Origin of the sequence: Streptomyces sp. NPDC093018 (assembly GCF_040684035.1) — a bacterium.
GTDB lineage: Bacteria > Actinomycetota > Actinomycetes > Streptomycetales > Streptomycetaceae > Streptomyces > Streptomyces murinus.
Genome location: NZ_JBFBFF010000003.1, coordinates 226,919 through 449,838 on the forward strand (window position 1 = coordinate 226,919; position 222,920 = coordinate 449,838).

General features: G+C 71.9%; 214 protein-coding genes and 2 riboswitches (1 of these 216 cut by a window edge). Of the genes, 127 read left to right on the forward strand and 87 right to left on the reverse strand.

Annotated elements, in window-relative coordinates:
• The 7 genes from AB0N90_RS08290 to AB0N90_RS08320 form a co-directional block, all read right to left on the reverse strand.
• Nucleotides 1-47, reverse strand: partial view of a sensor domain-containing protein gene (locus tag AB0N90_RS08290; protein ID WP_365193998.1) — the 5' portion only. 1,213 nt of this gene lie to the left of the window's left edge; the window shows 47 of its 1,260 coding nt (coding positions 1-47); the start codon lies at nt 45-47; its stop codon lies beyond the left edge, outside the window.
• 31 nt (nt 48-78) lie between these two features.
• Nucleotides 79-1,218 (reverse strand): NAD-dependent epimerase/dehydratase family protein, encoded by a 1,140-nt coding sequence (locus tag AB0N90_RS08295; RefSeq protein WP_365194001.1) that lies wholly within the window; start codon nt 1,216-1,218, stop codon nt 79-81.
• Between the two features lie 66 nt (nt 1,219-1,284).
• The gene (locus tag AB0N90_RS08300; RefSeq protein ID WP_365194004.1) at nt 1,285-1,914 is read right to left on the reverse strand and encodes a winged helix-turn-helix domain-containing protein; all 630 of its coding nucleotides are present in this window, start codon (nt 1,912-1,914) and stop codon (nt 1,285-1,287) included.
• Between the two features lie 117 nt (nt 1,915-2,031).
• A complete protein-coding gene (locus tag AB0N90_RS08305) occupies nt 2,032-2,154 on the reverse strand; it encodes a hypothetical protein (protein ID WP_260864742.1) in 123 nt (40 codons plus the stop codon).
• 287 nt (nt 2,155-2,441) lie between these two features.
• The gene (gene glnII / locus AB0N90_RS08310) at nt 2,442-3,473 is read right to left on the reverse strand and encodes a glutamine synthetase (protein WP_361671257.1); all 1,032 of its coding nucleotides are present in this window, start codon (nt 3,471-3,473) and stop codon (nt 2,442-2,444) included.
• Between the two features lie 215 nt (nt 3,474-3,688).
• On the reverse strand, nt 3,689-4,618 hold the full coding sequence (locus tag AB0N90_RS08315; RefSeq protein ID WP_365194008.1) for a CDP-diacylglycerol diphosphatase: 930 nt from the start codon (nt 4,616-4,618) through the stop codon (nt 3,689-3,691).
• 163 nt (nt 4,619-4,781) lie between these two features.
• Nucleotides 4,782-5,156: an arsenate reductase family protein gene (locus tag AB0N90_RS08320; RefSeq protein ID WP_361671253.1), complete on the reverse strand. Its 375-nt coding sequence runs from the start codon at nt 5,154-5,156 to the stop codon at nt 4,782-4,784.
• 164 nt (nt 5,157-5,320) lie between these two features.
• Between AB0N90_RS08320 and AB0N90_RS08325 the strand changes: the two genes are divergently transcribed.
• Nucleotides 5,321-5,635, forward strand: a complete 315-nt coding sequence (locus tag AB0N90_RS08325; protein WP_361671250.1) for a hypothetical protein — start codon at nt 5,321-5,323, stop codon at nt 5,633-5,635.
• Here the strand turns inward: AB0N90_RS08325 and AB0N90_RS08330 are convergent.
• The 4 genes from AB0N90_RS08330 to AB0N90_RS08345 all read right to left on the reverse strand — a co-directional run bounded on the left by AB0N90_RS08330 (nt 5,623) and on the right by AB0N90_RS08345 (nt 7,851).
• Complete coding sequence (locus AB0N90_RS08330) at nt 5,623-5,856, reverse strand: hypothetical protein (protein WP_365194010.1); 234 nt, start codon at nt 5,854-5,856, stop codon at nt 5,623-5,625. The two genes, AB0N90_RS08325 and AB0N90_RS08330, sit on opposite strands and share 13 nt — an antisense overlap.
• A gap of 26 nt (nt 5,857-5,882) precedes the next feature.
• Complete coding sequence (locus AB0N90_RS08335) at nt 5,883-6,467, reverse strand: hypothetical protein (RefSeq protein ID WP_365194013.1); 585 nt, start codon at nt 6,465-6,467, stop codon at nt 5,883-5,885.
• Between the two features lie 62 nt (nt 6,468-6,529).
• Complete coding sequence (gene htpX / locus AB0N90_RS08340) at nt 6,530-7,456, reverse strand: zinc metalloprotease HtpX (RefSeq protein ID WP_361671243.1); 927 nt, start codon at nt 7,454-7,456, stop codon at nt 6,530-6,532.
• A gap of 137 nt (nt 7,457-7,593) precedes the next feature.
• Nucleotides 7,594-7,851 (reverse strand): hypothetical protein, encoded by a 258-nt coding sequence (locus tag AB0N90_RS08345; protein WP_365194016.1) that lies wholly within the window; start codon nt 7,849-7,851, stop codon nt 7,594-7,596.
• Nucleotides 7,852-8,197: 346 nt separating this feature from the next.
• On the opposite strand from AB0N90_RS08345, the gene AB0N90_RS08350 reads away from it, so the two are divergent.
• Nucleotides 8,198-8,458, forward strand: coding sequence for a hypothetical protein (locus tag AB0N90_RS08350; RefSeq protein WP_365194018.1), 261 nt, complete (start codon nt 8,198-8,200; stop codon nt 8,456-8,458).
• 258 nt (nt 8,459-8,716) lie between these two features.
• Here the strand turns inward: AB0N90_RS08350 and AB0N90_RS08355 are convergent, their stop codons facing one another.
• Both AB0N90_RS08355 and AB0N90_RS08360 read right to left on the reverse strand, forming a co-directional pair.
• Nucleotides 8,717-9,469 (reverse strand): hypothetical protein, encoded by a 753-nt coding sequence (locus AB0N90_RS08355; protein ID WP_365194021.1) that lies wholly within the window; start codon nt 9,467-9,469, stop codon nt 8,717-8,719.
• 56 nt (nt 9,470-9,525) lie between these two features.
• Entirely contained in the window at nt 9,526-10,371 is an 846-nt protein-coding gene (locus tag AB0N90_RS08360) for a sigma factor-like helix-turn-helix DNA-binding protein (RefSeq protein WP_365194024.1), read from the reverse strand.
• 820 nt (nt 10,372-11,191) lie between these two features.
• Here AB0N90_RS08360 and AB0N90_RS08365 point away from each other — a divergent pair.
• The 17 genes from AB0N90_RS08365 to AB0N90_RS08445 all read left to right on the forward strand — a co-directional run bounded on the left by AB0N90_RS08365 (nt 11,192) and on the right by AB0N90_RS08445 (nt 22,542).
• On the forward strand, nt 11,192-11,374 hold the full coding sequence (locus AB0N90_RS08365) for a hypothetical protein (protein WP_365194026.1): 183 nt from the start codon (nt 11,192-11,194) through the stop codon (nt 11,372-11,374).
• Between the two features lie 95 nt (nt 11,375-11,469).
• On the forward strand, nt 11,470-11,637 hold the full coding sequence (locus tag AB0N90_RS08370) for a hypothetical protein (RefSeq protein ID WP_159704062.1): 168 nt from the start codon (nt 11,470-11,472) through the stop codon (nt 11,635-11,637).
• 99 nt (nt 11,638-11,736) lie between these two features.
• On the forward strand, nt 11,737-12,003 hold the full coding sequence (locus tag AB0N90_RS08375; RefSeq protein ID WP_365194029.1) for a DUF6284 family protein: 267 nt from the start codon (nt 11,737-11,739) through the stop codon (nt 12,001-12,003).
• The gene (locus tag AB0N90_RS08380) at nt 12,000-12,449 is read left to right on the forward strand and encodes a Pycsar system effector family protein (RefSeq protein ID WP_365194032.1); all 450 of its coding nucleotides are present in this window, start codon (nt 12,000-12,002) and stop codon (nt 12,447-12,449) included. Before AB0N90_RS08375 ends, AB0N90_RS08380 begins: the two co-directional genes overlap by 4 nt.
• Entirely contained in the window at nt 12,446-12,979 is a 534-nt protein-coding gene (locus tag AB0N90_RS08385) for a hypothetical protein (protein ID WP_365194035.1), read from the forward strand. Before AB0N90_RS08380 ends, AB0N90_RS08385 begins: the two co-directional genes overlap by 4 nt.
• Nucleotides 12,976-13,986, forward strand: a complete 1,011-nt coding sequence (locus AB0N90_RS08390) for a DUF2637 domain-containing protein (RefSeq protein ID WP_365194037.1) — start codon at nt 12,976-12,978, stop codon at nt 13,984-13,986. Before AB0N90_RS08385 ends, AB0N90_RS08390 begins: the two co-directional genes overlap by 4 nt.
• Nucleotides 13,986-14,330, forward strand: coding sequence for an RRQRL motif-containing zinc-binding protein (locus AB0N90_RS08395; protein WP_365194039.1), 345 nt, complete (start codon nt 13,986-13,988; stop codon nt 14,328-14,330). The genes AB0N90_RS08390 and AB0N90_RS08395 overlap by 1 nt, the downstream gene beginning before the upstream one ends.
• A 1-nt stretch (nt 14,331) precedes the next feature.
• Nucleotides 14,332-14,649 (forward strand): hypothetical protein, encoded by a 318-nt coding sequence (locus tag AB0N90_RS08400; protein ID WP_365194042.1) that lies wholly within the window; start codon nt 14,332-14,334, stop codon nt 14,647-14,649.
• Complete coding sequence (locus AB0N90_RS08405; protein ID WP_243878354.1) at nt 14,643-14,825, forward strand: pRL2-8; 183 nt, start codon at nt 14,643-14,645, stop codon at nt 14,823-14,825. The genes AB0N90_RS08400 and AB0N90_RS08405 overlap by 7 nt, the downstream gene beginning before the upstream one ends.
• 129 nt (nt 14,826-14,954) lie before the next feature.
• Entirely contained in the window at nt 14,955-17,084 is a 2,130-nt protein-coding gene (locus AB0N90_RS08410) for an FtsK/SpoIIIE domain-containing protein (protein WP_365194044.1), read from the forward strand.
• 206 nt (nt 17,085-17,290) lie between these two features.
• The gene (locus AB0N90_RS08415) at nt 17,291-17,758 is read left to right on the forward strand and encodes a hypothetical protein (RefSeq protein ID WP_365194047.1); all 468 of its coding nucleotides are present in this window, start codon (nt 17,291-17,293) and stop codon (nt 17,756-17,758) included.
• A gap of 22 nt (nt 17,759-17,780) precedes the next feature.
• Nucleotides 17,781-18,050 (forward strand): hypothetical protein, encoded by a 270-nt coding sequence (locus AB0N90_RS08420; RefSeq protein WP_365194050.1) that lies wholly within the window; start codon nt 17,781-17,783, stop codon nt 18,048-18,050.
• Between the two features lie 78 nt (nt 18,051-18,128).
• Nucleotides 18,129-19,034: a bifunctional DNA primase/polymerase gene (locus tag AB0N90_RS08425; protein WP_365194053.1), complete on the forward strand. Its 906-nt coding sequence runs from the start codon at nt 18,129-18,131 to the stop codon at nt 19,032-19,034.
• Nucleotides 19,031-19,462, forward strand: a complete 432-nt coding sequence (locus AB0N90_RS08430; RefSeq protein WP_365194056.1) for a hypothetical protein — start codon at nt 19,031-19,033, stop codon at nt 19,460-19,462. Before AB0N90_RS08425 ends, AB0N90_RS08430 begins: the two co-directional genes overlap by 4 nt.
• On the forward strand, nt 19,459-20,865 hold the full coding sequence (locus tag AB0N90_RS08435) for a phage/plasmid primase, P4 family (protein ID WP_365194058.1): 1,407 nt from the start codon (nt 19,459-19,461) through the stop codon (nt 20,863-20,865). Before AB0N90_RS08430 ends, AB0N90_RS08435 begins: the two co-directional genes overlap by 4 nt.
• 62 nt (nt 20,866-20,927) lie before the next feature.
• Nucleotides 20,928-21,200: a helix-turn-helix domain-containing protein gene (locus AB0N90_RS08440; RefSeq protein WP_365194061.1), complete on the forward strand. Its 273-nt coding sequence runs from the start codon at nt 20,928-20,930 to the stop codon at nt 21,198-21,200.
• Nucleotides 21,201-21,276: 76 nt separating this feature from the next.
• Nucleotides 21,277-22,542 carry a site-specific integrase gene (locus AB0N90_RS08445; protein WP_365194064.1) on the forward strand — a complete coding sequence of 422 codons (1,266 nt, stop codon included), beginning with the start codon at nt 21,277-21,279 and terminating at the stop codon, nt 22,540-22,542.
• Nucleotides 22,543-22,676: 134 nt separating this feature from the next.
• Here the strand turns inward: AB0N90_RS08445 and glnA are convergent, their stop codons facing one another.
• The gene (glnA, locus tag AB0N90_RS08450; protein WP_037652883.1) at nt 22,677-24,086 is read right to left on the reverse strand and encodes a type I glutamate--ammonia ligase; all 1,410 of its coding nucleotides are present in this window, start codon (nt 24,084-24,086) and stop codon (nt 22,677-22,679) included.
• Nucleotides 24,087-24,296: 210 nt separating this feature from the next.
• On the opposite strand from glnA, the gene AB0N90_RS08455 reads away from it, so the two are divergent.
• On the forward strand, nt 24,297-24,764 hold the full coding sequence (locus AB0N90_RS08455) for an RDD family protein (protein WP_085564386.1): 468 nt from the start codon (nt 24,297-24,299) through the stop codon (nt 24,762-24,764).
• Nucleotides 24,765-24,892: 128 nt separating this feature from the next.
• Here the strand turns inward: AB0N90_RS08455 and AB0N90_RS08460 are convergent, their stop codons facing one another.
• From AB0N90_RS08460 to lipB, 4 genes are all read right to left on the reverse strand, one after another.
• A complete protein-coding gene (locus AB0N90_RS08460; RefSeq protein WP_365194068.1) occupies nt 24,893-25,594 on the reverse strand; it encodes a DUF4191 domain-containing protein in 702 nt (233 codons plus the stop codon).
• A gap of 63 nt (nt 25,595-25,657) precedes the next feature.
• A complete protein-coding gene (locus AB0N90_RS08465; protein ID WP_037652890.1) occupies nt 25,658-25,855 on the reverse strand; it encodes a hypothetical protein in 198 nt (65 codons plus the stop codon).
• A gap of 242 nt (nt 25,856-26,097) precedes the next feature.
• Nucleotides 26,098-27,063 (reverse strand): lipoyl synthase, encoded by a 966-nt coding sequence (gene lipA, locus AB0N90_RS08470; protein ID WP_037652891.1) that lies wholly within the window; start codon nt 27,061-27,063, stop codon nt 26,098-26,100.
• 116 nt (nt 27,064-27,179) lie between these two features.
• Entirely contained in the window at nt 27,180-27,977 is a 798-nt protein-coding gene (gene lipB, locus AB0N90_RS08475; protein WP_037652892.1) for a lipoyl(octanoyl) transferase LipB, read from the reverse strand.
• Nucleotides 27,978-28,209: 232 nt separating this feature from the next.
• On the opposite strand from lipB, the gene AB0N90_RS08480 reads away from it, so the two are divergent.
• Nucleotides 28,210-29,664, forward strand: coding sequence for a regulator (locus AB0N90_RS08480; RefSeq protein ID WP_361671234.1), 1,455 nt, complete (start codon nt 28,210-28,212; stop codon nt 29,662-29,664).
• Between the two features lie 71 nt (nt 29,665-29,735).
• On the opposite strand, the gene AB0N90_RS08485 is transcribed toward AB0N90_RS08480, so the two are convergent.
• Nucleotides 29,736-31,103, reverse strand: coding sequence for an NAD(P)/FAD-dependent oxidoreductase (locus tag AB0N90_RS08485; protein ID WP_365194073.1), 1,368 nt, complete (start codon nt 31,101-31,103; stop codon nt 29,736-29,738).
• Between the two features lie 345 nt (nt 31,104-31,448).
• On the opposite strand from AB0N90_RS08485, the gene AB0N90_RS08490 reads away from it, so the two are divergent.
• Nucleotides 31,449-31,937, forward strand: coding sequence for a GNAT family N-acetyltransferase (locus tag AB0N90_RS08490; protein WP_361671228.1), 489 nt, complete (start codon nt 31,449-31,451; stop codon nt 31,935-31,937).
• Nucleotides 31,938-31,971: 34 nt separating this feature from the next.
• Here the strand turns inward: AB0N90_RS08490 and AB0N90_RS08495 are convergent, their stop codons facing one another.
• A complete protein-coding gene (locus tag AB0N90_RS08495; RefSeq protein ID WP_361671226.1) occupies nt 31,972-33,153 on the reverse strand; it encodes a MarP family serine protease in 1,182 nt (393 codons plus the stop codon).
• Between the two features lie 196 nt (nt 33,154-33,349).
• Between AB0N90_RS08495 and AB0N90_RS08500 the strand changes: the two genes are divergently transcribed.
• Nucleotides 33,350-34,384, forward strand: a complete 1,035-nt coding sequence (locus AB0N90_RS08500) for a peptidoglycan recognition protein (protein WP_365194077.1) — start codon at nt 33,350-33,352, stop codon at nt 34,382-34,384.
• On the opposite strand, the gene AB0N90_RS08505 is transcribed toward AB0N90_RS08500, so the two are convergent.
• The 8 genes from AB0N90_RS08505 to AB0N90_RS08540 all read right to left on the reverse strand — a co-directional run bounded on the left by AB0N90_RS08505 (nt 34,374) and on the right by AB0N90_RS08540 (nt 46,029).
• Nucleotides 34,374-34,892, reverse strand: coding sequence for a DUF4240 domain-containing protein (locus tag AB0N90_RS08505; RefSeq protein ID WP_361671222.1), 519 nt, complete (start codon nt 34,890-34,892; stop codon nt 34,374-34,376). The two genes, AB0N90_RS08500 and AB0N90_RS08505, sit on opposite strands and share 11 nt — an antisense overlap.
• 58 nt (nt 34,893-34,950) lie before the next feature.
• Nucleotides 34,951-35,928 (reverse strand): YafY family protein, encoded by a 978-nt coding sequence (locus tag AB0N90_RS08510; protein ID WP_365194080.1) that lies wholly within the window; start codon nt 35,926-35,928, stop codon nt 34,951-34,953.
• A 76-nt stretch (nt 35,929-36,004) separates the two neighbouring features.
• Nucleotides 36,005-38,716, reverse strand: a complete 2,712-nt coding sequence (gene aceE / locus AB0N90_RS08515) for a pyruvate dehydrogenase (acetyl-transferring), homodimeric type (protein ID WP_365194083.1) — start codon at nt 38,714-38,716, stop codon at nt 36,005-36,007.
• Nucleotides 38,717-39,065: 349 nt separating this feature from the next.
• The gene (locus tag AB0N90_RS08520) at nt 39,066-39,689 is read right to left on the reverse strand and encodes a GntR family transcriptional regulator (protein WP_037652910.1); all 624 of its coding nucleotides are present in this window, start codon (nt 39,687-39,689) and stop codon (nt 39,066-39,068) included.
• A 192-nt stretch (nt 39,690-39,881) separates the two neighbouring features.
• Nucleotides 39,882-41,690: a 2-oxoglutarate dehydrogenase, E2 component, dihydrolipoamide succinyltransferase gene (gene sucB / locus AB0N90_RS08525; RefSeq protein WP_365194087.1), complete on the reverse strand. Its 1,809-nt coding sequence runs from the start codon at nt 41,688-41,690 to the stop codon at nt 39,882-39,884.
• A 60-nt stretch (nt 41,691-41,750) separates the two neighbouring features.
• Nucleotides 41,751-43,139, reverse strand: a complete 1,389-nt coding sequence (lpdA, locus tag AB0N90_RS08530; protein WP_365194090.1) for a dihydrolipoyl dehydrogenase — start codon at nt 43,137-43,139, stop codon at nt 41,751-41,753.
• A 270-nt stretch (nt 43,140-43,409) separates the two neighbouring features.
• The gene (locus AB0N90_RS08535; protein WP_365194092.1) at nt 43,410-44,954 is read right to left on the reverse strand and encodes a leucyl aminopeptidase; all 1,545 of its coding nucleotides are present in this window, start codon (nt 44,952-44,954) and stop codon (nt 43,410-43,412) included.
• Nucleotides 44,955-45,234: 280 nt separating this feature from the next.
• Entirely contained in the window at nt 45,235-46,029 is a 795-nt protein-coding gene (locus AB0N90_RS08540) for an adenosylcobinamide-GDP ribazoletransferase (RefSeq protein WP_365194095.1), read from the reverse strand.
• Nucleotides 46,030-46,093: 64 nt separating this feature from the next.
• On the opposite strand from AB0N90_RS08540, the gene AB0N90_RS08545 reads away from it, so the two are divergent.
• Nucleotides 46,094-46,861: a hypothetical protein gene (locus AB0N90_RS08545; protein WP_365194097.1), complete on the forward strand. Its 768-nt coding sequence runs from the start codon at nt 46,094-46,096 to the stop codon at nt 46,859-46,861.
• On the opposite strand, the gene AB0N90_RS08550 is transcribed toward AB0N90_RS08545, so the two are convergent.
• The 3 genes from AB0N90_RS08550 to cobT all read right to left on the reverse strand — a co-directional run bounded on the left by AB0N90_RS08550 (nt 46,798) and on the right by cobT (nt 50,581).
• A complete protein-coding gene (locus tag AB0N90_RS08550; RefSeq protein ID WP_365194100.1) occupies nt 46,798-47,520 on the reverse strand; it encodes a hypothetical protein in 723 nt (240 codons plus the stop codon). The two genes, AB0N90_RS08545 and AB0N90_RS08550, sit on opposite strands and share 64 nt — an antisense overlap.
• Nucleotides 47,521-47,544: 24 nt before the next feature.
• Nucleotides 47,545-49,362, reverse strand: a complete 1,818-nt coding sequence (locus AB0N90_RS08555; RefSeq protein ID WP_365194103.1) for a phosphatidylglycerol lysyltransferase domain-containing protein — start codon at nt 49,360-49,362, stop codon at nt 47,545-47,547.
• Between the two features lie 73 nt (nt 49,363-49,435).
• The gene (cobT, locus tag AB0N90_RS08560) at nt 49,436-50,581 is read right to left on the reverse strand and encodes a nicotinate-nucleotide--dimethylbenzimidazole phosphoribosyltransferase (RefSeq protein WP_365194105.1); all 1,146 of its coding nucleotides are present in this window, start codon (nt 50,579-50,581) and stop codon (nt 49,436-49,438) included.
• Nucleotides 50,582-50,717: 136 nt separating this feature from the next.
• On the opposite strand from cobT, the gene AB0N90_RS08565 reads away from it, so the two are divergent.
• Complete coding sequence (locus AB0N90_RS08565) at nt 50,718-51,266, forward strand: methyltransferase domain-containing protein (RefSeq protein ID WP_365194108.1); 549 nt, start codon at nt 50,718-50,720, stop codon at nt 51,264-51,266.
• Nucleotides 51,267-51,292: 26 nt separating this feature from the next.
• On the opposite strand, the gene AB0N90_RS08570 is transcribed toward AB0N90_RS08565, so the two are convergent.
• The gene (locus AB0N90_RS08570; protein ID WP_365194111.1) at nt 51,293-52,495 is read right to left on the reverse strand and encodes a bifunctional adenosylcobinamide kinase/adenosylcobinamide-phosphate guanylyltransferase; all 1,203 of its coding nucleotides are present in this window, start codon (nt 52,493-52,495) and stop codon (nt 51,293-51,295) included.
• Nucleotides 52,496-52,575: 80 nt separating this feature from the next.
• Here AB0N90_RS08570 and AB0N90_RS08575 point away from each other — a divergent pair, with 80 nt between their 5' ends.
• The gene (locus AB0N90_RS08575) at nt 52,576-52,788 is read left to right on the forward strand and encodes a hypothetical protein (RefSeq protein WP_361671181.1); all 213 of its coding nucleotides are present in this window, start codon (nt 52,576-52,578) and stop codon (nt 52,786-52,788) included.
• Nucleotides 52,789-52,905: 117 nt separating this feature from the next.
• Here the strand turns inward: AB0N90_RS08575 and AB0N90_RS08580 are convergent, their stop codons facing one another.
• From AB0N90_RS08580 to AB0N90_RS08590, 3 genes are all read right to left on the reverse strand, one after another.
• The gene (locus AB0N90_RS08580) at nt 52,906-53,988 is read right to left on the reverse strand and encodes a trypsin-like peptidase domain-containing protein (protein ID WP_365194115.1); all 1,083 of its coding nucleotides are present in this window, start codon (nt 53,986-53,988) and stop codon (nt 52,906-52,908) included.
• Nucleotides 53,989-54,103: 115 nt separating this feature from the next.
• Entirely contained in the window at nt 54,104-54,805 is a 702-nt protein-coding gene (locus tag AB0N90_RS08585; RefSeq protein WP_365194734.1) for a methyltransferase domain-containing protein, read from the reverse strand.
• 83 nt (nt 54,806-54,888) lie between these two features.
• Nucleotides 54,889-55,512, reverse strand: coding sequence for a DUF3043 domain-containing protein (locus AB0N90_RS08590; RefSeq protein WP_232984107.1), 624 nt, complete (start codon nt 55,510-55,512; stop codon nt 54,889-54,891).
• A gap of 267 nt (nt 55,513-55,779) precedes the next feature.
• Here AB0N90_RS08590 and AB0N90_RS08595 point away from each other — a divergent pair, with 267 nt between their 5' ends.
• From AB0N90_RS08595 to AB0N90_RS08615, 5 genes are all read left to right on the forward strand, one after another.
• Nucleotides 55,780-56,577 (forward strand): PspA/IM30 family protein, encoded by a 798-nt coding sequence (locus tag AB0N90_RS08595; RefSeq protein ID WP_162135025.1) that lies wholly within the window; start codon nt 55,780-55,782, stop codon nt 56,575-56,577.
• A gap of 37 nt (nt 56,578-56,614) precedes the next feature.
• A complete protein-coding gene (locus AB0N90_RS08600) occupies nt 56,615-56,893 on the forward strand; it encodes a hypothetical protein (protein ID WP_365194119.1) in 279 nt (92 codons plus the stop codon).
• 74 nt (nt 56,894-56,967) lie between these two features.
• On the forward strand, nt 56,968-58,242 hold the full coding sequence (locus AB0N90_RS08605) for a sensor histidine kinase (protein ID WP_365194121.1): 1,275 nt from the start codon (nt 56,968-56,970) through the stop codon (nt 58,240-58,242).
• Nucleotides 58,239-58,919: a response regulator transcription factor gene (locus AB0N90_RS08610; protein ID WP_365194124.1), complete on the forward strand. Its 681-nt coding sequence runs from the start codon at nt 58,239-58,241 to the stop codon at nt 58,917-58,919. The genes AB0N90_RS08605 and AB0N90_RS08610 overlap by 4 nt, the downstream gene beginning before the upstream one ends.
• 252 nt (nt 58,920-59,171) lie before the next feature.
• Nucleotides 59,172-62,273, forward strand: a complete 3,102-nt coding sequence (locus tag AB0N90_RS08615; RefSeq protein ID WP_365194127.1) for an efflux RND transporter permease subunit — start codon at nt 59,172-59,174, stop codon at nt 62,271-62,273.
• Between the two features lie 69 nt (nt 62,274-62,342).
• On the opposite strand, the gene nadA is transcribed toward AB0N90_RS08615, so the two are convergent.
• Nucleotides 62,343-63,527 carry a quinolinate synthase NadA gene (nadA, locus tag AB0N90_RS08620; protein ID WP_365194130.1) on the reverse strand — a complete coding sequence of 395 codons (1,185 nt, stop codon included), beginning with the start codon at nt 63,525-63,527 and terminating at the stop codon, nt 62,343-62,345.
• 275 nt (nt 63,528-63,802) lie between these two features.
• Here nadA and AB0N90_RS08625 point away from each other — a divergent pair, with 275 nt between their 5' ends.
• Nucleotides 63,803-64,159, forward strand: coding sequence for an iron-sulfur cluster assembly accessory protein (locus AB0N90_RS08625; protein WP_037652949.1), 357 nt, complete (start codon nt 63,803-63,805; stop codon nt 64,157-64,159).
• 129 nt (nt 64,160-64,288) lie between these two features.
• Here the strand turns inward: AB0N90_RS08625 and AB0N90_RS08630 are convergent, their stop codons facing one another.
• The 3 genes from AB0N90_RS08630 to AB0N90_RS08640 all read right to left on the reverse strand — a co-directional run bounded on the left by AB0N90_RS08630 (nt 64,289) and on the right by AB0N90_RS08640 (nt 67,201).
• The gene (locus AB0N90_RS08630; RefSeq protein WP_365194132.1) at nt 64,289-65,308 is read right to left on the reverse strand and encodes a DUF4331 family protein; all 1,020 of its coding nucleotides are present in this window, start codon (nt 65,306-65,308) and stop codon (nt 64,289-64,291) included.
• 149 nt (nt 65,309-65,457) lie between these two features.
• Nucleotides 65,458-66,855, reverse strand: coding sequence for a hypothetical protein (locus tag AB0N90_RS08635; RefSeq protein ID WP_365194133.1), 1,398 nt, complete (start codon nt 66,853-66,855; stop codon nt 65,458-65,460).
• A gap of 109 nt (nt 66,856-66,964) precedes the next feature.
• A complete protein-coding gene (locus AB0N90_RS08640) occupies nt 66,965-67,201 on the reverse strand; it encodes a hypothetical protein (RefSeq protein ID WP_365194136.1) in 237 nt (78 codons plus the stop codon).
• 130 nt (nt 67,202-67,331) lie between these two features.
• Here AB0N90_RS08640 and AB0N90_RS08645 point away from each other — a divergent pair, with 130 nt between their 5' ends.
• The gene (locus AB0N90_RS08645; protein ID WP_365194139.1) at nt 67,332-68,306 is read left to right on the forward strand and encodes a carbohydrate kinase family protein; all 975 of its coding nucleotides are present in this window, start codon (nt 67,332-67,334) and stop codon (nt 68,304-68,306) included.
• A 28-nt stretch (nt 68,307-68,334) separates the two neighbouring features.
• Here the strand turns inward: AB0N90_RS08645 and AB0N90_RS08650 are convergent, their stop codons facing one another.
• A complete protein-coding gene (locus AB0N90_RS08650) occupies nt 68,335-69,717 on the reverse strand; it encodes an aminotransferase class V-fold PLP-dependent enzyme (protein WP_365194142.1) in 1,383 nt (460 codons plus the stop codon).
• A gap of 290 nt (nt 69,718-70,007) precedes the next feature.
• Between AB0N90_RS08650 and coxB the strand changes: the two genes are divergently transcribed.
• From coxB to AB0N90_RS08670, 4 genes are all read left to right on the forward strand, one after another.
• Nucleotides 70,008-70,967: a cytochrome c oxidase subunit II gene (gene coxB / locus AB0N90_RS08655; RefSeq protein WP_085564356.1), complete on the forward strand. Its 960-nt coding sequence runs from the start codon at nt 70,008-70,010 to the stop codon at nt 70,965-70,967.
• Nucleotides 70,964-72,697 (forward strand): cytochrome c oxidase subunit I, encoded by a 1,734-nt coding sequence (gene ctaD / locus AB0N90_RS08660; RefSeq protein WP_365194144.1) that lies wholly within the window; start codon nt 70,964-70,966, stop codon nt 72,695-72,697. Before coxB ends, ctaD begins: the two co-directional genes overlap by 4 nt.
• On the forward strand, nt 72,694-73,092 hold the full coding sequence (locus tag AB0N90_RS08665; RefSeq protein ID WP_085564354.1) for a cytochrome c oxidase subunit 4: 399 nt from the start codon (nt 72,694-72,696) through the stop codon (nt 73,090-73,092). The genes ctaD and AB0N90_RS08665 overlap by 4 nt, the downstream gene beginning before the upstream one ends.
• Before the next feature lie 160 nt (nt 73,093-73,252).
• Nucleotides 73,253-74,512 (forward strand): Ig-like domain-containing protein, encoded by a 1,260-nt coding sequence (locus AB0N90_RS08670; protein ID WP_361671147.1) that lies wholly within the window; start codon nt 73,253-73,255, stop codon nt 74,510-74,512.
• A 56-nt stretch (nt 74,513-74,568) separates the two neighbouring features.
• Here the strand turns inward: AB0N90_RS08670 and AB0N90_RS08675 are convergent, their stop codons facing one another.
• A complete protein-coding gene (locus tag AB0N90_RS08675) occupies nt 74,569-74,970 on the reverse strand; it encodes a response regulator transcription factor (RefSeq protein ID WP_086808181.1) in 402 nt (133 codons plus the stop codon).
• 157 nt (nt 74,971-75,127) lie between these two features.
• Between AB0N90_RS08675 and AB0N90_RS08680 the strand changes: the two genes are divergently transcribed.
• The 6 genes from AB0N90_RS08680 (at nt 75,128) to AB0N90_RS08705 (ending at nt 82,205) form a co-directional block, all read left to right on the forward strand.
• The gene (locus AB0N90_RS08680) at nt 75,128-75,748 is read left to right on the forward strand and encodes a heme-copper oxidase subunit III (protein ID WP_111582346.1); all 621 of its coding nucleotides are present in this window, start codon (nt 75,128-75,130) and stop codon (nt 75,746-75,748) included.
• 64 nt (nt 75,749-75,812) lie between these two features.
• On the forward strand, nt 75,813-76,625 hold the full coding sequence (locus AB0N90_RS08685) for a c-type cytochrome (RefSeq protein ID WP_037652970.1): 813 nt from the start codon (nt 75,813-75,815) through the stop codon (nt 76,623-76,625).
• Complete coding sequence (locus AB0N90_RS08690; protein WP_361671144.1) at nt 76,622-77,680, forward strand: Rieske 2Fe-2S domain-containing protein; 1,059 nt, start codon at nt 76,622-76,624, stop codon at nt 77,678-77,680. The genes AB0N90_RS08685 and AB0N90_RS08690 overlap by 4 nt, the downstream gene beginning before the upstream one ends.
• Nucleotides 77,677-79,314, forward strand: a complete 1,638-nt coding sequence (locus AB0N90_RS08695; protein WP_085564350.1) for a cytochrome bc complex cytochrome b subunit — start codon at nt 77,677-77,679, stop codon at nt 79,312-79,314. The genes AB0N90_RS08690 and AB0N90_RS08695 overlap by 4 nt, the downstream gene beginning before the upstream one ends.
• Nucleotides 79,315-79,436: 122 nt before the next feature.
• A complete protein-coding gene (gene trpD, locus AB0N90_RS08700) occupies nt 79,437-80,501 on the forward strand; it encodes an anthranilate phosphoribosyltransferase (protein WP_365194148.1) in 1,065 nt (354 codons plus the stop codon).
• Between the two features lie 84 nt (nt 80,502-80,585).
• Nucleotides 80,586-80,702, forward strand: a riboswitch (SAM riboswitch).
• 162 nt (nt 80,703-80,864) lie between these two features.
• The gene (locus AB0N90_RS08705) at nt 80,865-82,205 is read left to right on the forward strand and encodes an aminotransferase class V-fold PLP-dependent enzyme (RefSeq protein ID WP_365194150.1); all 1,341 of its coding nucleotides are present in this window, start codon (nt 80,865-80,867) and stop codon (nt 82,203-82,205) included.
• 39 nt (nt 82,206-82,244) lie between these two features.
• Here AB0N90_RS08705 and AB0N90_RS08710 read toward each other — a convergent pair whose 3' ends face one another.
• Together AB0N90_RS08710 and AB0N90_RS08715 are read right to left on the reverse strand one after the other, a co-directional pair.
• Nucleotides 82,245-82,526, reverse strand: a complete 282-nt coding sequence (locus AB0N90_RS08710) for an Lrp/AsnC ligand binding domain-containing protein (RefSeq protein WP_046421294.1) — start codon at nt 82,524-82,526, stop codon at nt 82,245-82,247.
• On the reverse strand, nt 82,523-83,260 hold the full coding sequence (locus tag AB0N90_RS08715; RefSeq protein WP_365194153.1) for a rhomboid family intramembrane serine protease: 738 nt from the start codon (nt 83,258-83,260) through the stop codon (nt 82,523-82,525). The genes AB0N90_RS08710 and AB0N90_RS08715 overlap by 4 nt, the downstream gene beginning before the upstream one ends.
• Before the next feature lie 148 nt (nt 83,261-83,408).
• Between AB0N90_RS08715 and AB0N90_RS08720 the strand changes: the two genes are divergently transcribed.
• From AB0N90_RS08720 to AB0N90_RS08740, 5 genes are all read left to right on the forward strand, one after another.
• Nucleotides 83,409-83,648: a hypothetical protein gene (locus AB0N90_RS08720; protein WP_037652985.1), complete on the forward strand. Its 240-nt coding sequence runs from the start codon at nt 83,409-83,411 to the stop codon at nt 83,646-83,648.
• Between the two features lie 52 nt (nt 83,649-83,700).
• Nucleotides 83,701-85,044, forward strand: a complete 1,344-nt coding sequence (locus AB0N90_RS08725) for an NYN domain-containing protein (protein WP_365194156.1) — start codon at nt 83,701-83,703, stop codon at nt 85,042-85,044.
• 211 nt (nt 85,045-85,255) lie between these two features.
• Entirely contained in the window at nt 85,256-86,290 is a 1,035-nt protein-coding gene (locus AB0N90_RS08730) for an NlpC/P60 family protein (protein ID WP_361671132.1), read from the forward strand.
• A gap of 242 nt (nt 86,291-86,532) precedes the next feature.
• Nucleotides 86,533-87,576 (forward strand): NlpC/P60 family protein, encoded by a 1,044-nt coding sequence (locus tag AB0N90_RS08735; protein ID WP_365194159.1) that lies wholly within the window; start codon nt 86,533-86,535, stop codon nt 87,574-87,576.
• Nucleotides 87,577-87,606: 30 nt separating this feature from the next.
• Complete coding sequence (locus tag AB0N90_RS08740) at nt 87,607-88,794, forward strand: hypothetical protein (RefSeq protein ID WP_365194161.1); 1,188 nt, start codon at nt 87,607-87,609, stop codon at nt 88,792-88,794.
• A 12-nt stretch (nt 88,795-88,806) separates the two neighbouring features.
• Here the strand turns inward: AB0N90_RS08740 and AB0N90_RS08745 are convergent, their stop codons facing one another.
• Nucleotides 88,807-90,036, reverse strand: coding sequence for a glycosyltransferase 87 family protein (locus AB0N90_RS08745; RefSeq protein ID WP_365194164.1), 1,230 nt, complete (start codon nt 90,034-90,036; stop codon nt 88,807-88,809).
• Nucleotides 90,037-90,167: 131 nt separating this feature from the next.
• On the opposite strand from AB0N90_RS08745, the gene AB0N90_RS08750 reads away from it, so the two are divergent.
• Entirely contained in the window at nt 90,168-91,310 is a 1,143-nt protein-coding gene (locus tag AB0N90_RS08750; RefSeq protein WP_365194167.1) for a glycosyltransferase family 4 protein, read from the forward strand.
• Nucleotides 91,311-91,395: 85 nt separating this feature from the next.
• On the opposite strand, the gene AB0N90_RS08755 is transcribed toward AB0N90_RS08750, so the two are convergent.
• Nucleotides 91,396-93,192, reverse strand: a complete 1,797-nt coding sequence (locus AB0N90_RS08755) for an AMP-dependent synthetase/ligase (protein ID WP_365194169.1) — start codon at nt 93,190-93,192, stop codon at nt 91,396-91,398.
• A 298-nt stretch (nt 93,193-93,490) separates the two neighbouring features.
• Between AB0N90_RS08755 and AB0N90_RS08760 the strand changes: the two genes are divergently transcribed.
• The 6 genes from AB0N90_RS08760 to AB0N90_RS08785 all read left to right on the forward strand — a co-directional run bounded on the left by AB0N90_RS08760 (nt 93,491) and on the right by AB0N90_RS08785 (nt 98,551).
• Nucleotides 93,491-94,288, forward strand: coding sequence for a metallophosphoesterase (locus AB0N90_RS08760; RefSeq protein ID WP_365194172.1), 798 nt, complete (start codon nt 93,491-93,493; stop codon nt 94,286-94,288).
• Nucleotides 94,289-94,417: 129 nt separating this feature from the next.
• Entirely contained in the window at nt 94,418-94,855 is a 438-nt protein-coding gene (locus tag AB0N90_RS08765; protein WP_361671113.1) for an SRPBCC family protein, read from the forward strand.
• Nucleotides 94,856-94,910: 55 nt separating this feature from the next.
• Nucleotides 94,911-96,089, forward strand: coding sequence for an ArsA-related P-loop ATPase (locus AB0N90_RS08770; protein ID WP_365194175.1), 1,179 nt, complete (start codon nt 94,911-94,913; stop codon nt 96,087-96,089).
• Between the two features lie 63 nt (nt 96,090-96,152).
• Nucleotides 96,153-96,653, forward strand: a complete 501-nt coding sequence (locus AB0N90_RS08775; RefSeq protein ID WP_365194177.1) for a DUF5304 domain-containing protein — start codon at nt 96,153-96,155, stop codon at nt 96,651-96,653.
• A 66-nt stretch (nt 96,654-96,719) separates the two neighbouring features.
• Complete coding sequence (locus tag AB0N90_RS08780) at nt 96,720-97,673, forward strand: ROK family glucokinase (RefSeq protein WP_037653011.1); 954 nt, start codon at nt 96,720-96,722, stop codon at nt 97,671-97,673.
• 101 nt (nt 97,674-97,774) lie between these two features.
• A complete protein-coding gene (locus AB0N90_RS08785; RefSeq protein ID WP_365194179.1) occupies nt 97,775-98,551 on the forward strand; it encodes an endonuclease/exonuclease/phosphatase family protein in 777 nt (258 codons plus the stop codon).
• A gap of 71 nt (nt 98,552-98,622) precedes the next feature.
• Here AB0N90_RS08785 and AB0N90_RS08790 read toward each other — a convergent pair whose 3' ends face one another.
• Nucleotides 98,623-99,261: a hypothetical protein gene (locus AB0N90_RS08790; RefSeq protein ID WP_365194182.1), complete on the reverse strand. Its 639-nt coding sequence runs from the start codon at nt 99,259-99,261 to the stop codon at nt 98,623-98,625.
• Entirely contained in the window at nt 99,254-100,033 is a 780-nt protein-coding gene (locus AB0N90_RS08795) for an alpha/beta fold hydrolase (protein ID WP_365194185.1), read from the reverse strand. The genes AB0N90_RS08790 and AB0N90_RS08795 overlap by 8 nt, the downstream gene beginning before the upstream one ends.
• 186 nt (nt 100,034-100,219) lie before the next feature.
• Here AB0N90_RS08795 and AB0N90_RS08800 point away from each other — a divergent pair, with 186 nt between their 5' ends.
• The 4 genes from AB0N90_RS08800 to AB0N90_RS08815 all read left to right on the forward strand — a co-directional run bounded on the left by AB0N90_RS08800 (nt 100,220) and on the right by AB0N90_RS08815 (nt 104,194).
• Nucleotides 100,220-101,053, forward strand: a complete 834-nt coding sequence (locus AB0N90_RS08800) for a lysophospholipid acyltransferase family protein (RefSeq protein WP_365194736.1) — start codon at nt 100,220-100,222, stop codon at nt 101,051-101,053.
• 46 nt (nt 101,054-101,099) lie between these two features.
• Nucleotides 101,100-102,335 (forward strand): DUF5931 domain-containing protein, encoded by a 1,236-nt coding sequence (locus AB0N90_RS08805; RefSeq protein WP_365194188.1) that lies wholly within the window; start codon nt 101,100-101,102, stop codon nt 102,333-102,335.
• On the forward strand, nt 102,332-103,009 hold the full coding sequence (locus AB0N90_RS08810) for a response regulator transcription factor (RefSeq protein WP_365194190.1): 678 nt from the start codon (nt 102,332-102,334) through the stop codon (nt 103,007-103,009). Before AB0N90_RS08805 ends, AB0N90_RS08810 begins: the two co-directional genes overlap by 4 nt.
• A gap of 156 nt (nt 103,010-103,165) precedes the next feature.
• On the forward strand, nt 103,166-104,194 hold the full coding sequence (locus AB0N90_RS08815) for a 6-phosphofructokinase (protein ID WP_085564333.1): 1,029 nt from the start codon (nt 103,166-103,168) through the stop codon (nt 104,192-104,194).
• Nucleotides 104,195-104,257: 63 nt separating this feature from the next.
• Here the strand turns inward: AB0N90_RS08815 and AB0N90_RS08820 are convergent, their stop codons facing one another.
• Together AB0N90_RS08820 and AB0N90_RS08825 are read right to left on the reverse strand one after the other, a co-directional pair.
• Nucleotides 104,258-106,117 (reverse strand): anthranilate synthase family protein, encoded by a 1,860-nt coding sequence (locus AB0N90_RS08820; RefSeq protein WP_365194193.1) that lies wholly within the window; start codon nt 106,115-106,117, stop codon nt 104,258-104,260.
• 123 nt (nt 106,118-106,240) lie between these two features.
• Complete coding sequence (locus tag AB0N90_RS08825; protein WP_073943045.1) at nt 106,241-106,297, reverse strand: trp operon leader peptide; 57 nt, start codon at nt 106,295-106,297, stop codon at nt 106,241-106,243.
• Between the two features lie 104 nt (nt 106,298-106,401).
• On the opposite strand from AB0N90_RS08825, the gene AB0N90_RS08830 reads away from it, so the two are divergent.
• Nucleotides 106,402-107,754 (forward strand): class II 3-deoxy-7-phosphoheptulonate synthase, encoded by a 1,353-nt coding sequence (locus AB0N90_RS08830; protein WP_085568470.1) that lies wholly within the window; start codon nt 106,402-106,404, stop codon nt 107,752-107,754.
• 154 nt (nt 107,755-107,908) lie between these two features.
• Nucleotides 107,909-108,136, forward strand: a complete 228-nt coding sequence (locus AB0N90_RS08835; protein WP_085564331.1) for a bacterioferritin-associated ferredoxin — start codon at nt 107,909-107,911, stop codon at nt 108,134-108,136.
• 19 nt (nt 108,137-108,155) lie between these two features.
• On the opposite strand, the gene bfr is transcribed toward AB0N90_RS08835, so the two are convergent.
• Nucleotides 108,156-108,665, reverse strand: a complete 510-nt coding sequence (bfr, locus tag AB0N90_RS08840) for a bacterioferritin (protein ID WP_085564330.1) — start codon at nt 108,663-108,665, stop codon at nt 108,156-108,158.
• Between the two features lie 189 nt (nt 108,666-108,854).
• On the opposite strand from bfr, the gene AB0N90_RS08845 reads away from it, so the two are divergent.
• Entirely contained in the window at nt 108,855-109,487 is a 633-nt protein-coding gene (locus tag AB0N90_RS08845; RefSeq protein ID WP_365194195.1) for a sulfite oxidase-like oxidoreductase, read from the forward strand.
• 18 nt (nt 109,488-109,505) lie between these two features.
• On the opposite strand, the gene AB0N90_RS08850 is transcribed toward AB0N90_RS08845, so the two are convergent.
• The 5 genes from AB0N90_RS08850 to thiO all read right to left on the reverse strand — a co-directional run bounded on the left by AB0N90_RS08850 (nt 109,506) and on the right by thiO (nt 114,842).
• On the reverse strand, nt 109,506-110,396 hold the full coding sequence (locus AB0N90_RS08850; protein WP_365194198.1) for a deoxyribonuclease IV: 891 nt from the start codon (nt 110,394-110,396) through the stop codon (nt 109,506-109,508).
• 87 nt (nt 110,397-110,483) lie between these two features.
• Nucleotides 110,484-112,394 carry a Stk1 family PASTA domain-containing Ser/Thr kinase gene (gene pknB / locus AB0N90_RS08855; protein ID WP_365194200.1) on the reverse strand — a complete coding sequence of 637 codons (1,911 nt, stop codon included), beginning with the start codon at nt 112,392-112,394 and terminating at the stop codon, nt 110,484-110,486.
• 238 nt (nt 112,395-112,632) lie between these two features.
• Nucleotides 112,633-113,427 carry a thiazole synthase gene (locus tag AB0N90_RS08860; RefSeq protein ID WP_125207990.1) on the reverse strand — a complete coding sequence of 265 codons (795 nt, stop codon included), beginning with the start codon at nt 113,425-113,427 and terminating at the stop codon, nt 112,633-112,635.
• Between the two features lie 3 nt (nt 113,428-113,430).
• Nucleotides 113,431-113,652, reverse strand: coding sequence for a sulfur carrier protein ThiS (thiS, locus tag AB0N90_RS08865; RefSeq protein ID WP_365194202.1), 222 nt, complete (start codon nt 113,650-113,652; stop codon nt 113,431-113,433).
• Nucleotides 113,649-114,842 carry a glycine oxidase ThiO gene (thiO, locus tag AB0N90_RS08870; RefSeq protein ID WP_365194204.1) on the reverse strand — a complete coding sequence of 398 codons (1,194 nt, stop codon included), beginning with the start codon at nt 114,840-114,842 and terminating at the stop codon, nt 113,649-113,651. Before thiO ends, thiS begins: the two co-directional genes overlap by 4 nt.
• A 36-nt stretch (nt 114,843-114,878) precedes the next feature.
• Nucleotides 114,879-114,990: riboswitch (TPP riboswitch) on the reverse strand.
• A gap of 53 nt (nt 114,991-115,043) precedes the next feature.
• Between thiO and AB0N90_RS08875 the strand changes: the two genes are divergently transcribed.
• The 6 genes from AB0N90_RS08875 to AB0N90_RS08900 all read left to right on the forward strand — a co-directional run bounded on the left by AB0N90_RS08875 (nt 115,044) and on the right by AB0N90_RS08900 (nt 119,866).
• The gene (locus AB0N90_RS08875; RefSeq protein WP_365194207.1) at nt 115,044-115,394 is read left to right on the forward strand and encodes a hypothetical protein; all 351 of its coding nucleotides are present in this window, start codon (nt 115,044-115,046) and stop codon (nt 115,392-115,394) included.
• Between the two features lie 32 nt (nt 115,395-115,426).
• Nucleotides 115,427-116,659, forward strand: coding sequence for an FAD-dependent oxidoreductase (locus AB0N90_RS08880; RefSeq protein ID WP_365194210.1), 1,233 nt, complete (start codon nt 115,427-115,429; stop codon nt 116,657-116,659).
• 61 nt (nt 116,660-116,720) lie between these two features.
• On the forward strand, nt 116,721-117,086 hold the full coding sequence (locus AB0N90_RS08885) for an Rv2175c family DNA-binding protein (RefSeq protein ID WP_365194212.1): 366 nt from the start codon (nt 116,721-116,723) through the stop codon (nt 117,084-117,086).
• Nucleotides 117,087-117,206: 120 nt separating this feature from the next.
• Nucleotides 117,207-117,854: a thiamine phosphate synthase gene (gene thiE / locus AB0N90_RS08890; RefSeq protein WP_365194214.1), complete on the forward strand. Its 648-nt coding sequence runs from the start codon at nt 117,207-117,209 to the stop codon at nt 117,852-117,854.
• 108 nt (nt 117,855-117,962) lie between these two features.
• Nucleotides 117,963-118,886 (forward strand): methylenetetrahydrofolate reductase [NAD(P)H], encoded by a 924-nt coding sequence (gene metF / locus AB0N90_RS08895; protein ID WP_365194216.1) that lies wholly within the window; start codon nt 117,963-117,965, stop codon nt 118,884-118,886.
• Between the two features lie 56 nt (nt 118,887-118,942).
• Nucleotides 118,943-119,866 (forward strand): hypothetical protein, encoded by a 924-nt coding sequence (locus tag AB0N90_RS08900; protein WP_365194219.1) that lies wholly within the window; start codon nt 118,943-118,945, stop codon nt 119,864-119,866.
• Between the two features lie 66 nt (nt 119,867-119,932).
• Here the strand turns inward: AB0N90_RS08900 and AB0N90_RS08905 are convergent, their stop codons facing one another.
• From AB0N90_RS08905 to AB0N90_RS08925, 5 genes are all read right to left on the reverse strand, one after another.
• Nucleotides 119,933-121,438 (reverse strand): NAD(P)/FAD-dependent oxidoreductase, encoded by a 1,506-nt coding sequence (locus tag AB0N90_RS08905; protein ID WP_365194221.1) that lies wholly within the window; start codon nt 121,436-121,438, stop codon nt 119,933-119,935.
• Nucleotides 121,439-121,539: 101 nt separating this feature from the next.
• A complete protein-coding gene (locus tag AB0N90_RS08910) occupies nt 121,540-122,142 on the reverse strand; it encodes a DUF4126 domain-containing protein (RefSeq protein ID WP_361671051.1) in 603 nt (200 codons plus the stop codon).
• A 307-nt stretch (nt 122,143-122,449) separates the two neighbouring features.
• On the reverse strand, nt 122,450-123,079 hold the full coding sequence (locus AB0N90_RS08915; protein ID WP_365194223.1) for a TetR/AcrR family transcriptional regulator: 630 nt from the start codon (nt 123,077-123,079) through the stop codon (nt 122,450-122,452).
• Nucleotides 123,080-123,126: 47 nt separating this feature from the next.
• A complete protein-coding gene (locus AB0N90_RS08920) occupies nt 123,127-125,211 on the reverse strand; it encodes a YhgE/Pip domain-containing protein (RefSeq protein ID WP_365194225.1) in 2,085 nt (694 codons plus the stop codon).
• A complete protein-coding gene (locus tag AB0N90_RS08925; RefSeq protein ID WP_365194227.1) occupies nt 125,198-125,950 on the reverse strand; it encodes an ATP-binding cassette domain-containing protein in 753 nt (250 codons plus the stop codon). Before AB0N90_RS08925 ends, AB0N90_RS08920 begins: the two co-directional genes overlap by 14 nt.
• Before the next feature lie 164 nt (nt 125,951-126,114).
• On the opposite strand from AB0N90_RS08925, the gene AB0N90_RS08930 reads away from it, so the two are divergent.
• The 3 genes from AB0N90_RS08930 to AB0N90_RS08940 all read left to right on the forward strand — a co-directional run bounded on the left by AB0N90_RS08930 (nt 126,115) and on the right by AB0N90_RS08940 (nt 128,322).
• Entirely contained in the window at nt 126,115-126,699 is a 585-nt protein-coding gene (locus AB0N90_RS08930; protein WP_365194230.1) for an SAV_6107 family HEPN domain-containing protein, read from the forward strand.
• Nucleotides 126,700-126,834: 135 nt separating this feature from the next.
• Entirely contained in the window at nt 126,835-127,662 is an 828-nt protein-coding gene (locus AB0N90_RS08935; protein ID WP_365194232.1) for a methyltransferase, read from the forward strand.
• Nucleotides 127,663-127,938: 276 nt separating this feature from the next.
• Nucleotides 127,939-128,322 (forward strand): DUF3040 domain-containing protein, encoded by a 384-nt coding sequence (locus AB0N90_RS08940; RefSeq protein WP_037653071.1) that lies wholly within the window; start codon nt 127,939-127,941, stop codon nt 128,320-128,322.
• A gap of 190 nt (nt 128,323-128,512) precedes the next feature.
• On the opposite strand, the gene AB0N90_RS08945 is transcribed toward AB0N90_RS08940, so the two are convergent.
• From AB0N90_RS08945 to AB0N90_RS08960, 4 genes are all read right to left on the reverse strand, one after another.
• On the reverse strand, nt 128,513-130,891 hold the full coding sequence (locus AB0N90_RS08945) for a DUF3488 and transglutaminase-like domain-containing protein (RefSeq protein ID WP_365194235.1): 2,379 nt from the start codon (nt 130,889-130,891) through the stop codon (nt 128,513-128,515).
• Nucleotides 130,888-132,246: a DUF58 domain-containing protein gene (locus tag AB0N90_RS08950; RefSeq protein ID WP_365194238.1), complete on the reverse strand. Its 1,359-nt coding sequence runs from the start codon at nt 132,244-132,246 to the stop codon at nt 130,888-130,890. The genes AB0N90_RS08945 and AB0N90_RS08950 overlap by 4 nt, the downstream gene beginning before the upstream one ends.
• Complete coding sequence (locus AB0N90_RS08955; RefSeq protein ID WP_365194241.1) at nt 132,246-133,286, reverse strand: MoxR family ATPase; 1,041 nt, start codon at nt 133,284-133,286, stop codon at nt 132,246-132,248. The genes AB0N90_RS08950 and AB0N90_RS08955 overlap by 1 nt, the downstream gene beginning before the upstream one ends.
• A 271-nt stretch (nt 133,287-133,557) precedes the next feature.
• Nucleotides 133,558-134,106, reverse strand: a complete 549-nt coding sequence (locus tag AB0N90_RS08960; protein WP_085564308.1) for a carbonic anhydrase — start codon at nt 134,104-134,106, stop codon at nt 133,558-133,560.
• Nucleotides 134,107-134,524: 418 nt separating this feature from the next.
• Here AB0N90_RS08960 and rsmH point away from each other — a divergent pair, with 418 nt between their 5' ends.
• From rsmH to AB0N90_RS09040, 16 genes are all read left to right on the forward strand, one after another.
• On the forward strand, nt 134,525-135,481 hold the full coding sequence (gene rsmH, locus AB0N90_RS08965) for a 16S rRNA (cytosine(1402)-N(4))-methyltransferase RsmH (protein WP_361671026.1): 957 nt from the start codon (nt 134,525-134,527) through the stop codon (nt 135,479-135,481).
• Nucleotides 135,482-135,538: 57 nt separating this feature from the next.
• A complete protein-coding gene (locus tag AB0N90_RS08970; protein ID WP_365194244.1) occupies nt 135,539-136,096 on the forward strand; it encodes a septum formation initiator family protein in 558 nt (185 codons plus the stop codon).
• A gap of 5 nt (nt 136,097-136,101) precedes the next feature.
• Entirely contained in the window at nt 136,102-138,054 is a 1,953-nt protein-coding gene (locus AB0N90_RS08975) for a penicillin-binding protein 2 (RefSeq protein ID WP_361671020.1), read from the forward strand.
• 163 nt (nt 138,055-138,217) lie between these two features.
• Nucleotides 138,218-139,738 (forward strand): UDP-N-acetylmuramoyl-L-alanyl-D-glutamate--2,6-diaminopimelate ligase, encoded by a 1,521-nt coding sequence (locus AB0N90_RS08980; protein WP_365194246.1) that lies wholly within the window; start codon nt 138,218-138,220, stop codon nt 139,736-139,738.
• A 4-nt stretch (nt 139,739-139,742) separates the two neighbouring features.
• On the forward strand, nt 139,743-141,149 hold the full coding sequence (gene murF, locus AB0N90_RS08985; protein WP_037653088.1) for a UDP-N-acetylmuramoyl-tripeptide--D-alanyl-D-alanine ligase: 1,407 nt from the start codon (nt 139,743-139,745) through the stop codon (nt 141,147-141,149).
• Nucleotides 141,146-142,219 (forward strand): phospho-N-acetylmuramoyl-pentapeptide-transferase, encoded by a 1,074-nt coding sequence (gene mraY, locus AB0N90_RS08990; protein ID WP_085564303.1) that lies wholly within the window; start codon nt 141,146-141,148, stop codon nt 142,217-142,219. Before murF ends, mraY begins: the two co-directional genes overlap by 4 nt.
• Complete coding sequence (gene murD / locus AB0N90_RS08995; RefSeq protein ID WP_365194248.1) at nt 142,201-143,637, forward strand: UDP-N-acetylmuramoyl-L-alanine--D-glutamate ligase; 1,437 nt, start codon at nt 142,201-142,203, stop codon at nt 143,635-143,637. The genes mraY and murD overlap by 19 nt, the downstream gene beginning before the upstream one ends.
• A gap of 68 nt (nt 143,638-143,705) precedes the next feature.
• Nucleotides 143,706-145,067, forward strand: a complete 1,362-nt coding sequence (gene ftsW, locus AB0N90_RS09000; RefSeq protein WP_361671012.1) for a putative lipid II flippase FtsW — start codon at nt 143,706-143,708, stop codon at nt 145,065-145,067.
• 6 nt (nt 145,068-145,073) lie between these two features.
• Nucleotides 145,074-146,162, forward strand: coding sequence for an undecaprenyldiphospho-muramoylpentapeptide beta-N-acetylglucosaminyltransferase (murG, locus tag AB0N90_RS09005; RefSeq protein ID WP_346079769.1), 1,089 nt, complete (start codon nt 145,074-145,076; stop codon nt 146,160-146,162).
• Between the two features lie 26 nt (nt 146,163-146,188).
• Nucleotides 146,189-146,983 carry an FtsQ-type POTRA domain-containing protein gene (locus AB0N90_RS09010; protein ID WP_365194252.1) on the forward strand — a complete coding sequence of 265 codons (795 nt, stop codon included), beginning with the start codon at nt 146,189-146,191 and terminating at the stop codon, nt 146,981-146,983.
• 279 nt (nt 146,984-147,262) lie between these two features.
• The gene (ftsZ, locus tag AB0N90_RS09015; RefSeq protein ID WP_361671006.1) at nt 147,263-148,471 is read left to right on the forward strand and encodes a cell division protein FtsZ; all 1,209 of its coding nucleotides are present in this window, start codon (nt 147,263-147,265) and stop codon (nt 148,469-148,471) included.
• Nucleotides 148,468-149,196, forward strand: a complete 729-nt coding sequence (gene pgeF, locus AB0N90_RS09020) for a peptidoglycan editing factor PgeF (protein ID WP_365194255.1) — start codon at nt 148,468-148,470, stop codon at nt 149,194-149,196. Before ftsZ ends, pgeF begins: the two co-directional genes overlap by 4 nt.
• A gap of 6 nt (nt 149,197-149,202) precedes the next feature.
• The gene (locus AB0N90_RS09025; protein WP_365194258.1) at nt 149,203-149,922 is read left to right on the forward strand and encodes a YggS family pyridoxal phosphate-dependent enzyme; all 720 of its coding nucleotides are present in this window, start codon (nt 149,203-149,205) and stop codon (nt 149,920-149,922) included.
• Between the two features lie 127 nt (nt 149,923-150,049).
• Nucleotides 150,050-150,691 carry a cell division protein SepF gene (sepF, locus tag AB0N90_RS09030; RefSeq protein WP_111582403.1) on the forward strand — a complete coding sequence of 214 codons (642 nt, stop codon included), beginning with the start codon at nt 150,050-150,052 and terminating at the stop codon, nt 150,689-150,691.
• Between the two features lie 59 nt (nt 150,692-150,750).
• Entirely contained in the window at nt 150,751-151,041 is a 291-nt protein-coding gene (locus AB0N90_RS09035; protein WP_037653106.1) for a YggT family protein, read from the forward strand.
• Nucleotides 151,042-151,095: 54 nt separating this feature from the next.
• Complete coding sequence (locus AB0N90_RS09040) at nt 151,096-152,295, forward strand: DivIVA domain-containing protein (RefSeq protein ID WP_085564297.1); 1,200 nt, start codon at nt 151,096-151,098, stop codon at nt 152,293-152,295.
• 182 nt (nt 152,296-152,477) lie between these two features.
• Here AB0N90_RS09040 and ileS read toward each other — a convergent pair whose 3' ends face one another.
• A complete protein-coding gene (ileS, locus tag AB0N90_RS09045; protein ID WP_365194261.1) occupies nt 152,478-155,654 on the reverse strand; it encodes an isoleucine--tRNA ligase in 3,177 nt (1,058 codons plus the stop codon).
• Nucleotides 155,655-156,247: 593 nt separating this feature from the next.
• On the opposite strand from ileS, the gene AB0N90_RS09050 reads away from it, so the two are divergent.
• The 6 genes from AB0N90_RS09050 to AB0N90_RS09075 all read left to right on the forward strand — a co-directional run bounded on the left by AB0N90_RS09050 (nt 156,248) and on the right by AB0N90_RS09075 (nt 162,013).
• Nucleotides 156,248-157,294, forward strand: a complete 1,047-nt coding sequence (locus AB0N90_RS09050) for a TraR/DksA family transcriptional regulator (RefSeq protein ID WP_365194264.1) — start codon at nt 156,248-156,250, stop codon at nt 157,292-157,294.
• A 67-nt stretch (nt 157,295-157,361) separates the two neighbouring features.
• Entirely contained in the window at nt 157,362-157,949 is a 588-nt protein-coding gene (locus tag AB0N90_RS09055) for a signal peptidase II (RefSeq protein WP_361670989.1), read from the forward strand.
• Between the two features lie 85 nt (nt 157,950-158,034).
• On the forward strand, nt 158,035-158,979 hold the full coding sequence (locus tag AB0N90_RS09060; protein WP_361670986.1) for an RluA family pseudouridine synthase: 945 nt from the start codon (nt 158,035-158,037) through the stop codon (nt 158,977-158,979).
• The gene (locus AB0N90_RS09065; protein WP_361670983.1) at nt 158,976-159,443 is read left to right on the forward strand and encodes a GNAT family N-acetyltransferase; all 468 of its coding nucleotides are present in this window, start codon (nt 158,976-158,978) and stop codon (nt 159,441-159,443) included. The genes AB0N90_RS09060 and AB0N90_RS09065 overlap by 4 nt, the downstream gene beginning before the upstream one ends.
• A 129-nt stretch (nt 159,444-159,572) precedes the next feature.
• Complete coding sequence (locus AB0N90_RS09070; RefSeq protein ID WP_361670980.1) at nt 159,573-161,159, forward strand: Na+/H+ antiporter; 1,587 nt, start codon at nt 159,573-159,575, stop codon at nt 161,157-161,159.
• Nucleotides 161,160-161,272: 113 nt separating this feature from the next.
• The gene (locus AB0N90_RS09075) at nt 161,273-162,013 is read left to right on the forward strand and encodes an SDR family oxidoreductase (RefSeq protein WP_365194268.1); all 741 of its coding nucleotides are present in this window, start codon (nt 161,273-161,275) and stop codon (nt 162,011-162,013) included.
• Nucleotides 162,014-162,072: 59 nt separating this feature from the next.
• On the opposite strand, the gene AB0N90_RS09080 is transcribed toward AB0N90_RS09075, so the two are convergent.
• A complete protein-coding gene (locus AB0N90_RS09080) occupies nt 162,073-163,179 on the reverse strand; it encodes a mechanosensitive ion channel domain-containing protein (RefSeq protein ID WP_365194271.1) in 1,107 nt (368 codons plus the stop codon).
• Between the two features lie 88 nt (nt 163,180-163,267).
• On the opposite strand from AB0N90_RS09080, the gene AB0N90_RS09085 reads away from it, so the two are divergent.
• Complete coding sequence (locus AB0N90_RS09085) at nt 163,268-163,846, forward strand: dienelactone hydrolase family protein (RefSeq protein ID WP_365194273.1); 579 nt, start codon at nt 163,268-163,270, stop codon at nt 163,844-163,846.
• A gap of 22 nt (nt 163,847-163,868) precedes the next feature.
• Here the strand turns inward: AB0N90_RS09085 and AB0N90_RS09090 are convergent, their stop codons facing one another.
• The 4 genes from AB0N90_RS09090 to AB0N90_RS09105 all read right to left on the reverse strand — a co-directional run bounded on the left by AB0N90_RS09090 (nt 163,869) and on the right by AB0N90_RS09105 (nt 168,663).
• Nucleotides 163,869-165,539 carry an alkaline phosphatase D family protein gene (locus tag AB0N90_RS09090; protein WP_365194275.1) on the reverse strand — a complete coding sequence of 557 codons (1,671 nt, stop codon included), beginning with the start codon at nt 165,537-165,539 and terminating at the stop codon, nt 163,869-163,871.
• 145 nt (nt 165,540-165,684) lie between these two features.
• Nucleotides 165,685-166,494 carry a thioredoxin domain-containing protein gene (locus tag AB0N90_RS09095; RefSeq protein WP_365194276.1) on the reverse strand — a complete coding sequence of 270 codons (810 nt, stop codon included), beginning with the start codon at nt 166,492-166,494 and terminating at the stop codon, nt 165,685-165,687.
• A 70-nt stretch (nt 166,495-166,564) separates the two neighbouring features.
• Nucleotides 166,565-167,248 carry a hypothetical protein gene (locus AB0N90_RS09100; protein ID WP_365194278.1) on the reverse strand — a complete coding sequence of 228 codons (684 nt, stop codon included), beginning with the start codon at nt 167,246-167,248 and terminating at the stop codon, nt 166,565-166,567.
• Nucleotides 167,249-167,337: 89 nt separating this feature from the next.
• Nucleotides 167,338-168,663 carry a DUF2252 domain-containing protein gene (locus AB0N90_RS09105; RefSeq protein WP_365194280.1) on the reverse strand — a complete coding sequence of 442 codons (1,326 nt, stop codon included), beginning with the start codon at nt 168,661-168,663 and terminating at the stop codon, nt 167,338-167,340.
• Nucleotides 168,664-168,886: 223 nt separating this feature from the next.
• Between AB0N90_RS09105 and dnaE the strand changes: the two genes are divergently transcribed.
• Nucleotides 168,887-172,426, forward strand: a complete 3,540-nt coding sequence (gene dnaE, locus AB0N90_RS09110; RefSeq protein ID WP_361670956.1) for a DNA polymerase III subunit alpha — start codon at nt 168,887-168,889, stop codon at nt 172,424-172,426.
• Nucleotides 172,427-172,516: 90 nt separating this feature from the next.
• On the opposite strand, the gene AB0N90_RS09115 is transcribed toward dnaE, so the two are convergent.
• Entirely contained in the window at nt 172,517-172,699 is a 183-nt protein-coding gene (locus AB0N90_RS09115; RefSeq protein ID WP_136102645.1) for a hypothetical protein, read from the reverse strand.
• Nucleotides 172,700-172,924: 225 nt separating this feature from the next.
• Between AB0N90_RS09115 and AB0N90_RS09120 the strand changes: the two genes are divergently transcribed.
• From AB0N90_RS09120 to AB0N90_RS09135, 4 genes are all read left to right on the forward strand, one after another.
• Complete coding sequence (locus AB0N90_RS09120; RefSeq protein ID WP_361670953.1) at nt 172,925-174,145, forward strand: NYN domain-containing protein; 1,221 nt, start codon at nt 172,925-172,927, stop codon at nt 174,143-174,145.
• A gap of 115 nt (nt 174,146-174,260) precedes the next feature.
• On the forward strand, nt 174,261-175,274 hold the full coding sequence (locus AB0N90_RS09125; protein WP_361670950.1) for an ABC transporter ATP-binding protein: 1,014 nt from the start codon (nt 174,261-174,263) through the stop codon (nt 175,272-175,274).
• Between the two features lie 106 nt (nt 175,275-175,380).
• Entirely contained in the window at nt 175,381-176,202 is an 822-nt protein-coding gene (locus AB0N90_RS09130; RefSeq protein ID WP_365194284.1) for an ABC transporter permease, read from the forward strand.
• A 34-nt stretch (nt 176,203-176,236) separates the two neighbouring features.
• Nucleotides 176,237-176,902, forward strand: a complete 666-nt coding sequence (locus AB0N90_RS09135; protein WP_365194286.1) for an AAA family ATPase — start codon at nt 176,237-176,239, stop codon at nt 176,900-176,902.
• Nucleotides 176,903-176,953: 51 nt separating this feature from the next.
• Here the strand turns inward: AB0N90_RS09135 and ybaK are convergent, their stop codons facing one another.
• The 4 genes from ybaK to AB0N90_RS09155 form a co-directional block, all read right to left on the reverse strand.
• A complete protein-coding gene (ybaK, locus tag AB0N90_RS09140; RefSeq protein ID WP_365194288.1) occupies nt 176,954-177,454 on the reverse strand; it encodes a Cys-tRNA(Pro) deacylase in 501 nt (166 codons plus the stop codon).
• A 12-nt stretch (nt 177,455-177,466) separates the two neighbouring features.
• Entirely contained in the window at nt 177,467-178,207 is a 741-nt protein-coding gene (locus AB0N90_RS09145; RefSeq protein WP_361670938.1) for an LON peptidase substrate-binding domain-containing protein, read from the reverse strand.
• 11 nt (nt 178,208-178,218) lie between these two features.
• Complete coding sequence (locus AB0N90_RS09150; RefSeq protein WP_361670935.1) at nt 178,219-179,304, reverse strand: hypothetical protein; 1,086 nt, start codon at nt 179,302-179,304, stop codon at nt 178,219-178,221.
• A 159-nt stretch (nt 179,305-179,463) separates the two neighbouring features.
• A complete protein-coding gene (locus AB0N90_RS09155; protein ID WP_365194291.1) occupies nt 179,464-181,041 on the reverse strand; it encodes an oxidoreductase in 1,578 nt (525 codons plus the stop codon).
• 195 nt (nt 181,042-181,236) lie between these two features.
• Between AB0N90_RS09155 and hisD the strand changes: the two genes are divergently transcribed.
• From hisD to AB0N90_RS09205, 10 genes are all read left to right on the forward strand, one after another.
• On the forward strand, nt 181,237-182,562 hold the full coding sequence (gene hisD, locus AB0N90_RS09160) for a histidinol dehydrogenase (protein WP_365194293.1): 1,326 nt from the start codon (nt 181,237-181,239) through the stop codon (nt 182,560-182,562).
• The gene (locus tag AB0N90_RS09165; protein WP_361670927.1) at nt 182,559-183,671 is read left to right on the forward strand and encodes a histidinol-phosphate transaminase; all 1,113 of its coding nucleotides are present in this window, start codon (nt 182,559-182,561) and stop codon (nt 183,669-183,671) included. The genes hisD and AB0N90_RS09165 overlap by 4 nt, the downstream gene beginning before the upstream one ends.
• The gene (gene hisB / locus AB0N90_RS09170) at nt 183,668-184,261 is read left to right on the forward strand and encodes an imidazoleglycerol-phosphate dehydratase HisB (RefSeq protein WP_085564273.1); all 594 of its coding nucleotides are present in this window, start codon (nt 183,668-183,670) and stop codon (nt 184,259-184,261) included. The genes AB0N90_RS09165 and hisB overlap by 4 nt, the downstream gene beginning before the upstream one ends.
• Before the next feature lie 2 nt (nt 184,262-184,263).
• Nucleotides 184,264-184,428: a hypothetical protein gene (locus AB0N90_RS09175; RefSeq protein WP_037653147.1), complete on the forward strand. Its 165-nt coding sequence runs from the start codon at nt 184,264-184,266 to the stop codon at nt 184,426-184,428.
• A complete protein-coding gene (gene hisH, locus AB0N90_RS09180) occupies nt 184,425-185,066 on the forward strand; it encodes an imidazole glycerol phosphate synthase subunit HisH (protein ID WP_365194739.1) in 642 nt (213 codons plus the stop codon). The genes AB0N90_RS09175 and hisH overlap by 4 nt, the downstream gene beginning before the upstream one ends.
• A gap of 3 nt (nt 185,067-185,069) precedes the next feature.
• Nucleotides 185,070-185,795, forward strand: coding sequence for a bifunctional 1-(5-phosphoribosyl)-5-((5-phosphoribosylamino)methylideneamino)imidazole-4-carboxamide isomerase/phosphoribosylanthranilate isomerase PriA (gene priA / locus AB0N90_RS09185; protein WP_361670924.1), 726 nt, complete (start codon nt 185,070-185,072; stop codon nt 185,793-185,795).
• Complete coding sequence (locus AB0N90_RS09190) at nt 185,792-186,187, forward strand: RidA family protein (protein WP_365194296.1); 396 nt, start codon at nt 185,792-185,794, stop codon at nt 186,185-186,187. The genes priA and AB0N90_RS09190 overlap by 4 nt, the downstream gene beginning before the upstream one ends.
• Before the next feature lie 6 nt (nt 186,188-186,193).
• On the forward strand, nt 186,194-186,949 hold the full coding sequence (hisF, locus tag AB0N90_RS09195) for an imidazole glycerol phosphate synthase subunit HisF (RefSeq protein WP_037653152.1): 756 nt from the start codon (nt 186,194-186,196) through the stop codon (nt 186,947-186,949).
• Nucleotides 186,950-187,092: 143 nt separating this feature from the next.
• Nucleotides 187,093-187,701: a helix-turn-helix domain-containing protein gene (locus AB0N90_RS09200; protein ID WP_365194742.1), complete on the forward strand. Its 609-nt coding sequence runs from the start codon at nt 187,093-187,095 to the stop codon at nt 187,699-187,701.
• Nucleotides 187,702-187,811: 110 nt separating this feature from the next.
• The gene (locus tag AB0N90_RS09205; protein ID WP_365194300.1) at nt 187,812-189,050 is read left to right on the forward strand and encodes an MFS transporter; all 1,239 of its coding nucleotides are present in this window, start codon (nt 187,812-187,814) and stop codon (nt 189,048-189,050) included.
• A 40-nt stretch (nt 189,051-189,090) separates the two neighbouring features.
• Here the strand turns inward: AB0N90_RS09205 and AB0N90_RS09210 are convergent, their stop codons facing one another.
• Both AB0N90_RS09210 and AB0N90_RS09215 read right to left on the reverse strand, forming a co-directional pair.
• Nucleotides 189,091-189,489: a VOC family protein gene (locus AB0N90_RS09210; RefSeq protein ID WP_365194303.1), complete on the reverse strand. Its 399-nt coding sequence runs from the start codon at nt 189,487-189,489 to the stop codon at nt 189,091-189,093.
• A 14-nt stretch (nt 189,490-189,503) separates the two neighbouring features.
• Nucleotides 189,504-190,139, reverse strand: a complete 636-nt coding sequence (locus tag AB0N90_RS09215) for a TIGR03085 family metal-binding protein (protein ID WP_037653158.1) — start codon at nt 190,137-190,139, stop codon at nt 189,504-189,506.
• Between the two features lie 82 nt (nt 190,140-190,221).
• On the opposite strand from AB0N90_RS09215, the gene hisI reads away from it, so the two are divergent.
• The 11 genes from hisI (at nt 190,222) to lgt (ending at nt 199,460) form a co-directional block, all read left to right on the forward strand.
• Complete coding sequence (gene hisI, locus AB0N90_RS09220; RefSeq protein WP_085564265.1) at nt 190,222-190,620, forward strand: phosphoribosyl-AMP cyclohydrolase; 399 nt, start codon at nt 190,222-190,224, stop codon at nt 190,618-190,620.
• Between the two features lie 11 nt (nt 190,621-190,631).
• Nucleotides 190,632-192,110, forward strand: a complete 1,479-nt coding sequence (locus AB0N90_RS09225) for an anthranilate synthase component I (RefSeq protein ID WP_365194306.1) — start codon at nt 190,632-190,634, stop codon at nt 192,108-192,110.
• 51 nt (nt 192,111-192,161) lie between these two features.
• Nucleotides 192,162-192,800 carry a TIGR02234 family membrane protein gene (locus AB0N90_RS09230; protein WP_365194309.1) on the forward strand — a complete coding sequence of 213 codons (639 nt, stop codon included), beginning with the start codon at nt 192,162-192,164 and terminating at the stop codon, nt 192,798-192,800.
• A gap of 162 nt (nt 192,801-192,962) precedes the next feature.
• Entirely contained in the window at nt 192,963-193,226 is a 264-nt protein-coding gene (locus AB0N90_RS09235; protein WP_361670900.1) for an HGxxPAAW family protein, read from the forward strand.
• A 523-nt stretch (nt 193,227-193,749) separates the two neighbouring features.
• A complete protein-coding gene (locus AB0N90_RS09240; protein WP_365194745.1) occupies nt 193,750-194,112 on the forward strand; it encodes a DUF2752 domain-containing protein in 363 nt (120 codons plus the stop codon).
• A 145-nt stretch (nt 194,113-194,257) separates the two neighbouring features.
• Nucleotides 194,258-195,067, forward strand: a complete 810-nt coding sequence (trpC, locus tag AB0N90_RS09245; RefSeq protein ID WP_361670897.1) for an indole-3-glycerol phosphate synthase TrpC — start codon at nt 194,258-194,260, stop codon at nt 195,065-195,067.
• Nucleotides 195,068-195,088: 21 nt separating this feature from the next.
• Nucleotides 195,089-195,277, forward strand: coding sequence for a hypothetical protein (locus tag AB0N90_RS09250; RefSeq protein ID WP_361670894.1), 189 nt, complete (start codon nt 195,089-195,091; stop codon nt 195,275-195,277).
• Between the two features lie 115 nt (nt 195,278-195,392).
• Nucleotides 195,393-196,676, forward strand: a complete 1,284-nt coding sequence (gene trpB, locus AB0N90_RS09255) for a tryptophan synthase subunit beta (RefSeq protein ID WP_161217823.1) — start codon at nt 195,393-195,395, stop codon at nt 196,674-196,676.
• A complete protein-coding gene (gene trpA / locus AB0N90_RS09260; RefSeq protein WP_361670891.1) occupies nt 196,673-197,491 on the forward strand; it encodes a tryptophan synthase subunit alpha in 819 nt (272 codons plus the stop codon). The genes trpB and trpA overlap by 4 nt, the downstream gene beginning before the upstream one ends.
• Before the next feature lie 124 nt (nt 197,492-197,615).
• The gene (locus AB0N90_RS09265; RefSeq protein WP_365194313.1) at nt 197,616-198,392 is read left to right on the forward strand and encodes a thioredoxin domain-containing protein; all 777 of its coding nucleotides are present in this window, start codon (nt 197,616-197,618) and stop codon (nt 198,390-198,392) included.
• 96 nt (nt 198,393-198,488) lie between these two features.
• Complete coding sequence (gene lgt / locus AB0N90_RS09270) at nt 198,489-199,460, forward strand: prolipoprotein diacylglyceryl transferase (protein WP_365194315.1); 972 nt, start codon at nt 198,489-198,491, stop codon at nt 199,458-199,460.
• Nucleotides 199,461-200,095: 635 nt separating this feature from the next.
• Here the strand turns inward: lgt and AB0N90_RS09275 are convergent.
• The 7 genes from AB0N90_RS09275 to AB0N90_RS09305 are packed head-to-tail and all read right to left on the reverse strand — an operon-like array spanning nt 200,096 to nt 208,065.
• A complete protein-coding gene (locus AB0N90_RS09275; protein WP_365194318.1) occupies nt 200,096-200,902 on the reverse strand; it encodes a CoA ester lyase in 807 nt (268 codons plus the stop codon).
• Nucleotides 200,899-202,074, reverse strand: coding sequence for a CoA transferase (locus AB0N90_RS09280; protein WP_365194747.1), 1,176 nt, complete (start codon nt 202,072-202,074; stop codon nt 200,899-200,901). The genes AB0N90_RS09275 and AB0N90_RS09280 overlap by 4 nt, the downstream gene beginning before the upstream one ends.
• A 53-nt stretch (nt 202,075-202,127) precedes the next feature.
• Nucleotides 202,128-203,021 carry a ribokinase gene (locus tag AB0N90_RS09285; protein WP_365194320.1) on the reverse strand — a complete coding sequence of 298 codons (894 nt, stop codon included), beginning with the start codon at nt 203,019-203,021 and terminating at the stop codon, nt 202,128-202,130.
• Nucleotides 203,018-204,379, reverse strand: a complete 1,362-nt coding sequence (locus AB0N90_RS09290; RefSeq protein ID WP_365194321.1) for an ADP-ribosylglycohydrolase family protein — start codon at nt 204,377-204,379, stop codon at nt 203,018-203,020. The genes AB0N90_RS09285 and AB0N90_RS09290 overlap by 4 nt, the downstream gene beginning before the upstream one ends.
• Nucleotides 204,367-205,713, reverse strand: a complete 1,347-nt coding sequence (locus tag AB0N90_RS09295; protein ID WP_365194323.1) for an ADP-ribosylglycohydrolase family protein — start codon at nt 205,711-205,713, stop codon at nt 204,367-204,369. Before AB0N90_RS09295 ends, AB0N90_RS09290 begins: the two co-directional genes overlap by 13 nt.
• Nucleotides 205,714-205,720: 7 nt before the next feature.
• Nucleotides 205,721-206,836, reverse strand: a complete 1,116-nt coding sequence (locus AB0N90_RS09300) for an ADP-ribosylglycohydrolase family protein (RefSeq protein WP_365194326.1) — start codon at nt 206,834-206,836, stop codon at nt 205,721-205,723.
• Nucleotides 206,836-208,065 carry an ADP-ribosylglycohydrolase family protein gene (locus AB0N90_RS09305; protein ID WP_365194328.1) on the reverse strand — a complete coding sequence of 410 codons (1,230 nt, stop codon included), beginning with the start codon at nt 208,063-208,065 and terminating at the stop codon, nt 206,836-206,838. Before AB0N90_RS09305 ends, AB0N90_RS09300 begins: the two co-directional genes overlap by 1 nt.
• 275 nt (nt 208,066-208,340) lie before the next feature.
• Here AB0N90_RS09305 and AB0N90_RS09310 point away from each other — a divergent pair, with 275 nt between their 5' ends.
• The 3 genes from AB0N90_RS09310 to AB0N90_RS09320 all read left to right on the forward strand — a co-directional run bounded on the left by AB0N90_RS09310 (nt 208,341) and on the right by AB0N90_RS09320 (nt 215,604).
• A complete protein-coding gene (locus tag AB0N90_RS09310; protein WP_085564249.1) occupies nt 208,341-209,072 on the forward strand; it encodes a VIT1/CCC1 transporter family protein in 732 nt (243 codons plus the stop codon).
• 564 nt (nt 209,073-209,636) lie between these two features.
• Nucleotides 209,637-214,148: a glutamate synthase large subunit gene (gene gltB, locus AB0N90_RS09315; RefSeq protein WP_365194750.1), complete on the forward strand. Its 4,512-nt coding sequence runs from the start codon at nt 209,637-209,639 to the stop codon at nt 214,146-214,148.
• Nucleotides 214,141-215,604 carry a glutamate synthase subunit beta gene (locus AB0N90_RS09320; RefSeq protein WP_365194330.1) on the forward strand — a complete coding sequence of 488 codons (1,464 nt, stop codon included), beginning with the start codon at nt 214,141-214,143 and terminating at the stop codon, nt 215,602-215,604. Before gltB ends, AB0N90_RS09320 begins: the two co-directional genes overlap by 8 nt.
• A gap of 124 nt (nt 215,605-215,728) precedes the next feature.
• Here AB0N90_RS09320 and AB0N90_RS09325 read toward each other — a convergent pair whose 3' ends face one another.
• Entirely contained in the window at nt 215,729-216,595 is an 867-nt protein-coding gene (locus tag AB0N90_RS09325; RefSeq protein ID WP_365194332.1) for a rhomboid family intramembrane serine protease, read from the reverse strand.
• A 173-nt stretch (nt 216,596-216,768) separates the two neighbouring features.
• On the opposite strand from AB0N90_RS09325, the gene AB0N90_RS09330 reads away from it, so the two are divergent.
• The gene (locus AB0N90_RS09330; RefSeq protein ID WP_365194335.1) at nt 216,769-217,494 is read left to right on the forward strand and encodes a VWA domain-containing protein; all 726 of its coding nucleotides are present in this window, start codon (nt 216,769-216,771) and stop codon (nt 217,492-217,494) included.
• Between the two features lie 10 nt (nt 217,495-217,504).
• Here AB0N90_RS09330 and AB0N90_RS09335 read toward each other — a convergent pair whose 3' ends face one another.
• Nucleotides 217,505-218,467, reverse strand: a complete 963-nt coding sequence (locus AB0N90_RS09335) for an acyl-CoA dehydrogenase family protein (protein WP_365194337.1) — start codon at nt 218,465-218,467, stop codon at nt 217,505-217,507.
• The gene (locus tag AB0N90_RS09340) at nt 218,467-219,606 is read right to left on the reverse strand and encodes an acyl-CoA dehydrogenase family protein (RefSeq protein WP_365194339.1); all 1,140 of its coding nucleotides are present in this window, start codon (nt 219,604-219,606) and stop codon (nt 218,467-218,469) included. The genes AB0N90_RS09335 and AB0N90_RS09340 overlap by 1 nt, the downstream gene beginning before the upstream one ends.
• A gap of 53 nt (nt 219,607-219,659) precedes the next feature.
• Between AB0N90_RS09340 and AB0N90_RS09345 the strand changes: the two genes are divergently transcribed.
• The 3 genes from AB0N90_RS09345 to AB0N90_RS09355 are packed head-to-tail and all read left to right on the forward strand — an operon-like array spanning nt 219,660 to nt 222,318.
• Nucleotides 219,660-220,445, forward strand: coding sequence for an SDR family oxidoreductase (locus AB0N90_RS09345; protein WP_365194342.1), 786 nt, complete (start codon nt 219,660-219,662; stop codon nt 220,443-220,445).
• A 30-nt stretch (nt 220,446-220,475) separates the two neighbouring features.
• Entirely contained in the window at nt 220,476-221,129 is a 654-nt protein-coding gene (locus tag AB0N90_RS09350; RefSeq protein ID WP_365194345.1) for a TetR/AcrR family transcriptional regulator, read from the forward strand.
• 31 nt (nt 221,130-221,160) lie between these two features.
• Nucleotides 221,161-222,318, forward strand: coding sequence for an acetyl-CoA C-acetyltransferase (locus AB0N90_RS09355; protein ID WP_365194347.1), 1,158 nt, complete (start codon nt 221,161-221,163; stop codon nt 222,316-222,318).
• Nucleotides 222,319-222,920 lie beyond the last annotated feature (602 nt).

Consider the following 222,920-nt stretch of genomic DNA (forward strand, 5'->3'; position numbering starts at 1 on the left):
GCCAGCAGGGACCGGCGGGCCCGGTCGCGCATGTTTTCGCTGTTCATACGGCGAGTCTCGCCGACCTGCCGACGGGGGTCACTGGCCCGAGGCCCCCTCTTGGGGGGTGGTGCCAGGTACACCATCGGCTTCGGGGGCGGTACCGGACACGCCGTCGTCGCCGTCGTCGCCGTCGCCGTCGCCGTGGCCGTCGCCCTCGGACGCGGCGTCGGGGGCGCCTTCGCGCAGCGCGGCCAGCACCTTCGCCTCCACCTCCGGGGCGAGGCCCGGGGCGCCGCGGTCGGACCGCCGGGGCGGGGTGCCGCCGATCGAGGCCAGCCACCGCCAGGTGTCCGCGACGGTCTCCGCCACCGGGCGGCACACCAGCCCGGTGTCCGACGCCCTGCCGGCATCGGCCCGATGGCAGGCGTCGTACATCTCACCGCCCGGCGGCACCCACACCGGCAGCTCGGTCCACGGCTCGATCCCGGCGTCCAGGACCGTCCGCGGATCGGCCCAGCACAGCTCGGCGTCCGCACCGGTGGCCGCGCGGCACGCGTCGAGGAACGCGCCCATGGTGGTGTGCCCCGGCGGGCTCACCAGGTCGTACGGCCCGCTCAACTTCCGCTCCAGCGCGCCGAGAAGCCAGTTCGCGAGGTCGCGGGCGTCGATGTACTGGAGCGGCAGCCCGCGCGGACCGGGCGCGAGGACGGGACCTCCGCGGGCGATCCGGGCCAGCCACCAGGGCAGCCGGCCCACGTTCTCGTACGGCCCGAGGATCAGCCCCGCCCGCACCAGCAGCGAGCCGTCCGCGCCGAAGGACTCCAGCGCGGCCAGCTCGCCGCCCCGCTTGTCCACGGCGTACTCGCGCTGCCCGGCGTCCGCCACCGCGCCCTCGACCAGCGGGGCGTCCGTCCTGGCCCCGGCCGGCCAGGGCCAGGCGTACACCGAGCAGCTGGAGACGTACGCGTACCGCCCGACGCGGCCGCGCAGCAGCCGTGCCGTCTCCCGCACCGCGCGGGGCGCCGCCGACCAGGTGTCCACCACCGCGTCCCAGTCGCCCTCGGCGAGCGCGTCCAGGCCGCCCGGCGCGGTGCGGTCACCGCGCAACACCCTTGCCCCGGACGGAGGCTGGTGGCGTCCCCGGTTGAAGACGGTCACCTCCCAGCCGCGCCCGAGGGCCGCCTCGACCACGGCCCGCCCCACGAACTCCGTTCCGCCCAGCACCAGAAGTCTCATGCCGGGCAGCCTGCCCGGCCGGGGTCCGGCCGGCACGGGACTCCGCCGAGGGCGGAACCGGTGAGGTCAACGCCCGGTCGGGGGAATGTACTTGTAGCCGACCCGGCGCACGGTCTGGATGGTCCGGCGGTGCTCGGCGCCCAGCTTGCGGCGCAGCCGGGCGATATGGACGTCGACGGTGCGGCCGTCGCCGACATGGCCGTACCCCCACACCGTGGTGACCAGCTGGTCACGGGTGTGCACCCGGTGCGGATGGGCCACCAGATGCGCGAGCAGCTCGAACTCCAGGTAGGTCAGGTCGAGTTCGCGGCCCTCGATGAAGGCGGTACGGCGCCCGGAGTCGATCCGGACCAGCGGCTCACCGGCCGCCTGTCCCGCGGCGGCGGTCGGTGCCGTCGGACCCGTCCGTACTGCAGGACCCGCCTGTTCCGGCACCGCGACCGGCAGGAACGGCGGCTGCTGGTCGGCGGGGACCAGCACCAGATAGCCGACCATCGGCGGGCGGCCGGGCAGGACGGGCAGGGTGTGCTGCGGGGCGGGCAGCCAGGTGGCGCCGGGCGGCAGGAAGTCCGCGACATCGACCACCTCGTCACGGTCGACGGCGCGCAGCCGATGCCGGGCGGGGGCGTTCAGGGGGGCCGTGGCGGGGGCCGGGGAGACAGCGGAGACGGGGGAGACGGAACGAGTGGTCGCCATGAGAGGTCAGCTCTTTCGCGCGAGAGGTTCGTCGGGAGGGTCGGCGGCCGCGATTCGTGGTCGGGGCGCGCCGGGACGTACGTCGTTCCGCGCTGGCCGAAGGCCGGGGTTACGGCTTCACAGGGCCCGCGCGGACATCGCGCGACAACACACCCGGTCGAAGTCGTGATGCTGGCGGGAGGGCCAGAAGGGCTCAAGGTCGTGGCGACCCGTCGCGGTGATCTTCTGGAAGCTGGCCATGCGCTTATTGAAGCAGAGGCGCGCGCCGGGCACGAGAGTCCTCTCACAGGTTGGACGTGTCCTTGGCGTGAAGTCTGCGTTGCGGAAGCCCCGAGGGCCGGAGTCAAGCCCCTGATCAGCGGGTTGTGCGCGCGGAGAAGGCCGAATCGATGTCTCAGTATGCGGACAGTCCGGGGGGTGTCCGCGGGTCCGGTCGGGGTCCTCGGGGGCCTCAGGGGCGCACCCGGGCATGCGAAAGGGGCACCCGCCGCGAACGGCGGGCGCCCCTGTCAGGGCTTGCGGGCGGATCAGACCTGGCCGGCCTTCTCCAGCGCCGTGCAGCAGGTGTCCACCATCAGGCGGGTCACCAGGTAGGGGTCGACGTTGGCGTTCGGGCGGCGGTCCTCGATGTAGCCCTTGCCGTCCACCTCGACCTGCCACGGGATGCGCACCGAGGCACCGCGGTCGGAGACGCCGTAGGTGAACTCGTCCCACGGGGCGGTCTCGTGCAGACCGGTCAGCCGCTCGTCGATGCCGGCGCCGTAGTTCTTGACGTGGTCCAGCGGCTTGGAACCCTCACCCAGCGACTCGCACGCGGTGATGATCGCGTCGTAGCCCTCGCGCATCGCCTTGGTGGAGAAGTTGGTGTGCGCGCCCGCGCCGTTCCAGTCGCCCTTGACCGGCTTGGGGTCGAGGGTCGCGGAGATCTTGAAGTCCTCGGCGGTGCGGTACAGCAGCCAGCGGGCCACCCACAGCTGGTCGGAGACCTCCAGCGGGGCGAGCGGGCCGACCTGGAACTCCCACTGGCCCGGCATGACCTCGGCGTTGATGCCGGAGATGCCGAGACCGGCCTTCAGGCAGTTGTCGAGGTGCGCCTCGACGACCTCGCGGCCGAAGATCTCGTCGGCGCCGACACCGCAGTAGTAGCCGCCCTGGGGGGCCGGGAAGCCGCCCTCGGGGAAGCCCAGCGGACGGGTGCCGTCGAAGAAGGTGTACTCCTGCTCGATGCCGAAGATCGGCTCCTGCGCGGCGAACCGGGCCGAGACCTGGGCCAGTTCGGCGCGGGTGTTGGAGGCGTGCGGCGTCATGTCCGTGTCCAGGACCTCGCACAGCACCAGCACGTCGTCGCCGCCGCGGATCGGGTCCGGGCAGGTGAAGACCGGCTTGAGCACGCGGTCCGAGGCGTGGCCCTCGGCCTGGTTGGTGGAGGAGCCGTCGAAGCCCCACAGCGGCAGCGCGTCGAGACCGGCCGGAGCACCCGTGATGATCTTCGTCTTGGAACGGAGCTTGGCCGTCGGCGCGGTGCCGTCGATCCAGATGTACTCGGCCTTGAAGGTCACGGGGGGACACATCCTTCGGGGTGGTTCGGGCGCACTTGCGGGTGCCGGTGCGGCGCCGCGCGCCGTCTATCGATCTGCCCGAAAGCCTGCCAACAGGCCGTTTCCCGACCATTGCCCTTATGTGAACCCCGTGTTACCTGGGGGTTTTGTGCCGCGGATCACGCAGGGGATTCGGCCGGCCAGGTGAAGCCGGCCGGCCCGGCCCCGGCACCTTGTCAGCCGTACACCAACAGGTAGTCGCAGGTGCTGGTGCCGTCGTGGAGGGAGGTGTCGCTGTTGAGGACGTAGAAGGAACCGGCGAAGAATCCGGCGGCCGTCATCTTCGGGACCACGATGAGGGTCTGGTCCGCCATGTTCAGCGAATTCGGGACCACCACGTTCCGGTACAGCAGCGTGAAGAGGTTCTGCTGGAGGTCCTGCAGCTTGAGGATGCGATAGACGCGGTCACCCGAACCCGCGGGCCCCGACACGGGCGCCTGGTTTCCCGGGGCGGCCCATTGGGAGGGCTGGGTGGCCATACGGCCCTGGGCCTCGAGTTCCTGGAGCCGCCGCTGTGTGCTCGGTCTGATTCCGGCCATGTGGATATGCAGCTGCTGATAGCGGCGCGCATGCTGAGAATTGATTCCCAGGCCGATGTTCGCGTACTGCACGGGAACGCTCCCTCCGTGCCGCGCGTTCTCCCAGGCTTCGTGCCAGTAGTTCGCCGCCGAGTCCATATGGATGAACGGGCATTCGATGCCCGTGATCCGGCACGAGGGGAGGAGGAGATAGTTGTGCGTGTTCTCCGGGCTTCCGTGCAGCACGACGTAGTTCGGGGTCATCTTCAGGCAGTCGGGCTTGCCCTGCGAGGGCGGCGGGGTGATGCCCTGCGTGCAGTACTTGACGTCGTTCCACAGCAGGTCGTTGTCGCTGGGCATGCCGCACAGGGGCTGGAGCTGAGCGGGCGGGCAGGGGCTCGCCCCGCCGGGCGGCGGGGTGGCGGAGCACGACGGGGTGGGCGTGGGCCCGCCGTGCGCCGTGTCCGCCGTGGCGTTCGTACCCGCGACGACTCCCGCACCGGTCAGCAGTGCCGCGCCGCCGACGGTGCCCGAGAGCGCGACGAAGCGGCGCCGCGGGAATTCATCCGTGTTCTTCTGGTCGCTCATGCGCGTGATCTCCGATGGTGATGACTGCCGCTTCGGTCTCCGCCCCTCGCCGATCCGTTCACGGAACAGGGGCCGGGGAATCGGATTTCCCCTCGGATGAACCGGTCGGTGTGGCGCGTTCCGCCATTGAGAGGCGTTCCGTCTCATCACCCTCGGCACCCCGTCACCCGGACGTCGCCCCGTGCCCGATCGCCTCCCGTACCGCCTCCTCCGTCCGGGCCACCAGGGCCGTGCCGTCGTCCGCCGTGATGATGGGCCGCTGGATCAGCTTCGGGTGTGCGGACAGCGCGTGGATCCAGCGGTCCCGGGAGTCCTCGTCCCGGGCCCAGTCCTTGAGCCCCAGTTCCTTGGCGGCCGCCTCCTGGGTCCGGGTGATGTCCCACGGCTCCAGGCCGAGGCGCCCGAGTACGGCCCTGATCTCGTCCTCGCTCGGCACGTCCTCCAGATAGCGCCGCACGGTGTACCCGACCCCCTCGGCGTCGAGCAGGCTGATCGCGCTGCGGCACTTCGAACAGGCCGGATTGATCCAGATCTCCATGGCCCCACGGTACGCGAAAACCCGTTCACCACCCCTGCCTCGGTGGCCCCGAAAGCCCTTGTGGCCAGGGCCTTTTGTCAGTGGTCCGCCGTAGAATAGAAGCAGTGTTCGAGGGTGTCGCCGGGCTCGCCGGCCGGTGCCCTGATCGCGTCTGGAGGATGCCCGTGCCCGCTGCCGCTCTCAAGCCGAAGCCGTCGCCGACCCAGTCCACCGCCCAGCACCCCGTGCTCTTCGACTCGCCGTACGAGCCCACCACGAAGCGGGCCCTGCCGGCCGGGCGCCCCCGGGAGTGGTACGTCTCGCACAACCGGCGCCTGAAGGCCATGCGCCTGGCCATCGCCCTGCTCGACTCCGGTGTCTACCTGCCGGACCAGGCGCGCGACGACACCATCCGGGACACCGCCGAGTCGATCGGCATGCGCCCGCCGTCCGACACCACATGCCGCATGGTGCGGGCGTTCATGCGCTACAGCCGCTGATCCACCCAGGCGCCGGGCAGCACTCCGACCGGGCTGCCCGGCGCCGCCGTCAGCACGGCCACCAACCGCCGTCCGTCCTCGGGGCGTTCGCAAAGCCACAGGCCCAACTTGTGCTCGACGTCCGGGAGTTCGAGCCGGGAGCAGTCGGCGCGGCCGCACAGCGCCTCGTGCGGGTGGACAACGCCTCGTGCCGGGCCCGAGCGCCACCACCTGCCATCCACCCACGGCACGGACCCCGCTGGAAGAATCACAGACCGGGGGCGCCCCATACCGGGAACCAGCGGGAGAGGTCCTGCTCGATCCGCAGATCGTCGGCGAGTACGGACCGCACCTGGAGCTCCAGCGCGTTGTCCCGGCGCTCGCCGCCCCCGGCCGGCGGGGCGAAGGGGTAGAAGGTGCCCCGCTTGTAGAGGTAGACGAGCGCGAGGGCGCGCCCGGTGTCGTCGGCGAAGCCGGCCAGCGAGCACAGCAGCTGCGGGCCGAAGCCGTTGAGCTCCAGGGAGCTGTTCACCGCGTGCAGATCGTTGACCAGCTGTGGCAGCTGGTCGGGGGAGCGGCGGGAGACCAGCCACGAGTAGCCGTAGTCGTCCCGGTGCAGCTCCACCGGCGATCCGGCGCGCTCCGCGTCCGCGTCCAGCAGCGCCTGCACCTCCCGGTGGGTCTGCTCGAAGGCCGCGCCCTCCACGGTCGCGAAGCACACCGCGCCCCGGCCGGTCGGCGTGAAGCCCATCGCGGCCTGGAGCGTGATGGCGGCCGAGGGCAGCGCGAAGAGCTGGTCGAGATCGGGGGCGACGGGCTTGGTGCGCCCCAGCAGGATGTCCAGCAACCCCAACGCTCAGCCCGCCTTCTGTGGTGATGTCCGTGCCACCCGTGATGTCCCGGTTCCCGCTCCGCTCATGCCCGGTCGGCCTCCGGCGGTACGGCCGTCTCGCCCAGCTCCGCCGAGATCCGGCCCAGCTGGTCCAGCCGCTGCTGGAGCGTCGGGTGGGTGGAGAAGAACCGCTCGATGCCCGGCTCCTTGCCGGTCGCCGGGGTGAAGTAGAAGGCGTTGAACGCCTGGGCCGTGCGCAGGTCCTTGGTCGGGATGCGGGCGATGTCCCCGGTGACCTTGGTGAGCGCCGAGGCCAGCGCCGAGGGGCGCCCGGTCAGCTGCGCGGCGGCGCGGTCGGCGGCCAGCTCCCGGTACCGCGACAGCGCCCGGATCAGCAGGAAGCTGATCGCGTACACGGCCGCCGAGACGCCCATCACGCCCGCGAAGACGACGGCGGTGTTCTGGTCCCTGCGGCCCCCGCCGAAGATCTGCGAGTAGAAGGCGAACCGCACCAGCAGGCCCGCGACCACGCCGAGGAAGGAGGCGATGGTGATCACGGCGACGTCCTTGTGCGCCACATGCGACAGCTCGTGCGCCAGCACGCCCTCCAGCTCTCCGGGCTCCAGCCGGCGCAGCAGCCCGGTGGTCACACAGACCACGGCGTGATCGGGATTGCGTCCCGTCGCGAACGCGTTCGGCATGTCCATCTCGGACACGGCGACCGTCGGCTTCGGCATGTCCGCCATCGCGCACAGCCGGTCCACCACCGCGTGCAGCTCGGGATACTCCTCGCGCTCCACGACCCGCCCGTGCATGGCGAACATCGCGATCCGGTCGGAGAACCAGAACTGGGCCACGAACATCGCGCCCATCAGGACGACGACCAGCAGCCAGGACTTCAGCAGTACGAGCAGCGCGGCGATGAAGGCCACGTACAGCAGTCCGAGCAGAAACATGGTGACCGTCATCCGCACGGTCAGTCGCCGGTCGCTCCTAAAGCGGCTCTGCATCTTGCATCACCCCGCAGTCGGGCACCTTCGTCCCGCTGTCCAGTGTGCACCTGCGGCACGGTATGGCGAGGGGGCCGACAGGCCCCGCTCGCCGACCGGCGGCTCTCGTCGCCCTCGACGCCACCCTCGGTGACCGATCAGTAACCGTTCCGTGTCCGAGCGTACCCCAGCAGCACGATCACCGCGGCCACGCAGCCGAGGACCACGGCGGTCGACACCCAGGACGAGCGGCGGGACCCCGTGAGCTCCGGGTCGGCGCGGAAGGGGGCCGGGTCCGGCGGGTTCTCCTTCCAGCGGGCGGCGAGCATCCGGGCGCGGGCGGAAGGCTCCTTGTGCCGGGCGGAATTCGCCCAACCATGATCGAACTCCCGCTCCCAGTCGTCCTGTTCAGACATTCCCCGTTCAACCTCTCTCGTCCGGACAGCTGCGGGGGCATGATCCCGTGGGGCCCCCGGAAGTAGGAAGCCCGAGCGGTACGAAAGGTTGCACAGCGGCTCTGAGCAGCCCGTTTACGCCCGATTCGCGTCCGGATGCCGGGTGCTGATCCGGCCGCTAGCATTTTCAGCAGAGCCGCGCCGCAGGGTGCGCCGGACGTGCGCCATCCCCGTCGACCAGGGGAACGTCAGCCCTGCTTCCTGAATCCAGGCGGCATCACCCACGACCGCGTCCCGCCGACAGCGCGGGTGCGGCCATCTTCCGGTGCCCGAAACGGTGCCGGGGGAATGGAAGGAGGGCAGTTCGATGAATGCACAGCGCGCGAGGCGTCTCGCCACGGTGTCCGCCGTCGGCGTTCTGCTGGCGGGCGGTGCCACCGTCGCCACCGCCGGCTCCGCGTCGGCGACCACCCAGACCCACGTCTCCACCAACCGCGGCTGCTACGGCCGTAACTGCTTCGGCTTCAACAACTTCAACCGCGGCTTCAACCGCGGCGGCTTCTTCGGCTTCAACAACGGCTTCGGCTACGGCTACAACTCCCCCGTGGTGGTGGTCGTGGTGCCCTGACGCACCCGGGGTGTGACATACGTCCGGGGCCGCCTCCTATGAGGGAGGCGGCCCCGGTGTGTGTGGGGGTCACGTGGGCCCGTCGTACGGCGGGCCCGGTGACGGCTCGATCACACGTCGAAGAAGTGATGTTGCGACGCCGCTACCTCGGAGCCCTCTTGGTGGGGGCACTCTGAGCAGCGCGAACGCTGTTGTTGCCTGTCGTTGGTGGTAGTCGTTGGCCATCCCCGGACGGCCCGAAGACGGCCCGGTGGCCGCTCACCACTGGCAGAACGCCACCGTGGCGTCGTCGCCGGATTTGTACCGGGGCCAGCGGCGGCCGGTGGGGTCCGTCGCCTCGACCTTGCGGACGGTATCGATCAATTCACAGGGTCCACCCGCCTTGAGCATGTCGAACACTTCGGGCCATGTGGCCATCCCGTACTCGGTCACGAGTCGCGATACGCCGTCGGACATCACAGCCGCGGCGCGTACGTCGGTACCGGGGACCGTGCCGCTCAGAGCGTGCTTCGCTGCTTCGGGAACAGCCGCTGCTACCCAGTACCCCTCGGGGGTGTTACGCACCTGCCGCTGCGCGGACACGAGTTTCTGTAGCGCTTCCCTGTGCTCGGCGGTGTGGGTTTCGTGCTGCTCGACTTCGGCCTTCAAGTCGGGCAGCACTTCGTCCACCCGGAGATCCGTGATCACCGAGATGCCGTCGGATCCGTCGAAGACGACGGGTGAGTCCGCGAGAACCAGATGGTCAATGGACCCCGAGTTCTCTCGCAGGATCGCGACTGTGGCCGACGGTGTCCCTGGGTTGTCGAGATCACACCCGGGGTGCAACTCCGCTACGCGTGCGATGGCATCGGCCAACCCGTCCGCAAGTGGCCGATCCGACGCAGAAAGGGCGGAGACGATCTGGCTACCAAGGTGAGCGACGTACCACGGGACGCCGTGACGGCATCCTGTAGTCAGGCCCGCGGTGCTGAGGCCATCCAGCACAACGGCGAGCGTCGGGGTGCCGCCCACCCAGTCCTCGTTCGGATTGGCTCCCCCCGGACGTGTGTCAAAACAAACGCGCATGATCAGCCCTCTTGTCGGTAAAGCGGGGTGACGCGGCGGCTCTCCAGCACATCGAGCGTCTTGGGGTTGTAACGGCATGAGATGAGCGTGGAGAACCGGCGCGTGCGAACCTCCTTGTACAGCTCTGCGAGATTGTTTTCGAGGTAGTGCACAACTCCGTTCGCGCCGATGGCATGGATTCCGGCGATGTAGAGGAACGTCCCCCGTCCGTCGAGGCGAGGAAGCCGTCCCAGGTAACCAACATCCCCTGCGGAGCCGTCCTCATCCATCGGGGAGCGGTACGTGGTCCCCGCCGCCTGGTCCACCAGGTGCCACGCCTGATCCTTGGCGAACCGTAGGTTGTCGTCCCCTTCGAGTACCTGCGCGATGATCGGGGAGAGACGCGGGCCGCAGATAACCACGTGGTTGTCGCGGTTCAGGTTGATCATTCCGGTCGGTGGGATCACCTCGTACGCGGTATCGAGCTTCATCCCGCTCAGCAACTTGCGCAGGTGCTCGAAGTTGTCGAGGTCCTCCCTCGTCACGACCTCGCTCGGATTCTCGTCCGGTCCCTTGCCGGCTTCGTACTTGCCGCCGAGCGAGACGGTCACCGAGTCCGTGCCGAAGAATGCTCGCTCCGGGGGTGGACCGGCGGAAGCGAGTTGCCCGACACGCCCGCGGCTCACGCCGAGACTCTTGGCGATCTCAGCCTGAGTCATGCCGGACCCCTGCGCCTCCTCGATGGCCTCTCGGCGGATGCGGGACAACTCCAGCACCCACCCCTGATACGTCGCCATCAGGTCAATCGCGGCTTTGGCGCGGTCGACCGGGGTCGCGATCTCAGAGACCCGCTTCATGTCGTCGTGCACTGTTCTCCCATCGTCGCCTAGGGGGGCTATCAAACTCTACCGCCAGAGGGGGTTGCGCGCACCGACAGCTTTGCCTACGGTACCTATCAAGCGAGACGGAAACCCCCCCTAAGCAAGAAAGGGGGTTTCCGACTCGTGTGCTTGACCTGCATGAACGCCCGGAGGAAAGCCCGCAGGGGTGAGTACGAAGGCAGCATCCGTTGGTTGAGAACTGAACAGTGATCGTGCGGGGCTGACGCGAGAGCGGCGGTCTCGGTAGGTGCCTAGGGCGAGGGTCCGGAGGCAAATCACCGTGATGAACGTCGTTCTCCCCCTTATGCGCTTGGCAGGCGCCACCCGATCTCGGGTGTGGGGAAGTACAGCGGGGCTCCAACGCACGTGGCGGCAAGAGTGAGACCGCCCCCGCGTCGGCCGGGTGATGTCGACGGCGGCAATGCCAAGCCCATCAGCTCCGGAGAACACCCCGCCTTGATGTGGGGTGCCGCCTGGTGTGGGCCGCCCTGCTGGCGTCAGAGCAGTGACGATGACGCGCCCGATTCTTCCGGCTCGGGGCCGGTGTGCCGTGGCAACGGCGTGCCGGTGAAGCCGTGTCCCTGCGATCTGCGGGAGGTCGGTCATGGACCGACGACATACCAAGGCGCCGCCGGATGGACCGGCCGTCGGCGCTCTGATTCCTCTCCCGGTCCGCCAGTGTCGCGGTGCTGAGCATCGCGTCGGCTGCCTCTCCCGCCCGTACGCCCGCCCTTTGTGGAGTGGTCGGACGGGTGGGAGTGCGGGGAGCCGGGATACCGCCTCCGTACACACAGAGAGAGGACTTCTCATGGTCAGGACGAACAAGGCCGGTCAGCGGATCATCGTGGAAGAGATCGACGAATGGGCGTTCGGCTGCCACGGCGCTTATGAGGGCCACTGCTTCGGGTGCCGGCGTTCCAGTAAGTCGGTGCGTGAGGCGGATGCACACGAGTGGGCGGAACAGCACGCCCGTTCCTGCTCGGTGGGCTGAGTCCACCCGCCCCGGCATCCCGCCGTGAGGGCGCCGGATCGAATCTGGCCCGGGGCACGCACCACCACCTGGACACCGGCAGAGAGGACGCGGCGATGCCGCCGAGGACACGCGTCACGACCAGCAGTAACGGCAAGCACTGGTGGTTCATCTGGAAGTGCGACTGCGGACGCAGGTCGCAGGGCGGGTGGGCCGACCAGAAGAAGGCCATCGCCGGCAAGAGGGCCCACGAGGCGAAGCACGCGGCGAACCCCCGGTACTGATCGACAGGAAGTCCCTTTGAGCGGCGCGCGGCCCCGGTGTTCGAGCACCGGGGCCGCTGTTCGGGCCGCACAACCACCTGTGAGAGGACACACGACCCGATGGACCACATTACTGTTCTGGACGCGGTGACCGCGTTCGCCGACTTCATGGACCCGACCAGCGCGGAGCTGGACGCGATCGAGCAGGAGATCCCGCTGATCCTGGCGGACGTCGACCTGCTCGACGCCCAGATCATCACCCCCGACCGCACCCCGACCGAGCTGGACGCCCGCCGCATCCGCCGGGCCCGCCGCCGGGTCCTCGCGGAACGGGCCGCACTGGCCACCCGCACCGCCGCGGCGAGCCTGCCCGGGGGTGCCGCATGAGCGCCACCACCGGACAGAGCCTCACGGCCGCGCACGCCGAGGTGAAGTCGGAGATCTCCCGGACCGACGGCAAGACCAGTCTCCTGCTGGCCTTCGTCGGCGCCGTCCTCGCCGGGGCGTGGAGCGTCGGCCACAGCCTCCACCTCACCGTGCCCGCCCGCCTGGTCGGCGGCGCCGGTATGGGACTGCTGCTCGTGGCGGCCGGACTGCTGCTGTGGTCGGTCCGCCCCCACCTGAGCGGCCGCCACGGCTTCCCGCTGTGGGCCACCCTCACCCCCGAGCAGATCACCGACGCCCTGTCCCAGGACCTGGCGGCCGACGTCGCGGGGCTGTCCCGGCTCGCGGTCGGCAAGTTCCGCAGCCTGCGCCGCGCGGTCGACCTCACCCTCGCCGGCGGCGCCCTCCTCGTGATCACCGCCCTGCTCGCGTTCGGGGGTGCCGCGTGATCCGCATCGTCACCCGGGCCCGCCTCGCCCAGCTCGAACACGACACCCGCGCCGCCGGCGAGCGTGCCCGGCAGGCCGGGGCGGAGGCGAACAAGGCGTTCGTCCGGCACGCCCGTGAGCTGTACGCGGCCACGGACCGTGCGGAGCGGGCGGAGGCGACCACCGACGAGGTGGGCGTCCTCCTCTCCCACGCCATGGACGCGTTGTCCGCCGCGCAGCAGGAGCTGCTGCTGAAGGACAACGAGATCCGCCGACTCCGAGAGGAGTTGGAGGGAGAGTCGATGGAGGGGCGGACGCTGACGGTGCTGCTGCACCGCGGCGAGCCGCACACCATCTACGCCTCCCTTGAGGATGCCCGCGCGGACACCGCGACCCACGGCGTGCCCGCCGGGGCCCGGTGGTACCCCTGTGGTGAACGCCCGGCCGCCGCGTTCATGTGGCGGTGTGAGGAGTTCATCTACAACGCCGCGTCCAACGGCTTCCGCCGCCTCCACGTGCCTGCCGCGAAGCCGGTTGAGGGGGCGGCGTGAACAGTGTTCAGACCCGTTCAGCGGAGCGCGCTCTGTCGGGCGGCACGTGGCTGATCGTGTGCGGGGCGATGCTCTTCTCCGTCCTGACCGTGACACCGTTGATGGCCGAGCACACGTCCGACCGGTGGGCGTGGACGGCGCCGATCCTGCCTCTCGTGGTGGATGCCGCCGTGGTCATCGTGGTCAAGCTCGATGACGTGCTCGCCCGGTTGGGCGGGCACGGCGGCCGGTGGCCCATCGTGCTGCGGTGGATGACCGGCTTCATGACGCTGGCCCTGAACACGGCGGACTCCGCGTTGAAGAAAGACCTGGTGGGCGTGGCGGTCCACTCGGTGGCGCCGCTGCTGCTGATCGTCACGGCCGAGACCAGCCTTGCCTACCGTCGCGCCATCGCCCGCGCGGTCGCGGCCCTGGAGGCCGAGCAGAAGGCCGAACGGGAGCGGCGGGAGCAAGCGGCCCGCGAGCGCGCCGCACAGGCTCGTGCGGAGGCGCGGGAGGAGCGCGAGCACGCCGCCGTGCTGGCGCGTGAACAGCGTGAACACGAGGCATCCCTCGCCCGTGAGGCGGCCGAGCGTGAAGAGCGGCAGCGGCGCGAGGAGCGCGAGGCCCGCGACCGCGCGGAGGCTGCCGAGCGGGAGGCCCGTGAACGCCGTGAACGCGAGCGTGAACAGCGTGAGCAGGAGCGGCTGCTGCGTGAACAGCAGGCCCGGCAGCGGGCCGAGGCAGAGCAGCGCGAGCGTGTTGCGGCGGCGGAGCGTGAACGCCGTGGACGCGAGGAGCGTGCGGCCCGTGAACGCGCCGCGCTGCTGGAGCGCGGCCCGGCCACAATCAAGCTCCCGGAGGACGAGGCCCGCCAGATCGTGGCCGCCGCGTTCGGTGCCGGGCTGTCGGTCCGGTCGGCGGCGGAGTTGTGCGGCTGGTCGGTCGGCTGGGTCTCCCACCGCTACGCCGAACACCGCGACCCCGCCGCGGGCGAGCACGCTGAACTCGCCATCGCGAGTCAGTGATGGGCGCCCTTCCCGTCTACCGGTGGCGGCTCGCCCCGGACGGATACGCCACCCGCCGACAGCTCCGCGCCCAAGGGCTGCGGCCCGGTGGCCAGTCGGTGGCCGCCCAGTTGGAGCGCCCGCGCCGTCGGCGCGGGCCGCTGGTCGCCTACCTCTACCGCGTCGACCTCGCCAAGCCCGTCCGGCCCATGACCGAGGCCCGGTGGGCGGCCCTGGCCAAGGCCAACCGCGCCCGCCGCATGTGCCCGGCCTGCGGCCGTGACGCCGGCTACGTCATCCCCGCCTCGCTCGGCGCGTGCGTGCCCTGTGCCTTCCCCGACCCCCAAGCTCTGAGGAGTGCCTGACATGGGCAAGCCCGACACCCGCCGTCTGGACAAGGCGATCCGCGAGACCGAACGCAAGCTTGAGGCCGTCCGCGAGCGGGAGGTGTGGCCGCTGGACGGCCGTGAGCGCCGCGCCGTGCTCGGCGCGGTCGCTTCCGGCGCCTACAGCCTGCACCGCGGCAACGGCACCGCCCGCGCCGACCGCCAGCTGGACACGACGTGGCAGAGCGCCGAGACCCGCCTCGTCGCCGAGATCACCGCTCTTCAGGTCGAGCGTCAGCGCGTCGTGAACGAGGCCGCCGCCGACCGCGCGGCGAAGAAGTCCTCCGGGTGGTGGTGAGCGTGGACCCCAACGACACGCCTCCCGGCGAGTGCCCGCAGTGCTGGCGGCACGCCTACGACTCCCGCAACGCCCACCGCCACCTGGGCCCGCGTGAGGACTGCCCGGAGTGCGTGGACCACATGGTCAACGGCTGCCCCTACATCGTGCCCAAGAAGCAGTCCCGGTGGTGGTAGCCGCCCGCCCCGGCGCGTGACCCGCCCACACCACCGCCCCGGGGTGGCCGCCCCTGCCACGGACCCGGCCGCCCCGGCACCCCTCAACTTCCCGCCCCCCCCTTTTGGGGCAGTCAGGAGTCTGCCGTCATGAGCGGCACCGTCGTCCACCTGCACAAGGAACCCACCCTCGAACCTGAGCCCGAGGCCGGTCCGGTGACCGAGCTGACCGTGGTCCCCGACCCGCCCGCCGCGCCCCCGGTGCCGCTGTGGGTGCGCTCCGGTCGCACCGTCCGGACGGCCCTCACGCACGAGAACACGCGCACGGCCGCCCGCGCCATGGCCCGCCACTCCCTCTACCTGGCCGGCGGGGCCCGGATCGTGGCCCGCCGCACCTGGGACGGCCGCACCGCCGCCCGCTACGAACGCATGCTCCGCGCGGCGGAAGCCGCGGGCAACCACGAGGCCGCCGCCGAGTGGGAAGAGCGCGGCCAGCGCTACCGCGAAGCCCGCCACCGCCGCCGCATGGACCTCCTCCACTCCCCCCTCGACGCGGCCAAGGGCGTCGGGATCAGCGCCGGTATGGGCGTCGGCGGCCTGGTCCTGCTCGGCGTCGCCATGGCCGTTGCCACCAAGGACCCCGGCGAGGTGGTCACGCCGCTGATGGCGGTCGTCAGGTTCATCGACCTCATGGTCACGATCGTGCGGGTGGTGTGGGGTCCCGCGATCACGATCGGACCGTTCCTCGCCCTGCTCGCCCTGTGGTCGGTCGGCGCCCACCAGCACGCCGCCCCCCAGTGGGCCCTGCCGCCCAACGCCCGCTCCGGCGAGGGCGAGCCGATCACACCGTCGATCGTGGTCAAGGCCCTGCGCGACCTCGGCGTGCCCGCGCTGCGCAAGGCCATCACGGAGATGGGCGACGCCGGCGCCTCCATGCTGTCCCCGATCACGATCGCCGGATGCGGCGTCGAGGTCGACGTGACCCTGCCGTCCGGGGTGTCCACGAACGAGGTGCAGGGCAGGCGCCGCAAGCTCGCCGAAAACCTCAGCAGGCACGAGCACGAGGTGTTCGTCACCATCCCCCAGGCCGCGCGGACGGTCCGGCTGTGGATCGCGGACTCCGGGGCCCTGGACGAGCCGATCGGCCCGTCCCCGCTCACGACCGACGACGCCCTGACCGCCAACTACAAGACCGGCAAGGCCCCGTGGGGTCAGGACCTGCGCGGCGACGCCGCCGCGATCAGCCTGTACCAGCGCCACCTGCTGGTCACCGGCCTCTCGAACCAGGGCAAGACCGCCGCCCTGCGCGCCCTCGCCCTGTGGGCGGCGCTCGACAAGACGGTCGAGTTCCGGATCGCGGACCTCAAGGGCGCCGGCGACTGGGCCATGTTCGACGGGATCGCCACCGTGCTCATCCAGGGCCCGGCCGACGAGCAGGTCATCGAGGCCACCGAGATGGTGGAGGGCCTGGTCGAGGAGATGAACCGCCGCATCGAGACCCGCCGCACCAACCCCGACGCGGTGTTCACCCCGCTCATCGGGCTGGTGGACGAAGCGCAGGTGGCGTTCATGTGCCCGGCCGTGGACGACGACAAGCGCCCCTACGGCGGCTCCAAGGCCACCTCCCGCTACTTCATGGCCGTGCGCAAGGTCCACAACCAGGGCCGCGTGGTCGACGTGCTGATGTGGGAGGGCACCCAGGACCCGACCGACCAGAACCTCCCCAAGCTGGTCCGCGAGGGCGCCCACACCCGTGCATCCCTCGCCCTGGGCACCGAATCGCAGGCCGTCATGGCACTCGGGGAGAAGGCCGTCAACGGCGGCGCCGCCCCGCACCTGCTGCGCCAGGGACTCGACAAGGGCACCCTCGTCGTCGCCTCCGACGGCATCGAGATCCCCAAGGGCCAGACCTCCATCACCGTGCGCACCCACTTCATCAACGACACGGACGCCAAGGCCATCACCGACCGGGCCAAGGCCCTGCGCGACGGGGTCACCACCCTGCACGGCATCGACCGCGGGGAGGACCGCGACCCGCTCGCCGACATCGCCGGCGTGGTCGGGACCGACGCCCGGGTGCGGACGCAGGAGATCATCACCCGGCTCGCCGGACTCAACCCGCAGGCGTACGGCGGCTGGTCGTTCATCGACCTCAAGCGCGTCCTCGACGGCACCGGCGCCGAACCCTACAAGTCCGACGGCGTGATGGTCATCAGCCGCGACCGCCTCACCCGCGCCCTCGCCGACCGCGACGACACCGGTTCCGCTTCTGCCGTCTGACGGCAGGGAGCCGGACCGTGCAGGGTCAGGGAGGCAGGGAGAACTCCCTGAACCCCTCCCTGACCCGCCTCCCTGGCCTTGACCTGCGTGAATGATCGTTCAGGGAGTCAGGGAGGCCCGCAGGTCAGCACCCCGAAACCCCCTCCAGAGCGACCTCGGAAGGGGGTGCCTCCGCCTCCCTGAGCCATGCCCGGAAGGGATTCCGCATGCACTCGCACAACGACCACACCGCGCCCGTACTGAGGGCCGTCGAGGTCCATCAGTCCAGCCCCGTCGCCCCGGCCGTGGTGGTCCCGGCGCCGCTCGTACCGCTCCAGCCGGACACGGTACCGGCCACGGCGAGCATCCTCCTGCCGGACGGGCGAGTCGTCACCGGCTACGCCGTCCCTCACCCCCAGCCCGAACCCGTCGCCGTCAAGCCGGCCCTCTCCCGTGCGGCGGTCAACGTCGCCCTCGGCGGCGTCGGGTTCCTCGCCGTCTGCGGCGGGCTGCTGATGCTCACCACCTTCATCACCGCCCTGACCGCGCTCATCACCCAGCTCATCACCCTCGCCGCCGTCCTCCTCGGCGGATTCATCGCCGTCCAGGCACTCACTGCCAAGGGCCACCACAAGGCGGGAACCACGGTGAACATCCGCCGCGCGGTCATCAAGCGCAACCACTTCCACGGCTGAGCGAAGGAGACCGACCGCTGTGATGCGACTCCGCTTGCGGGTCATCGGCTGTCCCCGCCGGGCGTTGACCCTGCTCGACGCCGCCCGGCCCAACTGCCCCGACTGCCACGGCGAGGGCGGCATCGCCCTCGACTACGGCGACGACACCGGCGAGTACGCCGGCACCCACTGGTACCACTGCGACTGCTCCACCCCGTGGTGCGCGGTCCTGCTCCCGCTCCCGCGACTGCCCCGCCCGCTGCGCCGCCGCGCCGCCTACCGCGACCCGTGGAGCACCGAACCCCCCTTCTAGATGCACCAAGGGCGGCCCCCTCTCGCCAAAGACCGGGGCCGCCCTCGTTCCACCCAACTGAACAGTGGAGGTCACAGCATGACCCATGACGCCCGTCCCGCGCTGCTGAACGCCGCGCTGGACGCCGCCGCACGCCGCTGGCATGTCTTCCCCCTGCGCCCCGGCACCAAGCGGCCCGCCCTGCACGGGGAAACGTCCTGCCCCGGCACCGGCCCGTGCGCGAACGGCCACCTGAAGTGGGAGCAGCGCGCCACCACCGACCCCGCCCGCATCCACGCCGCCTGGAACCGGGCGCCGTACAACGTCGGCATCGCGTGCGGCCCGTCCGGGCTGGTCGTGGTCGACCTGGACATGCCCAAGGACAAGAGCAGTCCGGACGCGCCTGGCGGCGCGGAGACCTTTCGAGCGCTCTGCGAGCGCGCCGGCCACGCCGTCCCCGCCACCTACCGCACCCGGACCGCGAGCGGCGGGACGCACCTGTACTTCACCGCCCCCGCCGGGGCGAGGCTGACCAACACGGCAGGAACTGTTGGTGAGTTGGTGGACACCCGGGCGTGGGGTGGCTACGTCGTCGCCGCGGGCAGCACCACCCCGGCGGGGACGTACGAGGCGCTGTGCGGCCCTGAGGCTGCCGCTGTGCCCGGATGGCTGCTGAGCATCCTCCGCCCGGCCCCCAAAGCGCCTCAGGGGGCGTCCGTGGCCGCTACGGGGCAATCCCGCCGATACGCGGACGTGGCACTCAACAACGAGGCGCGGAACGTGGCTTCGGCCCCGTCCGGGGCGCGGAATGCGGTGCTGCTGCGGGCGGCGCGCGCCCTGGGACGGTTCGTCGCGTGGGGCGACCTCCCCCGGCACGTGGTCGAACAGGCTCTTCAGGAGGCGGGGGAGGCGGCCGGACTGTCCGCGGCCGAGTGCCGCTCGACCCTCCGCAGCGCTCTGAACTGGTCCATCCGCCACAACCATGCCCGCAGGCAGGCGGCATGAACGCCCCCTCCCGCCCCTCCCTGAAGAGCGTCACCCCCACCCCCGGCCAGCCCCGCGCCGCCGAACAGGCTGTGCCCCGTGCGGCCGTGGGCGAGCCGAAAGGCGCCGCCCGTCAGGGCGTCCGAAATACTCTTCTCCCTGACCCGCACCCGACCGACCACACCGGCCACGACGCCGAGGACCCGACACCGGAGCGGCCCGGTATCCGGATCTCCGCCCCGCCGGTCTACCGCCACCACTACGACGGCGCCCGCTGGGCCAAGCGCTACGACGGCACCCCCACCGCCGCCTACGCCTGCCCCTGCGGCCAGACCCGCACTGCCCGCGGACAGGACGCCGTGGCCGCCCTGGTCACGGAGTACGCCGCCCACAAGCACTTCTGCACCGGCACGCCCGCGCCGGACGCGGACGAGAGGGCCGCCGCATGACCGACACCGAGGAGCTGCCCGCGCCCTCCAACCCGCTTGCTGTCGCCCGGCGTCTCCTGCCCGACTGGCAGACCGAGGACGGACAGCTCACCCACCGGCGCTGGCGGGCATCCTGGATGCGGTGGCAGGGCACGTGCTGGCGTGAGATCGATGAAGCCCAGGTCCGCAAGGCCATGTACGAGCGGCTGGAGTACGCCGTCTACCGGGCCCCGACCAAGGACGGCGAGACCGAGGAACGCGACTGGGCGCCCACCAAGCAGAAGATCAGCAACCTGCTCGATGCCCTCGGTTCCGTCACCCTGCTGCCGACCGACACCGACACCCCGTCATGGGTCGACCGCGCCGGCGCGAGTACCCCGCTGGACGGGCCGATCGTCGCGTGCGGGAACGGCCTTCTCCGTATCCGCGACCGCGCCCTGCTGCCGCACACCGCCGGGTTCTTCAACATTGTGTCCGTCCCGTTCGACTACGATCCCGACGCCACGGCCCCGGACTGGGAGCGCTTCCTGTCCGACGTCTGGCCCGACGACCCCGACTCCATCACTGCGCTTCAGGAGTGGTTCGGCTACGTCCTGTCGGGTCGCACCGACCTACAGAAGATCCTGCTCATGGTCGGGCCGTCCCGCTCCGGGAAGGGCACGATCGCCCGGGTGCTGAAAGCGCTGGTCGGCAAGGAGAACCTGGCCGGGCCGACCCTCGCCGGTCTCGGCTCGAACTTCGGCCTGTCCACGCTCATCGGGAAGTCACTGGCGGTCATCTCCGACGCCCGGCTGTCCGGCAACGACAACACCCAGGTGGTGGAGCGGCTGCTGACCATCTCGGGCGAGGACACCATCGACATCGACCGCAAGTACCGCGAGCCGTGGACCGGCAAGTTGCCCTCCCGGCTGGTGATCCTGTCCAACGAACTGCCTCAGTTCGGCGACTCCTCCGGCGTCATCGCGAACCGGTTCGTCCTGCTCAACACCCGCTTGTCGTGGCTGGGCAAGGAAGACCCCACCCTCACCGACCGGCTGATCGCCGAGATGCCCGGCATCCTCAACTGGGCCCTGGAAGGGCTCGTCCGTCTCCAGCGCACCCGCCGGATCACGGAACCCGCCTCCAGCTGCGAAGCGGTCACCACCATGCGCGACACCGCCTCGCCCACCAGCGCGTTCGTCCGCGAACGGTGCACCACCGGGGTCACGTGCAGCGTGCCCGTGGACGCCCTGTGGTCGGTCTGGCGGGACTGGGCCGAGGACAACGGCGTCAAGCCCGGCACTAAACAGGTCTTCGGCCGCAACCTCCTGTCCGTGGTCCCCCAGCTCAGCCGCACACGGCCCCGGGACGCCTACGGCCAACAGGTCGCCACCTACACCGGCCTCACCCTCAAGCAGTCCGCACCACATCTGCCTGAGTCGTGACTCATCGCGACTCAAGCCCCCGCCAACCCGCTCTGAGTCGCGATGAGTCACGACTCAGCGCAATGTATTTCCAACTCGCGGAGGACTCGTTGAGCACACCCGCACCCGCCAAGCTCGATGCTCGCGCCACCCTCCGGGGCGGTCTCCCGGACCGATACCTCACCCCTGACGACATCGCCGACATGTTCGGTGTGTCGCTCGAAACCGTCTACCAGTGGCGCAGGAAGCGCACGGGGCCGCCCGGGTTCCGGGTCGGTAAGCACCTCCGCTACGACCCGGCCGACGTGCGCGCCTATGTCAGCCAGCGCAAGATCACCGACCAGGACGCAGCGTAGCCAACCAACCCCGAGACAGCAGGGAGAGCCGCCATGGGCGGCTCTCCCTGCTGCATGTCGAGAGGACCGCCACCGAATGGCCGGCCACATCCAAGACCGTTGGTACAAGACCGAGACGGCACCCAATGGGAAAACGATCAGGGTAAAGACCGAGCGGTACGGCACGGGCCTCCGCTACCGGGCCCGCTATGTCGCCCCGGACGGAAGCGAACGCAGCAAGTCCTTCCCAGACAAACAGAAGCGGCTCGCAGAGGCGTGGCTGTCACAGATCGCGGCTGACATGACCCGGGGCCAGTACGTTGACCCGTCAGCCGGCAAGGAGACGTTCAGGGAGTTCGCTACTCAGTGGCTGGCGTCCCAGACCACGGACCCTTCCACCATCGTGAACATGGAGCTGAGGTTCCGGCTGCACGCCTTCCCTTACATCGGTTCTCGCTCTCTGAGCGCCTTCCAACCCGCCCATATCCGCACGTGGGCGCGGGCCCTCGCAGACTCCGGCATGGCAGCGTCGTATCAGCGGACGGTCTTCGCGAACGTCTCCGCTGTGTTCGGCGCCGCCGTGGACGACGGCATTTTGACCCGGAACCCCTGCCGCGCAGGCTCCGTGCGGGCGCCCAAGCTGGACCGGCGGAAGATCAAGCCCTGGACGCGTGAGCGTGTGATCGCGGTCCGGGACGGGCTCCCAAGCCAGTACGCGCCGACCGTCGATGTCGGTGCCGGGTGCGGTCTACGGCAGGGTGAGATTTTCGGGCTCGCCGTCGACGAAGTCGACTTCGTTGGGGGAGCGGTGCACGTCGTGCGACAGGTCAAGCTGGTCGGTCCGCAGATGGTGTTCGCCCCGCCCAAGGGCGGCAAGCTGCGGGACGTTCCGCTGCCCGACGTGGTGTCGGAGGCGCTTGCCGCGCACATCACCCGTCGGCCCCCTATCGACGTCACCTTGCCGTGGAAGACCCCGGACGGGCCGCCGGTCACAGCGAAGCTGCTGTTCTACTCGCGGGAGCGTAAAGCGCTGAACAGGAACTACTTCAACATGTACCTGTGGAAGCCCGCCCTGATTACGGCTGGCGTTATCCCGGGCCGGCTGCCTGGAGAGCGGTTCAAGCCGTCGCGTGAGCACGGCATGCATGCCTTGCGGCACTACTACGCGTCGGTGCTGCTGGACTCGGGGGAGAACATCAAGGCCCTGGCCGAGTACCTCGGTCACTCCGACCCGGGATTCACGCTGCGGACGTACACGCACCTCATGCCGAACAGTCGGGACCGTGCTCGTAGGGCCATCGACGCCGCGTTCGGCGTCCCGGATGCGGTCACCGGCCTGGGCGGGGCCGATGCACTGACCTGAACGGCAGACCACAGCCGTTCGCGGCCCGGGGCCCGAAACAGGCCGTCGGCCGTGTCCTTCCAGGGAGGAAGGACACGGCCGACGGCCCACACACGGCCCAGGGGAGCGGGAACCCGCTCTGACCTGGGGCGATATCACACGTCGAAGTACAGCTCGAACTCGTGCGGGTGCGGGCGCAGCTGCAACGGGGCGATTTCCTGGGTGCGCTTGAGGTCGATCCAGGTCTCGATCAGGTCGGACGTGAAGACGTCGCCCTGGAGGAGGAACTCGTGGTCGGACTCCAGGCGGTCGAGGACGGCGCCGAGGGAGGTCGGGACCTGGGCGACGCCCGCGTGCTCCTCGGGGGCCAGCTCGTAGAGGTCCTTGTCGATCGGCTCGGCCGGCTCGATCTTGTTCTTGATGCCGTCCAGGCCCGCGAGGAGCAGCGCCGAGAAGGCGAGGTAGGGGTTGCCGGAGGAGTCGGGCGCGCGGAACTCGACGCGCTTGGCCTTCGGGTTGGAGCCGGTGATCGGGATACGCATCGCGGCGGAGCGGTTGCGCTGCGAGTACACCAGGTTGATCGGCGCCTCGAAGCCCGGCACCAGGCGGTGGTACGAGTTCACCGTCGGGTTGGTGAAGGCCAGCAGCGACGGGGCGTGCTTGAGGATGCCGCCGATGTAGTAGCGGGCGGTGTCGGACAGGCCCGCGTACCCGGCCTCGTCGTAGAACAGCGGGTCACCGTTGCTCCACAGCGACTGGTGGACGTGCATGCCCGAGCCGTTGTCACCGAAGATCGGCTTCGGCATGAAGGTCGCGGTCTTGCCGTTGCGCCAGGCCACGTTCTTCACGATGTACTTGAAGAGCTGGAGGTCGTCCGCGGCGGCGAGCAGCGTGTTGAACTTGTAGTTGATCTCCGCCTGGCCGGCCGTGCCCACCTCGTGGTGCTGGCGCTCCACCTTCAGGCCGGAGTTCTCCAGCTCCAGGGAGATCTCGGCGCGCAGGTCGGCGAAGTGGTCCACCGGCGCGACCGGGAAGTAGCCGCCCTTGTAGCGGACCTTGTAGCCGCGGTTGTTCTCCACGGCGCCGGTGTTCCAGGCGCCCGCCTCGGAGTCGATGTGGTAGAAGGACTCGTTCGCGCTGGTCTGGAAGCGCACCGAGTCGAACACGTAGAACTCGGCCTCGGGACCGAAGAACGCGGTGTCCGCGATGCCGGTCGAGGCGAGGTACGCCTCCGCCTTGCGGGCCACGTTGCGCGGGTCACGGGAGTACTGCTCGCCCGTGATCGGGTCGTGGATGAAGAAGTTGATGTTGACCGTCTTGTCCCGGCGGAACGGGTCGACACGGGCCGTGGACAGGTCGGCCCGCAGCGCCATGTCGGACTCGTGGATGGCCTGGAAACCGCGGATCGACGATCCGTCGAAGGCCAGCTCCTCGTCCGGGTCGAACGCCTCCGCGGGCACGGTGAAGTGCTGCATGATGCCCGGCAGGTCGCAGAACCGGACGTCGATGAACTTGACGTCCTCGTCCGCGATGAACTTCTTGGCCTCGTCGGCGTTCTGGAACATCCAGCTCCTCCTACTCCCGACCGTCCTCGCCGGGGTGGTAGATCGTTCGTGCGGCCAGTGCGGTGGCACACGCTCGTCCTGACCCTAGGGACGGGTGATTTCTCCGGCGTGACCCGATTGTTTCGCAGAAGTTAACCGGCCACTCCTCAACCGTAGCCCCGGGACACCCCGGCGTCCCCCGGTCATATGGGGACGCAGTACCGTGGTCGGGTGGACAACAGGCAGGCAATCGGATCGTGGCTCTCCGGCCCTCGCGCGGCCATGGAAGACGCCGGCGCGGACTTCGGTTACCGGGGTGAGCAGCTGGGTCTTCCCGAGGAGGGCCCCAATTCCCTGGCCCGGCCGGGCAGGCGGCTCGGGGCCATCGCGGTCGACTGGGCGCTGTGCCTGCTGATCGCATACAGCCTGATCACGCATGGCTACGACCAGGGCACCGGCAACTGGGCGCTCGGCGTCTTCTTCGTGATGAGCGCCCTGCTGGTCGGCACCATCGGCTTCACCCCGGGCAAGCGCCTGTTCGGCATCCGGGTCGTGGCCCTGGAGACCGGCACCGTCAACCCGCTGCGCTCCCTGGTCCGCACCGTCCTGCTGTGCCTCGCCATCCCCGCCCTGGTCTGGGACCGCGACGGCCGCGGTCTGCACGACCGGCTGGCCAAGACGGTCGAGGTCCGCGTCTGACCCCCGGGGAGCCCCACGGAAACCCCTAGGGGCGAGCGAGTACGACGATGGGGGCGCCCGGTGTGAACCGGGCGCCCCCATCGTCGTACAGCGAGTCGAGTCAGGTCGAGTCGTATCGCTTCGCGTGCCTAGCGGCCGCTCTTGCCGCCCTTCGGCATCCGCATGCCCTTGGGCATCGGACCCTTCGGCACCGGCATGTTGCTCATCAGGTCGCCGAGCGCGCGCAGCCGGTCGTTGGTGGTGGTCACCTGGGGGCCGGTCAGCACCCGCGGCAGCTTCAGCATGGTGGTGCGCAGCTTCTTCAGCTCGACCTGGCCCTCGCCGGTGCCCACGATGATGTCGTGCACCGGCACATCGGCGACGATGCGGTTCATCTTCTTCTTCTCGGCGGCCAGCAGGCTCTTCACCCGGTTCGGGTTGCCCTCGGCGACCAGCACGATGCCGGCCTTGCCGACCGCGCGGTGCACCACGTCCTGGCTGCGGTTCATCGCCACCGCGGGAGTGGTGGTCCAGCCCCGGCCGACGTTGTCCAGCACCGCCGCCGCCGCGCCCGGCTGGCCCTCCATCTGACCGAAGGCGGCCCGCTCGGCCCGGCGGCCGAACACGACCGCCGCCCCCAGCAGGCCCACCAACAGACCGAAGACGCCCAGGTACACCGGGTGGCCCAGCAAGAAGCCGATCACGAGGAACACCGCGAGCGTGCCGAGGCCGACCGCCGCGAGCACAAGGCCGATCTTGGTGTCGACCTTGCGGGTCATCTTGTATGTGAGGGCGATCTGCTTCAGTCGCCCGGCATTCGCGGCGTCCGCCGCGGTTTCCTTCCTCGCCATGGCACGAAGTCTACGTGGCCCCGGGAGCGCGGACGACGGCAGTGCCCGCGAGGGGCGGCGGTGCTACGAGCCGTCCGCGGACCGCTCGTAGAAGCGCTGCGCCTCCACCCGGTCCTTGGCCCGGCGGCGGTCCTCCAGGACCGAGGTCCAGGCATTGCGGCGGGCGGTGCGCTGGCCGCCGCTCATCAGCAGCGACTCGACGGCGCGAAGGGCGTCGGTGAAGGAGGGGAGGGCGGTGGCGCGTACCGGCGAGGCCTGCATGGTCGAGATACCCCCTGCGAGCGGGTGGTGTACGAGGCGTGATTCGAGGGTCACTGATCGGTGTTACCAGGGCGTGTCCGAGCGGTCAAACACCAATGAAGCCTTGATATGGGACCCACAAACCCTGACGCGGCCCTGACGGGCGCCCCCATCAGGGAGGACGGTCAGGACCGCGTCGAACCGGCCTCTACTGGCCAGTAATCACTTGTGCGCGAATTCACACACCGGCGGGGGGTGCGGGCTCACACCGCCTGGCCGGCGACATAGCTCCCGCGCTTCTCGATCGCCATCTGGTACAGGCGGCCGGCGCGGTACGAGGAGCGCACCAGCGGGCCGGACATCACACCGGAGAAGCCGAGCTGCTCGGCCTCCTCCTTCAGCTCCACGAACTCCTGCGGCTTCACCCAGCGCTCGACGGGGTGGTGGCGCACGGAGGGGCGCAGGTACTGCGTGATGGTGATCAGCTCGCAGCCGGCCTCGTGCAGCTGCCGGAGCGCCTCGCTGACCTCCTCGCGGGTCTCGCCCATGCCGAGGATCAGGTTGGACTTGGTGACCAGACCGAAGTCACGGGCGTCCGTGATGACCTTCAGGGACCGCTCGTAGCGGAAGCCGGGGCGGATCCGCTTGAAGATCCGGGGCACCGTCTCGACGTTGTGCGCGAAGACCTCGGGGCGGGACTCGAAGACCTCGGCCAGCTGCTCGGGGACCGCGTTGAAGTCCGGGGCGAGCAGTTCGACCTTCGTACGGCCGCTCGCGCGCTCCGCGGTCTGCTGGTGGATCTGGCGCACGGTCTCGGCGTACAGCCAGGCACCGCCGTCCGCCAGGTCGTCGCGGGCGACACCGGTGATGGTGGCGTAGTTGAGGTCCATCGTGACCACGGACTCGCCCACCCGGCGGGGCTCGTCGCGGTCCAGCGCCTCGGGCTTGCCCGTGTCGATCTGGCAGAAGTCGCAGCGACGGGTGCACTGGTCGCCGCCGATGAGGAAGGTCGCCTCGCGGTCCTCCCAGCACTCGTAGATGTTCGGGCAGCCGGCTTCCTGGCACACCGTGTGCAGGCCCTCGCTCTTCACGAGGTTCTGCATCTTGGTGTACTCGGGGCCCATTTTCGCCCGGGTCTTGATCCACTCGGGCTTGCGCTCGATGGGGGTCTGGCTGTTGCGGACCTCCAGGCGCAGCAATTTGCGTCCGTCGGGTGCGACTGCGGACACGACCGGCTCCCTCAGCTTTGATTCTTCGGCGTCCCCCAGGGTACGCCCGTGTTCTGCACGCCCTGGCGACGAGATCAACCTCATGACCGCAGGGCGCATTCCCGTCCGGGGGATCGTCAGGCGGACGCCTTCTCGATCGGCCGGGGCCTCAGGTCGGCGTGCTCCAGGACCTCCCGCAGATGCTTCTCGGCCACCGGTACGACCTCCTCCACCGTGACGTCCCGGCCCAGCTCGCTCGCCAGGGAGGCCACGCCCGCGTCGCGGATGCCGCAGGGGATGATGCGGTCGAACCACTTCATGTCGGGGCAGACGTTGAACGAGAAGCCGTGCATGGTGACGCCCTTGGCGACGCGGATGCCGATCTGGGCGATCTTGCGGTCCTCGCGGCGCTGGCCGGCGTTGGAGGGAGCGTACTCGGGGCCGTTCAGCCGGGGGTCGAACTCCTCGTCGGTCAGCCGGGGGTCGAAGTCCAGGGAGAGGCCGCCGATCGCGGGCCGCTGCTCGACGGGGTCGCCGAGCACCCACACGCCGCTGCGCCCCTCGACGCGGGTGGTCTCCAGGCCGAACTCCGCGCAGGTGCGGATCAGGGCCTCTTCGAGGCGTCGTACATGCGCCACCACGTCCACCGGGCGCGGGAGCTTCTGGATCGGGTAGCCCACCAGCTGGCCCGGACCGTGCCAGGTGATCTTGCCGCCGCGGTCCACGTCGATCACCGGGGTGCCGTCCAGCGGCCGCTCGCTGTCCTCCGTGCGCCGGCCCGCCGTGTAGACCGGAGGGTGCTCCAGGAGCAGCAGCGTGTCCGGGATCTCGTCGGCGAACCGGGCGGCGTGCACCCGGCGCTGCTCGTCCCATGCCTCCTGGTAGTCGACGGCCTCCGCGCCGAACCCCATACGGACGAACCGCAATTCACTCACGGCAAGCGCCTCCCTAGCGATGTCAGGCACATAACGCGCCCACGCCACTGTACGTGCGTCCGCGAGCTGTCAGCCCTGCGGGCGATCCTCACACGATCGGATGAATGAAAGCTGAAGTATCCGGCCGGGTGCTCACTCTCCGCTACATTCGCGCCGTCCATGAGGCCAAAAGGGCTGCTCACAGGCAATCCCGGCACGTCACGACGCCCGGAGGCAGGAGACCGCACCACAGATGACGGACCGACCCGCGCAGCGCACCCCCAACCGCCAGCTCGCCGCGCTCATCGCAGAGGCGGGGTTCTCCAACGCGGGTCTGGCCCGGCGCGTCGACCAGCTCGGCCTGGAACACGGGCTGGATCTCAGATACGACAAGACCTCCGTCACTCGCTGGCTGCGCGGCCAGCAGCCGAGAGGTACGACACCCGCGCTGATCGCCGAGGTGTTCACCCGCCGGCTCGGGCGCCGGCTCTCCGCCCAGGATCTCGGCCTGGACGCGTGTGCGCCGGTGTACGCCGGGCTGGAGTTCGCGGCCACCCCGGAGGAGGCCGTGGACATCGTCAGCGGGCTGTGGCGCAAGGACTCCGGCAGCCATGCCGAGCTGCGCAAGATCGCGTTCACCCCGGCGGGGCTCGTCGTGCCCAGCCGGGACTGGCTGATCGGCAAGCCCGACGACCGGGTGGCCCGGGAGCCCGCGCCCCGGGTGCCCGCACAGGGGCGTCCGGGCGTGCTGCGGACACCGGTCGGACGGCCCCGGCCGCGCGGCCCCCTGGAGCGGATCCCCGGGCACCGGGTCGGCGCGGGCGACATCGCCGCGCTGCGCTCGGTGGGCGAGCTGTTCCGCACCCTGGACGACCGGTTCGGCGGCGGCCACGCGCGGCAGGCGCTGGTGCGGTATCTGGAGCACGAGTGCGAGCCGATGCTGCGCGGCAGTTACGACGAGGGCACCGGGCGCCGGCTGTTCTCGGCGGCCGCGGACCTGACCCGGCTCGCGGGCTGGACGTCGTACGACATCGCCGCGCACGGGCTGGCCCAGCGGTACTTCGTGCAGGCGCTGCGGCTCGCACAGGCGGCGGGGGACCGGCCGTACGGCTCCTTCGTGCTGGTCACGATGAGCAGGCAGGCGGTGTACCTCGGGCACGGCAGGGAGGCGGTGCAGCTGGCGCGGGTCGCCCAGCAGGGGATCGGCACCGGGGGACCGCCGGCCGTGCAGTCACTGCTGCACGCGGCGGAGGCACGGGCGCACGGGGTGCTGGGGGAGGTGCGGGCGTGCACGGCGGCGCTGGTGCGGGCCGAGCGGGCGCTGGAGGCGGCCCGGCCCGGGGACGAAGTGCCGTACTGGGCGCGGTTCTTCGACGAGGCACAGCTCGCGGACGAGCTGGGGCACTGCCACCGGGACCTCCAGCAGTTCCGGGCGGCCGCGCAACACGCGGAGCGCTCGCTCCAGTTGCGCGCCCCCGCGTACGCCCGCAGCCGGCTCTTCTGCCGGGTCGTCCTCGCCACGGCCCGCCTCGGTCTCGGCGAACTCGACCAGGCGTGCGCACTGGCCACGGAGGCCGCGGCCCAGGCCGCCGAGATGCGCAGCGCCCGCGCCATCGAGTACATCCGCGACTTCGAACGCCGCCTGGAGCCCTACAAGGACGCGGCCCCGGCGCGGACGTACCACGAGAAGGTGGCGGCCCTGAACTGAGGCCGCCCCCGGCCGACTTGGCCGGGAGCGGACGCGGTACCGCCGGGCCACGCCGTCGTGGTGGCCCGGCGTCAGGCCGCCTTGGGCATGGTCGGGGCCGGGTCGGCGCTGTGCAGGGAGCCGGTGGTGCCCAGGTCGGACAGGATGGACCTGGCGGCGCGGTGCGCGGAGTGGAGGGCGCCCTGGAGGGTGCTGGTGCCGCGGTGGTCGCCGCAGACGTAGAGACCGGCGAGCAGGCGCACCGGGCGGCGGAGGTCGTGCGGGGGGCGCATGACCGGGACCGCCTCCGGGGTGTGATGCACGGCCAGCGTCTCCCAGCGGCGCGTGGACATGCCGTACAGCCGGGAGAGATGGATACGGACCGCGGTGTCCACGCCCTGCGGCGGGGTGCCGAGCACGGTCGAGGAGATCAGCACCCGTCCGCCCGGTGCCCGGCTCGGGTCCACATTGCTGAGCACCGACGTGTGCGCCACCGGCCCGCCCCGGTCCGCGTCCAGCAGCAGCGACGCCCCGGTGGCGAACGCCGCCGCCGGCTCGTCCGTCGTGTGGTGGACCACCGTCACCGGATGGAACTCCGGCACCCTGAGCCCCGGCAGCAGCTCCGCCGCCGAGCGCGCGTCGGTCGCCAGCAGCACCGCGCGGCAGCGGATCAGCCCGTGCTCCGCCGTGGTCACCGAGGTCGTGGACACTGAGGTGACCCGCACCCTGGTGTGCACCGTGCCCCGCGGCAGCGCCCGCGCCATCAGCTCGGGCATCATGTCCGCGCCGCCCTCCGGCACACACAGCCGCCCGCCCGCGAACGCCCGCAGCGCGAGGTCCGCACACCTGCTGGACGTCGTCAGCTCCGGGTCGCACAGCAGCGCGGCGAGCAGCGGCCGCAGGAACCCCTCGACCGTGCGGGCCGGGACCCCCCGGGCGGCGAGGGCCTGCGCGGCCGGCAGCTCCGGGCGGGCGAGCAGCCGTTCGACCGGCATCGCGGCGATCCGGCTCAGCGCCGCGCCGAGCCGCGCCTGGTCCATCGCGCCGCCCACCGGCGCGCCACCGCCCCTTCCGGGCGGCGCCGCCGCTCCCCTGGGGGCGCTCGCCAGGGCGCGCACCGCATGGAGTGCGCCCCTCGCGCCTCCTCCGTTCGCCGGCGCACCCGCCCGATGGGTGCGCCCGTCGCGATGCAGCAGCACACCCGGCGCGAAGGACCGCAGGACCAGGGAGTCCAGCCCCGGCGTCAGCCGGAGCTCGGGATACGCCGTGGACAGCAGCTGTCCGATCCGGTCGAGCCGGAAACCGTCGACCTTCTCCGTCGCCATGCGGCCGCCGACACAAGAGGCGGCCTCCAGGACTGCGGTCGTTACTCCTGCGCTGGTGAGCCGGTGGGCCGCCGAGAGTCCGGCGATTCCGGCCCCCACGATGACGACGTCCACCTGGTTCGCGGGCTCAAGCACGAGGCCCCTCCTGTGGTTGCGCTGAGCGGTCGGTGGAGACGTTGTGCCCCCAACCGGCTTCAGGGATACCCGAGTTCGGGTCGAGTATCAGCGCCGTGATCGGTCGTAAGGAGTCGCGCATGGACAGGGCACGGTCGCATGGAGGTCGCATACGGTCACATCCGTTCCGTGCGCCGCACGACGCCCTTGCGCGCCACCTCGAAGCGCCCGCGCGCGCCCGGAGCGCGGACGGGAAGGCCCTCTGGACCGCCCGGAGCGCGAGCGGGAAGGCTCCCTGGACCGCCCGGAGCGCGGACAGGGAAATCCCGTAGGCCGCCCGGGAACCCCCGACTTAGGGTGACCACCATGCCCGAGTCGCACATACGCCCAGCCACGCTCGCCGACGAGGAACCCCTCGCCCGCCTCGACCAGGCCACCTGGTCCACCCTGCACGCGGTGATGCCCCGCCCCGAGCCGCCGTACCCGCCGCTCTTCGACGAGCGCCACCGGCCCGAGGACTTCCTCGTGGCCGAACTGGACGGGCACGTCGTCGGCTACATCCGGCTCGTCCAGATGATCCCGCTGCCCGCCCATGCGCACATCCTCACGATCCAGGGCTTCGTGGTCGCCGAGGAGGCCCGCGGCCGGGGCCTGGGGCGGGCGCTGATCCGGGCCGCCGTGGCCGAGGCCCGCGCGCGCGGCGCCCGCCGGCTGAACCTGCGCGTGCTCGGCCACAACACCCCGGCCAGGAAGCTCTACGAGGCCGAGGGCTTCACCGTGGAGGGCGTCAGCCCGGAGGAGTTCCTCCTCGACGGCGCCTACGTCGATGACATCTCCATGGGCCGCGCCCTGTAGGCGGGCCGGGCGCCGGGCGGAGTGCGAGGCTCGCTCAGCCCACCAGCGCGCCCGTGTCCACCGCCGCCGTCGCCGTGGCCGCCCGCCGGGCGTCCGCCGCCACCTCGGACGCCGTCAGCACGTACCCCGTCTCGGCGTCCGAGGTGGAGCGGGCGAACACCACCCCGAACACCCGGCCGTCCGTCGTCAGCAGCGGGCCGCCGGAGTTGCCCGGCCGGACCGTGGAGCGGATCGAGTAGATCTCCCGGGTGACCGCGCCGTCGCTGTAGATGTTCTGCCCGGTCGCCCGCACCAGGTTCCCCACGGTCGCCGCCTGGAGGTTCAGGCTGCCGTCCTGCGGATAGCCCGCCACCACCGCCGAGTCCCCGCGCGAGGCACCGGTGTCGAAGCGCAGCACCGGCGCGGTGAGCCCCGGCACATACAGCACCGCCACATCACGGTCGGGGTCGAAGAGCACCACCCGCGCCGGATACACCGGGCCGACCCCGCCCACCCGCACGCTCGGCCGGGTGATGCCCGCCACCACATGCGCGTTGGTCATCACCCGCCCCGGCGCGAACACGAACCCGCTGCCCTCCCGGCCCTCGCTGCCCGAGACCCCCTCGATCTTGACCGTGCTCGCCTTGGCGGCGTTCGTCGCGGCCGCCGTGACGCTGTCCCCGGTGGGCCGCGGCACCTGCGCCGTCGACTCGTTCTCGAACGGGTTGAAGACCTGCGGGAAGCCCGCGTCGGTGAGCGCCGAGGTGGCCCGGGAGAACCAGGCGGGCGTCGTCTCCGGCATCGTCCGCTGGACGGCGCCGAGCAGCGAGGAGTCCCGGATCGCCGTGGTCAGCGCGGGGGAGGGGGCCGCGCTGAGCACGCTCGCCGCCACCCAGGCCACGATCAGCACCGCGACCGTGTTGGCAGCCGCGCCCCCGACGCCGTCCACCACCCGCAGCGGGCCCTTGTCCAGGCCCCCGCGCAGCCGCAGCGCGAGCCGGCCCGCCAGCTCATGGCCCACCGCGGCGGGCACCAGCACGGTCAGCACCGCGAGCACCGTCGCCGTGGCCGTGCCCCGTGCCACCTGGCCGGTCACCCACGGCAGCGCCCATACGCCGACGACCGCGCCGCCGACGAACCCGGCCAGCGAGACACACCCGGCCACCAGGCCGCGCCGGTAACCGGACGCGGCGTACAGGAGGATCACCAGCACCAGGAGCAGATCGAGCAGGTCCACGGAGCCGCCTTTCTCTTCGGACCCCTCATACGGGCGGGTCGGGCCCGCTGAAGGGTCACAGGTACATGATCGGGTGCCGAGGGCGAACCGGCCACGTGTGCCTGTAACCGCAGAAACGCCCCGGACCGGGAGGTTGGTTCCGCCAGGTGGCACAGCGCACATCGCGGGCAGGGGCGACCGGTCCGAGAGTGGGACCATGTCCGTCGTCCGAAGAGCCAGGGGGATCCGCGGCGCGCTCACCGCACGACTGCCGCGCCTTCCACGGCCCGCACGGCTGCTCCGGCGGTCCCGGTCACCCCGGCCGGCCCCGGCGCCCCGGCCACCCCGGCCCTCGCGGCGGAGCCGGCTCCCCGGCCCGCTGCTGGTGCTGCTGGGCTCCCTGCCCGGTCTGATGGCCGTCCTCGCGCTCGCCCTGTACGCGCGCGGTGTGGAGCGGCCCGCCCGGATCCCGCTCGACCGGCCCGCCGCCCTCGACCTGCGCACCGCCGCGCCCGGCACCGGGAGCGCCCACCTCGCCGGGCGGCCCCTGATCGTGCCGCGCTCCGCCTGGCTGGCCGGCGCCCCCGCCGGGCACAGCCAGCCGCCGCCGCGCTACGACGACAAGGTGATCGCCGTCTTCGTGCACCACACCGACTCGTCCAACGCGTACCGGTGCGCCGACACCCCCGAGATCATCCGCCGTCTCTACGCCGGGCAGACCGGTGTCCGGCAGTGGGACGACATCGGCTACAACTTCCTCGTCGACCGCTGCGGCACGATCTACGAGGGCCGGGCGGGCGGCGCCGACCGGGCCGTCACCGGCGCCCACGCACAGGGCTTCAACCACCGCACCGCCGGGATCGCCGCGATCGGCACCTTCACCGCGGGCGTGCCGGTGCCGCGCGCCATGACGGACGCCATCGCGGCCCTCGCCGCCTGGAAACTGGGCCTGGCCGACATCGATCCGCGCGAGCGGGTACGGCTGGTCTCCAGCAACGGGCACAGCCGCTTCCGCGCGGGCACCGCCGTCACGCTGCCCGCCGTCTCCGGTCACAACGACGGCTTCATGACCACCTGTCCGGGCGCCGCCCTCACCGCCCGGCTGCCGGAGATCAGGGAGACCGCGGCCCGCCTCCAGGGCCGGACACCCACCGCGCCGACGACACCGCGCGCCACGCACACCTCCGCCACGCACACGCCCGCCACACGGGCGCCGGCCACGCCCACCCCGTCCGCCCCCCTCAGCCCTTGAAGCGCGCCCAGAGCCTCGGATAGAGCTCGGCGAGCAGCGTCTCGTTCTCCAGGTCGACCGGGGTGCCCGCCGGTTCCGCGGGCGCGGGCGGGATGCCGAGGTCGGCCGCCACGGTGCCGGTGAGCTGCTCGTACGCCTCGTCGGCCGCGTACCCCAGCTCCTCCGCGTCGCCGTCGACCTCCTCGTCGAAGTCGCCCAGCAGCCCGGCCAGCGCGTCCGGATCGTGCAGGGCGCCCTCGAACACCTCCCGGCCCTGGCCGATCAGCCAGCACCGGAAGAAGTCGAACGCGTCGTCGCTGGCCCCGTCCAGGAGCACCCAGGCCGCGCCCCACAGATCCCAGCGGTAGGCGCGGTTGTAACGGGCCTCGAAGTGACGGGCGAAGTCCAGGACCCGCTCCGGGTCCAGTTGGGTGAGCCGGTCCACCAGCAGCTCGGCCTGGTCCTCGGGATCGCCCCCGGCGGCCTCGCGCGTGCGGTCGACCAGCTCCCAGAACTCCGTCTCGTCCATCACCGCTCCAGCATCGGGCCTGCACCGGTGGGGCGCACGCGGGAGTACGGCGGCCGCGTCACTCCTTTCCGTACAGCGCCGCGAGCCGCGCCGCGTCCCGCACGAAGCGCGCCCGCAGGCTTTCCGGCGCCAGCACCTCCACCTCGGGGCCGAGCCCGGTCAGCTGCGCGTACGCGACCTCCTCCGACTCCACCGGCAGCGTCACCGTCACCCACCCCGCCCCGTCCGGCTCCCCGGCACCGGCCAGCCCCTCCCGGGCGGCCGGAACATCGACGGCGCCCGGCAGCCTGCGCACCCCCTCGGGGGACAGCCGTACGACGGCCTCGGCGCGCAGCAGCGAGCGCGCGAACCGCTCGGCCTGCGCGGACCAGTGGGCGGGCAGATCGAAGTCCTCGTCCCGGTGGAACCGGGTGTCCGCCGCGCCCACGGAGGTGAACCGGTCGACGCGGTAGGTGCGGAAGGCCCCCGGATCCGGCACCCGGGCGCACAGATACCAGGCGCCCGCCTTCAGCACGAGCCCGTACGGCTCCAGCAGCCGCTCCACCTCGCCGTCCCCGCGCCGGTAGCGGGCCGTGACACAGCGGTCGTCCCACACCGCCTCGGCGAGCGCGGGCAGCAGCACGGGTGTCTCGGGCGCGCGGAACCAGCCCGGCGCGTCCAGATGGAAGCGCTGGGCCGCGGCCCGGGGTGCGTCCTGGAGGGAGGGCAGCAGCGCCGCCGCCACCTTCAGCCGGGCCGCCGACGCCGCGTCCGCGAGCCCCATCTCCCGCAGCGCCCCCGGCACCCCGCTGAGGAACAGCGCCTCCGCCTCGTCGCGCCCCAGCCCCGTCAGCCGGGTGCGGTACCCCCCGACCAGCCGGTATCCACCGGCCCGCCCCCGGTCCGCGTACACCGGCACCCCCGCCTCCGACAGGGCCTGCGCGTCCCGGATCACCGTCCGCTCCGACACCTCCAGCTCCCGCGCCAGCTCACCGGCGGTCATGGCCGCCCGCGCCTGGAGGAGCAGGACCATCCTGATGAGCCGGGCCGCACGCATGGCCCCATGATGCCGGGAGGCACTGACAAAGAAGGGGTACGGCGAGCAGCCGTACCCCTTCTCGGAACCGCGGAGACTACAGCCCGTACTTCTCCCGGGCCTCCTTCACCGCCGTCGCCCTGACCTCGCCGCGCTTGGCGAGCTGGGCGAGTGCGGCGACCACGATGGACTCGGCGTCCACACCGAAGTGGCGGCGGGCGGCCGGACGGGTGTCCGAGATGCCGAAGCCGTCGGTGCCGAGCGAGGACCAGTCCTGGTCGACCCACTGCGCGATCTGGTCCGGGACCTGGCGCATGTAGTCGGAGACCGCGAGGACCGGGCCCTCGGCGCCCTGGAGCGCCCGGCGGACGAACGGCACCCGCTCCTCGCCGCGCAGCAGGGCCGCGTCGGCCTCCAGCGCGTCGCGGCGCAGCTCGGTCCAGGACGTCGCCGACCAGACATCGGCCGCGACACCCCACTCCTCGGCCAGCAGGCGCTGCGCCTGAAGCGTCCAGTGGATCGCCGTACCGGAACCCAGCAGCTGGATGCGCGGGGCGTTGGCCGGGACGGTCACGCCCGCGGACTCCGCGGTGTTGAAGCGGTACAGGCCCTTGACGATGCCCTCGTCGACACCGGCGGCGCCGGGCTTGGCGGGCTGCGGCAGCGGCTCGTTGTAGACGGTGAGGTAGTAGAAGACGTTCTGGTCCTCGCCCGGCTTCGCCTCGCCGTACATCCGGCGCAGACCCTCGCGGACGATCACCGCGATCTCGTAGGCGAACGCCGGGTCGTACGACAGCGCGGCCGGGTTGGTCGCGGCGATCACCGGCGAGTGGCCGTCGGCGTGCTGGAGGCCTTCGCCCGTCAGCGTCGTACGGCCGGCCGTGGCGCCGACGAGGAAGCCGCGGCCGAGCTGGTCGCCGAGCTGCCACATCTGGTCGGCGGTGCGCTGCCAGCCGAACATCGAGTAGAAGATGTAGAACGGGATCATCGCCTCGCCGTGCGTCGCGTACGCGGTGGACGCGGCGATGAAGTCGGCCATCGAACCGGCCTCGGTGATCCCCTCGTTGAGGATCTGGCCGTTCTTGGCCTCCTTGTAGTACATCAGCTGGTCGCGGTCGACCGGCTCGTACGTCTGGCCCTTGGGGGAGTAGATCCCGAGCGACGGGAACAGCGACTCCATACCGAAGGTGCGCGCCTCGTCCGGGACGATCGGCACCCAGCGCTTACCGGTCTCCTTGTCGCGGACCAGGTCCTTGACGAGGCGGACGAAGGCCATCGTGGTCGCCACGTTCTGCGAGCCGGAACCCTTGTCGAAGGAGGCGAACGCCTTCTCGGCCGGGGCGGGCAGCGGGGCGAGCGGGTGCGTACGGCGGGCCGGGGCCGGGCCGCCGAGGGCCGCACGGCGCTCCTGGAGGTAGCGGACCTCGGGGGAGTCGGCGCCCGGGTGGCCGTAGGGCACCACGCCGTCGGCGAAGTCGCTGTCCTTGATCGGCAGGCCGAGCAGGTCCCGCATCGTCTTGAACTCGTCCACCGTCAGCTTCTTCATCTGGTGGTTGGCGTTCTTCGACGCGAAGCCCTCGCCCAGGGTGTGGCCCTTGACCGTCTGGGCCAGGATCACGGTCGGCGCGCCCTTGTGCTCGACGGCCGCCTTGTACGCGGCGTAGACCTTGCGCGCCTCGTGACCGCCGCGGGAGAGGTGGAAGCACTCCAGGATCTTGTCGTCCGAGAGCAGCTTCGCCATCTCCGCCAGCGCCGGGTCGGCGCCGAAGAAGTCCTGGCGGATGTAGGCGGCGTCGCGGGTCTGGTACGTCTGCACCTGCGCGTCCGGCACCTGGCGCAGCCGGCGGACCAGCGCGCCCGTGGTGTCGAGCGCGAACAGCTCGTCCCAGGCGGTGCCCCAGAGCGTCTTGACGACGTTCCAGCCGGCGCCGCGGAACTGGGCCTCCAGCTCCTGCACGATCTTGAAGTTGGCGCGGACCGGGCCGTCCAGGCGCTGCAGGTTGCAGTTGATGACGAAGGTCAGGTTGTCCAGACCCTCGCGGGAGGCGAGCGCGAGGGCCGCCGTGGACTCCGGCTCGTCCATCTCGCCGTCGCCGAGGAACGCCCATACGTGCGAGGACGAGACGTCCTTGATGCCGCGGTTGGTCAGGTAGCGGTTGAAGCGCGCCTGGTAGATCGCCGACAGCGGGCCGAGGCCCATGGAGACGGTCGGGAACTCCCACAGCCAGGGCAGCCGGCGCGGGTGCGGGTACGACGGCAGACCGTCGCCGCCCGCCTCCTGGCGGAAGTTGTCCAGCTGCGCCTCGCTGAGGCGGCCGTCCAGGAAGGCGCGGGCGTAGATGCCGGGGGAGGCGTGGCCCTGGATGTACAGCTGGTCGCCGGACCCGGCGGCTTCCCCGGACTCCTTGCCCTTGAAGAAGTGGTTGAAGCCGGTCTCGTAGAGCCAGGCCGCGGAGGCGAAGGTGGCGATGTGGCCGCCGACGCCGTGCTTGCTGCCCCGGGTGACCATCGCGGCCGCGTTCCAGCGGTTCCAGGCGGTGATCCGGGCCTCCATCTCCGGGTCACCGGGCAGGCCCGGCTCCGCGGAGGTGGGGATGGTGTTGACGTAGTCCGTCTCCAGCAGCTTCGGCAGCGCGATGCCGCCCGCCTCGGCGCGCTCCAGCGTGCGCCGCATCAGATACGCGGCGCGATGCGGGCCTGCCTCCCTGGCCACGGCGTCCAGGGAGGCCCGCCATTCGGCGGTCTCCTCAGGGTCGCGGTCCGGGAGCTGGTCGAGCTCGCTCGGCTGGATGGCGTTGGGGTCGGTCATGTCGCCGCCTTCCTCAGTCGAAGGGGGTTCCCTCATCGGTAAGGGTTCGGGGGTGCCCTTGGTCTTTGGCAGGACAGGGCAGAGGACCTCGGGTGGAAGTCCGTCGGTGACTGTAACTCCCTGATCGATGATCGATCAAAGGGTTGAGCGGGAAAACCTCTTGATTCCAAGAAAGTCGGCACCCGGTGCCTTGGAACTGGGCACCCGGTGCCGTATTTGATCAGGGATTTCCCAGGTGAGCGGGGGTGTGCTCGGGTGGTGGCGCGTCAGCCGGACGTCAGAGCGCGTCAGCCGGACATCAGAATCAGGCAGACATCAGAACCAGACAGACATCAGAATCAGCCGGACTTCAGGCGCGCGGGGCGCAGCCGAGGACATGCGCCTTCACGAGCTCCGCGATCCGCGGATCCCGGCGCTTGAACGCCTGCACCAGTTCCTCGTGCTCCTCGGCGTACGACTGCTGCACCGTGCCCAGCCAGCGGATCGACAGGGCGGTGAAGACCTCGATGCCGAGGCCCTCCCAGGTGTGCAGCAGCACCGAGTTGTCGGCGGCGCGCACGAGCTCGCGGTGGAAGCCGACGGTGTGCCGCACCTGCGCGGTGCCGTCGGCGGCGCGGTCGGCCTCGTACAGGGCCAGCACATGGGGTTCAAGGGCCGAGCAGTCGAGGGAGAGGCGGTCGGCGGCCAGCTCGGCCGCGATGGCCTCGAGACCGGCCCTGACCGGGTAGCTCTCCTCCAGGTCGGCCGCGGTGAGATTGCGGACCCGCACGCCCTTGTTCGGCGCGGACTCGATCAGCCGCAGCGTCTCCAGCTCCCGCAGCGCCTCGCGCACCGGGGTCTGGCTGACCTCCAGCTCGGTGGCGATACGACGCTCCACGATGCGCTCACCCGGCTGCCAGCGCCCGCTGACGATCCCCTCCACGATGTGCTCGCGGATCTGTTCGCGCAGCGAGTGGACTACGGGCGCGGTCATGAGGGCTCCTCCCGGGGGCTGACATCTAGACAATACGGCGGCTTCGCCCGGCGGGAGTGTGCGCGGGGGGCGCTTCGGTGCAGGTGAGACGAGGCTTACACGGGAGGCGTGGCGACAAACACGAACACCCCGCCCGGAACGTTCCGGACGGGGTGTCGTACCGCTTGATCAGGCCAAAAGCCTCGATCGTGGTCAGAGGCCGAGCTCGACCTCGAACTCGCCGGCCTCCAGGATCGCCTTGACCGCCGTCAGGTAACGGGCCGCGTCGGCGCCGTCGACCAGACGGTGGTCGTAGGAGAGGGTCAGGTAGGTCATGTCGCGGACGCCGATGACCGTGCCCTCCTCGGTCTCGATGACGGCCGGACGCTTGACCGTGGCACCGATACCGAGGATCGCGACCTGGCCCGGCGGCACGATGATCGTGTCGAACAGGGCACCGCGCGAACCGGTGTTGGAGATGGTGAAGGTCCCGCCGGACAGCTCGTCCGGGGTGATCTTGTTGGCGCGGACCTTGCCCGCCAGCTCCGCCGTGGCCTTGGCGATGCCCGCGATGTTGAGGTCGCCGGCGTGCTTGATGACCGGGGTCATCAGGCCCTTCTCGGAGTCCACCGCGATACCGACGTTCTCGGTGTCGAAGTAGGTGATCGTGCCCTCGGCCTCGTTGATCTTGGCGTTGATGACCGGGTGGGCCTTCAGCGCCTGCGCGGCGGCCTTGACGAAGAACGGCATCGGGGAGAGCTTGACGCCCTCACGGGCCGCGAAGGAGTCCTTCGCCTGGCCGCGCAGCCGCATCAGCCGCGTCACGTCGACCTCGACGACCGACGACAGCTGGGCCTGCTCGTGCAGCGCCTTGACCATGTTGTCGCCGATGACCTTGCGGATGCGAGGCATCTTGACGGTCTGGCCGCGCAGCGGGGAGACCTCCAGCGCCGGGGCCTTCTTGGCGGCCGGGGCGGCCGCGGCGGCCGGAGCCGGAGCGGCGGCGGGGGCCTTCGCGGCCTCGGCGGCGGCGATGACGTCCTGCTTGCGGATACGGCCGCCGACGCCGGTGCCCTTGACGGCGGCCAGGTCGACGCCGTTCTCGGCGGCGAGCTTGCGCACCAGCGGGGTCACGTACGCGCCCTCGTCCGTCGCCTGGGTGGCGGTCGGGGAGGTCGGCGCGGTGGCCGGAGTGACCGGAGCCGGGGCCGGAGCGGCCGGGGCCGGGGCGGCGGGCTGCACCGGGGCGGCCGGGGCGGCCGGGGCCGGAGCCGGAGCGGCGGGAGCCGGGGCCGCGGGGGCGGCCGGGGTGGGCTCGGCGACCGGAGCCGGAGCGGTGGGGGCCGGGGCGGCGGCGGGGGCCGGGGCCTCCGGAGCCGGAGCGGCGGCCGGGGCGGCACCGGGGGCGCCGATGACGGCGAGCTTGGCGCCGACCTCGGCGGTCTCGTCCTCGGCGACCACGATCTCCAGCAGCACGCCGGAGGTGGGCGCCGGGATCTCGGTGTCGACCTTGTCCGTGGAGACCTCGAGCAGCGGCTCGTCGGCCTCGACGGAGTCGCCGACCGACTTCAGCCAGCGGGTGACGGTGCCCTCGGTGACGGACTCACCGAGCGCGGGCAGCACCACGTCGGTGCCCTGGGCGCCACCGGCGGGGGCGGCGGCCGGGGCGGCCGGAGCCGGCGCGGCGGGGGCCTCGGCGACCGGCGCCGGGGCGGGCTCGGCCACGGGGGCCGGGGCCGGAGCCTCGGCGGCGGCCGGGGCCGGGGCGGCGGCGGGGGCGCCGCTGCCGTCGTCGATCAGGGCCAGCTCGGCACCGACCTCGACGGTCTCGTCCTCGGCGACCTTGATGGACGCCAGCACGCCGGAGACGGGCGAGGGGATCTCGGTGTCGACCTTGTCGGTCGAGACCTCGAGCAGTGGCTCGTCGGCCTCGACGCGCTCACCCTCGGCCTTCAGCCAGCGGGTGACGGTGCCCTCGGTGACGCTCTCACCGAGCGCCGGAAGGGTTACGGAAACCGCCATGGTTTCGGTTGCTCCTTACGAATTGCGGAAGTCTGTGTCGTCGCGCCCGTGACCGAGGGCTCAGTCGTGGGAGTGCAGCGGCTTGCCGGCCAGGGCCAGGTGGGCCTCGCCCATCGCCTCGTTCTGCGTCGGGTGGGCGTGGATGAGCTGGGCCACCTCGGCCGGCAGCGCCTCCCAGTTGTAGATCAGCTGGGCCTCGCCGACCTGCTCGCCCATGCGGTCGCCCACCATGTGGACGCCGACCACGGCACCGTCCTTCACCTGGACGAGCTTGATCTCGCCCGAGGTGTTCAGGATCTTGCTCTTGCCGTTGCCCGCCAGGTTGTACTTCAGAGCGACGACCTTGTCCGCGCCGTAGATCTCCTTGGCCTTGGCCTCGGTGATGCCGACGGAGGCGACCTCGGGGTGGCAGTACGTCACCCGCGGGACACCGTCGTAGTCGATCGGGACGGCCTTCAGACCGGCCAGGCGCTCCGCCACCAGGATGCCCTCGGCGAAGCCGACGTGCGCGAGCTGGAGGGTCGGGACCAGGTCGCCGACGGCGGAGATGGTCGGGACGTTGGTCCGCATGTACTCGTCGACCAGGACGTAGCCACGGTCCATGGCGACACCCTGCTCCTCGTAGCCGAGGCCCTGGGAGACCGGGCCGCGGCCGACGGCGACGAGGAGGACCTCGGCCTCGAACTCCTTGCCGTCGGCGAGGGTGACCTTGACGCCGTCCTGGGTGTACTCGGCCTTCTGGAAGAAGGTGCCGAGGTTGAACTTGATGCCGCGCTTGCGGAACGCGCGCTCAAGAAGCTTCGAGGAGTTCTCGTCCTCGACCGGCACGAGGTGCTTGAGGCCCTCGATCACGGTCACGTCGGAGCCGAAGGACTTCCACGCGGAGGCGAACTCGACGCCGATGACACCGCCGCCCAGGATGATCGCGGACTTGGGCACGCGGTCCAGGACGAGGGCGTGGTCGGAGGAGATGATCCGGTTGCCGTCGATCTCCAGGCCCGGCAGCGACTTCGGCACGGAGCCGGTCGCCAGCAGGACGTGACGGCCCTGGACGCGCTGACCGTTCACATCGACGGAGGTGGGGGAGGACAGCCGGCCCTCGCCCTCGATGTACGTCACCTTGCGGGACGCGATCAGACCCTGGAGGCCCTTGTACAGACCGGCGATCACGCCGTCCTTGTACTTGTGGACGGCCGGGACGTCGATGCCCTCGAAGGTGGCCTTGACGCCGAACTGCTCGCTCTCGCGGGCCTGGTCGGCGATCTCGCCCGCGTGCAGCAGGGCCTTGGTGGGGATGCAACCCCGGTGCAGGCAGGTGCCGCCGACCTTGTCCTTCTCGATCAGGGCGACGTCCAGACCCAGCTGCGCCCCGCGCAGGGCCGCGGCGTAACCACCGCTGCCACCGCCGAGGATCACTAGGTCGAAAACGGTGCTGGCGTCGTTCGCCACGTCACGTCCTCCATGCATGTGCGCCTTGCGCCGATCTCCGATGACCGGCGGGCGGCTGGTGTCCGGCCGCTTGATGCTTCGGCCCTTCGGTGGGGGCCCTGTCCTGCCGGGCTCCATCTTTGCACTTGTTGGAGGCGGACGAGACGCCGGGCTGGTGTGTGAGACGTCCCACTCCGGGCACGCCTCAGGGGCGCGGGGAGCCGTGTGAGCAGCCACCCGCGCCCCTGAGGACGCGATACGGACCGTGCGGTCCGAGCTGTCGGACGGGCGTCAGCCCAGCTCACCCGCGGCGGTCAGCTCGACGAGGCGGACCAGCGTCCGCACCGCCGTGCCGGTGCCGCCCTTCGGCGTGTACCCGAAGGGCGCGCCCTCGTTGAAGGCCGGGCCCGCGATGTCGAGGTGCGCCCAGGCGATGCCCTCGCCCACGAACTCGCGCAGGAAGAGGCCGGCCAGCAGCCCGCCGCCCCAGCGCTCGCCGACGTTGGTCATGTCGGCGACCTGGGACTCCAGGCCCTTGGTCAGGTGCTCCGGCATCGGCATCGGCCACGCCGGCTCGCCGGTCTCCTCCGCCGCCTCGTACACCGCGGTGCGGAACGCGTCGTCGTTGGCGATGACACCCAGCGTCCGGCTGCCCAGCGCCACCATCATCGCGCCGGTCAGCGTCGCGACGTCCACGATCGCGTCCGGCTCCTCCTGCGACGCGGCCCACAGCGCGTCGGCGAGCACCAGCCGGCCCTCGGCGTCGGTGTTGAGCACCTCCACCGTCTTGCCGCTGTACATGCGCAGCACGTCACCCGGGCGCACCGCCGAACCGGACGGCATGTTCTCGGCCAGCGCCAGCCAGCCGGTGACGTTCGCCTCCAGGCCGAGCCGGGCCGCGGCGACGACGGCCGCGAAGACCGCAGCGGCGCCCGCCATGTCGCACTTCATCGTCTCGTTGTGACCGGCCGGCTTCAGCGAGATGCCGCCCGAGTCGTAGGTGATGCCCTTGCCGACGAAGGCGAGGCTCCGCTCGGCCTTGGGGTGCGTGTACGCGATCTTCACCAGGCGCGGGGTCGCCGCCGAGCCGCCGCCGACGCCGAGGATGCCGCCGTAGCCGCCCTTGGTCAGCGCCTTCTCGTCGAGCACCTGCACCTTGAGGCCGTGCTCCTTGGCCGCGGCCTGCACGATGCCCGCGAAGCTCGCGGGGGTGAGGTCGTTCGGCGGGGTGTTGACCAGGTCGCGGGCGCGGTTCAGCTCCTCGCCGACCGCGAGGGCGCGGGTGAGGGCGCCCTTGTGGGCGGCGTCGCGCGGCTTGCCGCCGAGCAGCACGGCCTCGCCCAGCGGGGCCTTGCTGTTCTTGGCGCGGGCGCCCTTCGCCTTGCCGTTGTTCTCCTTGTAGGAGTCGAAGGAGTACGCGCCGAGGAGCACGCCCTCGCCGATCGCCTCCAGGGCACCGGGGCCGTCCACGGGCAGCGCGAGCGCGGCCTTCTTGGCGCCGGCCAGCGCCCGGGCCGCCGTACCCGCGGCCTTGCGCAGCACCTCGGCGTCGAAACCGGCCGCCGCGTCCTTGGTGTCCGGCTCCGCGCCCAGGCCCACCGCCACCACGAGCGGGGCCTTGAAGCCCGCCGGGGCGGGCAGCTTCGTCAGCTCGCCCTCCGCGCCCGAGGCGCCGAGGGTCTCCAGGACGCCGGCCAGGCTGCCGTCGTACGCCTTGTCCACGGCCTCGGCGCCCGGCGCGACGACGGGTCCCTTGGCGCCCTTGGCGACACCGATCACGATCGCGTCGGCCCGCAGGCCGGGCGCCGCGGCGGTGCTGAGAGTCAGAGCAGTCACGGTGGTGAATTCTCGCTTCCGATGTGAAGTTGCTTGGGGTGGGTCGACCGGGCCCGACAGCCGACCCTAGGTCCAGGTCTGGGGGCAGGTGGCAACCGGGGTCCCCGCCTTGTGAGGCGGGCACCCGGGACGAGAGTACGCGCGTGCCTCCCCGCGCTCATGCCCCCGGTGTTCACCCCCACATGGCGCGGCGACCCCCACCACCCGCCGCGCCAGGCCCTGTGACCTTCCCTTTCGTGGTCAAGTGCCCCCTCCCGCGAGGAAGTTGCGGCCCGCTCCGTCAGTGGCCGAAGGCCAGCACCACGAGGGACGCCGTAGCGGCCGTCTCCGCGAGCGCGCCGAACACGTCCCCGGTCACCCCGCCGAAGCGGCGCACGCAGTGGCGCAGCAGGAGTTCGGCGGTGGCGAGCGCGAACAGCACGGCGGCCGCGGCACGCAGGGCGCCGTACGGGCCGGACTCGGCGCCCCAGGCGGCGGCGCCCGCGGCGCACAGCACGGTGAGCGCGAGCGCGCCCGGCACCGGCACCACTCCGGCGACGGCCGCCCCGAGCCCCTCGGGCCGCGCGGCCGGCACCCCGGTGCGGGCGGCCAGGGTGAGCGCGAGCCGGGCGGTCACCGCGGAGGTCACCGCCGCCGCGGCGCCGCGCGCCCACGAGTCGTCGTACGACTGCGCCAGCACGGCCACCTGGGCCAGCAGCGCCAGGACGAGGGTGAGCACCCCGAACGGGCCGATGTCCGACCGCTTCATGATGCGCAGCGCCTCCTCGGCCGGCTTGCCGCTGCCCAGCCCGTCCGCGGTGTCGGCGAGCCCGTCCAGATGCAGTCCGCGGGTGAGGACGGCGGGTACGGCGACCGAGCCGACGGCGGCGAGCAGCGGGCCGGCGCCGAGGAGCAGCAGGAGCAGTGCGAGGGCGACCGAGAGGGCGCCGGCGACCAGGCCCACCAGGGCGGCGGCGAGCATGCCCCCGCGCGCGGCCCCGCGGTCCCAGCGGTGCACCCGTACGGGCAGCACGGTGAGCGTGCCGAAGGCGAACCGGAGGCCGTCGAGAGGAGAGGGCGGCGAGGACGTGCGCATCGGCGCAGGTTATCCGGCGGCCCGGGGCCCGCCGTCGGCCGGGCGCCGGGGATAAAGTGCGCACATGGGGCACTGGTGGGTGCGGAACATCATCGAGCCGGGCAAGCTTCCGCTGCTGCTCGCCCTCACCGCCTTCGTGCTGACGTTCGCCGTCACCCGGGTGATCACCCGTCTGATCCGGGCAGGCAAGGGTCCGTTCCGCAATGTCAGCGCGGGCGGGCTGCACATCCACCATGTCGTCCCCGGGGTCGTGCTCACCGTCGTCGGCGGCTTCGGCGCGGTCGCCAGCGACCGGCACGGCGCCGGCGGGGCGCTGGCCGCCGTGGTGTTCGGGATCGGCGCGGGCCTGGTCCTGGACGAGTTCGCGCTGATCCTGCATCTGCAGGACGTCTACTGGACCGAGGAGGGCCGCCAGAGCGTCGAGGCCGTGGTGCTCACCGCGGCCCTGGTGGGGCTGCTGCTCGCCGGGTTCGCGCCGTTCGGCGTCAACGACCTGACCCAGGAGGAACTCACCGACCGCGGCACCGTCATCGCCAACATCGCCGCCAACTTCGTGCTCTCCCTGGTCGCCCTGAGCAAGGGCAAGACCCGTACCGCGGTGTTCGGCGCGATCGTGCCGCTGGTCGCGCTGGTCGGCGCGCTCCGCCTGGCCCGCCCCGACTCCTTCTGGGCCCGCCGCTTCTACGGCCGCCGCCCCCGCGCCCGCGCCCGGGCCACCCTGCGCGCCTACCGCCACGACCGCCGCTGGACCCCGCGCAGCCGCGCCGTTCAGGACTGGATCGGCGGCAGGCCCGACCCGGGCCCGGCCCGGCTGCCCGGCGGCCGCCGCTGAAGCAGCCGGCAGGGGCGGTGCCGTACCGCCACCGCCAGGCACAGCGAGCCCACCGCCATCAGCGCGGCCAGATGCTCCTTGCCCGCCAGGTTCTCCTTGAGCAGCACCTCGGCGACCATCGCCACGGTCACCGCGCCCGTCGTGGCGTACGCGCCGTGCCGCCAGGCCACGAACACCGCGAGACCCACCACGGCGGCCGACGGGCCGGTGTCCACCACCTGCGCGTCCGTCCACGGCAGCCCGAACGGGGCGTGCGCGCCGAGGGTGATGCCGAGGCGCGCGTACAGGGTCCCGGCGAGCGTGGCGAGATACGCGATGACGAGCGTGCGCCACCAGCCCAGGCACAGCTCGGCGATCCCGAACACCAGCAGGATCTGCGCCAGCGCACCCCACACCGGCAGGTCGAGGGCGGGCACGAACAGCGACAGGGGGGTGCGCAGCAGGCTCAGCCACAGGGGGTCCTCGGCCCGGACCGCGCCGAGGCTCTGCACCAGCCGGAAGCCCCACGGCCGGTTCTGCGCGAACTGGAGCAGCGCGGTCAGCAGCACCGCCGCGGTGGTCATCGGCATCGCCCACGGGCGCGGTCTCCGCAGGGGCCCGCGCAGGGTGCCGTACAGCGGTCCCCACTCGGCGCGGGCCCAGCGAGTGAGCGATCCCATGCGAAAATCCCTACCCCGGTACGGTCATCGGCGCGCCCCGAGCCGTCCCCGGTGCAGCCACTTGGGCAGTCCCGGGGCCTCCAGGAAGCCCTCCGCGCGGGCCGAGGCGAGGCCGATGCGCGGCAGGTCCGCGCTCTTCTCGAAGAGCAGGAACCGCGGCTCCCAGATGGGCCGGTACTTGGCGTTGGCGCGGTACAGCGACTCGATCTGCCACCAGCGGGAGAAGAAGCTGAGCAGCGAGCGCCACAGCCGCAGCACCGGTCCGGCGCCGAGCCGCGCACCACGTTCGAAGACCGAGCGGAACATCGCGAAGTTCAGCGACACCTGTGTGATCCCGATCTCCCCGGCGCGCCGCAGCAGCTCGATGACCATGAACTCCATCAGCCCGTTCTCACAGGCGCGGTCGCGGCGCATCAGATCCAGCGACAGCCCGCTCGGGCCCCAGGGCACGAAGGACAGCAGCGCCCGCGGCCGGCCCTCGGCGTCCGTGCACTCCAGCATCACGCACCGGCCGTCCGCCGGGTCCCCGAGCCGCCCCAGCGCCATGCTGAACCCGCGCTCGGTCGCCCCGTCCCGCCAGTCGTCCGCGCGCTCGACCAGCAGCGCCATCTCGGCCGCCGGGATGTCCTGGTGACGCCGGACGCGCACCTCGTACCCGGCCCGCCGCACCCGGTTGTACGCCTGCCGCACGGTGCGCATCGCCCGCCCCTCCAGGGTGAAGTCGGCGACCTCCACGAGCGCCTCGTCCCCGAGCTCCAGCGCGTCCAGGCCGTGCCGGTGGTAGACGGTGCCCGCCTCCTCGCCCGCCCCCATCACCGCCGGGATCCAGCCGTGCGCCCGCGCCTCCTCCAGCCACGGCACGATCGCGCCCGGCCAGGCCTCGGGGTCCCCGAGCGGGTCCCCGGAGGCGAGGCTCACCCCGCCGACCACGCGATAGGCGACGGCGGCCTTGCCGGTCGGCGACCACACCACGCTCTTCTCCCGGCGCAGCGCGAAGTAGCCGAGGGAGTCCCGCTCGCCGTGCCGCTCCAGCAGCGCCCGCAGCCGTCGCTCGTCGTCGGCGGTGAGCGGGTCGACGGCGCGCCGGGAGCGGAAGGCGGCGTAGAACACGGCGAGGACCAGGGCCGTACTGAGCACATTGACGACGACGTTGGCCCAGGTGGGCGGGGCGATGCCGGGGAAGTGGCGCTCGTCGGCGGAGACCGAGACCAGGCGCAGGGTGCCGTAGTGCCAGCGCTCCCAGAACGTCGAACGGGCCGCGTCCGGCGCCTGGTTGGTGACCGTCACCAGCAGCCCGGCCAGCAGGCTGGCGGCCAGCCCGCCGCCGACGGCGACGGTGGCCGCGAGCCGGGGATTGGCGCGGTCGCCCTTCGCGTAGAACTCCCGCCGCCCCACCAGCAGTGCCCCGACGAACGCGGCCGTCAGCACCAGCGACACCCAGTTCTGCGCGTACCGGTGGATCTCCGGGAACGCCATGGCGAACGCGAACAGCGCGAGGAAGACGCCGCTGAGCACGAGGTTGAGGATCCACGCCGCGCGCTTGCGGCGCCGCATCGTGATCGCCAGGAACGCGGTGAACACACCGGAGGCGAAACCGGCGGTCAGCAGGTACGGCGTGAAGAAGTCGTCCTGGTTGTGCCGGCGCACGTCCTGGTACAGCGAGACCCACACCGCGGTGAGGAAGTTGATGAACGCGACGACCCGCAGGTACCAGACGGCGAAAGCGGCGGCCTTGGGGGACACCCCGCCCGACCGCCGCCCGGCCGCACCCGACCGCTCCGCTTCTTCGACCGACCGCTCCGCCACCACGCGCGGCGGGGTGGCAATCCGGGCATCTCCCATGGTGATGGATCATATGGGGGTTGCCTGAACGAACGGCACTTATCGCCTCTCGGGGCCGGCTGTTTCCCGCCGACTACGCTTCCCCGGCCGCCGGCTCCCCGTCGGCCTTCGGCTCCCCCTCGGCCGCCGGCTCCGTGTCCGCCGCGGCGGTCTCCGGCTCCTTCTCGCTCTCCGGCTCCCGCTCCGGCATCTCCGCGGCCAGCGCCGCCGCGGCCTGCACCAGGGGGAGCGCCAGCAGCGCGCCCGTGCCCTCGCCGACCTTCACGCCCTGCTGGAGCAGCGGCTCCAGGGCCATCCGGTCCAGCGCCTTCGCCTGCCCCGGCTCCCCGCTGTCGTGCGCCGCAAGCCACCAGTCCGGTGCCCGGAACGCGACCCGCTGCGCGACCAGCGCGCACGCCGCGCTCACCACGCCGTCCAGGATCACCGGCAGCTTGCGCACCGCGCACTGGAGCAGGAACCCGGTCATCGCCGCGAGGTCCGCCCCGCCGACCGCGGCCAGCAGCTGCGCCTGGTCGCCGAGCACCGGCCGGGCCCGGCGCAGCGCGTCCCGGATCGCCGCGCACTTGCGCATCCAGGTGAGGTCGTCGATCGCGACGCCGCCCCGCCCGGTCACCACCGACGCGTCGGTCCCGCACAGCGCCGCGATCAGCACCGCGGCCGCGGTGGTGCCGCCCACGCTGATGTCGCCGAGCACCACCAGGTCCGTACCGGAGTCGGCCTCCTCGTCGGCCACGGCGATGCCGGCCCGCAGCGCGGCGTCCACCTCGTCCTCGGTGAGCGCGTCCTCGATGTCGATACGACCGCTGCCGCGCCGCACCCGGTGGCGCCCGACGTCCTCGGGGAGGTCGCCCGGGTCGCAGTCCAGGGCCATGTCCACGACCCGGACCGGCACCTGGAGCCGGCGCGCCAGCACGGCGGCGGGGCTCGCGCCCTCCAGCACGTCCCGCACCAGCTCCCGCGCGCCGCCCGCGGGCCGCGTCGAGACGTCCAGTCCGGCGATGCCGTGGTCGCCGGCGAAGAGGATCAGCCGCGGCCGTTCGACCGTCCGTACCGGTACGGCGCTCTGCGCGGCGGTCAGCCACTCGCCCAGCTCGTCCAGGCGCCCCAGCGCCCCCGGCGGCACGATCTGGCGCTCCCGCCGGGTCTCGGCGTCACGGCGCACGCCCCCGTCCGGGCGCTCGATCAGATCGGTGAAGTCGTCCAGATCAATCCTGCTCATTCGCCGAACAGTACCGCCAGCGGGCGAACGGTTCCGCGCCACATCGCCACCACGACCCGGCGATGTCATTGCGTCCAAGATCGGTATCCCATACGTTCCGTTTTGCAGCGAAATGTCGTACAGGGAGCCGCCGTCCATGCCGACCTCGCCCCGCGCACTGGAGCCCCTTCTCCAACGCAGCTTCTACGCACACCACTTGGCCCGGATCCGGCACCGGCTCACCGCCCGTGCGCTGTCCTCGCTCCCCGGGCTCCCCGAACCGGAGAGCTGGCTGGACGTGGGCACGGGGTACGGCCATTTCCCGGAGGCGGCCAAGCGGTACTTCCCCTACACGAGCTTCGACGGCACCGACCCGACGGACCGCGTGCGGCGGGCGCTGGCGGAGGACCGGGTGGAGGAGGCGTACCGGGGTCAGCTGGCCGAGGTGGCGCCGCGGCTGCGCGGCCGCTACGACGTGGTGAGCGTCCTCGGGCCGCCGCGGCATGCTCCGGAGGCCGAACTCGACGCGGCGTTCACCGTCCTGCGGCCCGGCGGCCACCTCGTCCTGGGCGCCTGCTGGTCACCGGCCGATGTGGAGGCTCTGGCCTGCGCGGTCCTCCCCGGCGCCTTCCAGATCCCGTTCCTCCACCACCACCGGTTCGTGGCCCGGAAGGACATCGCGCGGCCGCGTCCGCACCAAGGCTGACCGCGCACCTCACGGAGCTGTTCGGCTCACCCCCGCAGGACCACGGCCTGCCCCGCCACGATCAGCAGCACCTGCTCGCACTCCGCCGCGAACGCCGCGTTCAGGCGCCCCAGTTCGTCCCGGTAGCGTCGCCCGGACGCCGTCGCGGGGACGATCCCCGAGCCCACCTCGTTCGACACGGCCACCACCGGCCGCCGCGCGCACCGCACCGCCTCCGTCAGCTCCCGCACCCGCTCCCGCAGCGCCTTCTCACCCCCGCCCGCCCACTCCGCGTCGTCCCACGCCCCCACCTCGTCCATGACATCCGTCAGCCACAGCGACAGACAGTCGATCAGCACCGGCGGCCCGTCCGCCGCGAGCACCGGCACCAGATCCGTCGTCTCGGACGTACGCCACGACCCCGGCCGCCGCTCCCGGTGCGCCGCCACCCGCACCGCCCACTCCGTGTCCCCGCCCCGCGTCCCGCCGGTCGCGACGTACAGCACATCGGGGAAGGCCTCCAGCCGCCGCTCCGCCTCGACCGACTTCCCCGAACGCGCCCCGCCGAGCACCAGCGTGCGCCGGGGCACATCGGGCACGTCCTCGTACGCGCCGACCACCAGCGTCGTACCGTCGGGCACCGCCCGCGCCCCCGCCGCCGCGAGCCGTCGCCGCAGCTCACCGCCGGGCGGCACATCGTGGTCGAGATGGACCGCGAGCACATCCGTCGTCGGCCCCACCGAACCGACCGCCCGCAGCCGGGCCAGCGCGTCGGGCCGGCCGACGACATCCGCGAGGACCATGTCGTACGACTCCGCCGTCGCCGCCTCCAGACCCGCGGGCGCCCCGCCCGGCGGCAGATACAGCAGCCGCCGCCCGTCCGGACCGGTCACCGCGTACCCGGTGCCGCCCGCGTCCATCGCCACCGCCCGCACCCGATGCCCCGTCAGCAGCGTCAGCTCCCGCCCGTCCGGCACCCGTACCGGCTGCGGCAGCCCGGCCGGCACCTCCACCGGCGGCCCGTCGTGCGGATGGGACAGCAGCACCTGGCGCACCCCGCCCAGCGAGTGCCCGGCCCGCGCCGCCGCGAAGGCCGCGCCCGGGGTGAGGTCGAGCAGCAGCGCGCCGTCCACCAGCAGCGCGGTGGCCGCCCGCGCGTCCGGACCCAGCGCCGTCGCGCAGGCGGCACAGGGGCAGTCGGGGCGGGGCAGACCGGCGGGGGCACCGGTACCGAGCAGAGTCACTTCCACGGAACGATTTTCGCCTGTCCGATCGGGTATTGCGCTTCCGTCTACTCTTCCAGCAGGTGTCGGATCACTAGGAGGCCCACATGACGGCATGGACGTGGCGGTTCGAGAAGGCCGACGGGAGCGAGGTCCAGCCCGCGGTCCAGCCCGAGGAGTTCACCACTCAGGGGGACGCCGAGTCCTGGGTGGGGGAGCACTGGCGGGACCTGATGGAGGGCGGCGCGGACCAGGTACGGCTGTTCGAGGAGACCACCGAGATCTACGGTCCGATGAGCCTGCACGCCGACGCCTCCTGACGCCGCGGTGAGGAGGGGCGCGCCCCGGGGCCCGGGAATCCGGAGACCGGGCACCCGGAAGGCCGTATCCCCGGAGGCCCGGCACCCGGAAGGCCGTACCCCTCCTCATCCCCGTCCTCACTGCTCGCCCAACGTCACCTGCGCCGTCCGCTCCGCCCCGTCACGCTGATACGTCACCGTCGTCCGCCCGCCCGGCTTGTCCGCCGCCAGGGCCTCCTGGAGCGAGGTGATGGTGGTGATGGACCGGTTGCCGACCTTGGTGATGATGTCGCCGGTGCGCAGCCCCGCCTGTGCCGCGGGGCCCCCGCTGCGGACGGTCGCGATGGCGACCCCGGCCGGCTGCAGGCGGTCGTCCACCACGGTCCGCCCGGTGATGCCGAGCGCGGCCCTGCCCGAGTCCACGACCCGGCCCTCGCGCACGATCTGACCGGCGATGGTCCGCGCCATCGACGCGGGGATGGCGAAGCCGATCCCGGCCGCCGCGCTGCCCAGATTGGGGTCGGCCGCGGCCAGCGTCGGAATGCCGACGACCTGCCCGTCGAGGTTGACCAGGGCGCCGCCGCTGTTGCCCGGGTTGATGGCGGCCGAGGTCTGCACCATGTTCGCGATGGTGGCGCCGGTGCCCCCGTCGCTGCTGCCCTCGCTGACGGTCCGCCCGGTCGCCGAGACGATCCCCTGGGTCACACTGGACGACAGCCCGAGCGGTGAGCCCATGGCCAGCACGATCTGGCCGACCTCCACCTTCTCGGAGTCCCCGAACACCGCGGGCTTCAGCCCGTCCGGCACCCGGTCCAGCTTGATCACGGCCAGGTCCTGCTGGGGGTAGGAGTAGACGAGGCTCGCGGTGAGCGGCTCCTCGTTGCCCGCCGTGGTCACCCGGAAGGTCTTCTCGTCGCCGACCACGTGCGCGTTGGTGACGATGTGCCCCCGATCGTCGTACACGATCCCGGAGCCCAGATCACGGCTCGCCTCGATCTGCACGACCGAGGGCAGCGCCTGCTTGATCACCCGCTGGTAGGCGCTCTGGAGATCGTCCGCCGCCATCGGCACGGTCACCGGGCTGGCCGTCGCCGCGCCGGGCCGCCGCGCGCTCGGCGCGCCGGGGCCCTCGCAGCCCGCCGTGAGCGCCGCGCAGCACAGCAGTACGACGGCGAGGAAGGCGCGGCACCGGACAGGGGTACGGGAAGCGGAAGCGTCCATGCACCGAGTCTGGCCGCGCGTTGATCAGCGGGCCCGCCGTATTGCCCCGATCGGGCTCAGCCGCACACTCTGCGGGGGTCGCGCACTCTGTGGGGGCCGCGCACCCCGCGGGGATTCAGCCCCGTACCCCGCACAGATGCAGCAGCGCCGCGACGCCCCGGTACGGATCCGTGCGGCCCGCCCGCTCCTCGGCGGCGAGCAGCGTCGGAAGATCGTCCGGCAGCGGCGCGTCGTCCCCGGCCAGGTCCGTGAAGACCCGCACGCCGTACCAGGCGTGCAGCGGGGCGGCGATGCCCGCGAGGGTCGCGGTCAGCGCGGACAGCCGGTCGGCCCGCACATTCAGGCCGAGACGGTTGGTGTACGAGGTGGTGTCGAAGGCGGCCAGCGCGCCCGCCGCGTCACCGGCGAGACCGGGCCGCATGGCGAGCGCGTCGCCGTTGCGCACCAGCAGCGAGAGCAGCCCGCCCGGCGCCAGCACCCGCGCCAGGCCCGCCACCAGCGGATCGGGCTCGGTGACGTACATCAGCACACCGTGGCAGAGCACCAGGTCGAAGCTGCCCGGCAGGAAGTGCACCCCGGTGTCCCGGCCGTCGCCCTGCACCAGCCGCACCCGCTCCCGGATGCCCTCCGGCTCCCGGGCCAGCGCCTCGCGCGCCGCCGCGACCATCACCGGATCCTGCTCGACCCCGGTCACCTGATGACCGAGGCGGGCCAGGCGCAGGGCCTGGGTGCCCTGCCCGATCCCCACGTCGAGCACGCGCAGCCGCCGCCCGACGGGGAACCGCCCGGCTATCTGCTCGTCCAGCTGCCGCGCCACCAGTTCCTGGCGTACGACATCCCGGAGCCCGCCCACCTTGTCCAGCCAGGAGTGCGCCGCACCCCCGGTGAAAGCGTCTGCGCTCAGGGCCGCTCTCCGCGCTTGACCTGCGGCTTCGGCAGCCGGAGCCGGCGCATCTGGAGCGAACGCATCAGGGCGTAGGGCACCGCGCCACGCGTGTTGCCGTCCGGGAAGCGCTCCTTGAGGCGCTTCTTCAGGCGGAAACCGCTGACGGCGGCGTCGACCACGATCAGGACGATCACCACGGCCCACAGCAGCAGCGCGATGTTCTGGATCGAGGGCACCCGCACCACGCTGAGCACGAGGATCACGATGGCGAGCGGCAGGAAGAACTCCGCCACATTGAACCGCGAGTCCACCCAGTCACGGGCGAACCTGCGGACCGGACCCTTGTCGCGGGCCGGCAGATAGCGCTCGTCACCACCGGCCAGCGCCTCGCGCTGCTTCTGGAGCGCCTGGCGGCGATCCTCGCGCTGGCGCTTGGAGGCGTCCTTGCGCGTCGTCGGCGTTTGGGCGACGCTGCGGCGCTGGGACTGGGCCTCACTGCGCTTGGGCGTGGGCCTGCCCTTCGGGGCCTGCGGGTCGCGGGGCTGCTTGGAGAAGTTCACCGGCTTGTCGGCCTGGGACTTCTCTTCCTTGGCACGGCTACGGAACACAAAGACCAAGGGTAAGGGCATCCGAGGCATGGACCCCAGCCCGGCTGGGAACGATCCGGCAACACCGAGCGTCTGTACGACGCAGAGGGGGCGTTCCGGAGGCTTCGAACTGGGTCCGAGCGGGGCCCGGGTGGGGGACCGTCTCCTCCCTGCGCCGGAGCGGTACGGTCCGCAGTCGTTCTTGGGGATGAGCGCATCACGCCCCGGACAGTGCGGTAATGGAGGCAAGGCCCGTACTGTGGGTCTTGTCGCAGGATCGGTGAGCTGGAGTCCGTCAGAAGGGGGCGCGCGAAGCCCATGAGCGGTGTCATGAAGCGTATGGGGATGATCTTCCGCGCGAAAGCGAACAAGGCCCTTGACCGGGCCGAGGACCCGCGCGAGACCCTCGATTACTCGTACCAGAAGCAGCTGGAGCTGCTCCAGAAGGTGCGCCGCGGGGTCGCCGACGTGGCGACCAGCCGCAAGCGCCTGGAGTTGCAGCTCAACCAGCTCCAGCAGCAGTCCGGGAAGCTGGAGGACCAGGGCCGCAAGGCGCTCGCGCTCGGCCGCGAGGACCTGGCCCGCGAGGCGCTGTCCCGGCGCGCCGCGCTCCAGCAGCAGGTGACCGACCTGGAGACCCAGCACGCCACCCTCCAGGGCGAGGAGGAGAAGCTCACCCTGGCGGCCCAGCGCCTGCAGGCCAAGGTGGACGCATTCCGCACCAAGAAGGAGACCATCAAGGCCACCTACACCGCCGCCCAGGCCCAGACCCGGATCGGCGAGGCCTTCTCCGGCATCTCCGAGGAGATGGGCGACGTCGGCCTCGCGATCCAGCGCGCCGAGGACAAGACGCAGCAGCTCCAGGCCCGCGCCGGCGCCATCGACGAGCTGCTCGCCTCCGGCGCCCTGGACGACCCGACCGGCATGGCCAAGGACGACATCGCGGCCGAGCTGGACCGGCTCTCCGGTGGTAGTGATGTAGAGCTGGAGCTGCAGCGCATGAAGGCCGAGCTGGCCGGCGGCACCCAGCAGCAGGCCATCGAGGGCGGCACCGGTCAGGGGCAGCCCCAGGCCCAGCAGCAGCCGCAGGACACCCCGCGCTTCGACAAGCAGTAGCGGGGCCGCAGCCGGGAGACGAGTCGAGGAGGCCGACGTGATCGTACGGATCATGGGGGAGGGCCAGGTCAGGCTGGACGACTCCCACTTCGCCGAGCTGAACAAGCTCGACGACGAGCTGCTGGCCGAGACGGAGAACGACGACGAGGAGGGCTTCCGGCGCACCCTGGGCGCCCTCCTCGACGCGGTCCGCCGACTCGGCGCCCCCCTCGCCGACGACGAACTGGAACCCTCCGACCTGATCCTCCCGGCCCCGGACGCCTCCCTGGCGGAGGTCCGCCTGATGCTCAGTGAGGACGGCCTGATCCCGGACTGAGCGTCCGCCCCCCCGCCCGGCCCTCGTACCGCGAACGCCGCCGTCCGCCGGTGCCCGGACCGTACTGTTCCTGTGTGACCACTCTCGAACGCGCCCGCTGCGAGCTCAAGGCCCACCCGCTCGCGCTCGACGCGGCCCTCGCCGCGGCCGTTCTCGTCTGCATGGTCGCCGGTTCCTTCGCCACCCCCAAGGACGGGCAGGGCGTCACCTGGGGCCTGCGCCCCGCGCCCCTGAGCCTGCTGCTGATGCTGCTGGCCGCCGTCGCCCTCGTCTTCCGCCGCCGCGCCCCCCGTACCGTCCTCGCCGTCACCGGCACCCTCTCCGTCGTGGAGTGCGTCACCGGCGACCCCCGCGCGCCCGTCACGATGTCCGCCGTCATCGCCCTGTACACCGTCGCCGCCACCACCGACCGCACCACCACCTTCCGCGTCGGCCTGCTCACCATGACCGTGCTGACCGCCGCCGCGATGCTTGCCGGGCCCCTGCCCTGGTACGCGCAGGAGAACCTGGGCGTCCTCGCCTGGACCGGCATCGGCGCCACCGCGGGCGACGCGGTGCGCAGCCGCAGGGCCGTCGTCCAGGCCATCCGCGACCGCGCCGACCGCGCCGAGCGCACCCGGGAGGAGGAGGCACGCCGCCGGGTCGCCGAGGAGCGCCTGCGCATCGCCCGCGACCTGCACGACGTGGTCGCCCACCACATCGCTCTGGTCAATGTGCAGGCCGGGGTCGCCGCCCATGTCATGGACAAGCGCCCCGACCAGGCCAAGGAGGCCCTCGCCCACGTCCGCGAGGCCAGCCGCAGCGCGCTCAACGAACTGCGCGCCACCGTCGGCCTGCTCCGCCAGTCCGGCGACCCGGAGGCCCCCACCGAACCCGCCCCCGGCCTCAGCCTCCTGGAAGAGCTGGCCGGCACCTTCCGCAGCGCGGGCCTGCCGGTGGAGGTCGCCCGCACCGACCAGGACACCCATCTGCCCGCGGCCGTGGACCTCGCCGCCTACCGGATCGTCCAGGAGGCACTGACCAACGTCCGCAAGCACGCGGGCGCGGGCGCACGGGCCGAGGTGAGTGTCGTACGCGTCGGACGGAACATCGAGATCACGGTCGTGGACGACGGCTCCGGCGAGACCGGTGCCCCCGGCACCCACCCCGAGGGCGCCCCTGACTCCGCCCCCGAGAAGGGGGGCGGCCACGGCCTGCTCGGCATGCGCGAACGCGTCGGCGCCCTCGGCGGCACCCTCACCACCGGCCCCCGCTACGGCGGCGGTTTCCGCGTCCATGCGATCCTGCCGGTCAGCACCACCGACACCCGCATCGACGGCCGTACGACGGCACCGGGGGAGCCCGTATGACGATCCGTGTCCTGCTCGCCGACGACCAGGCCCTGCTGCGCAGCGCGTTCCGGGTGCTGGTCGACTCCGAGCCGGACATGGAGGTGGTGGGGGAAGCGTCCGACGGCGCGCAGGCGGTCCTGCTGGCCAAGGAGCGGCGCCCCGACGTCGTCCTGATGGACATCCGTATGCCCGGCACCGACGGCCTCGCCGCCACCCGTCTGATCAGCGAGGACGCCGATCTCGCGCAGGTCCGCGTGGTCATCCTGACGACCTTCGAGGTGGACGACTACGTGGTGCAGTCGCTGCGCGCCGGCGCCTCCGGCTTCCTCGGCAAGGGCAGCGAACCGGAGGAACTGCTCAGCGCCATCCGGATCGCCGCGGGCGGCGACGCCCTGCTCTCCCCGGCCGCCACCAAGGGCCTGATCGCCCGCTTCCTCGCGCAGGGCGACGGCGACGACGGCCGCACCCCCGTCCGCGCCGAGCGGCTCGACGCGCTCACCGGACGCGAGCGCGAGGTCCTCGTCCAGGTCGCCGGCGGCCACTCCAACGACGAGATCGCCGAACGCCTCGTGGTCAGCCCGCTGACGGTGAAGACGCACGTCAACCGGGCCATGGCCAAGCTCGGCGCGCGCGACCGGGCACAGCTCGTGGTGATCGCGTACGAGTCTGGTCTCGTCCGGCCGCGGGTGGACTGACGGTGGACCGATCTCCACCCGCCCCTACCCCACCTTCTCCACCCGCGTGTACTGCGCGCGGAGTAGGAGACGGGTAAGGAAACGGGACCTGCGGCCTACGGTCCGGGCCTCCTGGATGGCCGAGGGTGGTGGGGTGTGGACGCTCCTGGGCGTCCGTCGCCGCTTCCCGCGCACCCTGGAGGTCCCTTGGGTCCTCTGTGCCCTCGGTGATCGGAAGCGCTTCTGCCGCTCACGGAAGAGAGACCCTCACCCATGTCCTGGCTGTCCAGATTCAGCCTCGCCCAACGGGCCCTCATCGGGCTGATCTCGATCGTCGCCCTGGTCTTCGGCGCGATCGCGATACCCCAGATCAAGCAGCAGCTGCTGCCCACCATCGACCTGCCCATGGTGTCGGTGATCGCGCCGTACCAGGGCGCCGCCCCCGACGCCGTCGAGAAGCAGGTGGTCGAGCCGATCGAGGACGGCCTCCAGGGCGTCGACGGCGTCACCTCGGTCACCTCCACCGCGGGCGAGGGCAACGCCGTGATCATGGCGTCCTTCGACTACGGCAACGACACCAAGCAGATCGTCGCCGATGTGCAGCAGGCCGTGAACCGGGCCCGCAACCAGCTGCCGTCCGAGGTCGACCCGCAGGTGATCTCCGGCTCCACCGACGACATGCCGACCGTCGTGCTCGCCGCCACCTCGGGCAAGGACCAGCAGGCGCTCGCCGACCAGCTCGACAAGACGGTCGTACCGGCCCTGAAGGACATCGACGGCGTGGGCCGCGTCCAGGTCACCGGCGTCCGCGACCTCCAGGTGAACGTCACCCCCGACAACGCCGAGCTGGCGCAGGACGGCCTCACCCCCGCCGCCCTCGCCCAGGCCCTCCAGGCGGGCGGCGCCAGCGTCCCGGCCGGCTCCTTCGACGAGAACGGCGCCAACCGCACCGTCCAGGTCGGCGGCGGCTTCACCACGCTGGACCAGATCAAGGACCTCACCGTCACCGGCGCGGGCGGCCACAAGGCCGTACGACTCGGTGATGTGGCCACCGTCAAGGAGCAGCCGGCCCCGGCCGACTCCCTCACCCGCACCGATGGCAGGCCCAGCCTCGCCGTCAACGTGACCATGGACCACGACGGCAGCGCGGTCACGATCTCCAATGCGGTCAAGGACAAGCTGCCCGGCCTGCGCGAACAGCTCGGCACCGGCGCCGAGTTGACGGTCGTCAGCGATCAGGGTCCGGCCGTCTCCAAGTCCATCAAGGGCCTGACCACCGAGGGCGCGCTCGGCCTGCTCTTCGCGGTCCTGGTCATCCTGCTCTTCCTCGCCTCGCTGCGCTCCACGCTGGTCACCGCGGTGTCCATCCCGCTGTCCGTCGTCCTCGCGCTGATCGTGCTGTGGACCGACGGCCTGTCCCTGAACATGCTCACGCTCGGCGCCCTGACCATCGCCATCGGCCGGGTCGTGGACGACTCGATCGTGGTCCTGGAGAACATCAAGCGGCATCTCGGCTACGGCGAGGAGCGCCGCTCGGCGATCATCGAGGCGGTCCGCGAGGTGGCCGGCGCGGTCACCTCCTCCACCCTCACCACGGTCGCGGTGTTCCTGCCGATCGGCCTGGTCGGCGGCATGGTGGGCGCGCTGTTCGGCTCCTTCAGCATCACCGTCACGGCGGCCCTGCTGGCCTCCCTGCTGGTCTCGCTGACCGTCGTCCCCGTGCTCTCCTACTGGTTCCTGCGCGCCCCCAAGGGCACCCCCGAGGACGCGGCGGAGGCCCGCCGCAAGGCCGAGGAGAAGGAGGCGAACAGCCGCCTCCAGCGGGCGTACGTCCCCGTGCTGCGCTTCGCGACGCGCCGCCGCCTCACCAGTGTGCTGATCGCGATCGTCGTCCTGGTCGTCACGTTCGGCATGTCCGGACTGCTCAAGACCAACTTCTTCGACCAGGGCGAGCAGGAGGTCATCACGATCAAGCAGGAGCTGAAGCCCGGCACCAGCCTCGCGGCGACCGACGCGCAGGCGAAGAAGGTCGAGAAGCTCCTCGCCGCCACCGACGGCGTCAAGGACTACCAGGTCACCGTCGGTTCCTCCGGCTTCATGGCGGCCTTCGGCGGCGGCACGGACACCAACCAGGCGTCCTACCAGGTGATGCTGAAGGACTCGAAGTCGTACGACAGCGTGCAGAAGCACCTGGAGAGCGGCCTGAAGGACCTCAAGGGCATCGGTACGACCACGGTGTCGGCCGGTGACGGCTTCGGCAGCCAGGACCTCAGCGTCGTGGTGAAGGCCGCCGACCCCCAGGCCCTGCGTACGGCGGCCGAGCAGGTCCGCTCCACGGTGGCCGGTCTTGACGGCGTCACCGACGTCACCAGCGACCTGTCCACCAGCGTGCCGCGGATCTCGGTGACGGCCAACGCCAAGGCGGCCGCGGCCGGTTTCGACAACCAGAAGCTCGGCGCGGCGGTGGCGCAGGCGGTGCGCGGTACGACGGCCGCGAAGGCGACCCTCGACGACACCGAGCGCGATGTCGTCATCAAGTCGGCCAAGCCCGCCACGACCGTCGCCCAGCTGAAGAAGCTGCGTCTCGGCCCGGTCGAGCTCGGTGACATCGCCACGGTGAAGCTGGTGGACGGCCCGGTCTCGCTGACCCGGATCGACGGCCGGCGCGCCGCGACGATCACGGCCAAGCCGACCGGTGACAACACGGGCGCGGTCAGCACCCAGCTCCAGTCGAAGATCAAGGCCCTGAAGCTGCCCGCGGGCGCCGAGGCCCAGATCGGCGGCGTCACCTCCGACCAGAACGACGCCTTCAAGAACCTCGGCCTCGCCATGCTGGCCGCGATCGCGATCGTCTTCATGCTGCTGGTCGCGACCTTCCGCTCGCTGGCCCAGCCGCTGATCCTGCTGGTCTCCATCCCGTTCGCGGCGACCGGCGCCCTCGGCCTGCTGATCATCACGGGCACCCCGATGGGGGTCCCGGCCATGATCGGCATGCTGATGCTGATCGGCATCGTGGTGACCAACGCGATCGTGCTGATCGACCTGATCAACCAGTACCGGGCGCAGGGCTACGGCGTGGTCGAGGCCGTGATCGAGGGCGGCCGCCACCGCCTCCGCCCCATCCTCATGACCGCTCTGGCCACGATCTTCGCCCTGCTGCCGATGGCCCTGGGCGTCACGGGCGAGGGCGGCTTCATCGCCCAGCCGCTCGCGGTCGTGGTGATCGGCGGCCTGATCACCTCCACCCTGCTGACCCTGCTGCTGGTCCCGACCCTCTACGCCATGCTGGAACTCCGCAAGGAACGCCGAGCGAAGAAGAAGTCGGCCAAGCGGCAACTGCCGGCCCCGGCGGAGCCGGACCTGGCCCAGGTCTGACCCCCGCCGCACACAGAGAGGGGCACCCCCGAATCCCCGGGGGTGCCCCTCCGCGCGTACCGCCGCGGGCTACGGCAGCGCCAGCATCCGCTCCAGAGCCAGCTTCGCGAAGGACTCGGTCTCGTCGTCGACCTGGATGTGGTTGACCAGGTTGCCCTCGGCGAGGGATTCCAGGGTCCAGACCAGGTGGGGGAGGTCGATGCGGTTCATGGTGGAGCAGAAGCAGACCGTGCGGTCGAGGAAGACGATCTCCTTGCCCTCGGGGGCGAAGCGGTTGGCGAGGCGGCGGACCAGGTTCAGTTCCGTGCCGATCGCCCACTTCGAGCCGGCCGGGGCCGCCTCCAGGGCCTTGATGATGTACTCGGTCGAGCCGACCTGGTCCGCCGCGGCCACCACTTCGTGCTTGCACTCCGGGTGCACCAGGACGTTCACCCCGGGGATGCGGGCGCGCACATCGTTCACCGAGTCCAGGCTGAAGCGGCCGTGGACCGAGCAGTGGCCGCGCCACAGGATCATCTTCGCGGCGCGCAGCTCGTCCGCCGTCAGCCCGCCGTTCGGCTTGTGCGGGTTGTAGACGACGCAGTCCTCCAGGGACATCCCCATGTCCCGCACGGCGGTGTTGCGGCCGAGGTGCTGGTCGGGCAGGAAGAGCACCTTCTCGCCCTGCTCGAACGCCCAGTCCAGCGCGCGCTTGGCGTTGGAGGACGTGCAGATGGTGCCGCCGTGCTTGCCGGTGAACGCCTTGATGTCGGCCGAGGAGTTCATGTACGACACCGGGACGACCTGCTCGGCTATCCCGGCCTCGGTCAGCACGTCCCAGCACTCCGCGACCTGCTCCGCCGTCGCCATGTCGGCCATGGAGCAGCCGGCCGCGAGGTCCGGCAGCACGACCTTCTGGTCGGCGGAGGTGAGGATGTCCGCCGACTCGGCCATGAAGTGCACACCGCAGAAGACGATGTACTCGGCCTCCGGACGCGCCGCCGCGTCCCGGGCCAGCTTGAAGGAGTCGCCCGTGACATCGGCGAACTGGATCACCTCGTCACGCTGGTAGTGGTGACCGAGCACGAACACCTTGTCGCCGAGCTTCTCCTTGGCGGCACGGGCGCGCTCGACCAGGGCGGGGTCGGAGGGCGACGGCAGATCGCCGGGACACTCGACACCCCGCTCGCTCTTCGGGTCGGCCTCGCGGCCGAGCAGCAACAGGGCGAGCGGAGTCGGCTGGACGTCGAGCTCCGGGGTCTGGGCGGTGGTCACGACACGCACCCTTTCTATTTTTCGTCTATCTGACGCTATCTATCATAAACGCTTCACGTCAGTTTGACGATGGCCCTCGTGTCCATGTGACGTGAATCCCGGTCCGGCCACCGGGATCCCCCCGCGGGCCGCTGTGCGCCTTCGCGCGCGTATGCGAGCATGAAGGGGCAGAAGGCAAAATCGCGACCACGTGACGCCCGGCCCGGAATGAATCCGCGGAAGCGCCGGTTGCACTCGTCGGCAAGCAGTCTCCGTACAACCCGGGAGAGATGTAGATGTCCGTATCGGACGAGACCACAACCGTCAGCGACGGCATCATCCTGACCGACGCCGCCGCGGCCAAGGTCAAGGCCCTGCTCGACCAGGAAGGCCGTGACGACCTCGCGCTGCGCGTCGCCGTTCAGCCCGGCGGCTGCTCGGGTCTGCGGTACCAGCTGTTCTTCGACGAGCGCGCCCTCGACGGCGACGTGGAGAAGGACTTCGGCGGGGTCAAGGTTGTCACCGACCGCATGAGCGCCCCGTACCTGGGCGGCGCCACCGTCGACTTCGTGGACACGATCGAGAAGCAGGGCTTCACGATCGACAACCCGAACGCGACCGGCTCCTGCGCCTGCGGCGACTCCTTCAGCTAAATCAGCCGGCTGATGAATCATCCGGCTGAGCCGGCGCCCTCGCGTTTGAGGATCGGCTGAAGACAGAGGCGGCGGCCCCCGCGTGGGGGGCTCGCCGCCTCTGTCGTACGAGCTCGGGGGCCGGGCCCGTCAGGAAGCCGTCGCCGGGTGCGGGTCGCCGAGGTACGGGAACCGGTCCAGGGTGTCGGTGTGCGGCGACAGACCGGTGGGCGGCGCCTCGTTCTTGGTGAGGAACGCGACGCGGATGTCGATGACGTCCTCCGTGAACGTCCGGCCGTTCGGATAGACGGCGGGCCTGGACGGGTCGAAGTGCAGCACGTCCGGCAGGATGCCGTGCTCGTCGAGCGCGGCGATCGCCTCCTCGCGCGAGTAACCGCCGGTGTGGCCCAGCAGATGGACGAACTGGTCCGTCCATCTGGCCCGGTCGCCCGCCGGCTCGCTCGCGTTGTACTCCTCCTTCGTGTCGTCGGTGTTGAAGAAGCTGCTGATCGACGGGTGGCCGGCCCGGTCCGCGTGGACGAGTTCGCCGTCTCGCAGCACGCTGCACCGGCCCCAGATCCGCAGTTCGGACTGGGGCGCCAGCTCCGCCGTCGGCAGTTCGACGGCCATGGAGAAGACATTGGCCGTGGTGTTGGAGTCGACGCCGGTCCACGGGGACTTCCCGCCCAGATGCGGCGCGGTGAAATTCCGTTTGCCGCTGGTGTCGAACAGATTCTTGATGCCGTCGAAGTCGAAGAAGAAGGCGTCGCTGCGGCTGCCGGCGGCCACCTGGTACTCGCCGAAGGTGACCACATTGGCCTGGGGGCCGAAGGAGACGGCGGCATCCGAGACGATCTTCGTGCCGACCGCCTCGGGGCTCCGGGCCTCCGCGCCGGTCGCCATGTGGACGCTGTAGGTCTGCGAGCCGTCGGCCGCCGGCGGGTTGAAGACCCAGCTGAAGGCGACATCGGTCAGCAGGTCGCCGTCATTGTCGATGTTCAGGCGGTACACGGCGTCGGGATGCAGGGCGTCCGCGTTCGGATTGGCGTTGAGGATGAGCACGGTCCTGCTCGGATCGCCGGGTGCCGTGAAGGCGTAGAGGTCGCACAGATCGAGGCGTTGGTCGCCGAGTGGTGGTCCAAGACTGAGGCCGGTGAAGTGGTTGGACATGCCGGGCCCTTCCGTTGCTCGCCCATCGGAAAACCGCTGAAATGCCACGTTAACCGGCATATCGGTCCGGCCGTCGAGGGCGAAGGTACGGCTATCGGACAACCGCTCGAACGGATCATCGGCGGGAGCGGGCCTTCCCTGGGCGGGGGTTACGGCCGCAGCGTGCCCTGCTTCGCCTGCGGGATCCGCGCGCCGTCCGCGCCGACCACCGCCCGGCCGTCCACCGGCGCCTTCAGCCGCACGGTCCGCGTGAACTCCTTGGCGATCAGCGGGCAGATCTTGCCCTCCTGCCGGTGCTCGGTGACCGTGACCGTCACCCGGGTGGCGCTCTCCCGGGCCGTCACCGCGTAGTCGGCGCACAGGCCGCCGTAGAAGCTCACGGTGAGATCCCGGTCGTCGGCCATGTAGCCGGTGACCTTGACCGAGCCGCCGGGGCTGGTCGGTGCCGCCGAGGGCGCCGAGGACGCCGAAGAGGCCAGATAGCGCGGATCGATCGCGGGGTACGACACCGTCCCCGAGCCCCGCGTTTCGAACAGCCAGGACGGCACCAGGGTCTGCCGGCCGCCGACCGAGTGCGCGGCCAGCCCGAACACCGCCCTGTCCACGGTGACCGTCGCGGCAGGCGCCGGGGACTCCTGCCCGCACGGCCCCTCCAGGCGCGTCGCGAACCGCCCCGGGCTCGCACAGCCTCCGGCCCCCATCCGGTGGTCGCCCTTCGGCGCCGCGTTCATCAGCGCGAGGGTCTTCTTCGCGTCCAGGACGGGGTACGTCGCCCCCTTCACCGGCGTCGACAGCAGCCCGTGCCCGCCGACCACCTCGCCCTGCCCGCTGATCGTCAGCCCGGTCGCCCAGCCGGTGGTGGGCAGCCCGCCCACCACCGGGTCGGCGGTCACCACCCGCTGCTTGCCCATGACCTGGCCGGCATCGGTCCTCGCGCCGTCCAGACCGGCCGCCCGCAGCACGGGCGCCGCCGCCTTCTCGGCCGCCCCCGCGCTCACCGGCGCTCCGGTGGGGCCCACCGGCCCGGTCGCGCACAGGGGGCCCTTCTTGCAGTCGTCGGTGCCCGGCGCGTACCGGCTGAAGGTCCAGCTGCCCGGCGCGTCCCGGTTCACCTGGAGGGTCGGCCCGGAACCGTCCTTGCCGCCGATCCGCCAGCCGTGCCCCTCGGCCACCGGCGTCCCGCTCACCCCGAGCGCCTTCGCCAGCCGGAGCACCTGGTCTGTGCGAACCTCCGCTCCCGCCCCGTACACCGCCGCCGAGCCGGGCCCCTCGGGCAGCGCGCCCTGCGCCACATAGCGGGCGCCGTAGGGGTCGGACCCGTCGTCCAGGGCGAGCGGCGGGGGAGTGGTGGAATCCGCCGCGGTGGGGGCCGTACGACCGCCCGGGGCGTCGCTCGCCGCGACGTACGCGCCACCGCCGCCGACCAGCAGCACGGCGGCCAGGGTGGAGAGGACGACGGCACGCGAGCGCCGCCGGGAGCGCCCCGCCTCGCGCGCATCTGGCACCTCGGGGACGTCCCCCGTGTTCTCAGGCCGCTCCGTGTTCACCGCATCGCTCCTCGCCGGTCCGTGTCCGCGTGCCCCGCGTGGGGGACGACCATGGGACGAGGGAGGGGAGCGGGAGGTTCCCGGGCCTACGCCGTACGGGTGAGCGGGATCAGTCGCCGTAGTCGGACATGGCGTCCAGCAGCCGGACCGAGCGCTTCGACACGGAGACCTTGTGGATGTGGGACAGCGGTATCGGGCGGGACGCGGCGCGCGCGGGCGCGGGCCAGCGCCGGGCCATCCGGGCGCAGTCGCCGCGCAGGGTGTCGAGGCCGCCCTCCAGATCGCCGGGGGCGGGGGAGACGGGAGTGCCGGACGCGGCGGACGAGGAGCCCTTGAGGTTCGTCATGAGGGAACCGTACGCATGGTCGAGCCTGCGAAGAAAGATCTACTATCGGGTAGTTTCGTCAACTACAGCGCCGACCCCTGACCGGGTAGCGTGAACTGTCAATCCCGCCTCCCGCAGGAGAATCCCCGTCGTGCGCATCGCAGTCACCGGCTCCATCGCCACCGACCACCTCATGACTTTCCCCGGCCGGTTCGCCGACCAGCTCGTCGCGGACCAGCTGCACACGGTTTCGCTCTCCTTCCTCGTCGACAACCTCGACGTGCGCCGCGGCGGTGTCGCCGCCAACATCGCCTTCGGCATGGGCCAGCTCGGCACCCGGCCGATCCTGGCCGGCGCCGCCGGCTTCGACTTCGACGAGTACCGGGCCTGGCTCGACCGGCACGGCGTCGACACCGAGTCGGTCCGCATCTCCGACACCCTGCACACCGCGCGCTTCGTGTGCACCACCGACACCGACCACAACCAGATCGGCTCCTTCTACACGGGCGCGATGAGCGAGGCCCGGCTGATCGAGCTCAAGACGGTCGCCGACCGGGTGGGCGGCCTCGACCTGGTGCTGATCGGCGCCGACGACCCCGAGGCGATGCTCCGCCACACGGAGGAGTGCCGGTCCCGTTCGATCCCGTTCGCCGCCGACTTCTCGCAGCAGATCGCCCGCATGGAGGGCGAGGAGATCCGGATCCTGCTGGAGGGCGCCACGTACCTCTTCTCGAACGAGTACGAGAAGGGCCTCATCCAGACCAAGACCGGCCTCACCGACGAGGAGATCCTCGCGAAGGTCGGCCACCGGGTGACCACGCTCGGCTCCCGGGGCGTGCGCATCGAGCAGGCCGGCGCGGACCCGATCGAGGTCGGCTGCGCGGAGGAGGAGCGCAAGGCCGACCCCACGGGTGTCGGCGACGCCTTCCGCGCGGGCTTCCTGTCCGGCCTCGCCTGGGGCGTCTCGCTGGAACGGGCGGCGCAGGTGGGCTGCATGCTCGCGACGCTGGTCATCGAGACCGTGGGCACGCAGGAGTACCAGCTGCGCCGCGGCCACTTCATGGAGCGCTTCGTGAAGGCGTACGGCGACGAGGCGGGCGAAGAGGTCCGCACGTACCTGCGCTGACGACCCGCACCCGCGCCGGCGGCGCGGGTCAGCCGAGCCGGCGGACCAGGTACGCCGTTCCCCCGTCCGCCGGTTCCTCGCCCACGTACTCCTGTCCCCGCATCTCGCACCACGCCGGGATGTCCAGGCGGGCCGCCTCGTCGTCCGAGAGGACGCGGACGGTGCCGCCCACGGGGACGCCGGGGAACACCTTGGCCAGTTCGATGACCGGGATGGGGCACCGCTTGCCGAGGGCGTCCACGACCAGGGCGGCCGGCTCGGGAGCCGCGGGGGTGGCGGCCGAAGGGGCGCCCAGCCTGTCCCGTACCCCGGCGACGACCCCCGGGAGCACGGCCAGGAAGCGCTCCACGTCCTCCTCCGCCGCGCCCGGCGGCAGCGACACCCGGACATTGCCCTCGCTGAGCACGCCCATGGCCTTCAGCACATGGCTCGGGGTCAGGGTGCTGCTGGTGCAGGAGGAGCCGGAGGAGACGGCGAAGCCCTCGCGGTCCAGCTCGTGCAGCAGGGTTTCCCCGTCGACATAGAGACACGAGAAGGTGACGATCCCCGGCAGCCGCTGCTCCGGGTCGCCCACCACCTCCACCTCGGGCACCAGCCGCGGCACCCGCGCCCGGATCCGCTCCGTCAGCTCCCGCAGCCGTACCGACTCCTGGGCCGCCTCGGCCCGTACCGCGCGCAGCGACGCGACCGCCGCCACGACGGCCGGGATGTTCTCGAACCCCGGCGCGCGCCCCGACTCCCGTTCGTCCGCCGGGCCTTGGGCGGCGAACCGCACCCCCTTGCGCACGACGAGCAGCCCGACCCCCGAAGGGCCGCCCCACTTGTGCGCGCTGGCCGCGAGCAGCGACCAGCCGCCCCCGACCGGCCCCCAGCCCAGCGACTGCGCCGCGTCCACCAGCAGCGGCACCCCGGCCGCCCGGCAGACCTCGGCCACCTCGGCCACCGGCTGGACGGTCCCCACCTCGTGGTTGGCCGACTGGAGCACGGCGAGGGCGGTGTCGCCGCGGAGCGCGGCCGCGTAGCCCGAGGGGGACACGGCGCCCGTCCGGTGCACCGGCACCTGCGTCACCGAGCCGCCCTCCGCCTCGAACGCTTCCGCCGAATGGAGGACAGAGGAATGTTCGACCGCTGACACGATCAGGTGGCGTCCCACCCGCCGCCTTCCGGCCAACGCCCCCGCGACGCCCGTATGTACGGCCCGCGTCCCCGACGGGGTGAAGACCAGTTCGTCGGCCCGGCACCCGACCGCCTCGGCCGCCGCCTCCCGCGCCGCGTCCAGCAGCATCCGGGCCTTGCGCCCCTCCCGGTACAGCCGCGCGGGGTCGGCCCACCCGTCGTCGAGGGCGGCCAACAGAGCCTGGCGGGCGACGGGATGAAGGGGAGCGGCGGAAGCCGCGTCGAAGTAGGCCACGGTCCCACGGTAAAACGCCGGTGACCTGTGCCGACCCCAGGGGCGCGAGTTGCCCGCCGCCCACTCGCGCCCGCCCCCCAAACCCCCACAACCCGAGCTATTGGGCGCCCATCCGCACCCCAACTGAGTGAGGCGCGACGCGTATGCCCCCCTCCCCGCGAACCCCTGGAAGGCGTCGGCTAGGGTTTGGTCCGCATAAACATCCAAACCCCTGCCCGACGCAGGGCGGCGACCGACCAGCGAGAAGGCCGCAGCCGACCGCGCGGGCGAGACTCTCGGGAAGGCGCTACGTGAGTCCCAACGGCTCCGACCGCTCGCCGCGGCGCCCGATGCGGCGGAAGCTGCTGCAGGCACTGACCGCGGGCCTGGTCCTGGCGACCGCAACCGGTTGCACATACAAGGACTTCCCCCGCCTTGGCATGCCCACCCCGACCACGGAAGAGGCTCCGCGGATCCTCTCCCTGTGGCAGGGCTCCTGGGCTGCCGCGCTCGCCGTCGGCGTGCTGGTGTGGGGCCTGATCCTGTGGAGCGCCATGTTCCACCGGCGCAGCCGCACCAAGGTCGAGGTACCTCCGCAGACCCGGTACAACATGCCGATCGAGGCCCTGTACACGGTGGTCCCGATCATCATCATCTCGGTGCTGTTCTACTTCACGGCCCGGGACGAGACGAAGCTCATGAGCCTCGACAAGAAGCCCGACCTCACGGTCAACGTGGTCGGCTTCCAGTGGAGCTGGGGCTTCAACTACATCGAGAACGTCCCCGGTGTCTCGGGTGACGCGAAGACGGACACCAACCTGTCCGCGATCCCCGACCGGTTCAAGGCCGCCTTCCCGGCGAACGCCGGCGGCGTCTACGACGTCGGCACCCCGGGCACGCGCAACCCGCAGACCGGCAACCCTGGTCCGACGCTCTGGCTCCCCAAGGGCAAGACGGTCCGTTTCGTTCTGACCTCGCGTGACGTCATCCACTCCTTCTGGGTGGTGCCGTTCCTCATGAAGCAGGACGTCATCCCGGGCCACACCAATGCCTTCCAGGTGACCCCCAACAAGGAGGGCACCTTCCTCGGCAAGTGCGCCGAGCTCTGCGGCGTCGACCACTCCCGGATGCTGTTCAACGTGAAGGTCGTCTCCCCGGCGGCGTACGAGCAGCATCTCAAGGACCTCGCCAAGAAGGGGCAGACCGGTTACATTCCCGCCGGCATCGCGCAGACGAGCCACGAGAAGAACCGGGAGACGAACAACCTGTGAGCATCCTCAACGAACCCCAGGGTGCCGCGGCCGCTGAAGGCTCGTACGTGGACGAGCTGCCGGTTCGGCGCAAGCAGCCCGGCAATTCCGTGGTGAAGTGGCTGACGACCACCGACCACAAGACGATCGGGACGATGTACCTCGTCACGTCGTTCGCGTTCTTCCTGATCGGCGGCGTCATGGCGCTGCTCATGCGCGCCGAGCTGGCCCGTCCGGGCCTGCAGATCATGACGAACGAGCAGTTCAACCAGGCGTTCACGATGCACGGCACGATCATGCTGCTGATGTTCGCGACGCCGCTGTTCGCGGGCTTCGCGAACTGGATCATGCCGCTGCAGATCGGCGCGCCCGACGTGGCGTTCCCGCGGCTGAACATGTTCGCCTACTGGCTGTACCTGTTCGGCTCGATGATCGCGGTGGGTGGCTTCCTCACCCCCGAGGGCGCGGCCGACTTCGGCTGGTTCGCCTACTCCCCGCTGTCGGACGCGGTCCGCTCGCCGGGCGCCGGCGCCGACATGTGGATCATGGGTCTGGCCATGTCCGGCTTCGGCACCATCCTCGGCTCGGTCAACTTCATCACCACGATCATCTGCATGCGCGCTCCGGGCATGACGATGTTCCGTATGCCGATCTTCGTGTGGAACGTGCTGCTGACCGGTGTGCTGGTCCTGCTGGCCTTCCCGGTGCTCGCCGCCGCGCTGTTCGCCCTGGAGGCGGACCGTAAATTCGGTGCGCATGTGTTCGACGCGGCAAATGGCGGCGCGTTGCTGTGGCAACACCTCTTCTGGTTCTTCGGCCATCCAGAGGTGTACATCATCGCCCTGCCGTTCTTCGGCATCATCTCCGAGGTCATCCCGGTCTTCTCCCGCAAGCCGATGTTCGGCTACATGGGCCTGATCGCCGCGACGATCTCCATCGCGGGTCTGTCCGTGACGGTGTGGGCGCACCACATGTACGTCACCGGCGGTGTGCTGCTGCCGTTCTTCTCCTTCATGACCTTCCTGATCGCGGTCCCGACCGGTGTGAAGTTCTTCAACTGGATCGGCACCATGTGGAAGGGCTCGCTGTCCTTCGAGACACCGATGCTCTGGGCGACCGGCTTCCTGATCACCTTCACGTTCGGTGGTCTGACCGGTGTCATCCTGGCCTCGCCCCCGATGGACTTCCACGTCTCGGACTCGTACTTCGTGGTGGCCCACTTCCACTACGTGGTCTTCGGTACGGTCGTCTTCGCGATGTTCTCCGGCTTCCACTTCTGGTGGCCGAAGTTCACCGGCAAGATGCTGGACGAGCGCCTCGGCAAGATCACCTTCTGGACGCTGTTCATCGGCTTCCACACCACCTTCCTCGTCCAGCACTGGCTGGGCGCCGAGGGTATGCCGCGGCGTTACGCCGACTATCTGGCGGCCGACGGCTTCACCGCGCTGAACACGGTGTCCACCATCGGTTCGTTCCTCCTCGGTCTGTCGATCCTGCCGTTCCTCTACAACATCTGGAAGACGGCCAAGTACGGCAAGCCGGTCGGCGTGGACGACCCGTGGGGCTACGGCCGCTCGCTGGAGTGGGCGACCTCCTGCCCGCCCCCGCGGCACAACTTCACCACCCTGCCGCGGATCCGCAGTGAATCCCCGGCGTTCGACCTGCACCACCCCGAGATCGCCGCGCTCGAACAGCTCGAGTACGCCGGTCACGCGCCTGCCGTCGCGGACAGCAAGGAGGCCGGCAAGTGAAGATCCAGGGCCGGATGTTCATCTGGCTGAGCTTCTTCATCCTGATCATGGCCATCGTGTATGGCGTGTGGTCGAAGGAGCCGGCCGGCACCACGGCGCTCTTCCTGGCCTTCGGCCTGTCGATCATGATCGGCTTCTACCTGGGCTTCACCGCCCGCCGGGTGGACGCCGGTGCGCAGGACGACACGGAGGCCGATGTCGCGGACGACGCGGGCGAGCTGGGCTTCTTCAGCCCGCACAGCTGGCAGCCGCTCATGCTGGGCTTCGGCGGTGCGATCGCCTTCCTCAGCATCGCGGTCGGCTGGTGGCTGATCTACTTCTCCGCGCCGTTCATCGTGATCGGTCTGTTCGGCTGGGTGTTCGAGTACTACCACGGTGAGAACCGCACCCAGTAAGACCCCGAGCACCACCCGGAAGCCCGGACCCTCCGTCAAGAGGGTCCGGGCTTCCGGCTTTTCCGCGTTCCAACCGGGTGTCCTTCGGATGCGGGAGTGTCGTTCCCTCGTATGGGTTACGTGCCGCGCCAGTAGGGTCTCCATCTCATAGCGTGATCGTATGAACCACATTCCGCGGACCCGTACCGTCGTCAGCTGTGTCGTGCTGGTGACCGCCCTGGGCGCGGGCATCACCGCCTGCGGTTCGGACGGCGACCCCCTGTCCGCTACGCCGTATGACGCAGCGGGCCTGATCTCCTTCAACGCCCCCACCGAGGTGGGCAAGCGGGCCGACCCGGACAAGCCCCTGGAGGTCAGCGTCAAGGACGAGGGGCGCATCACGGACGTGACCGCCCAGGACTCCACAGGACGCTTTGTGGCGGGCGAACTCACCGCCGACGGCAGTCGCTGGCACAGCACCTCCCCGCTGGCCGCGAGCGCCCACTACACGGTCACGGTGAGCACCGAGGACGACGACGGGGCGCCCGGCCGCAAGGTCCTCAGCTTCGACACCACCCAGCCGACCGCCAAGAAGCAGCTGGGCGTCACCTTCGGGCCGGACGCGGGCGAGTACGGCGTCGGGCAGATCATCACCGCCCAACTCAGCGAGGAGGTCAAGGACCCGGCGCAGCGGGCCGTGGTGGAGCGCGCCCTGCGGGTGGACTCCGTACCCGCCGTGCCCGGCTCCTGGTACTGGGTGAGCGGCAAGGAACTCCACTACCGGCCCAAGGACTACTGGCCCGCCCACGCCACGATCCTGGTGCACAGCAACCTGGACGGCGTGAAGATCGGCGACCGGCTGTGGGGCGGCAGGTCGAAGCCGGTGAAGCTCACCACGGGCGACCGGATCGAGGCCGTCACGGACGCCGCCGCGCACGAGCTGACGGTGTTCAAGAACGGCGCCGTGATCAATGCCATCCCGGTCACCACGGGCAAGCCCGGCTTCGAGACCCGCAACGGCGTCAAGGTGGTCCTGGAGAAGCAGTACTTCGTACGCATGCGCGGCACCACCGTCGGCATCGCCGAGGGCAGCCGGGACAACTACGACCTGCCGGTGTACTACGCCACCCGCGTCACCTGGTCCGGTGAATACGTGCACGCGGCGCCCTGGTCGGTCGGCTCACAGGGCTACGCCAACGTCAGCCACGGCTGCACCGGCATGAGCACGGCCAACGCGCGGTGGTTCTTCGACACCGTCCACGAGGGCGACATCGTCCGGGTCGTCAACTCCAACGGCCAGCCGATGGAACCGTTCGGCAACGGCTTCGGCGACTGGAACGTCACCTGGAAGAAGTGGCGTACGGGCTCCGCCCTGACGGGTGCCCAGACCAACGGCCAGTCCTCCTCGGACACGGTCCGCCTCCAGCCAGCGGCCGTGTGAGCAGCGCCTCGAAGGGGCGCGGGACCGTGTCGGCACACGGTCCGCGCCCCTTCGCCCTAGGCGCTCACCAGCCTCTGCTGCCGCAGCAGGGCGGCCAGCGAGGCGGCGAACTCCACCGGATCCACCGGCAGGGTCACCGCGGCGTCCGCACGGCTCCACGTGGCCAGCCAGGCGTCCTGGGGCCGGCCGATGAGCAGCAGCACGGGCGGGCACCGGAAGACCTCGTCCTTGATCTGCCGGCACACCCCCATGCCGCCCATCGGGACGGCCTCGCCGTCGAGCACGCACACATCGATGCCCCCGCGGTCCAGTTCGCGCAGCACCGCCGCGGGCGTGGCGCACTCCACGAACTCCACTTGGGGCACATCCGGGGCGGGACGCCGCCCGGTGGCCAGCCGTACTTGCTCGCGGGTGTTGGAGTCGTCGCTGTAGACCAGCACGGTGGCGGTCGGCTGCATTGTTCCTCCGGGTCGACGTCGGCGTCGTACGGACAGGACGGACGGGGCCGTTTGGGCGGATGTTACTCCCATGAACACCACGTCAACACCGGTTCGGAGGGCAGCAACACTCCGAACGGCACCCCCCGGAGTGAGGGCGAGATAAGCGACCGACATAATGTCGGTCGTGGCGACAGCAACGACAGTAGAAACCGGGCACGCGCACCCGTCGGTCAACCGGCCGAACCTCACCAGCGTCGGAACCATCATCTGGCTGAGTTCCGAGCTGATGTTCTTCGCGGCCCTCTTCGCGATGTACTTCACCCTCCGGTCGGTGACCGGACCGGCTCACTGGAAGCACATGGCTTCAAGCCTCAATGTGCCTTTCTCCGCGACGAACACCACGATCCTGGTGCTCTCGTCGCTCACCTGTCAGCTCGGCGTGTTCGCGGCCGAGCGGGGCGATGTGAAGAAGCTCCGTGGCTGGTTCATCCTCACCTTCATCATGGGTGCGATCTTCATCGGCGGTCAGATCTACGAGTACACGAGCCTGGTGAAGGAGGACGGCCTCTCGCTCTCCTCCGATCCGTACGGCTCGGTGTTCTACCTGACCACCGGCTTCCACGGCCTGCATGTGACGGGCGGTCTCATCGCCTTCCTGCTGGTCCTCGGCCGCACCTACATGGCCAAGAGGTTCACCCACGAGCAGGCGACGGCCGCCATCGTCGTGTCCTACTACTGGCACTTCGTGGATGTCGTCTGGATCGGCCTCTTCGCCACGATCTATTTGATCAAGTAGCCGGGACCGCTCCCGCTCAAGTCCAGAAGCACCGACGCAGAAGATCCTGACACCGGGGTAATCCGTGAAAAAGCTCTCCGTACGACGACGCCATCCGCTGGCGGCGGTCGTCGTCCTACTCCTCGCGCTGGCGGCCACTGGGGGGCTGTACGCCGCGTTCGCGCCCGCGGGCAAGGCGCAGGCCGACGCAGGCTCCCAGTCCTTGACCATCAAGGAGGGTAAGAAGCTCTTCGAGGTCGGCTGCGCCAGCTGCCACGGCACCGGTGGGCAGGGATCCTCCGACGGGCCGAGCCTGGTCGGCGTGGGCGCCGCGGCCGTCGACTTCCAGGTCGGCACCGGCCGTATGCCGGCCGCGACCTCGCAGGGCGCCCAGGTCCCGCGCAAGAAGACCGTGTACACCCAGACCCAGATCGACCAGCTCGCCGCGTACATCGCGTCGCTGGGCGCCGGTCCGGTGGTGCCGACCAAGCAGCAGTACGGTCCGGACGGCGCGGACATCGCCAAGGGTGGCGAGCTGTTCCGCACCAACTGCGCGCAGTGCCACAACTTCACCGGTAAGGGCGGTGCCCTCACCAAGGGCAAGTTCGCCCCCACGCTGGAGGGCGTCGACCCGAAGCACATCTACGAGGCCATGCAGACGGGCCCGCAGAACATGCCGTCCTTCCCGGACACCACGCTGTCCTCGCAGAACAAGAAGGACATCATCGCGTACCTGCACGCGGTCGACAGCAGCGAGACGACGAACCCGGGCGGTCTTGAGCTGGGCGGCCTCGGGCCGGTCAGTGAGGGCCTGTTCGCCTGGATCTTCGGTCTCGGCGCGCTGATCGCCGTCGCCGTCTGGGTCGCCGCTCGGACCGCAAAGGCCAAGAAGTCATGAGTAGCCAAGACATTCCAGAAGAGAACCTGCCCGCTGAGCAGGACCACGCGCATGGCGCGGTAGCCGTCGCGGACGAGGAGAACCCGTTCGCCGACCCGGGGCTGCCGCCCCACGAGCACCGCATCCAGGACATCGACGAGCGGGCCGCCCGGCGGTCCGAGCGTATGGTCGCCCTGCTGTTCACGATCTCGATGCTGGCCACCGTCGGCTTCATCGTGTCGTACGTGACGATCCCGCATGACAAGAACATCTTCGTGTTCCCGATCGGGCACGTCAGCGCGCTGAACTTCGCGCTGGGCCTGACCCTGGGCGTGGCGCTGTTCTGCATCGGCGCGGGCGCGGTCCACTGGGCCCGCACCCTGATGTCCGACGTCGAGGTCGCGGACGACCGGCACGCGATCGCGGCCGCTCCCGAGGTCCGGGCGAAGGTCCACGCGGACTTCCGCCAGGGCGCCAAGGAGTCGGCGCTCGGCCGCCGCAAGCTGATCCGCAACACGATGTTCGGCGCGCTGGCCCTGGTGCCGCTCTCCGGCGTCATGCTGCTGCGCGACCTCGGTCCGCTGCCCGGCACCTCGCTGCGGCACACCCTGTGGGCCAAGGGCAAGCGCCTGGTGAACATGAACACCAACCAGCCGCTGCGTCCCGAGGACATCGCCGTCGGCTCCCTCACCTTCGCCAAGCCGGACGGCCTGGAGGAGACGGACGAGGAGTTCCAGAACGAGCTGGGCAAGGCCGCGCTGATGATCGTCCGGCTCCAGCCGGACAACATCAAGGACAAGCGCGAGCTCGACTGGTCGCACGAGGGCGTCGTCGCGTTCTCCAAGATCTGCACCCACGTCGGGTGCCCGATCTCGCTGTACGAGCAGCAGACGCACCACGTGCTGTGCCCGTGCCACCAGTCCACCTTCGACCTCTCCGACGGCGCCCGAGTGATCTTCGGCCCCGCCGGCCACGCCCTGCCGCAGCTGCGCATCGGTGTGGACAGCGAGGGTTACCTCCAGGCGCTCGGCGACTTCGAGGAGCCCGTCGGTCCTGCATTCTGGGAGCGCGGATGAGTACTGCAGCGAACGACACCTCCCGCGCACGCGGGAAGGCCCCGGCCGGCGAGCGCATCGCCGACTGGGCCGACGGCCGGCTCGGGATCTACTCCCTGGCCAAGGCCAACATGCGCAAGATCTTCCCCGACCACTGGTCGTTCATGTTGGGCGAAGTGTGCATGTACAGCTTCATCATCATCATCCTGACGGGTGTCTATCTGACACTGTTCTTCCACCCGTCGATGAACGAGGTCGTGTACCACGGCAGCTATGTCCCGCTCCAGGGGCAGATGATGTCGGAGGCGTTCAACTCGACCCTGCACATCTCCTTCGATGTGCGCGGTGGTCTGCTCGTCCGGCAGATCCACCACTGGGCCGCGCTGATCTTCCTCGCCGGCATGTTCGTGCACATGATGCGTGTGTTCTTCACCGGCGCGTTCCGCAAGCCGCGTGAGATCAACTGGCTGTTCGGCTTCCTGCTGTTCGTCCTCGGCATGTTCACCGGTTTCACCGGTTACTCGCTCCCGGACGACCTGCTCTCCGGCACCGGTGTGCGCTTCACCGAGGGTGCGATCCTGTCCATGCCGATCGTCGGCACGTACATCTCGTACTTCCTCTTCGGCGGTCAGTTCCCCGGCCACGACTTCGTCGCCCGGTTCTACTCGATCCACATCCTGCTGCTGCCGGGCATCATGCTCGGCCTGATGGTGGCGCACCTGATCCTGGTCTTCTACCACAAGCACACGCAGTTCGCGGGTCCGGGCAAGACCAACAACAACGTCGTCGGCATGCCGCTGCTGCCGGTCTACATGGCCAAGGCCGGAGGCTTCTTCTTCCTGGTCTTCGGTGTCATCGCGGCCATCGCCGCGGTCGCGCAGATCAACCCGATCTGGGCCATCGGCCCCTACCGGGTCGACCAGGTCTCCACCGGCGCCCAGCCCGACTGGTACATGGGCTTCGCCGAGGGTCTGATCCGCTTCATGCCGGGCTGGGAGATCAACTTCTGGGGCCACACCCTGGTCCTGGGCGTGTTCATCCCGCTGGTCCTCTTCGGTGTGGTGCTGGGCGCGATGGCGGCCTACCCGTTCATCGAGTCCTGGATCACCGGCGACAAGAGCGAGCACCACATCCTGGACCGCCCGCGCAACGCCCCGACCCGTACGGGTCTCGGTGTCGCCTGGGTGACGATGTACATGATCACGCTGGTCGGTGGTGGCAACGACCTGTGGGCCACCCACTTCCACCTGTCGATCAACGCCGTGACCTGGTTCGTGCGGATCTTCTTCTTCGTCGGTCCGGTCATCGCGTTCATCGCCACCAAGCGGATCTGCCTCGGCCTCCAGCGCCGCGACCGCGACAAGGTGCTGCACGGTCGCGAGACCGGCATCATCAAGCGGCTGCCGCACGGTGAGTTCATCGAGGTGCACGAGCCGCTCAGCCAGGAGCAGCTGCACACCCTCACCACGCACACGCAGTACGCGCCGGCCGAGATCGGCCCCGCGGTCGACGAGAACGGTGTCGAGCGCAAGGTGACGGCGTCCGAGAAGCTCCGGGCGAAGCTGTCCAACGCCTACTACGGCGAGGACAACCAGATCCCGAAGCCGACCTCCGAGGAGTACAAGGAGATCACGAGCGGCCACGGCCACCACTGATCCCCGCGTCGCCACGCCACAGAGGGGCCCCGTCCGCGAGCCGGACGGGGCCCTTCCCCGTGCCCGGGGCTCGATAAGGTGGTGTACGAGTTTCCACCCCTGTGTACGACAAGGAGCGGCTGATGAGCGCTGTGACCCCCGCCGGAGGCGACACCGCGGCGGCCCGCTCCTGGCCCGCCCTGCTGAACGGCCTGCTGACCGGCCAGAACCTGTCCGCGGACGACACCGCCTGGGCGATGGACCTGATCATGCGGGGCGAGGCGACCGACGCCCAGATCGCCGGGTTCATGGTGGCGCTGCGCGCCAAGGGCGAGACCGTCGAGGAGATCTCCGGTCTGGTGCGCACCATGTACGCGCACGCGAACGTGATCGAGGTGCCCGGCCCGGCCGTGGACATCGTCGGCACCGGCGGCGACGGCGCCAAGACGGTGAACATCTCCACCATGTCCTCGATCGTGGTCGCGGGCACCGGCGCCAAGGTCGTCAAGCACGGCAACCGCGCCGCCTCCTCCGCCTCCGGCTCCTCCGACGTCCTGGAGAAGCTGGGCATCAACCTCCAGCTGACCCCGAAGCGGGTCGCCGAGGTCGCCGAGGAGGCCGGCATCACCATCTGCTTCGCGGTGAAGTTCCACCCCTCGCTGCGCCATGTCGCCGCCGCCCGCGGCCAGTTGGGCATCCGTACGACCTTCAATGTGCTCGGCCCGCTGACCAACCCGGCGAAGGTGCGCGCCCAGGCGGTGGGCGTCGCCGACCCGCGCATGGCGCCCGTGGTGGCCGGGGTCTTCGCCGAGCGCGGCAACTCCGCGCTGGTCTTCCGCGGCGACGACGGCCTGGACGAGCTGACCGTCACCGGCACCTCCCGGGTGTGGGTGGTGCGCGACGGCAAGGTCTCCGAGGAGGTCTTCGACCCGCGCGACGTCGGCATCGAGCCGGTCCCCCTGGAGGCCCTGCGCGGCGCGGACGCGGCCTATAACGCGGAGGTCGCCCGCCGGGTCCTGGACGGCGAGCGGGGGGCCGTACGCGACGCGGTGCTGCTGAACTCGGCGGCGGCCCTCGTGGCCCTGGAGCCGACCGACGCCCCGCTCACCGAGCAGCTGCGCGACCGGATGGCGAAGGCCGCCGAGTCCATCGACTCGGGCGCGGCCAAGCGCACCCTGGAGCGCTGGGTGGCCGCCAGCAACGCCTGACGGCCACAGGCTGATACGACTGATCGTCCCGCGATCCGGACACGGGTTGCGGGACATCGATCTTTTCGCGTACGTTCCCTGTCAGGTCATGAGTGACAGTCATGAGGCCCCGGCCGACTGTCCGGCAACCCTCCGTCCGTGGCGGGGTGCCCCGGGTGAGGACCAGGTCGTAGGCAGCGAGGTCTACGGCAAGCGCGGACCCCTCGGGCGCTGTTGACAGCGCCGGGCCAGGGGTCCTGGTCGGTCGAGGGAGCCTCCCGTGAGCAAGCGAATGCGCTAGGGCCGCCGAGCCCCGCCTCCGCGCACCCCTTTCACCTTTCTTCCGTACGCCTCCTTTGGCGTGCGTTCTCACGGGAGTTCCCCATGTCTGTCTCCGCCGTTGCCGTCGACCCGTCGATTTCCACCCCGCTGCCCGTTCTGGGGCGAGATGTCACCGTGCCGCTCGTCACCGGCGGCACCATCACCTACGCGGCCCTCGACTACGCGGCCAGCGCCCCCGCCCTCCAGCGCGTCTGGGACGACGTCGCCGCCTACGCGCCGTACTACGGCAGCGTCCACCGGGGTGCCGGGTACCTCTCCCAGTTCTCCACCGACCTGTTCGAGAAGGCCCGTCGCACGGTCGCGGAGTTCCTCGGCTGCCGCGCCGACGACCAGGTGGTCTTCACCCGCTCGACCACCGACTCGCTGAATCTGCTGGCCCGGGTGGTCCCGGCCGACTGCCGGGTCTTCGTCTTCGAGACCGAGCACCACGCCTCGCTGCTGCCCTGGCGGGACGACCGGGTCACCTACCTGGACGCGCCGCGCAGCCCCCGGGAGGCCGTCGAGACGCTGGAGCGGGCCCTCGCCGACCGGGACCCGTACGGCCCGGCCCTGGTCTGCGTCACCGGCGCCTCCAATGTCACCGGCGAACTGTGGCCGGTGCGCGAGCTGGCCGCCGCCGCGCACGCCCACGGCGCCCGGATCGTCCTGGACGCCGCCCAGCTGGCCCCGCACCACCCGGTCTCCCTCGCCGACCTGGACGTCGACTGGGTCGCCCTCTCCGGGCACAAGCTGTACGCCCCGTTCGGCGCGGGCGTGCTGGCCGGGCGCGCGGACTGGCTGCGGGACGCCGAGCCGTACCTCGCGGGCGGCGGCGCCAGCCGCAGGGTCGCCCGGCGCGCGGACGGGGGCGTGGAGGTGGAGTGGCACGAGAGCGCCGCCCGGCACGAGGCGGGCTCCCCGAACGTCATCGGCGCCTACGCCGTCGCCTCCGCCTGCCAGGCCCTCACCGAGGCCGGCTGGGACGCGCTGGTCGCCCGCGAGCAGTATCTGATCGACCGGGTGCGCACCGGACTCGCCGAGATCCCGCAGGTCAGGGTGCTCTCCCTGTTCGGGGACGACGCGCCGCGGGTCGGGGTGCTCTCCTTCGTGGTGGACGGCTGGAACAGCTCCCACTTCGCGGCCGCGCTCTCCGCCGAGTACGGCATCGGCGTCCGCGACGGCCTCTTCTGCGCCCACCCGCTGCTGCGCACCCTGCTGGGCACGGCCCCCGAGACCCCCGCCGAGTGCGGCGCCCCGTCCCTGAACGCCATCCGCGCGAGCTTCGGCGCGGGCACCCCGGACGAGCATGTGGACCGCTTCGTCACGGCCGTACGGCAGCTGGTGACGGAGGGTGCGAAGTGGACGTACCGCACGGAGGAGGGGCGCTGCGTGCCGGTGGCGTAAAGCGATCGGCCGGCCGGTGAGGCGGCTTTCGGCGAGCGGTCAAGAGTCCAGGCCGATCGCGAAGGCCGCCTCCAGGTCGTGCTGCGAGTACGTCCGGAACGCCACATGCGTGTCCGTCGCCTCGACGCCGGGGATCCTGCTGATCCGCCCGGGGATCACATCGGCCAGGTCCTCGTGCTCCCGCACCCGCACCATGGCGATCAGGTCGTACGTACCGGTGACGGAGAAGACCTCGCTCACCGACTCCAGCGAGGCGATCTGCTCGGCGATCTCGGGAATCCGGTCCACGCTGGTCTTGATGAGGACGATCGCGGTGATCACGGCTGGTTCTCTCCCTCGGGGGCCGGTTCAGGTGCGCATTTCACTCTATCCCCACGTCCGAAGCGCACCCACGCGTAGACGAACCCCGCCCCGAACCCCACCAGGTGCGCCAGATACGCCACCCCGGGACCCTGTACCGAGCGCCCCGCCGCGAGCCACTGGAGCGTCACCCAGAACGGCAGCACGACCCAGGCGGGAAAGCGCAGCGGCAGGAAGAAGAGGAACGGCAGGAGACTGGTGACACGGGCCCGCGGGAACAGGAAGAGAAAGGCCCCGAGCACCGCCGAGATCGCCCCCGACGCGCCCACCAGGGACTGCTCGGAGGTCTCGTTGGCGACCGCGTACCCCAGCAGGGCCAGATAGCCGCAGCCGATGTAGAAGACGGTGAACTCCACCCGGCCCATCCGCTCCTCGGTCAGTACGCCGAAGACGAGGAGGAAGAGCATGTTGCCGAGCAGATGCACCCAGTTCCCGTGCACGAACAGCGCCGTGACCGGGGTCAGCGCATGCGCCAGGGGCCTGGCGAACAGCTCGGCCGGGACCACCCCCCAGGTCCGGAAGTACACCCGCTGCGCGTCCTGGAGCACATACCCGGTGCCGTACCCGGGGACGATCCCGGAGGCCGGGCCCAGGACGAAGATCAGACAGCACAGGGCGATCAGGCCGTATGTCATCGGCGCGTCCCGAAGTGCCCTGAAAGTCCTGCCGCCCGCCGCGCTCCACTCGCTGATCATGAACACAGAGCATGACGTAACCGGACGCAAGCTGACAGACCGCCTCGCCGCCTTGGATGGACGGGCGGCGAGAGGCCGCCAGGCCGTAGGGTTACGAGCCACACGCGTCGGCCCGCCGGCGCGGTCCGACCGACCTGAGAAGGGCACGATGACGGTTCCCCAGCCGACCGCCACGACGCGATGGCGCTGCACCCTGTGCGGCAACCTCACCCGCTTCGACGTCACGCGCTCCTCGAAGGTCGTGGAGTATGTCCACCTCGACCTCGCGGGTGAGCCGACGGTGGAGGAGCGCCAGGTGGTCAGTGAGACCATCGAATCGGTGCGCTGCCGCTGGTGCAACGCGGTGGACCAGGTGGAACTCGTGGACAGGCCGGGCACCGACTCCTGACGGGGCCGGGCCCGAAGAGGCATATCTTCGGCAAGGTAGTGGGGTGTGACGGATGGTGGAGAGCGCAGGCGGGGGGCCGGGCGACGGCACCGCTGAGGTGCTTGACCGTCCGCTGTCCGACGGGGTGCGCCGCAGGGTCGTCGCGATCGTCTCGGAGTGCTTCGGCAAGCTGACCGTGGCCGAACTGCCCGCACAGCTGCGGCAGTACGCCCGGTTCGCCCCGAATCGTCGCGCGAAGTTCGCCGGGAACGCGATGGCCGCGGCGCTGGAGACCGACACGCTGTTCCGGCAGCGGATCGGCGAGAAGTTCCGCGCCGCGCAGCCGGAGTTGGCCGGCGCCCTGGAGGCCGGCTCGGTGCCCGCGGCCGTCGACCCGCTCGATGTGGCGGCGGCCGCCTGTGTGCTGCGCCCCGCGGGCTGGGTGAAGCTGGTCACCGCGGCCGGCGAGGAGGCGCAGCGCGCCGACGCCGAGCGGGCCGACGAGGAGGGCCGCGCCGAACTGGAGCGGCTGCGCGCCGAACTGGACCGCGCCCGCGAGCACACCAGGACCGAGACCGAACGGCTGCGCACGGAGCTGGAGACGGCGAAGCGGGACCTGGAGTCCCTGAACCGCAAGCTGCGCTCGGCGCAGAGCGATGTGCGCCGGGGCGAGGCCGCGCTGCGCAAGGCGCAGGGCGAGATGGACGCCGTACGCGCCGAGGCGGGCGGCCGGGTGTCGGCCGCGGAGAGCGAGTCGCGGCGGCTCAAGGCGCGGCTCGGCGAGGCGGAGGCGGCCCTGGAGGCCACCCGCAAGGCCGCCCGCGAGGGCCGCAGCGTGGAGGACATGCGGGTACGGCTGCTGCTCGACACCCTGCTGGAGGCCACCCAGGGTCTGCGTCGCGAGCTGGCGCTGCCACCGGTGTCCGTGCGCCCGGCCGAGACCGTCGACGCGGTGGAGCCCGGCCGGATGACGCCGAAGGACATCGCGACGCGCGCCCTGTCCGAGCACGACCCGGCGATCCTCGACCAGTTGCTCGCGCTGCCCCAGGCGCATCTGGTCGTCGACGGCTACAACGTGACCAAGACCGGCTATCCGCAGATGCCGCTGGAGAAGCAGCGGCTGCGGCTGCTGGGCCAGTTGTCCGCGCTCGCCGCGCAGACCGGCGCCGAGGTGACCTGCGTCTTCGACGGCGCCGAGCTGGCCGCGCCGGTGCTGCTCGCGCCGCCGCGCGGGGTGCGGGTGCTGTTCTCCAAACCGGGCGTCACGGCCGACGAGCTGATCCGCCAGCTGGTGCGCGCGGAGCCGCCGGGCCGGCCGGTCATCGTCGCCTCCACCGACCGCGAGGTCGCCGACGGCGTGGCGCGGGCGGGTGCCCGGCCCGTGGCCTCTGCGGTACTTCTGAAGCGACTGTCCTGAAGGCCCAACGGGCGTAGGTAATGCCCGAATTGGCCGCCCCGTCACGCAACGTAGGGTCAATCGGCCATCACTGCTCGTGGATTGTGTGCAAAGAATGCATTGCGTGACGGGAATTTTTGCCGTGAGGATTTGAATGATCACAACATGGTCACTAGGGTCGGGGCTCGAACCTCCGAACGGGTGAACACTCACAAGAAGGAGTTCGTCCTCCGTGGCGTCCCACCGTCGACCCAAGCAGCAGAGCCGTGCACGCGTGACCGTGCTGACCACCGCAGCAGCCGCCGCCGTCGTGCTCAGCGCGAACGCCGCGAACGCCGCGCCGAGCGAGAAGCTCAGCAAGGACCAGGTCAAGTCCAAGGTCGACAAGCTGTACGAGCAGGCCGAGCAGGCCACCGAGAAGTACAACGGCGCCAAGGAGAAGCAGCAGAAGCTCCAGAAGGAGATCTCCACGATCCAGGACAACGTCGCGCGGGGTCAGGAAGACCTCAACAAGCTGCGCGACGGCCTGGGTTCGCTGGCCACGGCCCAGTACCGCTCCGGCGGTATCGACCCCTCGGTCCAGCTCTTCCTCTCCTCCAACCCGGACGACTTCCTCGACAAGGCGTCCACCCTCGACCAGCTGAGCAGCCAGCAGGTCGACGCGCTGCGCAAGATCCAGAGCAAGCAGCGCGAACTCGCCCAGGAGCGCTCCGAGGCCACCGAGAAGCTCAAGGACCTCGCGGACACCCGCACCGAACTGGGCAACAAGAAGAAGGACGTCCAGGGCAAGCTGGCCGAGGCCCAGAAGATCCTCAACAGCCTCACCGCCAAGGAGAAGGCCGACCTCGCCGCCCAGCAGCAGCGTGCCGACCGCTCCTCCAGCGAGCGGGTGAACCTCGGCGACGCCCCGCCCGCCTCCGGCAGGGCCGCGGCCGCCTTCGCCGCCGCCCAGAGCCAGATCGGCAAGCCGTACGTCTACGGCGCCACCGGCCCCTCCTCCTTCGACTGCTCGGGTCTGACCTCCTACGCCTACGCGCAGGCCGGCGTCTCCATCCCGCGCACCTCCGAGGAGCAGGCCAACATAGGCACCCGGATCTACAGCCAGAGCCAGCTCAAGGTCGGCGACCTGGTGTTCTTCTACGGCGACATCCACCACGTCGGCCTGTACGCGGGCGACGGCCAGGTGCTGCACGCCCCGCACACCGGTGCCGTGGTGCGCTATGAGGCGATGTCCGACATGCCGTTCCAGTTCGGCGTCCGGGTTTAAACCCCCGACGCTCCCGGGGAGGGCGCCCGATCGGGCGAATCCACGGGACGCAAACTGACTCCACGCCCCGCCGGTGACCTGCGTCAGCGGCGGGGCGTCACTCATTGTTGCCGTCGCGGTCTTTGGCCGCGACCCTTCCGCACGGCTACTGTCTGCCGCGTTTCCCCGGCGCCGGGGCCTCCCCGTCCCCAGGCGCCGGGGAACGTCGTCCGCGTCAGCCAGTGGAAGGGGTTCGGCACACCGTGGGGTCCCATCGCCGCCTTGCACCGTCCGGGAAGCGCCGCGCACCGGCCGGATTCGACCGGGGTGCCGCAGCCCTGTGCGCCCTGTCGGCCGCCGCCGCGGCCCTCGGCGCAGTACCGGCGCACGCCGCGCCGCATCCCGACGCCCGCGCCGAGGTGGACCGGCTCTACACGGAGGCCGAGCAGGCGACCCAGGACTACGACCGGGCCCAGGAGCGCACCGACGCGCTGCGCCGCGAGGTCCGCCGCACCCAGGACCGGGTCGCCCGCCGCCAGCAGGACGTCAACACGCTGCGCGAGGAGCTGGGTTCGCTGGCCGGGGCGCAGTACCGCTCGGGCGGCATCGACCCGGCCGTCGCGCTGCTCTTCTCCGACGACCCCGACGACTACCTCGACAAGGCCGCCACCCTCGACCGGATCAGCGCCCAGGAGGCGGGCCGGCTGCGGGAGTTGCGCTCCGCGCTGCGCGAGCTGGACCAGGAGCGGGCGGAGGCGGCCGACGAACTCGACGCGCTGGACCGCGGCCGCCGGGAGGTCGCCGCGCACAAGCGGACGGTGGAGGGCAAGCTCGCCCGGGCCCGGCAGCTGCTGAACACGCTGTCCGCGGCCGACCGCGCCGCCTACGACCGGTCCTCCCGCTCGGCAGGACCCGACCGGCTCGGCCTGCCCGACCTGACCGGCCTGGCGGGCGCCCCCGACGCGCGCGCCGCCGCGGCCCTGGCCGCCGCCCGCTCCGCGCTCGGCCGCCCCTATGTGTGGGGCGCCAACGGGCCCTCCGGCTTCGACTGTTCGGGCCTGATGCAGTGGTCGTACGCGCACGCCGGAATCCAGCTGCCCCGCACCTCCCAGGAGCAGCGGTTCGCCGGGCGGCGCGTCCCGCTCTCCCAGGCCCGCCCCGGCGACCTGGTCGTCTACCGCTCCGACGCCAGCCATGTGGCGATGTACGTCGGCCACGGCCAGGTCATCCACGCGCCCCATCCGGGAGCCGCGGTGCGCTACGACCCGGTGGGGATGATGCCGATCTCCTCGGTGACCCGGCCCTGACGCCCCGGCGGCGCGCCGTACGATCGTGTGATGGCCGGTGGCAGGCGGGTGAGAAGCGGCGGGGCGGCGGCCCTGTGTCTGCTGCTGTCCCTGACCGGGTGCGCCGGGCGGACGGCGGCCGACTCCGCGAAGAGCGAGGTGCAGCACCTCCTGGACCTGCGCTCGGCGGCGCTGCTGCGGCACGACGCGGGGGCGTACGGCGCGACGGGCGCGAGCGCCGAGTACACCAGGCTGCGGGCCCTGCCGCTGGCCTCCTGGGCGTACCGGATCACCACGCTGCGCCGGACCGCCGCGGGGGCCACCGCGGACGCCGACCTCACCTACAAGGTCGCCGGGTACGACCGGGCCCCCGTCGACACCCGGCGCACCCTCACCCTGGCCCGCACCGCCTCCGGCACCTGGTACGTCAGCGCCGACCGGCCCGCCGACAAGTCCGGGCAGCAGCTGTGGGACCAGGGCACGGTGACCGCCGTACCCGGCGCGCACAGCCTGGTGCTCGGCACCGGGCAGCCGGCGGCCGAGCTGCGCGGGTACGCGCGGATGGCCGACGAGGCGGTACCGGCGGTGACCAAGGAGTGGGGCACCGACTGGACGCGCCGGGTCGTCGTCCTGGTCCCCAAGTCCCTGACGGGCATGGCGGGTCTGCTCGGCTCGCCCGCCGCGAACTACCGGGGGATCGCCGCCGTGACCACCGGGGAGGCGGGCGGCGCGGGGCAGACACCGGCCGACCGGGTGGTGATCAACCCGGACGCGTACGCCGTCCTCGGCGCGATGGGCAAACAGGTCGTCCTCACCCACGAGACCACCCATGTGGCCACCCGCGCCCACACCACCGCGGCCACCCCCCTCTGGCTCTCCGAGGGCTACGCCGACTGGATCGGCTACCTGGGCACCGACCGCACCCCGGCCCAGGCCGCCCCGGAACTCGCCCGCGCCGTCGCCGCCGGCCAGGTGCCCGCCGCGCTCCCCACCGACAAGGACTTCGGCTTCACCAGCGACCCCACCGAGCTGGCCCGGGCCTACGAGAGCGGCTGGCTGGCCTGCCGCATGATCGCCGACCAGTGGGGCGCGGCCCGCCTCGCCGCCTTCTACCGCGCCGTCGGCACCCACACCACCCGCCCCGGCGCCGTCGAGACCGCCCTGCACGACATCCTGGGCCTGACCTCGGACACCTTCACCACCCGCTGGCAGAAATACGTCAGGACGCAGCTGGGCTGAGTGTGCGCGTCCTCAACGGGAGGCCGAGGTCTCCCTGTTGGCGGGAAGCGCCTGGAGCGGGGTTGTCGTCGGGGAGGTGGTCGTCTGCCAGAGGTGGTGGGCCGCGAGGAGGGTGGCGGTGGCCAGGAGGGCGTTGCGGAGGAACAGGAGGGTGATTCCGTACCAGTCGCTGGAGACCACGTGGACGAAGCCGACGGGGAATTCCAGGACGGTCAGGAAGGAGGCGGCCAGGACCAGGAGGGCGGGTGTGGTCATCCGGGAGGCGCGGTGGGTGAGGCAGACGGCGGCCAGGCCGATCAGCCAGACCAGGTACTGGGGGCTGATCACCCGGCTCGTGGTGGTGAAGAGGAGCACGGCGGTCAGCGCCGCGTCCGTCAGGGTGTGCGGGGGGAAGCGGCGGGCCCTGAGGCGCCACAGCAGCAGCCAGCCGAACGCGCCCGCCGTCAGGGCCAGCGCCGCCGCGCTCACCTCGGGCACGTACGGGCCCAGGAACTCGATCGAGCCGTAGTTCAGCAGCACCTGCCCGCTCCAGCCGAAGTGCCGGGCCACATGGAAGACCAGGGCGCCCAGCGACTCCACCTCCGTGCCCCGCTCCCGCTGGAAGGTCAGGAAGGCGAACGCGCCCGGCATCCACAGCGCGAACGCCGCCGCGAGCCCCGCCCCCGTCACCGCCGCCGACACCCACGCCCGGCGCCGTACCGCACCGGCCAGCAGCAGCGCAGGCCACACCTTCAGCAGCGCCCCGAAGGCCGCCAGCGCGCCCATCACCCGGGGATGCCGGGCCCCCGCGAGCAGCGCGGCCACGGCCACCGCGGTCACCATCACGTCGTAGCGCGCGTACACCGTCGGCCCGAGCAGCGGGACGCCCGCCACCCACACCCAGGCCCCGCGCCGGGACCGGCCGGGCCGCCGGGCCGAGCGCAGCAGCAGCGCCAGGACCACCAGGTCGGCGAGGAACGCCAGCGCGAAGAAGGCGTGCGGATAGGAGAGGAACGGCAGCAGGGCGGGCGCGAGGATCGCCAGCGCGGCGGCCGGCGGGTACTGCCAGGTGACGTCGTCCAGCGGGAAGGTGCCCTGGCGCAGCACCTCGTACCAGTTGCGGTAGATCACCGAGACGTCCGTGGTGACGTCCGGGCCGGGGATGACGTACACCCCGAGGACGAGGAGCAGCAGCACCACACGGGTGACGCACCAGGTCGCGAGCAGGTACGCCGGCGACCGCCGGGCGTCCTTGGTCTCCACGTCTTCCCCTGCCGTTCGATTCCGTTTCGGGTCCCGCATCGCGTGACCATGATGGCGTGAGCGCCGGGGACCGTGCCAACGCACCCGGCCGCGCCCGGCGCCGGACGGCCGATTCGGTAGGGTCGGCGGCGATGCACAAGACCCTGATCGTGACCAACGACTTCCCGCCCCGGCCGGGCGGCATCCAGGCCTTCCTGCACAACATGGCACTGCGCCTGGACCCCGACCGGCTGGTCGTCTACGCCTCCACCTGGAAGCGCGGCCGGGAGGGCATCGAGGCGACGGCCGCCTTCGACGCCGAGCAGCCCTTCACCGTCGTACGCGACCGTACGACCATGCTGCTGCCGACCCCCGGGGCGACCCGGCGCGCGGCCGCTCTGCTGCGCGAGCACGGCTGCACCTCGGTGTGGTTCGGGGCCGCGGCACCGCTCGGGCTGATGGCGCCCGCGCTGCGCCGGGCCGGTGCCGAGCGCCTGGTGGCCACCACCCACGGGCACGAGGCCGGCTGGGCCCAGCTGCCCGCGGCCCGGCAGCTGCTGCGCCGGATCGGCGAGGCCACGGACACGATCACCTACCTGGGCGAGTACACCCGCTCCCGGATCGCCGGCGCGCTCACCCCGGAGGCGGCGCGGCGGATGGTGCAACTGCCGCCCGGCGTCGACGAGAAGACCTTCCACCCGGCCTCCGGCGGCGACGAGGTCCGCGCCCGGCTCGGCCTCACCGACCGCCCGGTCGTCGTCTGCGTCTCCCGGCTGGTGCCGCGCAAGGGCCAGGACACACTGATCCGGGCCATGCCCCGGATCCTTACCGCCGAGCCGGACGCCGTGCTGCTGATCGTCGGCGGCGGCCCCTACGAGCAGGATCTGCGCCGCCTCGCCCGGGAGACCGGCGTCGATGCCGCGGTCCGCTTCACCGGCGCCGTCCCCTGGTCGGAGCTGCCCGCCCACTACGGCGCGGGCGATGTCTTCGCCATGCCCTGCCGCACCCGCCGCGGCGGCCTCGACGTCGAGGGCCTCGGCATCGTCTACCTGGAGGCGTCCGCGACCGGACTGCCGGTCATCGCGGGCGACTCCGGCGGCGCCCCGGACGCGGTCCTCGACGGGGAGACCGGCTGGGTGGTCCGCGGCGGCGAACCCCTGGACGCCGCCGACCGCATCGTCACCCTGCTCGGCGACCCCGAACTGCGCCGCAGGATGGGCGAGCGGGGCCGCCGGTGGGTGGAGGAGAAGTGGCGCTGGGATCTGCTGGCCGAGCGGCTGAAGGAACTTCTCTGACGGCCACCGATGAACTGGCGGCCCGTCAGTTGATCCTGACGAGCCGTCAACTTCCTTGTGGTGTCGATCGCCTGAGGCGCCTCGCCTACTTCGCGTAGATCGCCTCGATCTCGTCCGCGTAGTCCTTGGCCACCACGTTCCGCTTGAGCTTCAGCGACGGGGTGAGGTGGCCCGAGTCCTCCGTGAACTGGGACGAGAGGATGCGGAACTTGCGCACCGACTCGGCCTTGGACACCGCCGCGTTGCCGTCGTTCACGGCCTCCTGGATCGCGGCGTTCAGATCCGGGTCGTCGCGCAGGGACGCCGCCGTGGAACCCGCCGGCTTGCCGTGCTCCGCGGCCCAGCGCGCCAGGAACTCCTCGTCCAGCGTGATCAGCGCGCCGACGAACGGCCGCCCGTCGCCGACCACCATGCACTCCGCGACCAGCGCGTGCGCGCGGATACGGTCCTCGATCACCGCGGGGGCCACGTTCTTGCCGCCCGCCGTGACGATGATCTCCTTCTTGCGGCCGGTGATCCGCAGATACCCGTCCTCGTCCAGGGTGCCGATGTCCCCGGTGTGGAACCACCCGTCGGCCAGCGCCTCCGCCGTCGCGCCCGGGTTGTTCCGGTACTCCTTGAACAGGTGCTCGCCGTGCAGCAGCACCTCGCCGTCGTCCGCTATCCGCACCACGGAGCCGGGCAGCGGCTGACCCACGGTGCCGATCTTCTGCCGGTCCCACGGGTTGAACGCGGTCGCCGCGCAGGACTCGGTGAGGCCGTACCCCTCCAGCACCGTGAAGCCGATGCCGCGGAAGAAGTGGCCGAGCCGCTCGCCCAGCGGGGCGCCGCCGGAGATGGCGTACTCGCCCCGGCCGCCGAGGACCGCGCGCAGCTTGCCGTAGACCAGCTTGTCGAAGACCTTGTGCTTGATCCTCAGCCCCAACGACGGCCCGGACGCGGTGTCCTGGGCCTTGCTGTACGCGATCGCGGTGTCGGCCGCCTTGTCGAAGACGGCACCCTTGCCGTCCGCCTGCGCCTTGGCGCGCGCGGAGTTGTAGACCTTCTCGAAGACCCGGGGCACGCCGAGGATCAACGTCGGCCGGAACGCGGCCAGTTCATCGGTGAGGTGCTTGATGTCCGGGACGCAGCCCAGCTTGATGGGGGCCATCATCGGCGCGATCTGCACCAGCCGGCCGAAGACATGGGCCAGCGGCAGGAAGAGCAGCACCGAGCACTCACCGGTGCGGAACAGCGGACGCAGCCGCTCCACGATGTTGCCGCACTCCGCGAAGAAGCTGCGGTGGGTGAGCACACAGCCCTTGGGGCGGCCGGTGGTGCCGCTGGTGTAGACGATGGTGGCCGGGTCGTCGGCGCAGGCGAGCGAGGAACGCTCGTCCACCGTCTCCTCCGACACGCCCTGGCCGAGCCGCGCCAGCTCCTCGACGGCGCCGGCCTCGATCTGCCAGACGTTCTTCAGCGTGGGCAGCGTGTCGCGTACGGCCTCCACGGCGGCCGCGTGCGCGTCCAGCTCCACCACGCAGGCGGTCGCGCCCGAGTCGGAGAGGATCCACTGCACCTGCTCGGGCGAGCTGGTCTCGTACACCGGCACGGTCACCGCGCCCGCGCTCCAGATGGCGAAGTCGAGGAGCGTCCACTCGTAGCGCGTCCGGGACATCAGGCCCACCCGGTCGCCCGGCTGCACCCCGGAGGCGATGAGTCCCTTGGCCGCGGTGTGCACCTCGGCGAGGAACTCCCGGGCCGTCACGTCCTGCCAGGTGCCGCCGGACTTACGGGCGATCACGGCGACGTCGGGATGCTGCGCGGCGTTTCTGCGGACGATGTCGGTCAGGTTTCCGTCCGCAGGGACCTCGTACAAGGCCGGAAGGCTGAACTCGCGCAAGACTGCTGCTCCTCATAGGGCGCCGGCGCCACGACGTTGTGTGATGCGACGGTGCGGTCCAAGGCTCGGGCTGGTGCTCGGGGCTACCGGTGGCTGAAACCCAGAGCACGACTGGACTGCCCGGACGTTACCCGTCGGTATGCGGTTCCCGACAGGGGGTCCCGGCCAGATGTTCGCTGCGTCACACAGGATGGCGTTCCTTCGCGCACAGTAGTCCACGGCCTCTCCGACCGGCGAGTAACCGCAGGCCACGACCAGGACTGTTCACCTGCGACACACACGCCTACGCTTGATCGCCATGGCATCCACACCCCCTCGAAGCAGCCGCCATCGCGTCCATGTGGTCAGCGATGTGCACGGCAACGCCCGGGACCTGGCGCGGGCCGGCGAGGGTGCCGATGCCCTGATCTGCCTGGGCGATCTGGTGCTCTTCCTCGACTACGCCGACCACTCGCGCGGCATCTTCCCCGACCTGTTCGGGGAGGCGAACGCCGACCGCATCGTGGAGCTGCGCACCGCCCGGCGCTTCGAGGAGGCCCGCGCCTTCGGCGCCGAGCTGTGGGGCGGGATCGAGGGCGACCGCTTCACCGCCATCGAGAAGGCGGTGCGCAAGCAGTACGCCGAACTCTTCGCCGCGTTCCCCACCCCGACGTACGCCACCTACGGCAATGTCGACATGCCGCAGCTGTGGCCGGAATACGCCGGTCCCGGTGTCACCGTCCTCGACGCGCAGCGGGTGGAGATCGGCGGATGGACGTTCGGCTTCGTCGGCGGGGGGCTGCGCACGCCCATGCGGACGCCGTACGAGATCTCCGACGAGGAGTACGCCGCGAAGATCGAGGCCGTCGGCGAGGTCGACGTGCTGTGCACACACATCCCGCCGGAGATGCCGGAGCTGGTCTACGACACCGTCGCGCGCCGTTTCGAGCGGGGGAGCCGGGCGCTGCTGGACGCCATCCGGCGTACCCGGCCCCGGTATTCGCTCTTCGGGCACGTCCACCAGCCGCTGGCGCGCAGGATGCGTATCGGGGCGACGGAGTGTGTGAACGTGGGGCACTTCGCGGGGAGCGGGCGGCCGTGGGCCCTTCAGTGGTGACGGGCCCTTCAGTGGTGATGGGGCGAGGACGGGGCTGAAGCGGGCGCACGGTAGCCTTCACGCTGCACACACGTGCGCAGTGGCGCACGGCAAGAGTCTCTTCGGTCCGCATCTGGAGGAGCCACGGCGATGGCGGAACACACCAGTTCGAGCATCACGATCGAGGCGGCTCCGGCCGACGTCATGGCGGTGATCGCCGACTTCGCCCGCTACCCGGACTGGACCGGTGAGGTGAAGGAGGCGGAGATCCTCAAGACCGACGAGCGGGGACGTGCCCAGGAGGTACGGCTCGTCATGGACGCCGGTGCGATCAAGGACGACCAGACGCTCGCGTACACCTGGGCCGGTGACAACGAGGTCTCCTGGACGCTGGTCAAGTCCCAGATGCTGCGTTCGCTCGACGGGTCCTATCTGCTGGCGCCGGCGGGACAGGGCGGCACCGAGGTCACGTACCGGCTCACCGTCGACGTCAAGATCCCCATGCTCGGCATGATCAAGCGCAAGGCGGAGAAGGTCATCATCGACCGTGCCCTGGCGGGCCTGAAGAAGCGCGTCGAGACCCCCTGACACCGGTCCCCTCACCGCGACACCCCCCACGGAGTGTCCGTTACCGTTCGGACTCATGCGGACCATCCTGATCACGGGGCCCGGTGGCAGCGGGCGGACGACCGTCGCCGCCGCCACCGCGCTGCGCGCCGCCCGCGAGGGCAGTCGGACCTTGTTGCTGAGCGCGGAGCGCCCGGACACCCCCGGCGCGGTGCTGGGGACGCCGACCGGGGCCCGGCCCGTGGAGATCGAGCCCCGGCTCACCGCCTGGCGCCCCGACGCCACCGCCGGCTTCCGCCAGGACCTCGCCGAGTTCCAGCAGCGCGCCGCCGGCGTCCTCGATCTGCTCGGCGCCTCCCGCCTGGACGCCGAGGAGGTCACCCCGCTGCCCGGCGCCGAGGAGCTGACGTTCCTGCGCGCCCTGCGCGACGCCGCGCTCTCCGAGCGGTACGACCTGCTCGTCGTGGACCTGCCACCGCTGCCCGGGGCCCTCGCCCTGCTCGCCCTCCCCGAGGAACTGCGCCGCTATCTGCGCCGCCTGCTGCCCCCCGAGCGCCAGGCCGCCCGCGCCCTGCGCCCCGTGCTCGGCCGGCTCGCCGGTGTCCCCATGCCCGCCGACTGGCTGTACGAGACGGCCGGGCGCTGGGACGTGGAACTGGCCGCCGTGGAGGCCGTACTCACCGACCGCGACACCGCCGTACGCCTCGTCGCCGAACCCACCCCGGCCGCCGTGGACGCGGTGCGCACCGCCCGGCTCGGCCTCGCCCTGCGCGGTCTGCGCACCGAGGCCCTGGTCGCCAACCGCGTGCTGCCCGACACCACCCCCGACACCTGGCTCGCGGGCCTGGTCGCCCAGCAGCGCAAGGCGCTCCGGGAGTGGGCGGGCGAGGGCGAGTACGAGGTGCACGCCGTGCCGCACCTCGGCCGCGACCCCGGCTCCCCGGACGACCTCGCCGCCCTCGGCGTACCCGCCGTCACCGGCGCGGACCGCCCCGTCGAGTGGCCCGTCGCCGACCGGATCGCCGAGGACGGGGTGCTGGTCTGGCACATCCCGCTGCCCGGCGCCATACGGGAGGAACTCGATCTGATCCGGCGCGGCGACGAACTGGTGATCACCGCGAGCGCCTTCCGGCGGATCGTCTCCCTGCCCTCCGCGCTGCGCCGCTGCACCGTCTCCGGCGCCGGTCTGCGCGAGGGCGAGCTGCGGGTGCGCTTCGCCCCGGACCCCGGACTGTGGCCCGCCGCCGCACGGTGAACGGGTCACCGCTGTTCGGGTAACGTCGTATACGTAAGGGCGTACCGCAGTCAGGAGTCCGCCATGAGCGAAGAGCGCCCCGCCGAACCGCACGAGGAGCCGCGGGTGAGCGACGCCGACGCCTGGGCCACGGCCTGCGCCGAGGACCTGGAGGCCGAGAAGGCCCGTCGCCGCACCACCTACGGGCCGCCCCCCGGTTCCGCCGCCGACGAACTGAAGAAGCTCGTGGACTCGGTGGCCGACAAGCTGTCCGGCCTCCAGTCCCCCCTCGGTGCCCTCGCCGGACCCGCGGCCCAGCAGATGGTCAAGCAGGTCGTCCAGCAGGCGAAGGCCGCCGTCGAACCCGTCATCGAGCGCAACCCCGGCGTCTTCGACCATCTCGCCGCCGCCGGCAGCGAACTGCTCGCCGCCTACCGCTCCGCCGTCCAGTCCCAGGAGCAGCGCTGGACCGCCGGTCCTGACGACGTCGCGGACGAGTGGCGCAAGGAGCGCGAGGACGACGGCGGCAAGGGGCGCGACCGGGGTGAGGGGACCGGCTCCGGAGAGCGCATCGACCTGGACTGAAACCCTCGCCCGCAAGGGCCTCGGGTACGGTTGGCCGTAGCGGGGCTCGACCGAACTGAGGGATTCATGGGACTCACCATCGGCGTCGACATCGGCGGCACCAAGATCGCGGCCGGCGTGGTCGACGAGGAAGGCAACATCCTCTCGACCTTCAAGGTGCCGACCCCCACCACGCCCGAGGCCATCGTGGACGCCATCGCCTCCGCGGTGGAGGGCGCGCGTGCCGGGCACGAGATCGTCGGCGTGGGCATCGGTGCGGCCGGTTACGTCAACCGGCAGCGCTCCACCGTCTACTTCGCCCCCAATATCGACTGGCGCAACGAGCCGCTCAAGGAGAAGGTCGAGGCCCGCACCGGCCTCCCCGTCGTGGTCGAGAACGACGCCAACGCCGCCGCCTGGGGCGAGTACAAGTTCGGCGCCGGCAAGGGCCACCGCAACGTCATCTGCATCACCCTCGGCACCGGCCTCGGCGGCGGCATCATCATCGGCAACAAGCTGCGCCGCGGCCACTTCGGCGTGGCCGCCGAGTTCGGCCACATCCGGATGGTCCCGGACGGCCTGCTCTGCGGCTGCGGCTCGCAGGGCTGCTGGGAGCAGTACGCCTCCGGGCGCGCCCTGGTCCGGTACGCCAAGCAGCGCGCCAACGCCACGCCCGAGAACGCGGAGGTGCTGCTCTCGCTCGGCGACGGCACCCCGGACGGCATCGAGGGCAAGCACATCTCCATGGCCGCCCGGCAGGGCGACCCGGTGGCCGTCGACTCCTACCGCGAGCTGGCCCGCTGGGCCGGCGCCGGACTCGCCGACCTGGCCTCCCTCTTCGACCCGTCCGCCTTCATCGTCGGCGGCGGCCTCTCCGACGAGGGCGAGCTGGTCCTGGACCCGATCCGCAAGTCGTACAAGCGGTGGCTGGTGGGCGGGAACTGGCGTCCCGTCGCCGATGTGATCGCGGCGCAGCTCGGCAACAAGGCGGGCATGGTCGGCGCGGCGGACCTGGCCCGTGAGCCCGATCCGATCATGTAGCGATCGCTGGTGAGGGGGGTGGACCCACCCACCTCGGGGCGCGGCCGGCCACCATGAACCGGCTGCCGCGCACCCACCCCCCTGGGCGTACATTGATCCACATGGCGCCGCTCCCCAACTCCCACACAGAACCCGATGGTTCAGCCGTCGTCCGTGTGCTGAGCTACAACATCCGCTCCCTGCGCGACGACACCGACGCCCTCGCCCGGGTGATCACCGCCTGCGCGCCGGACCTGGTCCTCCTCCAGGAGGCGCCCCGGTTCTTCCGCTGGCGCAAGAAGCTCGCGCGGCTCGCCGGGGCCAGTGGTCTCGTCGTCCTCACCGGCGGCGGCACCACGGCGGGACCCGCGATCCTGTGCTCGCTGCGCGCCATCGTGGAGCGCACCGAGGACGTCCTGCTGCCGCTCACCCGCGGACTGCACCGGCGCGGTCTCGCCACCGCGGTGGTCCGTATCGGCGGTGCCCGGCTCGGGGTGATCAGCTGCCATCTCAGCCTCGACGGCACCGAGCGGTACGCCCAGGGCGGGCTGCTCCTCGACCGGCTCGACGGACTCGGTGTGGAGCACGCCCTGGTGGGCGGCGATCTGAACGAGGGCCCCGACGGCCGCACCTTCGCCCTGCTCGCCGGTGCCCTTCAGGACTGCCGGGCGGCGGCCCCCTGGGGCGGCGAGGAGACCTGGACGCGGGGCGGGCCGGCGCGGCGTATCGACGCGGTGTTCGCCACCAAGGGCATCGAGGTCCTCGGCTGCGGGGTCCCGGAGGACCTGCCGGGTATCACCCGCGCCGACCTGACCGCCGCCACGGACCACCTCCCGGTCCTGGCCGCCCTGCGCATCCCGGCCGCCGCACAGGAACCCGAACCCGGCCAAGCCCTCTAGCCCAGGCTCCCGGGCTCCGGCCGGACCACGGCCCCGACCGGACCGAGTCTTCGAGCCGGCCCCGGCCCCGGCTAGACCACGGCCCCCCGGCCCGGATCATCGTCGTCGTCCTCGTCGGTCCGCATCCGCGCCACCAGCGTCGCGAAGCCGCCGAGGAAGCCGCCGATGCCGAGGGTCGTCAGCCACCAGGTCATGTCCCAGCCGAGCAGCACCGCCACCAGCAGCAGGATCGGGCCGCCGACCACGCCGAGCCAGGCGAACTTCGACGTGGTGTCGCCGGTGTCCAGCGGCGGCGGCTCGGGCGGCACGAAGTGGCCCTCGTCGTCCCCGTCGAAGTCGTCCTCGGACGGCTCCGGCGCACGGTGGTCGCGGGGGCCGACACCGGGCGCGAAGGAGATGGAGCTGCCCAGCGGCCGGGCGGGCCGCGGCTCCTCCTTCTCCTTCTTCTTGCCGTCGTCCTTCTCGCCGTCGTCGCCCCCGTGCGCCGCGGCGTCCTTCTCCAGCTTCTCCAGCAGCGCGTCCTTCTCCAGCAGCGCCAGGTCCTCCACCGGCTTGAAGGGCTTGGCTCCCGGCGGGTCCGGCGGCTCCTCGCCGTATCCGGCCACGATGGCCCGCCAGGCGGCGTCCTCGTCGAAACGCAGCCCGTTCTCCTCCGGTTCCCGGTCCTCCCGGTCCTCGCGGCCCTCGGGACCCGGATCGTGCTCAGCCAACTGCGGCCGTCCCTTCCTTGCCCGGAATCGGTGCGAGCCGGCCGATGAAACCGAGGCTCTCCTCGAAGATCCGGTCCGCGTCCACATCCAACGTCGCGACGTGGTAGCTGTGTTCCAGCACGATCTCCCGGACATCGGCGGACGAGATCCGCTCCAGCACCCGGGCCGAGTCGACGGCCGGTACGACATGGTCCTGGGCGCTGCGCAGCAGCAGCAGCGGCTGGTCGATCCGGGGCAGCTCACCGTCGAGGCGGCGCAGGAACCGGCGCAGCGAATGCGCCGCGTGCAGCGGCACCCGGTCGTAACCCGTCTCGGCCACGCCGCCCTTGGCGATGTCACTGGCGATGCCCTTGGTGGACCGCACCAGATGCCGGGCCACGGGCAGCGCGTACGCGGACAGGCCGTGGACCTTGTTCGCCGGGTTGACGACGACCACGCCGCTGATCCGCTCGCCGTGCAGGGCGGCCAGCCGCAGCGCGAGGGCGCCGCCCATCGACAGGCCCGCGACGAACACCTGGGAACAGCGCTCGGACAGCAGCCGCAGCTCGCGGTCCACCTCCGCGTACCAGTCCTGCCAGCCCGTGAGCTGCATGTCCTCCCAGCGCGTGCCGTGTCCCGGCAGCAGGGGCAGCGACACCGTCAGGCCGTGCGCGGCGTGGTGCTCCGCCCAGGGACGCAGTGACTGCGGCGAGCCGGTGAAGCCGTGACAGAAGAGGACGCCCACCTCGCCGCCGGAGTGGCGGTACGGCTCGGCTCCAGGGAGAACCGGCACCTTCGACGCTCCTGTTCCTGGGGAAGGGCCCCGCCGCCATCGGCCGGGGCGTGGAGAGAACACGCGGATGTGCTTCACCGTACGCGACCGCACGGACACCGACCAGGGCCGTCGGGTGCTTTGACGGTCCAGGGGGTTAAGGTCTGTTCGACGGAAACGGGAGGCACACGGGTGTTGTACGGCACGATGAAGGTCGCCATCGGAGGGCCGCTGAAGCTCGCCTTCAGGCCCTGGGTGGAGGGCCTGGAGAACATTCCGGCCGAGGGAGCGGCCATCCTGGCCAGCAACCATCTGTCCTTCTCGGACTCGTTCTTCCTGCCGACGATGCTCGACCGCAAGGTCACCTTCATCGCGAAGGCCGAGTACTTCACCACGCCCGGGGTGAAGGGCCGGCTCACCGCCGCCTTCTTCAAGGGCGTCGGCCAGCTCCCGGTGGACCGTTCCGGTGCCCGGGGCGCCGGTGAGGCCGCGATCAAGAGCGGCATCGAGGTGCTGGAGCGCGGCGAGCTGTTCGGCATCTACCCCGAGGGCACCCGCTCGCCCGACGGCCGGCTCTACCGGGGCAAGCCCGGGGGCCTCGCCCGGGTGGCGCTCGCGACCGGTGCCCCGGTGATCCCGGTGGCGATGATCGACACCGAGAAGATCCAGCCGCCCGGCCAGGTGATGCCGAAGCTGATGCGGCCCGGCATCCGGATCGGCAAGCCTCTCGACTTCAGCCGCTACCAGGGCATGGAGCACGACCGCTTCGTACTGCGCGCGCTGACCGACGAGGTCATGTACGAGATCATGAAGCTCTCCGGCCAGGAGTACGTCGACATGTACGCGACCGCCGCCAAGCGGCAGATCGCGGAGGCGGCGAAGGCGGCCAAGGAAGCCGACAAGGCGGAGAAGGAAGCAGAGAAGGAAGCGGAGAAGGCGGAGAAGGCCAGGGAAGCGGAGAAGGCCAGGGAAGCGGAGAAGGCCAGGGAAGCGGAGAAGGCCAGGGAAGCGGAGAAGGCCAGGGAAGCGGAGAGCAAGTAGCCGCACGGGGTCGACGGGTTCACGGGGTCTACGGGGGGCACGGGGGATGGCCGGGCGCGAGCGCGTGCTGAGGATGTCGGTGGAGCTGCCGCTGTGGCGTGCGCTCGCCGGGTACCGCGTGCTGACCATGCTGTACGCGCTCGGTCTGTGCGTCACCACGTACGACCAGTTCACCCGTCCGTGGATCGCGATCGGCTACGACGCCGTCCTCGCCGTCTGGACCCTCGCCACCCTGCCCCGGGTGCGCGGCGCGGCCAGCTGCACCAAGGGCTTCCTCGCCGCCGACCTGACCATCGCCCTCGCCGGCGTCCTGCTCACCGCGTTCGCCGACAGCCATCAGCGGATCGCGGGAGGCCCCACCCTGCCGACGATATGGACCGGCGGCGCCGTCCTCGCCTTCGCGATCAAGGGCGGCTGGCGCTGGGCGGCCGTCGCCTCCACGGCGGTGGCCGCCGCCAACCTGGTCGAGCGCGGCCAGCTCGCGCGGGACACCCTGCACAGCCTGATCCTCGTCTGGGTGGCCTCCATCGGCATCGGCTACGTCGTGGAGGTGGCCCGCGCCTCCGAACGCACCCTCGCCCGCGCCCTGGAGATCCAGGCCGCGACCCGGGAACGGGAGCGGCTGGCCCGGGACATCCACGACAGCGTGCTCCAGGTCCTCGCGATGGTGAAGCGGCGCGGCACCGCCCTCGGCGGCGAGGCGGCCGAACTGGGCAGGCTGGCCGGGGAGCAGGAGGTGGCCCTGCGCACCCTGGTCGCCGGCGGCCTGCTGCCGGTCGCCCGGATCGCCGAGGACACCGCCGTACCGGTCGCGAAGACGGCGGACCCGGCCTACGACGAGGACCCGGACGGCACCGGGCCGGTCGATCTGCGCACCCTCCTCGCGCCGTTCGCCCGCGACGGGGTGAACCTGGCCGAGCCCGGCGCCCCGGTCCCACTGCCACCGGCCGCCGCCCGGGAGCTGGCCGCGGCCGTCGGCGCCGCCCTGGACAATGTGCGCAGGCACGCGGGTGAGGACGCGCGGGCCTGGATCCTGGTCGAGGACGAACCGGCGGACATCCTCGTCACCGTCCGGGACGACGGCCCCGGCATCCCCGAGGGACGGCTCGCCGAGGCCGAGGGCGAGGGGCGGCTCGGCGTCGCCCAGTCCATCCGGGGCAGACTGCGCGACCTCGGCGGCAGCGCCGAACTGATCTCGGTGCCCGGCCAGGGCACGGAGGTCGAACTGAAGGTACCGAAGGGCGCCCTGGCGGCGCGGGGGAAGAAGGCGGAGCGGCGATGACACAGCGGCAGGACCCGATCAGGGTCATGGTGGTGGACGACCACCCCATGTGGCGCGACGCGGTCGCCCGGGACCTGGCCGAGTCCGGCTTCGAGGTGGTCGCCACCGCGGGCGACGGCGAACAGGCCGTGCGCCGCGCCAAGGCCGCCGCCCCCGAGGTGCTGGTCCTGGACCTCAACCTGCCCGCCAAGCCCGGCGTCCAGGTGTGCAAGGAACTGGTCGCGCACAACCCGGCGTTGCGCGTCCTGGTGCTGTCCGCGAGCGGTGAGCACGCCGATGTCCTGGAGGCGGTGAAGTCCGGCGCGACCGGCTATCTGCTGAAGTCCGCGTCCACCGGCGAACTGCTGGACGCGGTGCGCCGTACGGCCGTCGGCGACGCGGTGTTCACCCCGGGCCTCGCCGGACTGGTCCTCGGCGAGTACCGTCGGCTGGCCGCCGAACCGGCGCCCGCGCCCGACACCGGCGCCCCGGGCGCGCCCCGGCTGACCGAGCGGGAGACGGAGGTGCTGCGGCTGGTCGCCAAGGGCCTGAGCTACAAGCAGATCGCCGAACGCCTCGTCATCTCCCACCGCACCGTGCAGAACCACGTCCAGAACACCCTCGGCAAGCTCCAACTCCACAACCGCGTCGAGCTGGTGAGGTACGCGATCGAACGCGGCCTCGACGAGGAGTAGCGCCCGGCACACCCGCCGCACCGGCCCCGACTCCCGCGGGCGTGCCCCGACTTCCATGGAAATCCCCCCGATTCACCCGTACCGCCTCTCCCGATGTGACGCGCATCACCATTAGCGTGACAAAGCGTCAGGCACTGCGGGTGAAGGGACATTTCCATGCGGGTCGGAGTACTGACCGGAGGCGGCGACTGCCCCGGGCTCAACGCCGTCATCCGGGGCATCGTGCGCAAGGGCGTGCAGAGTTACGACTACGAGTTCGTCGGTTTCCGGGACGGCTGGCGTGGCCCCCTCGAAGGCCGCGCCGTCCGCCTCGACATCCCCGCCGTGCGCGGCATCCTGCCCCGCGGCGGCACCATCCTCGGCTCCTCCAGGACCAACCCCCTCAAGATCGAGGGCGGCATCCGCCGGATCAAGGACAACCTCGCCAAGCAGGAGGTCGAGGCGCTGATCGCGATCGGCGGCGAGGACACCCTCGGGGTCGCCGCCCGGCTGTCCGGCGAGTACGGCGTGCCGTGCGTCGGCGTGCCCAAGACCATCGACAACGACCTGTCCGCCACCGACTACACCTTCGGCTTCGACACCGCCGTCAATATCGCCACCGAGGCCATCGACCGGCTGCACACCACCGCCGAGTCCCATATGCGGGTCCTGGTCTGCGAGGTGATGGGCCGGCACGCCGGCTGGATCGCCCTGCACTCGGGCCTCGCCGGCGGCGCCAACGTCATCCTCATCCCCGAGCAGCGCTTCGACCTCGACCAGGTGTGCGCCTGGATCACCTCACGCTTCAAGGCGTCGTACGCCCCGATCGTGGTGGTCGCCGAGGGCGCGATGCCCAAGGACGGCGAGATGGTGCTCAAGGACCAGTCGCTGGACTCCTTCGGGCATGTGCGGCTGTCCGGGGTCGGTGAGTGGCTGGCCAAGGAGATCGAGAAGCGCACCGGCAAGGAGGCCCGCACCACCGTCCTCGGGCACATCCAGCGCGGCGGCACCCCCAGCGCCTTCGACCGCTGGCTCGCCACCCGCTTCGGGCTGCACGCCGTGGACTGCGTGCGCGACGGCGACTTCGGCAAGATGGTCGCCCTGCGCGGCACCGACGTCGTACGCGTACCCCTCGCCGAGGCGACCGCCAAGCTGAAGACGGTCGACCCGAAGCTCTACGAGGAGGTCGGGGTGTTCTTCGGCTGAGGCCGGGCAAACACACCGGGCTGTGGGCCGGACGCGCGGCCCACAGCCCTCCGGCCGACGGCTTCAGACCGCGCTCGCGCCGCGCAGCCGGCCCATCAACTCCCCGACGATCGCCACCCCGTCGAGCGTCAGCACCGACTCCGGGTGGAACTGCACCCCCGCGAACCCGGGCCCCCGTACGGCATGCACCTCGCCGCCCGCCGACCGGCTCACCTCGATCCCGTGCGCCGCCAGCTCCCGCGCCGCCTCCTCGTCGCAGCGGGCGGTGAAGCTGTTGTAGAAGCCGACGGTCCCGGGGCGCCCGAACAGCTCGATCTCCGTCTGCGCCCCCTGGTACGGCACCTCCTTGCGGACGATCTCCAACCCCAGCTCCGCCGCGAGCAGTTCATGGCCCAGGCACACCCCCAGCACCCCGTGCCGGTGCTCGCGCAGCACGGTCCGGGCCAGCTCCCGCAGGAACCGCATCTTCGGATCGGCCAGGTCCGAGGGGTCCCCGGGGCCGGGGCCGAGCACCACCGGGCCCTCGTGCGCGAGCACCGCGGCCCGCAGCCCCGGCTCGTCGTAGCGCCGTACCGTCACCTCCAGGCCCGTCGCGCGCAGCAGATGGGCCAGCATCGCGGTGAAGGTGTCCTCGCCGTCGACCACCAGGGCATGCCCGCTCACCCCGGCGGCCGGCTGCTGCATCCGCAGCCAGAACGGGGCGAGAGCGGCCCGCCGCCCGTCCAGCGCGGCCCGCACCCGGGGGTCGTCGGCCAGCCGGGGCAGCTCCCGCTCCGCGCGCGGCCGTCCGGGCCGCACCCCGAGGGCCGCGAGCACGCCCGCCGCCTTGGCATGGGTCTCGGCGACCTCGCCCGCCGGCTGTGAGCCGCGCACCAGCGTGGCCCCGACCGGCACCCGCAGCCGCCCGTCCGCGCCGATGTCGGCGGTGCGGATCAGGATGGGGGAGTCCAGGGTCTGCGCGCCGCCGGTGTCCCGCCCGAGCAGGGCCAGCGCACCGGCGTAGTACCCGCGCCCCCCGGCCTCGTGCCGCTCGATCACCCGGCACGCGTTCTGCACCGGCGACCCGGTGACCGTCGCCGCGAACATGGTCTCCCGCAGCACCTCCCGGGCGTCCAGGGAGGACTTCCCGCGCAGCTCGTACTCGGTGTGCGCGAGATGCGCCATCTCCTTCAGCCGCGGCCCGACGACGACCCCGCCCATGTCGCCGACGGTGCACATCATCTTCAGCTCCTCGTCGACCACCATCGACAGCTCCTCGATCTCCTTGCCGTCGGCGAGGAAGTCCAGCAGGTGCTCCGGCGTCGGCCCCTCGGCGGGATAGCGGTAGGTCCCGCTGATCGGGTTCATCACGACGGTGCCGCCCGACATCCGCACATGCGCCTCGGGACTCGCGCCGACCAGCGTCCGGTCCCCGGTGTGCACCACGAACGTCCAGTACGCCCCGCGCTCGCCCTCCAGCAGCCGCCGGAACAGCGCCAGCGCGTCCGCCCGGCCGAACCCCGGGATCTCGCCCTCGTACGTCCGCCGGATCACGAAGTTCGCGCCCTCGCCCCCGCCGATCTCCTCCTCCAGGACCCGCCCGACGATCCCGGCGTACTCCTCGTCGCCGACGTCGAAGCCACCGCCCTCGACCCGGACCTCGTGCGCCGGGAGCCGCCGCAGCGCCTCGTCCAGCGGGATCTCGTACGACTCCTCGGGCGTCAGCACCAGGAGCGGGGTGCCGTCGTCGCGGACGTCGAAGCCGCGCTCGCGGATCTGCCGGAACGGCACCAGGGCGAGGCACTCGTCCGGCAGCTCGGCGAGCCGGTCGCGGCTGCCGACCGGGCCGATCAGCACCTCCACCGGATGCTCGGCGCGGCCGGGCACCCGGCGGCGCAGCAGGGCGAAGGGGCGGGGGTCGGACAGCAGGTCCCTGAGGTCCACGGGTCGGTCTCCTACTCGATCGGATGAAGCGGTCGCGAGAAACCGCGAGGAAGGAGAGGAACGACCCCGGAGAACGCCGAAGGCCGCCCTCGGGCGGCCTTCGCGAAGTCTGGGTGCGCGCGATCAGTGGGCCGCCGGAGAAGCGGTCCACCACCAGTTCTGGTTGGAATGCGCGAACATGCGAAAGACCCTACCCCAACCCGACCCGTCCACGAATCAGTCATCGCGTCTCATTTTCCGGGCGACTCGTGGAACACGGGACACGACCCCGTAATGTGTACGAGGTGACCGTGAACGCTAAGACCAGCGCGAGCGCTGGCAACACCTGGCGAGACCTGCCCGCGGCGCAGCAGCCCGAGTACCCCGACACCGAGGCTCTGCGCGCAGTGATCGCGGACCTCGAGTCGTATCCGCCGCTCGTCTTCGCGGGCGAGTGCGACCAGCTGCGCGCCCGGATGGCGGCCGTCGCCAAGGGAGAGGCGTTCCTCCTCCAGGGCGGCGACTGCGCCGAGGCATTCGACGCGGTGTCCGCCGACCAGATCCGGCAGAAGCTCAAGACGCTGCTCCAGATGGGCGCCGTCCTCACCTACGCGGCCTCCGTGCCCGTGGTGAAGGTCGGCCGCATCGCCGGGCAGTACTCCAAGCCCCGCTCCAAGCCGACCGAGACCCGCGACGGGGTGACGCTGCCGACCTACCGGGGCGACTCCGTCAACGGCTTCGACTTCACCGAGGCCGCCCGCATCCCGGACCCCGAGCGGCTGAAGCGGATGTACAACGCCTCCGCGTCCACGCTGAACCTGGTGCGCGCCTTCACCACCGGCGGATACGCCGACCTGCGCCAGGTGCACGCCTGGAACCAGGACTTCGTGAAGACCTCCCCCTCCGGCCAGCGCTACGAGCAGCTGGCCCGGGAGATCGACAACGCGCTGAACTTCATGCGGGCCTGCGGCACCGACCCGGAGGAGTTCAAGACCGTCGAGTTCTTCTCCTCGCACGAGGCGCTGCTGCTGGACTACGAGTCCGCCCTGACCCGGGTCGACTCCCGCACCGGCAAGCTGTACGACGTCTCCGGGCACATGGTGTGGATCGGTGAGCGCACCCGCCAGCTGGACCACGCGCACATCGAGTTCGCCTCGAAGATCAACAACCCGATCGGCATCAAGCTCGGCCCGAGCACCACGGCCGAGGAGGCGCTGAAGTACATCGACCGCCTCGACCCCGACCGGGAGCCGGGCCGGCTGACCTTCATCGTCCGGATGGGCGCCGACAAGATCCGCGACCATCTGCCCGAGCTGGTCGAGAAGGTCACGGCGTCCGGCGCCACGGTGGCCTGGGTGACCGACCCGATGCACGGCAACACCTTCGAGGCGGCCTCCGGGCACAAGACCCGCCGCTTCGACGATGTGCTCGACGAGGTCAAGGGCTTCTTCGAGGTGCACAAGGGCCTCGGCACCCACCCGGGCGGCATCCATGTGGAGCTGACCGGCGACGACGTCACCGAGTGCGTCGGCGGCGGCGACGAGATCTTTGTGGACGACCTGCACCAGCGCTACGAGACGGCCTGCGACCCGCGGCTCAACCGCAGCCAGTCCCTCGACCTGGCGTTCCTGGTCGCGGAGATGTACCGGGATCAGTAGGCGATCCCTTCGCCGAAGGCGCGCTGGGGCGCGGATCACATGCGATCCGCGCCCCTCGCCCTTTTGCGGTCGCGAAGCGGCGGGTAAGGTTAGGTTTGCCTCACCGGGAACGGGACGGCAGAGTTACGGCGATCCCGTCGGGAGGTGAGTCCGCGTGTACGTGTGCAGCTGCTTCGGCATCACCGAGGCCCAGGTCCAGCAGCACGCGGAGGACGGTGCCGCGACCCCGCGCCAGATCGCCTCCGCGTGCAAGGCCGGCACGGACTGCGGCCGCTGTGTACGGCGCATCCAGGCCCTGCTCGGCCGGGGCGCCTGCCCCCGCCGGGAGCTGATCGAACAGCGCGCCCCGGCGACCCTCGACCGACTGGACGACGCCGCCTGAGGCCCCACCGCCCGGCCGGCTAGAAGCTGCCGGTGCCCGGCCCCGAGGGGTCCGGCTGGCTCTGCTCGATCACCGTCGAGATGTACAGCGCCTCGCCCAGCTTGTCGACCAGTTCCAGCTGGGTGTCCAGGTAGTCGATGTGGTGCTCCTCGTCGGCCAGGATCGCCTCGAAGATGTTCGCGGACGTGATGTCGTCCTTGTCGCGCATGATCTGCACGCCCCGGCGCAGCCGGTCGATCGCCTCGACCTCGATCTGCCGGTCGGCCCGGAACATCTCCGTCACCGTCTGCCCCACCTCGATGTGGGAGAGCCGCTGGTAGTTCGGCAGCCCGTCGAGCAGCAGGATGCGGTCGGTCAGGATCTCCGCGTGCCGCATCTCGTCGAACGACTCGCGCCGGGTGTACTCCGCCAGCTTGGACCACCCGCGGTGGTCCTGGATCTTGGAGTGCAGAAAGTACTGGTTGATCGCCGTCAGCTCGGCGGTCAACTGCTCGTTGAGCAATTCGATGACGTCGGGGTCGCCCTGCATCGCAGCGGCTCCTTCCACACGGATGTCTCCCGCACGGATATCGGGGGAGGTGTGGGCCGCATGATTGCACCGGACGCGAAGATCGTCCAGTAAGTGTGGACTTAGTAAGTGTGCCGAGGTTTGGTGGCGTTTGCCCGTTTCGGGGAGGGGCGGTCAAGGGCACTGCCCCAGGTCTGTCAGGATGGTTACATGGGTCATCCGGTGGAGCGAGAGTCTGGAGCAGTGGCAGGGTCCGAGCTTCCACCGGGGCAGCGACTCCAGCGCGGCTGGCCGGTCACGCACTACGGACCCGTTCCCAAGTTCCGGCCCGAGCGCTGGGACTTCCGGGTCTTCGGCGCCACCGCCGACGGCGACAAGCACGGCTGGAACCACGAGGAATTCACGGCCCTGCCGTACGCCACCGTGGTGGCCGATCTGCACTGCGTGACCAAGTTCAGCATGCTGGGCGCGGAGTGGGGCGGGGTCCCGGCCGCCGCGATCATGGACCTGGCACCCCCGGCCCCGGACGTCACCCATGTGATGGTCTGGGCGGAGTACGGCTTCAGCTCCAATCTGCGCCTCGCGGACTTCCTCTCCGACCGCGCCCTCTTCGCCACCCACAAGGACGGCGAGCTGCTGACCGCCGAGCACGGCTTCCCGGTCCGTCTGATCGTGCCCCATCTGTACGCCTGGAAGGGGCCCAAGTGGGTGCGGGGCGTGGAGTACATGACGGCCGACCGGCGCGGGTTCTGGGAGGAGCGCGGGTACCACAACGTGGGCGATCCCTGGAAGGAACAGCGCTACTCCTACCAGGAGGAGCCGGGGGAGGGGCCGGAGCTGTGACGGCCCCCGAGGCTCGCGTCAGCCGTCCCTGAGGCGCTTGAGCCGGGCCACGTCCGCCGCGTGGCCCTCCTTGCCGCCGGGGGTCTCGATGACCAGCGGGACGCCCGCGGTCGCCGGGTGGCGCAGCAGGGCGCGGAAGGGCTCCTCGCCGATATGGCCGGACCCGATGTTCTCGTGCCGGTCCTTGTGCGCGCCGACCACGTCCTTGGAGTCATTGGCGTGGATCAGCTTCAGCCGCCCCTCGCCGACGGTCTCCACCAGCAGATCGAGCGTCTGGTCCATGCCGGCCGGGCCGGTCAGATCGTGCCCGGCGGCGAAGATGTGGCAGGTGTCCAGGCACACGCCCAGCTTGGGATGGGCGTCCAGCGCCTCGAAGTACGGCCCGAAGTCCCAGGTCCGCGAGCACAGCGAGGCACCCTGGCCCGCCGTGGACTCCAGCAGCAGGAACGGGTCGTCGTCCTGCGTCAGCTCGTCCAGCAGCGGCAGCATGTGCTCCCGCACCTGCTTCAGGGCCACCTCGCGGGCCCGTCCGCCGGTCGCGCTGCCGGTGTGCACCACCACGCCGAGCGCGCCGATCTCCCGGCCGCGCCGCAGCGAGTGCCGCAGCGACTCCACCGACTTCTCCACGGTCGCCTCGGTGTGCGAGCCGAAGTTGATCAGGTAGGGGGCGTGCACATACGCCGGTACCGACTCCTCGGCGCAGGCCGCGCGAAACGCCTCGTCCTGCTTCGGGTTCCCGACGGGGGTGGCCCAGCCGCGCGGGTTGGCCACGAAGACCTGGACGGTCTCGGCCTTCAGCTCATGGGCGTACGACAGCCCCACGGAGTGCAGACCGCCGGCCACCGGGACATGGCCGCCGACGGGATTGCGCGGAAGGGACCGGGGGAGGGACGAGGAAACGGAACTCACCCGTTCAGGGTGTCATGTCCGCGGGCGCGCCCGGACCGGCGCCGGGGGTGAACCCGGTCACCGGCTCGCCGTCCGGGCGCCACGGGCTCACCTGATGGTGATCGTGATCGTGGACCCCTTGGGCGCGCTCTTCCCGCCCTCGACGGACTGCTTCTGCACGGTGTCGCCGAACAGCCCGAGGATTCCGCGGTCGTCGTTGACCTTGAACCCGGCGTCCTCCAGCGCCTGGTGGGCGTCGTCCACGCTGTCGCCGGTCACGTCCGGGACCTCGATCATCTGCGGGCCCTTGGACAGGGTGAGCGTCACCGTGTCGCCCGCGGCGGCCTGCTTGCCGTCGCCGGGGCTCTGCCGGGCCACCTTGCCCTTGTCGTACTCGGAGTTGACCTGCTCGCTCGCGATCTTCACCTTGAGCCCGGCGCTCGTCAGCTCCTGCCGCGCGTCGGCCGGGTCGTCGCCGGTGACGTCCGGCACGTCGATCGGGCTGCCCTTGCTGACGGTCAGCGCGATCGCCGAGCCCGCGTGCCGCTCGGTGCCCGATGTGGGGGCGGTGGAGATCACGGCGCCCGCGTCGACGTCGTCGCTGAACCCCCGACTGACCATGCCGGGCTCCAGACCGGCCGCCTTGAGCTTCTGCCGGGCCTCGGCGAGCGGCAGGCCGGCCAGATCCGGCACCTTGACCGTCTCCGGGCCGAGCGAGATGGTCAGCGCCACCGCGTCATGGTCCCGGATCCGGGCCCCGGGCGCCGGGTCGCTGCTGATCACGGTGCCGCGCTCGACGGTGTCGTCGTAGGCCCGCTTCACCTTCCCGATGTGCAGCCCGGCGTCCTGGAGGCGGTCCCGGGCCTGTGCCTCGGTCTTCGTCAGCAGCGGCGGGACCTTGGTGAACTGGCCGGAGTTGATGTACCAGACCCCGGTGCCGGCGCCGAGCACCAGGAGCACGGCGACGGCGATGGTGAGCATGAGCCGCCGGGACCGGCGCGGGGGCTCCGCGGGCGAGGCCTGGAAGCGGGTGGTGTGGCTGACGCCGTCGCCGTCCTCGTTGACGGGGAGCGGGCGGGGCACGGTGAGCGCGCGCGGGATCACGCTCGTACGGTTCTCCGCGTTCTCGTGCTCCACCGTCCTGGCACCCGGCGGTACGGCGTCCAGCTGCTCCTCGGTCAGCGCCGCGCGGGTCTCGCGGGCCTCGGCGAGCAGCGCGACCGCGTCGCGGGGGCGCACCTCGGGGTTGCGGGCGGTGGCCGAGGCGACCAGTTCGTCCAGCCGCGGGGCCAGCCCCGGCACCAGTGCGGAGGGCGGCGGCACGTCCTCGTTGATGTGCCGGTAGAGCACCTGCGCGGGAGTGTCCCCGGAGTGCGGCTTGGCGCCGGTCAGCATCTCGTAGAGCACGACACCGCAGGCGTACACGTCGACGCGGGGGTCGGCGGTGCCCTGGTCGATCTGCTCGGGGGCGAGGTAGGCGACGGTGCCGAGCACGGAGCCGGTCGTACTGGTCACCGTATCCACGGAGCGGACCAGGCCGAAGTCGGCGACCTTGACCCGTCCGTCGTCGCCTATCAGCACGTTCTCGGGCTTCATGTCGCGGTGCACGAAACCGGCCCGGTGGGCGGCGCCGAGCGCGGCGAGCACCGGCTCCAGGATGTCCAGCGCGGCACGCGGCCGCAGCGCGCCGCGCTCGCGCAGCACGTCACGCAGGGTGCACCCGGCGACGTACTCCATCGCCATGTACACGTACGTGCGGTCGGTGCCCTGGTCGAAGACCTGCACCACGTTCGGATGGTCGAGCCGGGCCGCGGACTTCGCCTCGCGGATGAACCGCTCCACGAAGACGCCGTCGGCCGCCAGCGCGGGATGCATCACCTTCAGCGCGAGCACCCGGTCCAGGCGCATGTCCAGCGCCCGGTACACCGTCGCCATCCCGCCGGCCGCGATCCGCGCGTCCACGCGATACCGACCGTCGAGCACCTGCCCGACGAGGGCGTCCTGAAGGGTCATGTCCACACGCCGAGTCTACGAGCCCCCACGGACATCCCCCGCCCCTCCGCCTCTCCCACCAGGGCACTGAAGCCGACCTGTGACGCTTCTTACGCAGGGACGCCATATTCCGCGGGAGGCGCGGACTCGCGCACGAGCGGAGAGCCGCCGACGGAGATCGCGCCCCACGGAGAGGTCCGGCCTCTCAGGCGAGAGTTTCGGGTGATGCGTGGGTGGGAGACGAGGGTGGTGTGCGGGCGCCGGTTCAGAACGCCGGGCGTTCGGGGTCGAGCACGGCCAGGCCCGCCGCGGGCGAGGACGCCTCCGCCCAGTACCGGCGAGGTATCCGCCCCGCCACCCGTGCCAGCCGCCCCCCGGTCACCGCGTGCCGCATCGCCGCCGCCATCACCTCCGGCTCGCGCGCCCGCGTCACCGCCGACGCCAGCATCACCCCCGCACACCCCAGCTCCATCGCCAGCGCCACGTCCGACGCCGTCCCCGCCCCCGCGTCCAGGATCACCGGCACCCCCGCCCGCTCCACGATCAACTGGAAGTTGTGCGGATTGCGGATCCCGAGCCCCGACCCGATCGGCGACCCCAGCGGCATCACCGCCGCGCACCCCACGTCCTCCAGCTTCCGCGCGAGCACCGGATCGTCATTGGTGTACGGCAGCACCGTGAACCCGTCGTCCACCAGCGTCTCCGCGGCCTCCAGCAGCTCCACCGGATCCGGCAGCAGCGTCCGCTCGTCGGCGATGACCTCCAGCTTCACCAGCGACGTCCCCAGCGCCTCGCGCGCGAGACGCGCCGTGAGCACGGCCTCCCCGGCGGTGAAGCACCCCGCCGTGTTCGGCAGCACCCGGATGCCGAGCTTCTCCAGCACGGACAGCACCGAGCCGTGCACGGACGGATCGACCCGCCGCATCGCGACCGTCGTCAGCTCCGTCCCCGAAGCCACCAGCGCCCGCTCCAGCACATCGAGGCTGGGCGCCCCGCCGGTACCCATGATCAACCGCGACCCGAAGGCCGTACCCCCGATGACCAGGCGATCGTCGGTCATGACTCAGCCCCCCTGCACCGCGGTGAGCACCTCGACCCGGTCGCCCTCGGCGAGCGCGGTCCCGGCCCACTCCGTGCGCGGTACGACCGTCTCGTTGACGGCCGCCGCCACCCCGGCGGGGGCTCGCACGAGGGACCGTACGACGGCGTCGAGCGCGGTTCCCGGCGCGATCTCCCGGCGCTCCCCGTTGACGGAGACGGTGATGGTGGACGACACGGCGCTCATACGGTCTGCTCCAGTTGCTGCGTGCGCGGCGCGCCGAAGCGCTCCGGCGTGAACGGACGGGCTTCCTCGGGCAGCGGGCCTCCCGCCAGCAACTGCCCCATCACATCCCCGGTGACCGGCGTGAGCAGCACCCCGTTGCGGTGGTGCCCGGTCGCCAGCAGCAGCCCGTCGAGCCCGGACGGCCCGAGCAGCGGCGCGTTGTCAGGGGACCCGGGCCGCAGCCCGGCCCGGGTCTCGGTGAGCGGCAGCTCGGTGATGCCCGGCACCAGCTCGTGCGCGTCGCGCAACAGCTCGTACACCCCGCCCGCGGTGACCGTCGTGTCCCAGCCCAGCTCCTCGCTGGTGGCGCCGACGACCAGCTCGCCGTTCTCCCGGGGCACCAGGTACAACTGCCCGCCGCGGACCACGGCCCGCACGGTCCGGCTGAGGAACGGCGCGTACCGCTCGGGCACCGCCAGCCGCAGCACCTGCCCCTTCACCGGCCGCACCGGCGGCACCAGCTCCCGGGGCACCCCCGCGAGCCGCCCGCTGAGGCTGCCGCCCGCGAGCACCACCTGCCCGGCGGTGAGCGGCGCCCCGTCCGCCGTGGTGACCCCGACGGCCCGGTCCCGTATGACGTCCAGCCGCTGCGCCCACACCCGGTGGAACACCACCCCGGCCCGCTCGCACGCGGTCACCAGCGCCGCGGCCAGCCGGCGCGGATCGATCTGGTGGTCGCCGTCGACCCGCAGCCCGCCGCGCACCCCAGGCGCCAGCATCGGCTCCAGGCGGCGGCACTCCCGCCCCGACAGCCACTGCGCGTCCAGGCCGCAGCGCTGCTGGAGGGCATGCAGTTCACGCAGATGGGCGCGGTCGTCGGCGTCCAGCGCGACCGCGAGCGTGCCGCAGCGCCGGTAGCCGAGGTCCCGGCCGCTCGCCTCGGTCAGCTCGGCCACGAAGCCGGGGTAGCGGCGCGCCGACTCCAGATTGAGGGCGAGCAGCGTCTCCTCGCCGTAGTGCAGTTCGGTGACCGCGGCCAGCATCCCGGCCGCGACCTGCGCGGCCCCGCCGCCCGGAGCCGGATCCACCAGGGCCGTCGCGAGCCCCCGGCGCGCCGCGCGCCAGGCCGTGACCAGACCGATGATCCCGCCCCCGACGACCAGGACGTCGGACGTGCCCGACCCCTCGGACGCAGGGGACGTACGGGACACGTGTGGCGTATCGGATGTGTATGACGTACGTGACGGCATGGGCGTCCAGCCCCTCCCTTCGCCGGCATGACCCGGATCAGGTTCGTACGGTCGGAGGCCGCCAGCCTCCCTCTCAGCCCGGTGCGTCCGGGCTCCCGCGAGTGCTTGTACGGTGGCCACCCTAGCCCGCCCCCCTCGTCACCCGTAAGGGAGCCCTTGGTCATGGCCCCGTCGCTGGACGGACTGGTCCTCGCCCCCGTCGCCGACCAGTCCGCAGGTCAGGTCGGTACCCGGACCCGCTTCGCCTACCACGAGGAAGGCGGCGCGATCTGGGCCGAGTACCGGGGCGGCGACATCGTCCGCGGCCATCTGGTCGGCACCCGCGCGGGCGACCGCCTGGACTTCCGGTACGTGCAGCTGCGCACCGACGGCAGCACGGCCTGCGGCCACTGCGCGTCCACGGTCGTGGAACTGCCCGACGGCCGGGTGCGCCTGGAGGAGACCTGGGAATGGGAGTCGAAACCCGGCTCCGGCACGAGCGTCGTGGAACAGGTCACCGCGCCCGCCCCCTGACTGACTGATCGTCATCTGTCTATGGTGATCGGGTGAGCGAGCAGACAGCCCAGGAGGGCACGGCAGGGATCCGGCGCGTGGTCGTCGTCGGCGCGGGCATGGCCGGGGTGCAGACCGCGGTCGCCCTGCGGGAGAGGGGTTTCGCGGGCGAGGTGACCGTCATCGGCGCCGAACCGCACCAGCCGTACGACCGGCCGCCGCTGTCCAAGGCCGTCCTGCTCGGCAAGGCCGAGGGCTCCGCCTTCGACCTCGACTTCGACGCGCTCGGCGTGGACCTCAGGCTCGGCTGCGAGGTACTCGGGGCCCGCCCCTCCGACCATGAACTGGACACCGAGGCGGGCCCGGTGCCGTACGACGTCCTGGTGCTCGCCACCGGCGCCGAACCGGTCACCCTGCCCGGCACCGAGGGCGTCCCCGGCGTGCATCTGCTGCGCACCCTGGACGACGCCGAACGGCTGCGGCCGGTGCTCGCCCGGCAGCACGACATCGTGGTCGTCGGCGCCGGCTGGATCGGCGCCGAGTTCGCCACGGCCGCCCGGGAGGCCGGCTGCGCGGTGACCGTCGTCGAGGCCGCCGACCGGCCGCTCGCCGGGGTGCTGCCCGCCGAGGTCGCCGCCCCCATGGCCCGCTGGTACGCCGACAGCGGCGCCGAACTGCGCACCGGCGCACGCGTGGAGCGCGTCGAGCCCGGCGCGGTGGTGCTGTCCGACGGCACCCGGCTGCCCGCGGGCGCGGTCGTCGTCGGCATCGGCGCCCGCCCCGCCACCGGCTGGCTGACCGGCTCCGGCATCGAGCTGGGCGCGTCGGGCGAGGTCGTCACCGACGCCCGGCTGCGCGCCTCCGCACCCGATGTGTACGCGGTCGGCGACTGCGCCTCCTTCCCCTCGGCCCGCTACGGCGAACGCCTCCTCGTGCACCACTGGGACAACGCCCTCCAGGGCCCGCGCACCGTCGCCGCCGGCATCCTCGGCGAGACCACCGCCGTCTACGACCCGGTGCCGTACTTCTGGTCCGAGCAGTTCGGCCGGTTCGTCCAGTACGCGGGCCACCACGCCGCCGCCGACCGGCTGGTCCGGCGCGGCGACCCCGCGGGCCCCGCCTGGACGGTGTGCTGGCTGCGCGAGGACCGCCTGGTCGCCCTGCTGGCCGTGGGCCGGCCGCGCGATCTCGCCCAGGGCCGCAAGCTGATCGAGGCGGGCCGCCCGCTGGACGCGGCGGCGCTGGCGGATCCGGGCCGGCCGCTGAAGGACGCCACGACCGGCTGAAGCCGCCACCGGCGCACCGGCATAAAGCACCACACCCGGCCGAACGCCTACGCTAGTACTCGTGACCGAGATTGACACGAAGATCGACGCTCTCGTCCCCGCCTGGCTCACCCTCCCCGACATCGCCGAACAGTTCGGCATCGAGGTGACGCGTGTACGGCAGATGGTCAAGGACGGCCAGCTCATCGCAGTACGCCGAGGCGAGAACCGCGCGCTGCACGTTCCCGCCGCCTTCATCGACGGGGACAAGATCGTCAAGGGCCTGACCGGAACCCTGACGCTCCTGCGGGACGACGGCTTCACGGCCGAAGAGATGATCGAATGGCTCTTCACCCCCGACCCGACCCTGCCCGGCACCCCCGCGCAGGCCCTCAGCGAGAATCGCGGCACGGAGGTGAAGCGCCGCGCCCAGGCGCTCGCCGTCTGAGCCCGACCGTCTGAGCTCGATCGTCTGAGCCCGACTGCCTGAGGGGGTGGCGTACGACGCTCCGCGCGCCGTGCGCCACCGCCCGCCCAGCACACACACCGACCCCCGGGGGCCCCACGCATGTCCGACACCGCCCGCGCCGAGCTCGCCGACGCCCGGCTGTACCTGTGCACGGACGCCCGCAGGCGCCAGGGCGACCTGCCCGAGTTCCTGGACGCGGTGCTGGCCGGCGGTGTCGACATCGTGCAGCTGCGCGACAAGGGCATGGAGGCCGCCGAGGAACTGGCCTGCCTGGAGGTCTTCGCCGAGGCCTGCGCCCGGCACGGCCGGCTCCTCGCGGTCAACGACCGGGCCGACGTCGCCCATGCCGCCGGCGCCGATGTGCTCCACCTCGGCCAGGGCGACCTGCCGGTCCCCGCGGCCCGCGCGATCCTCGGCGAGGACGTGCTGATCGGCCGTTCCACCCACGCCGAGGACGAGGCCGCCGCGGCCGCCGTCCAGGTGGGTGTGGACTACTTCTGCACCGGGCCCTGCTGGCCCACCCCCACCAAGCCCGGCCGTCCCGCCCCGGGCCTCGACCTGGTCCGGTACACCGCCGCGCTCGGCACCGAGCGCCCCTGGTTCGCCATCGGCGGCATCGACCTCGGCAATCTGGACGAGGTCCTTGCGGCCGGGGCCCGCCGGGTCGTCGTGGTGCGGGCGCTCACCGAGGCCGACGACCCGGGCGCCGCCGCGGCCGAGTTCGCCCGGCGGCTGCGGCAGTCCTGAAAGGCCCGTCTCGGAAGCGCGTCCCAAGGGGTGGACAGTAAGTCGACAATTCGGGCAAATTTCCGGAGTTCGGTTGGGGGACCGGCGTCCCCTGGCTAACCTGCGGGTATGGCCCTCGGAACCGCATCCACCAGGACTGATCGCGCACGGACCGTGCGTGACATGCTCGCCGGCGGCAAGACCACGTACTCCTTCGAGTTCTCGGCGCCGAAGACCCCCAAGGGCGAGCGGAACCTGTGGACCGCGCTGCGCAGGGTCGAGGCGGTCGCCCCCGACTTCGTCTCCGTGACCTACGGCGCCGGCGGCTCGACCCGCGCGGGCACCGTCAAGGAGACGCAGCAGATCGTCGCCGACACCACGCTCACCCCGGTCGCCCACCTCACCGCGGTCGACCACTCCATCGCCGAACTGCGCAACATCATCGGCCAGTACGCCGACGCCGGGATCCGCAACATGCTCGCCGTGCGCGGCGACCCGCCCGGCGACCCCATGGGCGCGTGGGTGGCGCACCCCAAGGGCCTGACCTACGCGGCCGAACTGGTGCGCCTCATCAAGGAGTCGGGCGACTTCTGCGTGGGCGTCGCGGCCTTCCCGGAGATGCACCCCCGCTCCGCGGACTGGGACACCGATGTCGCCCATTTCGTGGACAAGTGCCGCGCGGGCGCCGACTACGCCATCACCCAGATGTTCTTCCAGCCCGAGTCCTATCTGCGGCTGCGCGACCGGGTGCTGGAGGCGGGTTGCGACACCCCGGTCATCCCGGAGATCCTGCCGGTCACCAGCGTGCGCATGCTGGAGCGGCTGCCCAAGCTCAGCAACGCTCAGTTCCCGGACGCCCTGAAAGAGCGGATCCTCGCAGCGAAGGACGATCCGGCGGCGGTACGCTCCATCGGTATCGACTTCGCCACGGAGTTCTGCGCGCGACTGCTGTCCGAAGGCGTGCCCGGACTGCACTTCATCACGCTCAACAGCTCCACGGCGACCCTGGAGATCTACGAGAACCTGGGCCTGCACCACCCCCCGCAGGCCTAGACCTGCCGCGTGGTGTTGAGACACACTGCGTAACGGCCACTGGGAGAGGGGCGTACATGGGCTGGACGGTCCTCTACATCGCATTCGGCGGCGTCGCGCTGTGGTTGCTCGCCGAGGTGCTGCTGCAGTACAAGGCGCGGCTGCGCTGGCGGCTGCTCGCCTTCGCGGGCTTCCTCGGGGTGGTGGTCGGCGTCATGATGCCGTCCGTCCTCGTGATCGGGGCGGGCGCGATCGCCTTCGCCATCGGGCAGACTCTGGTCACGCTCTCCTTCCGCCGCGGTTTCGTGGCCGGTTGGGCGGTCCGGCGGCCCGAGGCCGGCGCCGTGGAATCCGGCGGCAGCAAGCGCCGCCGCGGCCGCGGCGACCGCCAGGCCCAGGCCGCGGAGGCCCCCGCGCCCGCCGCCACCGGCACGGACGACGACCTGGCCCCCGGTCAGGACCCCTACGCCCAGGACGGCTCCGTACCGGACGCGTACGACGACTACGACCGCGACGACGTCTTCTCGCCCGCGCGTCCCCCGGCCGCCGAGCCCGCCTCCGTCTACGAGCCGCTGCCCCTGCCGGAGGACACCGGCAACTACGGCGTCTACGGCGACACCGCCACCCATGCCGCCCAGCAGCAGGGCCAGTCCTACGACTACTCCGGTTACGGACAGCAACAGGGCTATGGCTACGACGCCGCCGCACAGCAGGGCTACGCCAACTACTCGGACCCCTACATCGGCAGCCAGTCCTACCCCGGCGACGGCTACGACCCCGGCTACGGCCAGCAGTACGGCGGCCAGCAGGGCTACCCCCAGGACCCGTACGCCACCGCCGGTTACGGGGAGACCCCGGCCGGCGGGGTGTGGGTGCCGCAGCAGCGCACCGACGAGGGCCAGGGCGGCGAACTCCCGCAGGAGCAGCCGTACCCCTACCAGGGCCATGGCCGGCAGCAGCCGGGCGCCGGGTACGACGAGCAGCAGCAGTACCGCTACTGAGACGCGGACACCGACCGGAGCGAGGCCCGGGCCCCCGGCCGGGGCCCGGCCCGGCTCACGGGCGGGTCACTGCGAGCCCCGGAAGTCCGGGCCCTCCACGATCAGCCCCGACACCAGCGCGCCCGACATGCCCGCGTGCGGCAGCCCGCCGCCCGGGTGGGACCAGCCGCCGACCGCGAACAGGCCCGGTATCGCCGTGGTGTTGGCCGGGTGCAGCGCGCCCCGCGGCCCGGCCAGCGCGGGCGGCGGCACCGCGCCCCCGGTGGCGCCCGTCTCCCGGGCGGTGTCCAGGGGAGTGCGCACCTCGCGCCACAGGATCCGCTCCCGCAGCCCGGGCACCGCGCGCTCGGCGGCGGTGATCATGCGCTCGGCGAACGCGTCGGCGACACCCGGCGCGCCCCAGTCGTACCGCGTCGCCGCCGGGACCGTCGCCGTCAGCACCATCGACTCATGTGCGTCGTCGGGGCGCAGCGCCGGGTCGTCGGGGCGGTCGACGCGGACCGTCGGCAGGCCCGGCGGGGTGCCGTGCCGGAACAGGTCCAGTTCGCCCTCGGGGTCGGCCGAGTGCACCACCGTGCGATGCGCGGCACCGGGCTCGCGGGCGCCGCGCAGGGCCAGGCAGACCACCATCCGCCCCGGGAACCGGTCCTCGGGCTCCGGCGCGAGGGCCCCCGGTCCGTACGGCGTCCCCGCCACCAGGCCGCCCAGCCGCCAGGGCTCCGCCCCGACCACGAAGTCCGCCTCGGCCACGGTCCCGTCGGCCAGCTCGACTCCGGCCGCCCGGCCGTCCTCGGTCAGGACCCGGGCGATCTCGGCGCCGAAGACGAACTCCACCCGGCGGGCCAGACAGCGCTCGTACACCGCGCGCGCCAACTCCCGGATCCCGCCGCGCACATACCAGGTGCCGAAGGCATGCTCCATGTACGGCAGCACGGCCGCGCTCGCCGGGGCGGTGGCCGGGTCGACGCCGTAGGCCAGGGCGTACCCGGCGAGCAGGGCCGTCAGCCGGGGGTCGCGCAGCTCCCAGGCGCCGATCTCGGCCAGGGTGCCCGCCCGCCGGGTGCGCAGCAGCCGCTTGTGCGGGACCGCCGGATACGGCTCCTTGTCCCTCAGCACCTGCCAGTCGGGCCACAGGGGCTCCTCCAGCAGCGGCCGGCGGGTGCGGTCCCAGGCCTCGCGGGCCCGCACCAGGAAGTCGCCCCAGCGCCCGCCCGCGCCGCCGCCCAGCGCTTCGTCCAGCGCCGCGACGACACCCGCGCGCGAGGCGTTCGGCAGGGCGGCCTCGGTGCCGTCCGCGAAGAGGTGCCGCGCGGACGGGTCGACCTGGACCAGCTCGACCCGCTCCTCCAGCGGCTCCTTGCCGGTCTTGACGAACAGATCGCGGTAGACGGCGGGCAGCGTCAGCAGCCCCGGGCCGGTGTCGAAGCCGAAGCCGTCCCGCTCGAAGCGGCGCACCCCACCGCCGTAGGTGTCCGTGCGCTCGTACACCACCACCCGGTGGCCCGCGACGGCCAGCCGGGCGGCGGCCGCCATCGCGCCCGTACCGGCGCCCATCACCGCGATCCGTGCCATGTCTGCGACTCTAGCGACCACCACTGACAACGCGATCTCGGGGCGGGCGCCGCGCAGCTCAGGGCACCCGTGAGGCCGACTCGGGCACCCGTGAGGCAGGCTCAGGGCACTCGTGAGGCCAGTCGGCGCTCCTCGCGGCGCTGGGCTCGGCGGCGCAGGAAGCGCCGGATGCGGGAGACCAGGAAGAACAGCGCGGCCAGCCCCGCGACCAGCAGCACCGCCGCGATGACCGCCGCCGCCTGCGGATGGAATATCGCGAAGGAGACCAGCGCGCCGACGCCCAGATCCTCGCCGATGCTCAGCGCGATATTGCTGAACGGCTCCGGCGAGGCGTTGACCGCCATCCGGGTCCCGGCCTTGACCGAGTGGCTGGCCAGCGCCGTGGAACCGCCGATCAGCGCGGCCGCCACCTCCGAGTACGAGCCGCTGTGCCCGGCGAGCAGCGCGCCCACCCAGGCGCCCGCGGCGGGCCGGATCACGGTGTGCACGGAGTCCCATATCGAGTCGACGTACGGCACCTTGTCGGCCGCCGCCTCGCACAGGAACAGCACGCCCGCGATGATCAGCACCTCGGGCCGCTGAAGGGCACCGGGGACGTCGTCGCTCACCCCGGTCACGCCGAACAGGCCGAGCAGGAGCACCACCGCGTAGGCGTTGATGCCGCTGGCCCAGCCACTGGTGAAGACGAGCGGGAGTACGGACACGCAGGCGATCGTAGCGAGACCCGGGAGCATCCGTCCTGGGCATGTACACGCAGGTCTGAGTATCCGTACCTAGGCCGCCGGATGAGTAGGCGCACGGATGGGCCGCAGGGGGCCGGGACGGAAGAGTGGAGCTCGGCAAGGGGGGCGCGGCCCGGTACCGCCGGCACGGGGCGGCGGAACGGTGCCCGCCGCCCGGCCATGACCCAGGGGGAGTACGGGGGAGTACGGGGGAGCGCGAAGGCGCCGGTCCAGCAGTGGACCGGCGCCTTCCGTGTGCCGTTCGGCGGCGCGCCGCCGCCCCGGTGGCTCAGACCCTGCCGCTGACCCGGCCCTGGAGCAGCCGGGACAGGGCCGCGTGCACATCGTCCAGGGAGCGCTGCGGCTGGAAGGACTTCCAGTCGAGCGCGGCCACCAGGACCATGCCGACCAGGGCCGCCGCCGTCAGCTGGACGTCGATCTCCTCGCTGAACTCGCCGCCCGCCACGCCCTCGCGCAGCACGCCCTCGACCACCGCGACGGCCTCCTGGCGCACCACCATCAGCGTGGACTGCCAGGCCCGGTTGGTGCGCCACAGCTCGGCCACGTACAGCTGGGTGAAGGCCGGGTAGCGGTCGATGAAGACCAGCCCGGCGCGGACCATCGCGTCCAGCGCGTCCACCCTGCTGCCGCCCTCGTGCGCGGTCTGTTCCGCGGCCTCCTGCAGGGAGGCGGTGAGCAGGCTGACCCCGTGCCGCAGCAGCTCCTCGAAGAGGACCGACTTGCTCGCGAAGTTGTAGTAGACGGTGCCCTTGGCGACCCCCGCCCGCTCGGCGATCTCGTCCACGGTGGTCGCGGAGAAGCCCTGCTCGGCGATGAGCGTGACGGCCGCCTCGTAGAGCTTCTGCCGGGTCGCCTCCCGGCGCGTGCTGCCGCCGGACCTGGCGCTGCTGCTTTCCATGGCACCGATTCTCACAGGTACCCGGGCCGGCCGGGCCGGTCCGGGGCTCACAGGCTCAGCTCCGGGTGCAGCCGGTCCAGCGTCCACACCTGCCGCTTGCGGGCCGCGAGCGCGGTCAGCGCGAGGGCGCCCACGGTGAACGCGGTCAGCACCGCGCACGCCTGCCACACCGGGCCGAGCCCGCCGCCGGTGATCAGCCGGCGCAGCGCCGACACCACGTAACTCATCGGCAGATACGGGTGGATGGCGTTGAAGAAGCCCGGACTGGTCTGCACCGGATAGGTGCCGCCCGCCGAGGTCAGCTGGAGCATCAGCAGGGCGAGGACCAGGATCCGGCCGGCCGCGCCGAAGCGGGCGTTGAGCCACTGCACGATCGCCGCGAAGCACGCGGTGACCAGGAACAGGAAGCCGACCGTGCCGGCCGCCCGCAGCATCTGGAGCCCGATCGCCCAGTGCAGTACGGCCATCAGCGCGCCCACCTGGAGCACGCCCAGCGCGACCACCGGCAGCCAGCCGGCGAGCGCGATCCGCCACGCCGGTGAACCGGCCGCCAGGGCACGCCGGTTGAGCGGTGCGATCAGCATGTAGGCCACCATCGCGCCCACCCACAGGGACAACGGGATGAAGTACGGGGCGAACCCGGTGCCGTAGTTGGGCGCCTTGTGCAGATCGTGGGAGGCCAGCTGGACCGGGTCGGCCATGACGCCGGTGCGCCGGTCGCGGTCGTGCTTGTCGTAGTCGGGGATCTTCTTGGCGCCGTCGTGCAGCCCGCCGGCGAGCTTCCCGGAGCCGTCGGTCAGCTTGTACAGGCCGCCGTCGAGGGTCTGGGCACCGGTCTTGGCGGTGCCGATGCCCGCGTCCAGAGTGGTGGCGCCCGTGTCGGCGGTGGCCAGACCGGTGTGCAGCTTCTTGGCACCGGCGGCGACCTGCTGCGCGCCGGCGTTCAGCTTGTCGATCTTCTTGACGGCGTCGCTGACGTCCTCGGAGAGGTGGGGCGCGCTCTTCTGGAGGGCGGTCGCCTGCTTCCGGAAGGTGCCCAGGTTGTCCCGCATGGTCGTCAGGTCGCCGTTCTGGTCGGCGATCAGGGTGTTCAGGTCGTCGGCGACACCGGACACGTCCGCGGCGGCCTGCTTCGCCTTCTGGAGCTGCGGGCAGAAGGAGTCGGGGACGGTGGCACTCTCGCAGCGGTCCTTGTAGACGTCCGCGAGGACGGCGGCGGACAGCTGCGCGGCCTTTGCGGCCTGGGGCGCGTGCTTCACCAGGACGTCGAGGTTGTCCTGGACCGTCTTGGCCGAGTCGGCCACCAGGCCCGCGGTGTCCCCGATGGTCTTCTCGTTGTCCTTCAGGAACGGGCCCGCCTGGGCGTAGACGCCGTCCACCTTGTCGGCGAGCGCCTGGGTGCCGTCGGCGACCTGCCGGGAGCCCTCCTGGAGGTCTCCGGAGCCGGTGTGCAGCTTCTTGATGCCCTTGGCGAGTTTTCCGCTGCCGCTCTTGGCGTCCACGAGCCCGTCGGCGAGGTCCTTGGACCCCTTTTCCGCCTTCCCCAGGCCGGTGTTCAGCTTGTCGGCGCCCTTGGCGGCCGTGACCGTCTTGTCGTGGATGCCGGAGAACGAGATGAAGATCTTGTCCAGGAAGGACCGCGACGCCTTGCTGGACGCGGCCGAGCGCACCTCGTTGAAGACCGTGCGGGATATCTGCCCGACGATGTAGTTGTTCGCGTCGTTGGTGCGCACCCGGAGGGCGCCGGTCTCCGGGTCGTCGCCGGAGCTGGAGGCGATGCGTTCGCTGAAGTCCGCCGGCATGGTGAGCGACAGGTAGTACGTGCCGTTCTCCACGCCCTTGCGGGCCTCGGCGTCGCTGACCTCGTGCCAGTCGAAGGTCTTGCTGTCGCGCAGCCCGGACACGAGGTCGTCGCCCGCGGTGATCTCCTTGCCGCTCGCGGTGGCGCCCTTGTCGTCGTTGACCAGCGCCACGGGGATGCGGTCCAGGCGGCCGTACGGATTCCAGAAGGACCACAGGTACAGGCCGCCGTAGAGGAGCGGCAGCACGAGCAGGGCGACGAGGGCGGCGCGCGGGAGCCTGCCGCGTCCGAAGCGCCGCAGTTCGAGGGCGGCGAGCCTAGGCGAGCGCATCGGCGTCCTCCTCGGTACGGCTCCCGGCCCGCGGGCTCGGGGCGTCCTCGTCGGTACGGTCCGTGGACACGGTGACGCAGTCCTCGGGGGCGGTACGGCACACCGCCAGGACCGTGGTGCCCGCGTCCGCCAGGGAGCGCAACAGGTCCCACACCTCGGCGCGTTCGGCCTCCGACAGCTTGGTGTCGAGGTCGTCCACGCCCAGCAGCCGGGGCCGGCCGATGAGCGCCAGGGCGACGGACAGGCGCAGCTCCTGCACCCGCTCCAGGTCGCGTACGGCCGTCCGGGAGCCCTTGGGCAGCGTCTCCGGGTCGAGCCCGGCCGCGGCGAGCGCCTCGTCCACGCGCAGCCGCGCCTCGTGCGAGCGGCCGGCCCGCGGGTGCAGCAGCTCGCGCAGGGAGTCGCCGAACCGGTGCTGGAGCAGGGCGCGTTCGCGCAGGTGCTCGCCGACGGTCAGGGCGGGTTCCAGGTCCGTCACCCCGGCCACATCGGCCAGCGCGCTGAAGCGGCGCACGGCCGCCAGGTGCCGGGGAAGTGTGGATCCGCCGACGGCGGCTACTCCCTCACTGCACTTCATCCGTCCGGTGAGCGCGAGCAGCAGACACGTACGGCCGGAGCCGGACGGTCCCTCGATCGCGATCAGCGAGCCGGGTTCCGCGTCGAGGGTGACGCCCCGAAAGGCCCACCCCCGTGGTCCCTTGAGCCCGAGGCCCTCGGCCGTGACGTGCGCGCCGTCCACAAGCCCCCCTGCGGTTCGGTAATTTTGAACTGACTGGTCAGTACAAAACTATGCCCCACCTTCCCTTGAGGCAAAAGCCCAGGTCGGATCGGATTGTCAGTGGCATACCTCACGATGGGCACATACGGCACCCGTGCCGTCACCCGGACGACAGGAGGTTCGTCATGGCCCACCCCTCCGCAGCCGCCGCACCCCGGCGCCGCGCCCTCGGCCCTGCCCCCTCAGCGGCTCGCGCCATCCCCTCCGCGACCGGCCCGGCGAGCGATGTGCACCCCGTGCTCCGGCACGCCACGGCCCCGCCCGCCGCCCTCGACCTGCTCGCCCAGGCCCGCGCCGGCCTCTTGGAGGCCGGCACCCTCGAAGCGCCGAACGAGCGCTATGCGACGGCCCACCTCGCCGCCCTGCGCACCGCCGCCGCCGTGCTCGCCGCCCGCGGCCGCCCCGAGACCTCCCCGCGCCGCCGCGCCCGGATCCGCAGCGCCTGGGAGGTGCTGCCCGAGATCGCCCCCGAACTGACCGAGTGGAGCGCCCTCTTCGCCTCCGGCGCCGCCCGCCGGGCCCGCGCCGAGGCCGGCATCCGGGGCGCCGCGAGCAGGCGGGACGCCGACGACCTGATACGCGACGCGGCGATGTTCCTGCGCCTGGTGGAGCGGATGCTGGTCCTCCAGCCGGTCCTGCCCCGGCCCCGCCCGGACGCCGAGGAGCCCGGCGGCCCGGCGGCCCGCGGTGACCTACCGGATGCGGGCTGACCACGGGTGGTGCGCCCGGCGTCCGCCGAGCGAGACGGACACGGCCGCGGCCCCCGCGATGACCAGGCAGAGCGCCGAAGGCAATAGGGTGGAGACGCCTGAAAGACGTCCAGCCCTGCCGAGGAGCCAACTGCCGTGTCGGACCCGATGCGCCCGCCCGTCTCCCCTCACCACCCGCATACGGCCTCGCTGCGCTCCGACCGTTCCGGCACCCGCGCCTCGCTGCGCACCGCCGTGGTCTCGGAGGTCCTCCAGGACGCCCTGGACCGGCGGGTCAAGGCGACGGGACGGGACGCGCTGGACGTCCTCGACACCGGCGGCGGCAGCGGCAACTTCGCGGTGCCCCTCGCCCGGGCCGGCCACCGTGTGACCGTGGTCGACCCCAGCCCGAACGCGTTGTTCGCGCTGGAGCGCCGCGCCGCCGAGGCCGGCGTCGCCGACCGGGTCAAGGGCGTCCAGGGCGACGCCCACGGCCTGTTCGACGTGGTCGAGCGCGGCGGCTACGACGCGGTGCTGTGCCACGGTGTCCTGGAGTACATGGACGACCCGGCCGAGGGCATGCGCAACGCGGTCGCGGCCCTGCGCCCCGAGGGCGTCCTCAGCGTGCTGGCCGCGGGCCTCGGCGGCGCCGTGCTCGCCCGCGCCCTCGCCGGCCACTTCACCGACGCCCGGCAGGCCCTCCAGGACCCCGACGGCCGCTGGGGCCCCGGCGACCCGATGCCGCGCCGCTTCACCGCCGAGCAGCTGACCGCGCTGGTCGAGGGCGTGGGCCTGCGGGTCGGCGCGGTGCACGGCGTGCGGGTCTTCGCGGACCTGGTGCCCGGCGTCCTGGTGGACACCGAGCCCGCCGCGCTGGACGCGCTGCTGCGGCTGGAGGCCGCCGCGGCCGAGCTGCCCGCGTTCCACTCCGTGGCCACCCAGCTGCACGTGCTCGGCGAGACGCCGGGCGCCGCCGAGGTCTGAGTACGCGGCCGACCCGCCGCTGATCAGGGCATCGGCGGCGGATGGAGTACAGCACAAGCCCCCCGATCGTGGGGTTTGCGCCGTATGATCGAGGTACACCACCCGGCATGACGGGTCGGCCGCCGGGGAATGGAAGCATCGGCGAGCCGGGACGGCCATGGCGGGACCCCGGTTGGTCAATTGGCGCAGAGGGGCGGGTTTCACGGGGGCGATTCCCTGCCTATCCTGAAGGGACCCCCCGGGTCGCCCCGGCGACCGCACGATGAGGAGGACTCCGTGCCGCTCTCGGAGCACGAGCAGCGCATGCTCGAGCAAATGGAGCGAGCGCTGTACGCCGAAGATCCCAAGTTCGCGTCAGCGCTTGAGGGAAGCGGGCTGCGTACGTACACCCGGCGGCGGGTCTACCAGGCGGTCGCGGGCTTTCTCGTCGGTATCGCGCTCCTCATGGCCGGAATGGTCGCCCAGCTGATCTGGATCAGCGTCGTGGGTTTCCTCGTCATGCTCGGCTGCGCGGTGCTCGCGGTCACGGGCTGGCGCAAGGCGCCCAAACCGGGGGAACAACCCGCGGGCGCGGTACGGCGCCCGGTGCGGGCCAAGCGGTCCATGATGGATCGCATCGAGGAGCGGTGGCAAAGACGGCGGGACGAACAGGGACGGTAGCGCTCCGCTGGTTCGGCCGTTCTTGATCTGAGCTTTTCCGAGGGGTGATCACCGGGACCGGTGGTCACCCCTCGGCTTTGCCTCCGGCTCCGCCGCCGTCTCGCCGTCGTCGGCTGCCCCGCCGCGGTGGCCGGTCGCGCAGTTCCCCCCCCGCCCCTTGCGGGGCGCGGGGCGGGGTGTGCGCGTCCGGCTAGCGCTCCGAGGGGCGCGGGCGTCGTATCGACGGCCGGGCCGCCGTCGCCCGGGTGCGCAGCGCCGACCAGCGGGCCGAGACCGCCCACAGGGCACGGACCGCCGAGCGGGGCAGGAGGCGGGCCCGCAGGCGGGCCTTGCGGGAGGCCGTGCCGTGGAGGGCCGCCGTGGCCTGGCGTACGTCGTCGGCCACTCCAGGGGCGGGGTGCGGCCGAGGGGCGTACAGGACCTGTTCCAGGGCGCCGGCGATGCGGTGGACCGCGGCGCCGGCCGGCCCGTCCAGGCGGCCCAGGCGGATGATCCGGTCGGCCGCGCCCCGCGGGGTCAGCGACTCGTCCGGCACGATGCCCAGGTCCCACGCGCTGTCGGTCAGCTCCTGCCACGCGGCCAGTGTGTGCGCCGCCGCCCCCGCGTCGGTGCGGGCATGCCCACCGAGCCGCACCGACCGCATCCGGGTCCGCCACAGCAGCGGCGAGAGCGGAACGGCCAGCACCACCAGCACGGCCGGCGCGATCAGCGCGAACCACCACGGGCCCGGACCGCTGCCGCCCCCGGCCGGGACCGCCGCCGCCGACGGCGTGTCGCACGCCCCCGGACCGCTCGCGCAGTCCGCACCGGCCGACGGGGCCGCCGACGGCTTCGAGGAGCCGTTCTTGGACGGCAGCGACTGGTCCGGCTGCGAGGTGCCGGGCGCCACCGACTGGGTGTACGACGGCACCACGCCCCGCGTCGGCGTCGGCTCGAACCGCGTCCAGCCCACGCCCTGGAAGTACAGCTCGGGCCAGGCGTGCGCGTCCTTCAGGCTGACCGCGACCGAACCGTCCGCCTGCGGGGTGCCGGGCGCGAAGCCCACCGCGACCCGGGCCGGGATGCCGAGGGTGCGGGCCATCGCCGCCATCGCGAAGGAGAAGTGGACGCAGAACCCCTGCTTCTTCTTCAGGAAGTTCGCGATGGCGTCCGGACCGCTGCCGACCGCCACCTGGGTGTCGTACTGGAAGCCGCCGTCGGTGGAGAACCAGTCCTGGAGCCGGACGGCCTGCTCGTAGTGGTTCTTCGCGCCCGCCGTGACCTCCCGGGCGGTCCGCGCCACCACCTTCGGCAGCGTGCCCGGCACCTCGGTGTACTCGCGCCGCAGCGCGGCCGGCGGCTCCGGCGCGGTCGCCAGCTGCCCCGCGGTCGGCCGCACGTCCAGGCTGGTCACCTGGTACGTCTTGCCGCGCGTGGTCTGGCCGTGGTCGCCCACCAGCGTCATGCCGACCGGTTCGTACCGCCAGCTGCCGCCGATCTTCACCTTGCTCGGCGGATAGGGCATCGGCAGCCAGTCCTGCGCGTACCAGTCCGCCGCCGTCACGGTGGTCCGCTGGGTGTCGCGCCGGACGTCAGGACTCAGCCCGGACGGCGCCGGGAACGTGTTCGGCACACCCACGATGTGCCGCTGCGCCGGTTTCCAGGTGGTGCCGTCGAAGTCGTCGAGGGAGACGATGCGCAGATACAGGTCCGAGAGGTCGGGGCTGCTGGTGCGCACGGACAGCACCGTGCGGTCGTCGGTGGTGTTCAGGCTGTCGCGCAGCGACACCAGCGGGTTGACCGCGGAGATGGTGCCGCCGCGGCCCGGGCCCGCGCCGACCCCGGCGCCGTCCGCGGCCAGCAGACCGCCCTGCATCGCGGGCAGCACCAGCGGCACCAGCAGGGCCACCCCGAGGGCGACCGCGCCGATCCGCCGTCCGGTGCGCACCGGGGCGACCGTGCCCCCGTCCGGGGCGCCGCCCTGGGCGCGGGGCGCGGCGCCGAAGACACGGCCCCACTGGGCGAGCCGGTCCCGGCCCTCGGCGAGCAGCAGCATCAGATAGCCGCCCGCCGCCACCAGGAACCACAGCCAGTCCGGGCCGCCCTGGGACAGCCCGGCGGCCACCGAGTACAGCGCGAGCAGCGGCAGCCCGGCGGGCGCGGCGCTGCGGAAGGTCACCGCGAGGGTGTCCACCAGCAGGCCGATCAGCAGCACACCGCCGATCAGCATCAGCCGGATGCCGTCGGTGAGCGGTGCCGGTATGGCGTACTGGCTCACGTCCTGCCCGCCCTGCCGCAGCAGTTCGGCGAGGTACGAGAAGGTGTCGGGGCCCGGGATCACCCCGGCGATCGCGTGGCCGCGGGCGAAGACCAGGGTGAGCAGCAGCAGTGTGGCCACCGCCTGCACCAGTACGGTCAGCGGACGGCCGAGCGGCACCCGCCGGGCCGCCGCGCCCACCCCGCTCTGCACGACCACCAGCGGCACCAGCTCCAGCAGCCAGGACGGTCCGTTCACCAGCGGCAGCAGCGCGCACGAGGCCATCAAGGTGGCCGCCGCCGCGCACAGCGCCAAGCGCGCCCGCCCGCTCATGCCCGTACCTCCCCCGTCGCCGCGGCCAGGCCCGAGCGTTCACGGTCCGCCCGGTCCCACAGTTCGTCGAGGGCGGCGCCGCGCGGCACGCCGACCACCGTCCAGCCCGCGTCGCGCAGCAGGTGCAGCCGGTCCGTGTGCGCGGCCTCGGGGCGTGGGGGCTCGGCCGGGTCGCGGGTCCAGACGGCCGGGTCCAGGACGAAGGCGACGGCGCCGCCGCGCCGGCTCATCCCGGCGACCGTGGTGGCCTGCTCCTCGTCCAGGTCGCCGAGGAAGGCGATCAGCAGGCCCTCGGCGCCGCCGCGCAGCGCGTCATGGGCCCGGGAGAGGTCCTCGCCGCCGGAGTGGTCGATCACCGCGAGGGTGTCCAGGATCAGCCCGGCCGCGTCCGCGGCCTCCTGGCCGCCGCCCGCGAAGCCGTCGGCGCTCTCGCCGGGCACCGCGCTGCCGGTGTCCGTCAGCAGTCGTACCGAGAAGCCCCGTTCGAGCAGGTGCACCAGCGTGGAGGCGGCGCCGGAGACGGCCCACTCGAAGGCCGAGTCGGGGCCCGCGCCCTCGTAGGCGCAGCCGCGGGTGTCCAGCAGGACGGTGCAGCGGGCACGCCGGGGCTGTTCCTCGCGGCGCACCATCAGCTCGCCGTAGCGCGCGGTGGAGCGCCAGTGCACACGGCGCAGATCATCGCCGTACCGGTAGCCGCGCGGGATCACGTCGTCCTCACCGGCCAGGGCGAGCGCGCGCCGGTGGCCGTCGCCGTAGCCCCTGGCCTCACCGGCGAACCGGGCCGGGGTCAGCGGGGTCACCCGGGGGATGACGGTGAGGGTGTCGGACTCCGCGAAGGAGCGGGTCAGTTCGCACATCCCGAAGGGGTCGGTGAGGCGCAGCTGGAGCGGGCCGAGCGGATAGCGGCCGCGCAGGTCCGAGCGGACCCGGTAGGACACCTCGCGCCGGCCGCCCGGCTCCATCCGGTCCAGCACGAACCGGGGCCGGGGCCCGAGCACATAGGGCACCCGGTCCTGGAGCATCAGCAGACCGGTGGGCAGCCGGGAGACGTTGTCCATCCGCAGCCGGACCCGGGCCTCGCCGCCGGCCGGGACGCGCGCGGGGGACAGCGCCCGGGTGCCGGAGACCCGGTAGCGGGTGCGGTAGAGCACGGTCGCGCAGGTCAGCGGTAGTGCGGCCAGCAGCAGACCGACGCGCAGCAGTTCACTCTGGCCCAGCACATAGGCGCAGATCGCGGCGGCGATCCCGGCCGCGAGGAAGGAGCGGCCGCGGGTGGTCAGACCGGCCAGCGCGGTGCGGATACCGCCCGCCTCCGGGCGCTCGCCCGCCGCCCGCTCCGTCCCCCCGGCGCTCATCACAGGCCCCGCGGGGGCTGCTGCGGATAGGCGGGCACGCCGCGGCCGATGCCGTCGAGCCCGCCGCGCGCGCCCGGCGCCGCGGGCACCGGGGTGCGCTGGAGGATCTCCTGCACCACCTGCTCCGCGCTGCGGCGGTTGAGCTGGGCCTGGGCGGTGGGCAGCAGCCGGTGCGCGAGGACGGCCACGGCGAGTTCCTGGACGTCGTCCGGCAGTGCGTACTCCCGGCCGGCCAGGGCGGCGGACGCCTTCGCGGCGCGCAGCAGATGCAGAGTGGCACGCGGTGAGGCGCCGAGTCTGAGATCGGGGTGGACGCGGGTGGCGCCGACCAGCTCCACCGCGTACCGGCGCACCGGTTCGGCGACATGCACCCCGCGCACCGCGTCGATCAGCTTCACGATCTCGTGGGCGTGCGCCACCGGCTGGAGGTCCTCCAGCGGGTTGGCCCCGCCGTGCACGTCCAGCATCTGGAGTTCGGCCTCCACGCTGGGGTAGCCGACGGAGACACGGGCCATGAAGCGGTCGCGCTGGGCCTCGGGCAGCGGGTAGGTGCCCTCCATCTCGACCGGGTTCTGGGTGGCCACCACCATGAAAGGACTGGGCAGTTCATAGGACTGTCCGTCGATGGTGACCTGGCGCTCCTCCATGGACTCCAGCAGCGCCGACTGGGTCTTGGGCGAGGCGCGGTTGATCTCGTCGCCGATCACGATCTGCGCGAAGACCGCGCCCGGCTTGAACTCGAAGTCCCGGCGCTGCTGGTCCCAGATGGAGACACCGGTGATGTCCGAGGGCAGCAGGTCGGGCGTGAACTGGATGCGCCGCACCGAGCAGTCGATGGACCGCGCCAGCGCCTTGGCGAGCATCGTCTTGCCCACGCCGGGGACGTCCTCGATCAGCAGATGGCCCTCGGCGAGCAGCACGGTCAGCGCGAGCCGTACGACCTCGGGCTTGCCCTCGATCACGCCTTCCACCGAGCCGCGCACCCGTTCCACGGTGGCACTCAGATCGCTGAGGTTCTCTCGACCGTCATAGGTCGTCACCCGGCCCTCCTCGGCCCGTTCTTCCCGGGCCGGCACGCTTGATCACGGCCGGCCCACCCCGAAACACGGACACCACGCGGAAATGGTTCCGCGCGATGTCGCACACCGCATTCTTGCTGCCGTTACCGATTCGTGTCACCGCCTGTGGACAACTGCCCGCACGATGTCGGTCGTACGGCCCTTTCGGCCAGGCTTTCGATACGTTTCGGTGGGGATTGCCTCGGGGGCGGAAGTCGGAACGGAGAGTGCCCCGGGGCGGCCGGGGCGCCGGTCAGGCCGGGTCCACCTCGCGCAGCGCGCCGGTGCGCACGTCGAAGACGAAGCCGCGCACGTCCGTGGTGCTCAGCAGGAACGGCGAGGTGCGCACCCGCTGCATCGACTGCCGTACGTCCTGGTCGACGTCGCGGAAGGACTCCACCGCCCACGCCGGGCGCTGGCCGACCTCCATCTCCAGGTCGTGCCGGAACTCCTCGGTGATGGTCTCCATGCCGCAGCCGGTGTGGTGGATGAGCACCACGCTGCGGGTGCCCAGCGCCCGCTGGCTGATGGTCAGGGAGCGGATGACGTCGTCGGTGACCACTCCGCCCGCGTTGCGGATGGTGTGACAGTCACCCAGCTCCAGGCCCAGGGCGGCGTGCAGGTCGAGACGGGCGTCCATGCACGCCACGACGGCGACCTTGAGCACGGGACGGGCGTCCATGCCGGGATCGGTGAACTCGGCGGCGTACCGCTGGTTGGCCTCCACCAGGCGGTCGGTCACAGCGCCACCGCCACTTATGGCGCCTTCGGATCCAGTGGGAACTGCTGCGGAAGTCGACATACTCATGACGTTACTGGTCACTCGTGGACGCGGCCTGCTGTGAGAGCGGACAAAGAACGTCATCGTGGCTTGTTGTGAGCTACCCCATACGGACGGCAAACCAGGGCCGGAAGGGTGAATCTGTTCGAAAGACGGCGTCCGTGCGGAGGCGGTGCGCGACGCGCAGGCCGGTTGATTGACCGTGAGACACCGTGGACTAAAGTGACGCGAAGCGGGAGGCGTGCTTCTCCCTGCTGGTGAAACCCCCGGAGACCCGGCACCCGCCCGGATCCGTCTCCCCGCGTGCGCGGCGCGTACGTACGGCTCGGCCTCCTCCCGCTCCCCGGTCGGCTGACGCTTCCGGCGCCGGCCGCCCCCCTGTTCACGAGCTGGCGGGGCCCGCGGTGCGCACGTCGCCTCGCCGGAATGAGAGGCCCCCTTGAGCCAGAGTCGACACGTCCCGGTGATGCTCCAGCGGTGCCTGGACCTGCTGGCACCCGCCCTGGAGCGCCCGGGAGCGGTGGTCGTCGACTGCACCCTGGGCCTCGGCGGGCACAGCGAGGCGCTGCTGGCCCGGTTCCCCGAGGCCCGCCTGATCGGCCTCGACCGGGACAAGGAGGCGCTGCGCCTGTCGGGGGAGCGCCTCGCGCCCTTCGGCGAGCGGGCCACCCTGGTGCACGCCGTCTACGACGAACTGCCCGACGTCCTGGAGCGGCTGCGCATCCCGCGCGTCCAGGGCGTCCTGTTCGACCTCGGCGTGTCCTCCATGCAGCTGGACGAGGCCGACCGCGGCTTCGCCTACGCCCAGGACGCGCCGCTCGACATGCGCATGGACCAGACGACCGGCATGAGCGCCGCCGAGGTCCTCAACACCTACCCGGCGGGCGAACTGGTGCGCATCCTGCGCGCGTACGGCGAGGAGAAGCAGGCCAAGCGGATCGTCGGGGCGATCGTGCGCGAGCGCGAGAAGGAGCCGTTCAGCAACAGCGCCCGCCTGGTGGAGCTGATCCGCGACGCGCTGCCGCAGGCCGCCAAGCGCACCGGCGGCAACCCGGCCAAGCGCACCTTCCAGGCGCTGCGCATCGAGGTCAACGGCGAACTGTCGGTCCTGGAGCGGGCGATCCCGGCGGCCGTGCAGGCCCTCGCCGTCGGCGGGCGGGTCGCCGTGCTGTCGTACCACTCGCTGGAGGACCGGCTGGTCAAACAGGTGTTCGCGGCGGGGGCGGCGAACACCGCGCCGCCCGGACTGCCGGTGGTGCCCGAGCGCTACCAGCCGCGGCTCAAGCTGCTCACCCGCGGTGCCGAACTTCCCACCGAGGAAGAGATCGCCGAGAACCGCCGGGCCGCCCCCGCCAGGCTGCGGGGTGCCGAGCGCATCAGGGAGGACGCCGAGTGAGCCGGACGGGTGGGCTGGTCTCCGGGACCTCGGTCCTCGGAACTCACTGGGGGAGCGGTGCCTAGGAAACCCGAACTGAAGGGGCGGGCCGCGCGGCTCGCCCGGCTCTTCCCGGCCGGCCGCGCCAAGGCCGCACGCACCCCGTTCGTCCTCCTCGTCGTCCTGCTCCTCGGCGGTGGCCTCATCGGGCTGCTGGTGCTGAACTCCGCTCTGAGCGAGGGCTCGTTCAAACTCGCCGATCTCCAGAAGCGGACCCAGAGCCTCACCGACGAGGAACAGGCCCTCCAGCGGGACATCGACGCCTACTCGTCCCCCGACGCCCTGCAGCGCCGGGCCCGCCAGCTCGGCATGGTCCCCGGCGGCGACCCCGCCTTCCTCGACCCGGACGGCACCGTCAAGGGCGTACCCGGCGCCGCCACCCCCGAGGCGGCGGTCCTGGAGGGCCCGCCCGCCCCCGAGGCCCTGGGCCGCCTCACCCCGCCGCCCGGTCTCCCGGCCACCCCCACCCCGGTGACCGGGGCGCAGCGCCCCGCACCGCCCGGAGGCACCACCTCCGCGGTCCCGGCCGCCTCCGCCACCCCCCAGTCCGCTCCCACCCCGACCCCCGGCAGGTGACGGAAGTGTCCGACAGGGAACCCCCGCGCCGCCGCGTGCCCCGCCCCGCGAAGCCGTCCCGGCCGCAGGGCGCCGTACGCCGGCAGGCAGGGCCCGGCGCCCGCCCGGTGCGGCGCCCGAGCGCGGGCCGGGTGCCCGCCCAGCGACCGCTGCGGCTCGGCAGCCCCCGGCCCCGGCTGCGCCTGGTGGGCCTCGCCCTCGGCCTGGTGCTGGCCGTCTTCGTCGTACGACTGCTCCAGGTGCAGGCCGTGGAGGCCAGCGCGTACGCGGCGAAGGCCGAGGTCAACCGGTACGTCGTCCATACGCTGGCCGCCGAGCGCGGCGGTATCACCGACCGCAACGGCGTGGCCCTCGCCGTCAGTGAGGACGCCTACGACATCACGGCCGACCCGACGATGTTCAGCGCCAAGCAGCTGAAGATCGCCGACGGACCCGAGCGGGCCGCCGCCCTCCTCGCGCCGATCCTCGGCCAGGACCAGGCCGCCCTGGTCAAGAAGCTGCGGCCCGCCGACAAGAACTCCCGCTACGCGCGGCTCGCCACCCGGCAGACCCCCCAGGTCTGGAAGCAGATCAAGGACCTGAGGTCGGCCCTCGCCCAGAAGGCCGGCACCGCCAACGTCCTCGCCGGGGTCTTCGCCGACCCCAGCAGCCAGCGCGTGTACCCCAACGGCGACCTCGCCGCCGGGATACTGGGCTGGGTGAACGCCGACGGGCAGGGCGGCGGCGGCATCGAGCAGATGCTGCAGAAGCAGCTCGCCGGGAAGAACGGCAAGATCCGCTACGCCCAGTCCGGCGGCCGCGAGGTGCCCACCGCGGGCTCCGCCGAGACGCCCGCCGTGCCCGGCTCCGACGTCGAGCTGACCATCGACCGCGACATCCAGTGGGCGGCCCAGAACGCCATCACCGAACAGGTGAAGAAGTCCAAGGCCGACCGCGGCTATGTCGTCGTCCAGGACACCCGCACCGGCCAGATCCTCGCCATGGCCGACGCGCCGGGGTTTGACCCCAACGACCTCTCCAAGGCGAACCCGGACGCCCTCGGCAACGCGGCCGTCCAGGACGCCTACGAGCCCGGCTCCACCGCCAAGGTGATGTCCATGGCCGCCGTCCTCGAGGAGAACGCGGCGACCCCGCTCACCCATGTCGTCGTGCCCAACCGGCTGCACCGCGGCGACCGGCTCTTCCAGGACGACGTCGACCACGCCACCTGGGACCTCACGCTCAACGGCGTGCTCGCCAAGTCCAGCAACATCGGCACCATCCTCGCCACCGGCCAGCTCGGCAAGACCCAGCCGCAGGCCAACAAGGTCCTCTACTCCTATCTGCGCAAGTTCGGCATCGGCGGCTACACCGGGCTGCACTTCCCGGGCGAGACCCCGGGCATCCTGGCGCCGCCGCAGAAGTGGTCCACCTCGCAGCAGTACACGATCCCTTTCGGCCAGGGCTTCTCCATCAACGCCCTCCAGGCCGCGTCCGTGTACTCGACCATCGCCAACGGCGGCGTCCGCGTCCAGCCGAGCCTGATCCGCGGCACCAAGGGACCCGACGGCCGGTTCACCCCCGCGGCCAAGCCCGAGGAGACCAGGGTCGTCAGCGCGAAGACCGCCAAGTCGGTCGCCGAGATGCTGGAGTCCGTGGTCGACGACGAACAGGGCACCGGCATCTCCGCGCGCATCCCCGGCTACAACGTCGCCGGTAAGACCGGCACCGCCAACCGAGTGGATCCGGCCACCGGCAGATACCGCGGCTACACCTCGTCCTTCGCCGGTTTCGCCCCCGCGGACAAGCCCCGCATCACGGTCTACTGCGCCATCCAGAACGCCACCTCCGGCGGCTACTTCGGCGGCCAGATCTGCGGGCCCATCTACAAGAAGGTCATGGAGTTCGCCCTGAAGACCCTCCAGGTCCCGCCCACCGGCGCGCCGGCCGCGAACCTGCCGGTCGCCTACAAGCCCTGACCAGCACCGAAAGCACAGGATCCAGCCAGTGACAACGATCACCCCGGGACCCGGGAACCACCGGCCCCCCGAGCCCTCGCTTCGCTCCGAGGCCGGTACGCCCGGTACGCTCACCGCCGTGCCACACGCTGATCAGTCCCAAACCACCCAGAAGGGCGCTTCCGTGACATATCCGGGACCGCCGCGACCGGTCCACGTCTCCGCCACACCCCTCGCGGAGCTGGCCGATCAGCTGGGTGCCGCCGCCCCGGACGCCACCGCCGAGATCACCGGAATCACCCACGACTCGCGCGCCGTCCGCCCCGGCGACCTGTACGCCGCCCTCCCGGGCGCCCGCCTGCACGGCGCCGACTTCGTCACCCAGGCCGCCGGCCTCGGCGCGACCGCCGTGCTCACCGACCCGACCGGCGCCGAGCGCGCCGCCGCGACCGGACTGCCGGTCCTGGTGGTGCCCGACCCGCGGGCCCGGATGGGCGAACTGGCCACCACCATCTACGGCCACCCGGGGCGCGACCTGCTCCAGATCGGCATCACCGGCACCTCCGGCAAGACCACCACGGCCTACCTGGTCGAGGGCGGCCTGCGGACCGCGAAGGCCACCGGCCTGATCGGCACCGTCGAGATGCGCATCGGCGACGAGCGCATCAAGTCCGAGCGCACCACCCCCGAAGCCACCGATCTCCAGGCCCTGTTCGCCGTCATGCGCGAACGCGGCGTCGAGGCGGTCGCCATGGAGGTCTCCAGCCACGCCCTGGTCCTCGGCCGGGTCGACGGCTGCGTCTTCGACATCGCGGTCTTCACCAACCTCAGCCCGGAACACATGGAGTTCCACTCCGACATGGAGGACTACTTCCGGGCCAAGGCACAGCTCTTCACGCCGAAACGCAGCAAACTCGGCGTCGTCAACGTGGACGACGAGTACGGCCGCCGCCTCGCCGCCGAGGCCACCGTGCCCGTCGTCACCTTCTCCGCCGAGGGCCATCCGGACGCCGACTGGCGCGCCGAGCACGTCCAGGTCGGCCCGCTGGACTCGACGTTCACGGTCCTCGGCCCGAACGGCGAGCGGGTGCAGGCCAGGTCGCCGCTGGCCGGCCCCTTCAACGTGGCGAACACCCTCGCCGCCGTCGTCGCCCTCGCCGCGGCCGGCCTCGACGCGCAGACCGCCGCCGACGGCATCGCCGCCGTCCCGGGCGTCCCCGGCCGCCTGGAGCGCGTCGACGCCGGACAGCCCTACCTCGCGGTCGTGGACTACGCCCACAAGACCGACGCGGTCGAGTCGGTGCTGAAGGCGCTGCGCAAGGTCACCAAGGGCCGGCTGCACATCGTCCTGGGCTGCGGCGGCGACCGCGACCAGACCAAGCGCGTCCCGATGGGCGCCGCCGCGGCCCGGCTCGCCGACACGGCCGTACTGACATCGGACAACCCCCGCTCCGAGGACCCGCTCGCGATCCTCGCGACCATGCTCCAGGGCGCGGCCTCCGTGCCCGCGCACGAGCGCGGCGAGGTGCTCCTCTTCGAGGAGCGGGCCGCCGCCATCGCCGCCGCCGTGGGCCGCGCCCAGGCCGGCGACACCGTGCTGGTCGCGGGCAAGGGCCATGAGCAGGGCCAGGACATCGCCGGTGTGGTCCGTCCCTTCGACGACCGCCAGGTGCTTCGCGAAGCTATCCAGCAGACCCAGGGATGAACTTGTGATCGCCCTCTCCCTCGCCGAGATCGCAGCTGTCGTCGGCGGGCAGACGCACGACATACCGGATCCGTCCGTGCAGGTCACCGGACCGGTCGTCCGGGACTCCCGGGAGGTGGTGCCCGGCAGCCTGTTCGCCGCATTCGTCGGCGAGCGCGTGGACGGCCACGACTTCGCACCGCAGGTCGTCGAGGCGGGCGCGGTCGCCGTACTGGCGTCGCGCCCCGTCGGCGTGCCCGCGATCGTGGTCGAGGACGTCCAGAACGCCCTCGGCGCCCTCGCCCGGCATGTCGTCGCCCGGCTCGGCGCGACCCTCGTCGCCCTGACCGGCTCGGCCGGCAAGACCAGTACCAAGGACCTCATCGCCCAGGTGCTGAGCGGCAAGGCGCCGACGGTGTTCACACCGGGCTCGTTCAACAACGAGATCGGGTTGCCGCTGACCGCCCTCACCGCGACCGAGGAAACCCGTTTCCTGGTCCTGGAGATGGGCGCCCGCGGCATCGGCCACATCCGCTACCTCACCGGCCTCACCCCGCCGCGGATCGGCGTCGTCCTCAACGTCGGCACCGCCCACATCGGCGAGTTCGGCGGGCGCGAGCAGATCGCCCAGGCCAAGGGCGAGATCATCGAGGGGCTGCCCGAGGACGGCGCGGCCGTCCTCAACGCCGACGATCCGCTGGTGCGCGCCATGGCACCGCGTACCAAGGCGAAGGTGATTCTTTTCGGAGAGTCGGCCGAAGCGGACGTACGTGCCGAGAATGTACGACTCACGGACACCGGACAGCCCACCTTCAGGCTTCACACACCCTCCGGTGCATCTGATGTGACCATGCGCCTGTACGGTGAGCATCACGTGTCGAACGCGCTCGCCGCGGCCGCCGTCGCCCATGAGCTGGGCATGTCCGCGGAAGAGATCGCCACCGCGCTCTCCGGAGCGGGCTCCCTCTCCCGCTGGCGCATGGAGGTCACCGAGCGCCCGGACGGCGTGACCATCGTCAACGACGCCTACAACGCCAACCCCGAGTCCATGCGGGCCGCCCTTCGGGCACTCGCGGCGATGGGCAGGGGACGGCGTACATGGGCGGTGCTCGGCAAGATGGCCGAGCTGGGGGACGAGGCGCTCGCCGAGCACGACGCCGTCGGACGGCTCGCCGTCCGGCTCAACGTCAGCAAGCTCGTCGCCGTCGGGGGGATTGAGGCCTCCTGGCTGCAACTGGGCGCATATAACGAGGGTTCGTGGGGTGAGGAGTCGGTGCACGTGTCCGACGCACAGGCGGCGATCGACCTGTTGCGCAGCGAGTTGCGCCCGGGGGACGTCGTCCTCGTGAAGGCGTCCCGTTCGGTGGGGCTCGAAGGTGTCGCCGCGGCGCTGCTGGAGACCGGTGCCGAGGGTGAGGTTGCCGCCCGATGATGAACCAGATCCTGTTCTCGGGTGTCATTGGCCTCTTCCTCACCCTGGTCGGCACCCCGCTGCTGATCAAGCTGCTGGCCCGCAAGGGCTATGGCCAGTTCATCCGTGACGACGGCCCGCGCGAGCACCTCAGCAAGCGCGGTACGCCGACCATGGGCGGTATCGCCTTCATCTTCGCCACGGTCGCCGCGTACTTCCTGTCCAAGGTGATCGCCGGCAAGCCGCCGTCCTTCTCCGGTCTGCTGGTGCTCGGCCTGATGGTCGGCATGGGCCTGGTCGGCTTCCTGGACGACTACATCAAGATCGTCAAGCGGCGTTCGCTGGGTCTGCGCGCCAAGGCGAAGATGGCCGGCCAGCTGATCGTCGGCATCTCCTTCGCCGTCCTGGCGCTGATGTTCCCCGACTCCCGCGGCAACACCCCGGCCTCCACCAAGCTGTCGTTCATCACGGACTTCGGCTGGTCGATCGGCCCGGTGCTGTTCGTGATCTGGGCGCTGTTCATGATCCTCGCGATGTCGAACGGCGTGAACCTGACCGACGGTCTGGACGGCCTCGCCACCGGCGCCTCCGTCCTGGTCTTCGGCGCCTACACGTTCATCGGCGTCTGGCAGTACCAGGAGTCCTGTGCCAACGCGCAGACCCTGACCAACCCGGCCGCCTGCTACGAGGTGCGCGATCCGCTCGACCTCGCCGTGGTCGCCTCCGCGCTGATGGGCGCCTGCCTGGGCTTCCTGTGGTGGAACACGTCCCCGGCGAAGATCTTCATGGGCGACACCGGCTCGCTCGCCCTCGGCGGTGTCCTCACCGGTCTGGCCATCCTCTCCCGCACGGAGCTGCTGGTGGCCATCATGGGCGGCCTGTTCGTCCTCATCACCATGTCGGTCGTCATCCAGGTCGGCTCCTTCCGGCTCACCGGGAAACGCGTCTTCCGGATGGCACCACTCCAGCACCACTTCGAACTCAAGGGCTGGTCCGAGGTCTTGGTCGTGGTCCGCTTCTGGATCATCCAAGGCATCTGTGTGATCGTCGGACTCGGCCTCTTCTACGCGGGATGGGCAGCGGAAAAGTGACCACCGGCTCGGCGCCCTTCGACTTCCAGGGCAAGCACGTCACCGTCGCGGGACTCGGCGTCTCCGGCATCCCGGCGGCCAAGGTGCTGCACGCGCGCGGCGCGCTCGTCACCGTCGTCAACGACGGCGACGACGCCCGCGCCCGCGAGCAGGCCGAGGGCCTGGAGGCACTCGGCGTCACCGTGCGCCTGGGTGACGGCGCGACCCTCCCCAAGGGCACCGAGCTGATCGTCACCACCCCCGGCTGGGGGCCCGGCAAGCCGCTCTTCCGGGCGGCCGCCGAGGCGGGCGTGCCGGTCTGGGGCGACGTGGAGCTGGCCTGGCGGCTGCGGGGGCCCGACGCGGCCCCCTGGCTGGCCGTCACCGGCACCAACGGCAAGACCACCACCGTGCGGATGCTCGCCGCCATCCTGGAGGCGGCCGGCCTGCGCACGGCGGCCGTCGGCAACATCGGCGTCTCGCTGCTGGACGTCGTCCTCTGCGAGGAGACGTACGACGTCCTCGCCGTGGAGCTGTCCAGCTACCAGCTGCACTGGGCGCCCTCGCTGCGCGCCCACTCGGCCGTCGTCCTCAACCTCGCGCCCGACCACCTCGACTGGCACGGCTCCATGGAGGCGTACGCCGCCGACAAGGGCCGTATCTACGCGGGCAACCAGGTCGCCTGCGTCTACAACGTGGCCGACAAGGCCACCGAGGACCTGGTGCGCGAGGCCGATGTGGAAGAGGGCTGCCGGGCCATCGGATTCACCCTCGGCACCCCCGGGCCCTCCCAACTCGGCGTCGTGGACGGCATCCTGGTCGACCGCGCCTTTGTGGAGAACCGGCAGAAGAACGCGCAGGAGCTGGCCGAGGTCTCCGACGTCCGGCCGCCGGCCCCGCACAACATCGCCAACGCCCTCGCGGCGGCGGCCCTCGCGCGCGCCTTCGGGGTGCCCGCCCAGGCCGTACGGGACGGACTGCGCTCCTTCCGGCCGGACGCCCACCGCATCAAGCACGTCGCCGACCTCGACGGCGTGGCCTACGTGGACGACTCCAAGGCCACCAACACCCATGCCGCGCAGGCATCGTTGGCGGCGTACGAGTCGATCGTGTGGATCGCGGGCGGCCTCGCCAAGGGCGCGACCTTCGACGAACTGGTCGCCGCCTCGGCGAAGCACCTGCGCGCCGTCGTCCTGATCGGCGCCGACCGGGCCCTGATCCGCGAGGCCCTCGCGCGACACGCCCCGGAAGTACCCGTGGTCGACCTCGACCGGACCGACACTGGGGCGATGCTCCAGGCGGTGACGGAGGCCAAGCGGCTCGCGGTCGCCGGGGACACGGTGCTCCTCGCTCCGGCCTGCGCCTCCATGGACATGTTCACCAACTACAACCAGCGCGGTGACGCGTTCGCGACGGCGGTCGGCGAACTCCGCGCCTGACCCCGGCCGCCCGCCGGGCGGATCCTGGGAGGGACGCGAGGGGCGGCCGACGTCCAGTGGAGGCGCCGATGCCCAGTAGCCGTACCGGAAAACCCCCTGTGCAGCGGGCGTCCCGGCGTCCCGCCGTCCCTGGTTCCAGGCGCGAGAACCCCGTACGGCGGCTCGTCACCCGCGCCCGGCGGGCCTGGGACCGGCCGCTGACGGCCTATTACCTGATCGTCGGCGGCAGCATGCTGATCACGGTGCTCGGCCTGGTGATGGTCTACTCGGCCTCCCAGGTCACCGCGCTCCAGATGTCGCTGCCCGGCTCGTACTTCTTCCGCAAGCAGCTGCTGGCCGCGGTGATCGGCGGCATCCTGCTGTTCGCGGCCTCCCGGATGCCGGTGAAACTGCACCGGGCGCTGGCCTATCCGATCCTCGCGGGCGCCGTCTTCATGATGGCCCTGGTGCAGGTCCCCGGGATAGGGATGTCGGTCAACGGCAACCAGAACTGGATCTCCCTCGGCGGCTCCTTCCAGATCCAGCCCAGCGAGTTCGGCAAGCTCGCCCTGGTGCTGTGGGGCGCCGACCTGATCGCCCGCAAGCAGGAGCGGAAACTGCTGACCCAGTGGAAGCACATGCTGGTGCCGCTGGTGCCGGCCGCCTTCCTGCTGCTCGGACTGATCATGCTCGGCGGCGACATGGGAACCGCGATCATTCTCACAGCGATCCTGTTCGGACTGCTGTGGCTCGCGGGCGCCCCGACCCGGCTGTTCGCGGGCGTGCTGTCGGTCGCGGTCGTGATCGGGGTGATCCTGATCGAGACCAGCCCCAACCGGATGGCCCGCCTCGCCTGCATCGGAGCCACCGAACCCCGGGCCCAGGGCGCCGACTGCTGGCAGGCCGTGCACGGCATCTACGCGCTCGCCTCCGGCGGACTCTTCGGCTCCGGGCTCGGCGCGAGTGTGGAAAAATGGGGTCAACTGCCGGAAGCGCACACCGACTTCATCTTCGCGGTCACCGGTGAGGAACTGGGCCTGGCGGGGACACTGTCGGTGCTCGCTCTGTTCGCGGCTCTAGGCTATGCGGGTATCCGCGTGGCCGGACGCACGAAAGACCCCTTCGTGAGGTACGCCGCGGGAGGCGTGACCACCTGGATCATCGCTCAGGCGGTGATCAACATCGGTGCGGTGCTCGGTCTGCTGCCGATCGCCGGTGTCCCGCTCCCGCTGTTCTCCTACGGAGGATCCGCCCTGCTGCCGACCATGTTCGCCATCGGGCTGCTGATCGCGTTCGCGCGTGACGACCCCGCTGCGCGGACGGCGCTTGCGCTGCGGCAACCTCGCTTTGGTAGAAAGCGGGCGGGAGGCTCCGGTGCGGATCGGGGGCCTCGGAGATGGAACACGATGCGACGGCGTGCCTCGGCGGCGCGTTCGTCCGGAGAGCGGTGAATTTCGGTGCATGTCGTACTCGCCGGTGGGGGGACCGCCGGCCACATCGAGCCCGCGCTCGCCCTCGCGGACGCCCTGCGCAGGCAGGACCCGAGCGTGGGGATCACGGCCCTGGGCACGGAGCGTGGCCTGGAGACCCGGCTCGTCCCGGAGCGCGGCTACGAGCTGGCGCTGATCCCCGCGGTGCCGCTGCCACGCAAGCCCACCCCGGAGCTGATCACCGTCCCGGGCCGGCTGCGCGGCACCATCAAGGCCGCCGAGCAGATCCTCGAACGCACCAAGGCGGACGCCGTGGCCGGCTTCGGCGGCTATGTCGCGCTGCCCGCCTACCTCGCCGCCAAGCGGCTCGGCGTGCCCATCGTGATCCACGAGGCCAACGCCCGCCCGGGCCTGGCCAACAAGATCGGGTCCCGGTACGCGGCGCAGGTCGCCGTCTCCACGCCGGACAGCAAGCTGCGCGGCTCCCGCTACATCGGCATCCCGCTGCGCCGCTCCATCGCCACCCTGGACCGCGCGGCCGTGCGCCCGGAGGCCCGGCACCGCTTCGGCCTCGACCCCAACCTGCCCACGCTGCTGGTCTCCGGCGGCTCGCAGGGCGCGCGCCGGCTCAACGAGGTCGTCCAGCAGGTCGCCCCGTGGCTCCAGCAGGCCGGTATCCAGATCCTGCACGCGGTCGGCCCGAAGAACGAACTGCCGCATGTGCAGCAGATGCCGGGGATGCCCCCCTATATCCCGGTAAGTTACCTGGACCGGATGGACCTCGCGTACGCCGCGGCCGACATGATGCTCTGCCGCGCGGGCGCGATGACCGTCGCCGAACTCTCCGCCGTCGGACTGCCGGCCGCCTATGTACCGCTGCCCATCGGCAACGGTGAACAGCGGCTGAACGCCCAGCCGGTGGTCAAGGCGGGCGGCGGACTCCTCGTGGACGACGCGGAACTGACGCCCGAGTGGGTGCAGCACCAGGTGCTGCCCGTGCTCGCCGACCCGCACCGGCTCTACGAGATGTCGCGCGCCGCCAGCGAGTTCGGCCGCCGGGACGCCGACGAGCTGCTCGTCGGCATGGTGTACGAGGCCATCGCCTCGCGCCGTTAGGACCGTATGACGAAAGGGTAGTGAGGGTGGCCGGACCGACGACTCGCGAACGCGGGGAACGCCAGCAGGAGTCGTCCGGCCCGCCGCTCGTCCGAAGGATAAAGCGACTACGTCTTCGTACGATCGTCATCCTGGCCGTGCTCGTGGTGCTCGTAGCGGCCGGTTCCGTATGGGTGTTGTACGGCTCCTCATGGCTGCGCGTCGAGCGGGTCCCGGTCTCCGGTACCCAGGTGCTGACGCCCGCCGAGGTGCGTGACGCCGCCGCCGTACCGGTGGGGGCGCCTCTGGTGTCGGTCGACACCGGTGCCATCGCGGACCGAATGCGCCGCAAACTGCCACGAATTGACACGGTCGACGTGTCCCGTTCCTGGCCGCACGGCATCGAGCTGAAGGTGACCGAGCGAACCCCGGTCCTCCTGGTGCGAAAAGGAAAGAATTTCATCGAAGTCGACCACAAGGGTGTCCGGTTCGCCACGATCGCGCAGGCACCCAAGGGCGTTCCGCTGCTGCGGATGTCCGTGTCCTCGTCGGGCTCGGCCGCCGCGAGCCTGCGGCGCTTCGGGACCGACCGGCTGGTGCGCGAGGCGGTCCTGGTGGCCGGTGAACTGCCGGGCCCCGTCAGGCGCCTCACCGGCACCGTCGAGGTGCACTCCTACGACGACATCCGGCTGCGGTTGGCCGACGGCCGCACCGTCGCCTGGGGGAGCGGGGAGGACGGCCGCGCCAAGGCGCGGACCCTCACGGCACTCATGAAAGCAGCTTCCGGCGCACGCCACTTCGACGTCAGCGTTCCCACCGCCCCTGTGTCATCGGCGAGTTGACGCGCATCAGTGCAGGCCAGCACCCTGGTTGGGCACCGCTATGGCTGATCACATAGGGTGAAAAGAAAAACGGGAGGTTCGGCGTGTTCGTTGAACGGGCGCCACTTGTCGACTTAGTGTCCTGTTCAGAAGACTCCAGGGAACAGACACACTGGTAACCCTAAACTTCAGGCTTAGGGTTCGGGTCGGCGCTACGGACCGTCCCAATTCGGCATCTGTCGTCACGGCGCGGGCAACCGCCCGCGGCGGCGACGTAATTCGAGGCGAGAGGCCTTCGACGTGGCAGCACCGCAGAACTACCTCGCAGTCATCAAGGTCATCGGTGTCGGCGGCGGTGGTGTCAATGCCATCAACCGGATGATCGAGGTCGGTCTCAAGGGTGTCGAGTTCATCGCCATCAACACCGACGCGCAGGCGCTGTTGATGAGCGACGCCGACGTCAAGCTGGACGTCGGCAGGGAACTCACCCGCGGACTCGGCGCCGGCGCCAACCCGGCCGTCGGCCGCAAGGCCGCCGAGGACCACCGCGAGGAGATCGAGGAGGTCCTCAAGGGGGCCGACATGGTCTTCGTGACCGCCGGTGAAGGCGGCGGCACCGGCACCGGCGGCGCACCCGTCGTGGCCAACATCGCGCGCTCCCTTGGCGCCCTCACCATCGGCGTGGTCACGCGCCCGTTCACCTTCGAGGGACGGCGCCGCGCGAACCAGGCCGAGGACGGCATCGCGGAGCTGCGCGAAGAGGTGGACACCCTCATCGTCATCCCGAACGACCGGCTGCTGTCCATCTCGGACCGCCAGGTCTCGGTCCTGGACGCCTTCAAGTCCGCCGACCAGGTCCTGCTCTCCGGTGTCCAGGGCATCACCGACCTCATCACCACCCCGGGCCTGATCAACCTGGACTTCGCCGACGTGAAGTCGGTGATGTCCGAGGCAGGTTCGGCCCTCATGGGCATCGGCTCGGCCCGCGGCGACGACCGCGCGGTGGCCGCGGCCGAGATGGCGATCTCCTCGCCGCTCCTGGAGGCGTCCATCGACGGCGCCCGGGGCGTGCTGCTCTCCATCTCCGGCGGCTCCGACCTCGGCCTCTTCGAGATCAATGAGGCGGCCCAGCTGGTCAGCGAGGCCGCCCACCCCGAGGCCAACATCATCTTCGGCGCGGTCATCGACGACGCCCTCGGCGACGAGGTCCGCGTCACCGTGATCGCGGCCGGCTTCGATGGCGGTCAGCCGCCGGCCCGCCGCGAGAACACCCTGGGCGCGGCCTCCACTTCGGCCCCCGCCCGCCGCGAGGAGCCGACGCCGGTACGGCAGTCCGAGAGCCGTCCGTCCTTCGGCTCGCTCGGCAGCGTGAAGCCGAAGGAGGAGCCGGAGCCGGCCCCCGAGCCGGTGGCCGACCTCCCGGTCGCGCCGCCGCTCACCCCGGCGCCGCGCCCCGCCTACTCGGACAGCGCGGCCGAGGAGCTGGACGTCCCGGACTTCCTGAAGTGATAGGTCGGCGCGAGAGCGTGAGCGGCGCGCACTTCGCCTTCACCGACAGGTGGGGCGGGGTGAGCGCCGCTCCGTATGAGGAGCTGAACCTCGGCGGCGCCGTCGGCGACACGCCCGAGGCGGTGGCGGCCAACAGGAAACTGGCCGCCACGTCGCTCGGCCTGGACCCCGCCCGCGTGGTGTGGATGAACCAGGTGCACGGCGCCGAGGTGGCCGTGGTGGACGAGCCCTGGGGCACCCGACCGGTGCCGGAGGTCGACGCCCTCGTCACCGCCCGGCGCGGACTCGCCCTCGCGGTCCTCACCGCCGACTGCGTGCCGGTGCTGCTCGCCGACCCCGTCGCCAAGATCGCCGCCGCGGCCCACGCGGGCCGGCCCGGCATGGTCAAGGGGGTCGTCCCCGCCGCCGTACGGGCCATGGTCGAACTCGGCGCCGCACCCGAGCGGATCGTCGCGCGCACCGGACCGGCCGTCTGCGGCCGGTGCTACGAGGTACCCGAGACCATGCGGGCCGAGGTGGCGGCGGTGGAGCCGACGGCGCACGCCGAAACCAGCTGGGGCACACCGGCGGTCGACGTGAGCGCCGGAGTGCACGCGCAGCTCGACCGGCTCGGGGTGTGCGACCGGGCGCATTCGCCGGTGTGCACGCTGGAGTCGGGGGACCACTTCTCATACCGTCGCGACCGCACCACCGGGCGGCTCGCGGCCTATGTCTGGCTGGACTGATGGGGAATGACGGACCGTAAGACCGAACTCGCCGAGAATCTGGCGAATGTGGAGGAGCGCATCGCCCGCGCCTGCACGGCCGCGGGCCGGCGGCGGGAGGAGGTGACCCTGATCGTGGTCACCAAGACCTACCCGGCGAGCGATGTGCGGATCCTGTCGGGGCTCGGTGTGCGCCATGTCGCCGAGAACCGCGACCAGGACGCCGCGCCGAAGGCGGCGGCTTGTGCGGATCTGCCCCTGAAGTGGCACTTTGTCGGCCAGTTGCAGACCAACAAGGTGCGTTCCGTGGTCGGTTACGCCGATGTCGTGCAGTCGATCGACCGCGCACGGCTCGTCACCGCACTGTCCAAGGAGGCGGTGCGCGCCGGGCGCGAGGTGGGGTGCCTGATCCAGGTCGCGCTCGACGCGGACGCGAGCGGACGGGGGGAGCGCGGGGGCGTGGCCCCCGAGGGAATCGAAGAGTTGGCCGACCTCGTCGCCGGCTCGCCCGGACTGCGGCTCGACGGACTGATGACCGTGGCTCCGCTCACCGGCGAGTACGCGGGACGCGAACAGGCGGCGTTCGAGCGCCTCATGGATTTGTCGACCGACCTGCGCCGAGCCCATCCGGCTGCAACCATGGTGTCGGCAGGGATGAGTGCGGACCTGGAGCAGGCCGTGGCGGCCGGGGCGACACATGTGCGCGTCGGCACTGCGGTACTCGGTGTCCGTCCCCGGCTCGGGTAACGTCGCCAAGAAGTCGGACCACAGCAGAAAATATGGTCAGTGTTCGCGAAACGGACACAACGACCGCGTGGATCGCGGGCACTTGGCAGTCGTCAGCCGATCCACCACAGAGCGGAGGACTCAGAGCATGGCCGGCGCGATGCGCAAGATGGCGGTCTACCTCGGCCTCGTGGAGGACGATGGGTACGACGGCCGCGGATTCGACCCCGATGACGATTTCGAGCCCGAGTTGGACCCGGAGCCCGAGCGGGACCACCGGCGGCACGAGCCGCTGCATCAACCGCATGAGGCACATCAGCCCCAAAGGGATGAATCGGTGCGAGTGGTGCAGCCTCCGGCGCCTCGCGAACCGGTGTCCCGGGCGGCTTCGCTACCCGCGGAATCCGGTCGCCCGGCGCGGATCGCACCCGTGGCGTCCATCACACAAGAACGTCAGTCCCTGGAGAAGAACGCGCCGGTGATCATGCCCAAGGTCGTGTCCGAACGAGAGCCTTACCGGATCACCACATTGCACCCACGGACCTACAACGAGGCCCGTACCATCGGGGAACACTTCCGTGAGGGCACCCCGGTGATCATGAATCTGACTGAGATGGATGACACAGACGCCAAGCGACTTGTCGACTTTGCGGCCGGTTTGGTGTTTGGTCTTCACGGCAGTATCGAGCGGGTGACGCAGAAGGTGTTCCTGTTGTCTCCTGCTAACGTCGATGTCACGGCGGAGGACAAGGCCCGCATCGCAGAGGGCGGGTTCTTCAACCAGAGCTGAGACGCAGACCGGACCGCAGTACGCAAGAGCTCGGAACAGGGGAGAGGGAAACACAGGCCATGGGCGTGTTCGCGCAGGTGATCTACATCGCGCTGATGGTGTTTCTCGTCGTGCTCATCTTCCGGCTGGTCATGGACTACGTCTTCCAGTTCGCCCGCTCATGGCAACCCGGCAAGGCGATGGTGGTCGTACTGGAGGCCACCTACACTGTCACCGATCCACCGCTGAAGCTTCTGCGGCGGTTCATTCCGCCGCTGCGTCTCGGGGGCGTGGCGCTAGACCTGTCCTTCTTCGTACTGATGATCATCGTCTACATTCTCATCGCCATCGTGCAGAACTTCGTGAGATGAGCGTGTGGACGATCCGGTCTTGCCGACTGCCGATGACTACGTTGAGGTGAAGAGATGCCGTTGACCCCCGAGGACGTGCGGAACAAGCAGTTCACGACCGTCCGCCTCCGAGAAGGCTATGACGAGGACGAGGTCGATGCCTTCCTCGATGAGGTCGAAGCCGAACTGACCCGTCTGCTCCGGGAGAACGAGGACCTGCGCGCGAAGCTGGCTGCCGCCACGCGAGCCGCGGCGCAGAACCAGCAGAACTCCCGGAAGCCTCCGGAGCAGGAACAGCAGCAGCAGGGCATGCGAGGTCCCGGCGCTCCGGTACCCGCCGGCATATCGGGCCCGCCGCAGCAGCAGATGGGTGGCCCCATGGGTGGTCCGCCCCAGCTGCCGAGCGGTGCCCCGCAGCTGCCCGCCGGTCCCAGTGGGCAGGGAGGTCCGCAGGGTCCCGGCCCGATGGGCCAGGGTCCGATGGGACAGGGCCCGATGGGCCAGGGCTCCATGGGTCAGGGTGGCATGGGCCAGGGCGGTATGGGCCAAGGCGGCATGGGCCAGGGCCCGATGGGCGGTCAGCCGCCCATGCAGCAGCAGATGGGTGGCCCCATGGGCGGTCCGATGGGTGGCCCGATGGGCGGTCCCATGGGCGGTCCCGGTCAGGGCCCCGGTGGCGACAGCGCCGCCCGTGTCCTCTCGCTGGCCCAGCAGACCGCCGACCAGGCGATCGCCGAGGCCCGTTCCGAGGCCAACAAGATCGTCGGCGAGGCCCGCAGCCGCGCCGAGGGTCTGGAGCGTGACGCCCGAGCCAAGGCCGACGCCCTGGAGCGGGACGCGCAGGAGAAGCACCGCGTCGCGATGGGCTCCCTGGAGTCCGCTCGCGCCACGCTGGAGCGCAAGGTCGAGGACCTGCGCGGCTTCGAACGCGAGTACCGCACGCGCCTGAAGTCGTACCTGGAGTCGCAGCTGCGTCAGCTGGAGACCCAGGCGGACGACTCGCTGGCCCCGCCGCGTACCCCGGCCGCCGCGTCCCTGCCGCCGTCCCCGGCGCCCTCCATGGCTCCGGCCGGCGCGAGTGCCCCGTCCTACGGCGGCAACCAGACGATGGGTGGTTCGCCCGCTCAGACGTCCGGTCCGTCCTACGGCGGTCAGCAGCAGATGACGCCCGCCATGACCCAGCCGATGGCTCCGGTCCGCCCGCAGGGCCCGTCCCCGATGGGCCAGGCCCCCTCGCCGATGCGCGGTTTCCTGATCGACGAGGACGACAACTGAGCGCCGGCCACGGTGAGTAGTACGCCATAGGCGTCGGCAGCGCTGAGAACGCGGCCCCGGACTTCGGTCCGGGGCCGCGTTCTTGTGTGCGGTGTGCGGTGCACGGTGGCTTTTTCCACCCACCGAAAAGGGCCCGCCCTCCGGAACCGGAGGACAGGCCCTTCCCAAGCGGCTGGCGGCGCCTACGCCTTGCGCAGCCGGAACACCAGGCTCAGACCCTCGTCGGTGAAGGCGTCCCCGTAGCTGTCGTCGGCCTCGCCCTGGGCGAAGTCCGTCGCCAGGACCTCGTCCGCGATCAGCTCGGCATGCTCACCGAGCGCCGCGATCACCGCCGGGTCGGTGGACGTCCAGCGCAGCGCGATCCGGTCCGCGACATCCAGACCGCTGTTCTTGCGCGCCTCCTGGATGAGCCGGATCGCGTCACGGGCGAGCCCCGCCCGGCGCAGCTCCTCCGTGATCTCCAGGTCCAGCGCCACCGTCGCACCGGAGTCGGACGCCACCGACCAACCCTCGCGCGGCGTCTCGGTGATGATCACCTCGTCCGGCGCCAGGGTGACCGTCTCACCGTCGACCTCCACCGAGGCCGTGCCCTGCCGCAGCGCCAGCGACAGCGCGGCGGCGTCGGTGGCGGCGATCGCCTTGGCCACGTCCTGCACCCGCTTGCCGAACCGCTTGCCCAGCGCACGGAAGTTGGCCTTGGCCGTGGTGTCCACCAGGGAGCCGCCGACCTCCGACAGCGAGGCCAGCGAGGAGACGTTCAGCTCCTCCGTGATCTGCGCGTGCAGTTCGCGGTCCAGGGTCTCGAAGCCGCTCGCCGCGATCAGCGCACGGGACAGCGGCTGACGCGTCTTGACGCCCGACTCGGCACGCGTGGCACGGCCCAGCTCCACCAGCCGGCGCACCAGCACCATCTGCTTCGACAGCTCCGGGTCGATCGAACCGAGGTCCGTCTCCGGCCAGGACGCCAGGTGCACCGACTCCGGCGCGTCCGGGGTGACCGGCGCGATCAGGTCCTGCCACACCCGCTCGGTGATGAACGGGGTGATCGGCGCCATCAGCCGGGTGACCGTCTCCAGCACCTCGTGCAGCGTGCGCAGCGCGGCCTTGTCGCCCTGCCAGAAGCGGCGGCGCGAACGGCGGACGTACCAGTTGGACAGGTCGTCGACGAACGCGGACAGCAGCTTGCCGGCGCGCTGGGTGTCGTACCCCTCAAGGGCCTGCGTCACCTGGTCGGTGAGCGCGTGCAGTTCGGACAGCAGCCAGCGGTCCAGCAGCGGGCGCTCGGCCGGGGCCGGGTCGGCCGCGCTCGGCGCCCAGTTCGACGTACGGGCGTACAGCGCCTGGAAGGCAACCGTGTTCCAGTACGTCAGCAGCGTCTTGCGGACGACCTCCTGGATGGTGCCGTGGCCCACCCGGCGCGCCGCCCACGGGGAGCCGCCCGCGGCCATGAACCAGCGCACCGCGTCCGCGCCGTGCTGGTCCATCAGCGGGATCGGCTGGAGGATGTTGCCCAGGTGCTTGGACATCTTGCGGCCGTCCTCGGCGAGGATGTGGCCGAGGCACACGACGTTTTCGTACGAGGACTTGTCGAACACCAGGGTGCCGACGGCCATCAGCGTGTAGAACCAGCCGCGGGTCTGGTCGATGGCCTCGGAGATGAACTGGGCCGGGTAACGGCTCTCGAACAGCTCCTTGTTCTTGTACGGGTAGCCCCACTGCGCGAACGGCATCGAACCCGAGTCGTACCAGGCGTCGATGACCTCCGGCACGCGCGTGGCCGTACCGCCGCAGCCCTCGTGCGGGCAGGCGAAGGTGATCGCGTCGATGTACGGGCGGTGCGGGTCGAGCTCGGACTGGTCGGTGCCGGTCAGCTCGGACAGTTCGGCGCGGGAGCCGACGCAGGTGAGGTGGTCGTCCTCGCAGCGCCAGATCGGCAGCGGGGTGCCCCAGTAGCGGTTGCGGGACAGCGCCCAGTCGATGTTGTTGTTCAGCCAGTCGCCGAAGCGGCCGTGCTTGACCGTGTCCGGGAACCAGTTGGTCTTCTCGTTCTCCTGGATCAGACGGTCCTTGATGGCCGTCGTACGGATGTACCAGGAGGGCTGCGCGTAGTAGAGCAGCGCGGTGTGGCAGCGCCAGCAGTGCGGGTAGCTGTGCTCGTACGGCAGATGCCGGAAGAGCAGGCCGCGCTGCCCCAGGTCCTCGGTGAGCCGTTCGTCGGCCTTCTTGAAGAAGACGCCGCCGACCAGCGGCACGTCCTCCTCGAAGGTGCCGTCGGGGCGCACCGGGTTGACGACGGGCAGTCCGTAGGAGCGGCAGACCTTGAGGTCGTCCTCACCGAAGGCGGGGGACTGGTGGACCAGGCCCGTACCGTCCTCGGTGGTCACGTAGTCGGCGTTCACCACGTAGTGGGCCGGCTCCGGGCTGTGCCCATCGGTTCCCTCGCTGACGCTCGGGAACTCGATCAGCTCGAACGGGCGCTGGTAGGTCCAGCGCTCCATCTCGGCGCCGGTGAAGGTCTGTCCGGTGGGCTCCCAGCCCTCGCCGAGCGCCTTGGCGAGCAGCGGCTCGGCGACGACGACCTTCTCCTCGCCGTTCGTGGCGACGACGTAGGTGACCTCCGGGTGGGCGGCGACCGCCGTGTTGGAGACCAGGGTCCAGGGGGTCGTCGTCCACACCAGGAGCGCGGCCTCGCCGGCCAGCGGGCCGGAGGTGAGCGGGAAGCGGACGTACACCGAGGGGTCGACGACCGTCTCGTAGCCCTGCGCCAGCTCGTGGTCGGACAGGCCGGTGCCGCAGCGCGGGCACCAGGGGGCGACGCGGTGGTCCTGGACCAGCAGGCCCTTGCCGAAGATCTCCTTCAGCGACCACCAGACGGACTCCACGTACTCCGGGTCCATGGTCCGGTAGGCGTCGTCCAGGTCGACCCAGTAGCCCATGCGGGTCGTCAGCTCGGCGAAGGCGTCGGTGTGCCGGGTCACGGACTCGCGGCACTTGTCGTTGAACTCGGCGATGCCGTACGCCTCGATGTCCTGCTTGCCGGAGAAGCCCAGCTCCTTCTCCACGGCCAGCTCCACGGGCAGGCCGTGGCAGTCCCAGCCGGCCTTGCGGGCCACGTGGTAGCCGCGCATGGTGCGGAAGCGGGGGAAGACGTCCTTGAAGACGCGCGCCTCGATGTGGTGGGCGCCGGGCATGCCGTTGGCGGTGGGCGGGCCTTCGTAGAACACCCATTCGGGGCGGCCCTCGGACTGCTCCAGGGTCTTGGCGAAGATCTTCTGCTCGCGCCAGAAGTCGAGCACGGCGTGCTCAAGCGCGGGCAGGTCGACCTGTGCGGGCACCTGGCGGTACGTCGGCGCTGTCATCTGCGAGCATCCTCCAACGGACTTGCTGCCTTCCGTCGGAGGGACGAGAGCTTCGATTCCTACGCCGTGTGCGGCGCGCTCCCGCGGTACCACCCTCCTTGGCCCGCCGCCGTGTCTCGGTCGCCGGTGGGCCCCCTCATTTGGGTTCGCGAAACCGGTTCTACTGGCCTGGCCCTGCGGCTGCGGCTTTCTTCCGGCGGCTCCGGGGTGATCTTCACGTCGCGCTCGCCCCCGGGCTTCCACCGTCCCCGGGTCGCTCTGGGCTGCGTACGCCGCTACTCGTCCCCATCCATGCTGCTCGCTGCGCCCAGTGTACGGCGCCGCGCGGACGGCGGCCGACCGCTTTTCGGGGCGCCGGCCATCGGCGGCCGGGCGCGGGACACGGGATGCCCCGAATGGCGAGGGTGCGGGGGGTGATGCCCGGCGTGGCGGATTACCCGGCGGGGAGCTGGGCACAACGGATGCAGGCCCGTCGCGCGGGGGGTGCGGCCGGGCGAATCGGGCGGTGTGCCCCGTTGCCGCGGGAGGCAAGTCGATTTATCGTCCCAGCACGATTCGCGAGCGAGATCACCCTATGTGAAGGGGTCGCGGCCATGGTGGCGAGAAAGAGCGCGAAGAAGACCGTGGCCGGGACGACGGATGCCGAGGAAACCACTGCCCGGAAGGCCGCTGCCAAGAAGGCGGCGGCGCGGCGGGCGGTGGCCGAGGAGGGGGACGGGAAGGCGGTGGCCAGGAAGGCCGCCGCCGAGAAGGGAGCCGCCGTGAAGCCGGTCCTGGAGCAGACGGGCGCGGCCGAGGAGGCCGCCGCCCACCCGGTGGCGAGGAAGACGGCCGCCGGGAAGACACCGGAGAAGAAACAGGCGGCGGCCGGGAAGAGCGCGGCGGCCGCGCCTGGGACGGCCGCGGCGCACAAGACCGCGCACGGGTCGGCCGCGGCGCAGAAGACCGCGGCCGGGAAGACGGCGGCCAAGAAGGCGGCCTCGAAGAAGCCGCCCGCCAGGAGGACCGCGGTCAAGGACACGGCGGCCGAGGACGCCACCGCGGCGGGCACCGCCGCCGGGAAGGCCACGAAGACCGCGGCCCGCAAGGCGGAGCCGGACGAGAAGAGCACGGCCAAGAAGGCGGGCGCGGCGCGGGCCGCGAAGCAGACGGGAGCCACGAAGGTGGTTGCGAAGAAGACCCCTGGCACGGCCACGGCGGACGACACCGCCGTCCCCAAGGCGCGCCTCGCCGCGGCGGACCCTGGCGAGCTGCCGGTGCGCCCCGGCGAGGATCCCTGGACCGAGCAGGAGGTCTCCGAGGCGCGTGCGGAGCTCCAGTCCGAGATGGAGCGGCTGCGGCGGGAGATCAGCTCGTCCGAGGAGTCCCTCGTCGGCCTGATGCGGGACTCCGGGGACGGTGCGGGCGACGACCAGGCCGACACCGGGACCAAGAACATCACCCGCGAGCACGAGCTGGCGCTGGCCGCCAACGCGCGCGAGATGCTCACCCAGACCGAACGCGCGCTCGAACGGCTGGACGCGGGCACCTACGGCCTGTGCGAGAACTGCGGCAATCCCATTGGCAAGGCCCGGATGCAGGCCTTCCCGCGGGCCACCCTGTGCGTGGAGTGCAAGCAGAAGCAGGAACGCCGCTCCTGAGCGTATGGGGCCGCGAAGGCGTGCCGTAGTCTCGTCCTCAGTCAGGTACCTAGGTCGAGGGACGCACGTGGCAGAGGCGGAGCGCATCATCAATACGCCGGACACCCCGGAGGACGGCGCACATCAGGCCCCCGAGCAGGCGCGGGACCAGGCACCGGAGCGGACCGGCCGCGGCCGCCGCCTCGCCGTGCTGTTCGCGGTGGCCGCGTTCGCCTACGCGCTCGACCTGATCAGCAAGATGCTGGTGGTGGCCAAGCTGGAGGGCCACGCGCCGATCAAGCTCGTCGGGGACCTGCTGGAGCTGAACGCCATCCGCAACCCGGGTGCCGCCTTCGGTTTCGGCGCGGCCTTCACCGTGATCTTCACGGTGATCGCCGCCTCGGTGATCGTGGTGATCATGAGGCTGGCCCGCAAGCTCTACAGCTTCCCCTGGGCCGTGGCGCTCGGCCTGCTGCTCGGCGGCGCGTTCGGCAACCTCACCGACCGGATCTTCCGCTCGCCCGGGGTCTTCAACGGCCAGGTCGTGGACTTCATCGCGCCCAAGGGCTTCGCCATCTTCAACCTCGCCGACTCGGCGATCGTGTGCGGCGGCATCCTGATCGTGCTGCTGTCCTTCCGCGGTCTCGACCCGGACGGCACGGTCCACAAGGACTGACGGCAGGGCCCCAAAGGACCGGGGCCGGGGCCGGTTTTCCACAGGCTCGGTCGGGGCCGTGCCGCCCGTCCGGCATACTCGACGGGTGAGCACGATTCCCGAGATCCGTACCCTGCCCGTGCCCGACGGCCTGGAGGGCGAGCGCGTCGACGCCGCCATCTCCCGCATGTTCGGCTTCTCCCGCACGAAGGCGGCCGAGCTGGCCGCGGCCGGCAAGGTGCAGGTCGACGGCGCGGTCGTCGGCAAGTCCGAGCGGGTGCACGGCGGCGCCTGGCTGGAGGTCGAGATGCCGCAGGCGCCCGCGCCGGTGCAGGTGGTCGCCGAGCCCGTCGAGGGCATGGAGATCGTGCATGACGACGATGACGTGCTGGTGATCGTCAAGCCGGTCGGCGTGGCCGCGCACCCCTCCCCGGGCTGGAACGGACCGACCGTGATCGGCGGTCTCGCCGCCGCCGGCTACCGGATCTCCACCTCCGGCGCCGCCGAGCGCCAGGGCATCGTGCACCGCCTGGACGTGGGCACCTCCGGCCTGATGGTGGTCGCCAAGTCGGAGTACGCGTACACCTCGCTCAAGCGCCAGTTCAAGGAGCGCACGGTCGACAAGCGCTACCACACCCTGGTCCAGGGCCACCCGGACCCGACGAGCGGCACCATCGACGCCCCGATCGGCCGCCATCCGAACCACGACTACAAGTGGGCGGTCACCGCCGACGGCAAGCCCTCGGTGACGCACTACGACCTCATCGAGGCATTCCGCGCCGCCTCCCTGCTCGATGTGAAGCTGGAGACCGGCCGCACCCACCAGATCCGCGTCCACATGGCCGCCCACCGCCACCCGTGCGTCGGCGACCTCACCTACGGCGCCGACCCCACCCTGGCCAAGCGGCTGCGCATCACCCGCCAGTGGCTGCACGCCGTGCGGCTCGGCTTCGAACACCCGGGCGACGGCCGCTGGGTGGAGTTCTCCTCCGACTACCCCGAAGACCTTCAGCAGGCCCTGGACCTGGTCCGCGAGGAGACCTACGGATGACCGGGGCCCCCGCGGTCCGCGTCGCCGAGGGTCCCGCCGACCTGGAGGCGTGCTTCGCGGTCCGCAAGGAGGTCTTCGTCCATGAGCAGGGCGTGGACGAAGCCATCGAGTACGACGCGTACGACGCCGTCGCCGTGCATGTGCTGGCCCTGCGCGCGGACGGCACCCCGCTGGGCACCGGCCGGCTGCTGACCGGAGAGGCGGCCGTCGCCAAGACCGGCGCGGACGCCTCCGTCGGCTCCCTCGGGCGGCTCGCGGTCTCCCGCCGGGCACGCGGGCTCGGTATCGGTGCCGCCCTGGTGCGGGCCATCGAGGACGCGGCCCGCGCGCGTGGCCTGGCCGCGGTGGACCTGCACGCGCAGACCCAGGCGCTCGGTTTCTACGAGCGGCTCGGCTACGCGGCGTACGGACCGGAGTTCCTGGACGCCGACATGCCCCACCGGGCGATGCGCCGCGCCCTGTAACCACCGGCACAAAAGCCGGTGAACGGGGTGCGGCGAAACCCCCCGGGGCGATGCCCCGGAACGGCCGGTGGCCGGGCGGCATGGCAGGCTTGAAGCCTCGCGTGCCATGTCGACCCCGGAGCGCCGGCCTTGGATCAGTTGGCTCTGTTGTTCGCCCTGCTGCTCGGGGCCCTGGTGAGCGTCCCGGTGGGCGACCGCCTCGGGGTGCCGGCCCCGGTGCTGATGACGCTGTTCGGCGGGGTCCTCGCGGTGGCCGACTTCGTGCCCAACGTGAACATCCCGCCCGAGCTGATCCTGCCCGGACTGCTGCCGCCGCTGCTCTACGCGGCCGTACGGCGCACCTCCTGGCGGCAGTTCACGACCAACAAACGCCCGATCCTGACCCTGGCCGTCGCCCTGGTGTTCGTGACCACGGTGTGCGTCGCCTTCGTGGCCCACGCGATCGTGCCCGGCCTGTCGGTCGCCGCCGCGGTGGCGCTCGGCGCGCTGATCGCCCCGCCCGACCCCGTCGCCGCGACCAGCGTCGCCGGACAACTCGGGCTGCCGCGCCGTCTGGTGTCGGTCCTGGAGGGCGAGGGGCTGTTCAACGACGTCACGGCCATCGTGCTCTACCACGTGGCGATCGCCGCCGCGGTGAGCGGACTGTTCTCGCCGTGGAAGGCCGGGCTCGCGCTGGTGCTGTCCGCCGTGGTCGCGGTGGCCGTGGGGCTGCTGCTCGGCTGGGGCGCGAACCGGGTGATGGACCTGCTGGGGGACCCGACCCTCCAGATCGGCCTGACCCTGCTGGTGCCGTACGCCTCCTATGTGCTCGCGGAGAAGCTCCAGGGCTCCGGCGTGCTCGCCGTGCTCACCACGGCCCTCTACCTCTCCGAGTACGCCACCGGCGCCGACGATGTGATGACCCGACTGGCGGGACACACCTTCTGGGACATCATCGACACCCTCGTCACCGGCGTCGCCTTCGGGCTGATCGGCCTGGAGCTGCACAACGCGATCCGTACGGCCAGCGGACGGTGGGGCGAGCTGCTCGGCTGGGCGGCGGCCGTCGCCGGGGTGGTGATCGTCGTACGACTGCTGTGGCTGCTCCCGGCGACCTGGCTGACCAAACGGCTGCACGCCCGGCGCGATGTGGAGGAGGAGATCCCGACCAGCCTGCGGGAGACGGTCGTGATGTGGTGGTCCGGGATGCGCGGGGTGGCCTCGGTCGCGCTGGCGCTGGCCATCCCCCTGGAGACCGACGCGGGCAAGCCCTTCCCGGACCGGGACGAGATCGTCTTCATCGCCTTCGGGGTGATCGTCGCCACCCTGGTGATCCAGGGGCTGACCCTGCCGTGGCTGGTCAGACGGCTGGGGGTGCAGGCCGACGCCGAGCGGGAGAAGGAGTCCGAGAAGGAGCTGGCGGTGCGCGCGGCCAAGGCGGCCAAGCGCCGGCTGCGGGAGATCGAGCAGGTGGAGGACCTGCCCGAGGAGCTGTCCGAGCAGATGCTGCGCCAGGCCTTCGACATCGGCATCCGGATCAGCCCCGACATGGGCGAGGAGGAGCGCCGCGAGGCACAGCACCAGCGGGCCAAGCGGCTGAAGCGGATCCGGCGCATCCAGGGCGAGATGCTCAGCGCCGCCCGGCACGAGGTGCTCGCGGCGCGCAGCGAACCGGGGATGGACCCGGAGATCGTGGACCGGATCCTGCGCCATCTCGATGTGCGCAGCCTGCGCTGACGGCGCTCGGCGGGCTGTGTATATCGGCCAGCTGTGTATATCCGGTCATACAAATACCTGGCGGCTGTGGACAACCGGAAGCGCCGTCGGCCGCGGACTCCTACTCTCGGATCATGACTCGCAACATCGTGATCAGCGGAGGCGGTACGGGCATCGGGCTGGCGACGGCACGGGCCTTCGCCGCGGACGGGGACCGGGTGCTGCTCCTCGGGCGGCGCGCGGAGGTGCTGGAGAAGGCCGGGGTGCCGGGTGCGCTCACCCACGCGGCCGACCTCACCGAGCCCGCAGACGTGCGGGAGGTGGCCGGGCTCGTCGCCCGGGAGTTCGGCACCGTCGATGTGCTCGTGCACAGCGCCGGGGGCTCCGGCGCCCTGGAGCCACCGGCCGGCAGCGAGGACCCCCTGGACCGGGTGGCCCATGCCTGGACCGTCGCCTTCAGACTCAACACCCTGACCGCGGTGCTGCTCACCGAGGCCCTTCAGGAGCGGCTCGCCGAGCCCGGCGGGCGGGTGCTCTTCCTCAGCTCCGTCGCCGCCTACCGCGGCTCGGGCAGCGGCGCCTACGCGGCGGCCAAGGCCGGACTGCACCCCTACGCCCATGATCTGGCCCGCCGCCTGGGCCACCGGGGCATCACGGTGAACGTGGTCGCACCCGGTTACATCGAGGACACCGACTTCTTCGGCGGCGGCATGTCCGAGGAGCGGCGCGGGCAGCTCGTGGCCGAGACCTCCACCGGCCGGGCGGGCGAGCCGGGCGACGTGGCGTCCACCCTGCACTGGCTGGCCTCGCCCGCCGCCGGGCACATCACCTCACAGATCATCCAGGTCAACGGAGGCGCCGAACGCGGACATTGAACCGGACCGGGCGCCCACCGGACCGGGCCGCCCATCGGTCCCGCCCGGTCCCGCGCCGCTCAGCTCCGGCCGGTGCGCGGGAACTCGTACGCCTTGCGCAGGGAGTGGCGGTCCGGGGAGGGCACGCGGTAGGGCGGCAGCACCGCGTCCGAGGTGTTGACCCGGGGCAGCGCGTAGGGGTGCTCCGCGGACAGCCAGGTGATCATCTGCTCGCGGACCGCGACCCGCACCGTCCAGATGTCGTCGGCGTCCTTCGCGGTCACCAGCGCGCGCACCTCCATGGTGTTGGCGGTGGAGTCGGTGACCACCAGGTTGGAGGCGCGGCCGTCCCAGGCCGGGCACTGGCGCAGGATGTCGCGCAGCTTCTCGCGCATCGCCTCCAGAGGGGCGCTGTGGTCGAGCTGCCAGAACACGATCCCGGTCATCTGCGGGGTGCCCCGCGACCAGTTCTCGAAGGGCTTGGAGGTGAAGTACGACACCGGCATGGTGATCCGGCGCTCGTCCCAGGTCCGTACCGTCAGAAAGGTCAGGGTGATCTCCTCGACCGTGCCCCACTCGCCGTCCACGACCACGGTGTCGCCGATGCGGACCATGTCGCCGAAGGCGATCTGGAGCCCCGCGAACAGGTTCGACAGCGTGGACTGCGCGGCGACGCCGGCCACGATGCCGAGGACACCGGCCGAGGCCAGCAGGGAGGCGCCCGCGGCCCGCATCGCCGGGAAGGTCAGCAGCATCGCGGCCACCGCGACCACGCCGACGACCGCCGAGACCACCCGCATGATCAGCGTGACCTGGGTGCGCACCCGCCGTACCCGCGCCGCGTCGTGATGGGCGCGCGCGTAGCGGCTGTACGTCGTCTCGACCACGGCGCTCGCGATCCGGATCACCAGCCAGGCCGCGGCCCCGATCAGCACCAGGGTCAGGGTCCGGCCGACGCCGACCCGGTGCTCCTCGAACAGTTCGGCCTGGTCGTACGAGCCTCTGAGCAGGGCGGCGCACAGGACCAGCTGGTACGGGACGCGGGCGCGCCGCAGCCGGTCCCACAGGGGGGTCTCGGGGTGGCGTTCGTCCGCCTTGCGCAGCAGCACGTCGGTGGCCCAGCCGATGAGGACGGTCAGGAACACGGACGCGCCGACCACGAGCACAGGGCGCAGTACGGTCTCCATGCCTTGGAACGTAACCGGCTACGGCGATCGTGAACCTGTGACTTGTCCCGCTCCCGGGCGGCGTACCCGGAGCTGGCACCATGGGTTCATGAACATCATGCTCTTTCACTCGACCTATGGGCTCAGGCCCGCGGTGCGCGACGCCGCTGACCGGCTGCGCGCGGCCGGCCACGAGGTATGGACGCCGGACCTCTTCGAGGGGCGGACGTTCGGCACCGTCGAGGAGGGCATGGAGTTCAGTGACGGGATCGGCAAGGAGGAGCTGCTGAAGCGGGCCGTGCTGGCGGCGGCGCCGTACTCGGAGCGCGGTCTGGTCTACGCCGGGTTCTCGCTCGGCGCCTCCGTGGCGCAGACCCTCGCCCTCGGCGACGACAAGGCGCGCGGGCTGCTGCTTCTGCACGGCACCTCGGACATCGCGCCGAACGCGCACGTGGACGAGCTGCCGGTGCAGCTGCACGTGGCCGAGCCGGACCCGTTCGAGACGGACGACTGGCTCAGCGCCTGGTACCTCCAGATGGGCCGGGCGGGCGCCGATGTGGAGGTCTACCGGTACGCCGGGGCCGGGCATGTGTACACCGACCCCGACCTGCCGGACCACGACGCGGAGGCCGCCGAGGCGACCTGGCGCGTGGCGCTCGGCTTCCTCGACGGCCTGCGGACCGCCTAGACCGGGACGGCCTGCGGACGGCCTAGACCGGGTCGTAGGTGCGCTCGACCTTCTGGGTGCCGGTGCGGGTGCGGTACGAGCGCTCCCACTTGGCGGTGGCGTTCTGGTCGGTGCGGTCGGACAGGACGTAGTAGTCCATCTGGGCGCGGTCGGTGGTGATGTCGAGCACGCCGAAGCCGTGCCGGTCGGTGTCCACCCAGTGGACGTGCCGGTTGGCGGCCTCGATGAGCGGCGCGGCGACCGCGGAGACGAGGCCCTCGGGGACCTTGACGATGTCGTCGAGGTTGTCGGAGGTCATCGAGGTGATGACGAACTCGGTGGCGGCCGACTCCGACAGCGGGTAGGTGCCCGCGTCCACCGGCACGTCGTTGGCCCAGGACATGTGGATGTCACCGGTCAGGAAGACGGTGTTGCCGATGTTGTTCGACGTCAGGTGGTCGAGGAGTTCCCGGCGGTCGTGGGTGTAGCCGTCCCACTGGTCGGTGTTGACGCCTATGCCGCCCTGCGGCAGGTCGAGCAGCTGGGCGAGCGGCTTGAGCAGGTCCGCGGTGAGGGAGCCGATGACGAACGGCGCGATCATCACCGAGTTGCCGACCAGCCGCCACTTGGTGTCGGACGCCTTCAGGCCCGCCTTCAGCCAGTCGAGCTGGGCCCGGCCGGTGATGGTGCGGCTCGCGTCGTCCACCGAGCCGCTGGTGCCGGACACCTGCTGGGAGCGGAAGGAGCGCAGGTCCAGCAGGGACAGATCGGCGAGCTTGCCGAAGCGCAGCCGCCGGTAGGTGGTGCCCTCGATCGCCGGGCGCACCGGCATCCACTCGAAGTAGGCCTGCTTGGCGGCGGCCTTGCGGGCGGTCCAGGTGCCCTCGGCGCCCTCCGTGTGGTTGACCGCGCCGCCCGACCACGCGTTGTCGGCGAACTCGTGGTCGTCCCAGATCGCGATGACCGGCGCCTTCAGGTGCAGGGCCTGGAGGTCGGCGTCGGTCTTGTACTTGCCGTGCCGGGTGCGGTAGTCGGCGAGCGTGATGATCTCGTTGGTGGGGGCGTGCTGCCGGATCACCTTGCCGCGGGCCGCGTACTCGCCGGACTTGTACTCGTAGATGTAGTCACCGAGGTGCAGCCAGGCGTCGAGGTCGCCCCGCGCCGCGAGGTGGCGGTACGAGGAGAAGTAGCCGGCCTCCCAGTTGGCGCAGGTGACCACGCCGAAGCGGAGCCCGGAGACGTCCGCGGTGGCGGCCGGGGCGGTGCGGGTGCGCGCGACCGGCGAGTCGGTGCCGCCGCAGGAGAAGCGGAACCAGTAGTCGGTGGCCGGCTGGAGGCCGCGGATGTCCGCCTTCACCGTGTGGTCCGAGGCGGCCGTCGCGGTGGTGGAGCCCTTGCTGACGACCTGGGTGAGCGCCTTGTCGGTGGCCACGACCCAGCTCACCACGGTGTCCGGGCCGACGCCGGAGCCGGGGGTGGCGTCCGGGGTCGGGGTGATGCGGGTCCACAGCAGGATGCCGTCGGGCAGCGGGTCACCGGAGGCCACACCGTGCAGGAAGGCGGGGGCCTGACCGGAGGCGCGGGCGGGCAGGGCGGCGGCGAGCGGCCCGGCCAGCACAGCGGTCGCCGCCACGGCCTTGACGACCGTACGGCGGCGCGGGGAAGGGGAGTTGAGGCCCTGGGAGGCCGGCAGTGATCTGTTTCGACTGGTCACGGCCGATCAGGTTACCGAGCGGTAGAACAAAAGAGCGGGCGAACAGGGAATGTTCGCCCGCTCTTCACTCAGCCTTCGGTTTCCGAAGAGCTGTCAGCACCCTGGAGTTCGTCACCCCTGAGGACTCGTCACCCCTGAGGGTTCGTCAGCCCTTGACGGCCGCGTCGATGACCTTGTTGAACTCGTCCACCGACGTGATCATGTTGCCGCCGTTGAGCTGCTTGCCGTCCATGACGAGGGCCGGAGTGCCGGTCACGCCGTCCTTGTTGTTGTCGAACTGCTTCGACATGTTCACCGCCCAGGCGTCGTAGGTGCCCTTCTTGACGGCGTTCTGGAAGGTGGCGTTGCCCTTCAGCGCCGGGACGGTGTCGGCGATCTTGATGAGGTAGCTGTCGTCCTTGAACTTGTCGTCGTTCTCGTCCGGGTGCCACTTCGTGGAGTACAGCGCGGACTTGTAGTCCAGGAACGCCTGGGGGCTGATGTTCAGCGCGGCGCCGAGCGCGCTCAGCGCGTTCTTGGAGCCCACACCGTTGTCGTGGGCGTCCAGGAACGTGGCGCCCACGTACTGGTACTTGAACTTGCCGTCGTCGATGTCCTTGTGCAGCGTCGAGCCGATCGTCTGCTCGAACTGGGCGCACACCGGGCAGCGCGGGTCCTCGTACATCTTGAGGGTCTTCTTGGCGCTCGCCTTGCCGATGACGACCGTGGCGCCCTTGGCGCCCTCGGTGTGGGCCGGGGCGACGACCTTCGCGTTCTTCAGACCCTCCCAGTAGCTGGGCTTGTTGGCCTGGACGACGGCGTAGCCGATGCCGCCCGCGGCCGCCAGTGCGACCACGACGCCGCCGGCCACGAACGCCTGGCGCCTGGCCTTGTCGCGCTTGGCCTGGCGCTCGCGCTCCTCGCGCAGCCGCTCCCGGGCCGCGCTCTTCGACGCCTGGCTGTTCCGCTTGCTCATCTGGGTGTTCTCCCTGGGGGTCGCGCAGTTGCCCTGCGCGGAATACGGGTGGGGGACGGGTGCACGTCGCTCACCAGGAGGCGAGCGGGGCGGAGCACGGCGGTCCACGCCGTCCCAGGGAGTGCGCGAGAAGCCGGTCGCGGGCGGCGGCCCGGCGCCGGGCCGGGCGGGGCGGGCGGCCCTCCGGCAGCCGTCGTACGGCGACCGCGGCCACCGCGAGGAGCAGTGGCCGGAAGGAGGCGGCGGCCACCGCGCGCAGCAGCTGCACCAGGGCCCGCTCGCCCCGGCGCAGCCAGGCGGCGGCCAGCAGGCTCACACCGATGTGCGCGGCGAGCAGCAGCCAGGCGGTGGCCGGGGAGGCGTTCGCCAGCACCCCGGCGGCCTGGCCGCGGCTCACCTGGGCCAGCGGGGTGCCCACCGCGCCGCCGTGGCACAGCAGGTCGAATCCGAAGGCGTGCAGGGGACCGGCGACCGGGCCGCCCGCCCGGCCGTAACAGGTCTGCTGGCCGGTGGTGAACACCGTGTCCGCGGCCAGTTCCAGCGGCACCAGCAGAGCCGCGATCCGGCCGAAGCCGCGCTCGCGGCCCGCCAGCGCGTACGCGCCGGCGAAGACGCCGGCGGCGACCGCGGCCACGGTCGCGGCCGGCAGCGGGGTCCGGGACAGCAGCACGTGCGACGCGGTGCCGAGGGTCACGACGAAGGCCGTGAACAGCACCGCGCGCGCGGCTCTGAGGTAGGTCCCGGATATGTCCATAGCGATAGCAGAGTCTGTCACGAACCGGAGTAAGGGACCCCTAAAGGGGGCCTGTGAGTACGGGCACGCTACCGCCTCGGCGGGGCGCTCTACAGCCCCGGGATCCGGCCGTTGCGGAACAGGTCCACGAAGATGTGGTGGTCCGCGCGGGCCCGTGCGCCGTACGTGTGCGCGAAGTCCACCAGCAGGGGCGCGAAGCCCTCCTCATGGGCCGCGATCGCCGCGTCGATGGCCCGCTCGGTGGAGAAGGGCACCAGGGACTCGCCGGAGGTGTCGTCCGCCGCCGCGTGCATGGTCGCCGTGGCCCGGCCCAGGTCGGCCACGACCAGCGCGATCTCCTCCGGGTCGTCGAGATCGCTCCAGTCCAGGTCGACCGCGTACGGCGAGATCTCGGCGACCAGCTGGCCCGCGCCGTCCAGCTCGGTCCAGCCCAGCCAGGGGTCGGAGTGCGCCTGGAGGGCGCGCTGGGAGATCACCGTGCGGTGGCCCTCGTGCTCGAAGTACCCGGCGATGGCCGGATCGGTGAGGTGCCGGGAGACGGCCGGGGTCTGGGCCTGCTTGATGTAGATCACGACATCGTTCTCCAGGGCGTCGCTGTGGCCCTCCAGGAGGATGTTGTACGACGGCAGCCCGGCCGAGCCGATGCCGACGCCCCGGCGGCCCACGACGTCCTTGACCCGGTAGGAGTCCGGGCGGGCCAGGGAGGAGTCCGGCAGCGTCTCCAGATAGCCGTCGAAGGCCGCGAGGATCTTGTAGCGGTCGGCCGCGTCCAGCTCGACGGTGCCGGGACCCGATGCGAACCGGCGTTCGAAGTCGCGGATCTCGGTCATCGAGTCCAGCAGCTCGAACCGGGTGAGCGAGCGGGCCGCGCGCAGCGCGCCGAGCAGCGGGCCCTCCGCGGTGTCCAGGGTGAACGGCGGCACCTCGTCGCTCTTGGCGCCGGTGGCCAGGGCGTGGATCCGCTCCCGGTACGCGTCCGCGTAGACGGTCACCAGCTCGGTGATCTGCTCGTCGCTCAGCGCCTTGGCGTACCCGAGGAGCGCGATCGAGGCGGCGAAGCGCTTCAGGTCCCAGGTGAAGGGGCCGACGTACGCCTCGTCGAAGTCGTTGACGTTGAACACCAGGCGGCCGTACGAGTCCATGTACGTGCCGAAGTTCTCCGCGTGCAGGTCGCCGTGGATCCACACGCGCGAGGTGCGGTCGTCCAGGTAGGGGCCGCCCCGCCGCTCGGCTTCGATGTCGTGGTAGAAGAGGCACGCCGTGCCCCGGTAGAACGCGAAGGCCGAGGCCGCCATCTTCCGGAACTTCACCCGGAAGGCGGCCGGGTCGGCGGCCAGGAGCCTGCCGAAGGCGGTGTCGAATACGGCGAGGATCTCCTCGCCGCGCTGCTCGGCGCTGAGCTTAGGGACCGACATCGCGGGATGCCTCCTGGTGCGGGAGTGGTGCGTCACTGTGCGTCCATGGACACGACGGCGCTTTCGCCGTCTCCAACGGGCGACGCGGCGCGGTAGTGCCCGGTTCCCGCCGACCGTACGCGGGGATCCACTCCGGCTGTCAGTGCCAGGGCATAGGATTCGACGCTGTCCCCCAGAGTGTCCGCCCGCCCGTCGCCTGACGTTCTCCGTTGGAGGTCAAACCGTGTCAAAGCCGCCGTTCACGCACCTGCACGTCCACACCCAGTACTCGCTGCTGGACGGTGCCGCGCGGCTGAAGGACATGTTCAATGCCTGCAATGAAATGGGCATGACGCACATCGCCATGTCCGACCACGGCAACCTCCACGGGGCGTACGACTTCTTCCACACCGCCCAGAAGTCCGGGGTCACCCCGATCATCGGGATCGAGGCCTATGTGGCCCCCGAGTCCCGGCGCAACAAGCGCAAGATCCAGTGGGGCCAGCCGCACCAGAAGCGCGACGACGTCTCCGGTTCCGGTGGTTACACCCACAAGACGATGTGGGCGGTGAACCGGACCGGTCTGCACAACCTCTTCCGGCTGTCCTCCGACGCGTACGCCGAGGGCTGGCTCCAGAAGTGGCCCCGGATGGACAAGGAGACCATCTCCCAGTGGTCCGAGGGCATCGTCGCCTCCACCGGCTGCCCCTCCGGCGAGCTCCAGACCCGGCTGCGCCTCGGCCAGTTCGACGAGGCCCTCAAGGCCGCCAGCGAGTACCAGGACATCTTCGGCAAGGACAAGTACTTCCTGGAGCTGATGGACCACGGCATCGAGATCGAGCACCGGGTCCGCGACGGCCTCCTGGAGATCGGCAAGAAGCTCGGCATCCCCCCGCTGGTCACCAACGACTCGCACTACACGTACGCCCATGAGGCGACCGCCCATGACGCGCTGCTGTGCATCCAGACCGGCAAGAACCTCTCCGAGCCGGGCCGCTTCAAGTTCGACGGCACCGGCTACTACCTGAAGTCCACGGACGAGATGTACGCCATCGACTCCTCGGACGCCTGGCAGGAGGGCTGCGCCAACACGCTCCTGGTGGCCGAGATGGTCGACACCACCGGCATGTTCGAGAAGCGCGACCTGATGCCGAAGTTCGACATCCCCGAGGGCTACACCGAGGTCACCTGGTTCAAGGAGGAGGTCAGCCGGGGCATGCAGCGCCGCTTCCCCGGCGGCATCCCCGAGGACCGCCAGAAGCAGGCCGACTACGAGATGGACGTCATCATCTCGATGGGCTTCCCCGGCTACTTCCTCGTGGTCGCCGACTTCATCATGTGGGCCAAGAACAACGGCATCGCGGTCGGCCCCGGCCGAGGCTCCGCGGCCGGTTCGATCGTCGCCTACGCCATGGGCATCACCGACCTCGACCCGATCCCGCACGGCCTGATCTTCGAGCGGTTCCTCAACCCCGAGCGCATCTCGATGCCCGATGTCGACATCGACTTCGACGAGCGCCGGCGCGTCGAGGTGATCCGGTACGTCACCGAGAAGTACGGCGCCGACAAGGTCGCCATGATCGGCACCTACGGCACCATCAAGGCCAAGAACGCGATCAAGGACTCGGCGCGGGTGCTGGGCTACCCGTACGCGATGGGCGACCGCATCACCAAGGCCATGCCCGCCGACGTCCTCGGCAAGGGCATCCCGCTGTCCGGCATCACCGACCCGCAGCACCCGCGCTACTCGGAGGCGGGCGAGGTCCGGGGGATGTACGAGAACGAACCGGACGTGAAGAAGGTCATCGACACCGCGCGCGGCGTGGAGGGCCTGGTCCGGCAGATGGGTGTGCACGCGGCCGGCGTGATCATGTCCAGCGAGACCATCACCGACCACGTCCCGGTCTGGGTCCGGCACACCGACGGCGTGACCATCACACAGTGGGACTACCCGAGCTGTGAGTCGCTCGGCCTGCTGAAGATGGACTTCCTGGGCCTGCGCAACCTCACGATCATGGACGACGCGGTCAAGATGGTGAAGGCCAACAAGGGCCTCGACATCGACCTGCTGTCCCTGCCGCTGGACGACCCGACGACCTTCGAACTGCTCCAGCGTGGCGACACCCTCGGCGTCTTCCAGTTCGACGGCGGCCCCATGCGCTCGCTGCTGCGCCTGATGAAGCCCGACAACTTTGAAGACATCTCCGCCGTGTCGGCCCTGTACCGGCCGGGCCCGATGGGCATGAACTCCCACACGAACTACGCCCTGCGCAAGAACGGGCAGCAGGAGATCACGCCGATCCACCCCGAGCTGGAGGAGCCGCTCAAGGAGGTCCTGGACGTCACCTACGGCCTGATCGTCTACCAGGAGCAGGTGCAGAAGGCCGCCCAGATCATCGCCGGCTACTCGCTCGGCGAGGCCGACATCCTGCGCCGCGTGATGGGCAAGAAGAAGCCCGAGGAACTGGCGAAGAACTTCACCATCTTCCAGGGCGGTGCCCGTAAGAACGGCTACAGCGACGAGGCCATCCAGGCGCTGTGGGACGTGCTGGTCCCGTTCGCCGGCTACGCGTTCAACAAGGCGCACTCGGCCGCGTACGGCCTGGTGTCGTACTGGACCGCCTATCTCAAGGCCAACCACCCCGCCGAGTACATGGCCGGACTGCTGACCTCCGTCAAGGACGACAAGGACAAGTCGGCGGTCTACCTCAACGAGTGCCGCCGCATGGGCATCCGGGTGCTGCCGCCGAACGTCAACGAGTCGGAGTCCAACTTCGCCGCCCAGGGTGACGACGTGATCCTCTTCGGCCTCTCCGCGGTGCGCAACGTGGGCACCAACGTGGTCGAGTCGATCATCAAGTGCCGCAAGGCCAAGGGGAAGTACGCCTCCTTCCCCGACTACCTCGACAAGGTCGAGGCGGTCGTCTGCAACAAGCGCACCACCGAATCGCTGATCAAGGCCGGCGCGTTCGACACCATGGGGCACACCCGCAAGGGCCTCACCGCGCAGTACGAGCCGATGATCGACAATGTGGTCGCGGTCAAGCGCAAGGAGGCCGAGGGCCAGTTCGACCTCTTCGGCGGCATGGGCGACGACACCGCGGACGAGCCCGGCTTCGGCCTCGACGTGCAGTTCACCGACGACGAGTGGGACAAGACCTATCTGCTCGCCCAGGAGCGGGAGATGCTCGGTCTGTACGTCTCCGACCACCCGCTGTTCGGCCTCGAACACGTGCTGTCCGACAAGGCCGACGCGGGCATCTCCCAGCTCACCGGCGGCGAGCACGCGGACGGCGCGGTGGTCACCATCGGCGGCATCATCTCGGGCCTCCAGCGCAAGATGACCAAGCAGGGCAACGCCTGGGCGATCGCCACCGTCGAGGATCTCGCGGGCTCCATCGAGTGCATGTTCTTCCCGGCCACCTACCAGCTGGTGTCGACCCAACTGGTCGAGGACGCCGTGGTGTTCGTCAAGGGCCGCCTCGACAAGCGCGAGGACGTGCCCCGGCTCGTCGCCATGGAGCTGATGGTCCCGGACCTCTCCAACGCGGGCGCCAACGCGCCGGTGGTCCTCACCATTCCGGCCACCCGGGTCACCCCGCCCATGGTCAGCCGCCTCGGCGAGATCCTCAGCCACCACAAGGGCGACAGCGAGGTGCGGATCAAGCTCCAGGGGCCGCGCAAGACCACGGTGCTGCGCCTGGACCGGCACCGGGTCAAGCCCGACCCGGCGCTCTTCGGCGACCTGAAGGTGCTGCTCGGCCCGTCCTGTCTCGCGGGCTGAGCGGGCTGAACCGGCTTCCGGCAGCGTGAGAGGGGCGCACCCGTCAGGGGTGCGCCCCTCTTTTCTTACGCAACAGGCGTCAACCGCCCATTAGTTGTGGCCGAAGCTCTTCTGCTTCTTGCCGCGCCCGGTATCACCGGAACTGCCCTGGATGTGTGTCACCGGAGACTCCTGGGCCTCCGTGGTGTGCTGCGCCTGCTCGTGAGCCTGACCGGCGTGCTGCGCGGCGCGGTTCTGCGAGCCACCCTGCTTACGGTTCTTGTTCTTGGCCATGGTGATCTGCCTCCTGCGGGGGATCTAGGGGCCAGGGCCGGATTCAGATTCACATACGCTGACATCAATCGCATGTCGGACAATTACCCTGTGTGACAGGGTAGGTTGGCGAGTAACAGCCGCAAACGCCACGCCGAAGATCGAGTTCGGGCCGTTAACCCCCGCGCGGTCGGGCAGACTCGAAGGAAGTCCGAAGCAAAACCTCCCGGGAAGAGGGTGAGTCGCGTGGACCGCTGCATCGTCCTGGTGGACGCCGGGTATCTGCTGGGCGCAGCCGCCAGTCTCCTCGCGGGCGAGCCCTCGCGGTCCCGGATCACCGTCGACCACACCGCACTGATCCAGGCACTGCGCGACCGCGCCGAGTCCGACACCGAGCGGCCCCTGCTGCGCATCTACTGGTTCGACGGCGCCCCCGACCGGGTTCCCCAGCCCGAGCACCGCCGGCTGCGCGTGATGCCCCGGGTCACCGTCCGCCTCGGCGCCCTCACCCGCAGCGACGGACGCTGGGCGCAGAAGGGCGTGGACGCCGCCATGCACGCCGAGCTGACCGAGCTGGCCCGCAACCGGGCCTGCTCCGATGTCGTCCTCGTCACCGGGGACGGCGATCTGCTGCCGGGCATGATGGCGGCCAAGGAGCACGGCGTCGCCGTACACCTGTGGGCCGTGCAGGCCGCCGACGGCGACTACAACCAGTCCGAGGACCTGGTCGCCGAGGCCGACGAGCGGCGCGTCCTGGACCGGGCCTGGATCACCCAGGCCGTCCGCGCCAAGGAACTGACCGGGGTGTGCGCCCCGCAGCCGGTGCCCCGCCCCGAGATCGCCGCGATCCTCTCCGCCCCGCTGCCCGAGTCCGCGCTCGCCGCGGCCGCCGAGCGCACCGCCGAGCAGGAGCCGCACCCGCCGGCCGGCGCCGCGGAGAACGGCGGCCAGGAGCGGGTGGCCGCGCCCAAGGGCGTCCCCACCCCCAAGGACCTCGCCGCGCTGCGCGCCCCCGGCGCCGTCCAGCCCGCCCAGCAGCCGACCACCGCGACCCTGCGCTGGTCCTCCGACAAGGGCTGGGTGGACCGGCCCGGCGCGGTGGCCGAACCGGCCGAGGCCGCCGCCATGCCGACGCTCGCCCAGCTCACCACGGCCGAGCAGCGCTGGGCGGACCGCGAGGAGGACATCACCACCGTCGGCGGCGATCCGTACGAGGTGGGGCAGGTCTTCGCCCGCCGCTGGATGTCCCGGCTCGGCGACCAGAGCCATCTCCAGCGGCTGTCCCAGATGTACCCGCGCATCCCGCACCGCATCGACGGGGAGCTGCTGCGCTACGCCGCCCGCTTCGGGCTGCTCGCGCACAAGGACGACCAGATCGACGAACACGACCGCTACGCCATCCGGGCAGGCTTCTGGCGAGAGTTCGACATCCCGGCCGCCGCGGAGCACGCGAACGCGGCGGAGTGAGCCGACGGCGGACCGGCGAGCGCCCCGGGGGAGGGTGGGGTGGATCTTCGGGGCGGCAGAGGTTCGGGTGGCCCCAAGGACGGGTAAAGGCCCCGACCCCGTACCCTCTTCCCTTGTGAGTACGCGCGTGGGGCAGGCACTTCGGCAGGACGAGGTCGTCCGCGTACGCGGGCTCGCCAAGACCTATCCGGCCGTCAAGGGCCGCCGCGGCGCACCGGGCACCCCCGAGGTGCGGGCCACCGACGCCCTGGAGCTCACGGTACGGCGCGGGGAGATCTTCGGGCTGCTCGGTCCCAACGGCGCCGGCAAGTCCACCCTCGTACGACAGCTCACCGGGCTGCTGCGCCCCGACCGGGGCAGCGTCGAGATCCTCGGCCACGACATCGTGCGCCACCCCGAGCGGGCCGCCCGCCTCCTCGCCTACCTCGGCCAGGAGTCCACCGCCCTGGACGAGCTGACCGTCTCCCTCGCCGCCGAGACCACCGGCCGCCTGCGCGGCCTGGACGCGGCGCGGGCGCGGGCCGAGCGGGACGCCGTACTGGAGGAGCTGGGGCTCACCCCGATCGCCGGGCGGCCGCTGAAGAAGCTGTCCGGCGGCCAGCGCCGGCTCGCCACCTTCGCCGCCGTCCTCGTCGGCGAGCGCCCGCTGCTGGTCCTGGACGAGCCGACCACCGGCATGGACCCGGTGGCCCGGCGGGCGGTCTGGTCCGCCGTGGACCGGCGGCGCGCCGAGCACGGTACGACCGTCCTCCTCGTCACCCACAACGTCATCGAGGCCGAGACCGTGCTCGACCGGGTCGCCGTGCTCGACCGCGGCCGGGTCATCGCCTGCGACACCCCCGCCGGGCTGAAGGAACGGGTCGCGGGCGAGGTCCGGGTGGAACTGGTGTGGCGGGAGCGGGCCCCGCTGGACGTGCCCGAGGTCGCCGTGCTGCGCGAGCGCGCGGTGGAGGCCGGCCGGCGCTGGACGCTGCGGCTCGCGCCCGAGGAGGCCCGCGCCGCCGTCGCCACGGTGACCGGCGGCGCCGCCTTCGCCGCCCTGGACGACTTCACCCTGGCCACGCCCAGCCTGGAGGACGTCTACCTGGCCCTCGGCGGCGCCGCCCGGCAGGGGTTGGTGAAGGCATGACGGCCGGTGAAGGCATGAGCACACGGGCCGCCGTACGCGGCACGGTCGGTACGGCTGCCGCAGGGAAGATCGGTACGACCGCCGCAGGGAAGAGGAGCAGCTCGTCGTGAGTGTCGTACCCGTGCAGGTTCTGCCGGACGCAGCCCGGGACGTGCCGGAGGCGGGGCCGGTCGTGGCCGAGCTCGCCCCCGCGGCGCGGCTGTGGCCGTCGCTGGCGGCCGTGTACCGGGCGCAGCTGTCCCGGGCCCGGGTGGCGCGGATCCCGCTGCTGTTCGTGGCGACCTTCCAGTCCATCGGCATCACCGTGATGATGCGCGGCGTCGTCGACAACGGCTTCGAGGCGCGGTCCGTGGTGGCCGGCTCGGCCGTACTGGTCGTCGCGTTCGTCGCGCTGAATCTGCTGGCCCAGTACTTCGGGCAGCTGCGGGCCGGCGGCGGGCTCGACCACTACGCCACGCTGCCGGTGCCGCCGGCCGCGGTGGTGCTGGGCACGGCGGCGGCGTACGCCTCCTTCACGCTGCCCGGGACACTGGTGACCGCCGTCTTCGGCTGTGTGCTCTTCGGGCTGCCGCTCGCCAACCTGTGGGTGCTGCTGGCCGTCGTGCCGCTCGCCGGGGCCGCGCTGTCCGGACTCGGCGCGGCGCTCGGCCTGCTGGCGCCCCGCCCCGAGCTGGCCACGCTGCTCGGCCAGCTGGGCATGTCGGCGGCGCTGCTGCTCGGGGTGCTGCCGCCCGACCGGATGCCGGAACTCGTCCGGCTGGCGCGGGACCTGCTGCCCTCCACCTACGGTGTGGAGGCGTACGCCCGCACCTTCGACACCCACCCGGACTGGGCCGTCGTCCTCGCTGACCTGGGGGTGTGCGCGGGGGTCGGAGTGATCTCGCTGGCCGTGGCCGCGTGGGCGTACCGCAGGGCCGCCGTCCGGTGACGCGGCGCACAGGCCGACCTGGCACGATGGCAGGGTGACCGCACCGCTGAATCCGCCCCCGCCCCCGCACGACCACTCCGCGAACGCGCACCAGGTCCGGCAGGCGCCGCCCGCCGGGGCGCCGATGGCGGGCGCCTACGAAGAGGACGGCCCCGGGATGAAGACCGAAGCGCGCGAGGCCGCCGTGATCACCGTGCTGGTGACGGTGTGCGGGGCGCTGCTCGGGCTGCTGTGGTGGCGGCTGGCGCCCCATGTGCCGCTGGTCGGCGACCAGTCGGGCAACAGCTGGGTGGTCTATCTCAAGGACACCGAGGGGGAGCAGGCGGTCGGCGTGGACGGCACGTTCACCCTGCTGGCGCTCGCGTTCGGCGCGGTGAGCGGGCTCGCGGCGTTCCTGTGGCGCAGGCGCGGCGGCGTACCGCTGGTCGTCGGCCTGGCGCTCGGCGGCCTGCTCGGCTCGCTGCTGGCCTGGCGGCTCGGTGTGTGGCTCGGCCCCACGTCCGATGTCATCGCCCATGCCCGCGAGGTCGGCAAGGGAGTCACCTTCCCGGCCCCGCTGCGCCTGGGTGCCAAGGCCGCGCTGCTGTCCTGGCCGTTCGCCGCGGTGCTGGTCCATCTCGGCCTGACCGCGCTGTTCGGACCCCGCGATCCCGAGCCCGAGCACCTGGGCGAGATGCCGCCCACGCCCGCCCCTCAGTAGGCGCCACTCGCCCCTCAGTAGGCGTCCCTCGCCCCCTGGGGGGGGCTTCCCTCAGCCCCGCCCGATCGGCGCTGACACCGCTGCGGTCAGCTCCGCCAGGTCGCCGGGCGCCAGCTCCACCTCCAGGCCCCGCCGCCCCGCCGACACACAGATCGTGGCGTGGCCGAGGGCCGAGTCGTCCAGGACGGTGGGCAGCCTCTTGCGCTGGCCGAGCGGGGAGATCCCGCCGCGGACATAGCCGGTGGTGCGCTCGGCCAGGGTCGGATCGGCCATGGCGGCGCGCTTGCCGCCCACCGCCGAGGCCAGGGCCTTCAGATCGAGGGTGCCCGCGACCGGGACGATTCCGACGACGAGGCTGCCGTCCACGTCGGCCACCAGGGTCTTGAAGACGCGGTCGGGGGAGACGCCCATCGCCTCCGCCGCCTCCTCGCCGTAGGAGGGGTGGGAGGGGTCGTGGTCGTAGGCGTGGACCGTGAACTCCACGCCCGCCGCGCCCAGCGCCACCGTCGCCGGAGTGCCACCGGACTGCTGCTTCTTCGACTTCTTCGCCATGAGGTTGTGGACTCAGTTCAGACTGGTCGGCGTCCGCGTCAGCTCGAACGCGGGCAGCGACGGCAGATGACGGATGATGGCGGTCTCGCCGCGCAGGAGCTTCAGCTCGTCCCGCAGCCGGGACGCGGTGTCCGGCGCCTGGAGCAGCCGCTGCTTGGTCGGCGTGTCGTGCACCATCGCGGCCGCCACCAGGTACGACACCACGCTCGGGTCGTCCGGCAGCTCCGCGCTGGTCGCGAGCGACCTCTCCCGTGCCCCGGCCAGCCGCTTCTGGTACTGCCGGAAGGCCCGCAGCACGCCCTCCGCGAGCGCCCCCGCCTCCTCGCCCGGCTCCTCCGCCAGCTCCTCCAGTTCGGCCGTCAGATAGGGCCCCGAGGCGTCCACGGACAGCAGCCGCACCCGGGTCGTACCGGTCGCGAGCACCTCGAAGGTGCCGCCGGTGCGCTCCCGGACGGTCGCCGCGTCCGCGATACAGCCCATCTGGTGGAAGGACGCGAGCGGGTCCGGGCCGAAGCCCGCGGCCGGGCCCCGCTCGGGCTCCGTCGTGGGATCGGGCAGGCCGGGGGCGCTGGGCGCCACCTCGTACCCGTCGCGGATGGCCACGACGGCGAACCGCCGAGGCTCCTCCTCGGGGGTCTTCAGCAGCTCACGCATCATGGCGCGATAACGCTCCTCGAAGACGTTCAGCGGCAGCACGAGTCCGGGGAAGAGGACTGTGTTCAGCGGGAAGAGCGGCAGACGGACGGTGGTCACGGCGCCCCAGCCTAATGGTCGGCGGCGCGGGCGTGTCCGCGGTGCCCGGGCAGAAGGTCCTCGGGCACCGGCAGCAGCCCGGCCGGAACCGGTGCCCCGCCTCCCGACAGCAGGTGCTCGCGCAGCCTCAGGAAGTGGCCGAGCGGGTCGTCCGAGAACCGGTCCCAGGGGCAGGAGGTCACATAGGGGCCGATCAGCCGCACCAGCGCGCGGGCGTCCTCGGGGCGGTCCAGGCGCAGCAGCACGTAGAGCAGCTTGTTGCGCACCCCGGCGGGCCAGGGATCGGCCGCCGCGAACCGCGCCGACAGGGCTATCGCGCGGTCGGCCGCAGAGTCCAGCCGCTGCCGCGGCACCCCGGGCCCGCCGCCCTCGGTCAGATAGCCGTAGGCGGCCCACGCGGGCAGCACCTGCACCAGCGAGTCCGCCGGCGCGTCCTGCGCGGCCAGCTCGGCGAAGTCGAAGCACGCGCGGTGCGCGGCGCTCGGCACATGCGGGGTGTCCCCGAAGCGGACGCAGCAGAACGCGCCCAGATAGCGCAGGGCGGCCACATGGCAGCCGTAGTGGTGCGGGGCGCGGCGCAGCGCCGCCTCCCACAGCTCCTCGAAGTAGCGGTGCCCGGCCCGTGAGCCGCGCGCGTGGTCCAGCGCGATCCGCCAGGGCACCGGGTCCCGGTCGTCGGCCCGCGCGGCGGCCGTGATCAGGGGGCTGACCTCGCGCAGCAGTTCGGCGCGGGCCGGCGAGGACCACACCCGGTCCACCGCCAGCTGGGCCGCGACCAGCAGGGCGCCGGGGTCGTCCGGCTCGGCCGCCCGCCAGTCCTCGAACCACTCGGAGCGCAGCCGGGCGAACGCGGCCAGCCGCCGCGCGTACCGGTCGTGGTTCTCCCACTCGGCCGCGGCCCGGGTGCCGGCCAGCAGCTCGGCCGCGGCCCGGTACTCGCCCCGCCCGGCGGCGACCAGCGCGGGCGAGAGCCGGTCGTCGGGCGCGTCGAGCACGGCCTCGTCCCCGGAAGGAATCCCTCCGGGCGGGCGCGCGGAACGTCGGGACATCCAGGAGCGGCGGATGAACGCGGGCAGCGGAACCATGGTGCGGACCATTGAAAGTCCGCTGGTCGGGGCTGCGCCAGGGTCTTGAGGGAAGTCGTGGAAGGTTGTACGGCCAAGGGTCAAGGACCGGTAAAGGGCGACTGTTCGACTTTTGTACGACGCGTGGGGTCAAGGGCGGTCTTGACGCACATGACCGCACATGACCGCACATCAGCCCCGCCGCAGCAGCCGGGTCGCCCCCGCCGCCACCGTCGTCGCCAGGATCCAGCCCAGCATGATCATCGCGGCCGACAGCCACACCCAGGGGCCGCGCAACTGCCACTCGCCTACCTGGCCGAGGTCGATCACCGGCAGCAGCAGGTCCAGCGTGAACAGGGCCGGGCTCCAGTAGGGGTGCTCGTCATGGTTGGTCGGGGGATGCGCGGCATGCGAGAAGGCGAGGGTGCCAGCCGCCCAGAGCACCGCCATCCACACCGCGGCGCGGCCGGGCCGGTAGCCGTACGCGACCGTCAGATCCTGGACGTAGCCCCACAGCTTGCCCGCCAGCGGCAGTGTCTCCCGGCGCCTGCGCTGCTTGGCGAGCAGCACCTCCCGGGCGTCCTCGTCCTCCCCGGCCTCGCGCAGCACCGAGGCCAGGCGTTCGTACGGCTCGGGGGCGTACTCGGCGGTGGCCGCGGCGATCCAGTCCAGGCGCCGGGCCAGCGGGAACGGGCCCTGCGGCACCAGGTTCTCGTAGGCGAAGCCGCCCATGTGCAGCCGCCCGGCGCCCGGCCAGGCGCCCGCGCGGTCCACCAGGTTCATGGTCTGCGCCCCCGACAGCACCACCTTGCCGCGCCCCGGGCCGTCCCCGAGGAAGCGCAGCTCGGGCGCGTGCACCCGGCGCAGCGACAGCTCCTGGTCGTCGGTGAGGGTGAACCGGGCCCGCTCCAGGTCCACCGCGTCCCCGAACCGCCCGTCGTCCAGCCGCAGCCCGCCCTGGCACTCGAACCGCTGGATCCGGGTGCCGCGCGCCGGCGTGGTCCCGCTGAGCAGCGGGTTCCCCACTCCGGCGGGGGTCAGGTACAGGGTGCGCTCCACGCTGAGCTGGGGCGCGTTCAGGGCCAGCCGGGAGTACGGGTTGGACAGGCGCGCGCCGCGCAGGCTCAGCGACACCCCGATCTGGGCGCCGCGCAGCCGCAGCTCGCCGTGCGACTCCAGCAGCTCCGCCTGGAGATCCTGGCCGACATTGAGGCCGTCCGCGGAGATCGAGCGCCCGCTGCGGTCCCGGTACACGATCGCCTGGTTGAGCAAAAGATCGGTGCCGATGTGCGCGTCGGTCAGCCGGACCCCGTTCTGGAAGCGGCAGCGCGGCAGATGCAGATCGCCCTCGGTGTGCACCCGGGCCGCCTCCAGGCGCGGCACCGAGCAGTTCACCAGGCGCAGCGTGCTGAACCGCGCCTCCGGCACCAGCACCTGTTCGTCGAAGCGGCAGTCGCGCAGCTCGACGTACGGCCGCACGGTCCCGCCCGCCAGGTCCAGGGCGCCCGTGACGCGCACCCCGGCGAGCTTCAGCGCGGACACCCGCCCGGCGAGCGCGGGCGGTCCGTCCAGCAGCAGCCAGGCGATGATGCGCGCTCGCACGGACCGCTCGGGCCCCCAGGGATGCCCGCCGTGCGGATCGTCCACGACGGAATCGCCACTGCCCAGGTCGTACACACTGCCGTTGCGGAAGGCCTGCCACATGCCCGCCTCGGCCGCGGTCAGGTCGTCCGGCAGGTCCCCGGCGACGAAGCCGGTCCCCTCGGTCACCGCTGTTCCTTCTTTCTCCGCTGTTCGGGTGGTTCGTCCAGCCGTTGATGCCCGCTGAGTGACGCGCGGAACACCCGGGGTGAAGGGGATCTTCCGAGTTCCGGCCAGCGTCTGTACCAGGTATTGGTCCACGGCCTGTATCAGCCATTGATACGTGCGGACGACTACGGACGGCGGTCTGAGAGAATTGGGACTGTGATTTCCCGAATCGATCTGCGCGGCGACGCCCTCCCCGAGGGACCCGCCCTGCGTGACCTGCTGCCCCGAGCCGACTTCGACGTTCAGGCCGCCCTGGAGAAGGTGCGTCCGATCTGCGAGGACGTGCATCATCGTGGCGACGCGGCGCTGATCGACTTCGCGGAGAAGTTCGACGGAGTACGGCTGGAATCCGTCCGTGTCCCGGCCCGGGCGCTCGCCGACGCGCTGGCCGGCCTCGACGCGGACGTCCGCGCCGCCCTGGAGGAGTCCATCCGGCGCGCCCGCCTCGTGCACCGCGCGCAGCGCCGCACCGCCCACACCACCCAGGTCGTCCCCGGCGGCTCCGTGACCGAGAAATGGGTTCCGGTCGAGCGCGTCGGGCTGTACGCGCCGGGCGGCCGCTCGGTCTACCCCTCCTCCGTGATCATGAACGCGGTCCCGGCCCAGGAGGCGGGCGTCGAGTCCATCGCGCTCGCCTCCCCGCCGCAGGCCGAGTTCGGCGGTCTGCCGCATCCGACGATCCTGGCCGCCTGCGCGCTGCTCGGCGTGGACGAGGTGTACGCGGCCGGCGGCGCCACCGCCGTCGCGATGTTCGCCTACGGCACCGAGTCCTGCCCGCCCGCGAACATGGTCACCGGGCCCGGCAACATCTGGGTGGCCGCCGCCAAGCGCTACTTCACCGGCCGGATCGGCATCGACACCGAGGCCGGACCCACCGAGATCGCGGTCCTCGCCGACGACACCGCCGACCCGGCGCACGTGGCCGCCGACCTGATCAGCCAGGCCGAGCACGACCCGCTGGCGGCCGCCGTCCTCGTCACCGACTCCCCGGACCTCGCGGACGCGGTAGAGAAGGAGCTGGAGCCGCAGGTCGCCGCCACCAAGCATGTCGAGGACCGGATCCGCCCGGCCCTCGCGGGCAGGCAGTCCGCGATCGTCCTGGTGGACGGCGTCGAGGAGGGCCTGAAGGTGGTCGACGCGTACGGCGCCGAGCACCTGGAGATCCAGACCGCCGACGCCGCCGCCGTGGCCGACCGGGTGCGCAACGCGGGCGCGATCTTCATCGGCCCCTGGGCCCCCGTCTCCCTCGGCGACTACGCGGCCGGATCCAACCACGTCCTGCCCACCGGCGGCTGTGCCTGCCACTCCTCGGGCCTGTCCGTGCAGTCCTTCCTGCGCGGCATCCACATCGTCGACTACACCGAGGACGCGCTGGCCGAGGTCGCGCATCACGTGGTCACGCTGGCGGAGGCGGAGGACCTGCCGGCGCACGGCGCGGCGGTCAAGGCGAGGTTCGGCTGGAAGGTACCGGAGAGCAAGTGAGCGACGTAAGGATCGACGACCTCCCCATCCGGGACGAGCTGCGCGGCAAGTCCCCTTACGGCGCGCCCCAGTTGGACGTTCCGGTCCGGCTGAACACCAACGAGAACCCGTATCCGCTGCCCGAGCCGCTGGTCGAGCGGATCGCGGAGCGGGTCCGGGAGGCCGCCCGCGATCTGAACCGCTACCCCGACCGGGACGCGGTCCAGCTGCGCACCGAGCTGGCCAAGTACCTGAGCGACACCGGCGGGTTCCCGCTCGCCCCGGAGAACGTCTGGGCGGCCAACGGCTCCAACGAGGTCATCCAGCAGCTGCTCCAGACCTTCGGCGGTCCCGGCCGCAGCGCGATCGGCTTCGAGCCGTCGTACTCGATGCACGCGCTCATCGCCCGCGGCACCGGCACCGGCTGGATCTCCGGTCCGCGGGGTGAGGACTTCACCATCGACCCGGCCGCCGCCGCGCGCGCCATCGCCGAGCACCGGCCGGACGTCGTCTTCCTCACCACCCCCAACAACCCCACGGGCAACGCGGTTCCGCCCGAGACGGTCCGCGCGCTGTACGACGCGGCGCAGGCGGCCAAGCCGTCGATGGTGGTCGTGGACGAGGCGTACGTCGAGTTCAGCCACGGCGCCTCGCTGCTGCCGCTGCTCGAAGGCCGCCCGCACCTGGTGATCTCGCGCACCATGTCCAAGGCGTTCGGCGCGGCGGGCCTGCGCCTCGGCTATCTCGCGGCCGACCCGGCCGTGGTGGACGCCGTACAGCTGGTCCGGCTGCCGTACCACCTGTCGGCGATCACCCAGGCGACCGCGCTGGCCGCCCTGGAGCACACCGACACCCTGCTCGGCTATGTCGAGCAGCTGAAGTCCGAGCGGGACCGGCTGGTCGCCGAGTTGCGCGCGATCGGCTACGACGTCGTCGAGTCCGACGCCAACTTCGTGCAGTTCGGCCGGTTCGCCGACGCGCACGGGGTCTGGCGGAAGATCCTCGACCGGGGCGTCCTGGTCCGGGACAACGGCGTACCGGGATGGCTGCGGGTCTCGGCCGGCACCCCCGCGGAGAACGACGCGTTCCTCGACGCCGTACGTGAAGTCAAGAAGGAGCTTGAGGCATGAGCCGCGTAGGGCGCGTCGAGCGCACCACCAAGGAGACCTCGGTCCTGGTCGAGATAGACCTCGACGGCACCGGGCGGACCGACATCGCCACCGGCGTCGGCTTCTACGACCACATGCTCGACCAGCTCGGGCGGCACGGTCTGTTCGATCTGACCGTGAAGACCGACGGCGATCTGCACATCGACTCCCACCACACCATCGAGGACACCGCCCTCGCGCTCGGCGCCGCCTTCAAGCAGGCGCTCGGCGACAAGGTGGGCATCTACCGCTTCGGCAACTGCACGGTCCCGCTGGACGAGTCCCTCGCCCAGGTCACCGTCGACCTGTCCGGCCGCCCCTACCTCGTGCACACCGAGCCCGAGCGCATGGCACCGATGATCGGCGAGTACGACACCACGATGACCCGGCACATCCTGGAGTCCTTCGTGGCCCAGGCGCAGATCGCGTTGCACGTTCACGTACCGTACGGACGTAACGCCCACCACATCGTGGAGTGCCAGTTCAAGGCGCTCGCCAGGGCGCTGCGTTATGCCTCCGAGCGCGACCCGCGCGCGGCCGGCATCCTCCCGTCGACGAAGGGCGCGCTGTAACCATGACCGGTCTGTCGACCATCCTGATCGTCGTCGGCCTCTTCCTGGTCGGCGGCATCATCTCCTTCGTCAAGCAGAAGATGCCCACGAGCCTGATCGTGCTGCTCTCCCTCGCGGCCGGGATGTGCCTGGTCGCCGGTGTCATGCGGCTGGCGGTGTGGAGTTGACCGCCGCCAAGAAGGTCGTCGTCTTCGACTACGGCTTCGGTAATGTCCGCTCGGCCGAGCGCGCCCTCGCGCGGGTCGGCGCCGAGGTGGAGATCACCCGCGACTACGACGCGGCGATGAACGCCGACGGCCTGCTGGTCCCGGGGGTCGGCGCCTTCGCCGCCTGTATGCGGGGCCTGCTCGACGCGCGCGGCGACTGGGTCATCGACCGCCGGCTGTCCGGCGGCCGCCCGGTGATGGGCATCTGCGTCGGCATGCAGATCCTGTTCTCGCGCGGCATCGAGCACGGCGTCCAGGCCGAGGGCCTGGAGGAATGGCCCGGCACCGTCGGCCCCCTGGAGGCCGATGTGGTGCCCCACATGGGCTGGAACACCGTGGACGCGCCCGCCGACTCCGAGCTGTTCGCCGGTCTGGACACCGGCGCCCGCTTCTACTTCGTGCACTCCTACGCCGTCCACGACTGGACGCAGGAGACCCACAACCCGCTGATCGCCGCGCCCAAGGTCACCTGGGCCACGCACGGCAAGCCCTTCGTCGCGGCGGTGGAGAACGGCGCCCTGTGGGCGACCCAGTTCCACCCCGAGAAGTCCGGCGACGCCGGTGCCCAGCTCCTCACCAACTGGATCGGAACCCTGTAGACCATGGCCAAGCTCGAACTCCTCCCCGCCGTCGACGTCCGCGACGGCCAGGCCGTACGCCTCGTCCACGGCGAGTCCGGGACCGAGACCTCCTACGGCTCCCCGCTGGAGGCCGCCCTCGCCTGGCAGCGGTCCGGCGCCGAGTGGCTGCACCTGGTCGACCTGGACGCGGCCTTCGGCACCGGTGACAACCGGGCGCTGATCGCCGAGGTGGCCGGTGCCATGGACATCAAGGTGGAGCTGTCCGGCGGCATCCGCGACGACGACACCCTCGCCGCCGCCCTCGCCACCGGCTGCACCCGCGTCAACCTCGGCACCGCCGCCCTGGAGACCCCCGAGTGGGTCGCCAAGGTGATCGCCGAGCACGGCGACAAGATCGCGGTCGGCCTGGACGTGCGCGGCACCACCCTGCGCGGCCGTGGCTGGACCCGCGACGGCGGCGACCTCTACGAGACGCTGGACCGCCTGAACAAGGAGGGCTGCGCGCGCTACGTCGTCACCGACATCGCCAAGGACGGCACCCTCCAGGGCCCCAACCTGGAGCTGCTGCGCACCGTGTGCGCGGCCACCGACCGCCCGGTGGTGGCATCCGGCGGCGTGTCGTCCCTGGCCGACCTGCGCGCCATCGCCGAACTGGTGCCCCTCGGTGTCGAGGGCTCCATCGTCGGGAAGGCCCTCTACGCGAAGGCGTTCACCCTGGAAGAGGCCTTGGAGGCTGTGGCGTCATGACATCGGAAGCCGCACGGCGGGTGCAGAGCGGAAGCCCCTGGGAAGAGAGTTTCGGTTTTGCACGCGCCGTCGCGGCGGGGGACCGGGTCCTGGTGGGCGGCACCACGTCCTTCAAGGGCACGGTCCTGTACGGCGAGGGCGATCCGTACGAGCAGACCAGGGTCGCCTTCGGCAATGCCCTGGAGGCGCTCAAGGAGCTCGGGCTCGGCATCGAGTCCGTGATCCGCACCCGTATGTACCTGAGCCATGTGCGCGACGTCGACGAGGCGGGCCGGGCCCACAAGGAGCTGTTCGACTCCGTGCGCCCGGTGTCGACCCTGCTGGTCGTCGAGGGCTTCGTGGACCCGCGCATCCTGGTCGAAGTAGAGCTTGAAGCATTCAGAGGAGCCTGAGCAGTCATGACCCTGGCGGTCCGAGTCATCCCCTGCCTGGACGTGGACAACGGCCGGGTCGTCAAGGGCGTCAACTTCCAGAACCTGCGCGACGCGGGCGACCCCGTCGAGATGGCCAAGGTGTACGACGCCGAGGGCGCCGACGAGCTGACGTTCCTGGACATCACCGCGTCCTCGGGCGACCGGGAGACGACGTACGACGTGGTGCGCCGCACCGCCGAGCAGGTGTTCATCCCGCTCACCGTCGGCGGCGGCGTCCGCACCGCCGAGGACGTGGACAAGCTGCTGCGGGCGGGCGCCGACAAGGTGGGCGTGAACACCGCGGCGATCGCCCGGCCCGAGCTGATCCGCGAGATCGCCGAGCGCTTCGGGCGCCAGGTGCTGGTCCTGTCGGTGGACGCCCGGCGCACCGCATCCGGGTCCTTCGAGGTGACCACGCACGGCGGCCGCCGGGGCACCGGCATCGACGCCGTCGAGTGGGCGCACCGGGCCGCCGAGCTGGGCGCGGGCGAGATCCTGCTGAACTCGATGGACGCCGACGGCACCAAGGACGGCTACGACCTGGAGATGATCGCCGCGGTCCGCAAGCACGTCTCGGTGCCGGTGATCGCCTCCGGCGGCGCGGGCAGCCTGGCCCACTTCCCGCCGGCGATCGCCGCCGGCGCGGACGCGGTCCTCGCGGCCTCCGTCTTCCACTTCGGCGACCTGCGGATCGGCGAGGTCAAGGCGACCCTGCGGGAGGCGGGACACCCCGTCCGCTGACGCGCGCGTTCCCCGGGCCCCGGTGGCTGAGCCGCCGGGGCCTTTCTGTGTCCGGATACGAAAGACAAGTTGCGCAAAGTTTATTGCGCAATATTATTTGCACATCTAGGGTCATGGGCATGGCAGAGAAGGAAGTCGTGAACATGGCGGAGAAGGAAAGAGACCGCCGGATCCAGGACATGGGCACGCTCAAGGCGCTCGCCCACCCCCTGCGGATGCGGCTGTACCGGGCCCTGACCCTCGCCGGGACCGCCACCGCCTCCCAGCTCGCCGAGCAGGTCGGCGAGGCGGTCTCGCTGGCCAGCTACCACCTGCGCAAGCTCGCCGAGCACGGGCTGATCGAGGAGGCGGAGCCGGGCAGCGGGGACGGGCGGGAGCGCTGGTGGCGGCCGGCCTCCGACGGTGTGCGGATCCGCGACGAGGACTTCCGCGACGCCCCCGAGCAGATCGCCGCGCACACCGCCGCGAGCCGGCTCTTCTTCGCCCAGCGGTCCGACATGTACCTGCGCTTCCTGGACGAACGCCCGGACTGGGGCGAGCAGTGGGCACCCGGCGCGGTCTCCTCCGAGGCCGTGCTGCGGCTCACGCCGGGCGAACTCGCCGAGCTGACCCGGGAGATGCTCGCCCTCGTGCGGCGGTACGACGAGCTCGGCCGGGCGGCGGAGGCGGCGGAGACGGGGGAGGCCACGGGGGAGGCCGAGGGCCGCGAGAACGTCGCGGTGCACACGTACGCGTTCCCCTTCCGCGCCTGAGCCCCGCCGACGCCTCCCCGCCCCCCTGTCCCGCCCCGCCGCCCCGGCCTCACGCCTCCCGGCCTCACGCCTCCCGGCCTCACGCCTCCCGGCCCCACAAGGAGCCCGCCTTGAGCTCGACCCTCGCCACCCCGGCCGCCGTACAGGCCCACCGGGACCCCAATGTGCGGCGTTGGCTGACCGCCTACACCTGCTCCATGCTCGGCGACAGCGTGTACTACCTGGCGCTGTCCTGGGCGGCCGTACGGGCCGGGACCGCGGCGCAGGCCGGTCTGGTGATGTCGGCGAGCGCGCTGCCCCGGGCCGTGCTGATGCTCGGCGGGGGAGTGATCGCCGACCGGCTCGGGCCCCGGCGGGTCGTCATCGGCAGCGACGCCCTGCGCTGCGCCGCCGTCCTCGCGGTGGCCGCCCTGCTGTACCTCACCAGCCCCGGGCTGTGGCCGCTCGCCCTGCTCGCGCTGGTCTTCGGCACCGTGGACGCCGTGTTCGTGCCCGCCGTGGGCGCCCTTCCCGCCCGGGTCACCGGCAAGGACCAGCTGGCCCGCGTCCAGGGCATGCGCGGCCTGGCCATCCGCTTCGCGAGCGTGGTCGGCGCCCCGCTCGGCGGCCTCGGCGTGGCCGTCGGCGGCGCCTCCGCGGCCTTCGCCCTCGCCGGAGCGCTGATCGCCGTGTCCGTGCCGCTGCTGCTCTCCGTGCGCATACGGGAGCTGCCCGGCGACCGGGCGGACGGCCCCCGCGCCACCGCCTGGGCCGACCTCTCGGCCGGGCTGCGCTACATCCGCGGCCACCGTGTCCTCGCCCCGCTGATGCTCGCCATCGCCCTCGGCGACCTGGGCTTCGTCGGCCCGCTGAACGTCGGCCTGACGCTGCTCGCGGACCACCGCGGCTGGGGCGCCTCGGGGATGGGCTGGGTGCTCGCCGGGTTCGGCGTCGGAGCCGGCGCGGCCTCGCTGCTGCTCACCCTGCGGGGCCGGCTGCCGCGCGCCGGACTGCTCGCCGGGGTCACCATCGTGGTCGGATCCCTGGCCATCGGCGCCCTCGCCTACGCGCCCGGCCTCTGGGCGGCCGTCGGCATCGCCCTGCTCGTCGGCCTGCTGACCGGGCTCAGCGGCGCCATGTGCGGCGCCCTGCTCCAGACCCAGGCCGACCCCGCCTACCTCGGCCGGGTCACCGCCGTCTCCAGCCTGATCAGCCTCGGCTTCACCCCGCTGAGCATGCCCCTCGCCGCCGCCGCGATCGGCACCTGGGGGCTCGGCCCCGTCTACCTGGTCAGTGCCTCCGTGTGTGCCCTCGGCGGGGTCGTCGCCCTCGTCGTACCGGCCCTGCGCCACGCCGAACTGCCCGCCTGAGGCGAATGACCGCCCGCCTGGGGTCCATGCCCCCAGGCGTTCATCCCTTCGGCTGAACCAGCTGCACCAGATTGCCGCACGTGTCGTCGAACACCGCAGCCAGCACCGGCCCCTGCTCCCGCGGACCGTGGGGGAAGCGGACACCCAGGCCGCGCAGGCGCCGGTGCTCGGCGGCGAGGTCGTCCACCGAGAAGACGATGCAGGGGATGCCCGCCTCGTACAGCGCACGGCGGTAGGACTCGGCGATGGGGCCCTGGCCGGGTTCCAGGAGGAGCTGGAGATCGGGCTGGGCGCCCGCGGGCGCGCCGACCGTCACGAAGAGGACGCCGTCCCCGAGATCCATGTGGGTGCGCGTCTCGAAGCCGAGCACGTCCGTGTAGAAGGCATGCGCCCGCGCCACGTCGTCCACGTACACCCCGGTCATCGCGACCTTGATCACGGGCGGCCTCCCGGTCAGAACCCCAGCTGCTTGGAGGAGTGCAGCTTGTCGATGGCGTCCGCCTCGCCCTCCAGCTCCACCCGCGCCGCCCGGTCCCGGCCGAACGCGAACAGCAGCAGCTCGGACGGCTCCCCGGTCGCCGTGACCACCGGAACGCCCTTGTGCGCCACCACGGTCTGCCCGTCGGGCCGGCGCAGCACCAGACCCGTCGGCACCCCGCGCCCCAGCAGCCGCGCCGTCCGCTCCAGCCGCGACCACAGCGCGTCCTGGAACACCGGGTCCAGCTCCCGCGCGCTCCAGTCCGGCTGCGCCCGGCGCACGTCCTCGGTGTGCACGTAGAACTCCACCGTGTTCGCGGCCTCGTCCACCTGCTTGACCTGGAACGGCGAGAACCGCGGCGGACCCGTGCGGATCAGCTGGATCAGCTCCTCGTACGGCTTCGCGGTGTACTCCGCCGTCACCTTCTCCAGGCGGGGCGCGAGCTGCTTGATCAGCGCGCCCCCGGCCGCGTCCGGGCGGCGCTCGCGCACGATCACATGCGCGGCCAGGTCCCGGGTCCGCCAGCCCTCGCACAGAGTCGGCGCGTCCGGGCCCACGGTTTCCAAGAGGTCGGCGAACAGGAGCCGTTCACGCTTGGCGAAGGTCGACATGGGGTCAGCCTACGACCAGCCACCGGTCCGCGCAGTGGACACCCGCCCGGAGTTGTCAGTGGCGCGCGGCACAATGGCATCCATGACCAGTACGCCCGGCACCCCCCGGCCCAGCAGCCTCGACCCGGAGATCGCCGCCCGCCTCAAGCGCAGCGCCGACGGCCTCCTGCCCGCCATCGCCCAGCAGCACGACACCGGAGAGGTGCTCATGCTCGGCTGGATGGACGACGAGGCGCTGCACCGGACCCTGACCACCGGCCGCTGCACCTACTGGTCGCGCAGCCGCCAGGAGTACTGGGTCAAGGGCGACACCTCCGGCCACGTCCAATGGGTGAAGTCGGTCGCCCTGGACTGCGACGCCGACACCGTGCTGGTCCAGGTCGACCAGGAGGGCGCCGCCTGCCACACCGGCGCGCGCACCTGCTTCGACGAGGACGTGCTTCTCAAGGACGCCGGTCTGCCCTCCGGCGCGGACCAGTGAGGCCCGCCGCCATGGATCTGGAGACCTTCCGCAAGCTCGCCGCCGACCGGCGTGTCATCCCGGTCACCCGCAAGCTGCTCGCCGACGGCGACACCCCGGTGGCCCTCTACCGCAAGCTGGCCGGCGAACGCCCCGGGACCTTCCTGCTGGAGTCCGCGGAGAACGGCCGCTCCTGGTCGCGCTACTCCTTCGTGGGCGTGCGCAGCGCCGCCACCCTCACCGCCCGCGACGGCGCGGCCCACTGGCTCGGCACCCCGCCGGTCGGCGTCCCCGTCGACGGCGACCCCCTCAAGGCCCTGCGCGCCACCCTCCAGGCCCTGCACACCCCGCACACCGAGGGCCTGCCCCCCTTCACCGGCGGCATGGTCGGCTACCTCGGCTACGACATCGTGCGCCGCCTGGAGAAGATCGGCCCCGGGGAGCGCGACGATCTCAAGCTGCCCGAGCTGACCATGCTCCTGACCAGCGACCTCGCCGTCATGGACCACTGGGAGGGCTCGGTCCTGCTGATCGCCAACGCGATCAACCACAACGACCTGGACACCGGCGTGGACGAGGCGTACCACGACGCGGTGGCCCGCCTCGACGCCATGGAGGCCGACCTCAGCCGCGCCGTGGCCCAGCCCCCGGCCGTGCTGCCGCCCTCCGAGCTGCCCGAGTACACCGCGCTGTGGGGCGGCCCCGACTTCCGGCGCGCCGTGGAGGACGTCAAGGAGCGCATCCGCGCGGGCGAGGCCTTCCAGGTCGTCCCCTCCCAGCGCTTCGAGACCCCGTGCACGGCGAGCGCCCTGGACGTCTACCGGGTGCTGCGGGCCACCAACCCCTCGCCGTACATGTACCTGTTCCGCTTCGACGGGTTCGATGTCGTCGGCTCGTCCCCCGAGGCCCTGGTCAAGGTCGAGGACGGCCGGGCCATGGTCCACCCCATCGCCGGCACCCGGCACCGCGGCGCCACCCCGCAGGAGGACCAGGCGCTGGCCGAGGAGCTGCTCGCCGACCCCAAGGAGCGGGCCGAGCACCTCATGCTGGTCGACCTCGGGCGCAATGACCTCGGGCGGGTCTGCGAGCCGGGCTCGGTCGAGGTGGTCGACTTCATGTCCGTGGAGCGCTACTCGCACGTGATGCACATCGTCTCCACCGTCACCGGACGGGTCGCCGGCGGCCGCACCGCCTTCGACGTGCTCACCGCCTGCTTCCCGGCCGGCACCCTCTCCGGCGCCCCCAAGCCGCGCGCGATGCAGATCATCGACGAACTCGAACCGTCCCGGCGCGGTCTGTACGGCGGCTGCGTCGGCTATCTCGACTTCGCGGGCGACTCCGACACCGCGATCGCCATCCGTACCGCCCTGCTGCGCGACGGCACGGCATATGTGCAGGCCGGAGCGGGCATCGTCGCCGACTCCGACCCGGTCGCCGAGGACCAGGAGTGCCGCAACAAGGCCGCGGCGGTGCTGCGGGCGGTGCACACGGCCAACCGGCTCGGCGAATAGGGCGCGTCTCACGGAACCCCGGGTGACGCTTCGCCCGGGGTTCAGGCGATAGTGGAGTACGTGACTGCCGTTCCTCACCCCCGTTCCGAAGCCGCCGCGCCCGCACGGTCCGGCCGCCGGAGCCTCGCCGTGGCCCTCCTGTTCGGCGCGCTCGGCGCGGCCGTGGCGCTGCTCGCCAGCCGGCAGCGCTGGGCGGAGGGCACCGCGTCGGTGGCCGGCGGCGCGTTCCCGCTCACCGCGAAGGGCAGCGATGTCACGGGCGTGCCCGCGGCCCTCGCCATAGTGGGCCTCGCCGCGCTCGTCGCCGTCTTCGCCGTCCGCCGGGCCGGCCGCTTCCTCGTCTCCGGGCTGCTCGCGCTGTCCGGCGCGGGCATCATGGCCGCCGCCCTGGTCTCCGCCTCCGACAGCACCGCGCTGGACGAGAAGGCCGCCCAGGCCAGCGGCGACACCACCGCCACGGTCGCGGCGCTGAGCCACACCGGCTGGCCCTACGTGGCGGCCGTCGGCGGCCTGCTGATCCTGCTCGCGGGGCTGCTCGCGCTGCGCTTCGGCAGCGGCTGGCCCGCCATGTCCGGACGCTACGAGCGCGGCACCGACCGCCCCCGCAAGACGGCCAGGCCGGTCGATCCGGAGCGCCCCGAGGAGATCTGGAAGGCCCTGGACCGGGGCGAGGACCCCACCGGCGCCTGACCCCCGCGCGGATGTGGCGAACCAGACGCCACCCCCGCGTCCGGCGCGCGTGCGCGTACGGGACAATGGACGGCGAGCGTCCGGCTTGACGGGCGGGCTCGGAGCCGTACGACACGTACGTCGCTCTTCTGGGACACGTACACAGCAACGAGGAGCACAGACATGGCGGGCAGCAGCCACGGCCACGGTCACACCCCGGCCGCCTGGACCGGCGTCATCATTTCCTTCGTCGGCTTCCTGGTCGCCGGCGCCTTCATGGTGATGGCCGACACCATCGGCTTCTGGGTCGGCATGGCCCTCATCATCGGCGGCGCGATCGTCGGCGGGATCATGAAGGCCATGGGCCTCGGCGACCACCAGAAGCCCCTCGCGATGGTCGGCGGTGCGCCCATCGCCGCGCGCGAGCCCGTCGCGGTGGAGAGCTGAGCGGCCGAGCACGGCACCTCTTCGCGGAGGGCGGCCCGGTGGTCCCTGACGGACCCGGGCCGCCCTTTCGCATCCGCCGGGGCCCCGCCGCCCAGGTGCTCTCCCGCGCGTACGGCGGCCGCGCGGGCGGGAGTGCGCCGCCGCGCGAAAGACGCTCTCTCCCGCGCGCGGCCGTCGCCCCCCTCGGGGGCGAGCCGCTCCCAGCCGTGCTCGACGCTCTCCCGCGCGCACGGCCGCCGCGCGCTGCCGGGCAAGCTGCCCGCGCCGTCGGAGAAGACGCTCCCCCGCGCGCACGGCCGCCGCGTCGGCGAGAATGCCTGACGTGACCGCCGCCGACCGACCGGCCCCGCCCGCCGCGTCCTTCCCCGCCGCCCGGACCGACCTCCGCCCGGCCGTCCAGGCCCAGCCTTCACCGCCGGACGCCCGGATCCAGCTCTCGGTGCCGGACGCCCACCTCTGGTCCGGAGGTGCCGGTGCCGCGCCGCCGGCCCCCCGGTGGCGGCGCCTCGCCACCCCCGCCGGTGTGCTCGCGGCCGTCGCCGGAGCCTTCGCCTATGTCGGCGTCGTCGATCCGAACCATCCCGGCCACTACCCGGTCTGCCCCCTCTACCGGTTCACCGGCCTGTACTGCCCCGGCTGCGGTGGACTGCGCAGCGCGCACGCGTTCGTGCACGGGGACCTGACGGCCGCGCTGCACGACAACGCGCCCGCCGTGGCCGGCTACTTCCTCTTCGCGGTGCTGTGGGTGCTCTGGGTCGTACGGGCGTGGCGCGGCCGGCCCGCACGGCTCGCACTCGGCAATGCCCAGATGTGGGTCATCGGCGCGCTGCTGCTGGCGTTCACCGTGGTCCGCAATCTGCCGTTCGGCGCCTGGCTGCACCCCTGACCTGCGGCGCCGATGTCCAAGGAGTGAAACCGGCGTCCACCGGATGCGGAGCCGGGGCCCTGCTCCGGATACCATCGAGTGACCAAGGGTTTTCACAACCTGAAGGAACCTGAAGGAACCAACCGTCTGAAAGGGGGCCGCTCGCGTGAGTGTGCTCGACGAGATCATCGACGGAGTCCGTGCCGACCTCGCGGAGCGGCAGGCACGCGTCAGCCTCGACGAGCTCAAGGAGCGCGCGGCCAAAGCACCCGCCGCCAAGGACGGGGTCGCCGCGCTCCGGGGCGACGGCGTCAAGGTGATCTGCGAGGTCAAGCGCTCCAGCCCCTCCAAGGGCGCGCTGGCCGCGATCGCCGACCCGGCCGGGCTCGCCGCGGACTACGAGGCGGGCGGTGCGGCCGTCATCTCCGTCCTCACCGAACAGCGCCGCTTCGGCGGCTCCCTCGCCGACCTGGAGGCCGTCCGCGCCCGCGTGGACATCCCGGTGCTGCGCAAGGACTTCATCGTCACCTCGTACCAGCTGTGGGAGGCCCGCGCGTACGGCGCCGACCTCGCCCTGCTGATCGTGGCCGCCCTGGAGCAGCCCGCCCTGGAGTCCCTCATCGAGCGCGCCGTCTCCATCGGCCTCACCCCGCTGGTCGAGGTGCACGACGAGGACGAGGTCGAGCGCGCCGTGGCCGCGGGCGCCCGGATCATCGGCATCAACGCGCGCAACCTCAAGACCCTCCAGGTCGACCGCGGCACCTTCGAGCGGGTCGCCCCGGAGGTCCCCGAGGGCATCGTCAAGGTCGCCGAGTCCGGCGTGCGCGGTCCGCACGACCTGATCGCCTACGCCAACGCCGGCGCCGACGCCGTCCTGGTGGGCGAGTCCCTGGTCACCGGCCGCGACCCGAGGACCGCCGTCTCCGACATGGTCGCCGCGGGCGAGCACCCCGCGCTGCGACACGGCCGCGACTGAGCTCCCGCTAGGCTGACCCCGATGACTGCGACCATGACGACCGCGGACCGCTACGCGCGCCTCGCCCGTGGCTGCCGTCCGCGCGGCTGCCGCGCGCCCGCGCGCCGCGTCCACGGCCGCCGGGTCCGCTACGTCATCGGCGACGAACCGGGGCAGGTCAACGGCATGCGATGGCACCGGCCGAACTTCAGGGGCGCGGGGCAGGGCTGATTCTGTGGCTCCGTCGCGTGAGCGCGACGAGCCGCTGACGGCCCGCAGTCGACAGACGACCTCCCGCCCCACGGCGAACAGTGTCTTTTCACCGCACTCACCGTGAGGTTTCCGCATGCCCAGCAACTACTTCTTCCCCGACCCGGAGGGTCAGGTCCCCAGTTCCGAGGGCTACTTCGGAGCGTTCGGCGGCAAGTTCATCCCGGAGGCCCTCGTCGCCGCCGTGGACGAGGTCGCCGTCGAGTACGACAAGGCCAAGCAGGACCCCGAGTTCGCCCGCGAACTGGACGACCTGATGGTCAACTACACCGGCCGCCCCTCGGCGCTCACCGAGGTGCCCCGGTTCGCCGAACACGCCGGTGGCGCACGGGTGTTCCTCAAGCGCGAGGACCTGAACCACACCGGCTCGCACAAGATCAACAACGTGCTCGGCCAGGCGCTGCTCACCAAGCGCATGGGCAAGACCCGGGTCATCGCCGAGACCGGCGCGGGCCAGCACGGCGTCGCCACCGCCACCGCCTGCGCCCTGTTCGGCCTCGACTGCACCATCTACATGGGCGAGATCGACACCGAGCGCCAGGCCCTGAACGTGGCCCGGATGCGGATGCTCGGCGCCGAGGTGGTCGCCGTGAAGTCCGGCAGCCGCACCCTCAAGGACGCCATCAACGAGGCGTTCCGGGACTGGGTCGCCAACGTCGACCGCACCCACTACCTGTTCGGCACCGTCGCGGGTCCCCACCCCTTCCCGGCCATGGTCCGCGACTTCCACCGGGTCATCGGTGTCGAGGCCCGCCGCCAGATCCTGGAGCGCGCCGGACGCCTGCCCGACGCGGCCGTCGCCTGCGTCGGCGGCGGCTCCAACGCCATCGGCCTCTTCCACGCCTTCGTGCCCGACGAAGGCGTCCGCCTCATCGGCTGCGAGCCGGCGGGCCACGGCCTCGACACCGGCGAGCACGCGGCCACCCTGACCGCGGGCGAGCCCGGCATCCTGCACGGCTCCCGCTCCTACGTCCTCCAGGACGAGGAGGGCCAGATCACCGAGCCGTACTCGATCTCGGCCGGTCTGGACTACCCCGGCATCGGACCCGAGCACGCCTACCTCAAGGACTCGGGCCGCGGCGAGTACCGCGCGGTCACCGACGACGCCGCGATGCAGGCGCTGCGCCTGCTGTCGCGCACCGAGGGCATCATCCCGGCCATCGAGAGCGCCCACGCCCTCGCGGGCGCCCTGGACGTCGGCAAGGAGCTGGGCCCGGACGGGCTGATCGTCGTCAACCTCTCCGGTCGCGGCGACAAGGACATGGACACCGCGGCCCGCTACTTCGGGCTGTACGACACCGACGCCGAGGTGGCCGCGGACGCCGCCGCCACCGCCGAGATCGAGGGGGATGCCAAGTGAGCGGAAACATTCAGCTGTTGACGGACACCCTCGCCGCCGCCAAGGCCGAGGGCCGGGCCGCGCTCATCGCCTACCTCCCGGCCGGGTTCCCGACCGTGGACGGTGGCATCGAGGCGATCAAGGCCGTGTTCGACGGCGGTGCCGACGTGGTCGAGGTGGGCCTGCCGCACAGCGACCCGGTCCTGGACGGCCCGGTCATCCAGACCGCCGACGACATCGCCCTGCGCGGCGGCGTCAAGATCGCGGACGTGCTGCGCACGGTACGGGAGGCCCACGCGGCCACCGGCAAGCCCGTGCTCGTGATGACGTACTGGAACCCCATCGACCGCTACGGTGTCGAGCGGTTCACCGCCGAGCTGGCCGAGGCGGGCGGCGCGGGCTGCATCCTGCCCGACCTGCCGGTGCAGGAGTCCGCGCTGTGGCGGGAGCACGCCGACAAGCACGGCCTCGCCACGGTCTTCGTGGTGGCGCCGAGCAGCAGGGACGCGCGGCTCGCCGAGATCACCGCGGTGGGCAGCGGCTTCGTCTACGCCGCCTCGCTCATGGGCGTCACCGGCACCCGTGAGTCCGTCGGCACGCAGGCCCAGGACCTGGTGCAGCGCACCCGGGTCACCCGCGCCGAGCTGCCCGTCTGCGTCGGCCTCGGCGTCTCCGACGCGGTCCAGGCCGCCGAGGTCGCCACCTTCGCCGACGGTGTGATCGTCGGATCGGCCTTCGTCAAGCGGATGCTGGACGCCCCGGACCACGCGTCCGGCCTCGCGGCGGTGCGCGAACTGGCCGGGGACCTGGCGAAGGGCGTACGCGGCCAGGCGTGACCCGCGGATCGTCGCGGAGCGGCCGGCGCCCGCCGGTCGTCATGTACCGGGCATTCCGGTCACTCGAACGGGTGGACCTCGGGCCGGGGAGGCGCGCTGCGCCTCCCCGGTTCGTTCTGGGGGTGTGAGCGAGAAGAACGGTGACGGAAAGCGGACCGCCCGCCAGCGGCTGGCGGCCGAACGCGAGAAGCAGAAGTCCGCGGAGAAGCGGCGGCGGTCGCTGATCGTGGGCGCCAGCGTCGTCTGCGTCCTGGCCCTTGCGGCGGTGATCGGCGTGATCGCCGCGAACGCGGGCAAGAACAAGGCGAGCAGCGACGCGGGCCCGGTCGTGGCGCCCTCCGGCGCGCAGGGCAAGGACGGTCTCGCGATCCCGGTCGGCAAGGACGCGGCGAAGTCGACGCTCACCATCTGGGAGGACTTCCGCTGCCCCGCCTGCCAGGCCTTCGAGGCGGCGTACCGGCCCACCCTCCATGAGCTGGTCGACGCGGGCAAGCTGCGCATCGAGTACCACCTGGTCCGGCTGATCGACGGCAATCTCGGCGGCATCGGCTCGCTGCGCGCGGCCAACGCGGCGGCGTGCGCCCAGGACGCCGGGAAGTTCCGTGACTACCACGACACGCTGTACTCCAACCAGCCCAAGGAGACCGACGACGCCTTCGCGAGCAACGCCAAGCTGATCACGCTGGCGGGCAAGGTCGGCGGCCTGGACACCCCGGCGTTCCAGAAGTGTGTGAAGGCGGGGACGCACGACAGCTGGGTGAACCGCTCGCAGAAGGCGTTCCAGGGCGGCGGCTTCAGTGGCACGCCCACGGTCCTGCTCGGCGGCAAGAACATCTACCAGGACCAGACGATGTCCCCGGCCAAGCTGAAGCAGATGGTGGAGTCGGCGGACCAGGGGTAGGGGGCCGCCGGTAAGCGAATCTCATGTCCCTGTTATGGACCCGTAGCCAGGCGGCTTGGTGTCCCCGGGGCCCGGCACGGTAGCGTCGGACTTGCCATGGAACTTGCCTACATTCCCAGTCCGTCCCGCGGGGTGCTGTACCTCGGCCCCATTCCGCTGCGCGGCTACGCCTTCTGCATCATCATCGGCGTCTTCATCGCCGTCTGGCTCGGCAACCGGCGCTGGGTCGCCCGCGGCGGGCAGTCCGGCACGGTCGCCGACATCGCGGTGTGGGCCGTGCCGTTCGGCCTGGTCGGCGGTCGGCTCTACCACGTGATCACGGACTACGAGCTGTACTTCAGCCCCGGCCGTGACTGGGTGGACGCCTTCAAGGTGTGGCAGGGCGGTCTGGGCATCTGGGGCGCGATCGCGCTCGGGGCGCTGGGCGCGTGGATCGGGGCGCGGCGCCGGGGCATCCCGATGCCGGCGTACGCCGACGCGGTGGCGCCCGGTATCGCCCTCGCGCAGGCCATGGGGCGCTGGGGCAACTGGTTCAACCAGGAGCTGTACGGCAGGGAGACCCATCTGCCCTGGGCGCTGCACATCACGTCCTCCGAGGGCGGCCGGGTGCCGGGGTACTACCACCCGACCTTCCTCTACGAGTCCCTGTGGTGCATCGGCGTCGCCTTCCTGGTGATGTGGGCCGACCGCCGCTTCAAGCTGGGCCATGGCCGGGCGTTCGCCCTGTACGTCGCCGCGTACTGCGTGGGCCGCGGCTGGATCGAGTACATGCGGGTGGACGACGCCCACCACATCCTCGGCCTGCGCCTCAACGACTGGACGGCGCTGATCGTCTTCCTCCTGGCGGTCACCTACATGATCCTCTCGGCCCGCCTCCGCCCGGGCCGCGAGGAGGTCGTGGAACCCCTCGCCGCAGGCGGGGTCGCCTCCGGCGGTTCGGCGGAGGATACGGAGACGGACACCGGGGCCGGAAAGCCCGCCGCGTCGGAGCCGAAGGCCGAACCGGCCGACGAGCCGGAGCCGAAGGCACCCGCCGAGGAACCCGAGTCGGCGACGAAGAAGAGCTGACGACCGCCTACCTGTACGACACCGAGGGCGCCCGGATCACCCCGGGCGCCCTCGGCGTTTGTGACACCGGGCGCGGCCGGGCCGGGCATGGGCGGGCGAGCGGCGGAGGGCCGGTCGTGGGTGGTGCACTAGGCGTGGGCGGCGGGCCGCGGCGGAGGCCGGGAGACAGCGGAGGCCGGGAGATACGGGACGCATTCTCGGCTCGCCCGCCCGTTGCCCCGTTACCCGATCGCCCCGTTCACGGCGGTAGGCGGTCAGCGGACGGGGACTGCGCGGCGGCGAAAAGCGGGTGCCGAGCGCCGGACGCCCGGCCGGACGCCCCCTTGCCGCCGCGCCCTCTTTCCGGCGCAGCGCCATCTTCTCCGCGCCGATCCGCTGACCTCCCTGCGCGGGTCCCCTCTTCCCGCAGCCACCTCACCTCTCGGCGCAGGCCACTTCTCCCGGCGCCGCCCCTTCATCCGCCGCGACGGCGCCCCACGCGGCGACGGCGACCGGGTGGTGTCCGATCGGCTGCAGCTGCAGCTGCAGCTGCAGCCCGAGCCCTGGCCCTGGCCCGAGCCCCCACCCTCACCCCCCGGGCCACCGTCGGAGCCCAGGGCCCCGCCCCCGCTCTCACCGCCTCCGAGCCAGTGATCTCACCGCCTCCGGGCCAGTGACAGGGTGCGGTGGGCCATGGCCACCACCGCTGCGTCGATGAAGCGGCCGTCGGGGAGGGCCTGGGCGCCGGGGGTGGTGGTGGCGGCCTTGAGGATGGTCTCGGCGTGATCCAGTTCGGCGGGGGTGGGCAGATAGGCGCGCTCGATGACCGGGAGCTGGCGGGGGTGGATCGCGGCGCGGCCGAGGAAGCCGAGGGCGCGGCCGTGGGCGCAGGAGGCGGCCAGGCCGTCGAGGTCGCGGATGTCGGGGTGCACGGTCTGCGCCGGCGGGGGCAGCCCCGCGGCGCGCGCGGCGACGATCACCCGGGAGCGCGGCCAGTCAAGGCCCGAGTCGGCCCGTACCCCGAGGTCAGCCCGCAGATCCGCCTCCCCGAGGGAGATGCCCCGCAGCGAAGGATGCGCGCCCGCGATGGCGTACGCGTGCTCGACGGCCAGCGCCGACTCCAGCAGCGCGTACAGCGGGAACGGAACGGCGGCGGCGACCCGGCGCACCTCCGAGGGACCGGTCACCTTCGGCAGCCGTAGCCCCGAAAGACCCCGCAACCCCCGCAGCGCCGCCAGGTCGGCGCTCGCCCACGGCGTGTCCAGGGCGTTCATCCGCACATGCACCGGCACCGGATGTGTCGCCGTCAGCAGGTCCGCCGTGGCGGCGCGCGCGTACTCCTTGCGGTCCGGCGCCACCGCGTCCTCCAGGTCGATCACCACCACGTCCGCGCCCGCCACCAGCGCCTTGGTGACCACCTGGGGCCGGTCCCCGGGGACGTACAGCCAGGTCAGCGGCGTCACAGGGCGCCCTCCGCGCGCAGGGCGGCGATCTCGGCCGGGGCGAGGCCCAGCTCGGCGAGGACCGTGTCGGTGTCCGCGCCGTGCGGCCGACCGGCCCAGCGGATCGCGCCGGGCGTGGCGGACAGCCGGAACAGCACGTTCTGCAGGCGCAGCGGACCCAGCTCCGGGTCCGGCACGGTCGTCACCGTGTTCAGCGCCTGGTACTGGGGATCCTCGAACACGTCCCGCACATCCTGCACCGGCGCCACCGCCGCCTCCGCCTTCTCGAACGCCGCGAGGACCTCCGTACGGGTGCGGGCGGCGATCCAGGAGCCGACCGCCGCGTCCAGCACCTCCGCGTGCGCGGCCCGCTGCGCGCCGGTCGCGAACCAGGGCTCCTCGATCAGCTCCGGCCGCCCCACCAGCCGCATCACCCGCTCCGCCACCGACTGCGCGGAGGTGGAGACGGCCACCCAGGTGCCGTCGGCGGTGCGATACGTGTTGCGCGGGGCGTTGTTCGCGGACCGGTTGCCGGTGCGTTCCTGGACGTACCCGAGCTGGTCGTACCAGGTGGGGTGCGGCCCGAGCACGGACAGGATCGGCTCGATGATCGCCATGTCCACGACCTGCCCGGTGCCGGTGCGCTCCCGCGCGGCCAGCGCCGTGAGCACGGCGTACGCGGTGGTGAGGCCCGCGACCGAGTCGGCGAGCCCGAAGGGCGGCAGCACCGGCGGCGCGTCCGGCTCCCCGGTGAGCGCGGCGAAGCCGCTCATCGCCTCCGCGAGGGTGCCGAACCCGGGCCGGTGCGCATACGGCCCGAACTGCCCGAACGCGGTGACCCGGGCGAGCACCAGGCGCGGGTTGGCCGCGGACAGCTCCGCCCAGCCCAGGTCCCATTTCTCCAGCGTCCCGGGGCGGAAGTTCTCGATCACGACATCGGCGGTGGCGGCGAGCCGCAGCAGGGTCGCCCGGCCGCCCGGCCGGGACAGGTCCAGGGTGATCGCCCGCTTGTTGCGGCCGAGCACCTTCCACCACAGGCCGACCCCGTCCTTCGCCGGGCCGTGCCCCCGCGATGGATCGGGGCGCCCCGGATGCTCGACCTTGATCACCTCGGCGCCGAAGTCACCGAGCAGCGTCGCGGCCATGGGCCCGGCGAAGAGCGTCGCCAGGTCCAGCACCCGCACCCCGTCCAGCGCCCCGGCGCGCGCCGTCGTACCCCCGCTCGCCCCTTCACCCCTGGCCCCGTTCACGCGGTGAACCGGGCGTCGATCTCCGGGCGGTACGGCATCGACGCCGACGCCCTGGCCCGCTCGACCGAGAGGGACGCCGCGGCGGCCGCCCAGGACAGGGCCTCCCGTACGGGTTTCTCCTCGGCCAGGGCCACCGCGAGCGCCCCGGTGAAGGTGTCGCCCGCGCCCGTGCTGTCCACCGCCTCGACCCGGGGCGCGGGCACCACCAGCGGCTCGGCGTCCCGGGAGACGTACAGACAGCCGGTGGCGCCCAGGGTGACCACCGCGCGCGGCACCAGTTCGAGCAGTGCGGTGGCGGCCTCGCGCGGGTCGGTGCGGCCGGTGAGGGTGATGGCCTCGTACTGGTTGGGCACCAGCAGATCGGTGGCGGCGAGGAGTTCGGGCGGCAGCGGCTGGACGGGGGAGGGGGTGAGGATCGTCCGGACCCCGTGCCGGTGCGCGGCGGCGGCGCCCGCGACCACCGCGGCCAGCGGGATCTCCAGCTGGAGCAGCAGGGTGTCGGCGGAGGCGATCAGCCCCTCGTCGCCGGGCGAGAGATGGTCGACGGTGCCATTGGCGCCCGGGATGACGACGATGGAGTTGCCGCCCTCGTCGTCCACCACGATGTGCGCGGTGCCGGAGGGGCCCTCGACCGTGCGCAGGAAGTCGGTGTCCACGCCGGAGTGTTCGAGGGTCTCCCGCAGCCGGGTCCCGGCCGCGTCGTTGCCCACCGCGCCGATCATCGAGACGGTGGCGCCGGCCCGGGCGGCGGCGATCGCCTGGTTGGCGCCCTTGCCGCCGGGGATCGTACGGAACTCCCGGCCGGTCACCGTCTCGCCGCGCCCCGGGGCCTTGGCGACGAAGGCGACGAGATCCATGTTCGTGCTGCCGAGGACGGCGATATGGGTCATGGGCGGTTCGCCTCCAGATGGGTGAGGTGGGCGAGGGTGTCGAAGCCGGTGCCGTCGAAGTCGGCGACGGTGGTGGCGAGCCGGTTCTTCAGCGGGGCCCGCCAGTGCTCGGGGAGCGCGGCGGGGGAGCCCGCGAGGAGCCCGGCGATGCTGCCCGCGCTCGCGCCGACCGAGTCGGTGTCCAGGCCGCCCGCCACCGCCCGCCCGATCGAGCCGGTGAAGTCGCCGTCCGCGTGGGTGAGCGCGGCGGCCAGCAGGGCGGTGTTGGGCAGGGCGTGCACCCAGTGGTGGGTGGGGGAGTAGCGGGCGTGGAGTTCGTCCACCACGGTGTCGAAGTCCTCGTGCCGGGCGGCCAGTCGGACGGCGTGGTCGATGGCCCCGGCGAGCCGGGAGCGGTCCGGGACGACCGAACGGCCGATCCGCAGACAGGCGTGGACGTCATGGTCGCCGGTGGCGGCCGCGGCGAGGGTGGCGGCGGTGAACATGGCGGCGTAGACACCGTTGCCCGTATGGGTCAACACGGCGTCCCTGTAAGCCTGTTCGGCGGCGGCGCCCGGGTCGCCCGGGTTGGTCCAGCCGTGGACGTCGGCGCGGATCAGGGCGCCGATCCACTCCCGGAAGGGGTTGCGGTGGCGGGCGGTGTGCGGGGGTTCCACACCGCAAAGGAGGTTGCGGTAGGCGAGGCGCTCCGCGGTGAACGTCCGCCCCGGGGGCAGCTCGTCGAGCCACAGCCGGGCGACGTCCGCGGTGCTGAAGCCCTTGCCGTGCCGCTGGAGCAACAGGAGGTTGAGCAGCGGGTAGTCGAGGTCGTCGTCCTCGGGCATGCCGTCGATGTTCTCGGCGAGCGAGGTGGCGGCCGAGCGGCGGTTCCACGGATGCGCGTCGAGCAGTTCGGCGGGCACGCCCCGGGCGGTGAAGTAGCCGGTCAGCGGCCAGTTGCCGCTCGCCCGTGCGAGGGCGCGCACGGCGTCCGGGGGCAGCTTCTCGACCGGCTTGCCCAGCAGGCAGCCGGCGGCCCGGCCCAGCCAGGACGCCTCGAACGCGAGCGGTCCCGGCGCCCCGGCGAGCCGCGCGGTGGGCCAGTCGGGGCAGGCGGCCCGGATCGCGGCCGGATCGGTCGGCTCGTCGTCGGCCAACCGGCTGGGCAGATCGGCCAGTTCGTCCAGCAGATCCTCGGCGAGCAGCCGCAGATAGCGGGAGACGCGGTGCGGGGAGGCGCCCGCCCGGTCCGGGGCGTCCGGGCCGCCCGCCGCCCGCCAGCGCTCCTCGATCCGGGACGGCTCACGGCCGTCGAGGCGGGCCTGGCGCAGCTCGTGCCCGAGCAGGTCCTCGGGCTGGACCCAGGTCAGCCGGAGCACGGCACACCTCCCCGGTCGGAGCGGGGTGGGTCGTCCGGGTCGGGGGTGGCTGTCTGGTCGGAGCGGGGTGGGTCGTCCGGGTCGGGGGTGGCTGTCTGGTCGGAGCGGGGTGGGTCGTCCGGGTCGGGGGTGCCTGTCCGGTCTGAGCGGGGCGCGTCATCCGTGTCCGGGACTCCTCCCAGGGCCGCGAAGGCCAGCTCATGGGCGCGGCGCCGGGCGCGGTCGAGGGCGAACACCTCGCGCGTGACCTGGGCGAGCGTTCGGGCCGGCTGCCACAGGTCCAGTCGGCTGGCCTCCGCGACCGTCTTCGCCCACTCCTCGGGCACCGGCGAGCCGAGCGCGCCCGCGAGGGCACCGGCCATGGTGGCGATCGAGTCGCAGTCGCGCCCGTAGTTGACCGAACCGAGCACCGCGTGCCGGTAGTCGCCGCCGGAGATCACCAACATGCCGAGGGCGACGGGGAGTTCCTCGATGGAGTGCAGCCGCGAGGGGCGGCGGGCACCGAGCGAGGGGGCCCGGTAGTCCGGGCCGACGGTGTCGTACGGCTCGACCGCCGCGCGCAGCGGACCGAGCGCCGAGGCGAAGTCGCTGTGCCGGCAGGCCACTTCGCAGACCTTCTCGATCGCCTCCCGGGTGCCGTCCTTGGCCAGCGCGAGACAGGCGGTCACCACCGAGTCCGCCGTCGCGTCCGGCGCGCTGGCGGCGGCGACGGCCGCGGCGAAGACACCGGCCGCCTCCCGGCCGTACGACGACTGGTGGGCACCGGCGATGTCCAGCGCCTCGGCGTAAGCGGCCCGCGGATCGGCCGCGTTGACCAGGCCGACGGGCGCCATGTACATCGCCGCACCGCAGTTGACGATGTTGCCGGTGCCCGCCTCCCGGGGGTCCGCGTGGCCGTAGGCGAGCCGGGCCACCAGCCACTTCTCGGCGAGGAAGAGACGGTGCAGCGGCAGCGCCTCCGCCTCCAGCTCGGGGATCCAGCGGGGGTTGGTCATCAGGTCGGGCACCAGGTGCTCGGCGAGCGCGTAGGCGTCGAGGTGGTCGCGGACGCGGTCGTAGACCCGGACCAGGGCGTGCGTCATCAAGGTGTCGTCGGTGACGTGTCCGTCGCCCTTGTGGTACGGCGCGAGCGGGCGGGCGGTGCGCCAGGCGTCGCCGTGCCAGGGGCCGACGATGCCGTGCACCAGGCCGCCGTGGCGCTCGGTGATCTGGTCGGGGGAGTAGCCCTCCACCGGTCCGCCGAGGGCGTCGCCGACGGCGGCTCCGACGAGGGCGCCGGTGATCCGTTCGTCCAGATCGGGCTGTCCGGTGCCTTTGGGTTGCTTGGGCGTCATGCCCGAATCATCCTCCCGGGCGGGCCGGTTGCGCGGCTTCCAGAAGTCCGGCGAGTTCCACCAGATCGGTGCCGGTGAGGCGGGGCAGGGCGCAGCCGGGCAGCACCCGGCAGGCGTCCCGCCAGGTCTCCGGGATCGCGGCGGCGCCACCGAGCGCGCCGGTGAGGGCGCCCACGAGGGCGGGGGCCGAGTCGGCGACCCGGGACAGGCAGGCGGCCGCGGGCACGGCCGCGGCGATACGGCCGTCGGTGGCGGTGGTCAGCGCGAGCGCGACAGGGACGGTCTCGGCGGCGGCCACGCCATAGCTGTAGACGTGGTCCACGATCTGGTGTTCGAGGAGCGGTACGAGGGCGAAGGCGGACGCGCCGTCCGCGGCGAGGGCGAGCGCGTGCCGGGCGTTGCGGCCGATCTCCGTGTCGGGCGGGAGTTCGGCGAGGGCGGCGGTGACACAGGTGCGGGTGTCCGCGCCGGTGAGGGCGAGCGAGACGGCCGCCGCCATGGCGCGGGCGCCGTGCACACCGTCACCGTCCTGGGTGTAGCGGGCGTCGAACTCGGCGAGGGCGGCGGCGCGTTCGGGGTCCCCGGGGTGCGCCACGGCGAGGGCGCAGGCGCGTACGCAGGCGGCGTCGTCGAAGTAGTGCGGGTTGTCGTGGCCGCTGGCGGGCGGGCGCAGACCGGTGGCGAGGTTGCCGAGTCCGGCCCGGACCGAGATGCGGGCGCGCAGCGGCAGTACGGCGGACTCGATCTCCGGCGCGCGGTCCGCGGCGGCGGCGACCTCGCAGGCGACGGCGGACCAGGTGAGGTCGATGGCGGCGCGCATACGACGGTCACGGCTGAGGTCGCCGAGGGCGTCGTCGGGCCCGGCCCGCAGCACCGCCTCCGCGGCGAAGGCCGCCCATTCGGCGTCGTCGGAGGGCCCGAGGCGGAGGGGTTCGGGGGGTTGGTTGAGGGCGATCGGCACCGGGAGGGTGGTGGTCGCGTTCTGCTCCGCGAAGGTGTCCAGCTCGCGGGTGAGCCGACGGGTCCACTCGGGCATCCGCGCGGCGCGGTGCCGGGCAGCGGGCCAGCCGGCGGCGTCCCCGGCCGCCAGCCCCAGCAGCATCCCTTCGACGCGCCCGGCCATCAGGCGGTCCCTTCGGTGCCGACCCCGGCATCGGCCCCGACCGCGTCCATGACACCGTCCACCGCGCTGCCCGCCTCGATGGTGAGGACGGGGACGGGGCTAGGGACGGGTGCAGGTGCGGCGGTCGGCCGACGGGTCGCGAGAGCGGGCAGGGGTGGGGCCGCCGGTCGGGGCGCGGCTGGTGCCGGCTGAGGTGGGGCCGTCGTATCAAGGGCGGTCGGTGTCGGCCGGGGCGGCTCCGTGGGTGGGAGGAGGAGGTCCGCCACCTCCAGCACATGCCGTCCGCCCATCGACGGCAGGCACCTTCCCCGCGCCGGGCCGATCGCGTCCGCCCAGGCCGCCGGGATCGCGGACAGACCCTGGCTCGCGCCCGAGAGCGCGCCCGCCACCGCCGCCGTCGTGTCCGCGTCGCGGCCCATGTTGACGGCGGTCAGGACCGCCTCGCGGAAGTCGCCGTCGGCCGTGGCGTAGGCGCCGAAGGCCAGCGCGACGGCCTCCGGGGCGAGGTCGGTCCAGGGATAGCCGCCGATGACGACCGCGGAGCGGACCGCACGTTCGCCGCGGTGGGCGACGGCCACCGCGCGGCGCAGCGAACGCGCGGTCCAGGAGTCGTCCGGGATCACCGCGAGGGCCGCGGCGATCACCACCGGGACCGGGGCGCCCGCCATCGCCGCGGCCACCCCCGCCGCGACGGCCTGGCCGCCGTAGATTCCCTCGCCCTCGTGGCTGACGGAGCCGTCGATCGCGACCAGCCGGGCCGCCTCCCCGGGGCGGCCCGCCGCGAACACCCCGAAGGGCGCCGCGCGCATCGCGAGTCCGTCGCTCCAGGCGTGCCGGTGCTGCGCGGAGATCGGCGCCGCGAGCCCCCGGCGCAGATTCTCCAGCGTGCCCCGCTCGCTGAAGCCCGCGCCGCGGAACGTGGCCCGCTCGGTGATCCACTCGTGCCAGGCCGCCTCCGCGTGCGCCGGGGTGAGCGCGGAGCCGTGCCGGGCGAGCAGCAGTCCGGAGAAGAGCGCGTACTCGGTGTCGTCCGTACCCTGCGGCCGGTCCGCGACGAACCCGGTGATACGGCCCCAGCGGGCCCGGATCTCGGAGGGCTTCAGATTCTCCGCGGGGGCGCCGAGCGCGTCGCCGACGGCCAGGCCGAGCAGTGCGCCCCGGGCCCGGGAGCGCACTCCGGTGAGCTCATCGGATGCCGGGAGCGGGGGAGTGCAGGCGGTCGATGCCATGGGCGGCCTCCTTCGGCGGGACCCGTCCGGGCCCGCGGACCCTTTGCGGATGTGTCCCACGACGGGCCGCCGTACGTGCCTGGGAAGGGGTCCTGTCACCCGCTCGGCAACCTGAGCGGTTGGGGGCGCGGATGAGCGTAAAAACCGTAAAGCCGCAGGTTAGCCCAGCCTTTCCTTGCTGGCGGCGTGATCGGGAACGGCGTAGATTCTGTGGTGTCGAAAAATAGAACTCGTCCAAAGTTAGCTTTGGCTAAGCTAAATCGGGGAAGAAGATCATGGCCCTCATCGAGACCACGGCGGCGCTGCACGAAGCGCACCGCGACAACCACACGCACCGCGACGTCAACGGCGGCTGGCTGCGCCCCGCCGTGTTCGGCGCGATGGACGGCCTGGTCTCCAACCTCGCCTTGATGACCGGCGTGGCCGGCGGCGCCGTCGGCCATCAGACCATCGTCATCACCGGACTCGCGGGCCTCGCCGCCGGTGCCTTCTCCATGGCCGCGGGCGAGTACACCTCCGTCGCCTCCCAGCGCGACCTGGTCGAGGCCGAGCTGGACGTCGAGCGCCGTGAACTGCGCCGCCACCCCCAGGACGAGGAGGACGAGCTCGCGGCACTCTACGCGGCCCGGGGCGTGGCGCCCGAGCTGGCCCGCGAGGTCGCCCGGCAGCTGTCCAAGGACCCCGAGCAGGCCCTGGAGATACACGCCCGCGAGGAACTGGGCATCGACCCGAGTGACCTGCCCTCCCCGCTGGTCGCGGCCGTCTCCTCGTTCGGCTCCTTCGCCCTCGGCGCGCTGCTGCCCCTGCTGCCGTACCTGCTCGGCGCGACCGTCCTGTGGCCCGCCCTGCTGCTCGCGCTGATCGGGCTCTTCGGCTGTGGCGCCGTCGTGGCCAAGGTGACCGCGCGCAGCTGGTGGTTCAGCGGTCTGCGGCAGCTCGCGCTGGGCGGTGCGGCCGCCGGTGTGACGTACGCCCTCGGCGCGCTGTTCGGAACGGCCGTAGGATGACGCGCGCCGGTACTTATACGTGGTGACGAATAAGTACCCGTTACCCGTTGGTTTCGGATGCATGACCACGGGGCATGAGCCGTAAGCGCTGTGGGCAATGACGCCTGCCGCACCCCTGTGGGGTGGGCCGACGAAGACCCTCCCTGCTCCCTCTGGACCGATGGTCACCGATCCGACCGATGGTGTCGCAGCGGTCCACCCCCCCACGCGTTCGCCGCCACCGCGGCGGCCAGGTCGCCCCGTGCGGCACCCGGTCGTCGCGCCATGCGGCACCGGCCGCTTCGTGCGGTGACAGGCCGCCCCGCGCGGCCTCCGGGCACCCGCCGAGAACCCCTGCGGTGTCCGCATGATGAAACGGAGTATCCGCTTCCCGAGAACCGGGTCATCATGTAACCTGCACGAAATTTCGCCATCTCCGCAGAGGGCCAACGTCGTCCCTCGGCACACGCCACATGCCATATGACGACGACGGGAGAGCCGATGCGTACGCCGCGCCAGCCGTCCCAGCATTCCGAGAACGGCCAGAACTGGTCGTTCATGGATGCTCGCCCTGCTGCGCAGGGTATGTACGACCCCCGCAACGAACACGACGCCTGTGGCGTCGGTTTCGTCGCCACTCTCACCGGCGAGGCCTCCCACACCCTGGTCGAGCAGGCGCTCACCGTGCTGCGCAATCTGGAGCACCGCGGCGCCACCGGCTCCGAGCCGGACTCGGGCGACGGCGCGGGCCTGCTCTCGCAGGTGCCGGACGCCTTCTTCCGCGAGGTGGCCGGATTTGAACTGCCCGCCGCCGGTTCGTACGCCGTCGGCATCGCCTTCCTGCCCGGCGAGGGCACCGAGGGCGCCGTCTCGGCGATCGAGACGATCGCCGCCGAGGAGGACCTGACCGTCCTCGGCTGGCGCGAGGTCCCGGTCGCGCCCGAGCTGCTGGGCGCCACCGCCCGCGCCACCATGCCGGTCTTCCGGCAGATCTTCGTGAGCGACGGTTCGAGCGAGGGCATCGCCCTGGACCGCAAGGCGTTCGTGCTGCGCAAGCGCGCCGAGCGCGAGGCGGGCGTCTACTTCCCCTCGCTGTCCGCGCGCACCGTCGTCTACAAGGGCATGCTGACCACCGGCCAGCTGGAGCCCTTCTTCCCGGATCTCTCGGACCGCCGCTTCGCCTCCGCGATCGCGCTGGTGCACTCCCGGTTCTCCACGAACACCTTCCCGTCGTGGCCGCTCGCCCACCCGTACCGCTTCATCGCCCACAACGGCGAGATCAACACGGTCAAGGGCAACCGCAACTGGATGCGCGCCCGCGAGTCCCGGCTGGCCTCCGACCTGTTCGGCCCCGCGGAGAAGCTGGACCGGATCTTCCCGGTCTGCACCCCGGACGCCTCCGACTCCGCCTCCTTCGACGAGGTCCTGGAGCTGCTGCACCTCGGCGGCCGCTCGCTGCCGCACTCCGTGCTGATGATGATCCCGGAGGCCTGGGAGAACCACGCCTCCATGGACGCGGCCCGGCGCGCCTTCTACGGCTTCCACGCCACGATGATGGAGCCGTGGGACGGCCCCGCCTGCGTCACCTTCACCGACGGTACCCAGGTCGGCGCCGTGCTCGACCGCAACGGTCTGCGCCCCGGCCGCTACTGGGTCACCGACGAGGGCCTGGTCGTCCTCGGCTCCGAGGTCGGCGTCCTCGACATCGACCCCGCCCGGGTGGTCCGCAAGGGCCGCCTCCAGCCCGGCCGGATGTTCCTCGTGGACACCGCCGAGCACCGCATCGTCGAGGACGACGAGATCAAGGCCTCGCTCACCGGCGCACAGCCGTACGCCGAATGGCTGGAGGCCGGCGAGATCGAGCTGGGCGACCTGCCCGAGCGCGAGCACATCGTGCACACCCACGCCTCGGTCACCCGCCGCCAGCAGACCTTCGGCTACACCGAGGAGGAGCTGCGCGTCATCCTCGCCCCGATGGCCCGCACCGGCGCCGAGCCGATCGGCTCCATGGGCACCGACTCCCCGATCGCGGCCCTGTCCGAGCGCCCCCGGCTGCTCTTCGACTACTTCACCCAGCTGTTCGCCCAGGTCACCAACCCGCCGCTGGACGCCATCCGCGAGGAACTGGTCACCTCCCTGCGCAGCGCGCTCGGCCCGCAGGGCAATCTGCTCGACCCGACTGCCGCCTCCTGCAGGTCCGTCCTGCTGCCCTTCCCGGTGATCGACAACGACGAGCTGGCCAAGCTCATCCACATCAACGCCGACGGCGACATGCCCGGCTTCAAGGCCGCGACCCTCTCCGGACTGTTCCGGGTGAGCGGCGGCGGCGAGTCGCTGGCCGCCCGCATCGAGGAGATCTGCGCCGAGGCCGACGCGGCCATCGAGAACGGCGCCCGGCTGATCGTCCTCTCCGACCGGCACTCCGACGCCGAGCACGCGCCGATCCCCTCGCTGCTGCTCACCGCGGCCGTCCACCACCACCTCATCCGCACCAAGCAGCGCACCCATGTGGGCCTGCTGGTCGAGGCCGGCGACGTCCGCGAGGTCCACCATGTGGCCCTGCTGATCGGCTTCGGCGCCGCCGCCGTCAACCCGTACCTGGCGATGGAATCGGTGGAGGACCTGGTCCGCGCGGGCACCTTCCTCGACGGCGCCGACCCCGAGAAGGCCATCAAGAACCTGATCTACGCCCTCGGCAAGGGCGTCCTGAAGGTCATGTCCAAGATGGGCATCTCCACCGTCGCCTCCTACCGCGGCGCCCAGGTCTTCGAGGCCGTCGGCCTGGACGAGACCTTCGTGGAGAAGTACTTCAACGGCACCGCCACCAAGATCGGCGGCGTCGGCATCGACGTCATCGCCGGCGAGGTCGCCGCCCGGCACGCCAAGGCGTACCCCGCCTCCGGCATCGCCCCGGCGCACCGCGCCCTGGACATCGGCGGCGAGTACCAGTGGCGCCGCGAGGGCGAGCCGCATCTGTTCGACCCGGAGACGGTCTTCCGCCTCCAGCACTCCACGCGCACCGCGAGCTACGACATCTTCAAGAAGTACACCTCGCGCGTGAACGAGCAGTCCGAGCGCCTGATGACGCTGCGCGGCCTGTTCGGCTTCGACTCTGGCCGGGCGCCGATCCCGGTCGAGGAGGTCGAGCCGGTCAGCGAGATCGTCAAGCGGTTCTCGACCGGCGCGATGTCGTACGGCTCCATCTCCAAGGAGGCGCACGAGACCCTCGCCATCGCCATGAACCAGCTGGGCGGCAAGTCCAACACCGGTGAGGGCGGCGAGGACCCGGACCGCCTGTACGACCCCGCGCGCCGCTCGGCGATCAAGCAGGTCGCCTCCGGCCGTTTCGGCGTCACCTCCGAGTACCTGGTCAACGCGGACGACATCCAGATCAAGATGGCCCAGGGCGCCAAGCCCGGCGAGGGCGGCCAGCTGCCCGGCCACAAGGTCTACCCCTGGGTCGCCAAGACGCGGCACTCGACGCCCGGCGTGGGCCTGATCTCCCCGCCGCCGCACCACGACATCTACTCCATCGAGGATCTCGCCCAGCTGATCCACGACCTCAAGAACGCCAACCCCCGGGCGCGGATCCACGTCAAGCTGGTCTCCGAGGTCGGCGTCGGCACGGTCGCGGCCGGTGTGTCCAAGGCACACGCGGACGTCGTGCTGATCTCCGGCCATGACGGCGGCACCGGCGCCTCCCCGCTGACCTCCCTCAAGCACGCGGGCGGCCCCTGGGAGCTGGGCCTGGCCGAGACCCAGCAGACGCTGCTGCTCAACGGGCTGCGCGACCGGATCGTCGTACAGACCGACGGTCAGCTCAAGACCGGCCGCGATGTGGTCATCGCCGCGCTGCTCGGCGCCGAGGAGTTCGGTTTCGCGACCGCGCCGCTCGTCGTCTCCGGCTGCGTCATGATGCGCGTCTGCCACCTGGACACCTGTCCGGTCGGCATCGCCACCCAGAACCCGGTGCTGCGCGAGCGCTTCGCCGGCAAGGCCGAGCACATCGTGAACTTCTTCCGGTTCATCGCCGAGGAGGTCCGCGAGCTGCTCGCCGAGCTGGGCTTCCGCTCCATCGAGGAGGCCGTCGGCCACGCCGAGGTGCTGGACGTGCGGCGCGCCGTCGACCACTGGAAGGCGCAGGGCCTGGAGCTGGCGCCGCTGTTCCATGTGCCGGAGCTGCCCGCGGGCGCCGTCCGCCACCGGCAGATCGCCCAGGACCACGGCCTGCAGAAGGCCCTGGACAACGAGCTGATCAAGCTCGCCGCCGACGCCCTGGCCGCGAACGACGCGACCGAGGCCCAGCCGGTGCGCGCCCAGGTCGCCATCCGCAACATCAACCGCACGGTCGGCACCATGCTCGGCCACGAGGTGACCCGGAAGTTCGGCGGCGCGGGCCTGCCCGAGGACACCATCGACATCACCTTCACCGGTTCCGCGGGCCAGTCCTTCGGCGCCTTCCTGCCGCGCGGCATCACGCTGCGCCTGGAGGGCGACGCCAACGACTACGTCGGCAAGGGCCTCTCGGGCGGCCGGATCATCGTCCGCCCGGACCGCGCCGCCGACCACCTCGCCGAGTACTCGACGATCGCGGGCAACACCATCGGCTACGGCGCCACCGGCGGCGAGCTGTTCCTGCGCGGTCGTACCGGTGAGCGGTTCTGCGTGCGCAACTCCGGCGCGCTGGTCGTCTCCGAGGGCGTGGGCGACCACGGCTGCGAGTACATGACCGGTGGTCACGCGGTCGTCCTCGGCCCGACCGGCCGCAACTTCGCGGCGGGCATGTCCGGTGGCATCGCCTATGTCATCGACCTCGACCCCGACAACGTCAACGCGGGCAACGCGGACGCGGTCCAGGAGCTCACCGACGCGGACAAGGCGTGGCTGCACGACGTGGTGCGCCGGCACGCCGAGGAGACCGGTTCGACCGTCGCCGCGAAGCTGCTCGCCGACTGGGACGCGGCCGCGGTCCGGTTCAGCAAGATCATCCCCAGCACGTACCAGGCAGTGCTCGCCGCCAAGGACGCCGCCGAGCGAGCCGGTCTCTCCGAGACCGAGATCACCGAGAAGATGATGGAGGCGGCGACCAATGGCTGATCCGAAGGGCTTCCTCAACCACGGCCGCGAGGTCGCCAGGACCCGTCCCGTCGGTGAGCGTGTCCAGGACTGGAACGAGGTCTACGTCCCCGGCTCCCTGCTGCCGATCATCGGCAAGCAGGCCAGCCGGTGCATGGACTGCGGCATCCCGTTCTGCCACAACGGCTGTCCGCTCGGGAACCTGATCCCGGAGTGGAACGACTACGCCTACCGCGAGGACTGGGGCGCCGCCTACGAGCGGCTGCACGCCACCAACAACTTCCCGGAGTTCACCGGGCGGCTGTGCCCCGCGCCGTGCGAGTCGGCCTGTGTGCTCGGCATCAACCAGCAGCCGGTCACCATCAAGAACGTCGAGGTCTCCATCATCGACAAGGCGTGGGAGGGCGGGCACGTCGCCCCGCGCATCCCCGAGCGCCTGTCCGGCAAGACGGTCGCGGTCATCGGCTCGGGCCCCTCCGGGCTGGCCGCCGCCCAGCAGCTGACCCGGGCCGGCCACACGGTCGCCGTCTACGAGCGCGCGGACCGCATCGGGGGCCTGCTGCGCTACGGCATCCCCGAGTTCAAGATGGAGAAGCGGCACATCAACCGCCGTATCGAGCAGATGCGCGCGGAGGGCACCCGCTTCCGTACCGGCGTGGAGGTCGGCCGCGACCTCAACGCCCGCGACCTGAAGAAGCGCTACGACGCGATCGTGATCGCCGCGGGTTCCACCACCGCCCGTGATCTGCCCGTCCCCGGGCGGCAGTTGAAGGGCGTCTACCAGGCGATGGAGTACCTGCCGCTGGCCAACAAGGTCCAGGAGGGCGACTATGTGTCCGCGCCCGTCTCGGCCGAGGGCAAGCACGTGGTCGTGATCGGCGGCGGTGACACCGGCGCGGACTGCGTGGGCACCGCCCACCGCCAGGGCGCGGCCTCGGTCACCCAGCTGGAGATCATGCCCCGCCCGAACGACGAGCGGCACCCGACCGGGCAGCCCTGGCCCACCTTCCCGATCCTCTACAAGGTCACCTCGGCCCATGAGGAGGGCGGCGAGCGGATCTACTCCGCCTCCACCACCCACTTCGAGGGCGACGAGGACGGCAATGTGCAGTGGCTGCACATCGCCGAGGTCGAGTTCGTGGACGGCAGGCTGACCCAGAAGCCGGGCACCGAGCGTCGCATCCCGGCCCAGCTGGTCACCCTGGCGATGGGCTTCACCGGCACCGACCGGGAGAACGGCCTGGTGGAGCAGTTTGGTCTAGACCTCGACGAGCGCGGTAACATCGCCCGCGACGCCGATTTCCAGACCAATGTGCCGGGAGTGTTCGTCGCCGGTGACGCCGGCCGCGGGCAGTCCCTCATCGTCTGGGCGATCGCGGAGGGCCGCTCGGCCGCCCGCGGCGTCGACCGCTACCTGACCGGGGCCAGCGACCTGCCGGCCCCGATCCGCCCGACCGACCGCGCGCTCGCGGTCTGACGGCACCCCTGGAACGTCCCGCACAAAGGCGTGCGGAACACCAATGGCGTCTGCCCACCTGTCCCCGACCGGACGACCGGGCAGACGCCGTTGACTTTTCCGGGGCACCGCGCGGTGCCCCGGCTCAGGCGGTCAGCGAGGCCGCCTTCAGCCAGGCGAGCGCGACCAGCAGGGCGAGCAGGGCCACGCACACCCCCGCCTGCACCAGGGCGCGCCGCCGGTCGCGGGGCGCGTAGGCGTACGCCAGCGTCACCACGGCGCCCGCGAGCAGCCCGCCGAGATGGCCCTGCCAGGAGGTCAGCCCCGCGGAGATCACCAGCCACAGCAGCAGGCCCGCCATGTACCGGTTGACCTCGCGCATGTCATGGCCGAGGCGGCGCCCCATGACCCAGTAGGCGGCGCCCAGTCCGAAGATCGCACCGGAGGCGCCGACGGTGTACGACTCCGGGATCAGCAGCAGCTCCAGCACCGAGCCGCCGAGCGCCGACAGCAGATACAGGGCGAGGTAGCGCACCCGGCCCAGCTGGGTCTCCACGACCCGGCCGATGTTCCACAGCGCCACCATGTTGAACAGGATGTGCGTGATCCCGAACGTCCCCTCACCGGGCGTCAGATGCAGGAACGCGCCGGTCAGCAGCCGGTACCAGTCCCCGTGCGCGACCCCCTGAGGGACATAGCCGGCGGGCGTGGCACCGAGCATCGCGAAGCGGTACTCGAACGACGGCCTGGCCAGCTCCACCAGATACGCCACCACGTTCAGCCCGACCAGTACGTAGGTCACCAGCGGCACCGCGGCGATCCGGCCCCCGAACACGGTCCGCGCCCCCCGGATCGAACGGGCGCCCTCCTTCACACAGTCGACGCACTGATGGCCGACGGAGGCCGCCCGCATGCAGGACGGGCAGATGAAGCGGTCGCAGCGGGTGCAGCGGACATACGACTCCACCCGCGGATGACGGAAACAGGTGGTCACGACGGACTCGGCGGCCACGGGCCGGCTCCTCGAAAAGGGAAATACGACAAGGAAAGGGGAGGGGCGGGGGGAAGCACAGCGAGCCGGTGGGGCGGCAGCGAACAAAATAGCGAACCTGTGGGAGGGCCGTGACGCCCGGTGCGCGTGATCACGTAGGCTCGGCCCCTCGGAACAGCCGGAGGGGGCGGGCCATGGCCGCGATCAGTCTGCGCAAGGTGGAGGAGAGCGCGCCCGCGCTCGTCGGCGCCTACCGCTCGGCCGGGATCAGCCTGCGCAAACACGGCCTGGACGGGCTGCGGGCCGCCGTCTACCTGGTCCTCGACCACTCCGGCTCCATGCGGCCCTACTACCAGGACGGCAGCGTCCAGGCGCTCGCCGACCGGGTGCTGGGGCTGTCCGCGCACCTGGACGACGACGGCCGGGTGCCGGTGGTGTTCTTCTCCACCGACATCGACGCCGTCACCGACATACCCCTCGCCGGTCACGAGGGCAGCGTCGAGCGGATCGTCGCCGGGCTCGGCCACATGGGCAAGACCAGCTACCACCTGGCGATGGACGCCGTCATCGACCACTACCTGGACAGCGGCGCCACCGACCCCGCCCTGGTCGTCTTCCAGACCGACGGCGGCCCGATCAACAAGCTCGCCGCGGAACGCTATCTCTGCAAGTCCGCCAAGCTCCCCCTGTTCTGGCAGTTCATCGGCTTCGGCGACCCGCACAGCAAGCAGTTCGACTTCCTGCGGAGACTGGACGAACTCCCGGTGCCCGGCAAACGGATCGTGGACAACGCCGGCTTCTTCCACGCGGGCGAGGACCCCCGACGCGTCCCCGACACCGAGCTGTACGACCGTCTCGTCGCCGAGTTCCCCTCCTGGCTGTCGGCCGCGCGCGCCGCGGGCATCCTCCGCTCCTCCTGAACCGGGCCGCTCAGCCGGTCACCTCCCCGAGGGCGTCCGCCAGGACCAGCTCCCGGCACTCCTCGGGCGCCCCCCACGCGGTGCGCAGCGCACGGGCCTTGGTGAGCCACAGGGAGAGGTCGTACTCCGCGGTGTAGCCGATCGCGCCGTGCAGATGCAGCGCCGTCCGCGCCGTGGTGTACGCCGCCTCGCACGCCCTGAGCTTGGCCGCGGCCACATCCGCCGGGCGCATCGACACCGCCGCGCCGAGCACGAGGGGCCGGGCGAACTCCAGGGCCGTCTTCGCGTCGGCCAGCCGGTGCTTGACCGCCTGGAAGGAGCCGACGGGCACCCCGAACTGGGTGCGCTGCCCGACATAGCGCACCGTGCGGTCCAGCAGGGCAAGACCCACCCCGAGCGCCTGGGCGGCGACGGCCAACCGGGCCCAGAGGAGGGCCCGTTCGTACGCGGGAGCGGTGAGCAGCGGCGCGCCGTCCGGGGTGAGCGGGGTCAGCCGGCGGGCGGGGTCGAGCGACGCGCGCACTGGTCCCGGGGTCGCCAGGTACAGCCCGTCGGGGGTGAGCGCGAGCCGGAGCGCGGCCGAGTCCCCATCCAGGGCGAGGCCACCGGGCGGTGCCACGGTGGCCGTCTCCGCGCCTGCCGCGAGCCCCGGCAGAAAGCGCCCGGCGTGCGGCGGCGCGTCCAGGAGCACGGCCGCCACCACCGTCTCCACCAGCGGCCCGGGCACCGCGTGCCGCCCCAACTCCACGAAGGCCAGAGCCAGTTCCACCGGGCGTCGCCCCGCCCCGCCGTACTCCTCCGGCACCGCGAGCCCGAACACCCCCGCCGCCCCGAGCCGCGCCCACAGCGCCCGCCCGCGCGCATGCTCGCCACGGCTCCACTCCCGGACCACCGCCGGGGTGTCCGCCGCCGCCAGCAGGGCGCCCAACGAGTCGGTGAAGGCCCGCTGTTCGGCATCGGGCAGGAAGCGCATCAGCGGCGTCCCCTCGGCAGGCCGAGCAGCCGCTCGGCGATGATGTCGCGCTGGATCTCGTTGGTGCCCGCGTAGACCGGACCGGCCAGCGCGAAGACGTATCCCCCCGACCAGGCGCCGTCGGCCGCCTCGCCCTCCGGGCCCAGCAGATCGAGCGCCGTCTCGTGCAGTGCGAGGTCCAGTTCGGACCAGAACACCTTGTTCATGCTGGTCTCCGGGCCGAGCCGGTCGCCGGCCAGGAACCGGGAGGCGGCCGCGTAGGTGAACAGCCGGTAGGCGCGGGCGCCGATCACCGCGTCCGCCACCCGCTCCCGCGCATGCTCCGGGCAGCCGCGCGCCCGCCACAACTCGACCAGCCGGTGCGCCGCCGCGAGGAAGCGGCCCGGCGAACGCAGCGTCAGCCCCCGCTCGTTGCCCGCCGCCGACATCGCGATCCGCCAGCCCTGCCCCGGCTCGCCGATCACGTCCTCGTCCGGCACGAACACCTCGTCCAGGAACAGCTCCGCGAACGCGGGCCTGCCGTCCAGCCGGCCGATCGGACGCACCGTCACCCCGGGGGCCCGCAGGTCGAACATCAGATAGGTGAGCCCCTGATGCGGCCGCGCCGCCCCCGGATCGCTGCGGAACAGTCCGAAGGCCCGGTCGGCGAAGGCCGCCCGCGAGGACCAGGTCTTCTGCCCGCTGAGCAGCCAGCCGCCGTCCGCGCGCACCGCCCGGGAGGTGAGCGAGGCCAGATCCGAGCCCGCCCCCGGCTCCGACCACGCCTGCGCCCACACCACCTCGCCCGAGGCCATCGGCGGCAGCACCCGCGCGCACTGCTCCCGCGTCCCGTGCTCCAGCAGGGTCGGCGCCAGCAGATCGACCCCGTTCTGCCCGACCCGGCCCGGCGCGCCCGCCGCCCAGTACTCCTCCTCGAACAGCAGCCACCCCAGCAGCCCCGCGTCCCGCCCGCCGTACCGCCGCGGCCAGGACACCACCGACCAGCGGTCCGCGGCCAGTTCGGCCTCCCAGGCCCGATGGGCGGCGAACCCGGCCGCCGTCTCCAGCGAGGGCAGCGGCACCCGCGGCACATGCGCCGCAAGCCAACCGCGGGCCTCGGCGCGGAACTCCTCGTCGGCCGGGGAGAAGGTCAGGTCCATGGCCGCCGTCACCATCCTTCCCTAACAAGTGTTTGGTAGGTTAGCTTGGCCCTATGACAGGCGTCGAGAGCCCGGCCTACGTCCCCGGGCACGGACTGCTCAAGGGCCGCACCGCCGTCGTCACCGCGGCGGCCGGCACCGGCATCGGCGGGGCCACCGCGCGCCGCTTCCTGGAAGAGGGCGCCCGCGTCCTGCTCAGCGACGCACACCCCCGGCGCCTCAAGGAGCACGAGGCCGAACTGACCCGGCGGTTCCCGGGCGCGGTGACCGCCCTGCCCTGCGACGTCACCGACGAGCGGCAGGTCCAGGCCCTGTTCGAGACGGCCGCCGCCGCGCACGGCCGACTGGACATCGTCGTCAACAACGCGGGCCTCGGCGGCACTTCGCCCCTCACCGACATGACCGACGACCAGTGGACCCGCGTCCTGGACGTCACCCTGAACGGCACCTTCCGCTGCACCCGCGCCGCCCTGCGCGCCCTGCGGACCACCGGCGGCGGAGTGATCGTCAACAACGCCTCCGTCGTCGGCTGGCGCGCCCAGGCCGGACAGGCCCACTACGCCGCCGCCAAGGCCGGGGTGATGGCCCTGACCCGCTGCGCCGCCATCGAGGCCGCCCCCTACGGGGTGCGGGTCAACGCGGTCGCGCCCAGCCTCGCCCACCACCCCCACCTGGCGAAGGTCACCACCCCCGAACTCCTGGCGGACCTGGCCGGACGCGAGGCCTTCGGACGCGCCGCCGAGCCCTGGGAAGTGGCCAATGTGATCGTGTTCCTCGCCTCTGGCTACTCCTCGTACATGACCGGCGAGACCGTAGCCGTCAGCAGCCAGCGCGCCTAGGACCGAAGGGGGAGCGTCCAGAATGGGTGCGTGCCGACCAAGAAGAAGCCCCAGGTGACCGCCGCCGCGGTCCGGCGCGGCGAACTCCTCAACACCGCCGCCGAAGTGTTCGCCGAACACGGCTACAACGCCACCACCGTCCGCCGCATCGCCGACCACGCCGGCATGCTCGCGGGCAGCCTCTACTACCACTTCGACTCCAAGGAGTCGATGCTCGAAGAGATCCTGCGCACCTTCCTCGACGAGCTGTGGGGCGGCTACGACACCGTCCTCGCCGCCGGACTCGGGCCCCGCGAGACGCTGGAGGCCCTGGTCACCGAGTCCTTCCGGGAGATCGACCGGCACCGCGCCGCCGTCGCCATCTACCAGAAGGAGAGCCGGCAGCTGGTCGCCCAGGACCGGTTCGCCTTCCTCGCCGAGTCCCAGCGCCGGTTCGAACGGGCCTGGCTCTCCACCCTGGAACGCGGGGTCGCCGAACACGTCTTCCGCTCCGACCTGGACGTCCGGCTCACCTACCGGTTCGTCCGCGACACCGTGTGGGTCGCCGCCTCCTGGTACCGGCCCGGCGGACAGCACAGCCCCGAGGAGATCGCCCGCCAGTACCTGTCGATGGTGCTGGACGGCATCGCCGTACGCGCGACACAGCACGAAGAGCACAGCGAGAAGAGCGAGCACAGCGGATAACACCCCTTTCCTGGCGAGGGAGTCGAGTCGCATGGCCGAGGCCTACATCGTCGAAGCGGTCCGCACGCCCGTCGGGCGGCGCGGGGGAGGACTCAGCGGCGTCCACCCGGCCGACCTGGGCGCCCATGTCCTTCGAGCCCTCGTGGAGCGGGCCGGTATCGACCCGGCCGCCGTCGAGGACGTCGTGTTCGGTTGTCTGGACGCGGTGGGGCCCCAGGCCGGGGACATCGCCCGCACCAGCTGGCTGGCCGCCGGACTGCCCGAGGAGGTGCCGGGCGTGACCGTGGACCGGCAGTGCGGCTCCTCGCAGCAGGCCGTGCACTTCGCCGCGCAGGCCGTGCTCTCCGGCACCCAGGACCTGGTGGTCGCGGGCGGTGTGCAGAACATGTCCCAGATCCCCATCGCCTTCGCCTCCCGCCAAGCGGCCGACCCGCTCGGCCTGACCGAGGGCCCCTTCCTCGGCAGCACCGGCTGGCGCGCCCGCTACGGCAACCGGCCCGTCAACCAGTTCGCCGGCGCCGAGGCCATCGCCGCCCAGTGGCGCATCGGCCGCGCCGAGCAGGAGGAGTTCGCCCTGCGCTCGCACCGCCGGGCGGTGTGGGCCATCGACACCGGCCGCTTCGCCCGCGAGACCGTCCCCTACGGCCCGGTCGCCGTGGACGAGGGCCCCCGCCGTGACACCTCCCTGGAGAAGATGGCCGCCCTGAAGCCGGTCCTGGACGGCGGCACCATCAGCGCCGCCTGCTCCTCCCAGACCTCCGACGGTGCCGCCGCCCTCCTTCTCGCCTCCGAACGCGCGGTCCGCGACCACGGACTGCGTCCGCGCGCCCGCGTCCACCACCTCTCCGCACGCGGCGAGGACCCCATCCGCATGCTCTCCGCCCCCATCCCGGCCACCGCGCACGCCCTGAAGAAGACCGGCCTGAGCATCGACGCCCTCGACCTCGTGGAGATCAACGAGGCCTTCGCCCCGGTCGTCCTCGCCTGGCTGAAGGAGACCGGCGCCGACCCCGAGAGGGTCAACGTCAACGGCGGCGCGATCGCCCTCGGCCACCCCCTCGGCGCGACCGGCGCCCGCCTGATGACCACCCTGCTCCACGAACTGGAGCGCACCGGCGGCCGCTACGGCCTCCAGACCATGTGCGAGGGCGGCGGCCAGGCCAACGTGACCATCATCGAACGCCTCTGAGCGACGGCGGGGGCCTCGGCTGCGGCCGCCCCCCAGGCCCCGGCTACCCCCGGACCCTGGCCGTCTTCGGGCCGCAGCCGTCTCTGGGCTCTGGCCGTCTTCGGGCCGCAGCCGTCCTCAGGGCCCTGGCCGTCTTCGGGGGCTGACCCTCTCCGGGGGCCAGCTGTCTTCGGGGGGCAGCCGTGCCCAGGGGCCGTCGGACTCTCGACTTCCGGGCCCGGCGCCGACGGGGCTCGCCGCCGATGGGCCTCGCCGCGGACAGGGGCCGGCGCCGAGCGGGCTCGCCGTTGACCGGGCCTGGCGCCGACCGAGCCCGTCTCCGACCGGGCCCGTCTCCGACCGGGCCCGCCGCCGTCCGGGGTCGCCCGCTGTCCGGGCCCGACAGCTGTTCGGGCTCGCCGTCCGGGCCCGCTGCCCGGGTCCGTCCGGTGTCCGGGTCCGGCGCCCAGGTTCGCTGGCCGTCTGGGGCTGCTGTCGGGGTCGGCCCGCAGTCTGGGGTTGTCATCCGGGTCCGTCCGGTGTCCGGGTCCGGCGCCCAGGTTCGCTGGCCGTCTGGGGCTGCTGTCGGGGTCGGCCCGCAGTCTGGGGTTGTCATCCGGGTC

Excerpts from the sequence above, each read along its gene's own strand:
- AB0N90_RS08295 (WP_365194001.1), bottom strand. The coding sequence starts at position 1,218 with ATGAGACTTCTGGTGCTGGGCGGAACGGAGTTCGTGGGGCGGGCCGTG.
- AB0N90_RS08300 (WP_365194004.1), bottom strand. The coding sequence starts at position 1,914 with ATGGCGACCACTCGTTCCGTCTCCCCCGTCTCCGCTGTCTCCCCGGCC.
- AB0N90_RS08305 (WP_260864742.1), bottom strand. The coding sequence starts at position 2,154 with ATGGCCAGCTTCCAGAAGATCACCGCGACGGGTCGCCACGACCTTGAG.
- AB0N90_RS08315 (WP_365194008.1), bottom strand. The coding sequence starts at position 4,618 with ATGAGCGACCAGAAGAACACGGATGAATTCCCGCGGCGCCGCTTCGTC.
- AB0N90_RS08320 (WP_361671253.1), bottom strand. The coding sequence starts at position 5,156 with ATGGAGATCTGGATCAATCCGGCCTGTTCGAAGTGCCGCAGCGCGATC.
- htpX (WP_361671243.1), bottom strand. The coding sequence starts at position 7,456 with ATGCAGAGCCGCTTTAGGAGCGACCGGCGACTGACCGTGCGGATGACG.
- AB0N90_RS08345 (WP_365194016.1), bottom strand. The coding sequence starts at position 7,851 with ATGTCTGAACAGGACGACTGGGAGCGGGAGTTCGATCATGGTTGGGCG.
- AB0N90_RS08350 (WP_365194018.1), top strand. The coding sequence starts at position 8,198 with ATGAATGCACAGCGCGCGAGGCGTCTCGCCACGGTGTCCGCCGTCGGC.
- AB0N90_RS08365 (WP_365194026.1), top strand. The coding sequence starts at position 11,192 with ATGGTCAGGACGAACAAGGCCGGTCAGCGGATCATCGTGGAAGAGATC.
- AB0N90_RS08370 (WP_159704062.1), top strand. The coding sequence starts at position 11,470 with ATGCCGCCGAGGACACGCGTCACGACCAGCAGTAACGGCAAGCACTGG.
- AB0N90_RS08375 (WP_365194029.1), top strand. The coding sequence starts at position 11,737 with ATGGACCACATTACTGTTCTGGACGCGGTGACCGCGTTCGCCGACTTC.
- AB0N90_RS08380 (WP_365194032.1), top strand. The coding sequence starts at position 12,000 with ATGAGCGCCACCACCGGACAGAGCCTCACGGCCGCGCACGCCGAGGTG.
- AB0N90_RS08395 (WP_365194039.1), top strand. The coding sequence starts at position 13,986 with ATGGGCGCCCTTCCCGTCTACCGGTGGCGGCTCGCCCCGGACGGATAC.
- AB0N90_RS08400 (WP_365194042.1), top strand. The coding sequence starts at position 14,332 with ATGGGCAAGCCCGACACCCGCCGTCTGGACAAGGCGATCCGCGAGACC.
- AB0N90_RS08410 (WP_365194044.1), top strand. The coding sequence starts at position 14,955 with ATGAGCGGCACCGTCGTCCACCTGCACAAGGAACCCACCCTCGAACCT.
- AB0N90_RS08415 (WP_365194047.1), top strand. The coding sequence starts at position 17,291 with ATGCACTCGCACAACGACCACACCGCGCCCGTACTGAGGGCCGTCGAG.
- AB0N90_RS08420 (WP_365194050.1), top strand. The coding sequence starts at position 17,781 with ATGCGACTCCGCTTGCGGGTCATCGGCTGTCCCCGCCGGGCGTTGACC.
- AB0N90_RS08425 (WP_365194053.1), top strand. The coding sequence starts at position 18,129 with ATGACCCATGACGCCCGTCCCGCGCTGCTGAACGCCGCGCTGGACGCC.
- AB0N90_RS08430 (WP_365194056.1), top strand. The coding sequence starts at position 19,031 with ATGAACGCCCCCTCCCGCCCCTCCCTGAAGAGCGTCACCCCCACCCCC.
- AB0N90_RS08435 (WP_365194058.1), top strand. The coding sequence starts at position 19,459 with ATGACCGACACCGAGGAGCTGCCCGCGCCCTCCAACCCGCTTGCTGTC.
- AB0N90_RS08440 (WP_365194061.1), top strand. The coding sequence starts at position 20,928 with ATGTATTTCCAACTCGCGGAGGACTCGTTGAGCACACCCGCACCCGCC.
- AB0N90_RS08445 (WP_365194064.1), top strand. The coding sequence starts at position 21,277 with ATGGCCGGCCACATCCAAGACCGTTGGTACAAGACCGAGACGGCACCC.
- glnA (WP_037652883.1), bottom strand. The coding sequence starts at position 24,086 with ATGTTCCAGAACGCCGACGAGGCCAAGAAGTTCATCGCGGACGAGGAC.
- AB0N90_RS08460 (WP_365194068.1), bottom strand. The coding sequence starts at position 25,594 with ATGGCGAGGAAGGAAACCGCGGCGGACGCCGCGAATGCCGGGCGACTG.
- AB0N90_RS08465 (WP_037652890.1), bottom strand. The coding sequence starts at position 25,855 with ATGCAGGCCTCGCCGGTACGCGCCACCGCCCTCCCCTCCTTCACCGAC.
- AB0N90_RS08480 (WP_361671234.1), top strand. The coding sequence starts at position 28,210 with ATGACGGACCGACCCGCGCAGCGCACCCCCAACCGCCAGCTCGCCGCG.
- AB0N90_RS08490 (WP_361671228.1), top strand. The coding sequence starts at position 31,449 with ATGCCCGAGTCGCACATACGCCCAGCCACGCTCGCCGACGAGGAACCC.
- AB0N90_RS08500 (WP_365194077.1), top strand. The coding sequence starts at position 33,350 with ATGTCCGTCGTCCGAAGAGCCAGGGGGATCCGCGGCGCGCTCACCGCA.
- AB0N90_RS08505 (WP_361671222.1), bottom strand. The coding sequence starts at position 34,892 with ATGGACGAGACGGAGTTCTGGGAGCTGGTCGACCGCACGCGCGAGGCC.
- AB0N90_RS08510 (WP_365194080.1), bottom strand. The coding sequence starts at position 35,928 with ATGCGTGCGGCCCGGCTCATCAGGATGGTCCTGCTCCTCCAGGCGCGG.
- aceE (WP_365194083.1), bottom strand. The coding sequence starts at position 38,716 with ATGACCGACCCCAACGCCATCCAGCCGAGCGAGCTCGACCAGCTCCCG.
- AB0N90_RS08520 (WP_037652910.1), bottom strand. The coding sequence starts at position 39,689 with ATGACCGCGCCCGTAGTCCACTCGCTGCGCGAACAGATCCGCGAGCAC.
- sucB (WP_365194087.1), bottom strand. The coding sequence starts at position 41,690 with ATGGCGGTTTCCGTAACCCTTCCGGCGCTCGGTGAGAGCGTCACCGAG.
- AB0N90_RS08540 (WP_365194095.1), bottom strand. The coding sequence starts at position 46,029 with ATGCGCACGTCCTCGCCGCCCTCTCCTCTCGACGGCCTCCGGTTCGCC.
- AB0N90_RS08545 (WP_365194097.1), top strand. The coding sequence starts at position 46,094 with ATGGGGCACTGGTGGGTGCGGAACATCATCGAGCCGGGCAAGCTTCCG.
- AB0N90_RS08550 (WP_365194100.1), bottom strand. The coding sequence starts at position 47,520 with ATGGGATCGCTCACTCGCTGGGCCCGCGCCGAGTGGGGACCGCTGTAC.
- AB0N90_RS08555 (WP_365194103.1), bottom strand. The coding sequence starts at position 49,362 with ATGGGAGATGCCCGGATTGCCACCCCGCCGCGCGTGGTGGCGGAGCGG.
- cobT (WP_365194105.1), bottom strand. The coding sequence starts at position 50,581 with ATGAGCAGGATTGATCTGGACGACTTCACCGATCTGATCGAGCGCCCG.
- AB0N90_RS08565 (WP_365194108.1), top strand. The coding sequence starts at position 50,718 with ATGCCGACCTCGCCCCGCGCACTGGAGCCCCTTCTCCAACGCAGCTTC.
- AB0N90_RS08575 (WP_361671181.1), top strand. The coding sequence starts at position 52,576 with ATGACGGCATGGACGTGGCGGTTCGAGAAGGCCGACGGGAGCGAGGTC.
- AB0N90_RS08580 (WP_365194115.1), bottom strand. The coding sequence starts at position 53,988 with ATGGACGCTTCCGCTTCCCGTACCCCTGTCCGGTGCCGCGCCTTCCTC.
- AB0N90_RS08590 (WP_232984107.1), bottom strand. The coding sequence starts at position 55,512 with ATGCCTCGGATGCCCTTACCCTTGGTCTTTGTGTTCCGTAGCCGTGCC.
- AB0N90_RS08595 (WP_162135025.1), top strand. The coding sequence starts at position 55,780 with ATGAGCGGTGTCATGAAGCGTATGGGGATGATCTTCCGCGCGAAAGCG.
- AB0N90_RS08610 (WP_365194124.1), top strand. The coding sequence starts at position 58,239 with ATGACGATCCGTGTCCTGCTCGCCGACGACCAGGCCCTGCTGCGCAGC.
- AB0N90_RS08615 (WP_365194127.1), top strand. The coding sequence starts at position 59,172 with ATGTCCTGGCTGTCCAGATTCAGCCTCGCCCAACGGGCCCTCATCGGG.
- AB0N90_RS08625 (WP_037652949.1), top strand. The coding sequence starts at position 63,803 with ATGTCCGTATCGGACGAGACCACAACCGTCAGCGACGGCATCATCCTG.
- AB0N90_RS08630 (WP_365194132.1), bottom strand. The coding sequence starts at position 65,308 with ATGTCCAACCACTTCACCGGCCTCAGTCTTGGACCACCACTCGGCGAC.
- AB0N90_RS08640 (WP_365194136.1), bottom strand. The coding sequence starts at position 67,201 with ATGACGAACCTCAAGGGCTCCTCGTCCGCCGCGTCCGGCACTCCCGTC.
- AB0N90_RS08670 (WP_361671147.1), top strand. The coding sequence starts at position 73,253 with ATGAACCACATTCCGCGGACCCGTACCGTCGTCAGCTGTGTCGTGCTG.
- AB0N90_RS08675 (WP_086808181.1), bottom strand. The coding sequence starts at position 74,970 with ATGCAGCCGACCGCCACCGTGCTGGTCTACAGCGACGACTCCAACACC.
- AB0N90_RS08680 (WP_111582346.1), top strand. The coding sequence starts at position 75,128 with ATGTCGGTCGTGGCGACAGCAACGACAGTAGAAACCGGGCACGCGCAC.
- AB0N90_RS08690 (WP_361671144.1), top strand. The coding sequence starts at position 76,622 with ATGAGTAGCCAAGACATTCCAGAAGAGAACCTGCCCGCTGAGCAGGAC.
- AB0N90_RS08695 (WP_085564350.1), top strand. The coding sequence starts at position 77,677 with ATGAGTACTGCAGCGAACGACACCTCCCGCGCACGCGGGAAGGCCCCG.
- trpD (WP_365194148.1), top strand. The coding sequence starts at position 79,437 with ATGAGCGCTGTGACCCCCGCCGGAGGCGACACCGCGGCGGCCCGCTCC.
- AB0N90_RS08705 (WP_365194150.1), top strand. The coding sequence starts at position 80,865 with ATGTCTGTCTCCGCCGTTGCCGTCGACCCGTCGATTTCCACCCCGCTG.
- AB0N90_RS08715 (WP_365194153.1), bottom strand. The coding sequence starts at position 83,260 with ATGATCAGCGAGTGGAGCGCGGCGGGCGGCAGGACTTTCAGGGCACTT.
- AB0N90_RS08720 (WP_037652985.1), top strand. The coding sequence starts at position 83,409 with ATGACGGTTCCCCAGCCGACCGCCACGACGCGATGGCGCTGCACCCTG.
- AB0N90_RS08725 (WP_365194156.1), top strand. The coding sequence starts at position 83,701 with ATGGTGGAGAGCGCAGGCGGGGGGCCGGGCGACGGCACCGCTGAGGTG.
- AB0N90_RS08740 (WP_365194161.1), top strand. The coding sequence starts at position 87,607 with ATGGCCGGTGGCAGGCGGGTGAGAAGCGGCGGGGCGGCGGCCCTGTGT.
- AB0N90_RS08750 (WP_365194167.1), top strand. The coding sequence starts at position 90,168 with ATGCACAAGACCCTGATCGTGACCAACGACTTCCCGCCCCGGCCGGGC.
- AB0N90_RS08760 (WP_365194172.1), top strand. The coding sequence starts at position 93,491 with ATGGCATCCACACCCCCTCGAAGCAGCCGCCATCGCGTCCATGTGGTC.
- AB0N90_RS08765 (WP_361671113.1), top strand. The coding sequence starts at position 94,418 with ATGGCGGAACACACCAGTTCGAGCATCACGATCGAGGCGGCTCCGGCC.
- AB0N90_RS08770 (WP_365194175.1), top strand. The coding sequence starts at position 94,911 with ATGCGGACCATCCTGATCACGGGGCCCGGTGGCAGCGGGCGGACGACC.
- AB0N90_RS08775 (WP_365194177.1), top strand. The coding sequence starts at position 96,153 with ATGAGCGAAGAGCGCCCCGCCGAACCGCACGAGGAGCCGCGGGTGAGC.
- AB0N90_RS08780 (WP_037653011.1), top strand. The coding sequence starts at position 96,720 with ATGGGACTCACCATCGGCGTCGACATCGGCGGCACCAAGATCGCGGCC.
- AB0N90_RS08785 (WP_365194179.1), top strand. The coding sequence starts at position 97,775 with ATGGCGCCGCTCCCCAACTCCCACACAGAACCCGATGGTTCAGCCGTC.
- AB0N90_RS08800 (WP_365194736.1), top strand. The coding sequence starts at position 100,220 with ATGAAGGTCGCCATCGGAGGGCCGCTGAAGCTCGCCTTCAGGCCCTGG.
- AB0N90_RS08805 (WP_365194188.1), top strand. The coding sequence starts at position 101,100 with ATGGCCGGGCGCGAGCGCGTGCTGAGGATGTCGGTGGAGCTGCCGCTG.
- AB0N90_RS08810 (WP_365194190.1), top strand. The coding sequence starts at position 102,332 with ATGACACAGCGGCAGGACCCGATCAGGGTCATGGTGGTGGACGACCAC.
- AB0N90_RS08815 (WP_085564333.1), top strand. The coding sequence starts at position 103,166 with ATGCGGGTCGGAGTACTGACCGGAGGCGGCGACTGCCCCGGGCTCAAC.
- bfr (WP_085564330.1), bottom strand. The coding sequence starts at position 108,665 with ATGCAGGGCGACCCCGACGTCATCGAATTGCTCAACGAGCAGTTGACC.
- AB0N90_RS08845 (WP_365194195.1), top strand. The coding sequence starts at position 108,855 with ATGGGTCATCCGGTGGAGCGAGAGTCTGGAGCAGTGGCAGGGTCCGAG.
- AB0N90_RS08860 (WP_125207990.1), bottom strand. The coding sequence starts at position 113,427 with ATGACCGACGATCGCCTGGTCATCGGGGGTACGGCCTTCGGGTCGCGG.
- thiS (WP_365194202.1), bottom strand. The coding sequence starts at position 113,652 with ATGAGCGCCGTGTCGTCCACCATCACCGTCTCCGTCAACGGGGAGCGC.
- AB0N90_RS08875 (WP_365194207.1), top strand. The coding sequence starts at position 115,044 with ATGGCCCCGTCGCTGGACGGACTGGTCCTCGCCCCCGTCGCCGACCAG.
- thiE (WP_365194214.1), top strand. The coding sequence starts at position 117,207 with ATGTCCGACACCGCCCGCGCCGAGCTCGCCGACGCCCGGCTGTACCTG.
- metF (WP_365194216.1), top strand. The coding sequence starts at position 117,963 with ATGGCCCTCGGAACCGCATCCACCAGGACTGATCGCGCACGGACCGTG.
- AB0N90_RS08900 (WP_365194219.1), top strand. The coding sequence starts at position 118,943 with ATGGGCTGGACGGTCCTCTACATCGCATTCGGCGGCGTCGCGCTGTGG.
- AB0N90_RS08905 (WP_365194221.1), bottom strand. The coding sequence starts at position 121,438 with ATGGCACGGATCGCGGTGATGGGCGCCGGTACGGGCGCGATGGCGGCC.
- AB0N90_RS08915 (WP_365194223.1), bottom strand. The coding sequence starts at position 123,079 with ATGGAAAGCAGCAGCGCCAGGTCCGGCGGCAGCACGCGCCGGGAGGCG.
- AB0N90_RS08920 (WP_365194225.1), bottom strand. The coding sequence starts at position 125,211 with ATGCGCTCGCCTAGGCTCGCCGCCCTCGAACTGCGGCGCTTCGGACGC.
- AB0N90_RS08930 (WP_365194230.1), top strand. The coding sequence starts at position 126,115 with ATGGCCCACCCCTCCGCAGCCGCCGCACCCCGGCGCCGCGCCCTCGGC.
- AB0N90_RS08945 (WP_365194235.1), bottom strand. The coding sequence starts at position 130,891 with ATGAGCGGGCGGGCGCGCTTGGCGCTGTGCGCGGCGGCGGCCACCTTG.
- AB0N90_RS08950 (WP_365194238.1), bottom strand. The coding sequence starts at position 132,246 with ATGAGCGCCGGGGGGACGGAGCGGGCGGCGGGCGAGCGCCCGGAGGCG.
- AB0N90_RS08960 (WP_085564308.1), bottom strand. The coding sequence starts at position 134,106 with ATGTCGACTTCCGCAGCAGTTCCCACTGGATCCGAAGGCGCCATAAGT.
- mraY (WP_085564303.1), top strand. The coding sequence starts at position 141,146 with ATGATGAACCAGATCCTGTTCTCGGGTGTCATTGGCCTCTTCCTCACC.
- murD (WP_365194248.1), top strand. The coding sequence starts at position 142,201 with ATGGGCAGCGGAAAAGTGACCACCGGCTCGGCGCCCTTCGACTTCCAG.
- ftsW (WP_361671012.1), top strand. The coding sequence starts at position 143,706 with ATGCCCAGTAGCCGTACCGGAAAACCCCCTGTGCAGCGGGCGTCCCGG.
- AB0N90_RS09025 (WP_365194258.1), top strand. The coding sequence starts at position 149,203 with ATGACGGACCGTAAGACCGAACTCGCCGAGAATCTGGCGAATGTGGAG.
- sepF (WP_111582403.1), top strand. The coding sequence starts at position 150,050 with ATGGCCGGCGCGATGCGCAAGATGGCGGTCTACCTCGGCCTCGTGGAG.
- AB0N90_RS09035 (WP_037653106.1), top strand. The coding sequence starts at position 150,751 with ATGGGCGTGTTCGCGCAGGTGATCTACATCGCGCTGATGGTGTTTCTC.
- AB0N90_RS09040 (WP_085564297.1), top strand. The coding sequence starts at position 151,096 with ATGCCGTTGACCCCCGAGGACGTGCGGAACAAGCAGTTCACGACCGTC.
- ileS (WP_365194261.1), bottom strand. The coding sequence starts at position 155,654 with ATGACAGCGCCGACGTACCGCCAGGTGCCCGCACAGGTCGACCTGCCC.
- AB0N90_RS09050 (WP_365194264.1), top strand. The coding sequence starts at position 156,248 with ATGGTGGCGAGAAAGAGCGCGAAGAAGACCGTGGCCGGGACGACGGAT.
- AB0N90_RS09065 (WP_361670983.1), top strand. The coding sequence starts at position 158,976 with ATGACCGGGGCCCCCGCGGTCCGCGTCGCCGAGGGTCCCGCCGACCTG.
- AB0N90_RS09075 (WP_365194268.1), top strand. The coding sequence starts at position 161,273 with ATGACTCGCAACATCGTGATCAGCGGAGGCGGTACGGGCATCGGGCTG.
- AB0N90_RS09080 (WP_365194271.1), bottom strand. The coding sequence starts at position 163,179 with ATGGAGACCGTACTGCGCCCTGTGCTCGTGGTCGGCGCGTCCGTGTTC.
- AB0N90_RS09085 (WP_365194273.1), top strand. The coding sequence starts at position 163,268 with ATGAACATCATGCTCTTTCACTCGACCTATGGGCTCAGGCCCGCGGTG.
- AB0N90_RS09095 (WP_365194276.1), bottom strand. The coding sequence starts at position 166,494 with ATGAGCAAGCGGAACAGCCAGGCGTCGAAGAGCGCGGCCCGGGAGCGG.
- AB0N90_RS09100 (WP_365194278.1), bottom strand. The coding sequence starts at position 167,248 with ATGGACATATCCGGGACCTACCTCAGAGCCGCGCGCGCGGTGCTGTTC.
- AB0N90_RS09105 (WP_365194280.1), bottom strand. The coding sequence starts at position 168,663 with ATGTCGGTCCCTAAGCTCAGCGCCGAGCAGCGCGGCGAGGAGATCCTC.
- AB0N90_RS09115 (WP_136102645.1), bottom strand. The coding sequence starts at position 172,699 with ATGGCCAAGAACAAGAACCGTAAGCAGGGTGGCTCGCAGAACCGCGCC.
- ybaK (WP_365194288.1), bottom strand. The coding sequence starts at position 177,454 with ATGGCGAAGAAGTCGAAGAAGCAGCAGTCCGGTGGCACTCCGGCGACG.
- AB0N90_RS09150 (WP_361670935.1), bottom strand. The coding sequence starts at position 179,304 with ATGGTCCGCACCATGGTTCCGCTGCCCGCGTTCATCCGCCGCTCCTGG.
- hisB (WP_085564273.1), top strand. The coding sequence starts at position 183,668 with ATGAGCCGCGTAGGGCGCGTCGAGCGCACCACCAAGGAGACCTCGGTC.
- AB0N90_RS09175 (WP_037653147.1), top strand. The coding sequence starts at position 184,264 with ATGACCGGTCTGTCGACCATCCTGATCGTCGTCGGCCTCTTCCTGGTC.
- priA (WP_361670924.1), top strand. The coding sequence starts at position 185,070 with ATGGCCAAGCTCGAACTCCTCCCCGCCGTCGACGTCCGCGACGGCCAG.
- AB0N90_RS09190 (WP_365194296.1), top strand. The coding sequence starts at position 185,792 with ATGACATCGGAAGCCGCACGGCGGGTGCAGAGCGGAAGCCCCTGGGAA.
- hisF (WP_037653152.1), top strand. The coding sequence starts at position 186,194 with ATGACCCTGGCGGTCCGAGTCATCCCCTGCCTGGACGTGGACAACGGC.
- AB0N90_RS09200 (WP_365194742.1), top strand. The coding sequence starts at position 187,093 with ATGGCGGAGAAGGAAAGAGACCGCCGGATCCAGGACATGGGCACGCTC.
- AB0N90_RS09215 (WP_037653158.1), bottom strand. The coding sequence starts at position 190,139 with ATGTCGACCTTCGCCAAGCGTGAACGGCTCCTGTTCGCCGACCTCTTG.
- hisI (WP_085564265.1), top strand. The coding sequence starts at position 190,222 with ATGACCAGTACGCCCGGCACCCCCCGGCCCAGCAGCCTCGACCCGGAG.
- AB0N90_RS09225 (WP_365194306.1), top strand. The coding sequence starts at position 190,632 with ATGGATCTGGAGACCTTCCGCAAGCTCGCCGCCGACCGGCGTGTCATC.
- AB0N90_RS09235 (WP_361670900.1), top strand. The coding sequence starts at position 192,963 with ATGGCGGGCAGCAGCCACGGCCACGGTCACACCCCGGCCGCCTGGACC.
- AB0N90_RS09250 (WP_361670894.1), top strand. The coding sequence starts at position 195,089 with ATGACTGCGACCATGACGACCGCGGACCGCTACGCGCGCCTCGCCCGT.
- trpB (WP_161217823.1), top strand. The coding sequence starts at position 195,393 with ATGCCCAGCAACTACTTCTTCCCCGACCCGGAGGGTCAGGTCCCCAGT.
- lgt (WP_365194315.1), top strand. The coding sequence starts at position 198,489 with ATGGAACTTGCCTACATTCCCAGTCCGTCCCGCGGGGTGCTGTACCTC.
- AB0N90_RS09285 (WP_365194320.1), bottom strand. The coding sequence starts at position 203,021 with ATGACCCATATCGCCGTCCTCGGCAGCACGAACATGGATCTCGTCGCC.
- AB0N90_RS09295 (WP_365194323.1), bottom strand. The coding sequence starts at position 205,713 with ATGACGCCCAAGCAACCCAAAGGCACCGGACAGCCCGATCTGGACGAA.
- AB0N90_RS09300 (WP_365194326.1), bottom strand. The coding sequence starts at position 206,836 with ATGGCCGGGCGCGTCGAAGGGATGCTGCTGGGGCTGGCGGCCGGGGAC.
- AB0N90_RS09305 (WP_365194328.1), bottom strand. The coding sequence starts at position 208,065 with ATGGCATCGACCGCCTGCACTCCCCCGCTCCCGGCATCCGATGAGCTC.
- AB0N90_RS09310 (WP_085564249.1), top strand. The coding sequence starts at position 208,341 with ATGGCCCTCATCGAGACCACGGCGGCGCTGCACGAAGCGCACCGCGAC.
- gltB (WP_365194750.1), top strand. The coding sequence starts at position 209,637 with ATGTACGACCCCCGCAACGAACACGACGCCTGTGGCGTCGGTTTCGTC.
- AB0N90_RS09320 (WP_365194330.1), top strand. The coding sequence starts at position 214,141 with ATGGCTGATCCGAAGGGCTTCCTCAACCACGGCCGCGAGGTCGCCAGG.
- AB0N90_RS09330 (WP_365194335.1), top strand. The coding sequence starts at position 216,769 with ATGGCCGCGATCAGTCTGCGCAAGGTGGAGGAGAGCGCGCCCGCGCTC.
- AB0N90_RS09335 (WP_365194337.1), bottom strand. The coding sequence starts at position 218,467 with ATGCGCTTCCTGCCCGATGCCGAACAGCGGGCCTTCACCGACTCGTTG.
- AB0N90_RS09340 (WP_365194339.1), bottom strand. The coding sequence starts at position 219,606 with ATGGACCTGACCTTCTCCCCGGCCGACGAGGAGTTCCGCGCCGAGGCC.
- AB0N90_RS09345 (WP_365194342.1), top strand. The coding sequence starts at position 219,660 with ATGACAGGCGTCGAGAGCCCGGCCTACGTCCCCGGGCACGGACTGCTC.
- AB0N90_RS09355 (WP_365194347.1), top strand. The coding sequence starts at position 221,161 with ATGGCCGAGGCCTACATCGTCGAAGCGGTCCGCACGCCCGTCGGGCGG.